The organism is Xanthomonas sp. NCPPB 3583 (assembly GCF_041475715.2).
Lineage (GTDB): Bacteria > Pseudomonadota > Gammaproteobacteria > Xanthomonadales > Xanthomonadaceae > Xanthomonas > Xanthomonas euvesicatoria.
Map to the genome: position 1 here is coordinate 4,234,583 of NZ_CM191263.1, position 162,918 is coordinate 4,397,500.

144 protein-coding genes, 3 tRNA genes, 3 rRNA genes, 1 other RNA gene and 2 pseudogenes (2 of these 153 only partly in view) are annotated in these 162,918 nt (G+C 65.3%); 68 read left to right on the forward strand and 85 right to left on the reverse strand.

The window, feature by feature from the left end:
- A protein-coding gene (locus tag ACCQ07_RS18145; RefSeq protein ID WP_008577717.1) for a response regulator crosses the window boundary here: on the forward strand, window positions 1-279 show its 3' portion. 102 nt of this gene lie to the left of the window's left edge; only the last 279 of its 381 coding nucleotides appear in the window; its start codon lies off the left edge, out of view; it ends in the stop codon at window positions 277-279.
- Here the strand turns inward: ACCQ07_RS18145 and ACCQ07_RS18150 are convergent.
- Window positions 273-515 carry a hypothetical protein gene (locus tag ACCQ07_RS18150; protein ID WP_008577714.1) on the reverse strand — a complete coding sequence of 81 codons (243 nt, stop codon included), beginning with the start codon at window positions 513-515 and terminating at the stop codon, window positions 273-275. The two genes, ACCQ07_RS18145 and ACCQ07_RS18150, sit on opposite strands and share 7 nt — an antisense overlap.
- Complete coding sequence (locus ACCQ07_RS18155) at window positions 512-1,795, reverse strand: sigma-54-dependent transcriptional regulator (RefSeq protein ID WP_014091160.1); 1,284 nt, start codon at window positions 1,793-1,795, stop codon at window positions 512-514. The genes ACCQ07_RS18150 and ACCQ07_RS18155 overlap by 4 nt, the downstream gene beginning before the upstream one ends.
- A 528-nt stretch (window positions 1,796-2,323) precedes the next feature.
- Here ACCQ07_RS18155 and ACCQ07_RS18160 point away from each other — a divergent pair.
- The 3 genes from ACCQ07_RS18160 to cydB all read left to right on the forward strand — a co-directional run bounded on the left by ACCQ07_RS18160 (window position 2,324) and on the right by cydB (window position 5,318).
- A complete protein-coding gene (locus tag ACCQ07_RS18160; RefSeq protein ID WP_008577712.1) occupies window positions 2,324-2,605 on the forward strand; it encodes a hypothetical protein in 282 nt (93 codons plus the stop codon).
- 290 nt (window positions 2,606-2,895) lie between these two features.
- Complete coding sequence (locus ACCQ07_RS18165) at window positions 2,896-4,305, forward strand: cytochrome ubiquinol oxidase subunit I (protein ID WP_057680885.1); 1,410 nt, start codon at window positions 2,896-2,898, stop codon at window positions 4,303-4,305.
- Complete coding sequence (gene cydB / locus ACCQ07_RS18170; RefSeq protein WP_031425007.1) at window positions 4,296-5,318, forward strand: cytochrome d ubiquinol oxidase subunit II; 1,023 nt, start codon at window positions 4,296-4,298, stop codon at window positions 5,316-5,318. The genes ACCQ07_RS18165 and cydB overlap by 10 nt, the downstream gene beginning before the upstream one ends.
- A gap of 112 nt (window positions 5,319-5,430) precedes the next feature.
- On the opposite strand, the gene ACCQ07_RS18175 is transcribed toward cydB, so the two are convergent.
- Both ACCQ07_RS18175 and ACCQ07_RS18180 read right to left on the reverse strand, forming a co-directional pair.
- Window positions 5,431-5,640 carry a hypothetical protein gene (locus tag ACCQ07_RS18175; protein ID WP_031425008.1) on the reverse strand — a complete coding sequence of 70 codons (210 nt, stop codon included), beginning with the start codon at window positions 5,638-5,640 and terminating at the stop codon, window positions 5,431-5,433.
- Window positions 5,641-5,787: 147 nt separating this feature from the next.
- On the reverse strand, window positions 5,788-6,429 hold the full coding sequence (locus ACCQ07_RS18180) for a DUF6766 family protein (protein ID WP_008577704.1): 642 nt from the start codon (window positions 6,427-6,429) through the stop codon (window positions 5,788-5,790).
- 218 nt (window positions 6,430-6,647) lie between these two features.
- On the opposite strand from ACCQ07_RS18180, the gene ACCQ07_RS18185 reads away from it, so the two are divergent.
- The 6 genes from ACCQ07_RS18185 (at window position 6,648) to ACCQ07_RS18210 (ending at window position 14,549) form a co-directional block, all read left to right on the forward strand.
- A complete protein-coding gene (locus tag ACCQ07_RS18185) occupies window positions 6,648-7,514 on the forward strand; it encodes an SDR family oxidoreductase (RefSeq protein WP_008577702.1) in 867 nt (288 codons plus the stop codon).
- A 449-nt stretch (window positions 7,515-7,963) separates the two neighbouring features.
- Complete coding sequence (galE, locus tag ACCQ07_RS18190) at window positions 7,964-9,133, forward strand: UDP-glucose 4-epimerase GalE (protein WP_081306494.1); 1,170 nt, start codon at window positions 7,964-7,966, stop codon at window positions 9,131-9,133.
- Window positions 9,134-9,170: 37 nt separating this feature from the next.
- Complete coding sequence (locus ACCQ07_RS18195) at window positions 9,171-10,355, forward strand: glycosyltransferase family 1 protein (protein WP_372363521.1); 1,185 nt, start codon at window positions 9,171-9,173, stop codon at window positions 10,353-10,355.
- Window positions 10,352-11,536 carry a UDP-galactopyranose mutase gene (gene glf, locus ACCQ07_RS18200; protein WP_041469834.1) on the forward strand — a complete coding sequence of 395 codons (1,185 nt, stop codon included), beginning with the start codon at window positions 10,352-10,354 and terminating at the stop codon, window positions 11,534-11,536. Before ACCQ07_RS18195 ends, glf begins: the two co-directional genes overlap by 4 nt.
- An 89-nt stretch (window positions 11,537-11,625) precedes the next feature.
- Window positions 11,626-12,777 (forward strand): glycoside hydrolase family 1 protein, encoded by a 1,152-nt coding sequence (locus ACCQ07_RS18205; protein ID WP_218507608.1) that lies wholly within the window; start codon window positions 11,626-11,628, stop codon window positions 12,775-12,777.
- The gene (locus ACCQ07_RS18210) at window positions 12,774-14,549 is read left to right on the forward strand and encodes an ABC transporter ATP-binding protein (protein WP_014091167.1); all 1,776 of its coding nucleotides are present in this window, start codon (window positions 12,774-12,776) and stop codon (window positions 14,547-14,549) included. Before ACCQ07_RS18205 ends, ACCQ07_RS18210 begins: the two co-directional genes overlap by 4 nt.
- A 192-nt stretch (window positions 14,550-14,741) precedes the next feature.
- Here ACCQ07_RS18210 and ACCQ07_RS18215 read toward each other — a convergent pair whose 3' ends face one another.
- A complete protein-coding gene (locus ACCQ07_RS18215; RefSeq protein WP_014091168.1) occupies window positions 14,742-14,924 on the reverse strand; it encodes a DUF3606 domain-containing protein in 183 nt (60 codons plus the stop codon).
- A 100-nt stretch (window positions 14,925-15,024) separates the two neighbouring features.
- Complete coding sequence (locus ACCQ07_RS18220) at window positions 15,025-15,639, reverse strand: DUF4142 domain-containing protein (RefSeq protein WP_014091169.1); 615 nt, start codon at window positions 15,637-15,639, stop codon at window positions 15,025-15,027.
- A gap of 268 nt (window positions 15,640-15,907) precedes the next feature.
- On the opposite strand from ACCQ07_RS18220, the gene ACCQ07_RS18225 reads away from it, so the two are divergent.
- Window positions 15,908-17,071, forward strand: coding sequence for a zinc-dependent alcohol dehydrogenase (locus ACCQ07_RS18225; RefSeq protein ID WP_008577685.1), 1,164 nt, complete (start codon window positions 15,908-15,910; stop codon window positions 17,069-17,071).
- 85 nt (window positions 17,072-17,156) lie between these two features.
- Here ACCQ07_RS18225 and ACCQ07_RS18230 read toward each other — a convergent pair whose 3' ends face one another.
- A complete protein-coding gene (locus ACCQ07_RS18230) occupies window positions 17,157-17,339 on the reverse strand; it encodes a hypothetical protein (RefSeq protein ID WP_008577683.1) in 183 nt (60 codons plus the stop codon).
- A gap of 288 nt (window positions 17,340-17,627) precedes the next feature.
- Here ACCQ07_RS18230 and ACCQ07_RS18235 point away from each other — a divergent pair, with 288 nt between their 5' ends.
- Together ACCQ07_RS18235 and ACCQ07_RS18240 are read left to right on the forward strand one after the other, a co-directional pair.
- A complete protein-coding gene (locus tag ACCQ07_RS18235; protein WP_031425011.1) occupies window positions 17,628-18,050 on the forward strand; it encodes a YkgJ family cysteine cluster protein in 423 nt (140 codons plus the stop codon).
- A gap of 33 nt (window positions 18,051-18,083) precedes the next feature.
- Window positions 18,084-18,281 carry a hypothetical protein gene (locus tag ACCQ07_RS18240; protein ID WP_029820395.1) on the forward strand — a complete coding sequence of 66 codons (198 nt, stop codon included), beginning with the start codon at window positions 18,084-18,086 and terminating at the stop codon, window positions 18,279-18,281.
- Between the two features lie 216 nt (window positions 18,282-18,497).
- Here ACCQ07_RS18240 and ACCQ07_RS18245 read toward each other — a convergent pair whose 3' ends face one another.
- Complete coding sequence (locus tag ACCQ07_RS18245; RefSeq protein ID WP_008577678.1) at window positions 18,498-18,710, reverse strand: hypothetical protein; 213 nt, start codon at window positions 18,708-18,710, stop codon at window positions 18,498-18,500.
- Window positions 18,711-19,036: 326 nt separating this feature from the next.
- On the opposite strand from ACCQ07_RS18245, the gene ACCQ07_RS18250 reads away from it, so the two are divergent.
- From ACCQ07_RS18250 to ACCQ07_RS18265, 4 genes are read left to right on the forward strand one after another with little or no spacing between them, the layout of a single operon-like run.
- Window positions 19,037-19,786 carry a DUF3348 domain-containing protein gene (locus tag ACCQ07_RS18250; RefSeq protein WP_014091172.1) on the forward strand — a complete coding sequence of 250 codons (750 nt, stop codon included), beginning with the start codon at window positions 19,037-19,039 and terminating at the stop codon, window positions 19,784-19,786.
- Window positions 19,787-19,796: 10 nt separating this feature from the next.
- Complete coding sequence (locus ACCQ07_RS18255) at window positions 19,797-22,454, forward strand: DUF802 domain-containing protein (protein WP_372363522.1); 2,658 nt, start codon at window positions 19,797-19,799, stop codon at window positions 22,452-22,454.
- Entirely contained in the window at window positions 22,451-23,122 is a 672-nt protein-coding gene (locus ACCQ07_RS18260) for an OmpA family protein (protein WP_008577671.1), read from the forward strand. The genes ACCQ07_RS18255 and ACCQ07_RS18260 overlap by 4 nt, the downstream gene beginning before the upstream one ends.
- Window positions 23,119-23,784: a DUF2894 domain-containing protein gene (locus tag ACCQ07_RS18265; protein ID WP_014091175.1), complete on the forward strand. Its 666-nt coding sequence runs from the start codon at window positions 23,119-23,121 to the stop codon at window positions 23,782-23,784. Before ACCQ07_RS18260 ends, ACCQ07_RS18265 begins: the two co-directional genes overlap by 4 nt.
- 339 nt (window positions 23,785-24,123) lie before the next feature.
- Here ACCQ07_RS18265 and ACCQ07_RS18270 read toward each other — a convergent pair whose 3' ends face one another.
- The 4 genes from ACCQ07_RS18270 to ACCQ07_RS18285 form a co-directional block, all read right to left on the reverse strand.
- Entirely contained in the window at window positions 24,124-26,265 is a 2,142-nt protein-coding gene (locus tag ACCQ07_RS18270; RefSeq protein WP_372363523.1) for a TonB-dependent siderophore receptor, read from the reverse strand.
- An 83-nt stretch (window positions 26,266-26,348) separates the two neighbouring features.
- Window positions 26,349-27,617 (reverse strand): DUF3526 domain-containing protein, encoded by a 1,269-nt coding sequence (locus ACCQ07_RS18275; protein WP_008577664.1) that lies wholly within the window; start codon window positions 27,615-27,617, stop codon window positions 26,349-26,351.
- The gene (locus ACCQ07_RS18280) at window positions 27,617-29,053 is read right to left on the reverse strand and encodes an ABC transporter permease (protein ID WP_057680900.1); all 1,437 of its coding nucleotides are present in this window, start codon (window positions 29,051-29,053) and stop codon (window positions 27,617-27,619) included. The genes ACCQ07_RS18275 and ACCQ07_RS18280 overlap by 1 nt, the downstream gene beginning before the upstream one ends.
- 10 nt (window positions 29,054-29,063) lie before the next feature.
- Window positions 29,064-29,786 carry an ABC transporter ATP-binding protein gene (locus tag ACCQ07_RS18285; RefSeq protein ID WP_014091179.1) on the reverse strand — a complete coding sequence of 241 codons (723 nt, stop codon included), beginning with the start codon at window positions 29,784-29,786 and terminating at the stop codon, window positions 29,064-29,066.
- 243 nt (window positions 29,787-30,029) lie between these two features.
- Here ACCQ07_RS18285 and ACCQ07_RS18290 point away from each other — a divergent pair, with 243 nt between their 5' ends.
- Window positions 30,030-31,883: a M14 family metallopeptidase gene (locus tag ACCQ07_RS18290; protein ID WP_057680878.1), complete on the forward strand. Its 1,854-nt coding sequence runs from the start codon at window positions 30,030-30,032 to the stop codon at window positions 31,881-31,883.
- Between the two features lie 21 nt (window positions 31,884-31,904).
- Here the strand turns inward: ACCQ07_RS18290 and ACCQ07_RS18295 are convergent, their stop codons facing one another.
- Window positions 31,905-32,849 (reverse strand): LysR family transcriptional regulator, encoded by a 945-nt coding sequence (locus tag ACCQ07_RS18295; protein WP_057680877.1) that lies wholly within the window; start codon window positions 32,847-32,849, stop codon window positions 31,905-31,907.
- Window positions 32,850-32,956: 107 nt separating this feature from the next.
- Between ACCQ07_RS18295 and ACCQ07_RS18300 the strand changes: the two genes are divergently transcribed.
- From ACCQ07_RS18300 to ACCQ07_RS18310, 3 genes are all read left to right on the forward strand, one after another.
- Entirely contained in the window at window positions 32,957-33,358 is a 402-nt protein-coding gene (locus tag ACCQ07_RS18300) for a Rid family hydrolase (RefSeq protein WP_011348740.1), read from the forward strand.
- 461 nt (window positions 33,359-33,819) lie between these two features.
- Window positions 33,820-34,557, forward strand: a complete 738-nt coding sequence (locus ACCQ07_RS18305; RefSeq protein ID WP_065628641.1) for a DNA/RNA non-specific endonuclease — start codon at window positions 33,820-33,822, stop codon at window positions 34,555-34,557.
- 292 nt (window positions 34,558-34,849) lie between these two features.
- Complete coding sequence (locus tag ACCQ07_RS18310; protein WP_372363524.1) at window positions 34,850-35,635, forward strand: alpha/beta fold hydrolase; 786 nt, start codon at window positions 34,850-34,852, stop codon at window positions 35,633-35,635.
- Window positions 35,636-35,686: 51 nt separating this feature from the next.
- Here ACCQ07_RS18310 and ACCQ07_RS18315 read toward each other — a convergent pair.
- Together ACCQ07_RS18315 and ACCQ07_RS18320 are read right to left on the reverse strand one after the other, a co-directional pair.
- A non-coding RNA gene (locus tag ACCQ07_RS18315) (sX9 sRNA) lies at window positions 35,687-35,763 on the reverse strand.
- A gap of 60 nt (window positions 35,764-35,823) precedes the next feature.
- Window positions 35,824-36,750: a LysR family transcriptional regulator gene (locus ACCQ07_RS18320; protein WP_372363525.1), complete on the reverse strand. Its 927-nt coding sequence runs from the start codon at window positions 36,748-36,750 to the stop codon at window positions 35,824-35,826.
- A 132-nt stretch (window positions 36,751-36,882) separates the two neighbouring features.
- On the opposite strand from ACCQ07_RS18320, the pseudogene ACCQ07_RS18325 reads away from it, so the two are divergent.
- Window positions 36,883-37,509, forward strand: a pseudogene (locus tag ACCQ07_RS18325) (FMN-dependent NADH-azoreductase); the annotation flags it as partial.
- Between the two features lie 49 nt (window positions 37,510-37,558).
- Window positions 37,559-37,843, forward strand: a complete 285-nt coding sequence (locus ACCQ07_RS18330) for a YciI family protein (protein ID WP_008577649.1) — start codon at window positions 37,559-37,561, stop codon at window positions 37,841-37,843.
- 68 nt (window positions 37,844-37,911) lie between these two features.
- Here the strand turns inward: ACCQ07_RS18330 and ACCQ07_RS18335 are convergent, their stop codons facing one another.
- From ACCQ07_RS18335 to ACCQ07_RS18345, 3 genes are all read right to left on the reverse strand, one after another.
- Entirely contained in the window at window positions 37,912-38,283 is a 372-nt protein-coding gene (locus ACCQ07_RS18335; RefSeq protein WP_008577647.1) for a hypothetical protein, read from the reverse strand.
- 54 nt (window positions 38,284-38,337) lie between these two features.
- The gene (locus ACCQ07_RS18340) at window positions 38,338-38,568 is read right to left on the reverse strand and encodes a DUF1653 domain-containing protein (RefSeq protein ID WP_008577645.1); all 231 of its coding nucleotides are present in this window, start codon (window positions 38,566-38,568) and stop codon (window positions 38,338-38,340) included.
- Between the two features lie 282 nt (window positions 38,569-38,850).
- Window positions 38,851-39,033 (reverse strand): hypothetical protein, encoded by a 183-nt coding sequence (locus ACCQ07_RS18345; RefSeq protein ID WP_008577644.1) that lies wholly within the window; start codon window positions 39,031-39,033, stop codon window positions 38,851-38,853.
- Between the two features lie 197 nt (window positions 39,034-39,230).
- Here ACCQ07_RS18345 and ACCQ07_RS18350 point away from each other — a divergent pair, with 197 nt between their 5' ends.
- Window positions 39,231-39,476, forward strand: coding sequence for a hypothetical protein (locus ACCQ07_RS18350; protein WP_029820410.1), 246 nt, complete (start codon window positions 39,231-39,233; stop codon window positions 39,474-39,476).
- Here ACCQ07_RS18350 and ACCQ07_RS18355 read toward each other — a convergent pair.
- Together ACCQ07_RS18355 and ACCQ07_RS18360 are read right to left on the reverse strand one after the other, a co-directional pair.
- Entirely contained in the window at window positions 39,429-40,907 is a 1,479-nt protein-coding gene (locus tag ACCQ07_RS18355) for a SulP family inorganic anion transporter (RefSeq protein WP_372164460.1), read from the reverse strand. The two genes, ACCQ07_RS18350 and ACCQ07_RS18355, sit on opposite strands and share 48 nt — an antisense overlap.
- Window positions 40,908-41,169: 262 nt before the next feature.
- Window positions 41,170-42,927, reverse strand: a complete 1,758-nt coding sequence (locus ACCQ07_RS18360; RefSeq protein ID WP_031425045.1) for a chloride channel protein — start codon at window positions 42,925-42,927, stop codon at window positions 41,170-41,172.
- 258 nt (window positions 42,928-43,185) lie between these two features.
- On the opposite strand from ACCQ07_RS18360, the gene ACCQ07_RS18365 reads away from it, so the two are divergent.
- Window positions 43,186-43,731, forward strand: coding sequence for a hypothetical protein (locus ACCQ07_RS18365; protein ID WP_014091190.1), 546 nt, complete (start codon window positions 43,186-43,188; stop codon window positions 43,729-43,731).
- Window positions 43,732-43,761: 30 nt separating this feature from the next.
- On the opposite strand, the gene map is transcribed toward ACCQ07_RS18365, so the two are convergent.
- The 3 genes from map to ACCQ07_RS18380 form a co-directional block, all read right to left on the reverse strand.
- Window positions 43,762-44,538: a type I methionyl aminopeptidase gene (gene map / locus ACCQ07_RS18370; protein ID WP_041469838.1), complete on the reverse strand. Its 777-nt coding sequence runs from the start codon at window positions 44,536-44,538 to the stop codon at window positions 43,762-43,764.
- Window positions 44,535-44,747, reverse strand: coding sequence for a ParD-like family protein (locus tag ACCQ07_RS18375; protein WP_014091192.1), 213 nt, complete (start codon window positions 44,745-44,747; stop codon window positions 44,535-44,537). Before ACCQ07_RS18375 ends, map begins: the two co-directional genes overlap by 4 nt.
- 248 nt (window positions 44,748-44,995) lie before the next feature.
- Complete coding sequence (locus ACCQ07_RS18380; RefSeq protein WP_372363526.1) at window positions 44,996-45,919, reverse strand: LysR family transcriptional regulator; 924 nt, start codon at window positions 45,917-45,919, stop codon at window positions 44,996-44,998.
- A gap of 131 nt (window positions 45,920-46,050) precedes the next feature.
- Between ACCQ07_RS18380 and ACCQ07_RS18385 the strand changes: the two genes are divergently transcribed.
- The 3 genes from ACCQ07_RS18385 (at window position 46,051) to ACCQ07_RS18395 (ending at window position 48,707) form a co-directional block, all read left to right on the forward strand.
- Window positions 46,051-46,833, forward strand: a complete 783-nt coding sequence (locus ACCQ07_RS18385) for an SDR family oxidoreductase (protein WP_372364167.1) — start codon at window positions 46,051-46,053, stop codon at window positions 46,831-46,833.
- Between the two features lie 56 nt (window positions 46,834-46,889).
- Window positions 46,890-47,297, forward strand: a complete 408-nt coding sequence (locus tag ACCQ07_RS18390; protein WP_122272268.1) for a nuclear transport factor 2 family protein — start codon at window positions 46,890-46,892, stop codon at window positions 47,295-47,297.
- A 246-nt stretch (window positions 47,298-47,543) separates the two neighbouring features.
- A complete protein-coding gene (locus tag ACCQ07_RS18395; RefSeq protein WP_372363528.1) occupies window positions 47,544-48,707 on the forward strand; it encodes an FAD-dependent oxidoreductase in 1,164 nt (387 codons plus the stop codon).
- Window positions 48,708-48,834: 127 nt separating this feature from the next.
- Here the strand turns inward: ACCQ07_RS18395 and ACCQ07_RS18400 are convergent.
- The 4 genes from ACCQ07_RS18400 to dtd all read right to left on the reverse strand — a co-directional run bounded on the left by ACCQ07_RS18400 (window position 48,835) and on the right by dtd (window position 52,124).
- Window positions 48,835-48,910, reverse strand: a tRNA-Ile gene (locus ACCQ07_RS18400).
- Between the two features lie 273 nt (window positions 48,911-49,183).
- Window positions 49,184-49,504 carry a hypothetical protein gene (locus tag ACCQ07_RS18405; protein ID WP_011348769.1) on the reverse strand — a complete coding sequence of 107 codons (321 nt, stop codon included), beginning with the start codon at window positions 49,502-49,504 and terminating at the stop codon, window positions 49,184-49,186.
- 193 nt (window positions 49,505-49,697) lie between these two features.
- Window positions 49,698-51,575: an RNA polymerase sigma factor RpoD gene (gene rpoD, locus ACCQ07_RS18410; protein WP_008572798.1), complete on the reverse strand. Its 1,878-nt coding sequence runs from the start codon at window positions 51,573-51,575 to the stop codon at window positions 49,698-49,700.
- A 108-nt stretch (window positions 51,576-51,683) separates the two neighbouring features.
- Complete coding sequence (dtd, locus tag ACCQ07_RS18415; RefSeq protein WP_372363529.1) at window positions 51,684-52,124, reverse strand: D-aminoacyl-tRNA deacylase; 441 nt, start codon at window positions 52,122-52,124, stop codon at window positions 51,684-51,686.
- On the opposite strand from dtd, the gene ACCQ07_RS18420 reads away from it, so the two are divergent.
- The gene (locus ACCQ07_RS18420; RefSeq protein ID WP_029820466.1) at window positions 52,123-53,139 is read left to right on the forward strand and encodes a lauroyl acyltransferase; all 1,017 of its coding nucleotides are present in this window, start codon (window positions 52,123-52,125) and stop codon (window positions 53,137-53,139) included. The two genes, dtd and ACCQ07_RS18420, sit on opposite strands and share 2 nt — an antisense overlap.
- 9 nt (window positions 53,140-53,148) lie before the next feature.
- On the opposite strand, the gene ACCQ07_RS18425 is transcribed toward ACCQ07_RS18420, so the two are convergent.
- Entirely contained in the window at window positions 53,149-53,670 is a 522-nt protein-coding gene (locus ACCQ07_RS18425; protein WP_008572803.1) for a GNAT family N-acetyltransferase, read from the reverse strand.
- A gap of 245 nt (window positions 53,671-53,915) precedes the next feature.
- Here ACCQ07_RS18425 and ribA point away from each other — a divergent pair, with 245 nt between their 5' ends.
- The 3 genes from ribA to ACCQ07_RS18440 all read left to right on the forward strand — a co-directional run bounded on the left by ribA (window position 53,916) and on the right by ACCQ07_RS18440 (window position 57,166).
- The gene (gene ribA / locus ACCQ07_RS18430; RefSeq protein WP_071118383.1) at window positions 53,916-55,049 is read left to right on the forward strand and encodes a GTP cyclohydrolase II RibA; all 1,134 of its coding nucleotides are present in this window, start codon (window positions 53,916-53,918) and stop codon (window positions 55,047-55,049) included.
- 138 nt (window positions 55,050-55,187) lie between these two features.
- Complete coding sequence (locus ACCQ07_RS18435) at window positions 55,188-55,664, forward strand: PH domain-containing protein (protein WP_218502679.1); 477 nt, start codon at window positions 55,188-55,190, stop codon at window positions 55,662-55,664.
- Entirely contained in the window at window positions 55,661-57,166 is a 1,506-nt protein-coding gene (locus ACCQ07_RS18440; protein WP_008572809.1) for a PH domain-containing protein, read from the forward strand. The genes ACCQ07_RS18435 and ACCQ07_RS18440 overlap by 4 nt, the downstream gene beginning before the upstream one ends.
- Window positions 57,167-57,326: 160 nt before the next feature.
- On the opposite strand, the gene ACCQ07_RS18445 is transcribed toward ACCQ07_RS18440, so the two are convergent.
- Entirely contained in the window at window positions 57,327-58,385 is a 1,059-nt protein-coding gene (locus ACCQ07_RS18445; protein ID WP_074038444.1) for a CDP-glycerol glycerophosphotransferase family protein, read from the reverse strand.
- Between ACCQ07_RS18445 and ACCQ07_RS18450 the strand changes: the two genes are divergently transcribed.
- Complete coding sequence (locus tag ACCQ07_RS18450) at window positions 58,386-59,210, forward strand: glycosyltransferase family 2 protein (RefSeq protein WP_008572814.1); 825 nt, start codon at window positions 58,386-58,388, stop codon at window positions 59,208-59,210.
- A gap of 195 nt (window positions 59,211-59,405) precedes the next feature.
- Here the strand turns inward: ACCQ07_RS18450 and ACCQ07_RS18455 are convergent, their stop codons facing one another.
- From ACCQ07_RS18455 to def, 5 genes are all read right to left on the reverse strand, one after another.
- Window positions 59,406-60,683, reverse strand: a complete 1,278-nt coding sequence (locus ACCQ07_RS18455; protein WP_029820470.1) for an O-antigen ligase family protein — start codon at window positions 60,681-60,683, stop codon at window positions 59,406-59,408.
- A gap of 166 nt (window positions 60,684-60,849) precedes the next feature.
- Entirely contained in the window at window positions 60,850-62,571 is a 1,722-nt protein-coding gene (locus ACCQ07_RS18460) for an ArnT family glycosyltransferase (protein WP_372363530.1), read from the reverse strand.
- A 48-nt stretch (window positions 62,572-62,619) separates the two neighbouring features.
- On the reverse strand, window positions 62,620-63,930 hold the full coding sequence (gene rsmB / locus ACCQ07_RS18465; protein WP_372161533.1) for a 16S rRNA (cytosine(967)-C(5))-methyltransferase RsmB: 1,311 nt from the start codon (window positions 63,928-63,930) through the stop codon (window positions 62,620-62,622).
- On the reverse strand, window positions 63,930-64,853 hold the full coding sequence (gene fmt, locus ACCQ07_RS18470; protein WP_014091217.1) for a methionyl-tRNA formyltransferase: 924 nt from the start codon (window positions 64,851-64,853) through the stop codon (window positions 63,930-63,932). Before fmt ends, rsmB begins: the two co-directional genes overlap by 1 nt.
- A gap of 388 nt (window positions 64,854-65,241) precedes the next feature.
- Entirely contained in the window at window positions 65,242-65,754 is a 513-nt protein-coding gene (def, locus tag ACCQ07_RS18475) for a peptide deformylase (protein ID WP_008572823.1), read from the reverse strand.
- A 131-nt stretch (window positions 65,755-65,885) separates the two neighbouring features.
- Here def and ACCQ07_RS18480 point away from each other — a divergent pair, with 131 nt between their 5' ends.
- From ACCQ07_RS18480 to ACCQ07_RS18520, 9 genes are all read left to right on the forward strand, one after another.
- Window positions 65,886-67,022 carry a LysM peptidoglycan-binding domain-containing protein gene (locus ACCQ07_RS18480; RefSeq protein ID WP_017157054.1) on the forward strand — a complete coding sequence of 379 codons (1,137 nt, stop codon included), beginning with the start codon at window positions 65,886-65,888 and terminating at the stop codon, window positions 67,020-67,022.
- 71 nt (window positions 67,023-67,093) lie between these two features.
- Window positions 67,094-68,239, forward strand: coding sequence for a DNA-processing protein DprA (dprA, locus tag ACCQ07_RS18485; protein WP_014091219.1), 1,146 nt, complete (start codon window positions 67,094-67,096; stop codon window positions 68,237-68,239).
- A gap of 42 nt (window positions 68,240-68,281) precedes the next feature.
- Window positions 68,282-68,755 carry a DUF494 family protein gene (locus ACCQ07_RS18490; protein ID WP_011348785.1) on the forward strand — a complete coding sequence of 158 codons (474 nt, stop codon included), beginning with the start codon at window positions 68,282-68,284 and terminating at the stop codon, window positions 68,753-68,755.
- 40 nt (window positions 68,756-68,795) lie between these two features.
- Window positions 68,796-69,521, forward strand: coding sequence for a pilin (locus tag ACCQ07_RS18495; protein WP_011348786.1), 726 nt, complete (start codon window positions 68,796-68,798; stop codon window positions 69,519-69,521).
- Window positions 69,522-69,562: 41 nt separating this feature from the next.
- Entirely contained in the window at window positions 69,563-70,834 is a 1,272-nt protein-coding gene (locus ACCQ07_RS18500; RefSeq protein ID WP_372363531.1) for an RDD family protein, read from the forward strand.
- Between the two features lie 182 nt (window positions 70,835-71,016).
- Window positions 71,017-73,509: a DNA topoisomerase I gene (locus ACCQ07_RS18505; RefSeq protein WP_014091221.1), complete on the forward strand. Its 2,493-nt coding sequence runs from the start codon at window positions 71,017-71,019 to the stop codon at window positions 73,507-73,509.
- Window positions 73,510-73,519: 10 nt separating this feature from the next.
- A complete protein-coding gene (gene tsaC / locus ACCQ07_RS18510) occupies window positions 73,520-74,083 on the forward strand; it encodes an L-threonylcarbamoyladenylate synthase type 1 TsaC (protein WP_014091222.1) in 564 nt (187 codons plus the stop codon).
- Window positions 74,084-74,312: 229 nt separating this feature from the next.
- Window positions 74,313-75,089: a hypothetical protein gene (locus tag ACCQ07_RS18515; protein WP_031425086.1), complete on the forward strand. Its 777-nt coding sequence runs from the start codon at window positions 74,313-74,315 to the stop codon at window positions 75,087-75,089.
- Between the two features lie 23 nt (window positions 75,090-75,112).
- Window positions 75,113-75,763, forward strand: a complete 651-nt coding sequence (locus tag ACCQ07_RS18520) for a DUF4124 domain-containing protein (protein WP_170922849.1) — start codon at window positions 75,113-75,115, stop codon at window positions 75,761-75,763.
- A gap of 168 nt (window positions 75,764-75,931) precedes the next feature.
- Here ACCQ07_RS18520 and ACCQ07_RS18525 read toward each other — a convergent pair whose 3' ends face one another.
- Window positions 75,932-76,708: an SDR family oxidoreductase gene (locus ACCQ07_RS18525; protein WP_005911403.1), complete on the reverse strand. Its 777-nt coding sequence runs from the start codon at window positions 76,706-76,708 to the stop codon at window positions 75,932-75,934.
- A 334-nt stretch (window positions 76,709-77,042) separates the two neighbouring features.
- Between ACCQ07_RS18525 and ACCQ07_RS18530 the strand changes: the two genes are divergently transcribed.
- Window positions 77,043-77,258, forward strand: coding sequence for a hypothetical protein (locus ACCQ07_RS18530; RefSeq protein WP_008572026.1), 216 nt, complete (start codon window positions 77,043-77,045; stop codon window positions 77,256-77,258).
- Window positions 77,259-77,551: 293 nt separating this feature from the next.
- On the opposite strand, the gene sppA is transcribed toward ACCQ07_RS18530, so the two are convergent.
- Both sppA and ACCQ07_RS18540 read right to left on the reverse strand, forming a co-directional pair.
- Window positions 77,552-79,453: a signal peptide peptidase SppA gene (sppA, locus tag ACCQ07_RS18535; protein ID WP_014091225.1), complete on the reverse strand. Its 1,902-nt coding sequence runs from the start codon at window positions 79,451-79,453 to the stop codon at window positions 77,552-77,554.
- A gap of 84 nt (window positions 79,454-79,537) precedes the next feature.
- On the reverse strand, window positions 79,538-80,914 hold the full coding sequence (locus ACCQ07_RS18540) for an MATE family efflux transporter (RefSeq protein WP_029820482.1): 1,377 nt from the start codon (window positions 80,912-80,914) through the stop codon (window positions 79,538-79,540).
- Window positions 80,915-81,182: 268 nt separating this feature from the next.
- On the opposite strand from ACCQ07_RS18540, the gene ACCQ07_RS18545 reads away from it, so the two are divergent.
- A complete protein-coding gene (locus tag ACCQ07_RS18545; RefSeq protein WP_372171393.1) occupies window positions 81,183-82,349 on the forward strand; it encodes a DUF3667 domain-containing protein in 1,167 nt (388 codons plus the stop codon).
- Window positions 82,350-82,521: 172 nt separating this feature from the next.
- On the opposite strand, the gene ACCQ07_RS18550 is transcribed toward ACCQ07_RS18545, so the two are convergent.
- Entirely contained in the window at window positions 82,522-83,124 is a 603-nt protein-coding gene (locus tag ACCQ07_RS18550) for a DUF3106 domain-containing protein (protein WP_057680855.1), read from the reverse strand.
- Window positions 83,108-84,127 carry a hypothetical protein gene (locus ACCQ07_RS18555; RefSeq protein WP_372363532.1) on the reverse strand — a complete coding sequence of 340 codons (1,020 nt, stop codon included), beginning with the start codon at window positions 84,125-84,127 and terminating at the stop codon, window positions 83,108-83,110. The genes ACCQ07_RS18550 and ACCQ07_RS18555 overlap by 17 nt, the downstream gene beginning before the upstream one ends.
- A 469-nt stretch (window positions 84,128-84,596) precedes the next feature.
- Here ACCQ07_RS18555 and ACCQ07_RS18560 point away from each other — a divergent pair, with 469 nt between their 5' ends.
- A complete protein-coding gene (locus ACCQ07_RS18560; protein WP_029820485.1) occupies window positions 84,597-86,819 on the forward strand; it encodes a primosomal protein N' in 2,223 nt (740 codons plus the stop codon).
- Window positions 86,820-87,091: 272 nt separating this feature from the next.
- Here the strand turns inward: ACCQ07_RS18560 and ACCQ07_RS18565 are convergent, their stop codons facing one another.
- The 3 genes from ACCQ07_RS18565 to ACCQ07_RS18575 are packed head-to-tail and all read right to left on the reverse strand — an operon-like array spanning window position 87,092 to window position 89,096.
- Entirely contained in the window at window positions 87,092-87,748 is a 657-nt protein-coding gene (locus tag ACCQ07_RS18565; RefSeq protein ID WP_008577169.1) for a glutathione S-transferase family protein, read from the reverse strand.
- Window positions 87,745-88,575, reverse strand: coding sequence for an NYN domain-containing protein (locus tag ACCQ07_RS18570; protein WP_057680853.1), 831 nt, complete (start codon window positions 88,573-88,575; stop codon window positions 87,745-87,747). The genes ACCQ07_RS18565 and ACCQ07_RS18570 overlap by 4 nt, the downstream gene beginning before the upstream one ends.
- The gene (locus ACCQ07_RS18575; protein WP_041469847.1) at window positions 88,572-89,096 is read right to left on the reverse strand and encodes a hypothetical protein; all 525 of its coding nucleotides are present in this window, start codon (window positions 89,094-89,096) and stop codon (window positions 88,572-88,574) included. Before ACCQ07_RS18575 ends, ACCQ07_RS18570 begins: the two co-directional genes overlap by 4 nt.
- A gap of 118 nt (window positions 89,097-89,214) precedes the next feature.
- Here ACCQ07_RS18575 and ACCQ07_RS18580 point away from each other — a divergent pair, with 118 nt between their 5' ends.
- Both ACCQ07_RS18580 and ACCQ07_RS18585 read left to right on the forward strand, forming a co-directional pair.
- Entirely contained in the window at window positions 89,215-90,507 is a 1,293-nt protein-coding gene (locus ACCQ07_RS18580; RefSeq protein ID WP_136733294.1) for an NAD(P)/FAD-dependent oxidoreductase, read from the forward strand.
- A gap of 50 nt (window positions 90,508-90,557) precedes the next feature.
- Window positions 90,558-91,172 (forward strand): trimeric intracellular cation channel family protein, encoded by a 615-nt coding sequence (locus tag ACCQ07_RS18585; protein WP_011348802.1) that lies wholly within the window; start codon window positions 90,558-90,560, stop codon window positions 91,170-91,172.
- Window positions 91,173-91,250: 78 nt separating this feature from the next.
- Here ACCQ07_RS18585 and rpoH read toward each other — a convergent pair whose 3' ends face one another.
- From rpoH to rhlB, 6 genes are all read right to left on the reverse strand, one after another.
- A complete protein-coding gene (gene rpoH, locus ACCQ07_RS18590) occupies window positions 91,251-92,126 on the reverse strand; it encodes an RNA polymerase sigma factor RpoH (protein ID WP_014091236.1) in 876 nt (291 codons plus the stop codon).
- A gap of 198 nt (window positions 92,127-92,324) precedes the next feature.
- Window positions 92,325-93,050 (reverse strand): uracil-DNA glycosylase, encoded by a 726-nt coding sequence (gene ung / locus ACCQ07_RS18595; RefSeq protein WP_031425106.1) that lies wholly within the window; start codon window positions 93,048-93,050, stop codon window positions 92,325-92,327.
- Window positions 93,047-93,889: a response regulator gene (locus ACCQ07_RS18600; protein ID WP_003484494.1), complete on the reverse strand. Its 843-nt coding sequence runs from the start codon at window positions 93,887-93,889 to the stop codon at window positions 93,047-93,049. Before ACCQ07_RS18600 ends, ung begins: the two co-directional genes overlap by 4 nt.
- 8 nt (window positions 93,890-93,897) lie before the next feature.
- Window positions 93,898-94,848 (reverse strand): permease-like cell division protein FtsX, encoded by a 951-nt coding sequence (gene ftsX, locus ACCQ07_RS18605; RefSeq protein ID WP_014091239.1) that lies wholly within the window; start codon window positions 94,846-94,848, stop codon window positions 93,898-93,900.
- Window positions 94,845-95,531 (reverse strand): cell division ATP-binding protein FtsE, encoded by a 687-nt coding sequence (ftsE, locus tag ACCQ07_RS18610; RefSeq protein ID WP_003484499.1) that lies wholly within the window; start codon window positions 95,529-95,531, stop codon window positions 94,845-94,847. Before ftsE ends, ftsX begins: the two co-directional genes overlap by 4 nt.
- Before the next feature lie 75 nt (window positions 95,532-95,606).
- Window positions 95,607-97,322, reverse strand: a complete 1,716-nt coding sequence (gene rhlB / locus ACCQ07_RS18615; protein WP_008577362.1) for an ATP-dependent RNA helicase RhlB — start codon at window positions 97,320-97,322, stop codon at window positions 95,607-95,609.
- 198 nt (window positions 97,323-97,520) lie between these two features.
- Here rhlB and trxA point away from each other — a divergent pair, with 198 nt between their 5' ends.
- Together trxA and rho are read left to right on the forward strand one after the other, a co-directional pair.
- Window positions 97,521-97,862: a thioredoxin TrxA gene (trxA, locus tag ACCQ07_RS18620; protein ID WP_005923050.1), complete on the forward strand. Its 342-nt coding sequence runs from the start codon at window positions 97,521-97,523 to the stop codon at window positions 97,860-97,862.
- Window positions 97,863-98,077: 215 nt separating this feature from the next.
- Entirely contained in the window at window positions 98,078-99,952 is a 1,875-nt protein-coding gene (gene rho / locus ACCQ07_RS18625; protein WP_372363534.1) for a transcription termination factor Rho, read from the forward strand.
- Window positions 99,953-100,059: 107 nt separating this feature from the next.
- Here rho and ACCQ07_RS18630 read toward each other — a convergent pair whose 3' ends face one another.
- From ACCQ07_RS18630 to ACCQ07_RS18640, 3 genes are all read right to left on the reverse strand, one after another.
- Entirely contained in the window at window positions 100,060-100,944 is an 885-nt protein-coding gene (locus tag ACCQ07_RS18630; protein WP_008577366.1) for a TonB C-terminal domain-containing protein, read from the reverse strand.
- A 288-nt stretch (window positions 100,945-101,232) separates the two neighbouring features.
- The gene (gene aceK, locus ACCQ07_RS18635; protein ID WP_372363535.1) at window positions 101,233-102,972 is read right to left on the reverse strand and encodes a bifunctional isocitrate dehydrogenase kinase/phosphatase; all 1,740 of its coding nucleotides are present in this window, start codon (window positions 102,970-102,972) and stop codon (window positions 101,233-101,235) included.
- Window positions 102,969-103,913, reverse strand: coding sequence for a LysR substrate-binding domain-containing protein (locus ACCQ07_RS18640; RefSeq protein WP_014091243.1), 945 nt, complete (start codon window positions 103,911-103,913; stop codon window positions 102,969-102,971). The genes aceK and ACCQ07_RS18640 overlap by 4 nt, the downstream gene beginning before the upstream one ends.
- A gap of 101 nt (window positions 103,914-104,014) precedes the next feature.
- Here ACCQ07_RS18640 and ACCQ07_RS18645 point away from each other — a divergent pair, with 101 nt between their 5' ends.
- Window positions 104,015-104,275 carry a hypothetical protein gene (locus ACCQ07_RS18645; protein ID WP_014091244.1) on the forward strand — a complete coding sequence of 87 codons (261 nt, stop codon included), beginning with the start codon at window positions 104,015-104,017 and terminating at the stop codon, window positions 104,273-104,275.
- Between the two features lie 71 nt (window positions 104,276-104,346).
- Here ACCQ07_RS18645 and ACCQ07_RS18650 read toward each other — a convergent pair whose 3' ends face one another.
- The 5 genes from ACCQ07_RS18650 to ACCQ07_RS18670 form a co-directional block, all read right to left on the reverse strand.
- The gene (locus ACCQ07_RS18650; RefSeq protein ID WP_127171189.1) at window positions 104,347-106,578 is read right to left on the reverse strand and encodes an NADP-dependent isocitrate dehydrogenase; all 2,232 of its coding nucleotides are present in this window, start codon (window positions 106,576-106,578) and stop codon (window positions 104,347-104,349) included.
- A gap of 356 nt (window positions 106,579-106,934) precedes the next feature.
- Window positions 106,935-107,492, reverse strand: coding sequence for a RodZ family helix-turn-helix domain-containing protein (locus ACCQ07_RS18655; protein WP_008577377.1), 558 nt, complete (start codon window positions 107,490-107,492; stop codon window positions 106,935-106,937).
- Window positions 107,493-107,597: 105 nt separating this feature from the next.
- A complete protein-coding gene (locus tag ACCQ07_RS18660; RefSeq protein ID WP_071117682.1) occupies window positions 107,598-107,891 on the reverse strand; it encodes a LysM peptidoglycan-binding domain-containing protein in 294 nt (97 codons plus the stop codon).
- Window positions 107,892-107,993: 102 nt separating this feature from the next.
- Window positions 107,994-108,809 (reverse strand): NADPH-dependent 7-cyano-7-deazaguanine reductase QueF, encoded by an 816-nt coding sequence (queF, locus tag ACCQ07_RS18665; RefSeq protein WP_011348812.1) that lies wholly within the window; start codon window positions 108,807-108,809, stop codon window positions 107,994-107,996.
- Window positions 108,810-108,965: 156 nt separating this feature from the next.
- On the reverse strand, window positions 108,966-110,273 hold the full coding sequence (locus ACCQ07_RS18670; RefSeq protein ID WP_372363536.1) for a M20 family metallopeptidase: 1,308 nt from the start codon (window positions 110,271-110,273) through the stop codon (window positions 108,966-108,968).
- 259 nt (window positions 110,274-110,532) lie between these two features.
- Between ACCQ07_RS18670 and ACCQ07_RS18675 the strand changes: the two genes are divergently transcribed.
- The 3 genes from ACCQ07_RS18675 (at window position 110,533) to ACCQ07_RS18685 (ending at window position 118,393) form a co-directional block, all read left to right on the forward strand.
- Window positions 110,533-111,777, forward strand: coding sequence for an efflux RND transporter periplasmic adaptor subunit (locus tag ACCQ07_RS18675; RefSeq protein ID WP_008577384.1), 1,245 nt, complete (start codon window positions 110,533-110,535; stop codon window positions 111,775-111,777).
- A 93-nt stretch (window positions 111,778-111,870) separates the two neighbouring features.
- Window positions 111,871-115,119, forward strand: a complete 3,249-nt coding sequence (locus tag ACCQ07_RS18680) for an efflux RND transporter permease subunit (protein ID WP_014091248.1) — start codon at window positions 111,871-111,873, stop codon at window positions 115,117-115,119.
- Between the two features lie 133 nt (window positions 115,120-115,252).
- Window positions 115,253-118,393: an efflux RND transporter permease subunit gene (locus ACCQ07_RS18685; protein WP_218489849.1), complete on the forward strand. Its 3,141-nt coding sequence runs from the start codon at window positions 115,253-115,255 to the stop codon at window positions 118,391-118,393.
- 191 nt (window positions 118,394-118,584) lie between these two features.
- On the opposite strand, the gene hglS is transcribed toward ACCQ07_RS18685, so the two are convergent.
- The 10 genes from hglS to ACCQ07_RS18735 all read right to left on the reverse strand — a co-directional run bounded on the left by hglS (window position 118,585) and on the right by ACCQ07_RS18735 (window position 126,472).
- Window positions 118,585-119,952, reverse strand: coding sequence for a 2-oxoadipate dioxygenase/decarboxylase HglS (hglS, locus tag ACCQ07_RS18690; protein ID WP_008577389.1), 1,368 nt, complete (start codon window positions 119,950-119,952; stop codon window positions 118,585-118,587).
- A gap of 163 nt (window positions 119,953-120,115) precedes the next feature.
- Window positions 120,116-120,733, reverse strand: a complete 618-nt coding sequence (locus tag ACCQ07_RS18695; RefSeq protein WP_136733303.1) for a hypothetical protein — start codon at window positions 120,731-120,733, stop codon at window positions 120,116-120,118.
- 295 nt (window positions 120,734-121,028) lie between these two features.
- Window positions 121,029-121,601 (reverse strand): hypothetical protein, encoded by a 573-nt coding sequence (locus tag ACCQ07_RS18700; RefSeq protein ID WP_372363538.1) that lies wholly within the window; start codon window positions 121,599-121,601, stop codon window positions 121,029-121,031.
- Between the two features lie 137 nt (window positions 121,602-121,738).
- Entirely contained in the window at window positions 121,739-122,491 is a 753-nt protein-coding gene (locus tag ACCQ07_RS18705; RefSeq protein WP_031425129.1) for an HAD family hydrolase, read from the reverse strand.
- Window positions 122,492-122,528: 37 nt separating this feature from the next.
- On the reverse strand, window positions 122,529-122,930 hold the full coding sequence (locus tag ACCQ07_RS18710) for an EF-hand domain-containing protein (protein WP_029820509.1): 402 nt from the start codon (window positions 122,928-122,930) through the stop codon (window positions 122,529-122,531).
- Window positions 122,931-123,161: 231 nt separating this feature from the next.
- Entirely contained in the window at window positions 123,162-123,515 is a 354-nt protein-coding gene (locus tag ACCQ07_RS18715; RefSeq protein WP_005911460.1) for an EF-hand domain-containing protein, read from the reverse strand.
- A 226-nt stretch (window positions 123,516-123,741) separates the two neighbouring features.
- Window positions 123,742-124,119, reverse strand: coding sequence for a hypothetical protein (locus ACCQ07_RS18720; RefSeq protein WP_031425131.1), 378 nt, complete (start codon window positions 124,117-124,119; stop codon window positions 123,742-123,744).
- Between the two features lie 225 nt (window positions 124,120-124,344).
- Entirely contained in the window at window positions 124,345-124,542 is a 198-nt protein-coding gene (locus tag ACCQ07_RS18725; RefSeq protein WP_008577403.1) for a CPXCG motif-containing cysteine-rich protein, read from the reverse strand.
- 285 nt (window positions 124,543-124,827) lie between these two features.
- The gene (locus ACCQ07_RS18730) at window positions 124,828-125,574 is read right to left on the reverse strand and encodes a M15 family metallopeptidase (protein WP_031425132.1); all 747 of its coding nucleotides are present in this window, start codon (window positions 125,572-125,574) and stop codon (window positions 124,828-124,830) included.
- Between the two features lie 91 nt (window positions 125,575-125,665).
- Entirely contained in the window at window positions 125,666-126,472 is an 807-nt protein-coding gene (locus ACCQ07_RS18735; RefSeq protein WP_011348821.1) for an N-acetylmuramoyl-L-alanine amidase, read from the reverse strand.
- Between the two features lie 373 nt (window positions 126,473-126,845).
- Here ACCQ07_RS18735 and ACCQ07_RS18740 point away from each other — a divergent pair, with 373 nt between their 5' ends.
- The 6 genes from ACCQ07_RS18740 (at window position 126,846) to ACCQ07_RS18765 (ending at window position 132,899) form a co-directional block, all read left to right on the forward strand.
- The gene (locus ACCQ07_RS18740; protein WP_029820516.1) at window positions 126,846-128,258 is read left to right on the forward strand and encodes a C40 family peptidase; all 1,413 of its coding nucleotides are present in this window, start codon (window positions 126,846-126,848) and stop codon (window positions 128,256-128,258) included.
- Window positions 128,255-129,352, forward strand: coding sequence for a dipeptide epimerase (locus ACCQ07_RS18745; protein WP_372363539.1), 1,098 nt, complete (start codon window positions 128,255-128,257; stop codon window positions 129,350-129,352). Before ACCQ07_RS18740 ends, ACCQ07_RS18745 begins: the two co-directional genes overlap by 4 nt.
- 259 nt (window positions 129,353-129,611) lie before the next feature.
- Complete coding sequence (locus tag ACCQ07_RS18750; RefSeq protein WP_372363540.1) at window positions 129,612-130,388, forward strand: L,D-transpeptidase family protein; 777 nt, start codon at window positions 129,612-129,614, stop codon at window positions 130,386-130,388.
- Window positions 130,385-131,701, forward strand: a complete 1,317-nt coding sequence (locus tag ACCQ07_RS18755; RefSeq protein WP_014091259.1) for an APC family permease — start codon at window positions 130,385-130,387, stop codon at window positions 131,699-131,701. The genes ACCQ07_RS18750 and ACCQ07_RS18755 overlap by 4 nt, the downstream gene beginning before the upstream one ends.
- A gap of 199 nt (window positions 131,702-131,900) precedes the next feature.
- Window positions 131,901-132,398: a hypothetical protein gene (locus tag ACCQ07_RS18760; protein ID WP_014091260.1), complete on the forward strand. Its 498-nt coding sequence runs from the start codon at window positions 131,901-131,903 to the stop codon at window positions 132,396-132,398.
- 168 nt (window positions 132,399-132,566) lie between these two features.
- Entirely contained in the window at window positions 132,567-132,899 is a 333-nt protein-coding gene (locus tag ACCQ07_RS18765; RefSeq protein WP_372363543.1) for a hypothetical protein, read from the forward strand.
- Window positions 132,900-132,953: 54 nt separating this feature from the next.
- On the opposite strand, the pseudogene yiaA reads toward ACCQ07_RS18765, so the two are convergent.
- A pseudogene (gene yiaA / locus ACCQ07_RS18770) lies at window positions 132,954-133,402 on the reverse strand (inner membrane protein YiaA).
- A gap of 166 nt (window positions 133,403-133,568) precedes the next feature.
- Here yiaA and ACCQ07_RS18775 point away from each other — a divergent pair.
- Window positions 133,569-134,747 carry a PQQ-dependent sugar dehydrogenase gene (locus tag ACCQ07_RS18775; RefSeq protein WP_011348829.1) on the forward strand — a complete coding sequence of 393 codons (1,179 nt, stop codon included), beginning with the start codon at window positions 133,569-133,571 and terminating at the stop codon, window positions 134,745-134,747.
- A gap of 171 nt (window positions 134,748-134,918) precedes the next feature.
- Here the strand turns inward: ACCQ07_RS18775 and ACCQ07_RS18780 are convergent, their stop codons facing one another.
- The 3 genes from ACCQ07_RS18780 to tsaD all read right to left on the reverse strand — a co-directional run bounded on the left by ACCQ07_RS18780 (window position 134,919) and on the right by tsaD (window position 138,821).
- Window positions 134,919-137,090 carry a glycoside hydrolase family 3 N-terminal domain-containing protein gene (locus tag ACCQ07_RS18780; RefSeq protein ID WP_008577425.1) on the reverse strand — a complete coding sequence of 724 codons (2,172 nt, stop codon included), beginning with the start codon at window positions 137,088-137,090 and terminating at the stop codon, window positions 134,919-134,921.
- Window positions 137,091-137,318: 228 nt separating this feature from the next.
- Window positions 137,319-137,675, reverse strand: a complete 357-nt coding sequence (folB, locus tag ACCQ07_RS18785) for a dihydroneopterin aldolase (protein WP_008577426.1) — start codon at window positions 137,673-137,675, stop codon at window positions 137,319-137,321.
- A gap of 84 nt (window positions 137,676-137,759) precedes the next feature.
- Window positions 137,760-138,821, reverse strand: a complete 1,062-nt coding sequence (gene tsaD / locus ACCQ07_RS18790) for a tRNA (adenosine(37)-N6)-threonylcarbamoyltransferase complex transferase subunit TsaD (protein WP_218489103.1) — start codon at window positions 138,819-138,821, stop codon at window positions 137,760-137,762.
- 283 nt (window positions 138,822-139,104) lie between these two features.
- Between tsaD and rpsU the strand changes: the two genes are divergently transcribed.
- From rpsU to ACCQ07_RS18820, 6 genes are all read left to right on the forward strand, one after another.
- Window positions 139,105-139,320 carry a 30S ribosomal protein S21 gene (gene rpsU, locus ACCQ07_RS18795; RefSeq protein WP_002808376.1) on the forward strand — a complete coding sequence of 72 codons (216 nt, stop codon included), beginning with the start codon at window positions 139,105-139,107 and terminating at the stop codon, window positions 139,318-139,320.
- A gap of 263 nt (window positions 139,321-139,583) precedes the next feature.
- Window positions 139,584-140,030 carry a GatB/YqeY domain-containing protein gene (locus ACCQ07_RS18800; protein WP_008577431.1) on the forward strand — a complete coding sequence of 149 codons (447 nt, stop codon included), beginning with the start codon at window positions 139,584-139,586 and terminating at the stop codon, window positions 140,028-140,030.
- 566 nt (window positions 140,031-140,596) lie between these two features.
- Entirely contained in the window at window positions 140,597-141,559 is a 963-nt protein-coding gene (locus tag ACCQ07_RS18805) for a YihY/virulence factor BrkB family protein (protein WP_503255105.1), read from the forward strand.
- 81 nt (window positions 141,560-141,640) lie between these two features.
- The gene (dnaG, locus tag ACCQ07_RS18810; RefSeq protein ID WP_372363545.1) at window positions 141,641-143,389 is read left to right on the forward strand and encodes a DNA primase; all 1,749 of its coding nucleotides are present in this window, start codon (window positions 141,641-141,643) and stop codon (window positions 143,387-143,389) included.
- 108 nt (window positions 143,390-143,497) lie between these two features.
- A complete protein-coding gene (locus ACCQ07_RS18815; protein ID WP_057680838.1) occupies window positions 143,498-144,544 on the forward strand; it encodes a bile acid:sodium symporter family protein in 1,047 nt (348 codons plus the stop codon).
- A 170-nt stretch (window positions 144,545-144,714) separates the two neighbouring features.
- Window positions 144,715-146,295, forward strand: a complete 1,581-nt coding sequence (locus tag ACCQ07_RS18820; protein WP_372363546.1) for a thioredoxin family protein — start codon at window positions 144,715-144,717, stop codon at window positions 146,293-146,295.
- Window positions 146,296-146,530: 235 nt separating this feature from the next.
- Here the strand turns inward: ACCQ07_RS18820 and cyoE are convergent, their stop codons facing one another.
- Genes cyoE through ACCQ07_RS18840 form a run of 4 tightly spaced genes read right to left on the reverse strand, consistent with a single transcriptional unit; the run spans window position 146,531 to window position 149,929 of the window.
- Window positions 146,531-147,427, reverse strand: coding sequence for a heme o synthase (cyoE, locus tag ACCQ07_RS18825; RefSeq protein ID WP_011348837.1), 897 nt, complete (start codon window positions 147,425-147,427; stop codon window positions 146,531-146,533).
- 2 nt (window positions 147,428-147,429) lie between these two features.
- Window positions 147,430-148,593 (reverse strand): COX15/CtaA family protein, encoded by a 1,164-nt coding sequence (locus ACCQ07_RS18830; protein WP_011348838.1) that lies wholly within the window; start codon window positions 148,591-148,593, stop codon window positions 147,430-147,432.
- A gap of 10 nt (window positions 148,594-148,603) precedes the next feature.
- The gene (locus ACCQ07_RS18835) at window positions 148,604-149,179 is read right to left on the reverse strand and encodes a redox-active disulfide-containing membrane protein (RefSeq protein ID WP_011348839.1); all 576 of its coding nucleotides are present in this window, start codon (window positions 149,177-149,179) and stop codon (window positions 148,604-148,606) included.
- Between the two features lie 27 nt (window positions 149,180-149,206).
- Window positions 149,207-149,929 carry an SURF1 family protein gene (locus ACCQ07_RS18840; RefSeq protein ID WP_372363547.1) on the reverse strand — a complete coding sequence of 241 codons (723 nt, stop codon included), beginning with the start codon at window positions 149,927-149,929 and terminating at the stop codon, window positions 149,207-149,209.
- Window positions 149,930-149,989: 60 nt separating this feature from the next.
- On the opposite strand from ACCQ07_RS18840, the gene ACCQ07_RS18845 reads away from it, so the two are divergent.
- A complete protein-coding gene (locus ACCQ07_RS18845; protein WP_003484642.1) occupies window positions 149,990-150,208 on the forward strand; it encodes a twin transmembrane helix small protein in 219 nt (72 codons plus the stop codon).
- Window positions 150,209-150,301: 93 nt separating this feature from the next.
- Here the strand turns inward: ACCQ07_RS18845 and ACCQ07_RS18850 are convergent, their stop codons facing one another.
- From ACCQ07_RS18850 to ACCQ07_RS18875, 6 genes are read right to left on the reverse strand one after another with little or no spacing between them, the layout of a single operon-like run.
- Window positions 150,302-151,177 carry a cytochrome c oxidase subunit 3 gene (locus tag ACCQ07_RS18850; RefSeq protein ID WP_005911522.1) on the reverse strand — a complete coding sequence of 292 codons (876 nt, stop codon included), beginning with the start codon at window positions 151,175-151,177 and terminating at the stop codon, window positions 150,302-150,304.
- 38 nt (window positions 151,178-151,215) lie between these two features.
- Window positions 151,216-151,812, reverse strand: coding sequence for a cytochrome c oxidase assembly protein (locus tag ACCQ07_RS18855; RefSeq protein ID WP_008577454.1), 597 nt, complete (start codon window positions 151,810-151,812; stop codon window positions 151,216-151,218).
- Window positions 151,809-151,982, reverse strand: a complete 174-nt coding sequence (locus tag ACCQ07_RS18860; protein WP_003484652.1) for a hypothetical protein — start codon at window positions 151,980-151,982, stop codon at window positions 151,809-151,811. The genes ACCQ07_RS18855 and ACCQ07_RS18860 overlap by 4 nt, the downstream gene beginning before the upstream one ends.
- Window positions 151,963-153,567, reverse strand: a complete 1,605-nt coding sequence (gene ctaD, locus ACCQ07_RS18865; RefSeq protein WP_005911527.1) for a cytochrome c oxidase subunit I — start codon at window positions 153,565-153,567, stop codon at window positions 151,963-151,965. Before ctaD ends, ACCQ07_RS18860 begins: the two co-directional genes overlap by 20 nt.
- A 38-nt stretch (window positions 153,568-153,605) precedes the next feature.
- Entirely contained in the window at window positions 153,606-154,565 is a 960-nt protein-coding gene (gene coxB / locus ACCQ07_RS18870; protein ID WP_031425150.1) for a cytochrome c oxidase subunit II, read from the reverse strand.
- Window positions 154,566-154,581: 16 nt separating this feature from the next.
- The gene (locus tag ACCQ07_RS18875) at window positions 154,582-155,058 is read right to left on the reverse strand and encodes a DUF2244 domain-containing protein (protein ID WP_017157717.1); all 477 of its coding nucleotides are present in this window, start codon (window positions 155,056-155,058) and stop codon (window positions 154,582-154,584) included.
- 265 nt (window positions 155,059-155,323) lie between these two features.
- Here ACCQ07_RS18875 and putA point away from each other — a divergent pair, with 265 nt between their 5' ends.
- Entirely contained in the window at window positions 155,324-158,524 is a 3,201-nt protein-coding gene (gene putA / locus ACCQ07_RS18880; protein ID WP_372164505.1) for a bifunctional proline dehydrogenase/L-glutamate gamma-semialdehyde dehydrogenase PutA, read from the forward strand.
- A gap of 753 nt (window positions 158,525-159,277) precedes the next feature.
- Here the strand turns inward: putA and rrf are convergent.
- The 5 genes from rrf to ACCQ07_RS18905 all read right to left on the reverse strand — a co-directional run.
- A 5S ribosomal RNA gene (gene rrf / locus ACCQ07_RS18885) occupies window positions 159,278-159,392 on the reverse strand.
- A 127-nt stretch (window positions 159,393-159,519) separates the two neighbouring features.
- Window positions 159,520-162,400 (reverse strand): 23S ribosomal RNA (locus ACCQ07_RS18890).
- A gap of 227 nt (window positions 162,401-162,627) precedes the next feature.
- Window positions 162,628-162,704 (reverse strand) — tRNA-Ile (locus ACCQ07_RS18895).
- Between the two features lie 18 nt (window positions 162,705-162,722).
- Window positions 162,723-162,798 (reverse strand) — tRNA-Ala (locus tag ACCQ07_RS18900).
- Between the two features lie 95 nt (window positions 162,799-162,893).
- A 16S ribosomal RNA gene (locus tag ACCQ07_RS18905) occupies window positions 162,894-162,918 on the reverse strand (it continues 1,522 nt past the right edge of the window).
- Together the 16S, 23S and 5S rRNA genes with 2 tRNA genes alongside form the textbook arrangement of a ribosomal RNA operon.

A 162,918-nucleotide genomic window follows, 5' to 3' on the forward strand; every position in this document is an offset into this window, starting at 1 on the left:
GTGGTGGGGCCGGTCGGCAGTGTGCCTGACGCGCTTTCGCTGGTAGCGTCAGGTCAGGCCATCGATGGTGCCTTGCTGGATGTCAACGTGCGCGGCCAGGCGGTGTTTCCGGTCGCCGATGCATTGATGGAGCGCGGCGTGCCGTTTTCGTTCTGCTCCGGCTACGACCGCTATACGCTGCCGCAGCGCTTTGCGCATCTGTCGTACTGCATGAAGCCCTACAACCCGCGCACGATCACCAGCTTGCTCAGCCACCAGACCGAGTTGGCCGATCACTGATCGGTGCAGGCGGGCTGGGCGCTCTCGCCCGGTTCCACGCCGGGCTGCTGCAAGGCGCGCTCCTGCTCGCCAAGCTGGTTGAGCAGTTCAACGGCGGACTGATGCGCCGTGCGCAGCGTCTCCAGCGGCTTGGACGTTTCGTTGCGCAACGCATACAACGCAAAACCCATCACGTTGAGCCGGTTGCGCAACTGGTGCAGCAGCTCACGCCGCTGCCCACGCGGTGCCTCGCTCACTCCGCACCCTTGTCGCTGAGACGGTTGTGCAAGGTGCGCACGCTGATGCCCAGTTCGCGTGCGGCGGCCTTCTTGTTGAAGCGGGTGCGCGCCAGTGCCGATTCGATCATCGCGTCTTCGGCCTGACGCATGGTCCAGCCGGCAGGAATCAGCAAGCCGTCCTGGTCGGCCTGCGGCACGGTCTGCTCCACATCCGGGGCGCTCAACAGATCGCCATCGGAGCGCAGATACAGGTAGTGGATGAACGAGCGCAGTTCGCGCACGTTGCCTGGCCAGGCATGGTATGCCAGGTAGCGCAGCAACGACTTGGTCGGCAACTTGCGCTTGCCATACTTGACGTTGAGCTCGTCGATCACGCGTAAGCCAAGCAGGCGCGCATCGCCGCGGCGCTCGCGCAGCGGCGGCACCTGGATCGGGTATTCATTGAGACGGTAGAACAGGTCTTCACGCAGCACCGCCTGCTCGCGCTGCACGTGCTGGTGGGTGGCTGCCACCACGCGCGCATCCAGTGCGATTTCCTCGTTGCCGCCCACGCGCATGAAGCTGCGCGATTCGATCACCCGCAGCAGATACACCTGCAGCCGCTTGGGCATCTCGCCGATTTCATCCAGGAACAGCGTGCCGCCTGCGGCCTGCTCCAGGAATCCGGCATGCCGACGGTCGGCGCCGGTGAAGCTGCCGCGCTCGTGGCCGAACAACTGGCTGGCCAGCAACTCTTCCGGAATGGCACCGCAGTTGACCGGCACGAAACGGCCGCGGCGACCGGACACACGGTGGATGGCGCGCGCCACCAGATCCTTGCCGGTACCGGTTTCGCCGGTCACCAGTACATTCAGATCGGTCGGCGCCACGCGCACGATGTCCTTGCGCAGCATGACGATGCTGTCGCTGTTGCCAACGATGCCCAGGTTGCCCTGCTGCGCTTCGCGCAGTCCCCCGAGCACCCGCTCCAGGCGTTCGGGCGCGAACGGCTTGGTCAGGAATTCGCTGACCCCGAACTGCTGCGCCCGACCCTGGGTTTCGCGCGCGTAATCGCCCGAGACCACGACGATCTGCGGGGTGTGGTCCGGGTCGAGCCGCTCGATCAGGTCGAAACCGCTGCCGTCCGGCAGGCCAACATCCACCACCAACAGGTCGGGAAAGTTGCTGTCCAGCCAGCGGCTGGCTTCGCCAAGGGTGTGGATGCCCTTGGCACGGAAGCCGCTATCGGTGGCGAGTTCAACCACCTGATCGCAAAACTCCACGTCGTCGTCGATGATGGCGCAGGAAAGACGGTCCATGAGCGCTTCTGTCCGCAATGACTGATACATGTTCAGTTGAGAATTGTGACGGCCGCGCGAAATGCGCTGACACACCACATCGGAAATTGCCTGCTGCTGTCACGTTCTGTGGTGCGGCGCTCTTCCCCCAGTCGAGCCCGCCCTGACGGCTGTGGGCGAAGTACGCATGGAAGCGCTCGATTGCGCCAGTGCCAAGCGTCACGCTCTGGGTCGGTCGCCGCTTCGAGAATGCCGAAACGCCAAGGAGTGCAAGGTTTGCCGCGGCAGCCGCCGGTCCACCGACGGGTGCGGTCTTGATCGAGCGCTGGCTGAGCTCGCTTGCGTGCCTGCATCGGAGCCAGGATATCAGCCGGGGCTGACGTAAGCCGACGCCACCATGGCGCCGCATGAACCCGTCAGGAAACTGCATCGGTCCACTGGGTTACCCACAGCCTACGCACCGCTCGTGGAGAGGGCGTGCACAACGCACTCACGCGTTCCTTCCACGGTGCGGCGAACACTCGCTCGATCCAGCGAGCGAGGTGTCCCATGCACGCAGTCTCGGCGCCCGTGCAGGCCGATGTGCAAACCGAATTGGAGTACTGGCGTGGCGAGCACCGCCGGGGCCAGCTTGGCTATCACGCCTTCGACGGCATTCCCGAAGGCACGATCCGGGCGGTCTGCGCGGCATACAACGCACGCCCCGACCTGACCGATGCAGAAGCGGTCAAGGCCGTGCGCGATGCGCTGTGCCTGACTCCCGGCTCGATGAATGCCGTGCTCGCCGATTGGCTGGCGCCGCGTTGCCTGCGCCACCTCCGCCAGGCGTGATGCAGCTACAGGTTGGGCCCGCTTGATTAGTGCGGTGCACGCCTGCCGTGCTCGGAAGGGGCTCTTCGGGCCTGCAAGGTATCGCACGGTGCGTCAGTTCACTCTTTTTCGCGCGTGATGGGCGCAGGCTTGTCATTGGCACCACGCGTCTGCACGCGGTGGCGGCATGCGTGCCCAGGTGCCCGTTGTTCGCGCACGCTGCAGGTGCCAGCTGCGCTTGCCCGGCCTGCGCCGCATGCCGCGGCCGTGGTGTCGGCGCCGCCGCATACCGCCAGGCATAGGAGAAACCTGTGGAAGCGCTGCTGCTGTCCCGTATCCAGTTCGCCTTCGTCATTTCGTTCCATGTGCTGTTTCCGGCCTTCACCATCGGCCTGGCGAACCTGCTCGGGTTTCTGGAATGGCGTTGGCTGCGCACGCACGACGAGGCCTGGAAGCGGCTGTACTTCTTCTGGTTGCGGATCTTTGCGGTGTCTTTCGGCATGGGCGTGGTCAGCGGCATCGTCATGGCCTTCCAGTTCGGCGCCAACTGGCCCGAGCTGAGCCGCATTGCCGGCAGCGTGATCGGCCCGCTGCTGAGCTATGAAGTGCTCACTGCCTTCTTCCTGGAAGCCAGCTTCCTGGGGGTAATGCTGTTCGGCTGGGGCCGGGTCTCCGAACGCCTGCACTTTTTCGCCACCTGCATGGTGGCGATCGGCACGCTGGTGTCCACGTTCTGGATCTTGTCGTCCAACAGCTGGCTGCACACCCCGCGTGGCTACGCGATGGTCAACGGCATCGTGCAGCCGGTCAGCTGGCTGCAGATCATCTTTAACCCGTCGTTTCCGTATCGCCTGGTCCATATGGCGCTGGGTTCGTTCATCACCACCTGCTTTGTGGTTGGCGGCGTCGGCGCTTACTACCTGCGCAAAGGGCTGCATGTGGATGCCGGCGCCCGCATGTTGCGCTTGTCGGTGGCATTTGCCGCCATCGTGTTGCCCATCCAGGTCCTGGTAGGCGACCAGCACGGGCTCAACACATTGGAGCATCAACCGCTCAAGGTCGCCGCGATGGAGGCGCACTGGCACAGCGAAAGCGATGGCGCCGGCGTGCCGTTGGTGGTGTTTGCGCTGCCCAACGCACAGGCCGAGCGCAACGACTATGAGGTGGCCATCCCACGCCTGGGCAGCCTGATCCTGACCCACAGTGCAGACGGCGACATTACGCCGCTGACGTCGGTGCCGCGCGATCAACGCCCGCCGGTGGCTCCGGTGTTCTTTGCCTTCCGCATCATGGTGGGCCTGGGGATGGCGATGTTGTTGCTGGCGTGGATCTCGGCCATTGCCTGGTGGCGTGGACGCCTGCATGCCAGGCCGCTGATCCTGGCCTGGAACCTCATGCTGCCGGCTGGATTCATGGCGCTGGTGGCCGGCTGGTTCGTCACCGAGATCGGGCGCCAGCCGTGGGTGGTGTACGGGTTGTTGCGTACTGCCGATGCGGTGGGCCCGCAATCGACTGCGACAGTGGCGGTCTCGCTGCTGGTGTATCTGCTGGGCTATGCGTTCGTATTCGGCTTCGGCATCTTTTATCTGACCAAGCTGGTCCGTGCCGGGCCGCAACCAAGCCGCGACGGGCCGGATGTGGCCGGCGGCGAACACACGCCGGCACGCCCGCTGTCCGCAGCAGATACATCACTGGAACAGGAGAACACGCCATGGAACTGAACTACTGGTTGCCGGTGGTGTGGTTTGGCGTGATCGGTTTCGGCGTGCTGATGTACGTGGTGCTGGACGGCTTCGTGCTCGGGCTGGGCATGCTGGCGCCCTTCGCGCGCGACGAACAGGAAGTGGACCTGATGATGAACACCGCCGCGCCCATCTGGGACGGCAACGAAACCTGGCTGGTGCTTGGCGGCGCCGGCCTGTTCGCTGCGTTTCCCACGGCGTATGCGGTGATCCTGTCCGGCCTATATCTGCCGGTGCTGTTGATGGTGATGGCGCTGGTGTTTCGTGGGGTGGCGTTCGAATTCCGTTTCAAGGCGCAGCGCTCGCGTCGATTGTGGACGTTATCGTTCATCGCCGGCTCGATTCTGACCGCCTTCGCGCAAGGCATCATCCTCGGCGCGCTGGTGGAAGGCATGCCATTGGACAACGGGCGCTACACCGGCGGCGTGTTCGGCTGGTTCAGCCCGTTCACCATCCTCACCGGTGCTGCGCTGGTGTTCGGCTATGCGCTGCTCGGCAGCACCTGGCTGATCCTCAAGACCGATGGGCGCACCCATACCTTGGCGCGGCAATTGACCAAGCCGCTGGTGGGCGTGGTGGTCACCTTCGTCGTGCTGGTCAGCGCGTGGCTGCCGTTCCTGAGCTCGCATGTGATGGCGCGCTGGTTCGAACATGGCAATTTCTGGTGGCTGTCGCCGATTCCGCTGATGACCGCAGCCGTAGCGCTTGCGCTCTGGCGCAGCAGCGACAGCTCGCGCAGCGACGCATGGCCCTTCCTGTTGACGCTGGCGATCTTCGTGTTGGGCTTCATCGGCCTGGTGTTGGGCATGTGGCCGTATCTGGTGCCACCGAGCTACACGATCTGGCAGGCGGCCTCGCCACCCTCTTCGCAAATCTTTCCGATGGTGGGCCTGGTGGTACTGCTGCCACTGGTGCTCGGTTATACGGTGTGGTCATACCGCGTGTTCCGCGGCAAGATCACCGCCGATGTGGGCTATCACCATCATCACTGAGCGAGAGTGCGGCACGCAGGCGTGTGCACCATGCGAGGCGTTGCGGCAGATGTCTTCAGACAACCCAACAGCGCCCGCGTTGCGGGCGCTTTGGCGATACGGGCGGTGTGCTTCAGCGTTTTTCCGAGCCGTCCGGCCGTTCGTAGTCGTGTTCGGGGTCGGCCTTGTTGACCTCGGGATCTTCGTCGGGCATGTCGTGCACCTTCCATGCGACATCCTCGTTGCGACGCTCCTGTGGCGTAAACGGCTTTTTCTGATCGTCTTCCGGGCCCCATGGCTTTTTCGATTCGCTGCCCATGCTCATCTCCTGCGTGGTCGTCATGACCCAACGCTAGGCGCGCAGGCATTGCGAGGTGGTGAACGAAGCCCGGTGGTGGCGTGAAGTGCGTGTGGCAATGCACTCCCCGCACCGGAGAGCACAGGCTCCGGCTGCGTACCCTTCGCCGCCTCGCAAAGGGCTCAAGCCGCGTTACCCGCCGGTCTGCGAATGCGGCGCCTCGACCGGCTTGGACTGCGGCGAATCCTTCTGCCGCAACCAGATAGTCAACACCACCAGCGAGAACACCGCCAGGAACTCGCTCTGCCAGTTCTGCATCGATTCGAACCAGAACGCTGCGCTGGTGAAATGCTCCAAGACCGTGATGGGCGGCAAGCCCTTCTGCGCACGTTCCACCACCTCCAGTCGCCAACTGCCGACCAGATGCAGCGCAAAGCTCATCAGGAACAGCGCTCCGAACGCGATGGCCAGCGAATGGTCGTACAGCCGTCGCCATATCCCGCCGGCACGCACCGGCCAGGGCGTGGTGCCAGGCTTGATCTCAACGCTTTCTTCAGCCGGATCGAGCGGGCGCGATTCGGCAGAGCCCACCTGCCGCAACTTCACGGTGAGCAACACGTACATGCCCATCTGCAGAAACTCGCTCTCCCAGTTTTCGAACAGTGCCGACATGAAATGCGGGCTGTGCAGATACGCAGACAGCAGCAGCGTCGGCTGCCCCTGCTCGCGCAATTCGTCGTTGTATGCATGCAACCCGGCATAGATCTGGCAACCGATGAAGAAGATGGTCAACGCAAGCAGACACAACGACAGCCCGTTACGACGCAAGAACATGGATGACCTCCTGACGATGCGCGCAGTATCGAGCGTCCTGGGCAAAACCGCATGAAGTTTGCGTGCAACCGCGCTGTTCCGCATGCCGCGCGATGGGTGACTGCCACGCACAGGGCGCAACCCGCAACACACCACGCGCACATCGTTTAGCCCGGACGTTTACGTTTGCGCGACCACACTGGCGTGCAACCAACGACTTCCACTGCCAGGAGACCACGATGCCCGTACCCAACTATCCACGCCCCCCCTTCAAGCCACAGCAGCAGAGCTTTCCCGGACGCACCGAGAAGATGGACCCGCGCCCGGACCATGGCGAAGACAGCTACGTTGGCCACGGCCAGTTGAAGGGCAAGCGCGCATTGATTACCGGTGGCGACAGCGGCATCGGCGCTGCGGTTGCCATCGCCTATGCACGCGAAGGCGCAGACGTGGCCATCGCCTTCCTTCCCGACGAGCAGGAAGATGCAGCGCGCATTGGCGCGCTGATCGAAAAGGCCGGCGTCAAGGCGCTGCTGGTGGGATGCGACATCAGCGACCCCGGCCAGGCAGCGGCCTTGATCGACAAGGTCAACAGCACGCTGGGCGGCCTGGATATCCTGGTCAACAACGCCGGTTACCAGAAGTACTTCGAGACCTTCGAAGACATCACCCTGGACGAATGGCGCAAGACCTTCGACACCAACGTGCATGCGGCCTTCAATCTGGTACGCCTGTCGGTACCGTTGATGACCGATGGCGGCTCCATCATCAATACCGCCTCGGTGCAATCGAAGAAACCCACGCCCAACATCCTGCCCTACGCCGCGACCAAGGGTGCGCTGGCCAACCTCACCATCGGCCTGGCCGGCGTGCTGGCGGAGAAGAACATCCGCGTCAATGCGGTGCTGCCGGGCCCGATCTGGACACCCTTCATTCCCTCCGGCATGGATGAAGAGTCGGTGGAAAACTTCGGCGGGCAGACGCCCATGGGGCGTCCAGGTCAGCCGGTCGAGCTGGCATCGGCTTACGTGATGCTGGCGGCCGACACGGCCAGTTACACATCGGGCACCTTGCTGACCATCTCTGGCGGCGCAGTCACGCTGTAACGCTGTAACGCTGTAACGCTGTCGCATTATTGCCACGCCCGCGTCGCTGATCGAGCGACGCGGGCTTTTTATTGGCTCAATCTTTTAGGTGAACGCTCAGCGCTCACCAGCGCATGCCACGTCGCGTCTGCTTGCCCGTGCAGTCGTTCGGGCGCATTGCGACAGCGCGCAAAAAACGCACAGCCAAGGTGAGTTTCCGGTCAACGTTGCGCTCGCGTGGCACGCACCCGTTCCTGCGATTGCTCTCACGGTCGGCCTCCTACCGTAGGTGGCGTTGGAACGTGATGCACCACACCTCTCCAAACAGTGCTGCCCGCCACGCCTGCGTGGCGCAGGCGCGAACCCACTGCTGGCGCAACGACATCGCCCACATGCATCGACGCATGCGGCGTGATGCATCCGCGCCATTGGCAGGCCAGCGCAGTAGCGCCCCCATAAGGCAGACAACAATGCGAATTCTGGTCACCGGCGGCACCGGCTATATCGGCTCACACACCTGCGTGGAACTGGCGCGGCGCGGTCATGACGTGTGCATTGTCGATAATTTGAGCAACTCCTCCGAGCGCGTGCTCGACCATCTGCAGCATCTGATGGGGTTCCGCCCGGAGTTTCATCGCATGGATGTGCGTGCGCCCGAGCTTGCCGACTTGTTGATCAGCGAGCGCATCGACGCCGTCCTGCATTTTGCCGCACTCAAGGCCGTTGGCGAATCGGTGCGCGAGCCGCTGCTGTACTTCAACAACAACGTCACCGGCACGCTGGCGCTGCTACGCGCGATGCGGACTGCCAAGGTGTGCAACCTGGTGTTCAGCTCGTCGGCCACCGTGTATGGCGACGCCAACCGCAGCCCGATCGACGAAAGCGCGCCGCTGAAGGCGATCAACCCCTACGGGCGCACCAAGCTGATGATGGAAGAAATGATCGGCGACCTCAGCGCCGCGTGGCCGGATTTCAACGCGGCGTTGCTGCGCTACTTCAACCCGGTGGGTGCGCACCCCAGCGGGTATCTGGGCGAAGATCCGCGAGGCGTACCGAACAACCTGATGCCCTATATCGCACAGGTGGCAGTGGGGCGTCGCGCGGCATTGCAGGTCTTCGGCGACGACTATCCCACCGACGACGGCACCGGCGTGCGCGACTATCTGCATGTGATGGATCTGGCGCGCGCGCATGTGGATGCCATCGATTACCTGCAGCGCGAGCGCAAGGGCCTGGTGGTCAATCTGGGCACCGGGCGCGGCTACAGCGTGCGCGAGGTGGCGGCCGCGTTCGCGCGCGCCAGTGGCAGGCGCATTCCGCTGAGCATCGCGCCACGTCGCGGTGGCGACGTGGCGGTGTACTTCGCCAGCACTGCGCTGGCCAACCGGCTGCTGGGCTGGACCGCGGAATACGACCTGGACCGCATGTGCCGCGATACCTGGCGCTGGCAATCGATGCACCCGGATGGCTACGCCGGTTCGCGTCTGCCGCGCCCGCGCTCCGCGGCGGCCGTGCCCGAACGCGACAGTGCGCGCGAGCTGCCGACATCACCGCGCCGGCGACCGCCCGGTCCGGACACGCGCCGTCGCAGCGAGCCGGTACGCACGCTGGCGGTCGCCGATGGTTTCTCCGGCGCGTAATGCGCAACGACCCGTTTCTTTCCTACGAGGGTATTCCATGAGTTGGGCTGGCCAGTTCCAATACGCGATCGGCAAGACCCGCCGCGCGGTTCCATCCGACAGCACGCCACAGTTCGATCCGGCGCGGCCCACACTGTTGTGTCTGTCGCATCTGCGCTGGAGTTTTGTCTATCAGCGCCCGCAGCACCTGATGTCGCGCTTTGCACGCGATGCCAATGTGCTGTTCTGGGAGGAGCCCATCGCCTGCGATGCAGCCGAACCCTGGCTGGAGGTGCGTGGCCAAGAGCACGGCGTGCACGTCTTGGTGCCGCGCCTGCCCGTCGGGTGCGGGGGCGAGGAGGCCGTGCAGGTGCAACGTCGCCTGCTGGACGGCTACCTGGCCGAGCTTGGCGTACGCGACCTGCTGCTGTGGTACTACACGCCAATGAGCCAGAGCTTCAGTGCGCATCTGCGTGCGCGCATGGTCATCTACGACTGCATGGACGAGTTGTCGGCCTTTCGTGGCGCGCCCCCGGAGCTGGTGCAACGCGAGCGCGCACTGCTGCAGCGCGCCGATGTGGTCTTCACCGGCGGCTACAGCATTTGGGAGGCCAAGCGCGCGTTGCACGCCAATGCGCACGCGTTCCCCAGTAGCGTGGACGTGGCGCACTTCGCCGCCGCGCGCACGCCGCAGCAGGAGCCTGACGACCAGGCCGGCATCGCGCACCCGCGGCTGGGTTTCTATGGTGTCATCGACGAGCGGTTCGACGTCGAGCTGCTACGCGTGATCGCGACGCAGCGGCCGCACTGGCAATTGGTGATGATTGGCCCGGTGGTCAAGATCGACCCCTCCGAGCTGCCGCAGGCCACCAACATCCACTATCTGGGCGGCAAGACCTACGACGAACTGCCTGGTTATCTCTCCGGCTGGGAGGTGGCGTTGATGCCGTTTGCGATGAATGCCTCCACCCGCTTCATCAGCCCGACCAAGACACCCGAATACCTCGCTGGCGGCTGCCCAGTGGTGTCCACGCCAATCCACGATGTGGTGCGCACCTATGGCGACACCGGCGTGGTGCGCATTGCCGCGACCGCCGACGCGTTCGTCGCCGCGTGCGAAGCCGCACTGCAGGACAGTGCAGATCGCGCGCAGTTGCTCGACCGCGCCGATGCCGTGCTGGGCGATATGTCCTGGGACCACACCTACGACCTGATGAAGGAGACGCTTTCTTGGACGCAATGACCCCGCCGGCCGCCGCGCCGCTCGCCGCCCGTCGCACGCGCGGCAATGCACGGCGTGGTTTCGATTACCTCATCGTCGGCGCAGGATTTGCCGGCAGCGTGTTGGCCGAACGGCTGGCCGCCGGCCTCGGCAAGCGTGTGCTGGTGGTCGACCGTCGCCCGCATATCGGCGGCAACGCCTACGATTTCCATGACGATGCCGGCGTGCTGATCCATCGTTATGGTCCGCATATCTTCCACACCAACGCGCAGCGCATCGTGGATTACCTGTCCAATTTCACCCAATGGCGTCCGTATGCGCACCGCGTGCTTGCGCAGGTGGGAGACCAGCAGGTGCCGATCCCCATCAACATGACCACGTTGAACCGTCTGTACGGCCTGCAACTCAGCAGCGAAGAACAGGCCGCAGCGTTCCTGGCCAGCCGCGCCGAGCCGGTGGCCGATATCCGGACCAGCGAAGATGTGGTGGTCAATCAGGTGGGCCGCGAACTCTATGAAACCTTCTTCCGCGGCTATACGCGCAAGCAGTGGGGTCTGGATCCGTCGCAGCTGGACAAGTCGGTGACCTTGCGCGTGCCCACCCGCACCAACGACGACGACCGCTACTTCACCGACACCTTCCAGCAGATGCCGCTGCACGGCTATACGCGCATGTTCGAGCGCATGCTCGATCACCCCAACATCAAGGTGATGCTCAATACCGACTACCGCGAGATCTGCGACGAGCTGGAGTACGACCAGCTGGTGTACAGCGGGCCGGTGGACGAATACTTCGACTATTGCTACGGCAAGCTGCCGTACCGCTCGCTCAGGTTCGAGCACAGCACGCTCGATCAGGAGCACTTCCAGGCGGTGGCCACGGTCAATTATCCGGACGAAGCGGTGGCCTACACGCGCATCACCGAATACAAGCACCTCACCGGCCAGCAACATCCCAACACCAGCATCACCCGCGAGTATCCTTCGGCCGAGGGCGACCCGTATTATCCGATTCCACGCGCGGAGAACGCAGAGCTGTATCGGCGTTACGAACGCCTGGCCGCCGAGACGCCCAAGGTGACCTTCCTTGGCCGGCTGGGTACCTACAAGTACTACAACATGGATCAGGTGGTCGGCCAGGCGTTGGCCTTGTACAAGCGCATCGAAGACGCCGAGCCGCGGCGCGCCGAGCTGGCGGTCTGACAACGCACGCCCCGCCCTGCAGCACCGTGGCTGCAGGGCAGTTATCGACGCATCGCTGCAACCCAGCGGCGCGCGCAGCAGGATGTTGGATGCATACCCCCACACTGTTCGAAAGTTTTTTTATGGCGGGGTTCGAGTGTTCGACCCATCGCCGCCGCGACGGGCGCAGGCTCGACTTGATTGCCGCCACCCGGCATGACCGTTGGGCCGCCAAGGACTACGCGGCGTTGGCGGCGCATGGCCTACGTACCGCGCGCGATGGCCTGCGCTGGCATCTGATCGAACCACGCCCCGGGCATTACGACTGGTCCAGTTTCCTGCCGATGCTGCACGCGGCCGACAGCGTGGGCACGCAGGTGATCTGGGACGTGTGCCATTACGGCTGGCCGGACGATGTGGACATCTGGACGCCGCAGTTCGTCGACCGCTTCGCGCGCTTTGCTGCCGCCGCCGCACAGTGCATCAAGGACGCCTCCGACGCCGTGCCGTTCTACGCGCCGCTCAACGAGATCTCGTTCTGGGCATGGAATGGCGGCGATCACGCCCGCATGCATCCGATGGCGCGCGGGCGTGGTTTCGAGCTCAAGCATCAATTGGTCCGCGCCACCATCGCCGCGATCGACGCAATACGCCAGGTGGATCCGCGCGCACGCTTCCTGCAGGTGGACCCAGCGATCCATGTGGTGCCATCCAACGACCGGCCCGGCCCGCGCCGCGAAGCCGAACGCCTGCGGCTGGCGCAGTTCGAAGCCTGGGACATGATCTGCGGCAAGCAGTGGCCAGGACTCGGCGGGGCGCCGGAGTATCTGGACATCATCGGCCTCAACTACTACTCGGACAATCAGTGGTATCTGGGCGGCGTGCCGATCCTGCGCAACTCGCCCGACCACCGCCCGTTCTCGACCATCATGCTGGAGTTCTGGCAGCGCTATCGCCGCCCGATGATCGTCTCCGAAACCGGTGCCGAAGCCGATCAACGCGCCCCCTGGCTCGATCATGTCGGCAGCGAGGTTGCGCTGGCCCTGCAGCACGGCGTGGCGATGGAAGGTGTCTGTCTGTATCCGGTGCTGGACTACCCCGGTTGGGACAACGACCGGCATTGCCCCACCGGCGTGCTCGGCTATGCGGACGAGCACGGCGAACGACCGCTGCACCAAGGCCTAGCCGACCAACTGCGCCGCGAGCACGCGCGTTTCGGTCTGCGCGCACCGCAGTTCGCGCTGGCCGATATCGCCCCGTGAGTACGTCCGCCCACTCCACCTTGCTGCCGGACACGCCGGCGCGTTTTCTCTGGCACTACGTGGGCCGACGGCCGTGGCATTTCAGTGGCTTGCTGCTCCTGATCGTGGGCGCGGCCGGCTGCGCGGTGTCGGTGCAATACGGCATGAAAATGCTGGTGGACGCGATGGCCACCGATCAACGCAGCCAGGCAAACGTGTGGCTGCCGCTGGGCCTGTTCATCAGCCTGATCGCGGTGGAAAACCTGCTGTGGCGCCTGGGCGGCTGGCTGGGCTGCCGCACCGTGGTGGCCAGCGTGGTGGACATCCGCGTGGATTTGTTCCGCCATCTCACCGGCCACCCGATGCGCTACTTCACCGAGCATTTTGCCGGTGCGCTGGGCAACCGCATCACCGCGCTCGGCAGCGCCGCCGGGCAGATCTTCGGTGGACTGGCGTGGAAGATCGTGCCGCCCATCGTGGATTTCGTCGGCGCCATCGTGCTGCTGTTGACGGTGGATTGGCGCATGGCCGCCACGCTGGTCGGCTTCATTGCGATCGTGGCGGCCATCATCACCAGCTTCGGCATTCGCGGCCGCGCCAAGCATCAGCGCTTTGCCGCGCAGGCCGCCCGGGTGGGTGGCGAGCTGGTGGATGCGGTTTCCAACGTGTGGACGATCAAGGCGTTTGCCGCGCGCGATCGCGAAAGCGCGCGGCTGGCCGAACAGATCGGTCACGAGGCCGTGGCGCATCGGCGCAGCTGGATGTACGTGGAAAAGGCGCGGGTGATTCACGACATCTGCCTGTCGCTGATGGCCGGCGGCATGCTGATCTGGGCCATCGGCATGTGGCGCTCCGGAGCGGTGAGTGCAGGCGATGTGGTGTTGGTCAGTGCGCTGACCTTCCGCATCCTGCATGGCTCGCGCGATCTGGCGCTGACCTTGGTGGACACCACCCAGCAACTGGGCGCCATTGCCGACACCTTGCAGATCATTCTGCAACCGCACGCCATCGTCGATGCGGACGTGCCGCTGGCCTCGGCCGAAGGCGATGTGCGTTTCGAACAGGTGCGTTTTGCCTATCCCGAGCGCGCCGCGGTGCTGGAAGGATTGAATCTGCATATTCCGGCCGGCCAGAAAGTGGGCATCGTGGGGCCCTCCGGTGCCGGCAAATCCACCTTGATTGCCCTGATCCAGCGCCTGGACGATGTGGAATCCGGACGCGTGCTGATCGACGGGCAGGACATCCGCGGGGTCAGCCAGGACAGCCTGCGCGAAAAAATTGCGGTGGTGCCGCAGGAAACTGCGTTATTCAATCGCAGCATCGCCGACAACATCCGCTACGGCCGTCCCGATGCCAGCGATGCCGAGGTGCACGACGCGGCGCGGCATGCATTCTGCGATGGCTTCATCCGGCAATTGCCCGAAGGCTACGACACCCAGGTGGGCGAGCGCGGGGTGATGTTATCGGGCGGACAGCGGCAACGGCTGGGGATTGCCCGCGCCTTTCTCAAGGATGCGCCGATCCTGATTCTGGACGAGGCCACCTCGGCACTGGACACCGAATCGGAAGCGGAGATCCAGGCCGCACTGGATCACCTGATGCGCGACCGCACCGTGTTGGCGGTCGCCCATCGCCTGTCCACGGTGATTAGCTTCGATCGCATCGTGGTGCTGCAGGACGGCCGTGTGGTCGAAGATGGCAGCCCTGCGGAACTGCGCGGCCGCGGTGGCGTGTTCGACAGTTTGTGGCAGCGCCAGGCTGCCGGATTCGAGACGGCACCGGAAGCACCGTGAGGCGGCTGCGCCCAGAAGCGCTGCTTGCCTTGCGTCATGCGCGGCGAGGCAGGCGCAGCCAGCGGCTGGCCCAGTGCGACGAGCATGGCATGAGATGTACTTTCCGGCCTGGCAGCAACCACGTTTGCGATCGCTGGCGCGCAAAAAAAACAGGCAGCGTCTGGCTGCCTGTTCCACTTGCTGCGCAACGCCTCAATGCGGTGGCCGATAGTCGCGCAGCCTGGTCGTCACGTTGCCGACCTCTTGCACTGCGCGTTTGAGGTCGTTTTCGGACATCCCCAGTTCGCGCGCCCAGTACTGCAACTCCCATTCCTCGCTGATGCTTACATTGTGCATGTCAATGGGTTGACGATTTGCATCCCGTGGTTCGCCCATGGCGATCTCCCATGTAGGACAGCTGGTGAGCCGGCTGCGACGCCGGCGCTTCGCACGGTTTGCCGGCTGCCGCATCGACGCGTTGTCTGGCGAGCTGTGGTCAGTGGGGCTGGCCCTGCTTGGCGCGCAGCGCCTTGGCGTGTTCCAGATGCTCGGCGATGGTGTCGCGTGCGCGCTGCAACTCTTTACCCAGGTCGCTGGAGCCCGGCTCGCTGCTGAGCTGTGTGTCCAGCAGGGCCAACGCCTGCTCGTGGCTGTCCACACTGGCTTGCAGATACTGCGATTCGAACTGTTGCCCGTGCAAGTCCTGCAGGCGCTTGCGCACGCCCTCGGCGCCCGCGGTGGCGGCCTGGGCCAACGTGCCATTGCGATCCGGCGCAAACCGGCTGAGATCCGTCAACGCAGCGCTGTGGGCTTCGTCCATCTTGCGTGCGAAGGCCAGCACCTCGCCTTCCACACCCTTGACCACCGCCAGTTGCGCAAGCGTGCGTTCGTTCTCGTTGAACACTGCCAGCGCGCCAAGCGCCTGCTTGCGGTCGCGGGCATCGCCCACGCTATCGCGCAACGGGTCGCCGTGAGGCGGCGTGCTACCGACCACCGTGGCTACGTTGCTCTGTAGATCCTGCGGATCGCTCGTGTGCCCCTGCCGGCGCTGCCAGGCCTTGTACGCCACATAGCCCACCGCGCCGGCGGTCACCATCTTGAAAAGTCCCATCGCTGTCTCCTGTTGATCGCGATCTTTCATCGCGTCTGGCGGTCGTTGATTGTTGGGTTCGCAGGGACGGCGAAGGCGGCATGCCTGCGTCCCAGCGCGTCATATGAGCCTGCGAGCGCGGGGGTTATCCAGACGTGACCTGCGCATCAACGCCACGTCGGCGATCGGGCGCGTCCACACCGCGCCCACGCAGTGTGCTGACAGGTTTAACACCGCTGCACGAACACTGCAGTGCGCCGCCGCGTCTAAATGCCCACAGGAGACAGACATGCTTGCCCTCAACTACCACGGTTCACGCGATGTGCGAGTGGAAACCGTGCCCGATCCACTCTTGGTCGAACGCGACGACCTGATCCTGCGCGTCACTGCCACCGCCATTTGCGGCTCTGACCTGCATCTGTATCGCGGCAAGATTCCCGACCTACGCCCCGGCGACATTCTCGGCCACGAATTCATGGGCATCGTGGAAGAGGTGGGCCCGGATGTCACGGCGGTCAAGCCGGGCGACCGGGTCGTGATTCCGTTCGTGGTCGCCTGCGGGCGGTGTTTCCACTGCGTGCTGCAGGAATTTTCCGCGTGCGAAACCACCAATACCGGCAAGGGCGCGGCGCTCAATCACAAGGACATGCGCCCGCCCGCCGCGCTGTTCGGCTTCAGCCATTTGTATGGCGGATTGTCCGGCGGCCAGGCCGAATACGTGCGCGTGCCCAAGGCCAATGTCGGCCCGCTGGTGGTGCCCGATGCCTTGCACGATGAGCAGGTGCTGTTCCTGTCCGACATCCTGCCGACCGGGTATCAAGCCGTCGTCGATGCAGGCGTCAAACAAGGCTCGACCGTTGCCATCTTCGGCGCCGGCCCGGTCGGCCTGATGGCCGCGGCGTGCTGCCGCATGCTGGGCGCAGAGCGCATTTTCATGGTCGACCGGCACGCATACCGGCTCGATTTTGCGTCCAGGACCTATGGCGTGATTCCGATCAATTTCGACGAGGTCGACGACCCGGCCGATGTGATCGTCTCGCAGACCGATGGCCGGGGGGTCGATGCCAGCATCGAGGCGGTCGGCTTCGAGGCCGAAGGCAGCGCCATCGAAACCGCACTGACCAACCTGAAACTGGAAGGCAGCAGCGGCGTGGCGATCCGCCAGTGCATCGCCGCAACCCGTCGTTGCGGTGTGGTGAGCGTGCCCGGCGTGTATGCCGGCTTCATCCACGCTTTCATGTTTGGCGATGCATTCGACAAGGGCCTGACCTTCAAGATGGGCCAGACGCATGTGCAAAAGCATATGCCGCATCTGCTGGAATGCATCGGCAATGGTCAGCTCAAGCCAAGCTCGATCATTTCGCATCGCATGCCGCTGGCTGACGCGGCGCGTGGCTACGAACTCTTCGACAAGAAGCAGGACGATTGCCGCAAGGTGGTGCTCACGCCGTAAAAGCGTGAGTGGGATCTACGCAGACGGCGCGATCTTCGACCGCGCCGTCTGCATGTTGTATAGCTGTTGAGTGTTGGCAACAGACTCAGTCCAGCGGCTTGGCCGGCACGAACGGGGACACCGGGTCGCTGGCCGGGAAGGTCTCTTCCACCGCTTCGTCCTGCAGCGCGTCCTGCTTTTTCTTGTCGTGCTGCGTTTGGTCGTGCGGCGCTTGATCGCGCTGTTCGGCGTGGTCGTTTGCAGAGGAAATCTGGTTGGATGTGCTCATGTGTTTTCCTACGACGTGATGCGAGCCACTACGCTACGGTGCGCTGCGTTGGCACAGGTGAAAAGCGTCTTCGCACATCAACGACAAAGGCAACGGATGTGCTGCACTGTGCATGCCGGGCCATGCAGTGCATTGGGTGCGGTCTCGCATTCCTTCCCATGCGGTGCAACCATGGTCCCTCTCGATCACGCGCGGCGCCCGGGCGCGACCTGTGCTTGCGCAGATGAAGTCAGGCAGCGCTGTGGCGACCAGCAGTGTCGCCGAACGCGGCATCCGGCACCCACGCAGTTGCACCTGCACGGCCGCCATGCGACGACGCGCCTTGGGTTCACATCCGCACGCGTCCAGGGTGTATGGTGCATGGGCGGCCGGAATCCGGTATCGCCCTCATTTCATCTGGCCCTTTCCATCGACAATCTCTGCGAACGCTGCGACGCCGTCTGCTGCCGGCTCACCGTCATGGTCGATCCATCCGACCGTATCCCACACCATCTCACCAGCGTGACGCCGCAAGGCTGGCATGTGATGGCGCGCGACGAGGAAGGCTGGTGCGTGGCCATCGACGCTGCGCGCATGTGTTGCTCGATTTACGAGACGCGACCGGCGATCTGCCGGCGTTTCGTCATGTCCGGCCCGTATTGCCGCGACGTACGTGCCACCTACGACGATCAACGCCGCCGGGGCATTCCCTTGACGCTGTACAACGCATGAGGATTTGCGATGCATCATTCCCGCCGCCAGTCGATGACCGTCAGTAACCAGCCGGGCAAGCCGCGGTTGTCCGAACAGCGGTTGGCCGCCGATCTGCAGGCATTTCAGCAATCGGGCGGCGCAATCGAGCGCCTGGGCGATACACCGCTACGTCGCGAAAAAAAGCGCGGCACGCCAGAGGCTGCGCCAGCCGCCGCAGTCACACCGGCCGTCGCAGCCGAGGCCGAGTAAGACAGCAACGGATGCCTCGCGGGCGCCTACGCGCATCCGTCCGCCATTACCGACGCGATGCGACGTAGTCGGCCATCAGCTTCAACCACGCGATCAGGGCAGCTGCAACTCTGGGCCGCACTGCAGAAGCTGCTTGGGCAGTCAGCGCACGCGGACTCAGTGCTCAACAGATCAGGCACCGCGCGCAGGCGTCGCCGCCCGCACGGACATGGGCAGTTACAGCAGTTGCGCGCGCTTGGTCGCGCCAAGCCCTTGTGCCAGTGAGGCCATTTCGTTGGCCAAGGCGACCATGTTGCCGCCGGCCTGCGCCGCGATGCCCATGATGCGCTGGTAGGCGTCCCAGAAGTCGGGCCCATTGCCATAGGCATCGTGGAACCCTTGCAGCTCCAAGACCAGCAGATCGGACACTTGCATGTCGGAGCGGTCCATTGTGTTACCTCGATGGGGTATTCCCCGGCCCGCAGCTTATACCCGTTCACCTTACAAAATCGAGTCAGCCGGATGGCCGGAGGCCTGGACCTGAATTGGTTAGAAAGCCTGGCGGATACTGCATGTCGGGCGTCTGGTTGGGGCTGCTTGCTGCCTCCTGAGTGCGCCGGTGGCTGGCAGCGCCGCAGGTCAGGCCGTCCGCCATACCCGGGCCTGCCGCCCGCCTCGGACCGGCTGAATGCCAGCACGCAAGCTTCCGGCAGCGTGCTCGCTGCTGCCGCCTGACGCGCCGACCGGCATGCGTTCCCGTGTAAAATGCCCGGTTTTTGACCGGAAGAATGGCGAAAGTTGCTCCACGGGCGCCCTTGTCGGGCCCGGCGTTCATTCGCCTGCTTGCTCGCCTCAGCGACGCGCACATCGCTCAGTCCAACCACGCGCTGGCCGACCGGCTGAGCCAGTGGATCGACTGGACGCGCGCGGTTGCCGTGTCCAAGGCGCTGGACGGCAAGCTGCCCGACACCGACGACCTGCCCGAACCGCGCCCGCTCGATGCGGAGGCTTGCGCACGCGTGCGCACCGGTCTTGCTGCCAGCAGCGTGACCGAGTTGGACGCGCTGGTTGTGCGCGTGCGTGCCGAGGCGCGCAACGCCGCGCTCGCAGACGCACCCGTCGCCGCGCCGGATTTCGCACCATTCCGGCAGCACTACTTGGCCATGCAACGCGCCATGCGTACCGCCACCGGCGATCTGCGCGGGCGCCTGCGCGACCTGCTCGCATTGGCCTCCACCGACATGGCGCGGTTGGCCGAAGTGGATGCGGTGATGGAGCTCACCCTGAGCCCGCGCGAGCAGAGCCTGTTGAACACCGTGCCGAGCCTGCTCGGCGCACATTTCGAACGCCTGCGCGATGCTGCACAGGCGCAGCACCGGCCGACCGATGACGATGCCGCGCCACGCGCGGTGCCCGATGGCTGGCTGGATGTCTTCCGCAAGGACATGCAGAGCGTGTTGCTCGCCGAACTGGATGTTCGTTTTCACCCGATCGAAGGCCTGCTTGCAGCGCTTCGTACCCGCTAACTGGGACGTCATGTTCAGAACTCTCGTACACGTGTGTGTGTTTCTCGTCGGCCTGCTGGCGGTTTGCTGGGTCGGCATCGGTTATCTCGGCTCCAACCCGCTCGGCGCCTGTGTCGCGGCGGTGATCGGTGCCTGCTATGTGGCCGGCGCGCTGGAGTTGTATCGCTACCGCCAGGCCACGGCGACGCTGGAAGCGGCAGTCGATGGGCTAGCCACGGCGCCTTCTGCCCTGGGCGATTGGCTACAAACTGTTCATCCTGGCCTGCGTAATGCGGTGCGCCTGCGTATCAAGGGCGAGCGCGTGGCGTTGCCGGCCCCGGTGCTGACGCCGTATCTGGTCGGCTTGCTGGTGTTGCTCGGCATGCTCGGCACCTTGCTCGGCATGATGGCCACGCTCAAGGGCACCGGCTTTGCATTGCAGAGCGCCACCGACCTGCAGGCCATTCGCGGCTCGCTCGCAGCGCCGGTGGAAGGCCTGGCGTTCGCGTTCGGCACCTCCATCGCCGGTGTGGCGACATCGGCCATGCTGGGATTGTTGTCGGCGCTGTGCCGGCGCGAGCGCCTGCAGGTGGTGCAACGGCTGGACCTGAAGATCGCTGCCGAACTGCACACGCATTCGGACGCGTACCGACGTGGCGAAGCATTCAAGCTGCAGCAGCAGCAAAGCGCCTTGATGCCGGCCTTGATCGACCAGCTGCAGACGCTGGTGCACAGCATCCAACAGCACAGCATGGCTGCCGAGCAGCGCCTGGCCGCCCAGCAAGCCGATTTCCAGGCCAAAAGCGAAGCGGCGTATGCGCGGCTGGCCACGGCCATGGAGCACGCGCTGCAAGCCGGTGTCGCCGAAAGCGCACGGGCGGTCGGTGCGGCATTGCAGCCGGCGATGGAAGCCACCATGGCCAGCATCACACGCGATACCGCCGCATTGCAGGAACACGTCACGCAAGCCGTGCAGCAACAGCTGGACGGCATTACTCATGGCTTCCAGACCAGTGCCAGCACCACGGCGCAGCACTGGAGCACGGCATTGGCGGCGCAGGAACGCGCGCAGCAGACCCACAACGCGCAGTTGCAGACCGCGCTGGAACAGATTGCCGCGCACAGCGTAGCCGTGCAGGACAGCGTGAGCAGCGCCGTGCAGCAGCAGTTGCACGGCGTCAGTGCAGCCATCGAGCAGAACGCGCGCACGGCGACCGAGCACTGGCAGGCGGCACTGGCTGCGCAGGAACGCACCCAGGCCACGTTGGCCGAACAGTTGCAGGGCACACTGGAACAGATCGACCAGCGCAGCGTTGCCGTGCAGGACAGCGTCACCCAGGCCGTGCAGCAGCAATTGAGCGCACTCAACGATGGCTTTGCCAGCACCACCGCGGCCAGCGCCGCCAGCTGGGCGGCCGTGCTTGCCGAACAGCAGCGTGCCACCGAAACGCACAGCGCGCAGTTGCACGCCACCCTCGAACAACTGACCCAGCAGACCAGTGCCCTGCACGAAGGCGTGCAGCAGGCCGTGCAGCAGCAGCTGGACGGGTTGAGCAGCGGCTTCGAAGCCAGCACCGCCACGGCAGCGGCCACCTGGACGGCTGCGGTGGCCGAGCAGCAGCGCGCCAATCACGCGCTCACCCAGGAGTTGCAGAACACGCTCACGCAATTTGCCAGCACCTTCGAGACACGCTCCGCCGCGTTGGTGGATGCGGTCTCGCAACGCATGCAGCAATCCAGCACCGACGCTGCCAGTGCGTGGCGCGATGCACTGGCTCAGCAGCAACACGCCAGCGCCACATTGTCCAGCCAGCACCACAGCGCACTTGCCGCCGCCACCGCCAGTTTCGAGGCGCATGCGGCGGCTCTGGTCGGCACCTTGCAGCAATCGCACACCGACCTGCAGGCGGCACTGGAAGCGCGCGACACCCAGCGCCTGGCGCTGTGGAGCGAGCGCTTCGGCGCGATGAGCACGGCCCTGACCGCACAATGGGAACAGACCGGCGAACACGTCGCCCGGCAACAGCAGGCCATCTGCGACACCCTGGCCAGCACCGCCAGCGAGCTGTCCACGCAGGCGCAGGCGCAGGCCAGCGCGACGATCAGCGAAGTGTCGCGCCTGATGCAGATCGCCTCCGAAGCGCCCAAGGCCGCGGCCGATGTCGTGGCCGAGCTGCGCCAATCGCTGTCCGAGAGCATGGTGCGCGACACCGCCATGCTGGAAGAACGCAGCAAGCTGCTTGCCACCCTGGACACCTTGCTCAACGCAGTCAATCACGCCTCCACCGAACAACGCGAAGCGGTGGATGCCTTGGTGACCACCTCGGCCGACCTGCTGCAGCGCGTGGGCAGCCAGCTCACCGAACAGATCGGCAGCGAAACCGGCAAGCTGGGCGCAGTGGCCGCGCATGTCAGCGGCAGCGCAGTGGAAGTGGCCAGCCTGGGCGAAGCGTTCGGCATGGCGGTGCAGTTGTTCAGCGGCGCCACCAGCGAGCTCAATGAGCGCCTGCAGCACGTTGCCACGGCACTCGATGCCTCGCTGGCACGCAGCGACGACCAACTTGCTTACTACGTGGCACAGGCGCGCGAAGTGGTCGACCTCAGCATGCTCTCGCAGAAGCAGATCATCGAAGAACTGCGCCAGCTCGATCGCGGGCGTGGCGAACCCGGCCAAGCAGAAACGGCATGAGCGACGAGATCGAAAGCGACGGCGAGCTGGGCACGCCCATCTGGGCGGCATTCGGCGACCTGATGTCGGTGTTGCTGGGCGCGTTCGTGCTGATCCTGGTCGGTGTGATCGGCGTGCAGTTGCAACTGTCCAGCCGCCTGGACGCGGAGGTCAAACAACGCCAGGCCGAAGCGCAACGTCGGCAGACGCTGGAACAGGCACTGGCCGCACCGTTGGCTGCCGGCCGCGTGACCCTGGTCGATGGCCGTATCGGCATTCGCGGCAATGTGCTGTTTGCGTTCAACTCCGACGAACTGCAGCCGGAAGGACGCGAGGTGTTGAAGTCGCTGGCCACGCCATTGACGCACTACCTGCGCGCGCGCGACGAGATCCTGATGGTCAGCGGATTTACCGACGACCGCCCGGTGCTGGGCGGCAATCGCCGCTACGCCGACAACTGGGAACTGTCCGCACAACGCGCACTCACGGTGACCCGTGCCTTGATCGCCGAAGGCGTGCCGGCGTCATCGGTGTTCGCCGCCGCATTCGGCTCGCAGCAACCGGTGGATTCCAACGCCGACGAAGCCCGCCGCGCGAAGAACCGCCGCGTGGAGATCGCGCCGATCGCGCGCCCGTCGTCGCGCGCAGGCGCATCGGCGCCGCCCGCAGCAACCGCTGCACCGCGATGAGCAAGCCGGCACTGCCCGCACGCGCGCAACTGGAGCGCTGGCGCAGCCAGGGCGCCGATCGGTTGGATCCGGTGCGCTTCCATCTGATGGAAGCGTTGGCAGCGCGTGCCGATGCGCAGGCCGATGCGGTGCGTGAGGTGCTGGAACACAAGCTCGGCGCGATGGTCGATGGCTATGCGACAGCGCTGCAGCAGACAGCGCGTCGCCGTGCCGGGAGTCGTGCAGTGCCTTCCCCGACGCCGGCGTCGCCGCAGCCCAGCGCCTTGGGTGCGCTCACCGCGCAGATGGCCGGGCATGCGGCGCTGATGGAAGTGGACAGCCGCAAGACTGCCAGCGCAGATGCCATGCTGTTTCCGGAGCTGCCGGCGCTGGACGACTTTCGTCGCACCTGGACCACCGTGCGCACCGCCAGCCAGGTGCGGCAGTCGCTGCAGGATGCGCCCAAGGACGCCGGCCCGCTCAACTCCAGCGTGCTGGTGCATCGCTGCATCACGCTGATGCGCGAGCGCTCGCCGGGCTATCTGCAGCACTTTCTCGGCTATGTGGATGCGTTGTCATGGCTGGAGCAGCTGCACACCGGCGGCGCCTTGGCCAACGAGGAGGCTGCGCCGGCGACGCCGGGCAAGAAACGCAGCAAGAGTCCGTCGAAGCGACGCAGTTAGATCCTCGATCGGTCCGGATCTACGTCGGGCCGACTGACGCAGGCTCCGATCTCGGAGATGCAGCCCATCACCGCGTGTGGCAGGTCACCCGCCGTGAGCATGAGGTCACTGCACGCCTCTGGCTGCGAACCGCGCTGCACTTGCTCACGCGGCAGCGGCAGCTGCATGCAAGCGCACAACGATGTCCAGCAAGCACTCGCCGGCGCGTTGCAGTCACTCACTGCAGTCACGCCCGAGCGCGAAGCGTATTCAACTGGAACGTGGCGGCCGTCGGTAACGCTGGCATCCACCACATTGGCGCATGCGCCGATCGCCGCTTCGGCTGTCGTGGAGCATCGCTCAAAACCGCAATTGCGCACCTACCGTCCAACTCCGCGGCGCACCGGGATACACCCATTGCTCGCTGTACGAAAACGCCGCGTAACGGCGGTCGGTGAGGTTTTCCACCTTGGCATACAGGCGTAGCCTCTGGCTCAGATCGTAATGGCCAACCGCTCGCCACACGGTATAAGCCGGCAACACGAAATCGGTGTTGCTATCCACCGAGCCCAGCCGCTCGCCGGTGTGCAAGACGCCCACACCCAGCGCCGCGCTTCGTTTGCCGGTCAGCGGCTGCTCGTAGTTCAGGAACGCGTTACCGCTCAAACGCGGCACATTCGGAAACCGCCGGCCTTCAGCCAGCCCCGTACTGGCGGCAGCAGCACTGCTGCGCGTCACCTGCGAATCGGTATAGGTCAGGCCCACCGACGCGGCCAGGTGCGGGCTCAACCTGCCCAGCAGATCCAGCTCCACGCCCTGGCTGCGCATCTGGCCCACCGGCAGCGAAAAACTGGTGTCGGCCGGGTCCAGGCTCAACACGTTTTTCTTGTCGATGCGGAATGCGGCCACGGTGGCTTCCAGGCCATCGCCGGGCTGCACGTATTTCAAGCCGGTCTCCAGCGAGCGGCTTTTCTCAGGTGCAAAGCTTTGCCCGTTGGCGCCCACACCGCTGTTGGGGCGAAAACCCGCCGCCGCACTGGCGTACAGCGACAGCGCATCGTCGACATGGAAGGTCATGCCTGCACGCGGGCTCGCCACGCCGTCGGATGACCGCTGCGTGGTGCCGCGCAAGTGGTTGTCCAGGCCTTGCCGATAGTGGTCGTAGCGCAGGCCAAGCAAGGCCTTCCAGCGCGCGCCCAGGTCGATCTGGTCCTGCGCGTACACACCCCACACCTGCTGGCGTTCGTCGGTATCGGTGATGGTGGACAGCCGTCCTGGCTGTGCCAGGCCATAACGCGGCGCCAGCACATCGATGCTGTAGGGCGTGGCCGCGGAACGGGCGCGCTGCTGAAAGCGGCTGTCGTCGAAGCGATTGCCATCGATGCCGAACAACACATTGTGCGTGACCCTGCCGGCCTGAAGACTGCCAAGCACTTCTGCACGCGCTGCGATATCGCGGCCCTGGTAGTCGCGGTAGCGGCGTTCGCGGCGCAAGCTGCGCTGGTCGGCCTGCAGCGTCCAGGGTTCGGTGGAAAATCCGCGCATGCCACTGTCGCGGTAAGTCGCCCCACCCTGCACCGACCAGGTCTGATCCAGGCCGTGCACCACGAACAGCTGGTGCCCGGTGGAATGCAGGTCGATATCGCCATCGCGCGGCTCGCCCAGAAAGCGCGAGGCCGGCAGCCGGTTGGCATCGCCACCGATGGCCGTCACGCCACGATCGAAGGGCGTGTGGAGGCGCACCGCTTCCAGCTCATACGACACCGTCGTATCGGGCGTCGGCATCCACAACAGCGACGGCGCCAGCAAGGTGCTGTCGCTGTCGACGGTATCGCGAAAGCTGTGTTGATCCTTGTGCATCACATTCAAACGGTACGCCACGTTCTCGCTCAGCGGGCCGGTGCTATCGATGGCCGCGCGATAGCTGTCGAAGCGGCCTGCCGATACATCCACGCTGTGCTGCGGCTGAAACAGCGGCTTTTTGGTGACGATGTTGACGGCCCCGCCCGGCTCGCCGCGCCCGTACAACGCCGACGCCGGCCCCTTGATCACCTCGATGCTCTGTGTATTGGCCGCATCGCGCAGGCCGTTGTAACCGCGGCTGGCATTGAAGCCGTTGACCATGTAATCCGAACTGAAATTCGGGTCGCCGGTGAAGCCGCGCATCGAATAGCTATCCCATAGGCCGCCCAGGTTGTTGGCCTTGGTGATGCCGCTGGCCAGTTCCAGTGCGCCAGCCAGATCGGTGACGCCTGCATCTTCGAGCAAGGTCCGGTCGAGTACCCGTGCACTGATCGGCAGGTCACGCAGCGGCGCATCGGTCTTGGTGGCACCGGTAATGCTCAGCGCGCGGTACGGCGTGTATTGGCTGCGCACCTGCACCGCATCCAGGTCGCGCGCCTGCGACTGCGCAGCCTGCGCGCAGGCAGTGCCGCAGGTGCAGGCCAGCAGGCTGAGCAGGGGCAGCGCGTGCAGCATGCGGTGGCGCGGGAACACGGGCATCGGGCAGAACTCCTGAAGCGCCCCGGCGCAGTGCATCCGGGGCGCAAGTAAAAGACGCAACGAAAGGTGAAACGCAGATACCGCTATGAAGCAGGGCCGGCCGTTGTTTCGAAGCGTGGCGCTCGCCCGAAATCGTCGCGCGTGAACGGCCGGTCGCGGAACAGATAGCCGTAGTAGAACGTGCGCAGCGCCCGGTGATAAGCGCGAATGCGATCCTGATAGGCCAGCTGTGCCTGCAAATCGGTGTCGGCCAGGCGCGTCAGCGCCGCCTGCAGCGCAACCGGGGGCAGCACGCTGGCCACGCGTTGCGCCAACGCTTGGCGACGCTGCAGCCCCTGGCGATACGCTGCCACCTGCGGCGCCACCTGCTGGTCGCCATTTTCATGAAATGCGAAGTACCACTTGTAGTGGAACGCCGTGGTCAGCGGCGCCGAGTCGGCCCATTGCCGATTGCGCGCGTAGAACGCCTGCATGGTGTCCTGGCGCGGAATGTCCCAGGCATGGTTGACCGCCTCGCGCTGCAACCGCGCAATCTCGGTACCCTGGTTGACCGGCACCGCCTGATTGATTGCCACGTGCGCCAGCGCCGGCGCCACCAACGCCAGCACAACCCAGCAGGTGGCCAACGCCGTGGCATGCGCGGCAGGCCGCCACTGGAGGCGCCCGACCAGCACCGACAGCAGCACCCAGAACAACAGGTACGCACCGCCCAGTGCCAGCACCGCCAGTTGCTGCAACCACGGCACCGCGTTGAACGTGGCGAACATGACGAACGGCACGCTCAGGCACACAAACACCGCCGCTGCGCGCACCACCACGCGCCGTACCAGCAGCGCAGCGCCCGCCCCGGGCAGTGCGGCAAGCATGCGTGCACGCCCCGCTTCACGCTCGCCCGAACGCAGATCGAACAGCAGCGCGATCACGAACAGCGGCAGCAGGAATACCAGCACGAATGCGTAGTCGAAACGGCCAGCCAATGCGAGCTCGGGGTTGTAGCTGTCCCCGTCATGGATCTGCGCTTCCAGCCCCAGCGCGCGCACGCGCAAGATATACGGCGAGACATCGCGCATGCCGACCGCCGCAAACGCCAGCGGCGATGGCGGGTCCCAGGTGGGGTGGAAGCTGTAATAGGCCGCGCTGCCGGCATCGTTGGAACGCGCCACATAGTCTTCTACCGCCGCGCTGTCTTCGCGCTGCAGCGCTGCAATCCTGGCGATGTTGTCGCGCTGCGTCGCCATCACATGTTGCCCGGACAGCAGGCTGCACACGGTGAGCAGCGCAAGCAACAGCAATCCGGCGAGCGCCGCACGTGCGCGTAGCAGCAACAGCAGTTCGTATTTCCACAGCACCATCAGCGCGCCACTCCCACACCTCGCCCGGCTGCCACCAGCATGCACAGCGCAGCAAGCAGCCAGCCCCCGATCAGGCCGAACGCCGCACCTGCCGTGCCGATCACCTCGGTCGCCGGCGCCGGCTGGAACGCAAACACCGGAATCTCATGCCAGTGCTCGGACGAAATCCGCTTGCGCCGATCGGCGCCTGCATCCTGGGCGGTGTCGTCGGCCATGCTGACCGCGTCGGCCTGCAGTTGGTTGAGCTGCTGCACCAGCGTGTAGCGGTAGTGCTCTGCCTGGGCCAGGAACCGCAGATGCGCGCGCAGGTCGGTTTCTGCCAGCGTCATCGACACCTCGCGCAGCGCCACCGTCGGGCTGAGCAAGGAAAACGCACGCACCAGCAGGTTCTGTTGCTGCTGGATGGATGCATCGCGGCCCGCATACCGCTCGAACAGGCTTGCGCTCAGCCGCTCGCCTTCCAGTGCCAGCAAGCCCTTGTAGTTCACCGGCAGGTCTTCCACGCGCTGCACGCCGTAATGGGCCAGCGTCTGCTGCTTGAATTGCGCAAAGTGCGGGTCGTCCGGATTGTGGCTGTCGCCGAGCGTGCGCAGGTCGCGCTGGATCGCCACATCGGTTTCCAACCGGGTCGGCAGGCGGTACGCGGCACTGGCCGCGTCCGGCGCCACGCGCGGTACCAGCAAGGCCAGCCACACCCATACCGCCAGCGACACCAACAGCGCATCGCGGCCGCGCCGGCACCGCATCGACACCGCCAGCACCAGCGCACACCACACCAATAGATACGCGCCATAGGCCAGCACCAGCAGCGCAACCAGCGGTGCTTGCCCTGGCAACAACGCGATCGGTGCCAGGCCGATCAAGGCCGGCAGCAGGCAGGCGCCGGCCACCGTCGCCAGCGCCAGATACTTGCCGCCAAGCAACTGCCGGCGCGTGGCGCCCTGCAACAACAGCGCGCGCAAGGTGCCGGTTTCCTGCTCGCGCGCCACTGCGCCATAGCCCAGGAAGACCAACATCAGCGGCGCCAGCACCTGCAGCACGAAGGCGGGCGTGAGCTGACCGAAACGCACCAGCAACGAGCTCTGACGCACATCGCCGAAATTGGCAGTGTTCTGGCGGTGCCCTTCCAGAAACATGCTGTTGCCGGTGAACGCATCCACGCCGGAATCGAATGCAGCCAGTGCCGGCAACGGGCGATAGATGAAATGGCCGTAGTGCACCACGCGGTGCGGATGCCGGTCCGGCTGCGCTTGGAACGCCTGCTGCGCTGCCTGTTGCTGCCGCGTGCGGAAATCGGCCACTTCGCGCTGGTGGTGCGCAGCGGTCAACGCCGCCACCAGGGTGAGCAACATCAGCAGCACCACACCGATGGCAGCGGACCGGTTGCGCGCCATATAGCGCAGTTCTTCGCGTGCGACCAGCAACGCCGGGCTCATACGTGCAGCCTCACGCAGCGCGATCCTGCGGGCGCGCGAAACGCGCATGCAGGGTGCGCACGTCGAAGCCGCTGTCGCCGGCACCGATCTCTTCGGCAATCCGGCCGTTTTCCAGAAACCCGATGCGGTCGGCCACATCCACCGCACCGAGCAGATCGTGGGTGACCATCAGCACCGCGGCGCCGCGTTCGCGCACGCTGCCGACCAGGCGATTGAAGTCGGCGATGGCGCGCGGATCCAGCCCGGAGGTGGGCTCGTCCAGCAGCAGCACCGGCACCTCGCGCAATGTGGCCACGGCAATGGCCACCTTCTGCCGCATGCCCTTGGAGAACCCTGCCAGCCGTTGCGCCCAGGCATCGCGCTGCAGGCCAGCGGCCGCAAATGCCTCGCCAATGGCGGCCTGGCTGCGACGCTGGCCGGCCAGGGCAAGCAGATAGTCGGCATTTTCCAATGCGCTCAGATGCTCGTAGAGCGCCACGTTTTCCGGCAGATAGGCCAAGCGCGCGCGCGCCTTGCCGGGGTCGGCGACCGGGTCCACGGCGTCCACGCGCAGGCTGCCGGAGACGGGTTTGACGAAGCCCAGCAACGTGGACAGCGTGGACGACTTGCCGGCGCCATTGCCGCCCAGCAAGGCGTAGACGCTGCCGGGCGCGACGCCGAGGTTCAGCCCCTGCAGCACCGCGCGGCCACGGTAGGCCACGTACAGGTTGGAGATTGAAATCGCGTGGGTCATTGAAGAATTGAAGGGCGTGGACACAGACATATCAGGAAGTGATACGTTATCACATTGCTTGCACCGCCAAAATCCGCCCGCCGTCGCAGGCAGGAGCCCGGCCGGCACTAATAACCGCCGCGCCGCGCATCGCGCCTGCGGTCAGCGCCTTGCGGCGCGAACGTCCAGCCAGGCGCCTGCGCCGACACGGCTGACCCGCACAAGCAGACACCGTCGCCCACCACTCGAGACCCTCACACCCCAATGACCTTCGAAACGCGCAGCTGTCATTCGCCCGATGCTTTCCATGACTTCGACCGCCACGCTCCCGCTGACGCCAAGGCCTGCAACACCGCGCGCAGCACCCGACGCCTCGCCAACGGGCTGGCCATCGCATTGTTCGCTGCCGCACAGCTCAACGCGCAGACCATCGATACCAGCGCCCCGTTGCCGCCGGTCCGCGCATGGCACGGTGCCAGCGAAGCATTGATCGTGGCACCGGACGATCCGTGGATGACGCCGGCCGAGCGTAGCGACTTTGTCAGCACGCCCAGCTACGCGCAAACGCGTGCGTGGCTGCAACGGCTGGTTGCTGCTTCGCCGCTGCTGTCGCTGGAGGTGTTCGGCAAGACCGGCGAAGGACGCGATCTGCTGCTGGTACGCGCGCGCAAGGGCAAGCCCGGCAAACCGGTCGTGCTGGCACAGGCCGGCATCCATGGCGGCGAGATCGATGGCAAGGACGCCGGCCTGATGCTGCTGCGCGATATTGCACAACGCGGCAAGGACGATCTGCTGGACGAGGTCGATTTCGTATTCGTGCCCATCCTCAACAGCGATGGGCACGAACAACGCGGCCCGCTCATCGGCGCCGCATTGCGCGGCCCGCAGCAGATGGGCTGGAATACCACCACGCGCGGCATCAACCTCAATCGCGACTATCTCAACCTGGAAGCGCCGGAGACGCGCGCGATCGTCAAACTGCTGCACACGCTCGACCCCGCCTTGTATATCGACCTGCATGTCAGCGGCGGGCTCGATCATCAGTACGACATCACCTTCACCTTCGCCGGCTGGGGCACCTACGCGCGCTCGCGCGCCACGGCCGGTTGGCTGCAGCAGCGCTTCACGCCAGCCGTCGACGCCGCACTGCGCCGCCAGGGTCATGAACCTGCGATCTACCCCAGCCTGATCGACGAAGACGCGCCGCGCTCGGGCTTGCGCTATTCGCCCGAAGGCCCGCGTTATTCCACCGGCTATGGCGACTTCGCCGGCATCCCCACCGTGCTGGTGGAAAACCACCGCCTGAAGTCATACCGGCAACGCGTGCTCGGCGATTACGTGCTGCTGGAAGAAGCCCTGCGCGTGGTCGGCCGCGATGCACACGCCATCGATGCCGCCAAGCGTGCCGATCGCGCGGCGCGCCCGCAGGAATTGATGGTGGCGTGGGAACGCCTGCCGCAGCCGATCGACCATATTCCGTTCAAGGGCGTGACCTACACCCGCGCCCTGTCGCCGGTGTCCGGCCGGCCGGAATTGCGCTGGGAAGGCCGCGACGAAACCTGGACGATGCCGGTGATCGGCTACCGGCAGACGCAGGCGGTGCAGTACCCGGTGGCGTGGTGGATTCCGCCCGGCAACGACGATGTGCTCGCCTTGCTCGATGCGCATGGCATCGGCTACGACCGTCTGCAACAGCCGGCCCGGCGCGCGGTGCAGCAGATACGCATCAGCAAGACCGGCAGCGATCAGATCCCGCACACCCATGACGTCGAAGAAGTCTTTCCCGCCGGCAGCGTCCGCGTGCCGGCCGATCAACCGATGCGCATGTTGGCCGCCGCCTTGCTGGAACCGCGCAGCAACGATTCGCTGCTGGCCAGCGGACGTTTCCGCCATGCCGGCAGCCCCGACAGCGGGCTGTACGCCACCGAGCTGGTTGAATTCAGCGAACGCGTGTTGCGCAGCGATGCCGCGTTACGCAGCGCGTTCGAGCAAAAACTGGCCAACGATGCAGCGTTCCGCGCCGATGGCGATGCGCGCCTGCAGTGGGTCTATGCACGTTCGCCCTATGCAGCGATCAGCGGCTGGCGGTATCCGGTGCGGCGCGAAGTGAGGCAATAGCGCCGCGCATCCCTGTGGCGCTCACCGCGGTGCGGGCGCCATCACTGGCGCATGCTCGGCCATCAGCGCAATCACCCAATCGATGAACACACGCAGCTTGGCGCTGACATGGCGGTTGGGTGGGAAGGCGATCGACAGCGGCATCGCTTCCAGCTGCCAGTCCTGAAAGATCGCCACCAGTTCGCCGCTGGCGACATGCGCGTTGGCCATGTACACCGGCAGCCACAGCACACCCATGCCGGCCAGGCCGGCGGCCAGATAGGCATTGCCATCGTCGGCGGCCACCACGTGGCGGCCATGCACGCGCACCGCCTCGTCGCCGCGTTGCATCACATATGGCACGGTTGTGCTGCTGCCCCAGCGCATGAAGCCGACGCAACGATGCCGTGTATTTTCCAGCTCGGTTGGATGCGTCGGGGTACCCAGCCGCTGCAGGTAATCGGGCGCTGCGTACACGCCGGCCTGCAGGTCGCCCACGTGACGCGCGATCAGCGACTGGTCGGTGATGGTGCCGCCGCGTATCACGCAATCGACGTTTTCGCCGATCAGATCCACCCGGCGGTCGCTCACGCCCATGTCCAGCTGGATCTCCGGATAACGCGCATGGAATGCCGGCAACGCCGGCATCAGGATCAGCCGCGCCAATGGGCTGGGCACGTCCACGCGCAGGCGCCCGCGTGGCAAGCTGGCTGCAACCGACAGACTGGTTTCGGCATCGTCCAGGTCTGCCAGCAGGCGCAGCACGCGCTCGTAATAGGCCGCGCCATCGGCAGTGACCTGCACCCGGCGCGTGGTGCGATTGAGCAGCTTCACCCGCAGGCGCGCTTCCAGTTGCTGCACCAGCTGGGTCACGCTGGCGCGGCTCATGTCCAGGTGTTCGGCCGCCTTGGTGAAACTGCCGGTCTCGACCACGCGCGCAAACGCCTGCATTGCATCGAATCGATCCACCACTGCTCCCGCGGCCAAGATTGTTTGGATTCTACAAACAGTGTTGGTCGATGCTGCCGATTTATCGCAACTGCAGACCCGCCTAACGTGTGCCTTCGTTCTGATGCACTTCGATGGAGAGCCACATGGCCACACGCGACGTCGTTTTCCCGCAGGGGCGCCACGCCCTGTACGAGCGCCACCATTACTCGCCGGCGGTACGCGCCGATGACCTGCTGTTTGTCGCCGGCCAGGTCGGCAGCCGCGAGGACGGCTCGCCCGAGCCCGAGCTGGACGCGGAAATTGCCCGCGCCTTCGTCAACCTGGATGCCGTCCTTGCCGCGGCCGGCTGCACTTCGCAGGATGTGGTCGACGTCACCTTGTTCATGGTCAACCCCGAGGTGGTGTTCGAGGCAATGTGGGACAAGTGGGTCAGCTACTGGGGCCCGGCCCCCTACCCCACCGTCACCGCGGTCGGCGTGACCTGGCTGGCCGGCTTCCAGTTCGAGATCAAGGTGGTGGTCAAGCTGCCGGCGAAGGCTGCATAACACCTCCCATTGCCTGCGCGGCAGTCATCGCGCCATCCCACCTGCAGCAGATCTGCGCCTGCGCAACTCAACCAGCGCGCGCAGGCGCGCGTCTCGCATTCGATCGGCCACGCCTGGCTCGCCAGCGCGTGGCGTTGCCTGTGTCCACGCCGCGCGACGTGCCCATCGCACCGTGTCAGATCTCTAAAGATCAGCGAAGAAGATCGCCGAGAGCATCAGCCTCATCAACGGCATCGCCTCCAGACCGAATGCCAAGCGCTTGGCTACACGCCGAAACAAGATCTGGGCGACCGCACGCTGCTCGGGCCCAAGTCACCAACAAGCAACATTCGTATGCGATAGCTGTAGCGCTCGCCATGCCGCGAGCCCTCTGTTCCCCTGGCGCGTTGTCCAACGTCGATGTGCTGACGCATCGCGGCGGCGGCTTCGTGCGTCCGATGATTTCAAGGAGATTGACTTCCATGCGCTTGAAGACCTTTTTCGTCGTTGTGCTTCTCACCGCCTTCAGTGCCGCCGCACAGGCGCAGGTGGTGACCCTCAACAAGGGCGGCTATACGCTGACGTACGACTGCACCAACCGCACCGCACTGCGCTACGAATACGTGCTGCAGGCCGACACGGGCTCGGCTGCACGCCCGTCCAGCTTCAATCTGGATACCGAATTGCCCAGCGGCTGTGCCGGCCAGACCTCCACGGCCTCGTATGCCAGCGTGCGTTCCGGCTATGACCGCGGCCATCTGGTGACCTCCAACCACATGGACTACAACGCGACCTACATCCGCCGCGCCAACCTCATGAGCAACATCGTGCCGCAGGTGGCCAGCTTCAATCAGGGCATCTGGGTACAGGCAGAGAACGTGGCCGAGTGCTATCGCGACATCGCCAGCGTGCAGGTTTACGGCGGCGTGATCTACAGCGACACCAGCAACGATTACTTCCTCAGCAGCCACGGCATCCGCACGCCGGATTTCTTCTGGAAGACCATCATCACCGCCAACCCGGGCGGCGGTTCGCGCGCCATCAGCTGGCTGATTCCCAATAGCGCCAACCTGGGTGCGTTGGACAGCTATATCGTCAGCATCGACGAACTCGAAGACCTCTACGGCGCCAGCACCATCGGCATCAGCGCACCGGCGGCTGTCAAAGCCATGCTGCCGTCCACCACCTGGCCGCAGCCGAGCAATTGCGATCTGGGTTGAGTCGCGCTGCATCCACGGCATGTCGCCCAGCCCGGCCTGTGCCGGGTTGGGTCACGGCGCGGCGGGCACTGGCTGCGTGGCGCCGCGCCGCCTGCGTGACAGCCTGCGCGCGGCTCGACATCTCCATCGCAGAGCCGGCGTGCCGGTGCAATGGACTGCGGTCCCGCGGGCGCCAGCCATGTGTCAGGTGTGTCAGCGCTGCCACATTTATTGGCGAGGTCTGCGCTGTTTTGACGGCCAACGGCCGACATATGCTTGATCGCACTCTCGGTCCCCTCTTGCAATCGCGCTCATGCCATCCCCCTTGTCTGCCAACGCCGGCCTCGCCTTGCTGAGCGCCCTGTCGATCTTCGCTGCCGGCCCGGCAACCGCCGCACCTGTGCAGAGCCTGCCTACCATCGTGCTGGTGCATGGCGCATTTGCCGATGGCTCCAGCTGGTCTGGCGTGATCGAGGCGTTACAGCGCCAGGGCTATCACGTCACTGCAGTGCAGAATCCGCTCACCTCGCTGGCCGACGACGTCGCTGCGACCCGCCGCGTGCTGGAGCGACAAGCTGGCGACGTGCTGCTGGTCGGGCACTCCTGGGGCGGCGCGGTGGTGACCGAATCGGGCAACGCCGACAACGTCAAGGGCATCGTCTATCTGTCGGCCCTGGTACCCGATACCGGCGAGTCGGTCGGCACGCTGCTGGCACGCCTGAAAGCGCCGATGGAAGGTTTGCAGCCGGATGCGCAGGGCCTGGTCTGGCTCGACGACGCGGCGACCTACCAGCACGTGATGGCCGCCGATGTGCCGCTGGCCAAGGTCCGGCAGCTTGCCGCCGTCCAGCAGCCGATGACCGCTGCCGCGTTCGGCGACGCGGTTTCGCAGGCCGCGTGGCATCGCAAACCGACGTGGTACCTGATCACCGACAACGACAATGCGTTGCGTCCGGATGTGCAGCGCGCCATCGCCAAGCAGATCGGTGCCACCAGTACCACCATCGCATCCAGCCATCTTTCGCTGGTTGCGCAGCCCGCCAAGGTGGCCGAGTTCATCGCACGTGCCGCGCGTACCATCGGTACGCCATCGCGGTGAGCACCAACACGAACCTGGCGTGTCGCGGCGGCCCTTGCATGCGCTCAGGTCGGCTAACAAAACGTAGCGAGCAGTCGTCCGGCGGGTGCGGACGGCGCGCTCAGAACCGCCGTGTACGCGTGGTATATGCCGATTCCGGGCAGCGACCGCGCCCGCCTGGCGCTGCGCAGTCGTTTTGTCCGCTGCGCTTAGCCTGATACGTCGTGTTCGGCGCTCTCCAGCACCGCAGGCAGGACGTCGACCAGGAACTCGATCAAGGCGCGCACGCCCGGCGCCAGTCCGCGACGCGAGGGATACACGGCGTGTAGTTGATGCACCGGCAACGTGTGGTCGCCCAATAGCACCACCAGTTCGCCGCGGGCGATGCTGCCCCTGCACAGGGCCAGCGGCAACTGCGCCACGCCCATGCCGGCCAGCGCCGCGTGGTGCAGCAGCTCGACATCCTCGGTGAACAGGCGCGAACGGTAGTCCACCAGTTCGCTGGTGCCTTGCGGGCTGGTGAGCCGCCACCGGGGCGGCTCGCCATTGACGCCACGCGGGCCCATTCCCAGTACCTCATGCAGTGCCGCGGCAGAGGCGAACGGCCCATGCGCGTGCACGAACCCGGGGCTTGCCACCAACGCCTGCCGGCTGACGCCGAACGAGCGCAGGATCAAGCCGGAATCGTCCAGGCTCGAACGCACCCGTATCGCCACGTCGATGCCTTCGGCAATCAGTTCCACCCGTCGACTGGTCAGCTCCAGATCGACCTGCACATCCGGATGCGCCAACAAAAACCGCGGCAAGAGCTCGGCCAGAAACAGATGCGCCACACCGGTCGGGCAGCTCACGCGGATCCGGCCGGAGGGATGCTGCGTGGCGCGCTCGGCCACATCCAGCGCCCATTGCGCCGAGCGGGTGATGGATTTGCAGTGCGTATAGAACTCGGCACCGACCTCGGTGAGGCTGACCGCACGGGTTGAACGCTGCAACAGCCGCACGCCCAGGCGTTGCTCCAGATCTGCCACCCGCCGACTGACCTTGGAGCGGGGAAACCCCAACGCGCGACCGGCCGCCGAGAAGCTGCCGTGGTCGACCACTGCCACCAGCAGCGCGAAGTCGTTGAGGTCTTCCATCTGAATCCAACCCCACGCAAGGAGGCCGTCATTGTCCTGCCAGGCAGGACAGTTTGTCATCCGCCAGCGGCCTACCTGCGCCCGAGGGCGCTTCGTAGAGTGCCGCCACCGACCACAGCACACGAGCCCACCATGCGCTTGCTCCATCTCGATTCCAGCATCCTGACCGACACGTCGGTCTCCCGCCAGCTCACCGCCCAGGTGGTGCAGGACCTGCACGCAGCGATTGACGATCTACACGCCACCTATCGCGACCTTGCCGCGGTTCCCATCGCGCACCTTTCCGGCGCGATTGCTGCCGGCTTCCGCCCGCTGCCGCAACCAGCCAGCGACGCGGCATTGGTGGCCGAACATGCATTGTCCGAGCAACTGGTGGACGAATTCCTCGCCAGCGACATCGTGGTGATCGGCGCGCCGATGTACAACTTTTCGGTGCCGACCCAACTCAAGGCCTGGATCGATCGCATCGCCCAGCCCGGCCGTACGTTTCGTTATACCGCTAACGGGCCCGAAGGCCTGGCCGGCGGCAAGCAGCTGATCGTGGCGTCCTCGCGCGGGGGCATGTACACGCAAGGGCCGATGGCCTCACTGGATTTTCAGGAGGCGTATCTGACCGCAACGTTCGGCTTTCTGGGCGTGCGCGACGTGCACTTCGTGCGCGCGGAAAATCAGTCGCGTGGTCCGGAGCCGGCCGCGGCCGCATTGATCAGTGCGCAGGCCTCCATTGCCGATGTCGTGCGCAGTGTCGGGCGCAGTGTCGGGCGCAGTGTCGGGCGCGGGGTCGCGCGCGCGCGTGGAGGCCTGAGCCATGTTGCATCTCATCACCCTCACCTATCGCGTCGCCCCGCCGGCACTGGCCGCACATCTGGACGCCCACAAGCAGTGGTTGCGGGAGCACATCGATACTGGGCTATTCCTCGCGGCCGGCCCATCGGCCGATGGTCTTGGCGGCATCGTGCTAGCCCACCACACCGATGCGTCGGCACTGGATCGGGTTGTGGCGCAAGACCCGTTCGTGCTGCATCAGTTGGTGGATGTCGGCATACGCCGTTTCGAGCCAGCACTGCGCGCCAAAGGGTTTTTGCCCGGTTGAACGAGACCATGCCGGTGGAATGCGACGCCGCGGTCAGGGCATTCGTCGTAGCGACACAGGCGTCGTTGTCAATCGAGACCTGCAGGCGTGTCGACGCTTGCAGGCCGGGGCGCGGGGCCGCTTGCCGCAAACCACGCAGCGTACGGGGTGTTCTTGACCAGATGCCGGTTGAAATCCTTGGCACCATCGGTCCACCACACCGCGCCGCGTTCACCCAAGGCGACCTTGGCTGCATCGACCGCACCGCGCGCGGCCAACAGGCGTTGTGCATCGTCGTCGCGCTTGGCGGCCTTGACCGCGCGTCGCGCATCCATGAGTGCACTGACCAACGCGGCACGCACCTCTTCGCTCAGGTGCGGGTTGCTGGTGCGCCACAGGCGCTCTCGCACGATGAGGTAACGGCCGTCGGGCGTCGTGAGGGGCGTGGTCGCGGCAGTCATCGCGCGCTCAAGGCCAGGCGTACGGTTGCCGCATCGCGGCAGTGCGCGCGGCACTCACTCCACGCGTTCGAAGCGAGCGCGGGCAACACCGTCCACCTCGACCTGCTCGACGAACATCGCATACGGGCGCACCCACAACCCGATATCGCGCTCCAGTGGCCGATACAGCACCAGCGGCTCCAGGGTTTCGCTGCTGCGCACCACACCGAGCACCTCATAGCGGCCGCCTTTGAAATGACGGTACTCGCCCAGTGCGATGGAAGGTAACGGCGGCAGGGTGTCCATGGCGGTATCAACGCGATCGAAAGGCCCTGGAGTTTAGGACCGCACGCAATGTGTGGCGAGCCGGCTTGTGTTGACGCTGGCCGCCGGCGGTCGATGACGGACATCCACAAGCCTTGCATTCTCGGCAGGCCGGGTCCGCCGTGTCGCTGGCGCCTGCCTTGAAAGAGGCGCACCGGCCGCCACTGCAGCGACGGCCATGGCACCTCGCGCCGTCGACAGCATCGGGGCCTGTCGTGCGCCGTCGGGGCTCGCCGCAATCGCGTGCGTCCCGCAGAGCCAACCTCAGGTGTCCTCTTCGTCCTCTTCGTCCTCATCCAGTTCGTCCTCGATGCTGTCGTCGTCATCGATTTCGCTGTCCTGCGCAGGCCCGTCCTGCAGCAGATCCTCATTCTTGCCCGGCGCCTTGACGCCGTTGGGTGGCGTCGGGTCGTCGATACCCCGGTTGGCATTCTGGTTGTTGCCCATGGTCAGCTCCCGCGGCAGAAGACCGCCTGCCCACCCTCCTCCCGGCCCTGTGATGCGCACGTGTGCCGCACCCAAAAAATGCGCCGTTCATCGCAGTATCTGAACCATTGTGGCTCAGCGCAGGGTCGCCCCGCGCCGGCTTGTATCCGCGTATCGCCTCTCCCCGTAGACAGCAGGACGCCTACCGAGGAAACACCATGCCGAGCTTGATCTGCGATCTGGAAGACCTGCTCGCCTCCTGGAAGGCCGAGGCACGCACCTTCGACGCCTGCGACATGCCGGCCTCTGCACTGGCCTTCCGCGATTGCCATCGTCGACTGTCCGCATTGCTGGACGCGCATGCACGCCAATCGGCCTCGCCGACAGCCGCGCTGGCTGGACGCGAGCAGCCCAGCTCAGTGACCGAGCTGGAGCCGCGCGCCATCGCGCCGATGGGTTCCTAGGGTGTCGATCAGCGCGTCGCTGGCCTGATTCGCGCCAGCCACCTCGACCTCGGCGCCGTGCGCACGCAATTTGAACACCACCCGATCCAGCGCCGCTACCGCACTGATGTCCCAGAAATGCGCCTGGCTCAGATCGATCAGCACCTTCGGCGGCGTGCCGAGGAAATCGAAGCTGGCGACGAATTGCCCGGCCGATGCGAAGAACACCTGGCCGCGCACCGCATACACGCGTACCCCATCGTCACCATCGCTGGCCTGCACCTGCAGCATGCGCCCGACCTTGCGCGCGAAGAACAGTGCCGACAGCAGGACGCCGGCCAACACGCCGCGTGCCAGATCGTGCGTCCAGACCGTGACCACGACGGTGCCCCACATCACCACCGACGAACTTGCCGGGTGCCTGCGCAGATCGCGCAGCGACCTCCAGTTGAAGGTGCCGATGCTGACCATGATCATCACCGCCACCAGTGCCGCCATCGGAATCTGGCGCACCCAGGCCGCGCCGTACACCACCATCAGCAGCAGGACGACGCCGGCCACCAGGCACGACAAGCGCCCACGTCCGCCCGAGCGCACATTGATGACCGACTGCCCGATCATCGCGCAGCCAGCCATGCCACCGAAGCAGCCCGCCACCATGTTCGCCAGTCCTTGACCTGCGCATTCGCGGTTGCGCTGCGATGGGGTATCGGTCAGGTCTTCGACAATCTGCGCCGTCATCAACGACTCCAGCAAGCCGACCACCGCCAGCGTCGTCGATACCGGCAGCAGGATGCGCACGCTGTCCCATGTCAGCGGCACGTCCGGCAGCAAAAATACCGGCAGGCTATCAGGCAGGTGGCCCATGTCGCCCACGTGCCGGAGATCGAGGTGCCAGTACGCGCATGCCGCCGTCAACACCACAATTGCGACCAGCGGCGAAGGAATCGCCGTGGTGACGCGCGGGAGCAGATAGATGATGACCAATGCCGCTGCACACACCGCATACACCGGCCATGGCATGCCGACCAACTCCGGCAGCTGTGCCAGGAAGATCAGAATTGCCAATGCGTTGACGAAGCCGGTGATCACCGAGCGCGAGACAAAACGCATCAATGCGCCCAGACGCAATGCGGCTGCAATCAGCTGCAGCACGCCCGCCAGCACGGTCGCCGCCAGCAGGTACTGCACCCCATGGTCCTTGACCACATCCACCATCAACAACGCCATGGCACCGGTGGCGGCAGAAATCATGCCTGGCCGACCACCGGCGATCGAAGTCACCACTGCAAGACAGAACGCCGCGTAGAGCCCAACCTTGGGATCAACGCCGGCAATGATCGAAAACGCGATGGCTTCGGGAATCAGCGCAAGCGCGACCACGATGCCGGCGAGCACATCGCCACGCACGTTGCCGAGCCATTGCTGGCGCAACGGGAAACTTCTGGACATTGAACGACTCCATGCGCCGGCAACCACACGGCGCATTACATGCACGTCAAACACCTGGACCTTCGCAGCAACTGCGAGCGCGTAAGGCCTGAGGTCAGGGTGGTGTCATGTGTCCAAGGAGATCGTTCTTGAGCAGTGGCGATACTAACGCGCTCAGGCCAGCCCGAACAACCCGACGCTGCGCCTGTGCCTCCGCATCGAACATCAGACACAGATCAACGATGCGCACGCATGCGCGCAGCCGTTGCTGACAGCACGCGGCTCAGTCGTCGCTAGCCACGCGTTCGCCCATCAGTTCGCGCTCGCGTTTTTCCAGTTCTTCGGCGTAGCGCTTGCGCACGAATCCCTCCGACAGCACGCCCAGTACCTTGCGATCGCTGTCGATCACGGCCAACTCATCGGCCTGTGTCGTATCGAAGACCTTCATGATCGCCACGATGTCGGTGTCGGCCAGCAGCGCCGCATCGCGGTGCTTGGCATAGTCGCCGACCGGGGCGTCCAGCTGCACATTGTCGGCGTACAGCACGGCCAGCGGCACCACGCCGGCATAGTGTCCGTCTGCATCTTCCAGCACCACGCGTTGCGTGGAGCCCAACGGGAACCGCCGGCGGAATTCGGCCACGCTGATGTCGTGCGCGGTGTGGTTGGCATCCTTGCGCATCATCTTGCCAGCCGACAGATTGCGCACCCAGCCCACATCGCGCGCACTGCGGATGTTTTCGCCACGCAGATGCAGCCGCCAGGTGGAGAACGAATAACCGAACACCTGCCGCACCACGGTATTGGCCACCAGCACCGCCGCCATCACTGCGCTGGCCAGCACGAAATCGTGCGTGCCTTCCAGGATCAACATGGCCATGGTCATCGGCGCGCCAACGATGGCCGCCGCCAATGCAGCCATGCCCACCAGCGATGCACTGGTGGTGTCCACCACCGCAGCGCCCAGCAACAGGTTCAGGCTCACCGCGAACAGGCTGCCCACCAGCGAGCCCATGAACAACGATGCGAAGAACAGACCGCCGCGGAAGCCGAAACCCAGCGAAATTCCCGACGCAATGCACTTGAGCACCAGCAGGATGGCGAGCACCTGCAAGGTACTGCTGCTGGTCAGGTCCAGATGCAATGCGCCATGCCCCGAGGACAGCACCTGCGGCGAATACAGCGCCAGCGGAATCAGCAGCAACCCACCGATGACCGGGCGCCCCCACACCGGCAGATTGATGCGGCCCACGCCGCGTTCGATGCCGGCGACCAGGCGCATCACCGCAATGCCGATCAACGCGCACGCCAGGCCCAGCGCGATGTAGACCGCATAGTCGCGCGGCTGCAATTGGTAGGCCACCGCAGCAGGCAACGAGTACGGCGCTGCGCCCAGGGCATTGGCCATGAACGCGCCAGCCAATGCGGCGGCGGCCACCGGTGCCAATGCCGATGGCGTGTAGGCACCGATGACGATCTCGAACGCATAGAACGCACCGGCCAGCGGCGCGCCGAAGGCGCCGGCAATCGCACCGGCCGCGCCGGCGCCCACCAGCGTGCGCATGTCGGCACGCCGCACCCGCAACACGCGCCCCAGCTGCGAGCCGGCACCCGACCCCATTTGGGTGTAGGTCGCCTCCAGTCCCACCGACGCACCGAAGCCGTTGGACAACAAGGTCTGCACCGCAACGATCAGGTTGTCGCGCATCGACATGCGCCCGCCATGCAAGGCATTGGCTTCCACCGCATCCACGAGGGGCCGCTTGCGCCGCCGCGCCATCAGCGTCACCAGACCAACCAGCAAGCCGCCCAGCGGCAACACCAGCAACTGCGTTGCCGTCATCGAGGTGGCCGTGCTGAGCCGCTGCTCGGGCGCGAGCGCGTACAGCCAGCTCTGCAGGCCATGCGCGATACCGGCCTGCAGCACCATCAATCCAGCCGCGATCAGCCCCACCAGCGCGGCCAAGGCGATGAACCAGAGATCGTTGGCGCGCAGCTGCCTGCGCAAGCCGTCCAGCGGCCGGCGGAGTTGCGCCGCCATGGCGTGCACGGCCGGCAAGGTGTGGGAAAGTGGCTGCATGGGACCAGTGATTGCGGGATCGGCACCGGCAGAGCCGGCGTCCGCTGTGGGGCCTAGTGTGCATGAGCGCCGCTGACCTGAGCCAATCTGGCGCGGCGATGAAACGCGCGCCGCGCCGCAGGCGTGATTGCAGGGCCAGGCATTCAGGCGCCAGAATCGGAGCCGGCACGCGGCGCACCTGCGCGTGCGATCGTTGAGCCACTCGAACAGGGATGCACGATGCTCTACCTGCTGCTGGGCTTGATTGCCACCGAAGGCCTCTTGCTGATCACCTGGAACCGCCCCTACTTCAGCTGGGGCCTGCCGGTGTTTACACGGCGTATTGCGGTGACCCGCGATGCGTTGGCCTGCTTTTCGCTGGCGCAGGTAGAAAATGCGGTCGAGCCATCGCGCTGGCCCGACTTGCGGTTCCATCGCCTGTCCGAAGACGTGTATGCGTTTCGCGAAACCTTCCTGTTCGTCGGCGGTGTCTATCCGATGATCATGCGCGGGCGCATCGTGATCGACCGTCGGCAACGCGAGATCATCGTGAGCGGTTTCTGCAACTGGACCGTAGTGATGATGGTGGTTGGGTTCCTGGTTCCGGCAACCGTCGTCAGGCCAGGGGCCACGCTGATGTTCGCGGGGCTTCTCATGCTGTCCTATCTGCTGCAACGCAGCCGTTTCATCAGTGTCGAAGCGGCCGTGCGCATGCTTCTGCACACCAACACCACCCCGCTGATTCCGCGCCGACCAGAGGCGACGCCGCGCGTGCAGGCCGACTGACAGCCGCCTGACGCCATGCGTTGCGGTGCGTCACTCCACCACGCACAGCGGCACTTCGGCGGGCCGCAAGGTCAACACACGTACGCCAGTGCGCGTCACCGCCACGGTATGTTCGAACTGCGCCGACAACCTGCCATCGCGCGTATGCACCGGCCACTGATCCGGTTGCGAACGGATCGCCGCACGGCCCTGGTTGATCATCGGCTCGATGGTGAACACCATGCCTTCCTGCAGTTCCAAGCCGGTGCCCGCGTGGCCGTAGTGCAGAATTTGCGGGTCTTCATGCATCTCACGGCCGATGCCGTGCCCGCAGTATTCCTTGACCACGCTATAGCCGTGCGCACGCGCGTGCCGCGCAACGGCATGGCCGATATCGCCCAAGCGCGCGCCAGGGCGCACCGCTGCAATCCCTTTCCACATCGCCTGATACGTGGCCTGCACCAGGCGACGTGCCGGGTAAGCGACCTCGCCCACCAGGTACGTGGTACTGGAATCGGCGATATAGCCGTTCTTTTCCAGCGTAATGTCCAGGTTGACGATCTGCCCGCTGCGCAACACGTCGTCTGCCGATGGCACGCCATGGCAGACCACATCGTCGATGGATGCGTTGAGTACGAACTCGAAACCGTACTGCCCCTTGCTCGCAGGCCGTGCGTCGAGCTCATCGACAATCATGCGCTCGACAAACCCGTTGAGTTCCAGCGTGCTGCGACCTTCCAGGGGCAAGCGATCCAGCGCATCGAATACCTGCGCCAGGAGCTGGCCAGACACCGCCATCAGCGCGATCTCGTCGGGCGACTTGATCACGCCCGGCCCGGTTTCAAGGCTTGCGGCCGTACGCCCGCCGCGCGCAATTGTTCGGCCACGATCTGCTGAAACGTCGTGTCCGGATGCATCTCGCACAGCATGCCGACCTTGATCCAGAAATTGGCCTGCGCATTGATCGAACGGCTACTCACCGTGCACGCACGGCGCAGTTGATCGTGCAGGTCGTCGTCGATATTGACGATGCCCATGATGGATCCCGTTTTGCGTCGATATACGAATCGTATATGAAACGTATATTTGCACGCAATCGCTCCGGGGCGGGGCGCCGTCGAGGGCGATGCCTGTCCGGCGTGTGCTGCATGCCTTGTCGGACAGGCCCGGCAACCTCGCAGTACGGTGAGCACGGCGCAAAAGCGAACCGGCCCCGGGCCGATGCGATGCCACAACGCCCGGAAGCAAACGCCGCACATCACGTGAACGCCACAGGTTGCGTTCGTCAGCGCTCGATTGCCGAATGTGTCTGCCCGCTCCGGGCATAGATTTCGCTCACCCACTCGATAAACACACGCACCTTGGTGCTCAGCTGTCGGCTGGGCGCATAGGCGATGAAGACATCCAATGGCGCCGGGCGCCAGTCCTGCAGGACCGGCACCAGCGCGCCGCGTTCGATGGCCGGCCGCACCATGAAATCGAGCGTGTGGATCAGCCCGAGCCCGGCCAATCCGGTCGCCAGATGCGCGTTGCTCTCGTTGACCATCATGCTGCAGTTGGGAACGATCTCCAGCGGCGCGCCATCGTCCAGGAAATGCAACGGCGGCGCTTTGCCGCTATGCGCGGAGAAGTAGCCCACCACGGGAAACGCCAGGCTTTTCAGCTGTTTCGGATGGGTCGGGACACCGTAGCGTGCGAGATAGTCAGGGCTCGCGCAGGTGGTCCAGGCAAGGCTGCCGATCTTGCGCGATATCAGCGCGCCGTCGTCTGCCGTGCTGCGGATCGCGCAGTCGATGTTTTCGCCGATGACATCCACCGTGCGATCGGTGACGCCAAGCTGCAGCTGGATATCCGGATAGCGCGCACAGAACTCCGGCAATGCGGGTATCAACAATCCGCACGCCGTCGAGCCTCCCGTATCTACACGAAGCCGGCCCTTGGGGCTGCCCTGGGCACGCCCCAACGTGGCTTCCACGTCGTCCAGCTCCGTGAGCAGGTGCCGCACGCGCGCGTAATACGCAGCGCCGTCGTTGCTGACACGCACGCGGCGCGTGCTGCGTTCAAGCAATGTGACTCCCAGATGTTTTTCCAGCGCGCTGATCGACTTGCTCAGCGTGGCATTGGGCATCTGCAGCGATTCCGCCGCACGGTTGAACCCACCGGTTTCCACAACGCGCGCAAAGGCGCGGATTGCCTGCAGGTGATCCATTGATCGCTCCGTCTAGAGCGCCGGATTATTCCCACAGGGGAATAAAGAATCAACAATGCGCCCATTTATCGCCGCAGCGAGGGTCAATAGACTGCCTGCAACGCGGGAACTCCGCTCAAGAGGCAAACACCATGCACGTCCAGGATCTGGCCAACATCCACCCCACCAAACACGCCGGGAAGATTGCCCTGGTCACCGGCGGCAGCTCGGGCATCGGCCTGGCCGCCGCAAAGCGGCTGGCGCTGGAGGGCGCAACGGTGGTCATCAGCGGCCGCCGGCAGCAGGAACTGGACCGGGCGGTCGTCGAGATCGGCCATGGCGCCACGGCGGTACGCGCCGACATTTCCGTTGGTGCAGAGCTTGACGCCGTCATGGACGTCATCGCCACCGCGCATGGACGACTGGACCTGCTGCTTGCCAACGCAGGCGGCGGCGAATTTGCGCCAATCGAATCCATTACCGAAGCAGGCTTCGACAAGTACTTCGACATCAACGTCAAGGGCACCCTGCTGACCGTGCAGAAGGCGCTGCCACTGATGCGCGCCGGCAGCGCCATCGTGGTGACGGGCTCCATCGCGGCCAATCAAGGCGTCGCCAATTTCGGCGTGTATGCCGCAACGAAGGCGGCACTGCGCTCTTTCGTCAGGACATGGGCATCGGAACTGAAAGGTCGCGACATTCGCATCAACCTGATCGCGCCCGGCGTCGTGGTCACACCCGCCTATAAATCCGAATTGGGCATGAGCGACGAAGACATCGACGCCTACCTGGCCGAAATCCAACTGAAGGCCCCGCTGGGCCGCGCAGCGAGCCCGGATGAGATGGCCAAGGCGATGTCCTTCCTGGCATCGGACGATGCCTCCTACATCACCGGCATCGAGCTGACAGTGGACGGCGGCCTGACCCAGATCTGACCATACGTGCAGCGCGCTACCGTGAGTGCACTTCCAGCCCACCAGAGACAAACAAGATGAGCATGCAAAACAATTTGGCGATTGCGCAAAACTTCCTTGAAAAGATCGGCTCCGGTGCATCGCCTGAGACGATCGCGGCGATGTTCAGTGCGGATCTGCAATGGCATATCCCAGGCGATCCATCCGCACTGCCGTGGATTGGGCGACGCAGCGGGCGCGGCGCGGTGGAAGCGTTCGTGCGTGATTCCGGCACCCTGATGGAGCGCATCCGGTTCGAGGTGCATGACCTACTGGCCAGCAACGACCGCGCCGTCATCGTGGGCGAGCTCGCCAGCCGCATCACCGCCACCGGAAAGCTCATCGAGACGCCGTTTACGATCGTGCTCACCATCACGGGGAACGAGATCTCGCACTTCCTGATGCTTGAAGACAGCTTTGCGGTGGCTGCCGCGGCGCGGCGCTGATCCGCCCACGTTCCGAGTGCGGCTGACGCGTTACGAACCTGCTCTTCCAAGGGATTGTTCGAGGAAGCGGATCAATGCAAGAATGCGCGCGACGCGAAAAACGTTCGCCTGTGTGCCGTCGGCACCAAGAGATCGAATACACGCCATCCAGCATGCTTGCTAAGTTGGCCAGCGCCCCTCGCCGAGATCACCCGGCCTTTCTTCGAGCTGCCGCCTGTGCGAACGCTCGTTGTATTTGGAGCGCTCATGACAGCCAACAACACCAACCCACGTCCATCTTCAACTGATCAGATCGCTATCGTCGGTGCTGGTCTGGGCGGTTTGACACTCGCACGTGTCCTCCACATCAACGGCATCTCCGCCACCATCTATGAGGCCGAGGCTTCACGCAACACCAGATCACAAGGCGGCCTGCTAGACATACACGAATGGAACGGGCAGCTAGGCTTAACCGCGGCAGGCCTCCACGACGCCTTCCTGTCCCTCGTCCTCCCGGGCGAGGATGCCAAGCGCGTCAGTGACAAGCACGGCACGATTCTGTTCGACAGACAACGCTCTGTCGGCTCTCTCAGACCGGAGGTGGACCGCAGCGCACTCCGCCGGCTGTTGATTGACTCTCTGCCCTCCGATGCCATTTATTGGGGTCGCAAGCTCATACGGGCAGCACGCAATGCGGACGGAGCGCTTGCCCTCACTTTTGCCGACGGTTCATCGATCACGGCGGACCTGGTTGTCGGAGCGGACGGCGCATGGTCGAAGGTTCGGCCGTTGCTGTCGACCGCACCCCCCGCATACGTGGGCACCACTTTTATCGAGACATCTCTCACCGATGCCAGCACCAAATGTCCGGCTAGCGCCAAGATGGTCGGGCCCGGCACATTGATGGCTGTAGCCCCCGGCCAAGGCATCTTTACTCACAGATACGCAGACGGCGCGCTACGCAGCTACATTGCGTTGACCAAGCCCGAAGCATGGTTTCGCGAGCTCGATTTTGGCCGGCCTACAGCCGCGATGCGCCGCATTGCCAAAGAGTTCGAAGATTGGGCTCCAGCTCTGTTGGCCATGATTACCCACACTGACAGCGCGCCCATCATTCGCCCGATTTATGCATTGCCGATCGAACATGCTTGGGCACGCACTCCCGGCGTAACGCTCGTCGGCGACGCTGCGCACCTGATGTCACCGTTTGCGGGAGAAGGTGCAAACCTCGCCATTTACGACGGAGCCGAGCTCGCACGTTCGATCATTGAGAACCCGGGCCAGATCGAGGCGGCACTGAGTGCCTATGACAATGCGCTGTTCCCACGTAGCACCGCTCTCGCGGAGCAGAGTGCGAGCAATCATGCACAGTTCTTCGGCTTCAATTCGCCTGCCAGCGTGGTGAACTTGTTTTCTGCCCACGAGGTGTAACGGAAGTAGGTGGCGTTCAAGCGCGACGCGCTAACCGCGGCGGTCTTGCGTCGGCGGAAACTAGCTTGGCGGGGATCCTCAAGCCAACTATGCCTACAGGAACAGGAGAGCGCTACGCATGCGCAATTGGTGGGCCCACCAGGATTCGAACCTGGAACCAAAGGATTATGAGTCCTCTGCTCTAACCGTTGAGCTATAGGCCCGAGTGTCTGGCGGCGAGATGGCGAGCATGTCGGGCCGTGCCGCGGACGCGAAAGTTTACCTGTGTGGACGTTGCCGTGTCTGCTATGCGCCCTCTGCCTGCAGCGATACAGCGCTCACTGCCACGAGATCACGTATCGGCTGCCCACAACAAAAAGCCCAGCGGCGGCTGGGCTTTGGCATCAGATTTCCTAGCGTGATGCACGCGATCGCGTCATCTAGACGCACCCAGCAAACCTACCCATCCCGAATCACCAATCCCAAATCCCCGCCCCTCACGCATCAGCCGTCTCAAACTGCCCATCAATCAGCTGCCGACCCGCGCGGAAGCCGTGTGCAATGGCCTCCTGGTACGTCGCATAGGCCAGCCCATTGCAGCCGATACGCGGCTGGCGCTTGCCGCCGAGCGCGTACACGTCCACCCAGAGCGTCCACTTGGCATCAGGGGAAGCCTGCTCGGCGCGTACGCGGATCTCGTGTTCGCGGTACGTGGTGGTTTCAAAGCGGCTTTGCCTGCTCATAAAGCAATCTCGTCTCCATTCGTCGGCCAACTTAGAAGTCGCGGTCAGAACGCCACGTGAGGTTTGCAGAAACATCGGTTTAATGTTGCGTGGCCGTGTAGCTTCGTCGGCGGTACGTGAAACATCGCGGCGCTACCTCACTGACGCATGCCTTGCATGCGACCAACCGCTACCCGCTACCAAGCATAGCCAACTGCCTGCGCCATAACGCAACAGCCCCGCATGAGCGGGGCTGCTGTGTGATCACTGCACGGTTACGACCGCGGCATCAGTCGATATCCAGAAACGAGCGCAGCTGTTCCGAACGGCTCGGGTGACGCAGCTTGCGCAACGCCTTGGCCTCTATCTGACGAATCCGCTCACGGGTGACGTCGAACTGCTTACCGACCTCTTCCAGCGTGTGATCGGTGTTCATGTCGATACCGAAGCGCATGCGCAGCACCTTCGCCTCGCGCGGGGTGAGGCCGGCCAACACGTCACGCACCGTCTCGGAGAGATTGATGTTGGTGGTGTTGTCGATCGGGGACTCCACATTGGTGTCCTCGATGAAGTCGCCCAGATGCGAATCCTCGTCGTCGCCGATCGGGGTTTCCATCGAGATCGGCTCCTTGGCGATTTTCATCACCTTGCGGATCTTGTCCTCGGGCATGTCCATTTCCTTGGCCAGCTCCTCCGGCGTGGCCTCGCGGCCGAACTGCTGGAGCATCTGACGGGAAATGCGGTTCAACTTGTTGATCGTTTCGATCATGTGCACCGGAATACGGATGGTGCGCGCCTGATCGGCGATCGAACGGGTGATGGCCTGACGGATCCACCACGTGGCATACGTCGAGAACTTGTAACCGCGACGGTATTCGAACTTGTCCACGGCCTTCATCAGGCCGATGTTGCCTTCCTGGATCAGGTCCAGGAACTGCAGGCCGCGGTTGGTGTACTTCTTGGCGATGGAGATCACCAGACGCAGGTTGGCCTCGACCATTTCCTTCTTGGCCTTGCGCGCCTTGGCTTCGCCATAGGCCATCGCACGGCTGATTTCCTTGATCTCGCCCAGGGTCAGGTAGTTGGCCTTTTCCATCTCGATCGAGCCCTGCTGCTCGGAGATGATCTGGTCCTTGACGTCGCGCAGCGCCGACGACCACTTCTGCTTGCGCTTGAGTGCGTCTTCCACCCATTCCAGGTTGGTCTGGTTGCCTTCCCAGGAGCGGATGAAGTCCTTGCGCGGCATGCGTGCCACGGTGGTGGCCAGGTGCAGCACCTTGCGCTCGTGATCCTTGATGCCATTGACCACACCACGCAGCTGGGTGACCAGCGCGTCGGTCAGCGGCAGCGGCAGCTTGAGCGTGGTGAAGATGGCGGCCATGTCTTCGCGGGCCTTGACCACCAGCTTGTGCTCGGCGCCGTTCTTGGCATAGGCCTTCTTGAACTTGGCGTATTCGTTGGCCAGGTTCTCCATGCGCGTGGCCACTTCCACCGGATCCGGACCGGTCGGGCCGGCCTCTTCTTCGGCGGCCTCGTCATCGCCGTCTTCGTCGTCGTCTTCGTCGACCGCTTCATCGTCGGACACGGCGACCGGGCCGGCCGCGGCGAGCGCAGCAGCGGCTGCATCGGCTTCTTCGATCAGGTCGTTGAAGCCAACCACGATCTCGGCCAGACGCTTCTTGCCTTCCTTGTGCGCTTCGTAATCGGCCAGCAGCATTTCGGTCGACAGCGGGAACACGCCCAATGCGGCCTGGACCTGGCTGAGGCCTTCTTCGATGCGCTTGGCGATGGCGATTTCGCCTTCGCGGGTCAGCAGCTCGACCGTGCCCATCTCGCGCATGTACATGCGCACCGGGTCGGTGGTGCGGCCACCTTCGGTGTCCAGCGCGGTCAGCGCGGCGGCAGCTTCTTCGGCGGCGGTGTCGTCAACCTCGCGGTTGCCGGTGTTGCCATCGTTGAGCAACAGGGTTTCGGCATCGGGTGCAACTTCATGGACATCGATGCCCATGCCGTTGATCATGCTGATGATGTCTTCGATCTGCTCCGGGTCGACGAGGTCGTCGGGCAGATGGTCATTGACTTCGGCGTAGGTCAGATAGCCCTGTTCCAGGCCCTTGCTGATCAGTAGCTTGATGTCGGATTGCTGGGCAGGACGTTCGTTGGCCATGAGTGCTCGCGCCACCGGCTTTGAGATTGGAAAGAGAACCTAGCATTATACCAGCGTGAAGCCCGGTCTGCCGGATTCAAGACGGGACCGCTGGTGGACGTGGTGTATCTAGGGTCTGAGAAGGAAGGTCACCGGGCCATCGTTGACCAGGTCGACAACCATATGGGCACCAAAACGCCCGGTTTCCACCCCACCGCGATGTTTTTCGCGGCAGATCGCCACCAATTGATTGAACGCCGGTTCAGCCTCCAGTGGTGGCGCGGCGGTGCTGAAGCCTGGGCGGTTGCCGGAACTGGTGTCCGCAGCCAGGCTGAACTGGCTGACCAGCAGCAGGCCGCCGCCGGTATCGGTGAGTGAGCGGTTCATCTTGCCGGCGTCGTCGCCGAATACCCGGTAGCTCAGCAGCCGCTCGGCCAGGCGCCGGATCTGCGCGTCGCTGTCGCCGGGCTCCACGCCGATCAGCGCCAGCAGCCCGGGGCCGATCTGCCCGACGATCTGGTCATCGACCGTGACGGCGGCGCGGGTGACGCGCTGGATCAGTGCAAGCATGGGCATTCTCGGGCGGCAAACTGTGCCGCGCAGCATGCCCAGCGCTGCCGGCACTGTCACGCGCGGGCCTTCGTGGTCTGCGCTGTTTAGAATTGCGCCGATGACACCTGATGTTCGCGCTCGCCTGTTGTATGCCACCGCCGCCACCGTGGGCCGCTTGCCGTGGCCGCTGCTCAAGCGCGTGGCCGACACGCTGGCCTGGAGCTGGCGCAAGCTCAATGCACGCGAATCACGCGTGGCGCGCCGCAATCTGGAGCTGGCGTATCCGGAACTGAGCGCCGAGCAGCGCGCGCGCTTGCATGCGCAGATCCTGCAATCGACCGCGCGGCAGACGCTGGAAGTGCTGCGCACCTGGACCCGCCCGCCGGCGGAGAACCTGGCGCGCCTGCAGCGCAACGGCCAGGAACTCTACGACGCCGCGCTGGCCTCCGGGCGCGGGGTCATCGTGGCGGCGCCCCATTTCGGCAACTGGGAATTGCTCAACCAGTGGCTGTCCGAACGCGGGCCGATCGCGATTGTCTACCGGCCGCCGGAGTCCGAGGCGGTGGATGGCTTCCTGCAGTTGGCACGTGGTGGCGACAACGTGCGCCAGGTGCGCGCCGAAGGCCCGGCAGTGCGGCAGTTGTTCAAGGTGCTCAAGGACGGCGGCGCGGTCGGCATCCTGCCCGACCAGCAACCGAAGATGGGCGATGGCGTGTTCGCGCCGTTCTTCGGCATTCCGGCCTTGACCATGACCTTGGTCAACCGGCTGGCCGAGCGGACCGGGGCGATCGTGTTGTACGGCTGGTGCGAGCGCGCCGGCGACGATCTGCAGTTCGCGCTGCATGTGCAACCGGCCGACCCGGCAGTGGCCGATGCGGACCCGGTGCGTGCGGCCAGCGCGCTCAACGCCGGCATCGAACAGATCGCCCGGCGCGACCCGGCGCAATATCAGTGGACCTACAAGCGCTACACCCTGCGTCCGCCGGGCAGCGGCGAGGCCAACCCGTATGCGACCGAGCGGCATCCGCACTAGCGACCGAGCTCAGTCGTCGTGCGGATCGGCAGGTGTGTCCAGGATGCGTTGGTAGAACGCCAGGTCCAGCCAGCGCCCGAACTTGAAACCGGCTTCGCGCACGGTGCCGGCGTGGGTGAAACCGAACTGTTCGTGCAACGCGATGCTGGCCTGGTTGCTGGCATCGATGCCGCCCACCAGCACGTGCACGCCGCGCACTTGCGCCGCTGCGATCAGGGCCTGCAGCAGCAGACGTCCCAGGCCCTTGCCGCGATGGTCGCGATGCACGTAGATCGAATGCTCGACGCTGTACTTGAAGGCGGGCCAGGCGCGAAAGGTGCCGTAGCTGGCAAAGCCCATCAGGGTGCCGTCGTCGTGCTCCACGCCGATCACCGGAAAGCCGCCCGCCTGCTTGGTGGCGAACCAGCCGACCATGCTCTCCGGTGGCCGGGGACGGTAGTCGTACAGCGCGGTGGAATTGGCGATGGCTTCGTTGAAGATGTCCAGGATGGCACTGGCATGGCGCGCGTGGCTGCAATCGACAATGTGCATGGGGCCCGACGAACATGGAGGTGGCCCGATTAGAAAGCATTGCCGCACCCTGAACAACGCGGGCCGCAGGGCAACCAAGCGGCCCAGGCCCGCCCACTCAATCGGCAGCGGCTGGATGCAGCGTTCTACCCGGTTGTGGCGACTGCCTGTTGCCAGGCGCGCGACAATGGGCAGATGCGATCAGGCAGTGACCGCGGCGGCGTCCGCCTTGAAGCGGCCGTGGCAATCCCCATTTGGAGTCGTGCATGAGCAGCCCCCTCCCCTCCCCCAGCGCACAGGCCTTCGGCGATCCGGCGGCCATTCGCTGTGAGCGCGCCGCCTCCGAACTGCGCGCCGGGCGCCCGGTCCTGCTGACGGCGGCGGATGGGCAGGCGCGTGCGGTGCTGGCGCTGGATAGCAGCACGGCGCAGTCGTATGCGGCTTTCGCCCGCGCCGCGCGGGGACGCCACTATCTCTTCGTGACGCCCACCCGCGCCCATGTGCTGGGGCTGAGTGCGCCGCAGGGCGCGCGCGTGGGCTTGCTCGATCACAGCTACGACCAGCTCGCCGCGCTGGCCTACCTGCGCGACACCCCGGTGCCCGCGCAGTGGACGGCCGGCGATGCGCTGGATGCCGGCGGCGTGGAGATCGCGCGGCTTGGCCTGCTGCTGCCGGCGCTGCTGGCGGTGGAGCTGCGCGATGTGCACGACCATGCCGCGTTCGCCGGCTGCCAGTCGCTGGCGCTGGACGATCTGAGCCGCGGCTGTGCCACCTCCTCGGCTGCCGGCTACGAGTTGGTGACCCGCACTCCGGTGCCGCTGCGCGGCCTGGGCATGAGCGAGTTCGTGGTGTTTCGCGGCGGCGTGGCGCAGCGCGATCAGGTGGCGATCGTGGTCGGCCAGCCTGACCTGAGCACTGCCGTGCCCGTGCGCGTGCATTCGTCGTGCCTCACCGGCGACCTGTTCGGCTCGCTCAAATGCGATTGCGGCGACCAGCTGCGGCACGGCCTGGCCAAGCTGAAGGAGCTCGGTGGCGGCGTACTGCTGTATCTGGACCAGGAAGGTCGCGGCACCGGCATCGCCGCCAAGATGCGCGCCTACGGCTATCAGCATGCGGGCCTGGACACCATCGATGCCGACGCGCAATTGGGCTTTGGTCCGGACGAGCGCCGCTACGGCAGTGCGGTGGCGATGCTGCGCGGGCTGGGCATCAGCCGGATCCGGCTGCTGACCAATAACCCGGCCAAGGCCGAGCGCCTGCGCGCGGCCGGCATCGTGGTCGAAGACCGCATCGCGATCACCGGCGACATCACCGCCGAAAACGAGCAATACCTGCGCACCAAGGCCGCACGCGCCGGCCACGCGCTGGATGTGGATGCGTTGATCCTGGCCGCGCAATAACGCGCCCGGCGCCGGGTGCGCCTGCACTGGGCAGCCGGCTATGCTTGCGCACCGCTTCTGCAGGCCAGCCACGTGCACGACGCTCCACCGCCGCACCCCGACGTCATGGTCCAGCCCGCTCCGGCACAAACCCCAGCCGTGACGCACTGCCAGTGGCAGTCGCTGCCGCGTCGCGGTGCGTATGTGGCGGCGATCAATGGCGCACTCGGCGGCGGATGTGCGGGCCTGATCGCAGCCGGCGTCACGATTGTCTGGCTGCACGCCTGGCGTTACTGGCCGATGGCGCTGGGCGTGACCGCGGTCATTGCCCTGCTGGGCGCCTGGCTGGCGGTCAAACGGCATCGGCTGACACATTGGAAACTCGATCAGCACGGCCTGGCGCTACAGCGCGGCCATCTATGGCAAAGCGATACGCGCGTTCCGATTTCGCGCGTGCAGCATGTGGACCTGCGCCGCGGGCCGATCGAACGCGCCACCGGCCTGACCACGTTGGTGGTGCACACCGCCGGCAGCCGGCTCAACGCGGTGGCGTTGTCGGGGCTGGATCAACACGATGCCGAGCGCCTACGCGACCGCCTGGCCCGGCAGCTCGATCACGACGACGACGCGCTATGAGCGCCGTTGCACATCCCGGCAACGACGAGCAGCGCCTGCATCCGTTGTCGTGGGTGTTCGTGTTGCTGCAGCAGATCCGTCAGTTCCTGATTCCGCTGGCTGCGCTGATCCTGTTCGGCAGCCGCGACGGCAATCGCGATGTTGCCGACCAGATCGCCACCGGGGTGGTGATTGCGGTGCTGGTGGCCATCTCGGTGCTGCGCTACTTCACCTACCGCTACCGGATCGGCAGCGATAGCGTGGCCATTCGCAGTGGCCTGCTGGAACGCAGCCGGCGCGATATTCCGTTTGCGCGCATCCACAACGTGGTGGTGCATCAATCGCTGCTGCACCGTCTGGCCGGCGTGGCCGAGGTGCGGCTGGAATCGGCCGGTGGGCACAAGCCGGAAGCGGAAATGCGCGTGCTGCGGCTGGATCAGGCGCTTGCGCTGGAAGATCTGATACGGCGCCGTGCAACCGAGGCAGGCGTGCCGGCGCCGCAGATCGAGGAAGACAGCGGCAGCCTGCTGCGCCTGCCGATGGCCGAGGTCATCCGGCTGGGCCTGATCTCCAATCGCGGCATGGTGGTGGTGGCGGCCGGCTTTGGCGTGATCTACCAGATGATTCCGCGCCGCACGGTGTCCAATTTCGTCGAGCATAACGGCGAGCTGGCCTATCGCTACGTCAGCCAGATCCATCCCGGCGTCGCGGTCACGGCAACGCTGGCGATCCTCGCCACGCTCGCCCTGTTGCTGGCGATGCGCGCGCTGTCGGTCGCCCTGGCGGTGACCCAGTACCACGGCTTCCATCTGAGCGAATCCGAGCGCCGCCTCACCGTGGAGCGCGGGCTGCTGACGCGGATCCGCAGCAGCGTGGCGTTGCGGCGGATCCAGTCGTGGACGTTGTACGAGGGCCTGCTGCATCGCCTGTTCGGTCGTCGCCAGTTGCGGGTGGACACCGCAGTGGCCGGCACTGGCGACACCCACGGCAGCGCGTTGAAGGAACTCGCGCCCATTGCCGACCCGCAACAGTGCGACGCCTTGCTGCAACGCCTGCTGCCTGGTATCGCCTGGCCGCCGACGCAATGGCAGACGATCGCCACGCATTGCTGGTGGCGATTGAGTCTGCCCGCCGCGCTGATGCTGCTGCCGCTGACGGCGGGCCTGGCGTGGCAGCTCGGCAGCCAGGCCTTGTGGTTGCTGGTGTGGCTGCCGTGGAGCGCGTTCAAGGCGCAGCGCCAGGTGCAGCGCATGGCCTATGCGGTGGATGCGCGTTACGTTGCGGTGCGCGGCGGCTGGTGGAAGCGCTGGTGGCGGCTGGCCGAGCTGGACAAGCTGCAGGCGCTGCAACTGCAGCGCTCGCCGCTGGATCGCCTATCCGGCACCGCCACGCTATGGCTGGATACAGCCGGCGCCAGTGCCACCGGCCCGGCATTGCGGCTGCGCTTTGTGCCGCTTGCCCAGGCGCAGGCGCTGCAGGCGCAACTCGGTGCCGCGCTGGCACGGCGCAAGCTGCGCTGGTGATCAGCGTTAGCGCTCAGTAGTTGCACTGATCAACATCCGCGATCAGCCTTGGTGCTGCTCGTCAGTCGCAATCCGGGTCAGTGATCTGATCAATGACAAGGACGTAAGTTCGGCAAAACGTCGCCGATCATCACCACCCGCTCGTTGCCGCTGATCGCGCTCAGCGCTGCGCCGGCCCCCAGTAGCCCAACTCGCGACGGATCTGCAACCCGCGCCACACTGCACCCAGCGGTTTGCGACGCAGCCCGCCGAGCTTGCCGGCAATGAAGTCTTCAGTGGCGGCAATCACTCGTTCGGAAGAATGCCCGTCGCGATACGGGTGAATCGCATCGGCGTAACTGGCAAGCGCGCTACGCAATGCCGCATCCGGCGCCAGCGCGCGCGCCAGCTGCTGCGGCAAGTGCTCTGCCTGCCGGAAGTCGAGCATGTGCGGCTGCGGCACACGGTTGCGAAAGGTCACCACCGGTTTGTGCTGCACCACGAACTCGGACACGATCGACGAGGTATCGGAAACCAGCACATCGGCCGCACGTTGCGCGGCCATGACCTCTTCGGGTTCGATGAAGCGTGCGTTGGCGCCTGCCAGTGCGCGATAGCGATCGAACAATTCCTGCGCGCACTTCGGGTGCAAGGTCAGCAACCAGTAATGCGCGCCGCGCGCGATGTCGGCGGCGATCTCGTCGTAGAGTGCGGGCGCCGCGCTCAGGCGCTCGGTAAAGGTGGAACCGAACAGGATCACCGGGCGGCCGGCGGCCGGTGCACGCAAGGCCGCGCTACGGCCGCCATCGTCGCGAAAGACCGGGTCGAGCTTGGGCCAGCCGGTCTCCACCACGGCAAAATGGCCCTCGCGCTGCGCCAGCGCGCGGAACGGCGCGGTGGTGGCGGGGCCTTGCGTGCAGTACAGATCGAACAGGCCACGCACCCGGAAATGGCCGCGGTTGTCCTCGCGCTTTTGCACATTGAAACCGTGAAACAGCTGCACTTTCGCGCCCGACACAAACGGTGGCACCCAGTTGGCGGCACTGAATACCGCACGCGGGCGCAGCGCCAGCGCCTCGCGCAGGCCAACCTCACGCACGCCCGGCAGCGCCAGCCCGCGCGCGCCACTTTCGAACCAGGCCGACACCACGTGCCCGCAGCCCTGTAACGCCTGCGCCAATGGCGCCAGAATAGGCAACGCGTAACGCTCCGTTGCGAACAGCAGGTAATCGGCCATCACATGTCCTCTTCGACCGCACCCGACGAACGGCCGCGCATCAGCGCCTGCATTATCGCGTTCAACGAGGCCGATCGCCTACGCGACTGTCTGGCCTCGCTGGCGTTCTGCGACGAGATCGTGGTGGTGGACTCCGGCTCCACCGATGCCACCACCGCCATCGCCAGCGCACACGGCGCACGCGTGCTGCAACGCACCTTCGATGGCTACCGCAGCCAGAAGGCATTCTGCGTTGCGCAGGCGAGCCACGACTGGGTGTTGTGCCTGGACGCCGACGAACGCGTCAGCGATGCCCTGCGCGCGGCGATCATCGCTGCGCGCGACGCCGGTTTCGCCACGGCGGCCGGCTACCGCTTCGCACGCCTGTCCGACTACTTCGGTCGCTTCCTGCGCCACGGCAATGCGTATCCGGACCGGGTGCTGCGCTTGTTCGATCGCCGTCGCGGCGGCTGGCGCGGCAAGCGCGAGATCCACGAGGCGGCCAGCGTGGATGGCCCCGTGGAGACCTTGGCGGGCGATCTGATCCATTACCCGTACCGCTCGCTGATGCAGCAGCTGGCCAAGACCCAGCGCTACGCGCAGATGATGGCCGAGCACGAACATGCACGCGGCAAACGCGCCACCTGGAGCAAGCTGGTGCTGGCGCCGGCCTGGCGCTTCTGGCGCGGCTACCTGTTGCGCGGCGGCTTTCGCGATGGCTGGCATGGGCTGATCTACGCCTATGTGCGCGCCAACTACGTCCGCCAGAAGACCATCATGTTGTGGCTGCTGCAAAACAATCAGCCGGTGCAGGACCCGCCACGGGCGCCGGATCGGCGCAGCGAATAAGAACCGGTAAAAACTCCGAGCTGCAGGCACGCTGCTGCGACGCCGCCAACGGTACGTGGAATCGGTCTGTGCAAGCCAACGCATGCCGACTCCGGCAACGATCGCCCCCCTTCTGTTTGTGCACGGGCGTGTGCCCAGGCACCGAAAGCGCGCTGCCAGGGCATGCGCCACATGCAGCCGGTGGATCATCCGCCGCTATCGAGCGCGTGCCACGTCCGACTGCACCTGTTGCGCCTGCCGCGCCGACAGACCCACCAGCACGCCGACCATGGCCGTGTAGAAGCTCGCCGCCACCTGGTGCGCGAACATCGATTGGGTCAGGCCGCACAAGGCATAACTGATCACGAGCATCACCCCGGCCGCCGCCGGGCCGCGGAACTGCTGCTGTCCGCTGCGCCGATGCAGTCGCACGAACATCCACAGCGGCACGCCGTAGACGGCAAGCAGCAGCAACAGCCCGGGCACGCCCTGGGTGGCACTCCATTCGGCCAGATCGTTGTGCGCATGCCCCAACTGGCAACGGAACAACGACGGATCGGCGGCACAGGCCGGCAGGTCGTGCATCGCATCGTCGAAACGCCCAACGCCCACACCGGTCAGCGGATGCGCCGTCACCGTGTCCCAAGCCACATGCAGGCGTTCGATACGGGCACCGGCCGACGAATCGGTGTCGCCCACTTCGTAACGCTGCAGGTCACGCTGCAATTCGCCCAGGCGCATCTGGTCGGTCAGCGCCGGCACGCTGAGCGCGACGCCCACCGCCAGCACCGCGCCGCCGATGAAGGTCAGCAGGCGCACGCGCGTGCTGTGCCAGGGCGCACCCCAGATCAGCACGCCCAGCGTGGCCAGCATCGCCAGCCACACCCCGCGGCTGCCGCTGAGCACGATCACCACCACGGTGGCGACCCCAGCGCCCACCAGCCAGCGCACGCTGCCGAGCGGGCGGCAGAACACCGCCACCACCAGCAACATCAGCACGATATCGGCAAACACAATGGCATTGGTGAAGCCTTCGGCGCGGTCGGCACCGTTCATCACCTGCAGCAGCGCGATCAGCATGGCCGCAAACACGCCGACCAAGGCACCGCGCCACAACCACAGCTGGCGCGGCTGCAACGCATAGGCCCACAGCGCCGCCCAAGGCAGCACCAGGAAGCGCGAGCGATTGCCCACATCGCGCAGCCCGTGCTCGAACAACGCGATCGACAGCAGCGACATCGCAATCACCGCCACCGTCAGCCAGCCCACCACGCGCAACGACCACTCGCGCGCGGCAATGGCCTCACGCAAGCTGCGCCAGCCCATCAACGAACCAAGCAGCAGGCACAGGCCGAACGGCAGCAACCCGCTCGGCATGCTCACCACCAGCGCAGTCAATGCGAACGCGCCCAGCTCGGCAATGCGCACGCCTGCCCGCGAGGTGGTCGGGGCAGAGGGCGACAGTGACGCGGGTTGGGGACGCAAGGAATTCATCTACAAAATCGGTGGGAAAAGGGGGGCGACGCAGTGCGTGGGCTTCGGCAGCGCCGGCCAAGCTAACGATGCGACGCATGAATCCCTGCTAGACAGCGACCGGCCGCTGCATTGACGCCGTGCCAATGGCACCTGGTACGCGCGTGTGCCGGTGGAGTCGGCCGGCTCATTCGGTATCCAGGTTGCCCTGCTCCTTTGCTTCCACCGCACGCTCGCTGGAGCTGGCCACGCAGGGGCCACGCACGGCATCGGACGGCACCAACCACCAGCGCCGGCGATTGGCCACGCCCACCAACTGGCTGCGGCTGCGATCCACGCACGCCAGCAATGCGGTCTCCTGTGCCATCAGCCAGCGCTGGCCGGGTTGCTCTGCCTGCCAGGCCACGCCGCGCTGCAATTGGGCTTCCCACGGCACCTTGAAGCCGAAGGTCTGCGCAGGCCGGTCGGCCATCAGCAGGTTCTGCTCCTTCCACGCCACCAGCCCGAGTTGCGCATCCGGGCCGATGCGGCGCCCGGCCTCGCGCATCACCGCACCGGCCGAACTGGAATCGTTGAAGATCGGGTAACACACCAGCCCGAACGCCACCCACCACGCGCCAAGCAGCGAAACCACCGCGAACGCGGAGCGGCGCACGCGCACCAGCAGCAGGCTGACGATGCCCCAGCTACCCACCGCCAGCAGCAGCCAGCCCAGCGGGTCGGTGGCTTCGCTGCCGACCCCGCGGCTGTCCATGATCTTCTGCTCGAAGCCCGGGTGGCCGATCAGCATCGCCACGCCGCCCGCGCTGAACGCCACTGCCAACAGCAGCCCGAACCCGAACAGCAGCCGCTGCACGCCAGCCCGGCGCAGCAGGCCCGGCACCAGCGGCGCCAGCGCCAGGCAGAACATCGGCAGCGCCGGCAGGATGTACACATCGCGCTTGCCGCTGGGAATGGTGAAGAACACCAGCACCAGCAGCCACCAGGCCAGCAGCAGCAGATAGCGCGGATCGCGTCGCTTCAGCCGGCGCCGCCACGCTGGAATCGCCCACGGCAGCAGCAGGATGGTCGGCAGCCACATCGTGGCCATGCTTTGCAGGTGGTACCAGACCGGCTGCGCATGATCCCAGGAGTTGGCGTAGCGCTTGGCGGTCTGGCGCAGCAGGATGTCGTTGAGATACACGCGGTACTCGGGCTGGCCGGCGGTCAGCGCGGTCACCATCATCGGCACGAACCACAGCGCGATCGCCACGAAGAAGAACAGCGGCCCCAGCCAGAAGCGCCGGGCGCGCACGTGCACGCGCACGCCCGGCCAGCCACGCGCCGCTGCAATCCCGGCCGGGATCAGCAGCAGCAGCGCGATGATGCCAACGCCCTTGGTGATCACGCCCAACCCGGCGGCGAACCAGCCCAGCGTCCACCAGCGCCAGGCAGGACCCATCAGCAGATGCCGCAACAAGCCGTAATTGGCCAGGGTGATCCAGAACACCACCAGCGGGTCGATCTGCGCCTTCTTGGCCTGAAAGGTGAAGTGCAGCGTAAACAGCAGCATCCAGGCCGCATACACGCCCACGCGCCGGGTCCACAGCCGCCGGCCCAGATCGTAGACGCAGGCCAATGTGCCCAACGCGGCCAGCAACGACGGCAGCAGGAACGCCACCCGCCAATTGCCCAGCAGCGTGTAGAACAGCGCCTGCAGCCACATCAGCATCGGTGGCTTGTCCGAATACAGCTCGTTGCCGCGATGCGGGAACAACCAGTCGCCGCTCAACACCATCTGCTTGGCCACCAGCGCAAAGCGCGGCTCGTCCGCCGGCCATGGGTCACGCAACCCCAGGCCGGCTCCAATTACCAGCACGGCGGTCATGGCCAGCAACCAGACATCGGTGGAAGCGCGATTCTTGAACATGTCGGGCGGCAGGCGGACGCAGAGGGTGGAGCGCTGGACTTCGCGCGATCAGGAGGCTTTTAGCAAAAGCGCGTAGAAAAATCCGTCGCAGTGCGCCTCGCCTGGAAACCGCTGACGTCCGGCGCCGGCGGCATGCCCGAACTGCGCACCCAAAGGCTGCGCCTGTGCATCGGGAGTGCGCTGCAGGAATGCCTCGACCTGCGCCTGGTTCTCGCGCGCCAACAGCGAACAGGTGGTGTACAGCAATTGTCCGCCCGGGCGCAGCATGCGCCAGGTCGCATCCAGTAGCCGCGCCTGCAGCGCGCACAGCGCATCGATATCGTCGGCGCGCCGGTGCAGCAGCACATCCGGTTGACGACGCACCACGCCGGTGGCCGAACATGGCGCGTCCAGCAGCACCGCATCGAACGGCCGGCCGTCCCACCACGCGTCCGGATCGGCGGCGTCGGCCGCCTGCAATGCAACCTGCGCGTCGGGAACTGTGCGCTGCAAGGTCTGCTGCACGCGCTCCAGGCGGCGCGCATCCACATCCAGCGCAGTGAGCTGCAAGCCGGGGTGGCGCTCCAGCAGATGCGCCGCCTTGCCGCCCGGCGCCGCGCAGGCATCGAGCACGCGTGCCGACGGCGCCAGGGTCAACGCATCGGCCACCTGCTGGGCAGAGCCGTCCTGCACCGAAACATCGCCTTCGGCAAAGCCCGGCAACTGGCTCACCGGCACGGCGTTGTGCAGGCGCACCGCATCCGGCAGTACCGCGTCGGTGTGCGCGACGATATCCAGTTCGGCCAGTCGCGCGACATACCTCGCAGGGTCGGTGCGCGAACGCTGCACGCGCAGCCACATCGGCGCCATCTGCGCACTGGCGGTAAAAATGGCTTCGGCACGATCGCCCCAGTCCGCGCGCAGCTGCTTGCGCAGCCACGACGGCCAACCGGCATCGTCGGCCACCGCCGGAAATCCTTCGCGCTGGGCGCGCCGCAAGATCGCGTTGACCATGCCGGCCTGACGGGGCCGGCCCAATGCGCGGCACGCATCCACCGTGGCCGACAACGCGGCGTGCGCGGGCAGCTGCAGCACGTCGAGTTGGGCGAAACCGACCATCAGCAGCGCCTTGAGTTCCGCATCGCGGGGCGGCAACGCACGTTCCAGCCATTGCCGCAACGCGACGTCATAGGCCGGACGCCGGCGAATGACCGCAAAGCAGATCGCCTCCACCAGCGCACGATCGCGCGGATCGCCGATGCTGGGCAAGGTGGCGGCAAGTTCGGCCTTCAACGACCGGCCCTGATCGAACACCGCCGTCAGCACGCGTGCGGCGGCCAGACGCGAGGCAACGCCGGCGGTTGCGGTATCGGCCGACATCAGCGCAGCGCCGGCAGGTCGCGTCGCGCGTTGAGGTAATCGGCGGCGGTGATCGCCTTGCCGCCCTCGCGCTGGAGCACGCGCACCCGCAGCGCACCCTCACCGCAGGCGATATCGATGCCCTGCTTGCTGGCCGCCAGCAGGGTGCCCGGGGGGTGTTGATGGGCCAGTTCAAGCGCCACCGCGCCATGCAGGCGCACGCGCTCGCCCGCCAGGATCGCCTCGGCCACCGGCCACGGGTTGAACGCCCGCACGCGCCGCGCCAGTTCCTGCGCCGGCTGCGCCCAATCCAGCCGCGCCTGCGCCTTGTCCAGCTTGTGCGCATAGGTCACCCCGTCGGCCGGCTGCGGTTGCGCCACCGGACGGATGCCGGCGCGCAACAGACCCAGGCCATCGGACAGCACCTGCGCGCCCAGCGCGGCCAGCCGGTCGTGCAGCTGCCCGCCGGTTTCCTGCTCGCCAATTTCGATGCGCTGCGACAGCAGCACCGGGCCGGTGTCCAACCCGGCTTCCATCTGCATCAGGCACACCCCGGTCTCGGTGTCGCCGGCCTCGATCGCACGCTGGATCGGCGCGGCGCCACGCCAGCGCGGCAGCAACGAGGCATGCACGTTCCAGCAGCCGTGCGTCGGCGCGGCCAGCACTGCCTTTGGCAGGATCAACCCGTAAGCCACCACCACCATCAGGTCCGCATCCAGCTTGCGCAACGTCGCCAATGCTTCGGGCGAACGCAGCGTCTGCGGCTGGAACACGGGAATGCCGCGCGCGATCGCCTCCAGCTTGACCGGCGAGGGCGTCAACCCGCGGCCACGCCCGGCGGGGCGATCCGGCTGCGTGTACACCGCCACCACCTCATGCCGCTGCGCAGCGGCACGTAGCGACGGAACGGCAAAATCCGGCGTACCGGCGAAGATGATTCTCATAAGGCTGGGAGTCGGGATTTGGGATTCGGGATGGGCAACGGCAGGTGTGCTGGCCGGGGCGCGAATGGCGTGGAGCTGAGAGGTAGGAGCAGATTTGTGGGGGATTTGGAAACCTGGCGCCAGAACCGGCGTTGCCCGTCACCATCGAGCGCAAGGCGGAAATCGCAGCCGGCAATTCGATGCCTGCTACGGCAGTGCCTTATCCAATCCCGAATCCCGATCTTTAAGAGCATCCGGCTGCAGACTGGCCGGTATCGCGATGCGCGGGCAAAGCCCATGAGCCAGATCGCAGCAGACTTCGCATTCCAGGATTCGACACCAGCAGATTCAAAACACTGCAAAAACCCGCTTTTGCCAATCCCCAATCCCCAATCCCCAATCCCGGCCCTCAAGCCACATGCTTGCGCTGTTTGGCCAGCTTCTTGCGCACCATTTCGCGCTTGAGCGGCGAGAGATAATCCACGAACAGCTTGCCGTCCAGGTGGTCCATCTCGTGCTGGATGCACACGGCCAGCAGCCCGTCGGCCTGCAGTTCCTGCGCCTGGCCCTGGCGGTCGAGATAACGCACGGTGATCGCGTCGGCGCGGCTGACATCGGCATAGATGCCGGGCACCGACAGGCAGCCTTCCTGATACAGCTGCTCGCCCTGTTTGCTCACGATCTCGGGGTTGACGAACACCTGCGGCAGGTTTTTCTCGTCGCTGATGTCGATCACCATGAATCGCTTGTGCACGTCCACCTGACTGGCGGCCAGGCCAATGCCGGGCGCCTCGTACATGGTCTGGAACATGTCGTCCAGCAGCGTCTGGAACGCCTGGCTGGTGACCTCGGCAGCATCGACCGGCACCGCCTTGGTGCGCAGCCGCGGGTCGGGAAACTCAAGAATTGGGAGCAAAGCCATGGGGTTACCCGTCTGGAAACACCGGCGCGGCGCCGGCAAGACGCTGTCATTCTAGCGCAATGCTTGCGTGACGCCCCGGTTTCTAGACTATAGTGCGCAGACCTGTTGGGGAATCAGGCAAGAAGGCACCTATGTTGAACCGACTTCGTACGGTCGTCGCTGCGGCGATGCTGACCGTCGCGACCTACGCTGCCGCGCAAGCGGTGGGCGAGCATCCAGACACCTATGTGGTCCGCAAGGGCGATACCTTGTGGGACATCGCTGGGCGTTTCCTGCAAAAACCATGGCTATGGCCGGAAATCTGGCAAGCCAATCCGCAGATTCAGAATCCGCACCTGATCTATCCGGGTGACGTGATCAGCCTGGCCTATCTGGACCGGGTCGGCAAAGGCACGATCCAGCCCGGCCCGCGCCAGGAAGCGCCGATCAACGCCATTCCGCTGGCCGACGTCGAGCCGTTCCTGAAGAACCTGCGCGTGGTCGACGACTTCGACCAGTTGCCGTATGTGGTGGGTCTGGAAGGCGGTCGCACGCGTGCCACCACCGGCCAGGTCGCCTACGTGGTCGGCCTGGAAAACGCGCAGCCGGGCCAGCGCTTTGCGGTGGTTCGCCCGACCGTGAAGTTCAGCCTGCCCAAGCACAACGAAGATCTGGACATGGCCGGTAACATCACCGCCGGCTCGGGCAACATCTGGAAGAACTTCATCGCGCCGAGCACGCGCCGCGAGTTCCTCGGCTACGAGATGGCGCAGGTCAATGTCGGCACCATCACCCGCAGCGCGGCAGGCGGCAACTCCAAGGCGGCGACCCTGCTGTTGCAGGACAGCGGCCGCGAAGTGCGCGCCGGCGATCGCATCGTTGCGGTCGAAGCGCAGCCGTACGATCTGCAGTTCATCCCGCATCCGCCGTCGGAACAGGCGCTGCAGACCGAACTGCGCGTGCTGGCCATCTCCGATGCCTTCACCGTCGGCGGCACGCGCGATGTGATCGCCATCTCCGGCGGCGCCCGCGAAGGCATCAACAACGGCACGGTGTTCTCGATCTGGCGCAAGGGCCGCACGGTCAGCGACCGCGTCAAGCACTCGCGCTTCTCGCGGACCGACGACGATTTCAGCGGCCCGTCCGGCTCCACCGTCGGCCTGCCCGACGAGTACGCCTCGCATGCGATGGTGTTCCGCACCTTCGACAAGGTCAGCTATGCGCTGGTGATGGAAAGCGTCAAGCCGACCGGCCTGGGCTATTTCGTCAAGCATCCTGACGCGCAATAAGCGAAAGATCCGATGCACCAACGCGACGGCGCCCGAGGGCGCCGTCGTCGTTTGCGGCCTAGCCTGGGTGTATGGCCCAAACCGCTCCCGACCTGCGCGCACTGCTCATCCTGCTGCTGGCAGGCGGCCGCAGCCCGCCGCGCCGAAAATTGCTGACCTCGTACGGGTCAGCGTCCGAAATGCTGGCAGCCGGGCCTGGGGCGTGGCGCGCCGCTGGTTGCGATGAGGTGCAGGCTGCGCTGCTGCAGGGCCCCGATCCACAGGCGCTGGAGGCCGGGCTGCGCTGGTGCGAACAGCCCGGCCACCACCTGATCGGCTGGTGCGATCCGGATTACCCGGCCCTGTTGCGGCATATCGCCAATCCGCCGATGGCCTTGTTCGTGGACGGCGACCCCAATGTCCTCTGGCACCCGGGCGTGGCGGTGGTCGGCAGCCGCTCGGCCACTGCCGGCGGCCGCGACCATACCCGCGCATTCGCCTCCAGCCTGGCCTGCGCCGGGCTGAGCATCGTCAGCGGCATGGCCGCCGGCGTGGATGCGATCGCACACGAGGCCGCATTGGCCCAGCACGACGGCATCACCGTGGCGGTGGTCGGCACAGGTGTCGATGTCGCCTATCCCGAGCGGCACCAAGGCTTGCGCGATCGCATCGCCGAACGCGGCGCGGTGGTCAGCGAATATCTGCCTGGCACTGCTCCGGTCGCGGCGCACTTTCCGGCCCGCAACCGGATCATTGCCGGGCTGGCACTGGGGACGCTGGTGGTCGAAGCGGCGATGCGTTCGGGCGCACTGATTACCGCCCGGCTGGCGGCCGAAGCAGGGCGCGAGGTGTTCGCCCTCCCCGGCTCGCTGCACAATCCGCTCGCGCGCGGCTGCCATCACCTGATCCGGCAGGGCGCCACGCTGGCGCAGGAGCCTGCACAGGTCATCGAAGGACTGGGCCAGCTGTCTGGCGAATTGGCCAGCGCCTTGCGCGAGCGCCTGGCCGCCCCCACTGAATTGCCCAGCAAGGCAACCACCAGTGCTGGCGCCGGTCCCGCCCGCTCCGATCCCGACTACCAGCGCTTGTGGCAAGCGCTGGGCCACGACCCAACCCCTATGGATTCATTGGTGCAGCGCACCGGATTGACGGCCGCCGCGCTGTCCTCCATGCTGCTCATCATGGAACTGGAGGGAGACGTGGTCACCGAGCACGGTCGCTATACCCGCAATCCTTAGTTTCTTCACCTCCACAGCGTCGCGCGACGCAGGCCGAGGGCAATGAAAGAGAGCATTCTCGATGTACTGCTGTACCTGTTTGAACATTACTTCAGCGAAGACGCGGACCTGGTCCGTGACCGTGACTCGCTTCAAAATGGCCTGATCCAGGCCGGTTTCAGTCCCGCAGAAATCAGCAAGGCCTTCGATTGGCTGGACGCGCTTTCCGAGCAGCGGCCCAGCGTCGCGCGGCCGCATGTCGATGGACCGGTGCGTATCTATCACGGGCCGGAGCTGGACAAGCTCGATGTCGACTGCCGCGGGTTTCTGCTGTTCCTCGAGCAACACCGCATTCTCGACGCCGACCAGCGCGAGTTGGTGCTGGACCGCGCCATGGCGCTGGATCAGGACGAACTGGATCTGGACGACCTCAAGTGGGTGGTGCTGATGGTGTTGTTCAACCAGCCCGGGGCGGAAGCGGCCTATGCCTGGATGGAAACCCAGATGTTCCTGGACGAGCCTGAATCCGTACACTGAGCGTTGAAGCCGCCACGGATGTGCGTGCAGGGGAACGGGGATGCGCAGTTGGTATTACGCCGATGGCCACCGCCATCGGCATGGTCCGGTGGCCGACGACGTCTTGCTGGGCCTGTATCGCGATCGCGTGATCGCCCTGGATACGCTGGTCTGGCGCGAAGGCCTGGACAACTGGTTGCCGCTGTCAGCGTGCGCCGACACCCTGGGCCCGCCAGTCTCCACGGATGTGCGTGCGGGCGCGGTTCCGCCGCCGTTGCCGCCTGCCGCGGCGCACATTCCGCCTGCCCAGTCGTCTGTCGCGCCACCAGTGCAGCCACGTCGCAATGGCCCCGGCTGGCCGCTGGTTGCAGTGCTGGGTGCGCTAGCCGGTGTTTTCGTGATGGTGGGCGTCATCGGCATCCTCGCTGCGATCGCGTTCCCGGCCTACAACGATTACCTGAGCCGCGCCAAGGTCGCCGAGGCGGTCGGCGAACTGGCCGCATTGAAGCCGCAGATCACCGGATTCCTGGCCAGTGAGGGCCGCTGCCCGGTCAATGACGACGCGGGGTTCAAGCCACCCGAGCAGTACGCGAGCGAGCGGCTGAGCAGCGTGCGCATCGGCCGTTTCGAGGGCAGCGAATGCGGCATCGAAGCCGTGCTCCATGCGCCCAAGTCGGCCAGAATCGACGGCAAGGCCGTGTGGCTGGAGCTGGATGCGGATGCCGGCAGCTGGCACTGCAGTTCCGAAATCGACGACACCCAACTTCCACCGGATTGCCGCGGCTGACTGCCTGCTGCATGCCGATCGCTACACGTTAAGGGGACAACATGACGCAGTGGTACTACGCCGACGCACAGCGGCAGCGCCAGGGGCCGGTGGACACGGACACGCTTCGCGCGCGCCTGTCGCAGGGCATCATCGACCGTTCCAGCCTGGTCTGGCGCGAAGGTCTGGCGCAGTGGGTGGCACTGCACGAGATCGAGGGCGAGCTGGGCTTGGACAGCGCGGCGGCGGCCGCGGCCCCGGAAGCCGGCGGGCAGATGCCGGCGGATGCGGCAAGCCATGCACCATTGTCGGCTGCGCATCCCGGCCACGACGCGCCGGCGACAGGTTCGCCCACCGCGACCCTGCCGATCGATGACCACGCCAGGGGGACATCGCACTGGCAACCGGCAGCTGCCGATGGCGGCATTGCCGGTGCGGGTGCAGGCACCAGCGCCAGCGATGCCGGCGCGGCTGCCGGTGCCGATCACCGCCCGGCAATCGCCCCATTACACCGGCCACACGATCAATCCCCTTCATCAGACACCTCGGCATGGTCCAACACGCCGCTGGCGTCAGATCCAAGCCCGACCACGCCCTCGGGCACCACGTGGCCACCGGGTTACACCGCGGCAGCGGCGACCACGCCACCTCCAGGGGCCTGGGATGCCCCGGCCCTCGCCGCGCCCGCCGCAGACACGGCGCTGCAGGATGCGCCAGTGGTCTACGCCGGGCTCTGGCGGCGCGTGGCCGCCAGCATTCTCGATAGCCTGATCACCACCTTTGCGGTGTACCTGATCGTGATTCCGCTGGTGTTCGTGGTGGCGCTGGTCACCACGCGCGGCGATTCGGGTTCGGCGCTGGACGACGGCAGTGCGCTCGGCATCGCCATCGTGGTGATGTCCTACGGCATCGGCCTGGCCATCCCGACGCTGTATTTCGCCTGGATGCAGTCCAGCCGGCATCAGGCCAGCCTGGGCAAGCTCGCCTGCGGCATCAAGCTGGTGCGCGCCGACAGCAACGGCGGGCGGGTCGGATTCTGGCGCAATGTGCTGCGCTATCTGGCCTACATGCTGATCAGCGTGCTCACCCTGGGCATCGGCGTGATCGTGGCGGCCTTCATGGCCGGCATGACCGCGCGCAAGCAGGCTCCGCACGACAAGGTCTGCGACACCCTGGTGGTGGACCGTTGGGCATTCACCGAGCATCCGGAGCGGCAATCCAGGGGTCTGGATACCGTGTCCATCGTGGTTCTGGCCATTTACGCGGTGATCCTGGTGCTCTCGGTGGTGGCCGTCGCCTTCATGCTGGCGGCGATCGGAATGAGCCAGCGCTAGCAATTCGCGGCGCCGGCCGCTTGACACGGCGGCGTCCGCCGTGATCTTTCTAATAAGAGAACTGAACGCCCGGGAGTCCTTCCCGGGCGTTAACGCGTGGGAAACGGTCGATCTGCTTCCCTCGACCGGCCAATTAGGCCACGCTACCCGCCCCCCGGGCTCCGCCCCAAGAAGTTGCCACCATGCCCAAGCACCTGCTCATCGTCGAATCGCCCGCCAAGGCCAAGACGATCAATAAATACCTCGGCAAGGACTTCACCGTCCTGGCCTCGTATGGGCACGTGCGCGACCTGGTCCCCAAGGAAGGCGCGGTTGATCCGGACAACGGCTTTGCGATGCGTTACGACCTGATCGAGAAGAACGAGAAGCACGTCGAAGCCATTGCGCGTGCCGCCAAGAGTGCCGACGACATCTTTCTGGCGACCGACCCGGACCGCGAGGGCGAGGCGATCAGCTGGCACATCGCCGAGATCCTGAAAGAGCGCGGCCTGCTCAAGGACAAGCCGATGCAGCGGGTGGTGTTCACCGAGATCACCCCGCGCGCGATCAAGGAGGCGATGGCCAAGCCACGCATGATCGCCGGCGACCTGGTGGATGCGCAGCAGGCGCGCCGCGCGCTCGATTACCTTGTCGGCTTCAACCTCTCGCCGGTGCTGTGGCGCAAGGTGCAGCGCGGCCTGTCCGCTGGCCGCGTGCAATCGCCGGCGCTGCGCATGATCGTCGAGCGCGAAGAAGAGATCGAAGCCTTTATCCCGCGCGAATACTGGTCCATCGACGCGCACTGTCGGCATCCCTCGCAGGCGTTCAATGCGCGGCTGATCAAGCTGGACGGGCAGAAGTTCGAGCAGTTCACCGTGACCGACGGCGACACCGCCGAGGCGGCGCGCCTGCGCATCCAGCAGGCCGCGCAAGGCGTGCTGCATGTCACCGACGTGGCCAGCAAGGAGCGTAAGCGCCGCCCCGCCCCGCCGTTCACCACCTCCACGCTGCAGCAGGAAGCCTCGCGCAAGCTCGGCTTCACCACCCGCAAGACCATGCAGGTGGCGCAGAAGTTGTACGAAGGCGTGGCACTCGGCGACGAAGGCTCGGTCGGTCTGATCAGCTACATGCGTACCGACTCGGTGAACCTGTCGCAGGACGCGCTGGCGGAAATTCGCGATGTGATCGCGCGCGATTTCGGCACCGCTTCGCTGCCCGACCAGCCCAACGCCTACACCACCAAGTCCAAGAACGCGCAGGAAGCCCACGAAGCGGTGCGCCCGACCTCCGCACTGCGCACGCCTGCGCAAGTGGCGCGCTTCCTGTCCGAGGACGAGCGCCGCCTGTACGAGCTGATCTGGCGCCGCGCAGTGGCCTGCCAGATGATTCCGGCCACGCTCAATACGGTCAGCGTGGACCTGTCGGCCGGCAGCGAGCACGTGTTCCGCGCCAGCGGCACCACCGTGGTGGTCCCGGGCTTTCTGGCCGTGTACGAAGAAGGCAAGGACACCAAGAGCAGCGAGGACGAAGATGAGGGCCGCAAGCTGCCGCTGATGAAGGCCGGCGACAACGTCCCGCTGGACCGCATCGTCACCGATCAGCACTTCACCCAGCCGCCGCCGCGCTTCACCGAAGCGGCGCTGGTCAAGGCGCTGGAGGAATACGGCATCGGCCGTCCTTCCACCTATGCCTCGATCATCCAGACCCTGCAGTTCCGCAAATACGTCGAGATGGAAGGCCGCAGCTTCCGCCCCACCGACGTCGGCCGGGCGGTGTCCAAGTTCCTGTCCGGGCATTTCACCCGCTATGTCGATTACGACTTCACCGCCAATCTGGAAGACGATCTGGATGCGGTGTCGCGCGGCGAAGCCGAGTGGATCCCGTTGATGGAGAAGTTCTGGGGCCCGTTCAAGGAATTGGTCGAAGATAAGAAAGACTCGCTGGACAAGACCGATGCCGGCAGCGTGCGCGTGCTCGGCACCGACCCGAAAAGCGGCAAGGAAGTCAGCGCGCGCATCGGCCGCTTCGGCCCGATGGTGCAAATCGGCACAGTCGAAGACGAGGACAAGCCCACCTTCGCGTCGCTGCGTCCTGGCCAGAGCATCTATTCGATCTCGCTGGAAGACGCGCTGGAACTGTTCAAGATGCCGCGCCTGCTCGGCCAGGACCAGGACCAGGACGTCAGCGTGGGCATCGGCCGTTTCGGCCCGTTCGCGCGCCGCGGCAGCACCTATGCCTCGCTGAAGAAGGAAGACGACCCCTACACCATCGACCTGGCGCGCGCGGTCTTCCTGATCGAAGAGAAGGAAGAGATCGCACGCAACCGGGTGATCAAGGAATTCGACGGCAGCGACATCCAGGTACTCAACGGACGCTTCGGCCCGTACATCAGCGACGGCAAGCTCAATGGCAAGATCCCCAAGGATCGTGAGCCGGCGTCGTTGACGTTCGAAGAAGTGCAGCAGCTGCTGGCCGACACCGGCAAGCCCGTGCGCAAGGGCTTTGGCGCCAAGAAGGCCACCCTGAAGAAGAATACGGTCAAGGATTCGGCGCCGAAGAAGCCTGCCGTCAAGAAGACCGCGACCAAGACCGCAGCCAGCAAGACCGCCGTCAAGAAGGCGCCGGCCAAGAAGACCGCTGCCAAGAAGGCCGCCAAGCGCGTGGTCAAGAAAGTCGTGAGCAAGGCCGCAGGCTGAGAGGCGCAGCATGACCGACACACTCGACCTGGATCGCGCCGTCGCCGCACTGACGCAGGGCGGCGTGATCGCCTACCCGACCGAAGCGGTGTGGGGACTGGGATGCGACCCGCGCCAGGAGGCGGCCGTACTGCGGCTGCTGGAGATCAAGCGGCGCCCGGTGGAGAAAGGCGTGATCGTGGTGGCGTCGAGCGTGGACCTGCTGCGCGACTGGGTCGACATCGACGCACTGGAGCCGGCACGCCGGCAGGACGTGCTGGCCAGCTGGCCCGGCCCGCACACCTGGATCCTGCCGGTCACCGCTCGGGCGCCGCGATGGGTCACCGGCGAGCATGATGGGCTGGCGGTACGCATCAGCGCGCATCCCGTGGTGGCAGCGCTGTGCGCGGCCTGGGGGGCGCCGCTGGTGTCGACCAGCGCCAACCTGGCCGGCGAGCCGCCGGCGCGCAGCCGCGCCGCCCTGGATCCGGCATTGCTGGCGACGATCGACGGCGTGGTGGATGGCGAGACCGGCGCCCTGGCGCAGCCGACCCAGATCCGCGACGCACGCAGCGGGCAGATCCTGCGCGACTGAGTGCGGCCGAGAAACGGCCGCGCAGCCATGAGGCGCGCGCGGCGGGTCCATTGGTCGTCTATCCCCACGCCGAATGTTCCGGGCCGTCGCCCTTGGCGGCCTACCCGGCCACTGCTGGCATTCCGGAAGCAGGCCGCAGCCATCCGGCGCGTTGTCGCCTCGCCCCTGCACAGCGTTCGTTCAGCCGCACCCCCTTTGCGGCGGCCGCACAGACGCGCACACTGCAGCCATGCGTACCGTCCTGACTCTTCTGCTGCTCGCCGCGGCGCTGCCGGCGTCGGCCGCCACCACCGCGAGCAAACCCGACCCGAATGTGCGGGTCTATCGCTGCGTGAGCAGCACCGGCACTGTCGCCCTGCAGGATGCACCCTGCAGCAGCGGTCGCCAGCAGGTGCTGGATCTGCAACGGCCGCAAGACCCGCCGCCGCGTCCAGCGCGCGTGGAGCCGCCGGCACCGGTCGCCGCAGCGCCCACGCATGAGGTCCGCATCGTTACCGTGCAACCGCCACAGCCGATGTACGAGTGCACCACCGAAGACGGCAACCGCTACACAAGCGACAGCCCGGAAGGCAATCCGCGCTGGGTGCCGACCTGGGGGCCCGCCTATGTGGGCAACACCATTGCTCCCCCGGTCCGCGGCGGTGGCGGCATCCAGCGTCCACCGATCTCGGTGAGCCCGCGTCCGACGATCTCGGTGCAGGGTGGCTCCGGAAGAGGAAGCGTCCGCGGCAGCGCAAGCTTCGGCGTAGATAGCTACCAAAGCGGCTATCAGGGCGGTTACAACGGCGGCGGATACGGCGGCACGGTCATCGTGCCGTACGGCAACGTGCAGATCCGCGACGAATGCCACGCCCTGCCCGCACAGGAAGTCTGCGCGCGGCTGGCCGACCGCCGTTGGGAGCTGATCCGCCGCTACAACAGCGCGCTGCAGAGCGAGCGCGAGGATCTCAGCCGCGAACAGCGCGGCATCGAGGCACGCCAGCAACGCGACTGCGGCGGCGCATGAGGCGCTGGCCGTTATTGGGCGCAATGACGCTCAGCATGATGGCGCTCGGTTCGCTGGCCGGCGCGCAGGAAGTGGCCATCTATCGCTGTACCGATCCGACTGGCGCACTGACGGTGCAGAACATGCCGTGCCCAAAGGGCATGCAACAACAGAAGAAGCTGATGACCGCACCGGCGGCGGTGCCATTCGCGCCCGGCGGCGCTACCAACCCAGCGCCTGCACCTGCGATGCCAGCGGCGCAACCACGGGCTGCTGCGCAGGCGGCTGCATCGGCACCCGCCGCACCGGCCACGCCCGCCGCACCGCCAGCACCGACGGTTACCTCGACATCGACCCTGCCACCGCCGCCGCTGTTCGAGTGCACCGCACACGACAACGGACGTTACTTTACCGAAGACCGCGAACCGGCCACGCGCTGCCTGCCGATGCAGACCACCAACCTGGCCGGCGGCCCGGCCACCGGGGGCGGCAGCGCCTGTGAGGTGGTCACCGACCGCTGCGCGCCGGTGCCGGACCAGAGCCTGTGCGAGGCCTGGCGAAAACGCGCCGAGCAGGCCGAATCCACCTGGCGCTTCTCCGATGAAGCGCAGTCGGCCGAACGCAAACAACGCTATGAGCAGATGCGCCGGGTTCTCGACGAGAGCCGTTGCGCCAATCCGGCCGCCACGCCCTGAGCACGCCTGTCGTGCGATGAGCCAACGGGTCTGGACGGTTGGCGGGCAATCGCCATTTGGCTGAAAGACGACGCGCAGCATGGGCGGGTGCATGAGCATGGTGCATGAACATGCCGGCTCTGCGTCCATGCGCATCCACTCGGAACCAGGCGGTATGTGTCGCCTGCGCTAGAACCCGTAGCGCAAGAAGCCGCCGTCCACCGCGATGCATTCGCCGGTGATGTAACTGGCAGCCGGCAGACACAAAAAACCCACCGCCGCGGCAACTTCTTCCGGTTCGCCAATGCGACGCATCGGCGTGCGTTCGATGACCTGTTCGTAGTAGTCCGGATCCGACAACGGACCGGAGGTGCGGCGGGTGCGGATGTACCACGGCGCCACCGCGTTGACGCGGATGCCGTCTTCGGCCCACTCCACCGCCAGGTTGCGCGTCATTTGCTGCAACGCCGCCTTGGTCATGCCGTACGGCGCGCCGCTGCGCACATGGGTGATGCCCGAGACGCTGCCGACGTTGACGATGGCCGAGGCTGCGTGTTGCGCCAACAACGGGTGCGCATAACGCGACAGTTCGAATGCGGAAAACACGTTGGTTTCGAAGATGCCGCGCCACTCGTCTTCGGTGTAATCGATCGCGGCGCGGGTCACGTTGCCGCCGGCGTTGTTGATCAGCAGATGCAGGCCGTCGGCGTGGTCTTCCACCCAATCCAGGATCGCGCGGCGCTCTTCATCGTCGGAGACATCGGCGGCCAGCCCGTGCAGTTCGCGCTCGGGAAACTCGTCGGCAAGCTCATCGCGCGCCTGCGCCAGGGCATCGGCATCGCGCGCCACCATCAGCAGGTCGGCACCGAAGCCGAGCAGCTCGCGCGCGATGGCAAGACCAATCCCGGCACTGGCGCCGGTGATGAGGGCGGTCTGTCCATCCAGCCGCCAACGGTGCGTTGTCACGTGGTAATCCTCTTCAAAGCGCAGGAAACGGCCGCTGCAACGCAGTTGACGCGCATGCGTGGCCCGGGCGTTAGAGCGTGTTGTGCACGTTGAGATGAGATGCGTTGGCCGCCAGCGGTGCGGAGCGGGTGCTGCGCGGCGCCGGCTTGGCTGGCGCCAAGGCAAGCCGCGCGGCGCCTGCTCCATGCCGCTGGCGGCCAACCCGCCGGGAAGCGTCCTGTGGCGCACCGATACCGCTTTGCGCGCCTTGTCGCGACGCGCCAGGACGCTTCGCACTCACCTCAACGTACATAACACGCTCTAGGATAACGCCACCCCAAGCGAGGTCACGACGATGAAGATGCATTGGATGCTTGCGGTTGGTCTGGCGTTGTCGCTGGGCGCCTGTCAGCGGCCGCAGCCCGCGCCCACCGATCAGAAGCCCGATCCGCAAGCCACCGCCTTGCGCGGCCACATCCAGCAACCGTTGAACAAGGCGCACGCGGTGCAGGCCGCAACCGACCAGGCGGCCGACGATCAGCGCAAGGCGATCGATGCCGCCACGCAGTAGCAAAACCTCGGCAACCGGTGAACTGGCGCCCTGAAGCGCCTGCAGTTGGTGCCAATCAGCGCACGGATGTGCCAATAGCCACCGGTGAACGCCTGCCAAGGCTGTAACTGCACTCAGCACGACATGCGCGATGCGAGTGGCTGATGGTTGCGCGCTCGACGATTGCTGCGTGGGTCTTGCCGTCTGCTTCGTTCGTTCGGCCGTTCAAACCACCGCATCATCCGCGCGCGCACAACAACGCCGGCACATGGCCGGCGTTGTCGATGCATCAAGTGCGCACTGAGCGCAACGCGTCAGAACCCGCAGAAGCAGTAGGCCAGCGACTTGACCGGCGTGCCGCCTGCCTTGCTGTCGTGCACGGCGCTTTCGACAAAGCGCAGCTGCGTATCCACTTCCGGCAACGAGCGGGCCAGCAGCGCGCGCGCCATGCCCGAGTCGCCCAGCATCCAGGCGCCCATGCGGCTGCCGGCAAACCCGCTCATGAACTGCGAGAACGGCGTGGCCGGCTTTTCCACATAGCGCACGCGGAACTTGCCGCGGCTCAGCTTGGCGCGGTCGGCCGCATCGGCCACCGCTTCGGACATGCCGCCGAACGCGTCCACCAATCCACGCTCCTTGGCCTGCGCGCCGCTCCACACACGGCCACGCGCCACCTTGTCGATCGCCTCCACCGACTGGTGACGCGCCTGCGCCACCTTGCCGGTGAAGTCTGCGTAGCCCTTGTTGATCACTGCCTGGATGACCTGGCCGGCAGCCGGATCCAGCGGACGGGTGATGTCGAACGCACCGGCGAACCGCGTGGTGGCCACGCCGTCGGTGTGCACGCCGATCTTGTCCAGCGCGCGGGTCAGGTTCGGCACCATGCCGAAGATGCCGATGGAGCCGCTGATGGTCGACGGGTCGGCGTAGATGCGATCGGCATTCATGCTGATCCAGTAACCGCCGGACGCGGCCAGATCGCCCATCGACACCACCACCGGCTTGCCGGCCTGCTTGAGCGCAACCACTTCGCGGCGGATCTGCTCGGAGGCGAAGACTTCGCCACCGGGCGAATCCACGCGCAGCACCACCGCCTTCACTTCCTCGTCGTCGCGCGCCTGGCGCAACAGCGCCGCCGTAGACTCGCCACCGATGCGTCCGGCCGGCTGTTCGCCACCGCTGATCTCGCCCGCTGCCACGACCACCGCCACCTGCGGGCGACTATCCATCGGCGAACGCTGCGCCTGCAGCTGGCTCAGATAATCGTTGAACCCGATATTGCGGAAACCGCTGTCGGCATCGCTGTCGGCCACACCGCGCTTGACCAGCAGCGCATCGACTTCTTCGCGCGTCTTGAGCCCGTCCACCAGCTTCTGTTGCAGCGCGAACTTGGCCAGGTCGCCACCGGCGGCGGCCACGCCTTCGGGCAGCGTGTCGATGCCGGCAGCCAGCTGCGCCGGGCTCAGCTTGCGCGCGGTGCCCACGTCGGCCAGATAGCGCTGCCACACATCGTTCATCCAGAACAAATCCGCTTCCTTGGCATCGGCCGAGGCCGCGTCCAGGATGTACGGCTCGGCTGCAGACTTGTACTCGCCGACGCGGAACAGATGCACGTCCACACCGAGCTTGTCCTGCAGGCCTTCGCGGAAGTACTGGCGATAGCGGCCAAGGCCTTCCAGCAACACGCTGCCCATCGGGTCCAGATACACCTCGTTGGCCTGTGCGGCGAGCAGGTACTGGCCCTGGCTCATGCTCTCGCTGAAGGCCACGATCTGCTTGCCGGAGGCGCGCAACTTCTGCAATGCGACGGCCACTTCGCGTTGGGAAGCAAATCCGGACGGTTGCAGCTTGTCCAGGTTCAACAGCACGCGCTCGATCTTGCGGTCCTTGCCCGCCGCCTCGATCACGCGCACCAGGTCGCGCAGTTGCACTTCTTCGGCGCTCTTGTCGCCGACCGCCTTGGCCAGGGACCGGCTGACCGGGTCTGCACTGAATTGTTCGACCAGCGTGCCTTCCGGGTTGATCACCAGGGTGGTGCGCTCGGCCAGCGGCTTGGTGCCATCGCCACGCGCCAGCGCCACCACGAACACCAGCAGCAGCAGGAACAGGAAACCGAAGAACACCAGGTTGAAAATCAGGCGCCGGGTGAAATTCATCACATCCCACAGGCCGACGAAGAAGCTGGCGATGGGATTGCGACGCACGGGGTGGTTCATGGAAAGCTCCGTCGAAAGACGCTGCATACAGATCGATGGTGCCCAGCATACCGGCTGCGCAGCGCGCGCGGCATGCGCTGGAAGTCAGGGTGTCACGGTGGCGGTCAGCCGCCGGCTGGTCTGGCGGAAGCGCAGCCCCATCAGGATCGAGGCCACCGTCAGGCCCAGGATCAGGCCCACCCACATGCCCTTCGGTCCCCAGCCCAGCCCCAGGCCAAGCCCGGCGCCGATCGGCATGCCCACGCCCCAGTACGAAAACATCGCCAGGAACATCGGCACGCGGGTGTCCTTGAGCCCGCGCAGCGCGCCGGCCGACAGCACCTGGATGCCGTCGGGAAACTGGAACGTGGCGGCAAACAGCAGCAACACCGACGCCAGCGCGGCCACGGCCACGTCGTCGGTATAGACGCCGACGATGGCATCGTGGCCCAGCAACAGTGCGCTGGCCGACAGCGCTTGGGTGCCCAGCACGATCGCATAGCCGGCCCAGGCCGCGCGCCGCATCGCCAGCGGGTCGCCGCGGCCCACTGCGTGGCCCACGCGCACGGTGGTGGCCTCGGCCACGCCCATCGGGATCATGAAACACAACTGCGCGACGTTGATCGCGATCTGGTGCGCGGCCGCTTCGGTGGAGCCCAGCCGGCCGATCAACAACGCAGTGACGATGAACAACCCGCCTTCCATCAACACGGTGATGCCGATCGGCAAGCCGGTGCGTAGCAACTCGCCGATGGCGCGCCAGCGCGGTCCTTCCAGGTGGGCGAACAAGTGCAGATGCGCAAACCGCCGTGCGCGCCACAGATACAGCGCAAACACGCTCGCCTGCACCCACATGGTGATGGCCGAGGCGATGCCCAGACCTTCGGCACCGTGTTCGGCGAAGCCGAACTTGCCATAGGTCAGCGCATAGCCCACCGGTGCCAGCACCAGCAGGCCGCCAAAGCCCAGCAGCATGGTCGGCAGCGTCCAGTGCATGCCCTCGCTGAGATAGCGCATGCAGAAGTAGAAGGTCAGCGCCGGCACGCCCCAGCGCACCGCGTGCAGGAACGCGGTGGCGCCGGGCACGATGTCCGCTGCAATCCCGAAGGTGGGCAGCAACGGCGGCACCACGCTCAGGAACACGAACATCAGCGCACTCAGCCCCAGCGACAGCCACAGCGCCTGCCGGAACAGCGGCCCGATCTCGCGCTCGCGGCCGGCGCCGAGCAATTGCGAGACCGAGGCAGTCAACGAGATCAAGGTGCCGATCGGCACCAGCATCGGCAGCCACAGCAGCGAGGTGCCGATGGTGACTGCAGCCAGCGTGGCGGTGCCGTGGTGGCCGGCGATGACGTTGTCGACAAAACCGATCAGGCCGGTGGAAACGTGGCCGAGCACCAGCGGCAACGCAAGCAGGCCGGTGGTGCGCACTTCCGAGGCGAAGCCTGGCGTCGCGGACGGGGGTGCAGAAGAAACAGACATGACAACCGATCGCTGCGCGGACTACGGCCGTGCCGGGAGGCGCTGGCACCGGGTCGCGCGGGCCGGCTATCTTACGCCTACTTTCCGACTGCGGCCTTGCCGCGCAGCTGGGTAGAGCCCGCTGCGCGACTGTGTGTGCGGGCAAAACGCGAAGGCTGCTGCAACCGGGCCGGCGCGGGAGACCGTTGTACGCGTGCGCCAACGCCGTTCTTTCGGGATCAGGTCGACGGCAACGCGCCTTCCCCGACTCGCCAACCGGACCTGGCTCATGTCACCGCATTCGACCGCGCACCCTCCCACAGACTGCGAAAATTGTGCCACTGCCTTGCAGGGGGCGTACTGCCACGCCTGCGGGCAAAGCGCGCACAACCCGGTGCGCAGCGTCGCCCATGCGGTGGAAGAAGTCTTCGAATCGTTCTGGCATCTGGATGGGCGCATTTTCCGCACCCTGCGCGACCTGCTGGTGCCCGGACGCGTGGCCCAACGCTTCCTGGGCGGCCAACGCGTGCGGTACGTGGCGCCGATGCGGCTGTTCCTGGTACTGAGCCTGTTGACGTTCTTCATCGCGCGCATCGCCGTGCATGCGTCCGCCGCAGACAGCGATATCGCCGCCGCGCCCGGCACCAGCCAGACCACGGTTTCCAAGGATTTCGCACAGGCACGCACGCCGGCGCAGGTGGAAGCGGTACGCAGGCAGTTGGTCGACGCGCTGACGCAGACGCGCGCGGCCGTGCCGAGCGGCATCGCACGCGAGCGCGTGGACGCCGGCATCGCGCGTGCCAATGCGCAAGCGCAACGTCGTCTGACGCAGCTGCAGGCCGACGCGCGTCCGACCAGCGCCGTGCCCACCGCAGAGGCAGACAGCGATAGCACGTTCTTTTCGGTCATGGGCAAGCCGTGGGACCCGGTGAGCAACCCACTGCACTATGCGGCACTACCGCAGTTCGCCAACCGCTGGATCAATACCCAACTTCGCCATATCCGCGACAACCTGCCTCGACTGCGCAGCGACCCGCAACTGCTCTACAACGCATTCTTCGCAGCGGTGCCGTCTGCATTGCTGGTGCTGGTGCCGCTGTTTGCACTGCTGTTGCGGGTGTTCTACGTGCGCAGCGGGCAGGTGTATCTGGAGCATCTGGTGGTGGCACTGTATAGCCACGCCTTCCTGTGCCTGAACCTGCTCACGCAACTGCTGTTGTCGCTGCTCAGCGATGCGCTGGCGCACGTCGCCAGCCCGATCACCTGGAGTATCGGAGTCGTGCAGTTCGGGCTGACGCTCTGGATGCCGGTGTATCTGCTGTGGATGCAGCGGCGTGTGTACGCGCAGTCCTGGCTGGTCACCGTGCTCAAGTACATCGGCCTGAGCGGGGTGTATCTGGTGTTGGTGACGGTGGCCGCGGCGCTGTTGATGGTGGCCAGTCTGGCGCGTCTTTGACGCGCTGACTGCGCAGACGGTTGCGCGAAGACAGCCACATTGCAGCGCGACGCAGCGATGCCGGGCCTGGGTGCGGCGCGTCTGAAGCGGCGCTATGGGGCAGGCACCGCTAGAACGGATATGACCGGCGCAACACTGAAAGGCATTGCGCGCGCCGACGGCACGCGAGCGATCAACGCGCCAGTTGGCGCTTCAACCAGATGCTGCGCGTGGCCGGCGCTTCGGCCAGGAAGGCCTCGCGCAGGCTGTCGCGCTCCTGGGGCGGGGTGCGCTGTGCCAGCACCGCCAGTTGCTCCAGCTGGCCGGCGTCCAGGCTGCGCAGCGCGGCCAGCATGGCCTCGCGCTGGGCGGGCTGCACGTAGCCGATCAACGGCTGCAACTGGGCATAGAACGCCCCCACCTGCGAGCCCAGGCGCCAGCCGTCGCGATGCAGGCGATCCATCGCGCCGAACTGGGTGCGCAGCGCGCGTTGCTGATCCTCGGGCAAGGCCTGCAGCCGCTCGCGTGCCTGGCGCAACACCACGCGGTCTGTGGCCGTCAGCCCCTTCCAGGCGGCATAGCGGGCACGCAGCTCGGCTTGCTGCGCAGGCGTCATCGCCGCCCAGCGTGTGCGTTGCTGCGCGGCGCTCGGCGATGTATTCGGCACTGCGGCAGCGGAGGTGGACGCGGCCGGCGCAGCGGCCGATTCTTCCAGCGGCGTCGGCAAGCGCTGCGCGCCGGCGACGCCGGCAAACGCGCAGAGCACCAGGCCGCACCAGTCAGTTGGTTTCATCATCGACCGTCTCCAGAGGGGCGGAAGGTTGCTCGGCTGCGGTGGCATGCGCACCGGATTCATCAACCGGCACCGGGTGGCCGGCGGCATACCAGGCGTAGAAGTCCGCAGCGCGGGCCAGCTCCAGATCCGGGTCGGCCAGCATCGCCTGGTCGCGCGGATCCAGGCCCGGCGTGGCCACGGCATCCGGCAGGTCGGCCGCCGGGAGTTCCTCCACCAGCACCGGCGCCGCGTCGGTCACGTGCAACACGCCGGCAGGCGCCTGCGAGACAGGCTCGGGAGGAAGCGCGGGCCGGCGGTGGGCCCACCACCAGCCCAACCCCGCCAGCAGCAGTGCCACCGCCAGCACGCCGAGCGCCATGCCGGCGTGGCGGCGCTCCAGCTGCGGCCACCGCCATTGCCGTCGGGCCCGGGCAGCGGCAGGACGGCCCGGTGCCGGCTCGGCCGGCGCGGCAGTGAGCGGCATTCCGGCCAGGGCCGAATCGCGGAGCTGGCTCAGCCGGGTCAACTGGGCCGGGCTCAGGTCGCGCAGTTCCACTTGCGCCGCTTCTGCCAGGGCCCGCCAGGCCTGGGCATCCGGATTGCCGGCGGCATCGCGCGGGCAGGCACGCGCCAGCGACTGCCGGTAGTCCGCCGCTTCGACGCCTTGCACCTCGCTGGCCACGCCTTCTTCCAGCCCGGCCACGATCCGCAGCAGCAGCGCCAGGCGGTCGGCAGTCTGCATCCGGCCCAAGACAGTGAATGGGGGCAGCCACGTGCCCGGCATCGGCTCGCGCCGCAGCGGGGGCGCGGTGGCCAGCAGGCTCCAGAAGCGCATCGGCCAGCCTGCCATCGGCCGACCTGCCGCCTGGCTGCTGAAGGCGCGCAAGGCCGCTGCGAGGGCGCGCTCGGCGGCGGCCACGTCGCCGCATTGCAATTGTGCGAGCACCAGACCCCGGCGTTCGACACCGCGCAAGAAGGCAGATAGCGCGGCAGGGGTCACGGGGGCGTCGGGGACTACGGTCATGAGAACTCCAGCATCGGCCGGCATGATACCGACGCGATTGGCCCCCGCCGACGGCTTGACAGATCGGCCCGGCCCCGCTCCGCCTTCACACCGGCCGTGCCTGCCGCCGCGGCGGGTTGTGCACAGCGGCAGACATACCGATACGCAGGCGTCTGTCAACTGTTGTTTTTTCTTTGTTGCATTCGTGTTTCACGCCTAAGTGATTGAAATTTATTGACTTATGCATGTTGGCTAAAAAATGTCCAAGAGGTTGCAGAGGCTAGTGAATCCATCGTCACAGCGTGGAGCACGACACTAATTCACAGGTTTATCCACAGTCAGTGTGGATAAACCCGTTTCCTTAACCCTCACATAGGTTTACGTCGTATTTATCACTTCCGTCACAGAAACGCGGCCGCTGCCTCGGGTTGGATTCGGGCCGATTCGGGGGCGGCCGCCGGCCTCTGGACAGGGTCGGTAGACTGGTCGGATGACTTCGACCGTCGCCACCCTGCGCGTCGCCTTGCCGGTGCCGCTGCCCCAGTTGTTCGACTATCTGCCTCCGACCGATGCGCCGTTGACGGACCCGGCGCGGGTCGGCTGCCGGGTGCGGGTGCCTTTCGGGCCGCGCGAGTTGGTCGGGGTGGTGGTGGACATCGGGCAACTGCCCGCGGCCGACGGCTTGCGCCCGGCACTGGCGTGGTGCGACCAGGCCCCGCTGCTGGTCGATGAACTGGCCCGCTCGCTGCACTGGCTGGCCCGCTACACCCACGCTCCGCTCGGCGAGGCCCAGACCAGCGCCTTGCCCGGCCCGCTGCGCCGCGGCGAACCGCTGGCCGACACCCACGCCTGGGCCTGGCAGCTGACCGAAGCCGGCCACAGCGGTGCCGCCAGCCTGCGCGCGGGCAGCCGTCCCGCCCTGTTGGCGACCCTGCTGCTCACCGGCGCAGTGGGCGAAGAGCAACTGGATCCACTACTGCCGCAATGGCGGCAGGCAGCGCGCAGCCTGGCCAAACGCCACTACGCCGAGCGCGTGGCGGTGCCGGCCGACAGCATCCCGCCCCGTCCCGGCAGCGGCCCGCCGCTCAACGACGAACAGCAGGCCGCCGCCACCGCGATCCGCGCGCACAGTGGCTTTGCCACCTACCTGCTCGACGGCGTCACCGGCAGCGGCAAGACCGAGGTCTACCTGCAGGCGATCGCCGACTGCCTGGCCGCCGGCAAGCAGGCGTTGGTGCTGGTACCGGAGATCGGCCTGACTCCGCAGACCCTGGGCCGCTTCCGTACCCGCCTGGGCGTGCCGGTGCACGCACTGCACTCGGGTCTGTCCGACGGCGAACGCGCGCGGGTATGGGCGGCGGCCTGGCGTGGCGAGGCAAAGCTGATCGTCGGCACCCGCTCGGCGGTGTTCACCCCGCTGCCCAACGCCGGGCTGATCGTGATCGACGAAGAGCACGACGGCAGCTACAAGCAGCAGGACGGCATCCGCTATCACGCGCGCGATTTCGCCTTGGTACGCGGCAAGGCGCTGGATGTGCCGGTGATACTGGGCAGTGCAACGCCATCGCTGGAAAGCCTGCACAACGCCTATTCCGGCCGCTACCAGCATCTGCGCCTGTCGCGGCGCGCCGGCGAAGCGCGCCCGCCGCGCGTACGCGTGCTCGACGTGCGCAAGCGCCCGCTCAAGGACGGCCTGTCGCCCGAGGTGCTGGCCGGTATCGGCGCCACCCTGGCGCGCGGCGAACAGGTCCTGGTGTTCAAGAACCGCCGCGGCTATGCACCGGTGCTGCTGTGCCACGACTGCGGCTGGACCGCGGCCTGCCAGCGCTGCAGCACGCCGCTGCACCAGACCCCGATGACCGTGCATGCCGGCGGCCGCCGTCTTCAGTGCCACCATTGCGGCGCGCGCCAACCTGCACCGCTGGCCTGCCCGGCCTGCGCCAGCCTCGCGCTGCAGCCGCAGGGCATCGGCACCGAGCGACTGGAAGAACGCCTGACCGAGGCGTTTCCGGACGTCCCGGTGGTGCGCATCGACCGCAGCACCACCCAGCGTCGCGACGCACTGGAAACCCAGCTCGCCCGGCTCGGCAGCGAGGCCGGCATCCTGGTGGGCACGCAGATCCTGGCCAAGGGCCACGACCTGCCACGGCTGACCATGGTGGTGGTGGTCGGCATCGACGAAGGCCTGTTCTCGGCCGACTTCCGCGCCGCCGAAAAACTGGCCCAGCAGTTGATCCAGGTAGCCGGACGCGCCGGGCGTGCCGACCGGCCGGGCGAAGTCTGGTTGCAGACCCATCACCCCGAACACCCGTTGCTGCAGACCCTGGTCAATGGCGGCTACCACGCCTTCGCCGACGCCGAACTGCAGCAGCGCGAAGCGGCCGGATTCCCTCCCTTCGCGCACCTGGCCTTGTTCCGTGCCGAAGCCAAGGATGTGGCCGCAGCCAATCAATTCCTGCTGGCGGTGCGCGGTTTGACCAGCGCCGACCCCGGCACGCAATCGCCGGCGTTTGCCGCGGTGGAATGCTACGGCCCGATGCCGGCACCGATGCCGCGCCGCGCCGGTTTCCAGCGCACGCAGTTGCTGTTGTCGGCGCAACAACGCGCGGCATTGCATCGCCTGCTCGACACCCAACTGCCGGCCATCTATGCGCTACCGCAAGCCCGCCGTGTGCGCTGGTCGCTGGATGTGGACCCGATCGACTTGTATTAGCGCACGGCGTCTCGACCATGGAGCAGAAGCCAGACCCACGTCTTGCGCGCTGTGCCCAGGTCATTGAGCGCACGTGGCGTGATCCTTGGTAGCAGCGCACACGGGCGCGATGTGGCATGACGGGAATGCCCTCGCGCCCGGGTGCGCTCCTACGACACTGCAGGCTACCTGCCTGCGTGATGTACAAGGCCCACTTGCTTGCAGCACGTGCCGGGTCGGCAGCTCAGGCGGTGCCTGTCATGAATCGCATTGACTCAGCGTCGGCGCGACACTCAGGTCAGCGCGGTCATTACCGCGCGCCGGTATGCCGGCCGCGCACGCAGGCGCGCATACCACGCCTGCAGATGCGGCAATTCCGGTCGCTCGATCGGCATTTCGAACCACGCGTAGATGAAGCTGCCCAGCGGAATATCGCCCATCGCGAACTGCTCGCCGGACAGGTACGGCTGTTGCGCCAATGCCGCATCGGCACGTGCGAGCAACTCGCCCGAGTGGGTCAACGCCGCAGCGATGCGTGCGTGATCGCGCTCGGCCTCAGGCGTGCGCAAAACGCCCCAGAACAGGTCGCGAAACACTCCAGCGAAAGTGGAAGTGGTCCAATCCATCCAGCGATCGCCCAGCGCGCGCTCGGCCGGCGCATGCGGATACAACGCCGGCGCATATTGCGCGGCCAGATAGCGCACGATCGCGTTGGATTCCCACAGCACCAGCGCGCCATCCTGCAGTGTCGGCACCAGCCCGTTCGGGTTCAGCGCGCGATATTCCGGCGTGGTGTTGCCCCCGAACGCGCCGCCCACTTCGATCGAGGCGTAGGCCACGCCGGCTTCTTCGGCGCACCACAGCACCTTGCGTACATTGCTGGAATTGCGACGCCCCCACAGCGTGATCGTCGGCGGTGTGTGGTCGCTGGCTGCATGCGTCATCGTCATTTCCCCGGAGCAGGTTTGGCGGGCGCGCGCGCCGCGCGCTTGTTGGCCGGTGACGGCGCCGCTGCGGCAGGCACTGCGGTTTTCGCGCCGCTGCCGCCACCCTTGGGCGCGTCGCGCACCCACAACGCCTGTTCGTCCTGCCTGATCTCGAACAAGCCGATCGCGCGTACCAGATCGCTGAGTTTGCGATAGCCATAGTTGCGTGGATCGAACGAGGCCTGGTTGGCCACCTGCTTGCCGACCGCACTCAGCAGCGCCCAACCATCGTCTTCGCAGGCGCTGACGATCGCATTGCGTAGCATTTGGACCAGACGCGTATCGCTGCGTAATGCGGTGGCGTCCTTGCGACCGGCAGCCGTTTCGCTGGCCGCTGCAGCCTGTTGCCCGAGCGCCTCGACATAGGTGAACTTGGAGCACGCATTGACGAATGGCGCCGGTGTCTTCTTCTCGCCGAAGCCGTAGACCTTCATGCCGTCGGTCAGCAGCCGCATCACCAGCGGCGTGAAATCGGCATCGCTGGAGACGATCGCAAATCCATCCAGATTGCGCGCGTACAACAGGTCCATCGCATCGATCACCATCGCCATGTCCGAGGCGTTCTTGCCGGAACTGTAGGCAAATTGCTGGATCGGCCGGATCGCGTAGTCGTGCAATGCCGCCTCCCAACCTTTCAAGTGCGGGCTCTTCCAGTTGCCGTAGGCGCGGCGCACGTTGGCCACGCCGTAGCGCGCCACTTCGGCCAGCACCACGTCGATCTTGCCGGCCGGCGCATTGTCCGCATCGATCAGCAGCGCGATGCGTTTGTCGGGGTTGTCGATCATGCTCATTGCTCCAGGGAGTTCGCAGATTCGGTCTTGAAGTCGGTGTCGGTGTCCATCTCACTCTCCTCCACGTCGGTCTCGGCCGGCAATGTGTACTCGGTACCATCGCGCAGCGTGAGCACGCCCGTACTCAGGATCTCGCGTTCGGCACCGTCGCTGACCCAGGTGGCGTGCACGCGCCCGGTGCCGCGATCGCCTTGCACATCGAACACGAACTCGTCGCTCCCCGGTGCCAGACTGGTGCGATACAGATCCACCCGCATGTCGCGGATCTGCCCGATATGTTCCTGCACCACGGCATCGGCCTGTAGCGCACTGCGCGCCTGATCGGCAAACAACGACCAACCGGTCGACATCAGCCAGATGAGCGCGCCAAACACCAGCATCGCCATCAGCACCACGCACGTCGCCACGCCAATCAGCCCGATCGCCACACTACTGAGCGACTTTGGGGCGACAGCTGCCGGCGACGGTGCAGCAGGTTGCACAGACGACAACGGCGGCAACGGCGGCGGGAGCGAGGACATGGGCTGGCCGGAAGCGGGAGATGCGACATGATGCCGCAGGCGGGCCGCGCTCACGCGGCATGTTCATTGCCGATGCGGCATCCTGATGGGCCCGCGTCGCACTCCATCGGACCTCACGATGACCTCTCCCCCCTCCCAAGCTCCGCTGCATCTGGTTGTGGTTGGCGGCGGATTCGCCGGCTTATGGGCGACCCGCGCGCTCGACGACCCCGGCATCCGCATCACCCTGGTCGACCGTCAGAACCACCACCTGTTCCAGCCGTTGCTGTACCAGGTGGCCACCGCCGGTTTGTCGGCACCGGACATCGCCGCGCCGCTCCGGCACATCCTGCGCGAGCAACGCAATGTCGAAGTACTGCTCGGCGATGTCACCGATATCGCACCAGACCGCCGCGAGGTGGTGTTGGCCGATGGCAGCACGCTCGGCTACGACATGCTGCTGCTGGCCACCGGCGCCACCCATGCCTATTTCGGTAACGACCAATGGGCCGAACACGCCCCCGGCCTGAAAACGCTGTACGACGCGCTGGTGCTGCGGCGCAAGCTGCTGCTGGCCTTCGAACGCGCAGAAGCCGAATCCGACCCCGCCGCACGCGCCGCCTGGCTGAGCTTTGCCGTGGTCGGCGGCGGGCCCACCGGCGTCGAACTGGCCGGCACCCTGGCCGAAATCGCCCGCCACACGCTCAAGAACGAGTTCCGCCACATCGACCCGCGGCAGGCGTGCGTGCGCCTGGTCGAAGCCGGTCCGCGCGTGCTGCCCTCGTTTCCGGAAGATCTCACTGCCAAGGCGCGCAAGCAGCTGGAACGTCTGGGCGTGGAGGTGCACACCGGAACTCCGGTCACGCAGATCGATGCCTTGGGCTACCAGCTCGGCGACACCTTCGTGCCGGCACGCACCGTGGTGTGGGCCGCCGGCGTGGCCGCCTCGCCGTTGGCGCGTACGCTGGGCGTGCCGCTGGATCGCGCCGGCCGCGTGCTGGTCGAGGCCGACCTCAGCGTACCGGGCCACCCGGACATCTTCGTCGGCGGCGATCTGGCCTCGGTGCAGCAGGACGGCCGCCCGGTGCCGGGCGTGGCGCCGGCCGCCAAGCAGATGGGCAAGCACATCGCCAAGGCGATCCGGGCGCGGCAGCGCGGCCAGACCGCCCCGGCGTTTCGCTACCAGGACTACGGCAACCTGGCCACGATCGGCCGCATGGCCGCCATCGTGCATGTGGGCAAGCTCAAGTTGTCCGGCATCGTCGCCTGGTGGTTCTGGCTGGCTGCGCACGTGTACTTTTTGATCGGCTTCCGCAACCGGTTCGTGGTGCTGGTGAACTGGGCGATGGCGTACTGGAGCTACCAGCGCGCCGCACGCATCATCTTCGGCGGCGCCGCCGACGACCCGCCGCCCAGCAGCAAGGACGGGTGATAGCGGCGCAGGCCGTGCGATGCTGTGCGGCCTGATTCGACGACCCGATCGTGGCAACTGTCCTGTTCCTGCTGGATCTGCTCGGCACCTTCGTGTTCGCCCTGAGCGGAGCGACCTTGGCGGTGCGCAACCGCCTGGACCTGTTCGGCGTGCTGGTGCTCTCCTGCGCGGCAGCGGTGTCCGGCGGCATCGTGCGCGATGTGCTGATCGGCGCCACCCCGCCGGCCGCGCTGGTGCAGCCGCAGTATCTGCTGGTGGCCTGCCTGGCCGGCGTGGCCGGGTTCTATTGGCATGCAGCGGTGGAGCGGCTGCGCAACCCGGTGCAACTCTTCGATGCGGCCGGATTGGCGCTGTTTGCGGTCTACGGCACCAGCAAGGCGCTGGACTATCACCTCAGCCCACTCAGCGCGACGCTGCTGGGCATGCTCAGCGGCATCGGCGGAGGCATCGCGCGCGATCTGCTGGTGGCACGCACGCCGGTGGTGTTGCAGGCCGAACTGTATGCGGTCGCCGCGCTCGCCGGTGGCGGGCTGGTCGCGATCGGGCACGTCCTGGATGTGCCGCAGGCCTGGTCGTTGGCGACCGGCGCCGGCGTGTGTTTCGGCCTGCGCTTCATGGCCATCCGCTACGGCTGGCATCTGCCGGTGGCGCGCCCGCCGGAGTAGCAATCGCGTAACACCACATATGCAAACGGCCCGGAAAACCGGGCCGTCTGTACAACCACTCGCGCAAGACCGACAGGGTCAGGCGACGAACAGCGCCTTCATCTTCTTCAGCGCATTGGCTTCGATCTGGCGGATACGCTCGGCCGAGACGCCGTATTCGTCTGCCAGTTCCTGCAGCGTCACTTTCGAATCGGAATCCAGCCAACGGCGCTTGACGATGTCGCGCGAACGCACATCCAGTCCAGCCATGCCTTCGCGCAGCAGCTGCAGCTGGTTGTCTTCGCTGTCGTGACGCTCGTACGCCTGCGACGGGTCTTCTTCATTGGCGACCAGATAGCTCACCGGCGACGGCGGGCCGTGATCGTCGTCTTCGTCCGACGACGCGTCGAAACCGATATCGCGACCGGACAGGCGCGACTCCATCTCCATCACTTCACGCTCGGAGACGTTCAGGTCCTTGGCAACCGCAGTCACTTCCGACGCATTGAGCCAACCCAGACGGGTCTTGGACTTGCGCAGGTTGAAGAACAGCTTGCGCTGCGCCTTGGTGGTGGCGACCTTGACGATGCGCCAGTTCTTCAGGATGAACTCGTGCATCTCGGCACGGATCCAGTGCACCGCGAAGCTGACCAGGCGCACGCCCATGTCCGGGTCGAAGCGCTTGACCGCCTTCATCAGTCCGATATTGCCTTCCTGGATCAGGTCGCCCAGCGGCAGGCCGTAGCCGTTGTAGCCGCGAGCCACGTGCACCACGAAGCGCAGGTGGGAATGGACCAGTTCGCGCGCGGCGTCCAGGTCCAGCTCGTCGCGGAAGCGACGGGCCAGATCCTGCTCCTCATCGACCGACAGCACCGGGATCTGGTGCACGGCACCGATGTAGGCGTCCAGCGAACCGAGCGCACTGGGAATCGGGAGATTGTTTGCCACAAGGGCAGTTGAGGTAGTCTGGTTCATAGGCACCATCTTAGCAGTCGAACTATTGGACTGCCGGGTACAGAAAGAGTTCCCAGCATTCCATTTATAGAACGTTCGGGTGTTTGGCATCACCGGTGTTCTACAGCCCGGCACCCCAAATTCGAGGCTTACGGTATCACCAAGCCCCTGTGCAAACCGTGACAAATTGGTTGCGCAACGAGATGCCGCCAGCGTCGTTCAGGCGCCGGTGGAGGTGGTGTCCAGCGCGCTGCGCGGTGGCAGCGACCAGTCGATCGGGCTCAGACCACGCCGCCGCAAATGGTCGTTGGTCTTGGAAAAATGCCGGCAGCCCAGGAAGCCGCGGTGCGCCGACAGCGGCGAAGGATGCGGCGCCTTCAAGACCCGATGGCGTGCCGGGTCGATGACCTTGCCCTTGGACTGTGCATAGCTGCCCCACAGCAGGAACACCAGCCCTTCGCGCTCGCGGTTGAGGGTGTCCACCACATGATCGGTGAAGCCTTCCCAGCCCTTGTTCTGGTGGGCGCCGGCGCGTCCCTGCTCCACCGTCAGCACGGCATTGAGCAGCAGCACGCCCTGGCGCGCCCAGGGCATCAGGTAGCCGTGATCCGGCCGCGCGATCCCCAGGTCGTCCTGGATCTCTTTGTAGATGTTGAGCAGCGACGGCGGCACCGGCACGCCGGGCAATACCGAGAAGCACAGCCCATGCGCCTGACCTTCGCCGTGATACGGGTCCTGGCCCAGGATCACTACCTTGACCTGCTCGAACGGGGTGGCGTCGAAGGCGGCGAAGATCTGCGGGCCGGGCGGAAACACCCGTGCTCCGGCCGCCTTGCGCTGGCGCAGGAATGCCGACAGCTCCTGCATCTGCGGGCGCAGCAGCCAGTCGCCCACTCTTGCCTTCCACGACGGTTCCAGCTGGATGCGTCCCTCCCCTTCAGTCATAGCGTGACAGCCTGATCCTCCAGGCGTGCCAGGCGCAGCTGGAACAACACCTTGGTCACCAGCAGGCGCTCTTCGATCGGTTTCTGCACCAGATCGTTGGCACCGGCGCGCAGCAAGTCGGATTGATTGCGCGGGTTGGTGTCGCCGGTCATCACCAGCACCGGCAGGCGGCGCTTGCCGTAGGCGAAATCGATGCGGATACGCTCGACCACGTCGCGGCCGTTGAGCTCGCCTTTGAGGGTCACGTCGGTGAGCACCACGTCGATGCGGCGCTCGGTGCGGCCCAGCGATTCGGCGGTGAGCAGCGCAAAGGCATCTTCGGCGGTGAGCACGTGCACCACTTTCAGGCTCTGGCGTTCGAGCATGCGCTTGGTCGCCTCGGCCACCACACGGCTGTCTTCGATGTAGAGCACGGTCGCGCCCACCACCGGCTCGGGCTGCACGTAGCCGCGGATGAAGGTCGCCAGGGCTTCATGGCCCAGCGCCTTGTCGAAATAATCGGTGACGTACTCGGTGAATCGGCGCTCCACCAGATGCTGCTGCGCATCGCCGGAGACCACGATCACCGGTACATAGGCCTGCCCGGCGGTTTCGCGCACGCTGCGCGCCAGGGTCAGGCCGTCGCCATCGGGCAGCGACAGCGAGGTGGTGACCAGATCCACGGCGCCGGCTTCCAGCGCCTGCCGCGCTTCGGCAATGTTGGAACAGCCGATCACCTGCACATTGGGCAGGTCGCGCTTGAGCACGTCGGCAATCAGCTTGCGCACCAACTTGGAACCATCGACCACCATCACGCGCGGTGCGTCGCTGATCAGGTGTTTGAGATCTGGTGGATGCATGGCAGGCCTCAGGTCTCGGTAGGACGGGTCTGGCGAAGGAAATGGCCGGTCACCAGCCAGGCACCCAACCAACCCAGGACTAAGGTGCCGACCAGCACCATCGCAGAATGCAACAGATCCAGCCCGTGCAGGGTAAAAGAACTGCCGTAACTGTCGGCCAATGTCGCCAACGGCGCACGCAATGCCAGGCCCGAGGCGGCGATCAGAGCGAGCGCGACAGCGCCGGCGCCGAGTCCGTACCACGCGCCCAGATACAAAAACGGGCGGCGGATGAAGCCATCGCTGGCGCCGAGCAACTGCAGCACGCCGATTTCTTCGCGCCGCGACTGAATGTCCAGCCGCACGGTGTTGCCGACCACCAGCACCGCACCGATCCCGAGCAGGGCAGACAACACCTGGACCAGGCGCTCGCCGAAGTGCAACCAGCCATCCAGGCGCTTGCGCCACAGCGCGTCGTGCTGCACCTGATCGGTCTGCGGCAGCGCCTGCAGCGCACTGGCCAGCTGCGCGTCGTCGGTCGCATCGGCGGGAGTGACGATCAGCAAGGTGGGCAGCGGGTTGTCGCCCAGCGCATCGGCCGCTTCATCGAGCTTGGCGCTTTCGCGCAGCTCGGCCAAGCCCTGCTCCGGCGTGCGCAGCGTCACCTTGGCGACATCCGGGCGTGCACGCAGCTCGCCGGCCAGCGCCTGCGCCGCCTCGGCAGCCACGTCGACCTTCAGAAACAGATTGATCTCGCGCGACTGCTGCACGCTGCCGGCCAGCAGCTTGACGTTGTCCAGCGCGATCGACAGCCCCAGCGGCAGGGCCAGGGCCAGGGCCATCACCACGATGGTCAGCAACGTGGCCCACGGCTTGCGCATCGCACGGCCCAGGCTGAAGGCAATGCTGTGCAGATGGTGGTCGATCCAGACGCCGAGCCGCGACGGCGCGACGGTTTCGGTATTGGCGGGCTTGCTCATTCGGCCAGGTCCTGCGGCGAGATGTCGTCGACCAGGCGGCCGTGATCCAGGATCAGCACGCGCTTGCGCATCTGCTTGAGCAGCGCCAGGTCGTGGCTGACCACCAGCACGCTGGTGCCACGGGCCGGAAGTTCGGCGAACAACTGCATGATTTCCGCGGCCAGTGCCGGGTCGAGATTGCCGGTGGGCTCATCGGCCACCAGCAGCCGCGGTTCGCCGACGATGGCGCGCGCGATGCCCACGCGTTGCTGCTCGCCGGCAGACAATTGCGACGGCAGGGCTTTCTCGCGATGGGCCAGACCGATGCGCTCCAATGCCGAGCGCACGCGCTTGCCGATCTCGGCACGCCGGGTGCCGCGCAAGATCAGCGGCAGGGCCACGTTCTCGGCGATGCTGCGGTCGTTGAGCAGACGGTGGTCCTGATAGACCGCACCCACCTGGCGCCGATGCAGCGGAATCTGCCGGCCACGTACCTTGAGCAGGTTACGTTCGCCCAGCAGTACCGCGCCCTGACTCGGGCGTTCGCTGAGGTGGATCAATTTGAGCAAGGTACTTTTGCCGGCGCCGGAGTGGCCGGTCACGAACAGCATCTCGCCATCGGCCACTTCGAAGCTGACATCGGTCAGCGCCTGGTGGCCACCGGCGTAGTGCTTGCTGACGTTGTCGAAACGCAGAACGGTCATTCAGCGATTATGCCGGAGCGTCAGTGCTTGCGTCGCATCGCCGATGCGCGGCGATGCGATCAGTGCCGCAAACGGTCAGTTGCCTGAGACCAGCGAACGCAGTCGGCGGCCGATCCGGCTGAGCAGCGAGGGGCTGCCCGACGGCTTGGCGGCGGCACGCACCGGCTTGGCAACCACCTGGGTGGGCTTGCGCGGTGCGGCAGGTGCGGGAACCGGCGTGGATGCCACTGCCGGCTCGGCACCCTCGACCGGACGACCGTTACGACGACGCCGACGCTTGCGTGGCGCGCGCTCGGCATCGGCCACGCCCGCGGAAGGTGCCTGTCCCGCCGCTGCGGCAACGACCGGATGTTCGGTCGACGCCGCAGTTGCAGGCGCCTGGCCTTCCACCCGTGGCTTGCGACGCGGACGCGGCTTGCCATCGGCACCGGCGCCTTCGCGGCGACCACCGCCACTGCCGCTGCGCGACCCGCCCGAGCCACTGCGCCCGCCACCGCGACGCTGTTCTTCGGCGGCGCGCTGCTCGCGCGCTTCGCGGAAGATCGTGCCCACGCTGTCGCCAGCGTCGTCGTCGGCCTCTTCGCCTTCCACCGGCACGCGTGGCGCACGCGGCAGCGGCGTCAGCAGTTCGGACGTCACCGGCTCGACCGGGATCTTCTGCTCGATATAGGCCTCGATGTCCGGCAGGCTCATCGCATAGCGTTCGCAGGCGAAGCTGATCGCATCGCCTTCTTCGCCCAGGCGTGCGGTGCGGCCGATGCGGTGCACGTAGTCTTCCGCGTCGAACGGCAGGTCGTAGTTGTAGACGTACTTGACGCCATCGATATGCAGACCGCGCGCAGCCACGTCGGTGGCGACCAGGATTTCGAGCTGGCCTTTCTGGAAGCGGTTGAGCAGCGACTCGCGCTTCTTCTGCGGCACATCGCCCGACAGCACGCCGACCCGGTAGCCGTGCCGCTCCAGGGTGCGCGCCACGCGCTCCACGAACGCCTTGGTATTGACGAACACCATGGTGCGCGCGCCTTCGCTGCGCGACAGCAAGCCCAACAGCAGCGTCTGCTTCTCTTCGTCGGAGGGGAAATAGATGCGCTGGCGCACCCGCGCAGCGGTGATGCTTTCGGTTTCGACGACCAGCTTTTCCGGCTCGTTCATGTGCTCGTAGGCCAGCTCCAGCACGCGGTGGCTGAGCGTGGCCGAGAACAACAACGTCTGCCGGGTGCCGCGCTCGGGCATGCGCCGCAGCAGGAAGCGGATGTCTTTGATGAAGCCAAGGTCGAACATGCGGTCGGCCTCGTCCAGCACGCAGATCTCGCAGGCGTGCAGCGAGACTACCTTGTGCTGCTTGACGTAGTCGATCAGGCGGCCCGGGGTGGCGATGATCACGTCCACGCCCTGCTGCAACAGTTCGCGCTGTTTGTCGTAATCCACCCCGCCATAGACCAGCGCAAAGCGCAGGCCAAGGTCGGCGCCGAACTTCACTGCGTCCTTGTGGATCTGGATCGCCAGCTCGCGGGTCGGCGCCAGGATCAGCGCGCGCGGGTCTTCCGGCTTGCGGTCGGCCAGGGCCGGGCGGATCAGCAGCCGATTCATCACCGCGACCAGGAACGCCAAGGTCTTGCCGGTACCGGTCTGGGCCTGGCCGGCGACATCGCCGCCCGGCAGCGCGACCGGCAAGGTCAGCGCCTGGATCGGGGTACAGCGGGTAAACCCGGCGCTCTCCAGCCCGGCGATCAAGGCCGGATGCAGATCGAACGAGGAAAAGGTCACATCGGTCAGCGGTTTGTCGCTCATTATTCCGTCTTCGTGAGGCGCCCTGGGCAGCCCGGGCGCGGCTTGCATCGATGCCGACAGCGTCGCAAACTGCGGCTGTTGTGGCGGACAGCGCGGCTTCAGGACTGACACTTGATTCAGTCGCGCAATGCCCCAGTTTAGCGCAATGTAGCGGCCTGCCCGTTCGGGTGGGCCGTTTTGGTTTCCAGGAGACCCAAGGTGAGCGATAAGGTTCAACATGTCGGCGATGCCGACTTCGACACAGCTGTACTGCAATCGGGCGAACCGGTTCTGGTGGATTTCTGGGCCGAGTGGTGCGGCCCGTGCAAGATGATCGCCCCGGTGCTGGACGATCTGGCCGACACCTATCAGGGCCGCCTCAAGGTCGCCAAGGTGAATGTGGACCAGAACCGTGCGCTGGCCATCAAGTACCACGTGCGCTCGATCCCGATGCTGTTGCTGTTCAAGGACGGGCAGGTGCAGGCGACCCAGATCGGCGCCGTCGGCAAGGGCCAGCTGACCCAGATGATCGACAAGACCCTGGGTGGCGCGGCCGCCTGAGCAGGCGGGCGTCCAGCAATGGGCGCCCGATGATGCGCCGGCAGTTAAATCATGCCCGGGAAGACGCTTGCGCGGTCACGCGCGGCGGTGATAGTGTCAGTTGGTCCGGCGCACGTTCGTGCGCCGCCGCACCCCTCTAGAAGCTCTTCTAGACTCCCATCTACCACCAGTTCGCCCCTAGTTGGGCGCTCGCACCTTAGCGAGGAATCACGCACTTGTCCGATCATCCTTCCTCCGATACCGGGAGCAGCGTCGACGCTCCCGTCGAGAAGCGCGTGCGCAAGCCGCGCGTGAGCAAGACCGCCGCCGCCACTGAAGAGGCTGGCGCACAGCAGCCCAACCTGCCCTTGCCCACCAGTTCCGCACCCGAAGCACCCCGTGCCCCGCAGGCACCGTCGCGCGCTGCCGATCCGGCACCGGCGCAGACGTCCAGCGATGGCGCACACGCCGGTCAGGCGCCCAGCGCCAGCCACGGCGGCGACACCCACGGCGAGCCCCGCGAGGGTGGCCAGTCGCAGCAGCAGCGCTTCAACCAGGCGCAGCAACAGCAGAACCAGAATCAAGGCCAGAACCAGGGCCAAGGTCAGCAGCAGGGCCAGAACCAGAACCAGAACGCCGGCCAGAATCAGCAAGGCCAGGGCGGTCAGGGTCAGGGACAAAACCAGCAAGGCCAGAACCAGCAGGGCAACCGCCGTGACCGGTTCCGCAACCGCCGCGACCGCGGCCCGCGCGACCGCTTCGGCAACGACGGCGGCATGCCCTCGTCCGACGGCAGCAACGAGCCGTTCATCGCGCGTCCGCATCCGGCCGTGCCGGAAGGTTTTCCGGTGTATTCGCTGAGCGACCTCAAGCGGATGCCGGCGCAGAAGCTGCTGGACATCGCCGACCAGCTCAACATCCAGGAAGGCGTGGCGCGTGCGCGCAAGCAGGACGTGATCTTCGCCCTGCTCAAGGTGCTGACCCGTCACGGTGAAGGCGTTGCCGCCGACGGCGTGCTGGAAATCCTGCCCGACGGCTTCGGTTTCCTGCGTGCCGCAGAAGCCAGCTACCTGGCCGGCCCGGACGATACCTATATCTCGCCCAGCCAGATCCGTCGCTTCAACCTGCGCACCGGCGACCACCTGTCCGGCCGCATCCGCTTCCCCAAGGACGGCGAACGCTATTTCGCGCTGTCGATCGTCGACACCATCAACGGCGAGCCGCTGGAAGCGAGCAAGAACAAGGTCCTGTTCGAGAACCTGACCCCGCTGTTCCCGCGCCGCCGCTTCCGTCTGGAGCGTGGCGATGGCTCCACCGAGGACATCACCGGCCGCATCCTGGATCTGATGGCACCGCAGGGCAAGGGTCAGCGTGCGCTGATCGTCTCCCCGCCCAAGGCCGGTAAGACGATGATGATGCAGCAGGTGGCCACGGCCATCACCACCAATCATCCCGAAGTGCACATGATCGTGCTGCTCATCGACGAGCGTCCGGAAGAAGTGACCGAAATGCAGCGCACCGTGCGCGGCGAAGTCATCTCCTCAACGTTCGACGAGCCGGCTGCGCGTCACGTGCAGGTTGCCGAGATGGTGATCGAGCGGGCCAAGCGCCTGGTCGAGCACAAGAAGGACGTGGTGATCCTGCTGGACTCCATCACCCGCCTGGCGCGCGCTTACAACAACGTGGTGCCTAGCTCCGGCAAGGTGCTCACCGGCGGTGTGGACGCCAACGCCCTGCACCGCCCGAAGCGTTTCTTCGGTGCGGCGCGTAACGTGGAAGAAGGTGGCTCGCTGACCATCATCGCCACGGCGCTGGTGGAAACCGGCAGCAAGATGGACGAGGTGATCTACGAAGAGTTCAAGGGCACCGGCAACAGCGAAGTGCACTTGAACCGTCGCATCACCGAAAAGCGCGTGTACCCGGCAATCGACATCAACCGCTCGGGCACGCGCCGCGAAGATCTGTTGATCGAGCCGGAACTGCTGCAGAAGATCTGGATCCTGCGCAAGCTGCTGCACCCGATGGACGAAATCGCGGCAATGGAATTCCTGTTGGACAAGATGAAGACCACCAAGTCCAACGACGAGTTCTTCAGTTCGATGAAGCGCTGAGTCCAGTCGGTTCATCGAGACGAAAAAGCCCCGCATTGCGGGGCTTTTTTGTGCGAGGCGACCGTTGCGCAGGCTTTAGCCTTCTCTGTCAGCTCTGTGAGCCGCGCTCAACTTCCTTGCAGCGGCGTGACCAGGCGAACACCTTCCCCGCGTGCGGAGAACAACCCGCTGGCAGGCAGGGCATCCGGGCTGTCGCTCGATGTCGCTGCGCCGCGCTGTTCATCCCATGGGGCGGCCTGACGGGGGCCAGGCAGATACGAACGCCATTTCTGGACCTGTTGTGCGGCGATCAGATCGCGTGGCGACGTTCCGATGTCGAAGCTGACCGGAACACGCATGACCCAGTACGGCGCCTTGACGTCCGGACCCTCTGTCGGCGGCAGAAACGTCCATGCACGCGCCTTCGTCGAGGCCGCATCGGCAAACGCCTGGCGCAACCGTGCACGTTTGGATTCCGGCACGAGGGATGTCAGGTTGACTTGCTCTGCGATCAGATCCTGGACCTTGCCGTCGCGCCCGATCTTGAGCATCAGATAGACCACGCCGGTGGCACCGGCCCGAAACGCCGCTTCGGGGTAGCGCGGCGGCCGCATGTCGTTGGTGCGCACACTCGTCGCGTCCTGCGCCTGGCCGCCAAAATGCGCACTACGGATCGACACCAGATAATTTTCCCCTTCCCCCTGTTTGGCGACCAGCAGCAGGCTCATCGGCAACTGCGCGGGCAAGGCGCTTCCGTTGTCGCGCACAGGGTCGAAGCGCCACGATGCGACCGAACGCTTGATCCGCTCGCGCACTGCCGGCGGCAAGCTCGCTTCGTCGGCAAGTTTCACTGCCGTGACGGTACCGTCCGGGGTCAGGGTCAACTCGCCTGCCACATTCATGCTGGCCTCAATTTGCATGTGCGCCTGTTCTGCGCCTGGACGTGCCTGCGTCGCTGCGATGCTGCTCAATGCCAACAAGATGCCAAGACTGAAACGCTGCTTCCATTGCATGACCGCACTCCCTGATGATGTAGCGTGCGTTGTACCAGTGTTGCCGCTGCCGGTAAATCACTAGAGCGTGTCATGCATGTTGAGAAGAGATGCGTTGGCCGCCCGCGGTGCGGAGCGGGTGCTGCGTAGCGCCGGCTTGGCTGGCGCCAAGGCAAGCTGCGCGGTGCGCGCTGCCGCTGACGACCAACCCTTCGGGAAGCGCCCGGTGGCGCGCCGATACCGCGTGGCGCGCCTTGTCTCGACGCGCCACGGGACGCTTCGCACTCATCTCAACGTACATCACACGCTCTAGGCCAGCCTGCGCGACTCCGCATAGGGCGGGGTGTCGGGATAATCGTCTTCGCGCAGCCGGCTCTGCAGGTCGCGCCACCAGCGTGGGTCGAACAGTTCCGGGTGCTGGTGCTTGACCGCTTCCAGTTGCGAGGCGGGCAGGCCCATGAACAAGGCGAAGCGCTCGGGAAAGACGTCGCGCGGGCCGACATGGAACCAGGGTTCTGCGGCCATCTGTTCTTCGTAAGTGGTGGGCACTGGCCAATCGCGGAAGTTGCATTCGGTGATCAGGCATAGCTCGTCGTAGTCGTAGAACACCGCGCGCTGATGGCGGGTAATGCCGAAATTCTTCAGCAGCATGTCGCCAGGAAAGATGTTGTTGCGCGCCATGTCCTTGATGGCCTGGCCGTAGTCCAGCGCTGCGGCATGCGCGGCTTCGGGCAATTGTTCGCGCAGGTACAAATTCAACGGGCGCAACCGGCGCTGCACATAGCACAGTGCGATCAGGACATCGTCGCCGTCTTCGCTCAGGCTCATTGCGCAGCTGGTCTGCAGTTCTTGCAGCAACGCCGGTGAGAAGCGCGCCTTGGGGAAGCGCAGGAAGCGATACGGCTGCGCGTCGAGCAGGCGGCCGATGCGGTCGAGCTGGAAGACCAGTTCGTACTTGCCCTCTACCTGCGCGCGGCTCATGGTTTTGGGATACGCAAAGCGGTCGCGAATGAGTTTGAAGACCAGCGGATAACTGGGCAGCGTAAACACCACCATGACCATGCCGGGAGTGCCATCGGCGTGCACCAGCTGTTCGGACGGATGCGCCTGAAAATGGCTGAAAAACGTGCGGTAACGCTCGGTCTTGCCCTGCTTGGCGCGACCCAGCATCGTGTATAGCTCATCGACCGGCTTGTGGGTGAGCAGGCTGCGCAGGAACACCACCGCGTCGCCGACAGTGGACAGGTCGGCTTGAAAATAGCTACGCGAGTTACTGAACAATTGCGCGACATCGCTGCGCCGGGTCAACACCGCTTCGGCGCGCAGGCCCGCCTCGTTGTTGATCAGCGCGATCACGCACGGCGAAAAGCGATGTTCGCCGAACACGCGTCCGACCAGATACGCGCGCCGCTCGCGATAGAACACCGTCTCCAGTAATTCCACGCTGCGCACCGGATGCTCGCCCCAATGCGCAAGGTCGTCGAGCAGACGCACCGCGATGGCGGCCGCGCAGCGGGTGCGGTGCGCATACGGTACGGCGAACGCGTAGTCGCCGAGCACCCGCACCAGCATGTCGGTCAGGCGGCCGGGCGAGACCGCATAGGTGTGGCGCGCAACAGGCACGGTGATGGCGTCGGTCGGTTCGATATCCAGGGCGATGAATTCGATATCGGCATCGACGCCGTGGGTACCGAAGTAGCGCCGGGTCAGGGTGTTGTAGAACGTCTTGTACAACTCCTGGTCGATCAACCCGCTCAGCAAGGCGGCGTAATGATCGCGCGCACGCATCCACAGCGCGCGATCGTGCGCCTGGCCCAGCAGTACTGCACGCAGGCGCAACATGCATTCGGCGATGTATTGGTCGTACAGCGCGATGCGCGCTACCGCGTCTTCGCGCGCGCCGCTCCAGTCGCGTGCTTCGAACCGCTGTTTGGCGCGTGCGGTGATTTCGGAAAAGCGCGCGTGATAGTCCTCGAACGCTTCGTACACGGCCTGGGCGATCGCCAGCGCGCGGCGCTCGGATTGTGGTGGCAAGGGTGGATGGCTCATGGCGGCAGTGTCCCGGAGCGCTTGCGGCGCGCGGCAAGTGGTATGGCCGTCGCCTGTTGCGCATGCGCGGCGTGTTCGCGCGCCTGGCCCTGCAGCCAGGTGCGAAACGCGAGAAATCCGCCATGCGTGCTGGAACGTGGCGGATACACCAGGTAATGCGACCAACTGGTCTTGAGCCGTTGCGTGGACAACGCCACCAGCTGGCCGGACGCCAGCAACAGACGTGCGCGCGTCACGCGGCCCAGTGCAACGCCGACGCCATCCAGGGCGGCACGGTGGTGTGCCTCCGATTCGTCGAGTACGGCGACATAGCGTCGCGGCACATCGCCGCCGAACGCGGCAAACCAGCGCAACCAGGCGTCATCCGGGTCGCCCAGCAATGGCCACTGATGCAATGGTGGCGCCTCCACGCCGCCCATGCGGGCGATCAGGGCCGGGCTTGCCATCGGCACCAGCCATTCGTCGAACAAGGGCTCGGCGATGACGCCAGGCCATTGCCCGGCGCCGATGCGCATGGCGGCATCCACTTGCTGCTGGCGCTCGAAATCCACCAGCCGCTCGCTCGACAGCAGGTTGATTTCGATGGTGGGATGAATGGCCAGAAATTCGCCCAGGCGTGGCACCAGCCAGGCCGATGCCATCGACGGCGTGAGACTTAGGGTCAGGGTGTCTTCGCGACGCGCACCGAATGGCTCGAATGCCTCGGCGATGGCGTCCAGGTGCGGTGCGATGCGGTCGAGCAGTTGCTGGCCCTGCGGCGTGGCGGTGACGCCGCGCGCATGCCGTTGCAGCAGCGGATACCCCAGCCGTTGTTCGAGCGCGCGCATCTGGTGACTAAGTGCGCTGACGGTCAGATGCATCGCGCCAGCAGCGCGCGACAGGTTGCCCAGGCGTACCGCGCTGACGAAGCCTTGCAATGCGTGAAGCGGCGGACGCGACATGGCCAACCCTTGAATGGATTTCAAGACTCACTTGTAAAAGTCTCGCTTTTACGTCCCCTAGCCTGCGCCTACCGTGGATTCCACTCAAGTGGAGGTGGGTCATGCGCATCTTTAGCGAACTGTTGTTTCAGCACGGCCACATTGCCGATGTGGCGCTGGCCCAGCGCCTGGCGGAACCGGACACGGCAGTGGAGGCGATGCAAGCGCACACCTCGATGGAATCGCCGGAATCTCCCGCGGAGCCACGGCAAGACGTTCAGACAATGACCGATCCGCCTTCGCAACGCCGGCGCGAGCGACGCATGGCGCGGCTCAGCCGGCGCCTGCTGCGTGGCGTGACGGCATTGTCGCCGTTTCGCTGAAACGACAAGGCCCGCCTCTTGCGAGACGGGCCTTGAACACACCATGCGGAAACCGCAGGCGGTGCGGCGACTCAGGCTTTCAGCGTGGCCAGGATGTCGTTGAAGGTCTTGCTCGGCCGCATCGCCTCGCTAACCTTGGCCAGGTCGGGATGGTAGTAACCGCCAATTTCCACCGGCCTGCCCTGCGCGCCGTTGAGTTCGCCCACGATGGTGGCTTCGTTCTCGGTCAGGGCCTTGGCCAGCGGCGCGAACTTGGCCTGCAATGCCGTGTCTTCAGTCTGCGCGGCCAGGGCCTGCGCCCAGTACATGGCCAGATAGAAGTGGCTGCCGCGGTTGTCGAGCTCGCCGACCTTGCGCGCGGGCGACTTGTTGTTGTCCAGGAACTGTCCATTGGCGACATCCAGCGCCTTGGCCAGCACCGTGGCCGACGGATTGTCGTAACGGTTGCCCAGATGCTCGAGCGACGCGGCCAGGGCCAGGAATTCACCCAGCGAATCCCAGCGCAGGCAGTTCTCTTCGACGAACTGCTGCACATGCTTGGGCGCCGAACCACCGGCACCGGTTTCGAACAAACCGCCACCGGCCATCAGCGGCACGATGGAGAGCATCTTGGCGCTGGTGCCGAGCTCCATGATCGGGAACAAATCGGTGAGGTAGTCGCGCAGCACGTTGCCGGTGACCGAGATGGTGTCCTGGCCCTTGCGGATGCGCTCCAGCGAGAACGTGGTCGCTTCCACCGGCGGCAGGATGCGGATATCCAGGCCGTTGGTGTCGTGATCCTTCAGATACTGCTCGACCTTGGCGATCACCTGCGCATCGTGTGCGCGCGCCTTGTCCAGCCAGAACACGGCCGGCGTCTCGCTCAGGCGGGCGCGCTCCACGGCCAGCTTCACCCAGTCCTGGATCGGCGCGTCCTTGACCTGGCACATGCGCCACAGATCGCCGGCTTCCACGGCGTGCTCGAACACCGTCTTGCCGTTGCCATCGGTGACCTTGACGGTGCCGGCAGCGGCCATCTGGAAGGTCTTGTCGTGCGAGCCGTATTCTTCGGCCTTCTGCGCCATCAGCCCCACGTTGGGCACCGAACCCATCGTGGCCGGATCGAACGCACCATGCGCCTTGCAGTCGTCGATCACCGCCTGGTATACGCCGGCATAGCAGCGGTCCGGAATCACCGCCTTGGTGTCCTGCAACTTGCCTTGGGCATTCCACATCTGGCCGGAGTCGCGAATCATCGCCGGCATGGAAGCATCGACGATCACGTCGCTGGGCACATGCAGGTTGGTGATGCCCTTGTCCGAATTGACCATCGCCAGGCCCGGGCGCTGCGCGTATTCGGCCTGGATATCGGCCTTGATTTCGGTTTGCTTCGCTTCCGGCAGCGACGTGATACGTGCGTACAGATCGCCGATGCCGTTGTTGGGATCGAAGCCGACCGACTTGAGCGCATCGGCATGCTTGCTCAGCGTGTCCTTGTAGAACTCGCCGACCACCACGCCGAACAGCACCGGGTCGGAGACCTTCATCATGGTGGCTTTCAGATGCACCGAGAACAGCACGTCGCGGGCCTTGGCATCGGCAATCTGCGCGTCGATGAAGCTGGCCAGCGCACGCTTGCTCAATACGGCAGCGTCGACGATTTCGCCCGCCTTCACCGCCACCTTGTCTTTCAGCACGGTGCTGCTGCCATCGTTGCCCACGAACTCGATCTTCAGCGTGCCGGCCTCGGCCAGCGTGGTGGACTGTTCGCTACCGAAGAAATCGCCAGACTCCATGTGCGACACGTGCGACTTGGAATCGCGGCTCCACTTGCCCATGCGGTGCGGATGCTTGCGCGCATAGTTTTTTACCGACAGCGGTGCACGACGATCGGAATTGCCCTCGCGCAGCACCGGATTCACCGCGCTGCCCTTGACCTTGTCGTAGCGCGCCTTGATGTCTTTTTCCGCGGCATCCTTGGGTTCATCCGGATACGCCGGCAATGCATAGCCCTGGCCCTGCAGTTCCTTGATCGCGGCCTTGAGCTGCGGCACCGAGGCGCTGATGTTGGGCAGCTTGATGATGTTGGCTTCCGGCGTGGTGGCCAGCTCACCCAGTTCGGCCAGGTCGTCGGCGATCTTCTGCGTGTCGCTCAAATGCTCGGGAAACAGCGCCAGAATGCGGCCGGCCAGCGAGATATCGCGCGTTTCGACCACGATGCCGGCGGTATCGGTGTAGGCATCGATGATCGGCAGCAGCGACTGCGTGGCCAGGTAGGGTGCTTCGTCGGTGAGCGTGTACAGGATCTTCGGTGTCTTCGACATGAGGTGCGATGGCTCTTGTGGTCGGGAGGAGCGCCGGCATTCACGGACGATGGCAGTGGTGCGCGCGACGGGGTCGTTGATGCACACCGGTTAACCAGCGCGTTGGATGCGGCGATGGATCAGCACGGCATTGTCGCGTCTGAGCCGCGCCCGGGTAAAGCGACCACAGGCGGATGCTTCGTCCCGTCACCAGGGCAATCGACATGGATGCAGCTGTAACAAATGCGATGCAAAAAAAAGCGCGACGTCATCGGTCGCGCCCTGCTTGGGTGGCTTGGTGCCACGTCGAGCCACCCGTTGACTGAAGCAGTGGCGACGCGCGGCCAAGGCTGCACATCCCACTCCATCACCCATCCTTACTTGACGGTGATGGTCTGCGGATTACCTGCAGGCTTGCCGTCCACCATCACCTGCGCGGTGTAGGTGCCGGCCGGCCAGCCATCGGGCTTGCTGAAGCTCAGGTTGGTGGTTTCCGCACCAGTGGTATTCAACGTCGCATTCTGTTCGCCGGCCACCTGGCCATCCTGGTAGGTCAGCTTCGCCGACACGGCCACGTTGCTGGCGCTGCCGTCGGTCTTGACCGAGACGATGATGGTGTCCTTGCTGCCGACACTGGTGGCCGGCGTCACCGTCTTGTCCGCCGCGGCCTGGGTGCCGACCGCCACGCTGGACACCGTCACTGCGCTGCCCATCGCAGCACCGCCATCGGTGCTGGCCGCACCGGTGGCGCTACCCTGGGCAGCCTGATCGCTCCCCGGCGGGGTGGCAGCCGGGCCGGGCATCGCGTCGGTTGCGGCACCGGACGTGGGGTCCTTGGAAACGCTGTCGTCGTCGGCTTTCTTGCTGCAGCCGGACACTGCGAGAACGCCGGCCAGGGCAAGGGCGAAGCTGCTCGAAACAGAGGTGATACGCATAAATCGATTCTCCGGTAGCAGAACATCTGCAGTCGCAGTGCTCGAGTGGGTGTCTAGGTGTGTTGAATCGTGCCGCCGCCAGCGAGACTGGACGCCGACCTGCGATTACGACTTTGCAGGCAAGCGCAGTACCTGCCCGGGAAAGATCTTGTCCGGATCCTGCAGCGTTTCGCGATTGGCTTCGAAAATACGTGGCCACAGATTGCCGTCGCCCAGATGGCGCTTGGCAATACTGGAGAGGCTGTCGCCGGCCTGGACGGTGACCAATTCTTCAACAAGCTGCGCGGTGCTTTGCACACTGGTGCGCACGTTGGAAAAATCCGGCGCAGGCGTCACTTCAGCGGTGCTATCGACCGATGAGGTGACGTTGGAGAAATCTGCTTTCTTGTCGACACTCATTGCTGCAATCCCTGTGCATCGCGGTGTCAGCAGGGTGCGCGGGGCGCTGTTAAGCGTGGATCGCGCCGCCGTGAAGCCCGCGCGATCCCGCATGAGCGCGATCTATTGGCGCAGGTCGCGGAAGATCGACAGCGGCGTCGGCACGCTGGCCGAACTGCGCAGCGGGTTGATGTCCAGGCCGCCACGACGTGTGTAGCGCGCTTCCACCACCAGCCACTGCGGCGCGCACTGGGTCAGCACGTCGTTGAAAATGCGCTCGACGCATTGCTCATGAAACTCGGCGTGGTCGCGGAAACTCACCAAATAACGCAGCAATCCCTCGCGATCGATCGGTGCGCCGCGGTAATGCAAGGTGACGCTGGCCCAATCCGGCTGACCAGTCACCGGGCAATTGGATTTGAGCAAGGCCGAGGTCAGCACTTCTTCCACCGCTGGCTGCGCGCGTGCGCAGAGATAGGCCGCGTTCGGCGGGCCGTAATCGTCGATGCTGACATCCAGCGCATCGATCGATTCGCCCTCGCCCACCGCGTCGATCGGCGGTAGGCCGAACTCCACCGCCACATCGGCACCAGCGCGCGTGGACAGGTCGGTGGCAATGCGCGTGCGTACCGCTTCGGCGCTGTTGAAGCGGGTGGCGTTGAGCGAGTTGAGATACAGCTTGAGCGACTTGGATTCGATCAGCGAAGGCGAATCGCAGGGCACATGCAAGGTGGCGGTGGCCACGCAGGGCTTGCCTTGTGCATCGAGCCAGCTGAGTTCGTAGGCATGCCAGCGATCGCGGCCGATAAACGGCAGCTCACCGGTCAGCCCGATGGCCTGGCGCCCGGCCGCACGCGGAATCGGAAACAGCAACGACGGGTCGTAGCCGCTCGGATAGGCGACCTCACGACCGAGGGTGGAATCTTCTGGGGTATTCATGCCGCCATTTTAGGCCGCACGGGCTGGCCGTGAGGTGTATGGCGAGGCGTATCACGGGCCAAGGGAGCACTCGCAGAGCATCGCTCGTGCCCAATCACCCCGCACCGCCGCCGGAAGCGAGAATCGCCCAGCCGCAGACGATTCCCGATTCCCGATTCACCCCTGCTGCAGATAATCCAGCGACACCTGCAACAGCGCGCGCAAGCCCACATCCAGCGACGACTCGTCCAGCAGGAACTGCGGCGAATGGTTGCTGGGTGCGGTGGCCGGATCGATACCCTTGGCGGTGGAGCCGACGAAGAAGAACATCGACGGCACCTGCTGGGCGTAGAACGAGAAATCTTCCGCGCCCATCTGCAACGGCGGCTCGTACACATTGTCGGCACCCACCACGGCCTGCAGGCTGGGCAGCATCTTCGCAGTCAATGCAGGGTCGTTGACGGTAGCCGGGTTGCCTGGCTGATCCGGCACCTGCGCCTGGACCTTGGCCCCGTGCGCGGCGGCGGTGTGTTCGGCCACGTTCTTGAGATCGGCAAAGATCTGCTGCCGCATGCCCTCGTCGAAGGTGCGGATGGTGCCCACCATGTCCACATCATCGGGGATGATGTTGTAGCGGATGCCGCCCTTGATCGCGCCGAAGCTGAGCACCGCCGGCTGCTTGGAGAGGTTGGCGCGGCGGCTGATCACCGTCTGCGCGGCGCCGATCATGTCGGCGCTGGCCACGATCGGGTCGATGCCGTTCCACGGCGCCGAGCCGTGGGTCTGGCGGCCGATCATCTTGATCGCGAAGCGGTCCGAGGCCGCCATCAGCGGGCCGCTGCGCACCGCGATCTTGCCGGCCTGCACGCTGGAGAACACATGCAGGCCGAACACCGCCTGCGGCTTGAAATCGGCGAACAGGCCTTCCTTGAGCATCAGCGAGGCGCCGCCCTCTTCGTTGCCGGGCGCGCCTTCTTCGGAGGGCTGGAAGATCAGCATCACTTCGCCGGGCAACTGCTCGCGCATGCCCACCAGCGCTTCGGCCACGCCGAGCAAGATCGCGGTATGCGCATCGTGGCCGCAGGCGTGCATCACCCCGACCTGCTCGCCGCGGTATTCGGCGGTGGCCTTGGAAGCGAACGGCAGCCCGGTCTGTTCTTTCACCGGCAGCGCGTCCATGTCGGCACGCAGCGCGATCTTCGGCCCCGGCTTGCCGCCCTTGATGATGGCCACCACGCCGTGATGGGCGATGCCGGTGCGCGGCTTGAGGCCCAGCTTGCGCAGCTGCGCGGCCACGGCGGCGGCAGTGCGCTCCTCGCGGTTGGACAACTCCGGATGCTGGTGGAAGTCGCGGCGCCATTGCACCAGCTTGGCCTGCAGCGGGGCGGCAGCGGCCTGAACTTCGGGCCGCTGCGCGGTCTGCGCGGTGGCGAGCGTGGGCAGGGCGAGCAGCAGCGCACTGGTCAGCAGGCGGGAGGGGCGCATCGGTAATCCTCGATAGATGGTTGCTTAATGTAGTGCAGGCGCGCGCCGGATGGGCTGCAGTGGGGCCCGATTCAGCCCGGCGGTCAACCGCGGCAGCCGTGGCGCGTTGCCGCTGCAGTGCACCTGTGACCGTTGCGGTCATTTCGCCAGCCGAGCCGTTACTTCAGTAACGCTCAATTGGCAGAGCGCAACGATATGCTTTGCACCGCCGCCCCCACGGTCGCATCCACGCGCCCGGCCCGCCCTCAGGAGTTGTCGCATGTCGCGTTTTTGGAAGATCACACTGCTGGTTGTCGCGGTGCTTGTCGTGGTGTTCGTCGCAATGCGGATGATGGGTGGGGGCAATCACGGCAAGCGCGCGGGCGCACCGGACGGCAATGACCCGGACAACAGCGGCCCGGTACCGGTGACGGTGGTGGCGGCCACCACGCAGGATGTTCCGGTCTATGCCAGCGCGCTGGGTACGGTCACCGCGCTCAATACGGTCACCGTCAGCCCGCAGGTGGGCGGCCAGCTGATGAGCCTGAACTTCAAGGAAGGCCAGGAAGTGAAGAAGGGCGATCTGCTCGCGCAGATCGATCCGCGCACGCTGCAGGCCAGCTACGACCAGGCGCTGGCGGCCAAACGCCAGAACCAGGCGCTGCTGGCGACCTCGCGGGTGAATTACCAGCGTTCCAACGACCCGGCCTACAAGCAGTACGTCTCGCGCACAGACCTGGACACCCAACGCAACCAGGTTGCCCAATACGAGGCCGCGGTTGCGGCCAACGATGCGCAGATGCGCTCGGCGCAGGTGCAATTGCAGTTCACTCGCGTCACTGCGCCGATCGACGGCATCGCCGGCATCCGTGGCGTGGACGTGGGCAACATCGTCACCAGCAGCTCCACGATCGTCACCCTGACCCAGATCCGCCCGATCTACGTGTCTTTCAACCTGCCCGAGCGTGAGTTGCAGGCAGTGCGTACCGGTCAGACGGCGGCGCCACTGGCCGTGGCGGCATTGGATCGTGGCGATGCGCATGTGATCAGCAGCGACGGCAAGCTGGATGTGATCGACAACCGCATCTCCGCCGACAGCGGCACGTTCGGCGCACGCGCGATCTTCAACAACACCGACAACGCGCTGTGGCCGGGCCAGTTCGTCAATGTGCGCCTGCAGCTGCGCACCATCGCCGGCGGCACCGTGGTGCCGTCCCAGTCGGTGCAGCGCGGCCCCGACGGCGATTACGTGTACGTGGTGGGCAGCGACAACACCGCACAGATGCGCACCGTGGTGCAGGGCGTGGAGGTGGACGACAGCCATGTGCAGATCACCAAGGGCCTCAAGCCCGGCGAGCGCGTGGTGACCGAAGGCCAGTTCCGCCTGAAACCGGGCAGCAAGGTCAGCGCGCTCAAGCCGGGCGAGACGCCGCCGGAACCGACCGAGGCCGAACTCAAGGCCGCGAAGGACAAACAGAGCCGTGGCGGTGGCCCAGGCGGCCGTCGTGGCGGCGGTCCGCGCTAATCCTCGACCACCGGCGACGGAACCTCCGTCGCCGATGTGCGCCGGCGCTGCATGCGCCGGCTTCGCTTGACGTCTTCAGCAAGGACACCCCCCGTGGGCTTTTCGACCATCTTCATCCGCCGCCCGATCGCCACTTCGTTGTTGATGGCCGGCGTCCTGCTGCTGGGCATCCTGGGCTACCGTCAATTGCCGGTCTCGGCGTTGCCGGAAATCGACGCGCCCAGCCTGGTCGTCACCACCCAGTACCCCGGCGCCAATGCGACCACCATGGCCTCGCTGGTGACCACGCCGCTGGAGCGCCAGTTCGGGCAGATTTCCGGCCTGCAGATGATGACCTCCGATTCGTCGGCGGGCCTGTCCACGATCATTCTGCAGTTCTCGATGGAGCGCGATATCGATATCGCCTCGCAGGACGTACAGGCGGCGATCCGTCAGGCCACCCTGCCCTCCTCGCTGCCGTACCAGCCGGTCTATAACCGGGTCAATCCGGCCGATGCGGCCATTCTCACGCTCAAGCTCACCTCCGATTCGCTGCCGCTGCGCGAGGTCAACCGCTACGCGGATGCGATCCTGGCCCAGCGCCTGTCGCAGGTGCCCGGCGTGGGCCTGGTGTCGATCGCCGGCAACGTGCGCCCTGCCGTGCGCATCCAGGTCAACCCGGCGCAGCTGTCGAACATGGGCCTGACCATGGAGTCGCTGCGCAGCGCGCTGACCCAGACCAACGTCAGTGCGCCCAAGGGCTCGCTCAACGGCAAGACCCAGTCCTACAGCATCGGCACCAACGACCAGCTCACCGACGCGGCGCAGTACCGCGAGACCATCATCAGCTACAAGGACGGCCGCCCGGTGCGGCTTGCCGACGTGGCCAACGTGGTCGATGGGGTGGAGAACGATCAGCTGGCCGCCTGGGCCGACGGCAAACAGGCGGTGCTGCTGGAGATCCGCCGCCAGCCCGGCGCCAACATCGTGCAGACGGTGGAGCAGATCCGCAACATCCTGCCGCAACTGCGGTCGGTGTTGCCGGCCGATGTGCATCTGGAGGTGTTCTCCGACCGCACCGAAACCATCCGCGCCTCGGTGCATGAGGTGAAGTTCACCCTGGTGCTGACCATCGCCCTGGTGGTGGCGGTGATCTTCGTGTTCCTGCGCCGGTTGTGGGCCACCATCATTCCCTCGGTGGCGGTGCCGTTGTCGCTGGCCGGCACCTTCGGGGTGATGGCCTTCGCCGGCATGTCGCTGGACAACCTCTCGTTGATGGCGCTGGTGGTGGCCACCGGGTTCGTGGTCGACGATGCGATCGTGATGATCGAGAACATCGTGCGCTACATCGAACAGGGCAAGAGCGGGCCGGAAGCGGCCGAAATCGGCGCCAAACAGATCGGCTTCACCGTGTTGTCGCTGACCGTGTCGCTGGTGGCGGTGTTCCTGCCGCTGCTGCTGATGCCGGGCGTCACCGGGCGGTTATTCCACGAGTTTGCCTGGGTGCTGTCGATCGCGGTGGTCATCTCGATGCTGGTGTCGCTGACGCTGACGCCGATGATGTGCGCCTACCTGCTCAAGCCCGATGCCTTGCCCGAAGGCGAAGACGCGCACGAGCGCGCAACCGCCGCCGGCAAGACCAACCTGTGGACGCGCACCGTGGGCGCCTATGAGCGCAGCCTGGACTGGGTGCTTGCCCATCAACCGCTGACCCTGGGCGTGGCGATCGCTGCGGTGGCGTTGACGGTGGTGCTGTATGTGGCCATTCCCAAGGGCTTGCTGCCCGAGCAGGACACTGGCCTGATCACCGGGGTGGTGCAGGCCGACCAGAACGTGGCGTTCCCGCAGATGGAGCAACGCACCCAGGCGGTGGCCGCCGCGTTGCGCAAGGACCCGGCGGTGACCGGCGTGGCAGCCTTCATCGGCGCCGGCACCATGAACCCCACGCTCAACCAGGGCCAGCTGTCGATCGTGCTGAAGACGCGCGGCGACCGCGAAGGCCTGGACGAGGTACTGCCGCGGCTGCAGAACGCCGTGGCCGGCATTCCGGGCGTGGCCTTGTTCCTCAAGCCGGTGCAGGACGTCACCCTGGACACGCGCGTAGCCGCCACCGAATACCAGTATTCGATCTCGGACGTGGACAGCAGCGAGCTGGCCACCTGGGCCGGGCGCATGACCGAGGCAATGCGCAAGCTGCCCGAGCTGGCGGATGTGGACAACAACCTGGCCAACCAGGGACGTGCGCTGGAACTGAGCATCGACCGCGACAAGGCCAGCATGCTCGGCGTGCCGATGCAGACCATCGACGACACGCTGTACGACTCCTTCGGCCAGCGCCAGATCTCCACCATCTTCACCGAGCTCAACCAGTACCGCGTCGTGCTGGAAGTGGCGCCGGAATTCCGCACCAGCACGGCCCTGATGAACCAGCTGGCCGTGGCCAGCAACGGCAGCGGCGCGCTCACCGGCACCAACGCCACCAGCTTCGGCCAGGTCACCTCGTCCAACTCGTCCACCGCCACCGGCGTGGGCGCGCAGAACACCGGCATCGTGGTCGGTGCCGGCAGCATCATTCCGCTGGCCGCGCTGGCCGAAGCCAAGGTCACCAATACACCGTTGGTGGTGAGCCACCAGCAGCAGCTGCCGGCCGTCACCATCTCGTTCAACCTGGCGCCGGGGCATTCGTTGTCGCAGGCGGTGGCGGCAATCGAGAAGGCGCGCGAAGAACTCAAGATTCCGACCCAGGTGCATGCGCAGTTCGTCGGCAAGGCCGCCGAATTCACCGGCAGCCAGACCGATATCGTGTGGCTGCTGCTGGCCTCGATCGTGGTGATCTACATCGTGCTGGGCGTGTTGTACGAAAGCTACATCCACCCGTTGACCATCATCTCCACGCTGCCGCCGGCCGGTGTCGGTGCGTTGCTGGCGCTGATGCTGTGCGGGCTGAGCCTGTCGGTGGACGGTATCGTCGGCATCGTGCTGCTGATCGGCATCGTCAAGAAGAACGCCATCATGATGATCGACTTCGCCATCGATGCACGCCGCGAAGGGGCGAGCGCGCACGATGCGATCCGGCGCGCCTGCCTGCTGCGCTTCCGCCCGATCATGATGACCACCGCTGCCGCCATGCTGGGCGCGTTGCCGCTGGCGCTGGGCACCGGCATCGGCTCGGAACTGCGCCGCCCGCTGGGCATCGCGATCGTCGGCGGGCTGCTGCTGTCGCAGCTGGTCACGCTGTACACCACCCCGGTGATCTACCTGTACATGGAACGCGCCGGCGAGCGCCTGCGCGCCTGGCGTGCGCGCCGCGCAGCGCGCCATGACGGCGCAACCCCGGCATCTACCTCGGAGCGATCGGCATGACGACTGCTGACGTCTCCGCTGATCGCTCTGCCTGCCCACCGCATCGCCTGCGCACACGCACGCGTGGAGGCCGCGCTGGCTGTTGCCTTTACCGATTCCCGAATCCCGATTCCCGATTCCCGGCAGTCACCCGATGAACATCTCCGCGCCCTTCATCAAGCGCCCGATCGGCACCTCGCTGCTGGCGATCGGTTTGTTCGTGATCGGATTGATGTGCTACCTGCGGCTGGGCGTGGCGGCGCTGCCGAACATCCAGATTCCGATCATCTTCGTGCACGCCACCCAATCCGGTGCCGACGCCAGCACCATGGCCTCCACCGTCACCGCGCCGCTGGAACGTCACCTGGGCCAATTGCCCGGGATCGACCGCATGCGCTCGTCCAGTTCGGAGAGCAGTAGCCTGGTCGTGCTGGTGTTCCAGAGCAGCCGCAACATCGATTCGGCCGCGCAGGACATCCAGACCGCCATCAACGCATCGCAATCGGACCTGCCTTCCGGGCTCGGGACGCCGATGTACTCCAAGGCCAACCCGAACGACGACCCGGTGATCGCCATCGCGTTGACCTCGGAGACGCAATCGGCCGACGAGCTCTACAACGTGGCCGATTCGCTGCTGGCGCAGCGGCTGCGCCAGATCACCGGCATCAGCTCGGTGGACATCGCCGGTGCGTCCACCCCGGCAGTCCGCGTGGACGTGGACCTGCGCGCACTCAATGCGCTGGGCCTGACCCCGGACGATCTGCGCAATGCGGTGCGCGCGGCCAATGTGACCTCGCCGACCGGATTCCTGTCCGACGGCAACACCACCATGGCCATCATCTCCAACGATTCGGTGTCCAAGGCCGCCGATTTTGCGCAGCTGGCCATCTCCACCCAGTCCAACGGACGCATCGTGCGGCTGGGCGATGTGGCCACCGTTTACGACGGCCAGCAGGATGCCTATCAAGCCGCCTGGTTCGACGGCAAACCGGCGGTGGTGATGTACGCCTTCACCCGCGCCGGCGCCAACATCGTCGAAACCGTCGACCAGGTGAAGGCGCAGATTCCCGAACTGCGCAGCTATCTGCAGCCCGGCACCACGCTCACGCCCTATTTCGACCGCACGCCCACCATTCGCGCCTCGCTGCACGAGGTGCAGGCCACGCTGATGATCAGCCTGGCGATGGTGATCCTGACCATGGCGCTGTTCCTGCGCCGGCTGGCGCCCACCCTGATCGCCGCAGTCACCGTGCCGCTGTCGCTGGCCGGCTCGGCGCTGGTGATGTACGTGCTCGGCTTCACCTTGAATAACCTCAGCCTGCTGGCGTTGGTCATTGCGATTGGCTTTGTCGTCGACGATGCGATCGTGGTGATCGAAAACGTCATGCGGCATCTGGACGAAGGCATGTCGCGCCTGGACGCGGCGTTGGCCGGTGCGCGCGAGATCGGGTTCACCATCGTGTCGATCACTGCCTCGCTGGTGGCGGTGTTCATCCCGATGCTGTTCGCCAGCGGCATGATCGGTGCGTTCTTCCGCGAGTTCACCGTGACGTTGGTGGCGGCGATCGTGGTGTCGATGCTGGTGTCGCTGACCTTGACGCCGGCGCTGTGCAGCCGTTTCCTGTCGCCGCACGCCGAGCCTGAAAAACCCGGCCGTTTCGGCGCCTGGCTGGACCGCATGCACGAACGCATGCTGCGCGTGTACACGGTGGCGCTGGATTTCTCGCTGCGCCATGCACTCCTGCTGTCGTTGACGCCGTTGTTGCTGATTGCCGCCACCCTCTTCCTGGGCAGTGCGGTCAAGAAGGGCTCGTTTCCCGCGCAGGACACCGGCCTGATCTGGGGCCGCGCCAATTCCAGCGCCACGGTGTCCTTCGCCGATATGGTCAGCCGCCAGCGCCGCATCACCGACATGCTGATGGCAGACCCGGCGGTGAAAACCGTCGGCGCACGCCTGGGCTCCGGCCGTCAGGGCTCCAGCGCATCGTTCAATATCGAGCTCAAAAAGCGCGATGAGGGCCGTCGCGACACCACCGCCGAAGTGGTCGCGCGCCTGAGCGCCAAGGCCGACCGTTACCCGGACCTGGACCTGCGCCTGCGTGCGATCCAGGACCTGCCCAGCGACGGCGGCGGCGGCACCAGCCAGGGCGCGCAATACCGCGTGTCGCTGCAGGGCAACGACCTGGCGCAGCTGCAGGAATGGCTTCCCAAACTGCAGGCGGCGCTGAAAAAGAACCCGCACCTGCGCGATGTCGGCACCGACGTGGATACCGCCGGCCTGCGCCAGAACATCGTGATCGACCGTGCCAAGGCGGCGCGCCTGGGCATCTCGGTGGGCGCCATCGATGGTGCGCTGTATGGCGCGTTCGGCCAGCGCTCCATTTCCACCATCTATTCCGACCTCAATCAGTACAGCGTGGTGGTCAATGCATTGCCGTCGCAGACGGCCACCCCCAAGGCGCTGGATCAGATCTTCGTGCCCAACCGTGCCGGCCAGATGGTGCCGATCACCGCGGTCGCCACCCAGGTACCGGGCCTGGCGCCGCCGCAGATCATCCACGAAAACCAGTACACCACGATGGATCTGAGCTACAACCTGGCGCCGGGCGTCAGCACGGGCGAGGCGGATCTGATCATCAAATCCACCGTGGAGGGCCTGCGCATGCCCGACGGCATCCGCCTCAGTGGCGATGACAGCTTCAACGTGCAGCTCAGTCCCAATTCGATGGGCATCCTGCTGCTGGCCGCGGTCCTCACGGTCTACATCGTGCTGGGCATGCTCTACGAGAGCCTGATCCATCCGGTGACCATCCTGTCCACCTTGCCGGCCGCCGGCGTGGGCGCGCTGCTGGCGTTGTTCATCACCAACACCGAATTGTCGGTCATCTCGATGATTGCGCTGGTGCTGCTGATCGGCATCGTCAAGAAGAACGCCATCATGATGATCGACTTCGCGCTGGTGGCGCAGCGCGTGCACGGCATGGATGCGCGCGCAGCCGCACGCGAGGCCTCGATCGTGCGCTTCCGCCCGATCATGATGACCACGATGGTGGCGATCCTGGCCGCCGTGCCGCTGGCGGTGGGCCTGGGTGAAGGCTCGGAGCTGCGTCGTCCGCTGGGCATCGCGATGATCGGCGGGCTGGTGTTCTCACAGAGCCTGACCCTGCTCAGCACCCCGGCGCTGTACGTGATCTTCTCGTGCCTGAGCGAGCGCTGGAAGGCGCGTCGCGCCCGTGCGCGCGCACGCCGTGCAGAACGCGCGGCAGCGCGTCGCCCGGCCACCCCGGCGCATTGAGGTTTCGCCTCGACTGACCCACCCGGCCCGGCAGCGAAGCCTCGGTGCGAAGCAACCGGAAACACGCAGGCGCTCGTCTGCGTGTGGACCCATGCCGTGGGGCGAGGACACCTGCGCAAAGCAAGCACAGACGCATGCGCTGAGCCCGGCTTGATACCGCCGACGCATGCGGCATGCGGCATGCCGCGATGCTACGCAAGCAACCCCTGCAAGGACTCCCGCTCCAGCTGCGCATACAGCGCGAATTCGTCGTGCACCTGCGCACCGAGCGCCTGCTCGAAACTGCGCTTGCTCGAATGGGCGGCATAGGCGCGTTGCTCGGCACCACCGAGGTTGGATTGGAAGATGCCGGCCGCGCTGACCGGCAAAAAATCTTCGTAAATGATCGGGTCGGCACTGACCAGGCCGAGCGCGATCGCGGTTTCTGCCGGCATGGCGGCCACCTGCGCTGGGTCGGCGCGGCCGGCATCGGTGAGCGCATAGCGGAAATAGCCCAGCCCTTCCTGCCGCAGCAACGCCTCGTCGTCGGGGAAGGCCACGAAGGCAGTCTGCAGCCGGGTGGCGTAATCGGTGCCGGTGCTGCCGGCGCCATCGGCATCGCGCGCCTGCGCCAGCAGCGCGTCGTACAGCGCGCGACCCTTTGGCGTAAGGGCAAGGCCGCGCTGCTCGATCTCGCCGAAGCGTGCGGTATGCGTGCCGTGTTCCGCTTGCCCGCCATCGCCGACAAAACGCACCGGCTCTTCCAGCGCCTTGAAACTGGTCTGCCGCAACAGGATCGGTACGCGCCGACGCGGCGGCCCCTCGATCACCGCCTTGGCATCGATACCGGCGCGCTGCATCTGTTCCTGCGCGGCATCGATGTCCAGCGTGCGTGGCGTGAGGTGATTGATGTGCGGGCCGTGGAAGCTCACCACATCGGCAATCAACTTATGCGCCTGGCTCAGCGCGCGATAGGTCGGCAACGACACCGTGGCATCGCCATGCCAGCGGAAGGTTTCCAGCGCTTCGGCCACGAACTGCCGTGCCTGATCGGCATCCAGCCCGCCCTGCTGTTCGTAGCGCTCGATCAACTGCAAGGCGCCGGCGGTAAAGATCTGGCGCTGCTGCAGGATCTGCTCGGCCTGTGCGCGCAGGGCGGCGTCTTCGATCAGTTCCAGCCGCAGCAGCGAGGTGAACACGCGAAACGGATTTGCCGACAGCGCCGCCTCGTCGATCGGGCGGAATGCGGTGGAATGCACCGGCACGCCGGCCACCGACAGGTCGTAATAGCCCACTGGCTGCATGCCCATCACTGCGAACAACCGACGCAAGGTCGCCAGTTCGGCCGCCGTGCCGACGCGGATGGCGCCGTGCCGTTCCAGATCCAGCCGCGCGCGCTCGTCGTTGCGCTGCAGCCGCTGCGCCAGCGCCGGATTGGCTTGCAGCGTCTGCGCGTTGACCTGCGCCACCAGCGACATCAGGTCGCCATACAACGGCACCTCGGTGCGATACATGTCCGACATCGCCTGGGCGAACCAGCTGCGGATCTGATCGGGAGAGACAAAGGCGGTATCGCGCATGGGCTGGTCTTGGGCAGGTGCCGGCCGAACGCCAGCGGTAGCGCATTCTCGCCGACCGCGGCCTGGGTCGACCAGCGGCACGGCAGCATCGCAGGCGACGTGTTGTTGCGCAGACAGCCGCGCCATGCCGGCAAGTGCATGGCGCGACGACGCAGCGACCGCGTCAGAGCCCGGCCTGCACCGCCGCTTCGGCCGCTTCGCTCGCCTGGCGCGCCGCTTCCAGGCGCTGCGCATGATCGCCGAGCTGGCGCCGCAGCAATGCGTCCAGGGTGATCGGACGTTCCCAGCGGTCGTAGCTGGCCACGATGGCATGCCGCAGTGCGCGCATGTGCAGGTTGTCCGGTGCCACCGACAGCCGCGTGACCACACCCTCCCAGCCATCGCGATGGTCGCGGCTGTAAGCGCGTACCGTGTCCCGGCACGACAGCTGCACGGTCTGCGCCCAGAAGCACGCGAAATAGATGTCGCCGGCATGCCAGCCGTGCACTTGCAGCAGCGCCTGCACATACGCGCGCGGCGTGCCGGTATAGCGCGCCACCTCGTCGATGAAGCTGGCCGGATAGCGCTGCGCATAACTGCCCATATCGGCCAGGTGCTGATCCACCCAGACGTCGCCGGTGCCTGGCGTCACCGCTGGCGCCGCTTCTTCCGTTGCAGCTGCGGTCGCCGATGCCGGCGATGCCTGCGCTGCGCCCAGCGCCGGCCACAGCGAGGCCACCAGCAATGGCACGGAGCGCAACACGGATGAGCAAGAGACAGGCATGCAGCGATGATGCCGCATGCGTGCGGTGCTGTCAGGCGGGCGCCGGGTCAAGCGCCGCTGCTGGGCGCCAGGCACACCCGCGTATCAACAGACCACGCCTGGCGAGAAAGCGCAGCGCAGTGCCCCAGGTGCGCTATCGGCCATAGATCAGCGCGTAGGCCGCAGCGGCCCCGTGCGCACTGATTTCAACCAGCCATTGCAGTGGTCGTCAGCCGCGGCGCGCAGTCCAAGGTCCGGCGAAAGATCGGCCACGGCGATCTGCGCGGCAATGACACGGTACGTCCAATGGATGGCGTTGGCCGCGCCCTGACTCCTAGCGCAGCTCGTAAAACCCGAACTGGTGAACCTCGCGGCAACCGCTCAGATCGCAGGAGCCGATGTAGCCGGGGCCGATGTAACGCTGGCGTGCGTCGCGATTGTGCGGACTGCTGTACGGATCCGGACCATACAGACCATTGCCATAATACATCTGGCCGTAGGGGCGGTTGCGCGAGGCACCAAGGCGAAGTGGGCCACCAACGGCCCGATATCCGCCATCGCCCACATCCCGGTCGTCGTACCCGGCGCCGACAAACCCGTCGCTGCGATCGCGCTCGCTCGGTCGAGCCTGCAACCTGGCGACACTCTCGCCGTGCGCATCCACATAGCCCTGCTCGCGATCGAAGCGCACCTTACGGAAATACACCAGCTCACCGCCCACACGGCGCGTTTGCAGGCGTACGTAATCGCCGCCGTCGTCGTAGTAAGGCTGCCCGTCGCGAAAGGTGACTTCGCTCGGGTTGATGATTTCCTCTTCCAGCTCAGCGGCAGCCAGCGGTGCGGCGCTCGCTAGCAGCCCGAGCAACAAGGCCAAACCGGCGCGCTGGGCAACGGACACCATGGTCATCGGCACTCCCTCCAAGCTCCGGCCGCGCACGCATGCACAGCCGTAAACATCCTGTCGTTGGGCGCGTGAGGCGCCCGCGCGTTGACGCATCAACTTACCAAACCAGCATAGCCGCAACAACGGCGCCCCACCCCAGCTTAGCCCTGCCGCCGCGCCAACGCATCCAGCGCCTGCACCGCTGCCGGCCAGCCGGCGGCGTCGGGCACTTCGCGCATGCGCGGTTCGTCGGCCGCGACCCCGTGCTCTTGTTCGTGCGCCCAGGTCACCGCGTACGGGGTGTAGATGCCCCAACCACCGATGGCCAGTACCGGTTCCACATCCGAACGCAGCGAATTGCCGATCATTGCAAACTGCTGCGCCGGCAAACCGAATTCGCCGAGCACGCGCGCATAAGTCCGGGGATCCTTTTCGGACACCACTTCCACCCGCGGGAACAGATCGGCCAGGCCAGATTGCTCGATCTTCTGCTCCTGGTGAAACAGGTCGCCCTTGGTGATCAGCACCACTTGGTACTCGGCTGCAATCGCACTGACTGCCTCGCGCACCCCGGCAATCACTTCCACCGGATGCTGCAGCGTGGCGCGGCCGATCTCGACGATGCGCTGGATATCGTGCGCGGCGATGCGCGCCTGGGTCAGTTCGATCGCGGTTTCGATCATCGACAGCGTCATGCCCTTGGCGCCATACCCGAAGACCTTGAGGTTGCGCCGCTCCACCGCCAGCAAATGCTGCTGCATGCGGCTGTCACCCAGATCCAGGTACCCGGCCAGGATCGCTTCGAAATCCGCTTCGGCAGTGCGGTAATAGTCCTCGCTTTTCCAGAGGGTATCGTCGCCATCGAAGCCGACCAGTTGGATCGCCTGGCCGTCGCGCTGTGCAAGTGAGCTCATCGGGCAAGTTTAGCAGCGCACGGGTATGGCACCGTGCTCAATCGCCTGCAGCATCGCCCGGGCCAGGCTGATAGCTGGCGAATTCCTCGCGCGACAGACGCCCGTCGCCATTGCTGTCGAAGCTGGCGAAGTTTTCGCGCAACACCGGGTCGGCGCTTGCTTCGGCCAGCGTCAGCGATCCGTCGGCGTCTGTATCCAGGCTACGGAAACTGCGCGGTGCCAGGCTGCCGGCGGCGGCAGCGGACGCCTCGGCACCGCTCGTGGACTTGGCGGGCCCGGGTGCCGTCGGCAGCAGGGGCGTGGTGGCCGGAGCCGGCGGATCGATCGGCAACGGCGACATCGCCGGTGTGGTGCTGCCAGCGGTTGCCGGCACCGACGTCGTCGGGGTGGCGGGCGGCAACACCGGCGGTGCGGCGAGCGCAAGCACGGGGTTCGCCAACCCGAGCAGAAGGGCAAGACGTAAGTGCGACATGATCGATGAGCGCTCGACACGGAACGGCTCACCCTAACGCGGCAGACGTCAACAAAACGGGAGCGACCCTGGCAGATCGCTCCCGCGTGTCCATCCTGTTGCTGGTGCAGGTCAAGCTGGTCGCTGAGCGCCGACGGGACTCTGTGCCGGCGCATTGCTTGCCTTACTTCCTCAAACCAGCGCTATGTTGAACGTGGCTTAGTTGCCCTGCGAACCGGTGGCACCGCCACCCTGCTGCTTGGCGACGAAGGCCTTGTACTCATCCGGGGTCAGCTTGCCATCGGTGTTGCCGTCGGCCTGATCGAAGATCTGCGCGAGGCCGGCGTTGACCTGCGCTTCCTGCTTGCTGATGGCGCCATCGCTGTCGGTGTCCACGCTGGCCCACGTCTGGCCGCCACCGGAGCTTGCACCGCTCGATTGTGCGGAGGTGGCCGAACTGCCGGACTGCGCCGCTGCGTCCTGAGAAGTGCTTTGCGCCATCGCCGGCAGCGCCAGGGCGGCAGCAAGAGCGGCGGTAGCGGCGAGCAGCGAGGTGCGGTTGCGATTCTTCATTGGGGTGGTCTCCTTATGCTTGGGAATGCGCGGTGTCGCCGCACATGGCACCACCCTACCCATCGCAAATGAACGCCCAACCCGGCGCAATTTCGCGCGAAACAGGCTTTTAACCACCGCCTGAATATTTGCGGCTAAGCGCCTGTTAGGCGTAAGTGAGTCAAACCGAAGCGCCTCATTCAATGCATGGAATTTTGCGACCTGCCCCGCACTTTATGCCGCATGCTCAGGCACTTGGCGGGTCGTTTTCCCAGCTCCCGGAACTGAACAGTTTCCAACCCAGCACCACGCCAGCGAGCGCGCCGGCCACTTCCAGCACCACGCGCGAGCCCAATTCGTTGGGGTCGTGGATCTTGGCCAGCGCCAGGCGCGCATACAACGGCGATTCCAGCCGCACGATGCTGGTGTAGACGAGATGCCAGATGTCGTATCCGGCACCGATGGCCACGGCCAGCAGGCACGCAATGCCCAGCGTGTGGCCATGGTTGAACTGCAACCGTCGCCCGCCCCGCTCCACTGCCGCAAAGACCACCACGCCCAGGACGAGCGCAATCAGCCCGGCCTCCAGTGAACCGAGCAGGCCGAAATGCAGGGGCAGATTCATTGTGACGATCCAGGCAGCAGGCGCACCAGTCTAGCGGCTGCAGCGCCTGGATCCGCGCGCCTTGCAACGCGGGTGCCCTGAACGAACCGGAGGCTGCCAGGCCCATGGCGCGGCCGTGACGACCTGCAGATGACAGGCGATTGCCGGCATCCGGACGCCGCCGGGCGCGCTACTGTCGCGCATCGCAACCACAGGCGGGCCAGATGCGGCCGCCCGCACAATGGCTCAGGCGTCGTCCTGACCACGCGCAGTCACCTGCGCTTCGCCTTCTTCGTCCCAGCGCACGCTTACCGCAATCGGCTTGCAGCAGACCTGGCAATCTTCGATGTAATGCTGATCGCCGCCCGTCAGGTCCAGCGCCAGCGTGATCCACTCCCCGCAGTACGGGCAGGCGATATCGACAAAGCGTTCCGGGTCGGACATGACGGTTCCTTGGATCTATCGAAGCCAGTGACCGGACGTGGCGGGCGACCCCGGCCGATGCTGCTGGCGGACATCGGAGTGTACGACCGGCGCTGCGCTGGTGCTTGCGCCGTGCCGGTGAGGTGACCGATGCCAGCACGATCTGCATGAGGCGAGCGCGCGCCCGACCATGTAAGTGCGGCCGACGTCGACACGATGCCTGCCTCCACGGCTCTCGCGAGCGGCCAACCGATCGCGAGCACGACCAGATCGATCAGCGACCAAGAGCGTGTTGCCTGGTCGCTGTCAGTCCACCGGAACATCGTAGGCCGTCTCGGGCGTGGGTTCGGGACGCAACGTGAAATGCCACCATTCCATCGGATAGTTGGAAAATCCTTCGGCCGCCATCGCCTGCAACAGGCGCTGGCGGTGCGCGCGTTGCGCTGCGCTGATGTCGGGCGCGTGGGTGTGCGCCCGCGCATCGAAGAAGTCGAATCCTGTGCCCATGTCCACTGCACGGCACCCGCCCGGCCGGCACTCCAGCAAGCCCAGGTCCAGCGTCGCGCCACGGCTGTGCCCGGAGGTGGGCGCAATGTAATCGCCCAGCAGTGCGCGCTTGTCCACCCGCGGGTAGTACTGCGCCTTGGTCGATTGATCCTGCAGATCCGCAGCCCAGGTGACGAATGCCTTCACCGACCGCACCGGCCGATAGCAATCGAACACCTGTAGCCGATAGCCCTCGGCCTTGAGCGTCTGCGCTACTCGCGCCAATGCGTCGGCAGCCGGCCGCAACAGGTAACACCGCGGCGCGTCATAGCCCGGTACCATCCGCCCAGTGAAGTTGTTGCTGCTCGCATACCGCATGTCCAATGCGATATCCGGCGCGAGGGCGTGCACGTCCACAAGGCCGGCCTCTGCCGCGGTCCTTGCCGAGGACATATGCACCTGGCCGGCGACCAGCGCAAATGGCGCCACGGCGCTCATCAGCAAAGCGCCTTGAACAAAGCACTGCCGCCAGCAGCGCCCATTCCGGAACAGCAGGTTGTCGGTCATTTCGGTTCCCTTGCAAGATGCCGCATTTGCGCGGCAGATCAAGCCGCGCGTCTTTCGCCCCCTGCTACAGCATGGCGCGATCCCTGTGAGCCTAGTGGTCGTCGCCTTCAGTTGGCTCAAGCGCCGGTCGCGGGCTGGAAGGTCTCGCGTGGTGGGTCAACGCAGACAAGATGCGCAGGTCTTCGGCATCCAGGGTGGTGGCGCTGTTGCCGCGATAGTGGTGGTGAAACGCCTGCAGGGTGGCGGCCGGATCGTCGATGCTGTAGCCGATCAGGGCAAGCGCCTGCCACGGGTCGAAACCTTCCGGGGCTGCGGGCGCGTCGGCAGCGGGCCAGCGGCCGAAACCGGCGTCGGCCAGGCGCTTCCAGGGGAACAACGGTCCGGGGTCGTTCTTGCGCGTCGGGGCCACGTCTTCATGGCCGACGATCTGCGTACGCGGGATACGCAGGCGCTGACACAGATCGTCCAGCAACACCAGCAGGCTGTCGATCTGCGCCGGCGCGAATGGCTCGCTACCGTCGTTGTCCAGTTCGATGCCGATCGAGGCCGAATTGATGTCGGTGATGGTGCCCCAGCGCCCGGCCCCGCCGTGCCAGGCGCGCTGCCCATCGCTGACCAATTGGTAGCGCTGGCCGTCTTCGCCGATCAGGTAGTGCGCACTGACGCGCCCGCCACTGTTGCGGCCGCGCAGGGTACTCAGGCTTTGCCGGACTGACTGCTGGTCGGTGAAATGCAACACGATCAGGATCGGTCGCCGCGTGTCGTAGTTAGGCGATGGCACCCACTGCGCCAGCGGATTGCGCTGCGGTGCGTGGGCACAGGCGCCCAGCGACAGAGCGGCCAGGCAAACGGCTGCACGCAGCCAGGCCGATGACGAGAGGGAAAAGCTGGGCAGCACGGATTGCTCCTGGGAAGGCCGGACGACCTGCGCAGCACCATTATCGGCCGAGTCGTGCTTGCGCGGCCGTCTGCCGATGGGACCGTCGGCAGCGCGGTGGCCTTGCGCGCTGCCATCGGTGAGTCGCAGGTGGTGTCTCCCAGCTTGGCAAGCATCGCCGTTGCGGAGACGGCAGTAGCGGCCACTCGCGTATCTACGGCTGCGGCAAGGAGGGTCACGGGCTTCCTGCACGCTCTGCACCGACGCGCCCCCACACGTCCCCTGCCGGCAAGAGTCGCCACGCAGTTAGGACATGTGGATACGCTCTGCGCCGCATGCCACTATCGGCCTTGCCTCGCAGCGCGCCAGCGGCTGCCTTCCTCCCGAGCCCTGCATGCCATTGTCGCGCCACCTGCTGATGTTGCTGCTGATCGCGCTTGCCCTTCCCAGCGGCGCCGCACCAGCGCCTGCTGCCACGCCGGCCGCGCAAGCACCGCCCTTTGTCGTCAGCGATGTACAGTTCACCGCAGAGTACTGGATCCGGCGCAGCCGCAACGCACAGCTGCCGCGGATCGACCCCGCGCAGATCGCCGACGTCAATACACGCCTGCTGCGCGACGATGCATCGATGCATGACATCGCGCAACTTCCCCAGACGCTGCCCGCAGCCGATGTGAGAGCGCGTATCGACGCGTTATCGGCAATACCGACGCGTCCGCTCTACGACGCAGACGGGCGGCGTCTGGATACCGCACGCTTGGCGACATTGCGCACGGCCTTGGCATTGGATGCGATACCCGCACAGGTGCCACTGCGCTTTGCGCTGGTCGTCACACGTGGCGCATTGCGCACCTTCCCCACTGCGCAGCGTGTGTTCACCAGTACCGACGACCGCGATATCGACCGCTTCCAGGAATCGGCGCTATACCCCGGCACGCCGGTGGCGGTCCTGCACAGCAGTGCCGATGGCGCGTGGAAGTTCGTGATCGCCGCCAACTACGCTGCCTGGATCGCAAGCACGCAGCTTGCCGAAGGCAGCCGCACCGAGGTGCTGAATTACGCACAGCGCAGCCCGCGCCTGATCGTCACCGCAGCCCGCGCGCAGACCGCCTACACACCCGAACGTCCGGCAATTTCTGCACTGACCCTGGACATGGGCACCAGCCTGCCCTTGATCGGCGACTGGCCGCCGCAGCAGCCAGTCAACGGACAGTTGCCGCTAGCGGCGCACGTGGTGCAATTGCCGGTGCGCAGTGCCGATGGGCGTCTGCAGTTGGTGCCCGCATTGATGCCGCGCGGTGCCGATGTGCGCATCGGCGCGTTGCCCGCCACCGACGCCGCATTGCTCCAGCAGGCCTTCAAATTCCTTGGCGAACGCTATGGCTGGGGCAACGATTACGATGCGCGCGATTGCAGCGGCTTCGTGCTGGATGTCTATCGCAGCCTCGGTCTCGCGCTGCCTCGCAATACCGGCGATCAGGCGCGCAGCGCGGTGTTGCACGGTGTTGCGTTCGACGCTGGCGCGCCGTTGGCGCAACGCCTGCAACGGCTCGCACAGCTGCAGGTTGGCGATCTGATCTACATTCCAGGCCATGTGATGCTGGTCATCGGGCATGCAGATGGCACGCCATGGGTGATCCATGATGTGGCCGGGGCCAGTTACCGCGCCGTCGATGGCAGCGTGCAGCGCGCGCGTTTGAATGGTGTGTCGGTTACCCCGTTGCTGCCGTTGCTAGCCAGCGATGGCACTGCATTCATCGACCACATCACCCGCATTCAACGCGTTTTTCCAACGGCCGCCTCATGAAGATCACCGGCTTGCGGCTTGGCATGCTGCGCGTGCCCTTGAAAACGCCATTCAAGACCGCCGTGCGCACGGTGCAGGCAATCGAGGACGTGGTGGTGCTGTTGCAGACCGACAGCGGCCATATCGGGTACGGCGCCGCGCCCGCCACCGCGCCCATCACCGGCGACACCCATGGCAGCATCATTGCCGCGATCGAACACTGCATCGGCCCCAAGCTGATCGACCAGGACGTGGCCGATCTCAACCGGCTATGCGGGCGCGTCCAACACGCGATCGAACGCAACACCAGCGCCAAGGCCGCCGTGGAAATCGCACTGTACGATCTATGGGCGCAGGCGTTTGGTGCGCCGCTGTACCAGTTGCTCGGTGGCGGCACGCCGCGTATCACCACCGACATCACCATCAGCGCCGATGCGATCGACACCATGGTGGCGCAGGCGCAGGCCGCGCTCGCACGCGGCTATCGCGCACTGAAGATCAAGGTCGGCAAGGACATCGAGTCGGATGTCGAACGCGTCACGGCAATTCATGCGGCAGTGGCCGGGCGCGCATCGCTGCGGCTGGATGCCAATCAAGGTTGGACGCCCAAACAAGCGGTGCGCACCATGCGCACGCTGGAAGATGGCGGCGTCGCGCTGGAGCTGCTGGAGCAGCCGGTCAAGGCCGCCGACCTCGACGGGCTCGCCTTCGTCACCGCACGCATCGACACGCCGGTGATGGCCGACGAGAGCGTCTTCTCGCCCACGCAGGTGATCGAGCTGATTCAGCGTCGCGCCGCCGACATCATCAACATCAAACTGATGAAGACCGGCGGGCTGTCCAATGCCATCCGCATCGCCGACATCGCCGGGGTGTACGGGTTGCCATGCATGATCGGTTGCATGATCGAATCCAGCATCAGTGTGGCCGCCGCGGTGCATCTGGCGGTGGCCAAGGCCGACAGCATCACCCTGGCCGATCTGGATGCACCTGCGCTCGGGCAGTTCGACCCCACCGAGGGCGGCGCGCATTTCGACGAGGCGCAGATCCACATCGACGATTCGCCGGGACTGGGCATTCGCCGCATTCGTGGGCTGGAGCTGTTGCCGGCGTGAAAGCGGCCGACGCGGTGCAGCGCACGGCTCCCAAGTGGAGCAGACCGCGCTGAAACGTTGGTATGACCGGCGTTACTCGCCGATTCCGGGCAACGGACGCGCCTGCCTGCTGCGCGGCACGCATATGCACCACCGGGCGGCATTGCTGAGTACAGTAACGACAAGGCGGCGTCGATCACGCGACACCTGCGTGGCCCCGTCTTCAGCAACGTGTGTCGCCCCTAGATTCATCCCGCTCGACCCAACACCCGGAGCCTGCATGCGCCTTGCCACCGTGTTTCGATCCTTTGTGCTGTTGGCGCTGACAAGCTGTAGCAGTCTCTCCATCGCGGCCAGCCCGGTCGATGCGTTGAATCAGGCACGCACATTGATCGTGGTGACCACCGCGGACTGGAACAGCACCCAGGCGCGTCTGCACACCTTCACCCGTGTGGATGGCAAATGGCAACCGGCTGCCCGGAGCTTTACCGTCGCGCTCGGGCGGCATGGCAGTGCCTGGGGCGAGGGCCTGCATCCGGCGCAGACGCAAGGCCCGCAGAAGCGCGAACGCGATGGCCGCAGCCCTGCCGGCGTCTTCGCCATCGGCCCGGCGTTCGGCTATGCCTCGAAGATCGACACCGCGATGCCGTACCAGGCGATGAGCGCCACCCATTACTGCATGGATGTGCCCAGCTCGCCGCTGTACAACCGCATCGTCGATGCCGCGCAAGTGGGCGAGGCCGCCGTCGCCGGCTCGACCGAGCCGATGCGTCTGGATCTGCGCCACCCAGGCGATGCGCGCTACAGCGAGGGTTTCGTGATCGCGCATAACCCCAAGGCCATTCCCGGGCGCGGCAGCTGCATCTTCGCGCACTTGTGGCGCACGCCGGGCCAGTTCACCGCCGGCTGCACTGCGATGGCGGCGGCCGACATGCAACGCCTGCTCGCCTGGCTGAAGCCGGAAGATCGCCCGTTGTTCGTGCTGCTGCCACGCACCGAATACGCACGCCTGCACACTGCATGGCAATTGCCTGCACTGACCGAGGACGCGCCATGAGCACGCCGCAACCTGCGCCGGACGCGACGGGGTTGGTCCGTGTCGTCAGCCGATGGCAGATCGTCGGCCTGTCGATCAACGATGTCATCGGCAGCGGCATCTACCTGCTGCCTGCCGCAACCGCCGCGCTGCTCGGGCCGATGAGCCTGTGGGCCGTGATGCTGGCCGGCCTCGCGGTCGCCTTGCTGGTGCTGTGCTACGCGCAGGCGGGCAGCTACTTCGATACGCCGGGCGGCAGCTATCTCTATACGCGCGAAGCATTCGGCCCGTTCGTCGGTTTTCAGATTGGCTGGATGATCTGGCTTACCCGCATCAGCTCGGCCGCCGCCTTGAGCAATGGCCTGGCCGACGCAGTGGCGCGGTTCTGGCCCACCGCCTCCACCGATCCCTGGGCGCGCTTGCTGGTGGTCGTCGGCTCGCTGGGACTGCTCACCGCCATCAACGTGATCGGCGTGAAGTCGGCCGCGCGCACCGGCATCGCGCTGGTCATCGGCAAGCTGGTGCCGTTGTTGCTGTTCGTGGCGATCGGCCTGTTCTATGTCGATTGGTCGTGGGCCTTTGCCGGCACCGCTCCCGATCTGCGCGACCTGGGCAATCTCGGTGAAGCGGCCTTGCTGCTGCTGTTCGCCTACGCGGGTTTCGAAAACATTCCGGCGGCCGCTGGCGAATACCGCAACCCGCGGCGCGATGTGCCATTTGCGTTGATCACCATGATCGTCACCGTCACCCTGATCTACGCCGCCGTGCAGGTGGTGGCGCAAGGCACCCTGCCCAACCTTGCGGCCTCGCCGACGCCGCTGGCAGATGCCGCAAGCCGATTCGGTGGCGAAGCGTTGGCACTGATCCTCACCGTGGGTGCCACCATTTCCATCCTCGGCACCACCAGCAACACCGTGATGCTCGGCCCGCGCTTTCTGTTTGCGCTTGCGCGCGATGGCTATGGCCCTGCGTTTCTCGCACGCGTGCATCCGCGCTTCCACACGCCCGCCGCGGCGGTGCTGACGCAGGGTGCGTTGTCGCTTGCATTGGCGTTGTCGGGATCGTTTACGCAGCTGGCATTGCTGTCGATGGTCACCCGCCTGTTCGCCTACATCGGCACCGCCGCAGCAGTGATCGTGCTGGCGCGCAGGTACCGGCAGCGCACCGACACGTTGCGCCTGCCCGGCGGCCCGGCCATCCCCATTGCCGCCTTGGTGCTGTCGCTGGGCCTGCTGGCCAGCGCCAGTTGGCAGAATCTGGCCGCAGCAGGCGTCGCACTTCTGGTCGGCTGGGTGTTTTATCTGTTTCCGCGCAAGCAGGTCGAAAGCGGCTGAGGGCACGACGAACTGCGGTTGAGCAGCCTTCGAGGCGGCATGCGCGCACGAACGCATGTTTGCTGCACGTTCCCGTCCATCGGGCAGTGAGCCGCGCGCCCGGCGATGACCTGCGATTTCGCGGCATGCTCGCGCAGCGCTCACGCACACCTAACCGCGCGCACCCAACGCTGCGCTTCTACCTGCATGGGAGCTTGCGATGAAACTGCGCCATGTCTACAGCACCGCCGATCTCGACAGCGCCCAGCGCGTGCTGCAGGCCGCGCGCAGTACCGGCATCGACAATGATGCGCTCTCGTTGATTGCCCGCTCCGATATCGAGCTGCAGGAGGTGCCGGACGAACGTAAGGACGTCAAGACCGACTTCCTTCCCGCTGCCGCACGCGGCGCCGCCACCGGCGGTGCCGCCGGCCTGGTGGCTGGCCTGGTCGCCATCGCAGTACCGCCGATCGGGCTGACCTTGGCCGGCGCGGGCGTCATGGCACTGGCTGGTGCGCTGGTCGGCAGCTGGTCGTCGGCGTTGATCGGCGCCACGGTGCCCGATCCGGTGCGTCGTCAGTTCGAAGATCAAATCCAGGCCGGGCGCGTGCTGGTGATCATCGACGCAGAGCAGCCGGCGCTCCAGGACGCCGAGGCCGCCCTGGTGGCGGCAGGTGCCACCCCATTGCCGTATGAAGCGGCCTCAGCGACCACGTGAAGCGATCGACCAGAATCTGCCACGCAACGCTGCAGCGATAGCGCGTTGAAAAGCGTGGCCGACGCCGCCCTTTGAGCATGCTGCATTGATGTACTCCTCACCTGCCCTGGCAATGAAATTAACGGCGATCGGCCTAGGGTAACCCGCACATCCACCACGGAGACAGGCATGAACGTGCCGTATCAGATTCCGGGCCGGGCACCGGACGAAGACCTCAGTCAGAACGTATCGACGTATTGGCGCGAACGCTTCACCGAAGAGCCGTATTACACCGAAGGCGATCGCTACGAAGACTACGAAGGTGCTTATCTGGCAGGCCATGAAGCGCGTATCCGCGACAACGCGCGCGCGTACGATCAGGTCGAAGCCGAGTTGCATCGCGATTGGGAAGCCAAGCGCGGCACCTCGTCGCTGAGTTGGAGCAAGGCGCGACATGCCGTCAAGCGCGCCTGGGAAAACGCAGCCGATTTCGTCACCGGCGACGATACGCATAAGCGCTGAGACGACAACGCCACCGTCAAGGTGGCGTCGTTGCATCTTACGATCTGCAATGGTTCAGTCGAGTTCTGGCGGCACGCTACGCGCACTGCGCGGCGCGTCGGTGATCTCCATCGCATCGCGGGTATTGTTCTGCACCGCAACCGCACCGAACAGGCTCAAAGCATATGCCATGGCATAAAAGCTTTTTCGCTCAGCAACAGCGTGGCATTGATCAGGCCGATGGTCAGCAGCACCAATGCGACGATCAGCGAAAACCAGCAAATGGCGTAGTACAAGCCAGTGACCGGAATCCCATCGGCACGGTCACGCACGCTCTTCTGCAATGATACCGATGCGAATAAACCGAACAGTAGCAGCGTGAAGTAGTAACCCTTTTCGTTGAGCAACCTCTCGGCATTCCACAACTCGATCAGATATGCCGCACTGCCTAGCAACAAGGCGGTCCAGGATGCAGTGATAAAAGCAGGCGAGGTTTTTGCGTGGCTATGGAAACGTCTTTCCATGGTGAAACGATGCACGACATACAACGATGTGAGACGCGGGCGTCGTGCAGACAGTGATCTGCAACAAGGGTGCCCCCGGCGACGTCGTGTAAGGTACTTGAAAACCCGACGCGGGACACGTTGCGGGAGGGCTGCAACGTACCGCGCCCATCCCCAGGAGGACCCCATGTCTGTCCGTCGTCTGCTTGCCCTGGCCTGCTCGGCCACCCTGTTTACTGCCGGCACTGCAGTTGCTGCGCCCGCAGCCGCCCCCGCGGCCTCCATTCCCAAGGCACAGTGGCCATTTCAGGCCACCACGGTCGCCGATTTCGACGAACCGTGGGCAATGACCTTTCTGCCCGATGGCAGCTTGCTGGTCAGCGAAAAGCGCGGCGCCTTGATGCGACTGGACTTAAAGACCAAGCGCAAGAGCGCCATTACCGGTATTCCGGCCGTTGCTTATGGTGGCCAGGGCGGTTTCGGCGATGTGCTGGCGCATCCGCGCTTCGCCAAGAACGGGCTGGTCTACGTGAGTTATGCCGAGCCCGGCGAGGGCGACACGCGGGGCGCCGCGGTGGCGCGCGCCAAACTCACGCTGGATGCAACCGGCGGCGGCACGCTGTCGGACCTGAAGGTGATCTGGCGCCAGGATCCCAAGGTCACCGGCAATGGCCACTTCGGGCATCGGCTCGCGTTCGGGCCCGATGGCAAACTGTGGATCAGCTCCAGCGAACGGCAGAAATTCACTCCTGCCCAGGACATGAAAGCCAACCTCGGCAAGCTGATCCGGCTCAACGACGACGGCAGCGTACCGACCGACAACCCGTTCGTTGCGCAAGGCGGCGTTGCTGCGCAGGTGTGGTCGTTGGGTCACCGCAATATTCTTGGCCTGGCCTTCGACAGCAGGGGCCGCCTGTGGGAACACGAAATGGGCCCGCTCGGCGGCGATGAGTTGAACCTGATCCAGCGTGGCGCCAACTATGGCTACCCGATCGTCTCCAACGGCGACAACTATGACGGCACGCCGATCCCCGACCACTACACGCGCCCGGAGTTCGCCGCGCCCAAGATCAGCTGGACACCGGTGATTTCGCCGGCAGGCTTTGTGATCTACAGCGGCAAACAGTTCCCGGCGTGGCGCGGCAATGGCTTCATCGGTGGGCTGTCGTCGATGGCGCTGGTGCAGGTGTCGCTGGGCGACCAGCCGCGCGAAGTGGCGCGTTACGACATGGGCGCACGCATCCGCGAAGTGGAACAAGGTCCGGACGGCGCGCTCTGGCTACTGGAAGACGAAGCCAGTGGCAGCACCGGACGTCTGCTGAAGCTGACGCCCAAGAGCAAGGCCGCGGTCGAGAACGACGCCTGATCGATTCCGCAGCATGAGCCGGTGTAGCTGACGCAGCGCACCGGCAGACGCGATGACGACATGAACAGTCGTCATCGCGTCTGAGCACCGCATCAGCGGGGGCTTCGTGTTGTAGCCGTGGTCATCCGTTCGCACGATAGCCGCTGGCTGTCGGTGCCATGCGCGCCGCTATCAGCGTTCCAGCAGCTCGAAGCTGACGGCCTCGCCGCTCTTGGCCGACGCGCACACCCATAGATCGAACAGACCCGGCTCCGCACCGAAGATGCCCTTGTGGTTGGTGAATGCCAGCGCGTCGCGCTCCAGTGTGAACACCACCTCCTGGCTCTCGCCGGGCTGCAGCAACACCTTGCGAAATCCCTTGAGTTCGCGCACCGGGCGCACGCGGCTGGCCACGCGATCGTGCACATACAACTGCACCACTTCCTCGCCGGCGACCTTGCCGGTGTTGGTGACGCGCGTGGTAATGGTCAGTGTCTCATCCCAGCCGAGTTGCGCCGCGCTCAACTGCGGCTGCGCATACGCAAAGGTGGTGTAACTCAATCCATGTCCGAACGGATACAACGGTTCGTTTGGCATCTCGCGCCAACGCGCCTTGTACTCGGACAGGGCCGGCAATTCCGGGCGCCCGGTGCGCAGATGGTTATAGAAATACGGCTGTTGCCCGGTCACCTGCGGGAAGCTGATCGGCAGACGCGCCGACGGGTTGTAGTCGCCGAACAGCACATCGGCCACGCCGGTCCCGGTTTGCGTGCCCAGATACCAGGTCACGGCAATCGCATCGGCATCGCGCACCGCACCACTCAAGGCCAGCGCGCGGCCATTGCGCAACAACACCACCATCGGGGTACCGGTCGCTGCAATCGCTTCGGCCAGTGCCTGTTGCGCCGGCGGCAAGGTGATTTCGGTGCGCGATTGTGCCTCGCCACTGAAACGCTGCGGCTCGCCCAACGCCAGCACCACCACATCGGCCGCCTGCGCTGCATCGATCGCAGCGGAAATGCCACCCGGCAGCGCCTCTTCCAGTCCGCAACCGGCCACCACGCTCAGATCTTCAGTGCCGACCACCGCACGCACGCCCTGCTCCAGGGTCACGTAGCGTTCCTTGTCGCCGAACAAGGTCCAGCAGCCCTCGATGTTCTCGCGGTCCTGCACGAATGGGCCGATCAACGCGATGCGCTGGCCGCTCTTCTTCAGCGGCAACACGCCGCCTTCGTTTTTCAACAGCACGATCGAGCGCCGCGCCGCATCGCGCGACAGCGCATCGTGCGCCGGCAGGTGCGTGGTGTCGGCTTCGCGCGCCGGGTCCAGCGAGCGATACGGATTGTCGAACAGCCCGATCGCGTCCTTCAGCTGCAGGATGCGCCGCACGCTGGCATCCAACGTGGCCATCGGCACCTCGCCGCTTTCCACCAGCGCAGGCAGATGCGCGGCATAAAAGCCGCTCTGCATGCTCAGGTCCAACCCGGCCAGGAAGGCTTTCTTGGTCGCGTCGCGCTCATCGGCGGCATAGCCATGGGCGATCAATTCCATGTCGGCGGTGTAATCGGAAATCACCACGCCTGGGAATTGCCATTCCCCGCGCAGGATCTCGGTCAGCAACTCATGGTTGGCGCTGGCCGGCACGCCGTTGATGTCGTTGAAGGACGACATCACGGTCAACGCGCCGGCCTCGAAAGCGGCCTTGAACGGCGGCAAGTGCACATCGCGCAGCGTCTGCGGCGCGATGTCGACGGTGTTGTATTCCATGCCCGCCGCCACTGCGCCATAGGCGGCGAAATGCTTGGGCGTGGCCAACAGGCAATCGTGGGCGGTCAGGTCGCTGCCCTGAAACCCGCGCACACGGGCAGCGGCAAAGGCGGCGCCCAGCATCACGTCTTCGCCGGCACCCTCGGCACCACGGCCCCAGCGCTGGTCGCGGGCGATGTCCACGGCCGGCGCGTAGGTCCAGTGCAGGCCGGCAGCGGTGGCCTCGATCGCGGTGGCGCGCGCGGTGCGCTCGGCCAACGCCGGCTCGAAACTGGCCGCCTCGCCCAGCGGGATCGGGAACACCGTGCGCATGCCGTGGATCACGTCGGCGGCCAGGATCACCGGGATCCCCAGGCGACTCTCTTCCACCGCGACTTTTTGGATCTGCACGCCCAGCGCGGCGCCCACCCCGTTGAACAGCGAGCCGACCCGACCCAGGCGCACCTGCTGCAACACCTCGTCGGCATTGAGCACGTTGGCCTCGGGATTCACGTCCGGCGCGAACGGCCGCACCATGTCGGCGAACACACCTAACTGTCCGACCTTCTCTTCGACGGTCATCCGGGCAATCAGGGTTTCGATGCGATCAGCAGCCATGAGATCCTTGAGAAAACGTTTACATGGCCGTCAATTCTAGCCTGACGCACCTGCGCGCAGGCAAGTTTCGAGGGCCGGGAGTGGGATTTGGTGATTTGTAGAGGCCGGTTGCAACGCACAGTGCGCGCCAGAATGCCGCAGCGGCGCAGCCCTCTCCGCCAGGCGCCTCCAGCCCTCCCGGCTTCCGCCATGGAGTGAATGGCCGGCAGGCGGGTGCGCAGGCGGCGATCAGACCGCTCGTTCCCGTTCGATGATCACGCCCACCGCCTGCGCGCCGCGCACCGCCCCCGGCTTGCTCAGCTTCAAACGCAGCCAGTGCACGCCGAATTCGTCCAGCACGAGCGCCGCGCAGCGCTCGGCCAGCGTCTCCACCAGCCCGAAGTCCGAGGTTTGCACGAACTCGATCAAGCGCTTGCTCACCGCCTTGTAGTTCAACGTATCGGCGATGTCGTCGCTGGCCGCCGGAATGCGGTTGTCGAACCCCATTTCCAGATCGAACCGCAAGGTCTGCCGGATGCGCCGTTCCCAATCGTAGATGCCGATCAGCGCATCGATGTCGAGACCTTCAATAAACACTTTATCCATGGGGAATCGGGAGTCGGGAATAGGGAATGGGGAGGAGCAAAGACAACAGCGCACGTACGGACAGGATCGGCGTAAAGCTCTTCACTATTCCCGATTCCCCACTCCCGATTCCCGCGCCGCCGCCAGCGGCGGCAAGCCCGCCATATCCCACCGCGGCGTCACATGCACCGCCGCATCCGCATGTTCGCCGGCCTGCAGCCGCAGCGCGCCGGCGAAGGCGATCATCGCGCCGTTGTCGGTGCACAAGGCCGGGCGCGGGAAGCAGACCCGGCCGCCGCGGCGCTGGGCGGCCTCTTGCAGGCGCGCGCGCAAGCGCTTGTTTGCGCCCACGCCGCCGGCCACCACCAAGGTGTTGCAGCCGGCCGCATCCAGCGCGCGCAGGCACTTGATGGCCAGGGTTTCCACCACCGCGTCTTCGAAGCCACGCGCGATGTCCGCGCGGGTGGTGTCGGAATGGTCGCTGGACCGCCAGGCCAGCAGCACCTGGGTCTTGAGCCCGCTGAAACTGAAATCCAGGCCAGGCCGGTCGGTCATCGGACGCGCGAACTTATAGCGCCCCGGCGTACCGGTTTCGGCCAAGGCCGCCAGCTGCGGGCCGCCCGGGTACGGCAGGCCCATCATCTTGGCGGTCTTGTCGAAGGCTTCGCCGGCCGCGTCGTCCAGCGTCTCGCCCAGCACTTCGTAGCTGCCCAGCGCCTTCACCGACACCAATTGGGTATGCCCGCCGGAGACCAGCAAGGCCACGAACGGCGCCTGCGGCGGGTCGTCCTCCATCAACGGCGCCAGCAGGTGGCCTTCCATGTGATGCACGCCGATCGCCGGCACATCCAGTGCCCAGGCCAGCGAACGCGCCACTCCGGCACCGACCAGCAAGGCCCCGACCAGGCCCGGACCGGCGGTGTAGGCCACGCCATCGAGTTCGTCGATCCTCAACCCGGCTTCGCCCAGGGTCTGGCGGATCAGCGGCAGCAGTTTGCGCACATGGTCGCGGCTGGCCAGCTCGGGCACTACGCCGCCGTATTCGGCATGCAGCGCAATCTGGCTGTACACCGCGTGGGCGCGCAGCGCCGGCACGCCCGACAATGCGGTGTCGTAGACCGCCACACCGGTCTCATCGCACGATGATTCGATCCCAAGGACTTTCACGGCAGCTCGGCATGCAGGGAGATGCCACTATTTTCGCAGCTTTTGCACTGCGCAGATCGGCCGATTCCCAGATGCTGCTCCGCCCTGCCCTGCCGTGCCGGCCGCATATGGCCCGGGCGCACGCTTTATCAGTGTCGCGGCGGGAAATTCTGCAAGGGGCTTGCAGGTCGTCGGCAAGTCGTTATAATGCGCGGCTCGCCGGGGCAACCCGGAAATTCCGTCACGCGAGTCCGCTCGCACCCGCCCGGGGCTCCCGGACGGAAATCCCATTTCTGGAGAACACATGCCCAGCGTTAAAGTCCGCGAGAACGAGCCCTTCGAATTTGCGCTCCGTCGTTTCAAGCGCACCTGCGAAAAGGCCGGCGTGCTGGCCGAAACCCGCAAGCGCGAGTTCTATGAAAAGCCGACCCAGGAGCGTAAGCGTAAGGCTGCCGCTGCCGTGAAGCGTCAGCTGCGTCGTTCCTCGCGCGACGTCACCAAGCGCCAGCGCTTGTACTGATCGAACGCGGTTCCTTGCCGGTAGGTCTGCGCTGAAGGCGCGACCTAGCGGGAGCGAACCCAAGAGCCGGCACGCGCAAGCGTCGCCGGCTTTTTGTATTGGCCTGCCACAAGGCATTGCGCTGGAGACATCAGGCAGTCTGCGCCGCGCGCGAGGCGCTGCAAGACATCTCTCCACGCACGCCCTGCCTCCGTTCGGCCGAGGTACCCAGCCCGCTTGGGCGCCTTGGCCACCACTCGATCCCTACACTCAGGAGTTACCGCATGTCCCTGAAGCAGCAACTCACCGATGACATGAAGGCCGCGATGAAGTCCGGCGACAAGCACAGCCTGGGCGTGATCCGGCTGATCAACGCCGCCATCAAGCAGAAGGAAGTGGACGAGCGCATCGAGATGGACGATGCCGCCGTGATCGCCGTGCTGGACAAGATGGTCAAGCAGCGCAAGGACTCGGTCACCCAGTTCCAAGCCGCCGCGCGCGACGACCTGGCGCAGATCGAGCGCGAGGAGATCGTGGTGATCGAGCGCTATCTGCCGGCCAAGATGGGCGAAGCCGAGATCGTGGCCGCCATCCGGGCCGCGATCTCCGAGACCGGGGCAAGCAGCCCGGCCGATATCGGCAAGCTGATGGGCGCACTCAAGCCCAAGCTGGCCGGTCAGGCCGACATGGGCCTGGTCTCGAGCCTGGTCAAGCAGCAGCTGGCAGGCTGATGGATCGCCGCAGCGCCCTGTGCCACGGCCAGGGCGCTGCGACCGGTGCGCAGCGCGCGCTGCGGCACTGCCTGCCGCATCACCGAGCGGCTTTTCCAGTGGAAGGCGGACCTTCCAACGAACAGTGATGGTGCAAGACGCCGCTGGAGCGCCACGGCCGTTGCACATCTGCCACGCGCAACGCATCAGGCAAGGCGCAATGCCGTCTTCAGACGCGTCTAGCCCAGTATGCGGACCAAGCGCTCTGCACAGTCTGCGCTCTCGTCATCGCGTGGACAGCCGGCAGTGCCTGGCGCGGTCTGATACAGGTAGATCGGCACCTGGCGCACATTGAATGCGCTGACAGACACACCGCGCACCTTGCTCCCGACGAGCAACAGGACTGCGCCTACCAGATGCGCCGCCTCCTGCTTTACCCACACCGCGTGCGCGCTTTCACCCGTCCTTCGATCCGGCCCTGCTAGAAAGGGTGCGCCAGCGCAGGCATGGGCAAGGTCCTTCCGCATACCGACCTTGCCCTGACGTCGCCTGCGCGCCAACGGTATGCGCCAAGGATTCTCCCGCCGGTGACGACGCTTTCATCCGCCTATCTGCACAAGCATCTGAGCCGTCTGCAGCGCAGCGTGCCGATGGCGCTGCTGAACCGCTTCATCGAGATCGACGTGATGACGCAGGCAGCGTCGCTGTCGTTCTATGCGCTGCTGTCGCTGGCCCCGTTGCTGGTGCTGCTGTTGTGGCTGACCGCCTCGCTCTATCCGCCAGCGCAAGAAGCGTTGGTGCAGCAAATCGGGCAATTGGCCGGCGGCAGCGCGGCCGAAGTCGCCCAGACCATCATTCGCAATGCCACCGATCAACCTGGCGTTGGCTCGCTGGCCGGCGTGTGGAGCACGCTACTGCTGTTCATCGGCGCCACGGCGGTGTTTGCGCAGTTGCAGAACGCCTTGAACCTGATCTTTCGCACCGACAAGCAACGCCTGGACGGCTTGATGGCCTGGCTGCAGAAGCGGGTGTTCTCGTTCGGGGTGATCCTGGCGCTGGGCTTCTTGCTGATCGTGTCGATGATCGCCACCACCGCACTACAGGTGGTTTTTGCGCGCTTGCCCTCGGTCCTGCCGGCGGTCGGCTACGTGACCACGCTGGCCCTGTATTCGCTGGCGTTCGCGTTCCTGTATCGCTACCTGCCCGATCGCACCGTCGACTGGCGCCAGGCATTTTTGGGCGGCGTCATCACCTCGGTGTTGTTCGCGCTGGGCCGCTACGCCATCGGCGTGTACATCGCCACCGCCGCGCCGGGTAGCGCCTACGGTTCGATGGGGACATTGGTCATTTTGCTGGTGTGGATGTACTACGCCTCGGTGGTGTTCTTCGTCGGCGCCTTGATCACCGCGGTGATCGACGAGCGGGTGCGCTCGCATCGCAAGCTGCGCGAGGCGGGCGTGGACCCGGAGCATCCGCCGGTGATCGTGCCGCCTGCCGATGCGGCGCCTGCATCTTCAACGTCGGACTCGCACGCACTGCCACGCGGCTGAGGACTGCTGCAAAGCCTGTCTCGCCGGCCTCGTCAGCGAGGGCGACGAAGTGCTGGCAGGCCGCTGGGATATCCTATCGGGATGGCCCGCATCCCCGACGCGTTTATTGACGAACTGCTAGCACGCACCGACATCGTCGAGGTGGTGGGCGGTCGTGTGCCGCTCAAGCGTCAGGGCAAGGAATACTCGGCGCGCTGCCCGTTCCATGACGAGCGCTCGGCCTCGTTCACGGTCTCGCCGACCAAGCAGTTCTATCACTGCTTCGGCTGCGGTGCGCACGGTACCGCAATCAGTTTCCTGATGAATTACGACCGCCTCGAATTTCTCGATGCGGTCGATGAGCTGGCCAAGCGCGCCGGCATGGACATCCCGCGCGAGACCCAGCAACGCACCCCGCAACAGCAGGACGATAGCCGCGAGCTGTATTCGGCACTGGACGCGGCGACCAAGTTCTTCCAGCGCCAGCTCGAGGGCAGCGAACGCGCCCGCGACTATCTGGACGGTCGCGGCGTGGATGCCGACAACCGCGCGCGCTTCCAGATCGGTTACGCGCCCGATGGCTACAGCGCACTGAAGGACACCCTGGGCACCGATGCGCGCCGCATGAGCGTGCTCGAACGCGCCGGGCTGTTTTCCAAGAACGATCGCGGCCATGTGTACGACAAGTTCCGCGACCGGGTGATGTTCCCGATCTTCGACCGCCGCGGCCGCGTGATCGCCTTCGGCGGGCGCATCATGGGCGTGCCGGCCGATGGCCGCGACCCGGGTCCGAAGTACCTCAATTCGCCGGAAACCGCGCTGTTCCACAAGGGCCGCGAGCTGTATGGCCTGTGGCAGGTGCGCCAGGCCAATCAGAAGATCGAGCGGCTGATCGTGGTGGAGGGCTACATGGATGTGGTCTCACTATTCCAGTTCGGCGTGACCCAGGCGGTGGCCACGCTGGGCACCGCCACCACGCCCGAACATGCCGAGCTGCTGTTTCGCAACGCGCCGGATGTGTATTTCTGTTTCGATGGCGATAACGCCGGGCGCAAGGCCGGCTGGCGCGCGCTCGAATCGGTGCTGCCGCGCATGAAGGATGGCCGCCAGGCGTTTTTCCTGTTCCTGCCCGATGGCGAGGACCCGGACACCATCGTGCGCAAGGAAGGCGCGCAGGCCTTCGATCAGCGCCTGAAGCAGGCCACGCCGCTGTCGCAGTTCTTCTTCGACGAGATGTCGCGTGAAATCAACCTGCACACGCTCGACGGCAAGGCGCGCCTGGCCGAACGTGCGCGCCCGCTGTTGGCGCAGATCCCCGAAGGTGCGTTCGGCGATCTGATGAAACAGGAACTGGCGCGCCTGACCGGAGTCGGTGCCACTGCGTCTGCGCAGCAGTCCGCACCCAGGCCACGGCTGCCTGCGCGCATGGGCGCGCCCACGCAGAAACGCAGCCTGGTGCGTGCGTCCATCGCCATCCTGCTGCAACGGCCGTCCTTGGCGATGAGCCTGGAGGGCGTGCATGATTTTTCCGGGCTGCGCCTGCCCGGGATCGACTTGTTGATGGAGTTACTGGACCTGGTGCGGCAACGCCCGGAAATCAGCACCGGCGCGCTGCTGGAGCACTTCGCCGAGCGCCAGGAGCTTGCTGCCTTGCAGAAGCTGGCGGCGCAGGAGCTTCCCGGCGACGAGCACAGTTGGACGCTTGAACTGCATGACGTCGTCGCGCAACTCGACAAGCAATTGCTGCGTCAACGCGTGGAGGAGCTGCAGGCCAAACAGCGCGCGCAAGGGCTGGACGACACCGACAAATACGAAATGCGCGAACTGCTCAAGGCGCTCGCAGCGTTGTGATGCAGTGCTGCCTGGCCGAAGGCCGCGCAGGCCATCGCGCACTGCCGTGCCGTTTCAGGCCTGACCGGTGACGTCGATGCCACAGCCAGGGCCTGCACGCATCGTAGAATGGCTCATACCAGGCGCAAGATCGCGCGCTACCGTTGGACCTCGATGAAGAAGCTGCTGGCGCGGTTGCGCATTGACCCCTTCACCCTCGCGCTGCTGTGCACAGTTGCACTGGCCTCGTTTCTCCCGGTCACGGGCACGGCTGCGGCGGTCATGGACGATGTCACCGACGTGGCGATCGCGGCGCTGTTCTTCCTGCACGGCGCGCGGCTGTCGCGCGAAGCGGTGAAGGCCGGCGCGTTGCACTGGCGCCTGCATCTGGTGATTCTGGGCTGCACCTTCGTGCTGTTCCCGCTACTGGGGCTGTTGTTCAAACCACTGGCGCATCTGGCACTGACGCCGGAGCTGTATGTCGGCGTGCTGTTCCTGTGCGCGTTGCCGTCCACGGTGCAGTCCTCGATCGCGTTCACCTCGATGGCGCGCGGCAATGTGCCGGCCGCAGTCTGCGCCGCTTCGCTTTCCAGCCTGCTGGGCGTGTTTTTCACCCCGTTGCTGATGGGCGCACTGGTCGGCAGTCAGGGCGCCATGGCGCATCCGGCCGAAGCGATCGGCAAGATCCTGCTGCAGTTGCTGGTGCCGTTTCTGGCCGGCCATTTCATGCGTCCGTGGATCGGCGGCTGGGTCGAACGTCACCGCGCCGTGCTGCGTTACACCGATCAAGGCACCATTCTGCTGGTGGTCTATACCGCCTTCAGTGCATCGGTGAACGAAGGGCTGTGGCAGAAGACGCCGCTGCCTGCACTGCTGGCGGTACTCGGCGCTGCAGCGTTGTTGCTGGCCATGGCGATGCTTTCGATCACCTTCATCGCCCGGCGCCTGCACTTCAGCCGCGCCGATGAAATCGCCATCGTCTTCTGCGGCTCGAAAAAGAGTTTGGCCACCGGCGTGCCGATGGCCAAGGTGATGTTTGCCGGCGGCGGGTTGGGTGCGATCGTGTTGCCGATCATGCTGTATCACCAGTTGCAGCTGATCGTCTGCGCCGTTGTGGCCGCACGGTATGCGCGCAGCGCATCGGGCCAGCCGCAAGGCGCAGCCGAGCGTCATTGACGCTGCGCCACGCCAGCACCTGCCCGCTGCGTATCGCATGACAGCAGTTCGCATCGCCGCACATCCGGGTTGTAAGCAGATGTACAACGGTGATGACGCACGCCCGCCCAGGTCCGCCAGCGGCCGCTAGAGTGCGCGATCGACCTTCTGCCGCCCCACGGTGATTTGCCATGACGCTGTCGCTGCCACGCCCTTCCCCTTCCTTGATCGCGCTGCTGGCCGTGCTGGCTGCGCTGACTGCCTGCGACAAGCCAGCACCGCCTGCGGCGCCCGCACCACCCAAGACGGCGTCCACGCCGGCACCCGTTGCCGGCATCGCCTGGCGCGAGGGCGACGTGGAAGACGCCTTTGCCGAAGCCAAGGACAGCGGCAAGCCGATCCTGTTGTATTGGGGCGCAGCCTGGTGCCCGCCCTGCAATCGCCTCAAGGCCACGCTGTTCAAGGATCCGGCCTTCATCGCGCGCACCCAGCAGTTCGTCGCCGTGCACCTGGACGGCGATTCGGAGGGCGCGCAGGCCTGGGGCGAGCGCTTCGGGGTCAAGGCGTATCCCACCATCATCGTGCTGCGCCCGGACCGCAGCGAGATCACCCGGCTGGCCGGCAATGCCGATAACGCGCGCCTGGCCGAGGTGTTGCGGGTTGCGGCCAAGAGCACCAGTACCGCCCAGCAATTGCTCGACAAGGCGCTGCACACACCACAACAGCTCAGCGCGGACGATTGGGCCGTGCTCGGCAACTACGCCTGGGGCACCGACGATACGCTGGTCAAACCCGATGCCGCCGCCGACGTGCTCACCCGGCTCTCCACCTCGGCGCCACAGCCGGCACTGCAACGCAGCTTCGCCCTGGCCGCCATCAGTGCCGCCAGACACCCACCGGCTGCCAGCAGCGCCAACCGCACGCTGTTGGAAGCGGTGTTGGCCGACCCGGCAGAAGTGCGCGCCAATCTCGGCACGCTGAACTATGTGCCGGCACGCCTGGTCACCGCCGCCAGCAACGAGGCCGGCGAGCGCAGCACGCTCTCCAACGCACTGAATCAGGCCTTGGACAAGGTCTACGCCGATCCTTCATTGCCGATTTCCGACCGGCTTGGCACCGCATACGCGCGCATCCAGCTGGCACGCCTGGCACAAGGCCAGCCCACCGAAACCGAAGCCGAAGGCCCGCAACCACCGTTGCCGAAAGACGTGGCGGAGGTGGTGCACCAGCGCGTGCAGTGGGCCACCGACACCGCCAAGACCGACGAGGAGCGCCAATCCACCATCAGCATGGCCGCCGCGTTGCTGAGCGAGGTGGGCGATCGCAGCGCGGCAGAGCAATTGCTGCTGGCCGAGTTGTCGCGCAGCAAGACGCCGTACTACTACATGCCCGAATTGGCGGATCTGGCCGAACAACGCGGCGACAAGAAGACCGCCCTGTTGTGGCTCAAACGGGCCTACGACAGCGCGCAAGGTCCCGCCACACGCGTGCAGTGGGGCGTGATGTACGTGGATGGGCTCATCCGGCTCAGCCCCGATGACACCGTCGGCATCGAGGGCGCCGCCACCCAGGTGATCGGCGAGTTGGCCGGTCAACCGGATGGTTACCGGCAACGGACCCGTCAGCGCTTCGCCACCCTCGGCACCGCATTGAAGACCTGGAGCAAGCAGCATCGCCGCGAAGGCAGTGCAGTGCTGGCGCGTCTGCAGCAGAAAATGCAGTCCAGCTGCGACAGCAAAACTCCCAGCGAGTGCGCCAGTTGGCTGAGTTGAGTCGACACAGTGCCGTGTGCCGGCAACGCATGATGATCAGAGCGTGGCAAGCCGCAAACCGCGGCGTCTGCTGACATGGACGCCGCTGGTGACCTCGACGCGGCGCACGCGGCACGCATCCGGCACCTTTCGCCACGCGCTGCAGGCGCTGCAGGCGTGATCCATCCATCCGCCTGATTGCCACGCAAGTCATCGGGGCAGAGCTACCGCATTGCCGCTCGTCTCGCTTCGGCGACTAGCGCACCCACGGCAGCAGCAGATGGTCGACCATCAGGAAGGCGAACAACGCCATCAGGTACACGATGGAGTACCCGAACATCTTCATTGAAAACAGTTCGTCCGGCGGGTTCAGCATGCGCCACGCGTACCAGAGGAACACCGCATTGAGCACGATCGCACCGCCCAGATAGAACACCCCGCTCATGCCCACCGCCACCGGCGCCAAGGTCACGATCGCCAGCAATACGGTGTACACCAGGATCTGCTTGCGCGTATGCGGCACGCCATGGGTCACCGGCAACATCGGGATCGCGGCCTTGGCGTAATCGGCACGGCGGAAGATCGCCAGCGCCCAGAAATGCGGCGGCGTCCAGATGAAGATGATCAGCACCAGCAGCGAGGCATTGATCCAGTCGGCGCTGGTCGGCAGCCCGGTCACCGCGGCCCAGCCCAGCATCGGCGGGGTGGCGCCGGCCAGGCCGCCAATCACGATGTTCTGCGAGGTCGCACGCTTCAGGTACACGGTGTAAATCACCGCGTACCCGATCAGCGAGGCGAAGGTCAGCACCGCGGTGATGACATTCACCCACACCACCAGAATGGTCATGGAGATCACGATCAGCGCGCCGGCGAACACCAGCACCTGCCAGGGCCGCACCTTGCCCACCACCAGCGGGCGCCATGAGGTGCGCGCCATCTGTGCGTCGATCTTGGCGTCGAGCAGTTGGTTGATCGCTGCCGCCGCTGAAGCCGCCAGCCAGATACCCAGGAAGCCCAGCGCGCCGGTGCGTACCTGCAGCCAGGTCGGCATGTCGGGAATGGCCAGGAACATGCCCACCAACGCGGTGAACACGATCAGTGCCACCACCTTGGGTTTGGTCAGATCCCAATAATCGCGTGCGCTGACAGCCATGCTCACTCCGGCGCGCGCAGCCGCGCCAGCAGCGAGACCAGCACGAACAGCAACGCCACCGCCCCGCCGTTATGCATGACCGAGACCTCCAGCGGCAGCGCCAGCTTCACGTTGAGCATGCCCAGGGTCACCTGCACGGCCACCAGCAGCGCCAATGCGCCGGCCCACACCCGCATGCCCGGCGAGCGCGACAAGCGCCAGGCCAGCCACCATAAGTACAGCGCGGTCGCAATTGCCCATAGCCGGTGCGCCATCTGGATCGCGATACGCGCCGCACCGTCCAGCACGCCGCCTTCGTAATCCACTCCGATGCCGCGCCACAGCGTGAAACCTTCACGGAAATCGTGCGGCGGCCACCACTGGCTGACACAGCGCGGGAAGTTGTCGGCCGACCAGCTGCCGCCGCCACACGCCAGCGCGGCGTAGTTGGCGCTGACCCAGCCACCAAGCGCGATCTGCAGGCCCAGCACCGCCACGCCCAGGCGCAGCAGCCACTTCAAGCGCGATGCATCGGCCAGGGTGATCGGCAAATGCGTCGCGCGCCAGGCCATCCACACCAGCAGCGAGAACATCAGCATGCCGCCCAGCAGGTGCCCCATCACCACGATCGGCTTGAGCAGCAACGTCACCGTCCACATGCCCAGCAACGCCTGGAAAATCACCACCGCCAGCGTCAGCACCGCTGCACGCGCCAGATCGATGTTGCTCCAGCGCAATGCCGCCAGCAGCAGGATGGCCTCGCCGGCGATCGCCACGCCGAAGGCCATGGCGTGCCAGCCGGACATATAGAGCGGGATCGACAACGCCACTAGCACCGCGGCCGACACCACCTGGGCAATGCCCATGCGACGGCGACGCACCGCCAGCAACGACAGCACCAGCACTTCCACGCCCAACGCACCGGCCAGGAAGCGGTGGACCTGTTCGCGCCAGGCCTTGTGCGATTCCAGCGGGCGGATCTTGCTGGCCACGTGCGTGTTGGCTTCGTCGCTGGTCTGCGGCCAGGTCACGCGGCCGTAGCAGGTCGGCCAGTCCGGGCAGCTCATGCCGGCATCGGACAAACGGACGAACGACCCGAACAGGATCGTGCTCGCAGTGAACAACGCGGCCAGCCAGGCCATGCGATGGAAGTGACGGAACAACGCCGGTGGCGCAAACAGGTTCATCGAAACGGGCTCACATCAGTTTCAGCAGCTTGACCAGATCCGACCGCAGGCCGGCCGGGTCGAAACCCGGGGCATACCGCAGGATCACAAAGCCATTGGGGTCGATCACATACACCGGCACGCCGGCCGCATCGGTGCCGCGCGGCAATGCCTGGCGCAGGCGGGCATCGTCGCGTAGCACGCGCAATGCAGGCATCGGCGGCAGCCCGGCCGGCGGCGGGCCGATCCACAGCACCTCCACCTTGTCGGCGCGGTGCCCGAGCAACTGCCACACCTTGTCCAGTTCCGCGGCCAACGCCACGCACTGCTGCGTGCAATCGGCCGGCGGCGCCACTGCAATGCGCCAGATGCGCTCGCTCGGGGCCCATGCATACGGTTGCCCGTTCGCACGGACCGGCACCAGCGCCCGCAGATCCGCGGGCGGCTTCAGCAGCTCGCCGTGATTGCGCATCGACGCCGGCTGCCATCCGGAGAAGCGCAGCACGCCGGCCAGCAACATCGAGCCGAAGAACAGCACCGCCAGGGCAATCAGCATCCTGCGGCCGCGTTTGACCGAATGCGGCGTGGCCGATGTGGAGGAGGTCATGCCGGCGATTTTCTCATGCCGCAGGCGTCAGTGCCCGCGGTCGCGGCGGCGCGCACCCCATGTCAGCAGCATTGCGGTCGCCAGGACCGCGACGGCCAACCCGAACCATTGCACCGCGTAACCCAAGTGCCGCGCGGGTGGTAGCGTGTTTGGCAGCATGTCCAGATCGCGTGCGTAGCCAACCGGCAGTGCAGGGTCCAGGCGCAGGACCTGCGACGAAATGTCGCGCCTGCCCAGCGTGCTGCGTAAGGCCTGCAGATCCAGTCGCGTGGCCAGCCAGGTCTGCGCCGCAGCCCCCGGCGCCAGCGCCGGTCCGATCGCCAGCCCCGCCGACGGCGGAGCGCTCAAGAGCCCCTGCACGGTCTGCACGCCTTTCAGCGCAACGATGCCGGGCAACTGCCGATCGGCCGGTAATGGCAGCCAGCCCAGATCCACCAGCACGTCTGTCGATCCACCTTCCGGCGCTGCCAGTTGATACACGCGCACACCGGCACGCCCGTCATGCAGCTGATTGTCCAGCAAGACCAGCTGCGGCAAAAAACGCACTTGCCCGCGTACCCATGCCAACTCATTCTGCGTCGCCAGCGCCGGTGCCAAGGGCAGCGTGGTGTCGCGCACATGTGCGGCACGGTCCAGCAAGGCTTGCTTGCTCTGCATGCGCTGCAACTGCCAATGCCCAAGCGCCGCGAAACCCGCGCTCACCAGCAGCGCCAGACACCAACCGATGACCGCCGTGTGCTTGCGCGTCATGACAAGCGGCGCAAAAAAGCGTGCAATGCCATCACCACGCCGACTGCACCCGGGGCTGTTGTGAACGATTCGCTCAAGACGCTGCTGATTGTCGCCTTCCTGATCGTGATCCTATGGAACCTGGGCGCCGGCCTCTACTACCTACTGACCGACCGTGGCCAGACCAAGCGCACCGTCAACGCCCTGACCTGGCGCATCGGTCTATCGGTGGCGTTGATCGCCATCGTGATCCTCGGAATCTACACCGGCTGGATCAAGCCACATGGGCTTGGCCGCTGAGGAGCCGGGATTGGGGATTCGGCATTGGGGATTCGTGAAAACTAAAGCCTTCCGCTTTTACGAATCCCAAATCACCAATCCCGAATCCCCGCCTCAAAGGACATACACGAACAAAAACAGCGCCAGCCACACCACGTCGACGAAGTGCCAGTACCACGCGGCCGCTTCGAAAGCGAAGTGGTTGTCGCGGCTGAAATGCCCCTTCGCCGCGCGCAGCCACATCACTGCCAGCATGATGGTGCCCAGCAGCACATGCATGCCGTGGAAGCCGGTCAGCATGAAGAAGGTCGAACCATAGATGCCCGAGCCCAGGGTGAGATTGAGCTCGGTATAGGCGTGGATATATTCCTCGGCCTGCAGGAAAAGGAACACGCAGCCCAGCAGCACGGTCAACCCCAGCCACAACAGCAGCGCGCCACGGCGCCCGCCCTTGAGCGCGTGGTGGGCGATGGTCAAGGTCACGCCGGAACTGAGCAGGATCAGCGTGTTGATCAGCGGCAGGCCCCAGGCCGGAATGGTCTGGAACTGCCCACCGATGGTGCCCGGTCCATTGGTCGGCCACGCAGCGGAATAACCATTCCATAGCAGCTCGTTGGTCATCACGCCGTCGCCTTCCCCGCCCAGCCAGGGCAGCGTCAGCACACGCGTGTAAAACAGCGCACCGAAGAAAGCGCAGAAAAACATCACCTCGGAGAAGATGAACCACACCATCCCCATGCGGAACGAGCCATCCACCTGGCGGTTGTAATGCCCGGCATTGGATTCGCGGATGACATCGCCAAACCACATGAACAACGTCGCCAGCAGCATCGCCACGCCGGCGAAGAAGGTCCAGCGCCCCCATGCCGCGTCGTTGAGCCAGCTGGCCACGCCGATCATCATCACGAACATCGCAATCGACCCGACAAAGGGCCATTTGCTCTGGCTCGGGACGAAATACGCATCGGCGTTGGGACTGTGATCGGCCATGGCGTTGCTTCCGTGTCGTGGTACGGGTGGATGGAAGGTTACGGCGCAGCGCGTGGCGCGCCAGCTGCGCCTCCGCCCTGCAGTTCGGAGGTCAGCGCGTCGTTGCGATAGAACGTGTAGGACAGGGTGATCGTAGTGACTTCCGGCGGCAGTGCCGGGTCGACGATGAAACGCAGCGGCATGTCGCGCGTTTCGCCGGCCTGCAAGGTCTGCGCGGTAAAGCAGAAGCACTCGGTTTTATTGAAGTAGCCCGACGCACGCGCAGGTGCAACCGAAGGCACCGCACTGCCCACCACCGCACGTGCACCATCGTTGCGCGCGAAATACAGCGCCTCGTTGAGCTCGCCCGGCACCACATCCATCGTCATCTGTTCGGGATGGAAGGTCCACGGCAGTTTGGAATTGACCCCTCCATCGAACTCCACGCGCACCGTGCGCTTGCCGGCGGCAGGCGGCGCGCCCGCGTTTGTGCGATTGCTCCCAGGCGCACGCTCCATGCGGATGCCAAACACTTTCTCGCAGGCGATGCGGTAGAGCGGCACCAGGGAAAACGTCAGCACGAACACGCCCAGCACCACGCCCAGCAGCTTGAACAAGCCGGCTGTGGGTGCGTGTGCGGGCGCGCGTGCACTCACCGCCCGATGACTCCCGAGGCGATGAAGCCCGCATAGATCAGCAACGCGATGATGCCGACCGTGATCGCGGTGCGGCGTACCGCACGGCGCTGCTGCGCCTGCCGTTCCGCAGCAGATAACAGACGCGTCACCGCCGGCTCCGAGGCGGACTCAGTGGCCGATGTCTTCATGTGCAAGATCTCCAGGCTTGATCACCGGCGGCACGGTGAAGGTATGCGCCGGGGCAGGTGACGGCACCGTCCATTCCAGACCCTTGGCACCTTCCCAGGAGCGGGCCTGTGCACGCGCGCCACTGCGCAGCGAGGACAGCAGGATCGCGGCCATCAGGAACGGCGTGACGAACATGCCGAACGCACCGATCGAACTGACCAGATTCCAGTCGGCAAACACCACGTTGTAGTCGGGAATGCGCCGCGGCATGCCGGCCAAGCCAAGGAAGTGCTGCGGGAAGAACAGCAGGTTGACGAACACCATCGTCCACCAGAAGTGCACCTTGGCCCAGGTCTCGTTGTACATCCGCCCGGTCCACTTGGGCCACCAGTAGTACACCGCCGCGATCAGCGCGAACACCGCACCGGTCACCAGCACGTAGTGGAAGTGCGCCACCACGAAGTAGGTGTCGTGGTACTGGAAGTCGGCCGGCACGATCGCCAGCATCAGGCCGGAGAACCCACCGATGCTGAAGAGGATCACGAACGCCACCGCCCACAACATCGGCGATTCGAAGGTCAGCGAGCCCTTCCACATCGTGCTGACCCAGTTGAACACCTTCACCCCGGTCGGGATGGAGATCAGCATGGTGGCGAACATGAAATAAATTTCGCCGCCCAGCGGCATGCCCACGGTGAACATGTGGTGGGCCCAGACGATGAAGCTCAGGAAGGCGATCGCGGCAATGGCGTAGACCATCGCCTGGTAACCGAACAGCGGCTTGCGGCTAAAGGTCGGAATGATCTCGCTGACCACGCCGAACGCCGGCAGGATCATGATGTACACCTCCGGGTGCCCGAAGAACCAGAAGATGTGCTGGTACATCACCGGGTCGCCGCCGCCGGCCGCGTTGAAGAAGCTGGTACCGAAGAACTTGTCGGTCAGCAGCATGGTCACCGCGCCGGCCAGCACCGGCATCACCGCGATCAGCAGGAACGCGGTGATCAGCCAGGCCCAGCAGAAGATCGGCATCTTGAGCAGATCGATGCCCGGCGCGCGCATGTTCAGCACGGTGGCGATGATGTTGATCGCGCCCATGATCGAGCTGACGCCGGCCACATGGATCGCAAATACGCTGAAGGCGACGTTGTAGCCGCCCTGCAGCGACAGCGGCGGGTACAGCGTCCAGCCGCCTGCTGGCGCGCCGCCCGGCAGGAACAGCGTCAGCAGCAGCAGGGTAAAGGCGACCGGCAACAACCAGAACGACCAGTTGTTCATGCGCGGCAACGCCATGTCCGGCGCACCGATCTGCAACGGAATCATCCAGTTGGCCAGGCCGACGAAAGCCGGCATCACGCCGCCGAAGATCATCACCAGTGCATGCACGGTGGTCATCTGGTTGAAGAACTCCGGTTTGACGAACTGCAAGCCGGGCTGCATCAATTCGGCGCGAATCACCACGCTCATCGCCGCGCCGATGATGAACATCACGAAGGAAAACAGCAGATACAACGTGCCGATATCCTTGTGATTGGTCGAAAAGAACCAGCGCTCGACGAAACCGGGCTGGTGGTGTCCGTGGTGATCGACTGCGGTATGCGCCATGACGGAACGACCTCTGCGAAGCGAGCGGTTGCGGGCGATTAAAGAGCGGCGGTCGGTGTTGCGGCCTGGGCCGGTGCCGCCGCAGGCACGGCGTCACCTTGCGGAGCGGCCTGTGCACTGGTCGGCGTCGGTGCGGCCGCTGGCGCCGCTGCTGGAGCAGTGCCTGACGCACTACGACGCGACGCCAGCCAGCGCTGGAAGTCAGCCTTGGGCAGCGCCTCCACCACGATCGGCATGAAGCCATGATCCTTGCCGCACAACTCGGCGCACTGCCCGCGATACACGCCCGGTTGTTCGATGTTGGTCCAGGCTTCGTTGACGATGCCGGGAATGGCATCTTGCTTCCATCCCAGCGCCGGCACCCACCAGGCGTGGATCACATCGTCGGCGGTAATCACGAAGCGGATCTTGGTGTTGACCGGCAGCACCAGGCGGTTATCGACATCCAGCAGATAGTGCGGCTGCGAGGCCGCGGTGGGGCGCTCGCCGCTTTGGCGGATACGATCGGATTCGCGTGCCAGGCGGCTGGTAAATTCCACGCCCTGGCCCAGATATTCGTACTTCCACATCCACTGATAGCCGGTCACCTTGACCGTCATTTCCGATTCGCGGGTGTCGTACATCGCGATCAGTTTTGCCGTCGCCGGCCACGCCATCGCAATCAGCACCAGGACCGGAATCACCGTCCACAGCACTTCCGCGGTGGTGTTGTGACTGAATTGTGCGGCCACCGCGCCCTTGGACTTGCGGAACTTGAACATCGCATAGCCCATCGCCGAGAACACCAGCGCGCCAATCACCACGCACACCCACAGCGCCACCATGTGCGCCTCGTAAGCCATCCGCGCGGTCTGGGTCACCCCGCGCCCCATGTTGAGCTGCCATTCCTTGGGATCGGCCGATTGCGCCCAGGCCACCGGCGCGCTCAGCAGCGCCGCCATCGCCAGGCCCACGTGTGTGCAGGTGTTGATCGACTTCCAGCTGCTGCGTTGCGTCATTGCCTAGACCCTTACGTCATCGGTGACGGCCATTGGCGGCCGCGAGCAAGCGTTTGAGCGTTGTTGCCAGTTCCACACGTTCGGCCGGCCCGAGAAAACTTCCGATCTCGATCTGCTTGCCGCTGCTGACCAGCAACACCCTGTCATCGCGTTCTATGCAAAGCCGCACCCAGTGCGGATGTGCCTGAAACGCTGGTGGCGCATGCCCGGACGGAAACACCTCAACAACGGCTTCCCCCACCCGGATCGCTTCTTCGCGCTCGCCACTTCGCCACAACTGCCGTAGCGCCAGCGCCACCACACCACTGTGCACCAGGGCAAAGACCGGCGCGAACGCATTGCCGGTCCACCACCCCAGGCCTGCAAATAACCACATCGTTCCCGCCAGCACTGCGAACAGTTGCACAAATTGCCTGGCCGACAGTGCCCGCGGAGGCCGCAACCGCAGCTGCGTCCCAACCCCTTCGGACATCAACGGCAGCACTTCGATCATAAACAGCACGCAGCGCACTGCGGGAATAGCCCGATGGTAGACCCGCGCCAACGCATGCGGCAAGCATTTCCGACGATCAAGAATTTGCTGCAGTGCAGCTAAAAATGCGCACAAATCAATCACTTCCGCATTGTTCGCCAAGGGCCGTGCCGTCACTCTGCGCGATGGCGGCATGCACAAAACGGCGGGAAAGCCGCCGCTTCCACACAAGTGCGCAAGCCGTCTGGCTCACTAGAATGAGCACGGAATCCAAGGCACCTTTCGCATGAACGCACAGCTCGACCCGCTTGCCTCCACCTCAGTTGCGCGCCCGCTGTTGGCGCCCGAACTGCCCGCCGCACCTGGCGCATTGCGTGCCGCCATCACCGCGGCCTGGCTCAAGGACGAAGCCGAACACGTGCGCGAATTGCTCGACCAGGCACGCCTGCCCGCCGCTGAGCAAGCCAAGGTGCATGCGGTCGCGGCCGACCTGGTTACCCGTGTGCGGGCACGCGCGCAGGACCAGGGCGCCATCGAAGCCTTCATGCGCCAATACGACCTGGGCAGCGAAGAAGGCGTGCTGCTGATGTGCGTGGCCGAGGCACTGCTGCGCATTCCCGACCAGGACACCGCCGACAAGCTGATCCGCGACAAGCTCGGCGATGCGGATTGGAAGAAGCATATGGGCGGCAGCGATTCGGTGCTGGTCAACGCCTCCACCTGGGGCCTGATGCTGACCGGCCAGCTAGTGCAGCTCAACGACCTCACCCGCGCCGATGTGCCGGGCGCCTTCAAACGCCTGATCGGCCGCGTCGGCGAGCCGGTGATTCGCCTGGCCGTGCGCCAGGCCATGAAGATCATGGGCCATCAGTTCGTCATGGGCCGCACCATCGGCGAAGCGCTGTCGCGTTCGCGCAAGGGCGACAACGCCAACTACCGTTATTCGTTCGACATGCTGGGCGAAGGCGCGCTCACCATGAAGGATGCGCAGCGCTATCTGCAGGCGTATCGGGATGCGATTCATGCGATCGGCCGCAGCGGCAACTTCGTCGGTACCGATGTATTTGCCGCGCCCAGCATCTCGATCAAGTTGTCGGCGCTGTATCCGCGCTACGAACATGCCAAGCGTGCGCGAGTGATGGCCGAGCTAGTTCCGGGCGTACTGGAGTTGGCGCAGCTAGCCAAGTCCTATGGCATCGGCTACACCGTCGACGCCGAGGAAGCCGACCGGCTGGAACTGTCGCTAGACATCATCGAGGCCACCTTCTCCGACCCGTCATTGGATGGCTGGGAAGGCTATGGCCTGGCCGTGCAGGCCTATCAAAAACGCACGCCGTACACGATCGATTTTCTTGCCGATCTGGCGCGCCGTGTCGGGCGACGCATTCCGGTGCGCCTGGTCAAAGGCGCGTACTGGGACGCAGAGATCAAGCGCGCCCAGATCGAAGGGCATCCCGGCTACCCGGTGTTTACGCGTAAGCAGAACACCGACGTGTCGTACCTGGCATGCGCACGTCGCATGTTCGCGCACAGCGACGCGCTCTACCCGATGTTCGCCACGCACAACGCGCAGACCATTGCGGCGGTACGTGCGATTGCGGCAGGCAAGACCTACGAGCACCAGAAACTGCACGGCATGGGCGACGACCTGTATGCCGAGGTGATTCCTGCCGATCGTCTCGATCTGCCGTGCCGCGTCTATGCACCGGTCGGCTCGCACGAAGATCTGCTGCCGTATCTGGTACGTCGCCTGCTCGAAAACGGCGCCAATTCCAGCTTCGTCAATCGCATCACCGACGAGGATGTCGCCATCGAAGACCTCATCCGCGACCCGGTCGAGGCAGTGACGTCATTTACTTCCATCCCGCATCCCAAGATTCCGCTGCCAGCTGACTTGCTGCGTAGCCAGAACCAGAACAGGAAAAACTCCATGGGCGCCAATCTCGCCAACGACAACGATCTGCGCCAGCTGGCCGAGCAACTCAACGCCGCGATCAAGCCGTGGAAGGCCACGCCCCTGGTACCCGGTGCGCTGATCAGCACGCCCGGCCAGGCGGTGTTGAATCCGGCAGATCGCCGCGAGACGGTTGGACAGTGGCACCCGGCCGATCCGGATACCGTCCAGAAGTCGCTGGCCAGCGCTGCGGCCGCGCAACCGGCCTGGAACCGCACGCCTGCAGCGAGCCGCGCCACCATCCTGGAACATGCAGCCGATCTGCTCGAAACGCGCATGCCCGACTTCATGGCGATCTGCGTCAAGGAAGCCGGCAAGACGCTGCCCGACGCAGTGGCCGAAGTCCGCGAGGCCGTCGATTTCCTGCGCTACTACGCCGGCCAGGCGCGTGCGCAGTTCGGTGCGCCGGAGCGTCTGCCCGGACCGACCGGCGAATCCAACGAGCTGCAGCTGCACGGGCGCGGCGTCTTTGTCTGCATCAGCCCATGGAACTTCCCGTTGGCGATCTTCCTCGGTCAGGTCGCCGCAGCGCTGGCGGCCGGCAATACGGTCATCGCCAAGCCGGCCGAGCAGACCAACCTGATCGGCTTTGCAGCGGTCAAGCTGCTGCATGAAGCCGGCGTGCCGGAAGCGGCCGTGCAGTTCCTGCCAGGCGATGGCGCTACCGTTGGCGCTGCGCTGACCAACGACCCGCGCGTTGCCGGCGTAGCCTTCACCGGCTCTACCGAAACCGCGCGCATCATCAACCGCACCCTGGCCGCACGCGATGCTGCCATCGGCGTCTTGATCGCCGAAACCGGCGGCCAGAATGCCTTCATCGCCGACTCGTCCTCGCTGCCCGAAGCAGTGGTCAAAGACGCCATTTCCAGTGCCTTCATCTCGGCCGGGCAGCGCTGCTCCGCGGCGCGCGTCCTGTTCGTCCAGGACGACATCGCCGACAAGGTCATGACGATGCTGGCCGGCGCGATGGGCGAGTTGAAGATCGGCGATCCGGGCCTGCTCTCGACCGACGTTGGCCCCGTCATCGATGCTGATGCGCTCAAGATTCTCGACGATCACGCGGCACGCATGGATCGCCAAGCGCGTCTGATCGGCAGCACCACCTTGGACGCCAGCACCGCGCATGGCAGCTTTTTCGCTCCACGCGCCTATGAGCTGACATCGCTGTCCCAGCTGCAGCGCGAGATTTTCGGGCCGGTGCTGCACGTGATTCGCTGGAAGGCCGACCAGCTCGATGCCGTCATCGAGCAGATCAACGCGACCGGTTACGGCCTCACGTTGGGTGTCCACTCGCGTATCGATGAGACGATCGACCGCATCACCTCGCGCGTGGCGGTAGGCAACGTCTACGTCAATCGCAACCAGATCGGCGCCGTGGTCGGCGTACAACCGTTCGGCGGGCAGGGCCTGTCCGGCACCGGTCCCAAGGCGGGCGGCCCGCATTACCTGCTGCGCTTCGCAACCGAGAAGGTCGTCACCGTCAACACCACCGCGGCAGGCGGCAACGCCTCGCTATTGACGTTGGGTGACTGATGCCGGCCAGCAGATAGCGGCGTCCGCCCGCTGGTCGGTCCGTCATGACCCGATTGCAGCCAGATGTACCGACTGTACCAACAAAAAAACCCCGCTCAGGCGGGGTTTTTTTGTTGGTTGGGCGCAACGTTTCAAGCCGTCAGTCGTGGTGAGTATCCCAACGACATAAAGCATCGCCCCAGCATGGCGAAAACGGGGTGCCTTCGCGGTGCTTTGCCAGCTGTTCGAGTCGACGGCTCCAGGCGTGCGCCCCGCGATGCACATCGCTGGCTTCAAACCGAGATTTATCGAACACCTTAACCACGCCTGGCGCTGCCACTGGTCTTGCATTTGGTCTCAACAAAGATGTGTGAAACATCTGCCTTGCGTCTTGTCTCACCAAGGATGTGGGACCCATCACTGATGCGTGATCGATCCGCTCCAGGCCGTTCTTTGTATCGAGGATATGCGCACTAGGACGTCGGCCGAGCGAGGCTGTCATGGGCGATGTCTGTTATCAGCTCCAGCCATTACCGCACCCGTGCATCTGGCATTGGCCAGGCAGGTTATTTGGCCAACAGATGGATCGCGCCCCTTTTCTCCAAGAGATGGGCGCGTGGCTTGTGTGGCGAGCGGTACTGCACGCACAGCACGACATCGGTACCGGTCGGCAAGCGGGGCGGAATGCAAGGCGCATTTACGCGCGGCGCAGCCCAGCGCTTGCGCAAAAAAGAAACCCTCAGTCCGTTTGGACTGAGGGTTTCGGGGTAAAGCCCCTGGCGATGACCTACTCTCGCATGGCTTGAGCCACACTACCATCGGCGCAGCTGCGTTTCACTTCCGAGTTCGGGATGGGATCGGGTGGTTCCACAGCGCTAATTTCACCAGGGAGACGGTTGGAGCGTCGCCATCCAAGAAACGGATCAAGGCGCCCAGTCTCGCAGAGTTAACTTGTGACGTAGCTTGCATTTGATGATCTACCAACGTTCGTTGGGACCAAGGCAACTTGAGGTTATATGGTCAAGCCGCACGGATCATTAGTATCAGTTAGCTCAATACATTGCTGTACTTACACACCTGACCTATCAACCACGTAGTCTACATGGTTCCTTTAGGGGGCTTGTGCCCCGGGAAGTCTCATCTTGAGGCGCGCTTCCCGCTTAGATGCTTTCAGCGGTTATCGCTTCCGAACATAGCTACCCGGCAATGCCACTGGCGTGACAACCGGAACACCAGAGGTTCGTCCACTCCGGTCCTCTCGTACTAGGAGCAGCCCCTCTCAAACTTCCAACGCCCATGGCAGATAGGGACCGAACTGTCTCACGACGTTCTGAACCCAGCTCGCGTACCACTTTAAATGGCGAACAGCCATACCCTTGGGACCGACTACAGCCCCAGGATGTGATGAGCCGACATCGAGGTGCCAAACACCGCCGTCGATATGAACTCTTGGGCGGTATCAGCCTGTTATCCCCGGAGTACCTTTTATCCGTTGAGCGATGGCCCTTCCATACAGAACCACCGGATCACTAAGACCTACTTTCGTACCTGCTTGATCCGTCGATCTTGCAGTCAAGCACGCTTATGCCTTTGCACACAGTGCGCGATGTCCGACCGCGCTGAGCGTACCTTCGTGCTCCTCCGTTACTCTTTAGGAGGAGACCGCCCCAGTCAAACTACCCACCATACACGGTCCCTGATCCGGATAACGGACCTAGGTTAGAACGTCAAGCACGACAGGGTGGTATTTCAAGGATGGCTCCACTGCAGCTAGCGCCACAGTTTCATAGCCTCCCACCTATCCTACACAGACGAACTCAACGTTCAGTGTAAAGCTATAGTAAAGGTTCACGGGGTCTTTCCGTCTTGCCACGGGAACGCTGCATCTTCACAGCGATTTCAATTTCACTGAGTCTCGGGTGGAGACAGCGCCGCTGTCGTTACGCCATTCGTGCAGGTCGGAACTTACCCGACAAGGAATTTCGCTACCTTAGGACCGTTATAGTTACGGCCGCCGTTTACTGGGGCTTCGATCAAGAGCTTCGCCTTGCGGCTGACCCCATCAATTAACCTTCCAGCACCGGGCAGGCGTCACACCCTATACGTCCACTTTCGTGTTTGCAGAGTGCTGTGTTTTTGATAAACAGTCGCAGCGGCCTGGTTTCTGCGACCCTCTTCAGCTATAGCTCGCACGAGCCACCAAAAAGGGTGCACCTTCTCCCGAAGTTACGGTGCCATGTTGCCTAGTTCCTTCACCCGAGTTCTCTCAAGCGCCTGAGAATTCTCATCCTACCCACCTGTGTCGGTTTACGGTACGGTCTTCGTGAGCTGAAGCTTAGGAGCTTTTCCTGGAAGCGTGGTATCAGTGACTTCGCCATAAAGGCTCGTCTCGGTGCTCGGTCTTAAAGGATCCCGGATTTGCCAAAGATCCAAACCTACCGCCTTTCCCCGGGACAACCAACGCCCGGTACACCTAACCTTCTCCGTCCCTCCATCGCACTCACGCGAGGTGCAGGAATATTAACCTGCTTCCCATCGACTACGGCTTTCGCCCTCGCCTTAGGGACCGACTAACCCTGCGTCGATTAACGTTGCGCAAGGAAACCTTGGGCTTTCGGCGTGCGGGCTTTTCACCCGCATTATCGTTACTCATGTCAGCATTCGCACTTCCGATACCTCCAGCAGACTTCTCAATCCACCTTCGCAGGCTTACGGAACGCTCCTCTACCGCGCATAAAACAAGTTTTATGCACCCCAAGCTTCGGTTCACTGCTTAGCCCCGTTAAATCTTCCGCGCAGACCGACTCGACCAGTGAGCTATTACGCTTTCTTTAAAGGGTGGCTGCTTCTAAGCCAACCTCCTGGCTGTCTATGCCTTTCCACATCGTTTTCCACTTAGCAGTGAATTTGGGACCTTAGCTGTGGGTCTGGGTTGTTTCCCTTTTCACGACGGACGTTAGCACCCGCCGTGTGTCTCCCATACAGTCCGTCTCGGTATTCGGAGTTTGCAATGGTTTGGTAAGTCGCGATGACCCCCTAGCCATAACAGTGCTCTACCCCCGAGAGGATACATATGAGGCGCTACCTAAATAGCTTTCGAGGAGAACCAGCTATCTCCGGGTTCGATTAGCTTTTCACTCCTAATCACAGCTCATCCCCGTCTTTTGCAACAGACGTGGGTTCGGGCCTCCAGTACCTGTTACGGCACCTTCACCCTGGCCATGACTAGATCACCCGGTTTCGGGTCTACTGCCCGCGACTATGCGCCCTTATCAGACTCGGTTTCCCTTCGCCTCCCCTATACGGTTAAGCTTGCCACGAACAGTAAGTCGCTGACCCATTATACAAAAGGTACGCAGTCACTCTTGCGAGCTCCTACTGCTTGTACGCACACGGTTTCAGGATCTATTTCACTCCCCTCTCCGGGGTTCTTTTCGCCTTTCCCTCACGGTACTGGTTCACTATCGGTCGGTCAGGAGTATTTAGCCTTGGAGGATGGTCCCCCCATATTCAGACAGGGTTTCACGTGCCCCGCCCTACTCGTCTTCACTGGAGTGGCCCTTTTAAATACAGGGCTATCACCTTCTATGGCCAATCTTTCCAGATTGTTTTTCTAAAGCCATTCCAGCTTAAGGGCTGCTCCCCGTTCGCTCGTCACTACTTAGGGAATCTCGGTTGATTTCTTTTCCTCCGGTTACTTAGATATTTCAGTTCACCGGGTTCGCTTCCAGCAGCTATGAATTCACTGCAGGATACTGCCGAAGCAGTGGGTTTCCCCATTCGGATATTGCCGGATCAAAGCTTGTTGCCAGCTCCCCGACACTTTTCGCAGGCTACCACGTCCTTCATCGCCTCTGACCGCCTAGGCATCCACCGTGTGCGCTTATTCGCTTGACCATATAACCCCAAGTTGCCTCAGGGTCATATGCCGTGTTGTGTGGGGTACAAAGCCACCAACGCGAACATACGACTCAATTATTTAGGGACTCGAAGTCCCCGCCTTAGCCTCAACGACACGTTTAGATAGATATCTCAAACGCTCGCTACGTCACAAGTTATAAAAGAACATGTCTCAGCCTCAACGCTGAGCCATATAAATTCTTAAGTGTGCACTACATTCAGAGTGGTGGGTCTGGGAGGACTCGAACCACCGACCTCACCCTTATCAGGGGTGCGCTCTAACCACCTGAGCTACAGACCCAAAGTCGTTTCACTCAAATGGTGGAGCCTGTCGGGATCGAACCGACGACCCCCTGCTTGCAAAGCAGGTGCTCTCCCAGCTGAGCTAAGGCCCCATGATGGGACTTTCGCATACCGGCCTGTGCCGATACGCATCTCTGAATGCAGGTAATTTGTGAGGACGCCCGACAGGACGATGACGTCATGCTCAAAAGGAGGTGATCCAGCCGCACCTT

Coding starts and splice junctions, on each gene's coding strand:
- ACCQ07_RS18765 (WP_372363543.1), top strand. CDS start 132,567: ATGAACGTGCCGTATCAGATTCCGGGCCGGGCACCGGACGAAGACCTC.
- ACCQ07_RS18700 (WP_372363538.1), bottom strand. CDS start 121,601: ATGACCATGGTGTCCGTTGCCCAGCGCGCCGGTTTGGCCTTGTTGCTC.
- ACCQ07_RS18640 (WP_014091243.1), bottom strand. CDS start 103,913: ATGTCGCGTCCGCCGCTTCACGCATTGCAAGGCTTCGTCAGCGCGGTA.
- ACCQ07_RS18675 (WP_008577384.1), top strand. CDS start 110,533: ATGTCGCGTTTTTGGAAGATCACACTGCTGGTTGTCGCGGTGCTTGTC.
- ACCQ07_RS18500 (WP_372363531.1), top strand. CDS start 69,563: ATGACGCAGTGGTACTACGCCGACGCACAGCGGCAGCGCCAGGGGCCG.
- ACCQ07_RS18530 (WP_008572026.1), top strand. CDS start 77,043: ATGAAGATGCATTGGATGCTTGCGGTTGGTCTGGCGTTGTCGCTGGGC.
- ACCQ07_RS18495 (WP_011348786.1), top strand. CDS start 68,796: ATGCGCAGTTGGTATTACGCCGATGGCCACCGCCATCGGCATGGTCCG.
- ACCQ07_RS18305 (WP_065628641.1), top strand. CDS start 33,820: ATGCGCTTGAAGACCTTTTTCGTCGTTGTGCTTCTCACCGCCTTCAGT.
- ACCQ07_RS18540 (WP_029820482.1), bottom strand. CDS start 80,914: ATGTCTGTTTCTTCTGCACCCCCGTCCGCGACGCCAGGCTTCGCCTCG.
- folB (WP_008577426.1), bottom strand. CDS start 137,675: ATGGATAAAGTGTTTATTGAAGGTCTCGACATCGATGCGCTGATCGGC.
- ACCQ07_RS18850 (WP_005911522.1), bottom strand. CDS start 151,177: ATGGCCGATCACAGTCCCAACGCCGATGCGTATTTCGTCCCGAGCCAG.
- ACCQ07_RS18275 (WP_008577664.1), bottom strand. CDS start 27,617: ATGGTGCTGTGGAAATACGAACTGCTGTTGCTGCTACGCGCACGTGCG.
- ACCQ07_RS18520 (WP_170922849.1), top strand. CDS start 75,113: ATGACGCTCAGCATGATGGCGCTCGGTTCGCTGGCCGGCGCGCAGGAA.
- ACCQ07_RS18355 (WP_372164460.1), bottom strand. CDS start 40,907: ATGTCCAGAAGTTTCCCGTTGCGCCAGCAATGGCTCGGCAACGTGCGT.
- ACCQ07_RS18505 (WP_014091221.1), top strand. CDS start 71,017: ATGCCCAAGCACCTGCTCATCGTCGAATCGCCCGCCAAGGCCAAGACG.
- coxB (WP_031425150.1), bottom strand. CDS start 154,565: ATGACGCAACGCAGCAGCTGGAAGTCGATCAACACCTGCACACACGTG.
- ACCQ07_RS18290 (WP_057680878.1), top strand. CDS start 30,030: ATGACCTTCGAAACGCGCAGCTGTCATTCGCCCGATGCTTTCCATGAC.
- rpoH (WP_014091236.1), bottom strand. CDS start 92,126: ATGAACCAGACTACCTCAACTGCCCTTGTGGCAAACAATCTCCCGATT.
- ACCQ07_RS18750 (WP_372363540.1), top strand. CDS start 129,612: ATGCGCCTTGCCACCGTGTTTCGATCCTTTGTGCTGTTGGCGCTGACA.
- galE (WP_081306494.1), top strand. CDS start 7,964: ATGCGAATTCTGGTCACCGGCGGCACCGGCTATATCGGCTCACACACC.
- ACCQ07_RS18240 (WP_029820395.1), top strand. CDS start 18,084: ATGACCGTCAGTAACCAGCCGGGCAAGCCGCGGTTGTCCGAACAGCGG.
- ftsE (WP_003484499.1), bottom strand. CDS start 95,531: ATGACCGTTCTGCGTTTCGACAACGTCAGCAAGCACTACGCCGGTGGC.
- ACCQ07_RS18630 (WP_008577366.1), bottom strand. CDS start 100,944: ATGCAATGGAAGCAGCGTTTCAGTCTTGGCATCTTGTTGGCATTGAGC.
- ACCQ07_RS18660 (WP_071117682.1), bottom strand. CDS start 107,891: ATGAGTGTCGACAAGAAAGCAGATTTCTCCAACGTCACCTCATCGGTC.
- ACCQ07_RS18155 (WP_014091160.1), bottom strand. CDS start 1,795: ATGGACCGTCTTTCCTGCGCCATCATCGACGACGACGTGGAGTTTTGC.
- ACCQ07_RS18185 (WP_008577702.1), top strand. CDS start 6,648: ATGCCCGTACCCAACTATCCACGCCCCCCCTTCAAGCCACAGCAGCAG.
- ACCQ07_RS18600 (WP_003484494.1), bottom strand. CDS start 93,889: ATGCATCCACCAGATCTCAAACACCTGATCAGCGACGCACCGCGCGTG.
- rpoD (WP_008572798.1), bottom strand. CDS start 51,575: ATGGCCAACGAACGTCCTGCCCAGCAATCCGACATCAAGCTACTGATC.
- ACCQ07_RS18705 (WP_031425129.1), bottom strand. CDS start 122,491: ATGAGCTCACTTGCACAGCGCGACGGCCAGGCGATCCAACTGGTCGGC.
- ACCQ07_RS18670 (WP_372363536.1), bottom strand. CDS start 110,273: ATGCGCCCCTCCCGCCTGCTGACCAGTGCGCTGCTGCTCGCCCTGCCC.
- ACCQ07_RS18175 (WP_031425008.1), bottom strand. CDS start 5,640: ATGACGACCACGCAGGAGATGAGCATGGGCAGCGAATCGAAAAAGCCA.
- ACCQ07_RS18840 (WP_372363547.1), bottom strand. CDS start 149,929: ATGACGCGCAAGCACACGGCGGTCATCGGTTGGTGTCTGGCGCTGCTG.
- ACCQ07_RS18560 (WP_029820485.1), top strand. CDS start 84,597: ATGACTTCGACCGTCGCCACCCTGCGCGTCGCCTTGCCGGTGCCGCTG.
- ACCQ07_RS18360 (WP_031425045.1), bottom strand. CDS start 42,927: ATGGCGGCGCAACTCCGCCGGCCGCTGGACGGCTTGCGCAGGCAGCTG.
- ACCQ07_RS18220 (WP_014091169.1), bottom strand. CDS start 15,639: ATGGGACTTTTCAAGATGGTGACCGCCGGCGCGGTGGGCTATGTGGCG.
- ACCQ07_RS18365 (WP_014091190.1), top strand. CDS start 43,186: ATGCTCTACCTGCTGCTGGGCTTGATTGCCACCGAAGGCCTCTTGCTG.
- ACCQ07_RS18310 (WP_372363524.1), top strand. CDS start 34,850: ATGCCATCCCCCTTGTCTGCCAACGCCGGCCTCGCCTTGCTGAGCGCC.
- ACCQ07_RS18775 (WP_011348829.1), top strand. CDS start 133,569: ATGTCTGTCCGTCGTCTGCTTGCCCTGGCCTGCTCGGCCACCCTGTTT.
- ACCQ07_RS18515 (WP_031425086.1), top strand. CDS start 74,313: ATGCGTACCGTCCTGACTCTTCTGCTGCTCGCCGCGGCGCTGCCGGCG.
- ACCQ07_RS18205 (WP_218507608.1), top strand. CDS start 11,626: ATGCATACCCCCACACTGTTCGAAAGTTTTTTTATGGCGGGGTTCGAG.
- ACCQ07_RS18285 (WP_014091179.1), bottom strand. CDS start 29,786: ATGACCCACGCGATTTCAATCTCCAACCTGTACGTGGCCTACCGTGGC.
- glf (WP_041469834.1), top strand. CDS start 10,352: ATGACCCCGCCGGCCGCCGCGCCGCTCGCCGCCCGTCGCACGCGCGGC.
- ACCQ07_RS18160 (WP_008577712.1), top strand. CDS start 2,324: ATGCACGCAGTCTCGGCGCCCGTGCAGGCCGATGTGCAAACCGAATTG.
- ACCQ07_RS18730 (WP_031425132.1), bottom strand. CDS start 125,574: ATGACCGACAACCTGCTGTTCCGGAATGGGCGCTGCTGGCGGCAGTGC.
- ACCQ07_RS18195 (WP_372363521.1), top strand. CDS start 9,171: ATGAGTTGGGCTGGCCAGTTCCAATACGCGATCGGCAAGACCCGCCGC.
- ACCQ07_RS18570 (WP_057680853.1), bottom strand. CDS start 88,575: ATGAGCATGATCGACAACCCCGACAAACGCATCGCGCTGCTGATCGAT.
- dnaG (WP_372363545.1), top strand. CDS start 141,641: ATGGCCCGCATCCCCGACGCGTTTATTGACGAACTGCTAGCACGCACC.
- ACCQ07_RS18715 (WP_005911460.1), bottom strand. CDS start 123,515: ATGAAGAATCGCAACCGCACCTCGCTGCTCGCCGCTACCGCCGCTCTT.
- ACCQ07_RS18425 (WP_008572803.1), bottom strand. CDS start 53,670: ATGCACATTGTCGATTGCAGCCACGCGCGCCATGCCAGTGCCATCCTG.
- ACCQ07_RS18260 (WP_008577671.1), top strand. CDS start 22,451: ATGAGCGACGAGATCGAAAGCGACGGCGAGCTGGGCACGCCCATCTGG.
- ACCQ07_RS18320 (WP_372363525.1), bottom strand. CDS start 36,750: ATGGAAGACCTCAACGACTTCGCGCTGCTGGTGGCAGTGGTCGACCAC.
- ACCQ07_RS18405 (WP_011348769.1), bottom strand. CDS start 49,504: ATGTTTCTGCAAACCTCACGTGGCGTTCTGACCGCGACTTCTAAGTTG.
- ACCQ07_RS18860 (WP_003484652.1), bottom strand. CDS start 151,982: ATGAAGACATCGGCCACTGAGTCCGCCTCGGAGCCGGCGGTGACGCGT.
- rsmB (WP_372161533.1), bottom strand. CDS start 63,930: ATGTCGGCCGATACCGCAACCGCCGGCGTTGCCTCGCGTCTGGCCGCC.
- fmt (WP_014091217.1), bottom strand. CDS start 64,853: ATGAGAATCATCTTCGCCGGTACGCCGGATTTTGCCGTTCCGTCGCTA.
- rhlB (WP_008577362.1), bottom strand. CDS start 97,322: ATGAGCGACAAACCGCTGACCGATGTGACCTTTTCCTCGTTCGATCTG.
- ACCQ07_RS18385 (WP_372364167.1), top strand. CDS start 46,051: ATGCACGTCCAGGATCTGGCCAACATCCACCCCACCAAACACGCCGGG.
- ACCQ07_RS18395 (WP_372363528.1), top strand. CDS start 47,544: ATGACAGCCAACAACACCAACCCACGTCCATCTTCAACTGATCAGATC.
- dtd (WP_372363529.1), bottom strand. CDS start 52,124: ATGCTTGCACTGATCCAGCGCGTCACCCGCGCCGCCGTCACGGTCGAT.
- ACCQ07_RS18390 (WP_122272268.1), top strand. CDS start 46,890: ATGAGCATGCAAAACAATTTGGCGATTGCGCAAAACTTCCTTGAAAAG.
- ACCQ07_RS18725 (WP_008577403.1), bottom strand. CDS start 124,542: ATGTCCGACCCGGAACGCTTTGTCGATATCGCCTGCCCGTACTGCGGG.
- ACCQ07_RS18820 (WP_372363546.1), top strand. CDS start 144,715: ATGACGCTGTCGCTGCCACGCCCTTCCCCTTCCTTGATCGCGCTGCTG.
- ACCQ07_RS18335 (WP_008577647.1), bottom strand. CDS start 38,283: ATGACTGCCGCGACCACGCCCCTCACGACGCCCGACGGCCGTTACCTC.
- def (WP_008572823.1), bottom strand. CDS start 65,754: ATGGCTTTGCTCCCAATTCTTGAGTTTCCCGACCCGCGGCTGCGCACC.
- ACCQ07_RS18245 (WP_008577678.1), bottom strand. CDS start 18,710: ATGGACCGCTCCGACATGCAAGTGTCCGATCTGCTGGTCTTGGAGCTG.
- ACCQ07_RS18280 (WP_057680900.1), bottom strand. CDS start 29,053: ATGAGCCCGGCGTTGCTGGTCGCACGCGAAGAACTGCGCTATATGGCG.
- ACCQ07_RS18300 (WP_011348740.1), top strand. CDS start 32,957: ATGGCCACACGCGACGTCGTTTTCCCGCAGGGGCGCCACGCCCTGTAC.
- ACCQ07_RS18815 (WP_057680838.1), top strand. CDS start 143,498: ATGGCTCATACCAGGCGCAAGATCGCGCGCTACCGTTGGACCTCGATG.
- ACCQ07_RS18350 (WP_029820410.1), top strand. CDS start 39,231: ATGCCGAGCTTGATCTGCGATCTGGAAGACCTGCTCGCCTCCTGGAAG.
- ACCQ07_RS18180 (WP_008577704.1), bottom strand. CDS start 6,429: ATGTTCTTGCGTCGTAACGGGCTGTCGTTGTGTCTGCTTGCGTTGACC.
- ACCQ07_RS18720 (WP_031425131.1), bottom strand. CDS start 124,119: ATGAATCTGCCCCTGCATTTCGGCCTGCTCGGTTCACTGGAGGCCGGG.
- ung (WP_031425106.1), bottom strand. CDS start 93,050: ATGACTGAAGGGGAGGGACGCATCCAGCTGGAACCGTCGTGGAAGGCA.
- ACCQ07_RS18380 (WP_372363526.1), bottom strand. CDS start 45,919: ATGGATCACCTGCAGGCAATCCGCGCCTTTGCGCGCGTTGTGGAAACC.
- putA (WP_372164505.1), top strand. CDS start 155,324: ATGAACGCACAGCTCGACCCGCTTGCCTCCACCTCAGTTGCGCGCCCG.
- ACCQ07_RS18340 (WP_008577645.1), bottom strand. CDS start 38,568: ATGGACACCCTGCCGCCGTTACCTTCCATCGCACTGGGCGAGTACCGT.
- ACCQ07_RS18255 (WP_372363522.1), top strand. CDS start 19,797: ATGTTCAGAACTCTCGTACACGTGTGTGTGTTTCTCGTCGGCCTGCTG.
- ACCQ07_RS18830 (WP_011348838.1), bottom strand. CDS start 148,593: ATGAACCTGTTTGCGCCACCGGCGTTGTTCCGTCACTTCCATCGCATG.
- ACCQ07_RS18580 (WP_136733294.1), top strand. CDS start 89,215: ATGACCTCTCCCCCCTCCCAAGCTCCGCTGCATCTGGTTGTGGTTGGC.
- ACCQ07_RS18745 (WP_372363539.1), top strand. CDS start 128,255: ATGAAGATCACCGGCTTGCGGCTTGGCATGCTGCGCGTGCCCTTGAAA.
- ACCQ07_RS18230 (WP_008577683.1), bottom strand. CDS start 17,339: ATGAGCACATCCAACCAGATTTCCTCTGCAAACGACCACGCCGAACAG.
- ACCQ07_RS18760 (WP_014091260.1), top strand. CDS start 131,901: ATGAAACTGCGCCATGTCTACAGCACCGCCGATCTCGACAGCGCCCAG.
- ACCQ07_RS18695 (WP_136733303.1), bottom strand. CDS start 120,733: ATGCGGCATCATCGCTGCATGCCTGTCTCTTGCTCATCCGTGTTGCGC.
- sppA (WP_014091225.1), bottom strand. CDS start 79,453: ATGAACCACCCCGTGCGTCGCAATCCCATCGCCAGCTTCTTCGTCGGC.
- ACCQ07_RS18685 (WP_218489849.1), top strand. CDS start 115,253: ATGAACATCTCCGCGCCCTTCATCAAGCGCCCGATCGGCACCTCGCTG.
- ACCQ07_RS18755 (WP_014091259.1), top strand. CDS start 130,385: ATGAGCACGCCGCAACCTGCGCCGGACGCGACGGGGTTGGTCCGTGTC.
- ACCQ07_RS18330 (WP_008577649.1), top strand. CDS start 37,559: ATGTTGCATCTCATCACCCTCACCTATCGCGTCGCCCCGCCGGCACTG.
- ACCQ07_RS18555 (WP_372363532.1), bottom strand. CDS start 84,127: ATGACCGTAGTCCCCGACGCCCCCGTGACCCCTGCCGCGCTATCTGCC.
- ACCQ07_RS18460 (WP_372363530.1), bottom strand. CDS start 62,571: ATGTTCAAGAATCGCGCTTCCACCGATGTCTGGTTGCTGGCCATGACC.
- ACCQ07_RS18545 (WP_372171393.1), top strand. CDS start 81,183: ATGTCACCGCATTCGACCGCGCACCCTCCCACAGACTGCGAAAATTGT.
- ACCQ07_RS18420 (WP_029820466.1), top strand. CDS start 52,123: ATGGGCATTCTCGGGCGGCAAACTGTGCCGCGCAGCATGCCCAGCGCT.
- rpsU (WP_002808376.1), top strand. CDS start 139,105: ATGCCCAGCGTTAAAGTCCGCGAGAACGAGCCCTTCGAATTTGCGCTC.
- ACCQ07_RS18225 (WP_008577685.1), top strand. CDS start 15,908: ATGCTTGCCCTCAACTACCACGGTTCACGCGATGTGCGAGTGGAAACC.
- ACCQ07_RS18215 (WP_014091168.1), bottom strand. CDS start 14,924: ATGGGCGAACCACGGGATGCAAATCGTCAACCCATTGACATGCACAAT.
- ACCQ07_RS18375 (WP_014091192.1), bottom strand. CDS start 44,747: ATGGGCATCGTCAATATCGACGACGACCTGCACGATCAACTGCGCCGT.
- hglS (WP_008577389.1), bottom strand. CDS start 119,952: ATGCGCGATACCGCCTTTGTCTCTCCCGATCAGATCCGCAGCTGGTTC.
- ACCQ07_RS18780 (WP_008577425.1), bottom strand. CDS start 137,090: ATGGCTGCTGATCGCATCGAAACCCTGATTGCCCGGATGACCGTCGAA.
- ACCQ07_RS18480 (WP_017157054.1), top strand. CDS start 65,886: ATGTTGAACCGACTTCGTACGGTCGTCGCTGCGGCGATGCTGACCGTC.
- ribA (WP_071118383.1), top strand. CDS start 53,916: ATGAGCAGCCCCCTCCCCTCCCCCAGCGCACAGGCCTTCGGCGATCCG.
- cyoE (WP_011348837.1), bottom strand. CDS start 147,427: ATGGCTGTCAGCGCACGCGATTATTGGGATCTGACCAAACCCAAGGTG.
- tsaC (WP_014091222.1), top strand. CDS start 73,520: ATGACCGACACACTCGACCTGGATCGCGCCGTCGCCGCACTGACGCAG.
- ACCQ07_RS18490 (WP_011348785.1), top strand. CDS start 68,282: ATGAAAGAGAGCATTCTCGATGTACTGCTGTACCTGTTTGAACATTAC.
- ACCQ07_RS18440 (WP_008572809.1), top strand. CDS start 55,661: ATGAGCGCCGTTGCACATCCCGGCAACGACGAGCAGCGCCTGCATCCG.
- ACCQ07_RS18655 (WP_008577377.1), bottom strand. CDS start 107,492: ATGCGTATCACCTCTGTTTCGAGCAGCTTCGCCCTTGCCCTGGCCGGC.
- ctaD (WP_005911527.1), bottom strand. CDS start 153,567: ATGGCGCATACCGCAGTCGATCACCACGGACACCACCAGCCCGGTTTC.
- ACCQ07_RS18450 (WP_008572814.1), top strand. CDS start 58,386: ATGTCCTCTTCGACCGCACCCGACGAACGGCCGCGCATCAGCGCCTGC.
- ACCQ07_RS18800 (WP_008577431.1), top strand. CDS start 139,584: ATGTCCCTGAAGCAGCAACTCACCGATGACATGAAGGCCGCGATGAAG.
- dprA (WP_014091219.1), top strand. CDS start 67,094: ATGGCCCAAACCGCTCCCGACCTGCGCGCACTGCTCATCCTGCTGCTG.
- ACCQ07_RS18645 (WP_014091244.1), top strand. CDS start 104,015: ATGCGCATCTTTAGCGAACTGTTGTTTCAGCACGGCCACATTGCCGAT.
- ACCQ07_RS18345 (WP_008577644.1), bottom strand. CDS start 39,033: ATGGGCAACAACCAGAATGCCAACCGGGGTATCGACGACCCGACGCCA.
- ACCQ07_RS18550 (WP_057680855.1), bottom strand. CDS start 83,124: ATGATGAAACCAACTGACTGGTGCGGCCTGGTGCTCTGCGCGTTTGCC.
- ACCQ07_RS18835 (WP_011348839.1), bottom strand. CDS start 149,179: ATGACCTCCTCCACATCGGCCACGCCGCATTCGGTCAAACGCGGCCGC.
- ftsX (WP_014091239.1), bottom strand. CDS start 94,848: ATGAGCAAGCCCGCCAATACCGAAACCGTCGCGCCGTCGCGGCTCGGC.
- ACCQ07_RS18740 (WP_029820516.1), top strand. CDS start 126,846: ATGCCATTGTCGCGCCACCTGCTGATGTTGCTGCTGATCGCGCTTGCC.
- ACCQ07_RS18575 (WP_041469847.1), bottom strand. CDS start 89,096: ATGTCCTCGCTCCCGCCGCCGTTGCCGCCGTTGTCGTCTGTGCAACCT.
- cydB (WP_031425007.1), top strand. CDS start 4,296: ATGGAACTGAACTACTGGTTGCCGGTGGTGTGGTTTGGCGTGATCGGT.
- ACCQ07_RS18565 (WP_008577169.1), bottom strand. CDS start 87,748: ATGACGATGACGCATGCAGCCAGCGACCACACACCGCCGACGATCACG.
- ACCQ07_RS18875 (WP_017157717.1), bottom strand. CDS start 155,058: ATGATCGAAGTGCTGCCGTTGATGTCCGAAGGGGTTGGGACGCAGCTG.
- aceK (WP_372363535.1), bottom strand. CDS start 102,972: ATGAGCCATCCACCCTTGCCACCACAATCCGAGCGCCGCGCGCTGGCG.
- ACCQ07_RS18270 (WP_372363523.1), bottom strand. CDS start 26,265: ATGCCCGTGTTCCCGCGCCACCGCATGCTGCACGCGCTGCCCCTGCTC.
- ACCQ07_RS18455 (WP_029820470.1), bottom strand. CDS start 60,683: ATGAATTCCTTGCGTCCCCAACCCGCGTCACTGTCGCCCTCTGCCCCG.
- ACCQ07_RS18265 (WP_014091175.1), top strand. CDS start 23,119: ATGAGCAAGCCGGCACTGCCCGCACGCGCGCAACTGGAGCGCTGGCGC.
- queF (WP_011348812.1), bottom strand. CDS start 108,809: ATGAATACCCCAGAAGATTCCACCCTCGGTCGTGAGGTCGCCTATCCG.
- ACCQ07_RS18650 (WP_127171189.1), bottom strand. CDS start 106,578: ATGTCGAAGACACCGAAGATCCTGTACACGCTCACCGACGAAGCACCC.